The organism is Priestia sp. TGN 0903 (genome assembly GCF_050846855.1).
Lineage (GTDB): Bacteria > Bacillota > Bacilli > Bacillales > Bacillaceae_H > Priestia > Priestia zanthoxyli.
On record NZ_JBOZGL010000001.1, the window covers coordinates 862,513 to 1,093,198 of the forward strand.

The following is a 230,686-nucleotide window of genomic DNA, read 5'->3' on the forward strand; positions in this document are numbered from 1 at the left end:
CCTCGATTTTTTCGCGTTTTTCATGTTCATGAATCGCCGGAACAGAGGATAAAAGAAGTTTTGTATAAGGATGACGAGGATTTGAAAAAATCTCATCTGTTGTCCCTTCTTCTACTAATCTGCCTAAATACATTACGCCAACGCGGTCTGCAATATGCCTTACAACGCTTAAATCGTGGGAGATAAAGAGATATGAAAGCTTCATTTCTCTTTGCAAACTGCGCAGCAAGTTTAAGATTTGTGCTTGAATAGATACGTCCAGTGCTGAAACCGGCTCATCACAAATGATAAGCTTTGGGTTTAAAATCAATGAACGCGCAATGCCTATGCGCTGGCGCTGGCCGCCTGAAAATTCGTGCGGATAGCGGTTGTAATCTTCTTCGTTAAACCCAAGCTTTTTTAATAATTCAAGGACAAGCTGCTTTCGTTCGCTTTTGGCGCCTACATTATGAATTGTTAATGTTTCTTGAATGGAAGCCCCAATTTTTTTCCTTGGGTTAAGGGAAGTATGCGGATCTTGGAAAATCATTTGCAAATCTTTACGAATCGTCCGTAAGCGTGATGCTTTAGATTCGAAAATACTTTCTCCATTAAATTGTGCTTCCCCGCCCGTTGGTTCTACTAACTTTAAAAGCGTGCGCCCCGCTGTACTTTTCCCGCACCCAGATTCACCTACTAATCCGTACGTTTCGCCTTCATAAATATCAAAAGATAAATCCTGAACCGCTTTAATTTGGCCCTTTGCTTTTCCTAAAGCTGAACGAACCGGATAGTATTTTTGCAGGTTGCGAACTTCAAGCAAGGGCTTGGCGCTTTGCTTCTTTGCTTCACTAGACATACGCAACCTCTCCTTCTTGAATTTTTTCATAGTGCCAGCATCGAACCCGATGCGTCTCATCGGCATGCTCTAAAACAGGTACTTCTTTATGGCATTTTTCCGTTGCAAACGGGCATCTTGGTGCAAAACGACAGCCGTCTGGCACGTTTGAAAGCGGCGGAACCGTTCCGGGAATGGACGAAAGTTCTTGTGTTCTGTCGCCATCTAAGTGAGGAACCGACTTAATTAAGCCCATTGTATAAGGGTGAAGCGGCTTTGAAAACAGCGTTTTAACGTCCGTTTCTTCCATCACTTGTCCTAAATACATCACGGCTACTTTTGTACAAATATTAGCGACAACGCCTAAGTCATGGGTGATGAACAGCACGCCCATGTTGAGCTTGTCTTTTAAATCCATCATAAGGTCAAGGATTTGCGCTTGAATGGTTACGTCTAAAGCCGTTGTTGGCTCGTCGGCAATAAGAAGCTTCGGCTCACAGGCTAAAGCCATCGCAATCATAATGCGCTGCCTCATTCCTCCCGAGATTTCATGCGGATACTCTTTTGCTCGCTGTTCTGGAGACGGAATGCCAGTTAGTCTCAAAAGCTCTACGACTTTCTTTTGCGATTCTTTTTTAGAGACTTTTTGATGCAGACGAATCACTTCAGCAATTTGTTTTCCAATTGGCATAACGGGATTTAATGACGACATGGGATCCTGGAAAATCATTGAGATTTCGTTTCCTCTTAGCTTTTGAATTTGCTTTGAAGACATGTCTAATAAGTTTTTTCCTTCAAACAAAATCTTACCATCGTAGCTTGTTAGGTCTTCATCTAATAACTGAAGAATAGATTCGGACGTTACGCTTTTTCCAGATCCGGATTCACCGACAATGCCCAATACTTCTCCTTTATTTAATTGAAGAGATACATTGTCAACAGCCGTTACTTCTCCGCTATACGTTGTAAAAGTTACTTGTAAGTCTTCTAATTTTAAAAGGGCGTTACTCAACGTTTTTTCCTCCTTTTCTTCAGCATTACGTTTTTCGGATTTAACCAATCGCGCAGACCGTCACCAAATAAATTAAGGCCAAGTACAATTAAAATGATAAATACACCCGGAAACACGGTCATCCACCACGCGTTGTAAATCGCAAGCTTTCCGTCATACAGCATATTTCCTAAGCTTGGTGTTGGCGCAGGAATTCCGGCTCCTAAAAAGCTTAGCGAAGCCTCTGTTAAAATCGTCACGGCAAACACGTATGTTACTTGAACGATTAAAGGCGATAAGACGTTTGGTGCCATATGAAAACAAATGATTCGAAGTGAGCTTGCTCCTTGAGCTTTTAGCGCTTCAATAAATGTTTTTTCTTTTACAACAAGCGCAGCTGAACGAACAATTCTCGCAATCGAAGGAATAAATACAAGGCTCAGTGCGATAATAACATTGCTTGTTTTAGGTCCTAAAGCAGACATGATGGCAATTGCTAGTAAAATAGACGGGAAAGCAAACAAGCCGTCACAAATTCTCATTAAAATATAATCAAGAATTTTATAATAAGAAGATAAAAGTCCAACGATTAAACCAAGTACAGTAGCAATAATCGTTACTGCGGCTCCAATCATTAACGATATTCTGACGCCGTACATTGTCCGACTAAATACATCTCGCCCAAAGTTATCCGTTCCAAACCAGTGCGTGCTTGACGGCGGTGCTAATCGATTTGCAGGGTCGATTTGTAAACTGCCAAAAGGAGAAATGAGCGGAGCAAAAACAGCAATCAAAATAGATAATAAAATAAGTATCGCTCCTCTTACTAGCAAACGATTTGAGAAGAAACGCGCTGCCGCTGGGTTTCTTTTTTTCTTTGAAGTTACTGAAATGGTCTCTGTATTTTGTTGTGCGTTCACATTCATCACCCTCCTTTAATCATGATAAGAATTGCGTACACGCGGATCGATCACGGCATACAGCAAATCAACAACTAAATTGATGACCACGTAAGCAACCGTAATTAAAAGTACAGCTCCTTGAATAAGCGCGTAATCTCGGCGTTCAATTGATGAAACAATCAGCTGACCTAATCCCGGGATGTTAAATAATGATTCTGTTACTGCCGCTCCGGTCACAAGTCCCGCAAATGATTCTCCGATAACTGTTAAAATCGGTAAAAAACTCACGCGCAGCGTATGCTTAAGCATAATTGTGCGTCCATTTAATCCTTTTGCTTTTGCCGTTTTAACAAAGTTTTCAGAAATGGTATCGAGTAAAGATGAACGCGTCATACGCGTAATTAATGCAGCTTGAATCGCTCCAAGCGTAATCGTTGGTAAAACTAAATACTTTAAGTATTCAAATAATCCGGCATTTAACGGAACGTATCCTGAAACAGGGAAAATTCGAAGCTGTACAGCAAAAAGCAAAATAAGGAATGAACCGAGAAGAAAGCTAGGAATAGAGATACCTAAAAGGCTGGCTCCCATAATGCTTTCATCACGAATCGTTCCTTTATGTTTAGCTGCATATATACCAAATAGTAAAGCAAACACCACGCCAAAAATTTGCGCAAGTATAGCTAGAGAAACCGTAGGACCTACGTTATCCCAAATTGCCCCGAGCACAGGTTTATTTAAAAAGTAGGAATAACCAAAATCTCCGTGAAAGATGTTAGATAGCCAGATAAAGTATTGATTGACAACAGGCTCATCCAATCCCATTTCTTTGCTTAGCGCTGCAATTTGTTCCGGACTTGCGCCTTGTCCTAAAATGATTGCTGCGGGACTCCCAGGCGTTAAGCGTGTAATTAAGAACACAACAATAGATACAATGAATAAAACAGGAATTAGTGCAAAAAGTCTCTTAAGTGTATAAGCTCCCATCGTAAACTCCTTTCTAAAACAGAGAGCATAAGCCCTCTGTTTACTAGAATAATAAGATATTATTTTGTTAAACTCATATTGTAGAAAATTGGACCTAAATTATACTCATAGCCTTTTGAATTGTTAGAAACGGCATTGATGTTCACTTTATGACCAATAAGTGTGAACGGAAGCTCGTCCCATACGTATTGCTGGATGGCATCAATGTCACCGCGAGCTTCTTTAACAGAAGGAGCAGCTTTAATTTTGTTTAAGTAGTCCATTGATTTTTCAACTGATGTACCTTTTGTCGTCCAGAATCCTTGGAAGATGGTAGAACGAGCATTCCAGTCAACAGGATAGATGTCCCATTGGTTTGTATCACTCATTTTATCGCTGAATGTCGCCCAGTCGTATACTTCTAATTTTACATTCATACCAATGTCTTTTAATTCTTGTTGAACCACAACAGCTGTATTGTATTGATCTTGGTAATCACGAGACGCCATTAAGCGAATTTCTTCTCCGTTATAACCAGATTTCTTCAAATATTCTTTTGCTTTTTTCTTATCATGCTGGTTATATTCTTCTTTTCCAGCTGTACTGTAGTAGTTTGGATACTCTTTGTTCACAATGGATGAAGAAAGCTTGTAATAATCTGAGCTTCCGTAAGAACTGTCTAAGATATCTTTTGAGTTAAGAGCTGCGTTAACTGCTTTTCGCGCATTGATGTCTTTAAAGACGCCTTTATCTGCGTTGTAGAAAAGTCCCATAAATCCGCCTGGTGATGTTTCTACTTTTGCATTTTGACTGCCTTCAACTTGTTTGGCATTATCGCTTGATACAGATAGCGCAACGTCAAATTGTCCGGTTGTAATACCAGAAATCCTAGTTGACTCATCGCTTACGAAACTAATCTTAATTTCATCGACGTGAGGAGTTTTCTTAACTTCGCGGCCTTTCGAAGAATAATCTTTAAATTTTTCTAATAAAAGATATTGATTTTTCTTCCACTCTTTTACTTTATATGGACCTGTTCCTATGTAGTCTTTGATCCCTTCATCAGATGCATTGTCAACCACTTCTTTTGGTAAAATAGCTGCTGCGGGGATTGGATCAGCTAATAAAGATAGCGTGTTAACATTTGGTGATGGTAAATGAAGCTCTACCGTATAATCACCGGTTTTTGTCATTTCAGCACCAGAGAAGTTTGTTTTCCCAAGGGATGATAGCTTAATCCAGCGGTTAATAGAAGCGACAACGTCATCTGCAGTCATTTCTTTACCGTTATGGAATTTAACTCCTTTTCTTAATTGGAACGTGTATGTTTTTTTATCATCGCTAATATCTACTTTAGACGCTAAGTCAGGCTTAGGATTTCCTTTGTCGTCTAAAATCATTAACCCTTCATAGATACTGCGCGTTGCATCTTTCACATCTGAGTCCCCAGTGATTTGAGCATCTAGCGTTGCTGGCTCACTTTGAGACGCGACGTTTAGCGTTCCGCCTTCTTTTCCTTCTTTTTCACTTGAAGTATTTTTACTTGCGTTACCACTGCACCCTGCTACCATGAGGACAATGGTTAAAAGAGAGATGAAAAGTAAATAAGTCCTTTTCACTAAAATCACTCCTATTTCCTTGTATAAAATTTTAATCCGACTATAATAAGAAGAATAGTAGGAATGTGAACAATTGTAGCACTACCTTCTACCTTTGGCAATTAGTATTTTTAACATACAGAGGCTATTATACCATTTTCTATTAAATAAATATGGTATATATGTATAATAGTTGAATAAAAGAACCATTTATTTCTTATAAAGCAAGCGATTGAAAACACTTTATCAACGCAGTAAAAAAGAAAAAACATCTTAAGAAATGGTAATTTAACAAAAAAGGAGAAAACAACAGTGGGATTTTTAATTGGTATATCAGGAAGCATTATTGTGGATCAAGGAGGACGCTTTCCAGGCTATAAGCGAGCGTATGTGAATAACGACTATATCGAATCAACAGCGCTAAGCGGCGGAGTTCCTTTTATCTTGCCAGTACTAGAAGATGAAGAAATGATTAAAGCGCAGGCAGAAAGTATAGACGGGTTGATTTTATCAGGTGGACAAGACGTTAATCCCCTTTTATACGGAGAAGAACCGACAACCAAAACAGGTTCCCCTTTTTTAGCACGAGATCAGTCTGAACAGCTATTGTTAAAGCATGTGGTTGATCAAGGAAAGCCGGTATTAGCGATTTGCCGCGGTTTACAAATTTTAAACGTTGCTTACGGCGGCACGCTTTATCAAGACATGTCAGACATTAAAGAGTCATTTATCAAACATGACCAATACGACAATACAAGCGACCCTTCTCATTCCATCATGATTAAAGACGGAACACGCCTACATGACCTTTACGGTAATCAAGCTCTTATTAATTCATTTCACCATCAAGCGATTAAAGACGTAGCGCCAGGCTTTGAAGTTTCCGCATGGGCAAAAGACGGAGTCATTGAAGCCATTGAAAAACAAGGAAATCAATTTGTAGTCGGCGTCCAGTGGCATCCAGAAATGATGGCAAAAGAACATATTTCAATGCTGAACTTGTTTAAACTGTTTATGGAGCATGTGCAGCAGACAGCTACGAAAAAAGTCAGCATTTGACGTTTCAATCTACTTTGTTACCAATATAAAAAAGGCAGGCCATTGCGGCCTGCCTTTTTGTATGAACTGAAGATGCGCAAAGAAATCTAGACAAATCTTCATCTATTAATTAGATAAAATAGTGCAAGTATTTTTGGCTTTTACAGTATTTCAATATACCCTTCTGTTCCATGTACGCGAATTCGCTGACCGTCTTTTATTAGCCGAGTAGCATTCTCTACTCCGACAACCGCTGGCAATCCGTATTCGCGGGCAATGACTGCGCCGTGAGTCATCAGTCCCCCAACTTCCGTAACAAGCCCCTTTATCCCTACGAATAACGGGGTCCAGCTAGGGTCGGTAAAGGAAGTGACTAATATATCTCCATCTGATAGATTAGTCACTTCCATGTTTAAAATGACGCGCGCTCGCCCTTCTATCACTCCGGAAGAAACCGGTAAACCTACAATTGCTTGGGACGGAAGGTTTTCTCGTTTGTACGCACCTGTAATAATTTCACCTTGAGACGTAATCACACGCGGAGGCGTTAGCTTTTCATATAATTTGTACTCTTCTTTTCGTTTACTGATGATTTGGTAATCCAGTTTATGTGTGCGCACAACTTCTTGAAGTTCTTCAAACGTCACATAGTATATATCTTCTGATTCATCAATAACGCCGGCTTTTACTAGCAGAGCGGCTTCTTTCAGGAGAGCCTGCTTATAAACAAAATAACGGTTAATCATCCCGTATTTGGGATATTCACGATAACCGATAAAATTTCGGAGGAGATCAATTCTTTCTTTTGTTTCTTTTGCTTTTTGTTCGCCATCGGGCAATTGCTTTAATCGACTTAATAGCTCTTTCTCTTTTTTAAAGGCTTCCTGCAAACCTTTTTCAAATTTTTGTTTGCTGGCGTTAGCCTCAAAGTTTTTAATATTACCAAGAATCACAGGGATAAGTGCAGCTGGCTTTTCGCTCCACCGAGTTTTCGTAATATCGATTTCGCCGGGACATCGCATTCCGTATTTGCTGAGATAATCATAGATAGCGTCTCGGGTTTCCTGTCCGCCTTCTAACTTAACCAGGTTTTCTAAAAAGTTATCATCTTTTACATGTTTTAAATAATGCATGACTTCTGGATAAGGACGAATTACATCTGCGACATCCAATAGCGCCAGACCCATTTCTGAAGTAATATTGTTTGGGACAGATTGAGAAAGCGTATCTGCTGCGTTTTTTTCACCTAACCATGTCTCCATTTTTTCATTAATCCATGATGAAGCATCCATAGCGGCCATAAACACAGCTGTACTTTGTGGATCAAATAAAATCTTCTTTAATATCCCGATATCTTCTGAAATAAAATCGACTAATTCCGGCCCTGACTTCGTTTGGATGGTTTGCTTCAGCTCTTCTATTGATGCTTGATTCTTCTTGATCAAGTCAGAAACGATCGTAAAGTCGTTTTCGATTTGTACCTTAGGCTTCGTAGGCGGCACGCTTTCATTGCTTTTACCGGAACTTTGATCATTAGATAAAGATTTTATGAAATCTCCTCGCTCTATTATGCTTGTAAGTGCGTCTTTCATGAGCGGATCATGCTGTCCCATGGCACCTAACATCATTTTTCTGCTGTCAGGTGAAGCCAGCATAGGGGTGACATCAACGAACAACCTTCCACCGGCTGTACGCATCGGTGCATTAGTCGTTAACAGAAAAAAAGACAATCCCAGTGGTTTCATGGCATCGGTCATCATTTGTTGGTGTCCAACAGATACATACACGTGATTTTCTTGATCAGCTGCTTCTGGAATTGGATATAAAGTAGTGATTGGACGACTTTGGACAATATAAAATGTATCATCAGCCAAGCACCATTCAATATCTTGAGGACAATCAAAATAAGCTTCAAGCTGTCTTCCAACGCGTTCTAATTGTAAAATTTGAGAGTCAGTGAGCGCTTGCGTTTTTTGCAGATCAAAATGAACTTCCTTGGTTTCTGTTCCACCTTCTTTTAATCCGTAGATAGCTACCTTTTTAGCTGCTATTTTTTTATCAACGATTTCTCCTTCTTGTACTTTATAGCAATCGGCAGATACCAAACCAGACACCAGCGCTTCTCCAAGTCCGAATCCTGCATCAATGGATAGCAGCTTTCGGTTAGAAGTGACTGGGTCAGCTGTAAATAAAATACCTGAAGCCTGCGGGAAAACCATTCGTTGAACAATAACCGATGCGTGCACTTGACTATGGTCAAATCCATTTTTTATACGGTAGGTTACCGCGCGATTTGTAAACAGGGAAGCCCAGCATTTGCTAATGTGCTCAAGGATGGCTTCTTTGCCTCTGATATTTAAATAGGTGTCATGCTGACCAGCAAAAGAAGCATGTGGCAGATCTTCAGCTGTCGCACTTGAACGAACGGCATAAGCATGCTCTTCCCCAAACTGAGAGAGAGAATGAATAACTGCTTTTACAACGTCAGAAGGAATTTTTATTTCCATAATGATTTGGCGAATTTTTTCGCTGATTTCACCAATTTGATCTCGATCATCAGCATTTAGCATCGTCAGCTGGTTCAGTAACGCTTGAAACGTTTCATTTTGTTCAAGAGCTTTTTGATACCCGGCCGCTGTCACACAAAATCCTTCCGGTACTTGTATTCCTTGAATTTTTGATAACGCGCCTAAATTTAAAGCTTTTCCTCCAACAAGTGAAAGCTGTGTATCTTTTATTTCTTGAAAGCTAAGAACTAAAGAGTTCATTCAACATCTCTCCTAACCGGTAATGTTTTATTGATTTTACCAGCAGTAAATGAGAATAAACAGTCTATATCGGCATTTTTTTATGTGGTATAATTAAAGTAGGAAGAGAAATACATACCTTTTTGTTTGCGGTTACATATTTAAAAGTTGTAATAAATAGCTTACCTAATTGATTCGTATCCTGTTTAAAGCAGGTAAGTATATGCCTAATAACGCTTCTATTCTTCCCTCCTCGTTTGACTGCAAGAGAATTTTTTTCAATGTTTTTAATCGCTTTATCTTCTCATACAGAATGAATTTCTTTTTACCCCTTCTTTCAGCTAGTCATCTGAAGAGTCTGGCCCATCAAATGACTAACTCTCTTTTTTGCTATTTTGAAACCATAGCGTTACGAATGTATCTCTTCGCTCGCTTTCTAGCAACTGTATAAACAATCATCTGCAGTACAAGCGCCGCAAGGCTTATGAGTACGATTTGCTCAACCGAAGTAACAGGCGAAAAGTATTTTTCCCATTTTGGATCAGGAAGTCTTAACGCGTTATAAAAATATGAAGTACTAAAAGAAACGATATTTCCTAAAATAAGTGACAAATCTGCTCTAATCAGCCCGCTTAGATAAGATAGTACGACTGTAACCATGGCCATGATTATATAGTTTATTTTTGAATCATCTTCAAAATCTTCTCGTATAGATAGATAAACATATGGAATGCAATAAATGGTAAAAATTATAAAAGGAAGTATTCTTCTCATATAGCAATCTCTCCAATATTTAGGATTCGACATAGTTCTCTATTATTATAAATGAACGAAGAGAATTTTTTCCAGTTTTTTGTGCACAGCGAGTGTAGAAATACCCATATGTATCATGATTGTTTGTAAAATCATTTCTTAAGGCAAAGTAAAAAGCACTCTTGTGAGTGCTTTTTTACAGCATATTTATTTAAGCAGCACATGTGTTTATTCAACTATTCTTTGTTTACTAAAGAATAGTGCGTCTTTGTATACTACCTCTTTTACTCTTGACTGTAGCTTTTTTTCTATCCCTGCTTTAGCATTTTCAAAACATACTTTAAAGCGGTAGTTAAAATATAAAAGCACGTTAACTCGGTTCTTCAGCAAGTACCCAAGTGACTTCTATCTCAAAATTCAGTTGAAGTACGGGTCTGGCAAATCCACCAGGGACAAATTCCAAATTTTTAGAAAAGCCAATATGTAAATTATTACTTATTTGGATTGCATCATCTGAATTTATAATTTCAAGAGGCGTTTGAAGAGATACCTTACCTACAAGATGATAACAGCCAATATAGAAGTGTAGCCCATTTTCTTGAGGATCAAAATGTGATAAGTGATTACATTGAGAAGGATTAATACCTAGTTGGTAAAAAAACTGAAGCTCTATCTCTGATCGTGACTTCATAGCTTCATAGAAGTTTAGACAATATAGACAATCGCACAAATCCCACTTCTTCAAATACTGTTTTTTTGTTTCTTCAACATCAATTTCTAAAATCCAATTATTAATCTTTATAGTTTGATACATAGTCTTCACTTCCCATACTTAGGCTATTTAGAAGTTACCTTCAGCTGCAGAATTCTTTAGCTTAATTTATAAGCTGATTAGAAAGATATATGTCCAATTATAATGAATCAGCAAAAGCATCTAATAATTCTTCACCTTTAGTTTCTGAATGGCTCTTAATACTTCATTCCTATTTTTAGCAAGCTTCATCCACTTTGGAAGTCGACTCTCGACACTTAAATAATAGGGATGTGATTCCCTAAGTTCAGCTTCTATATAGCTTTCGATATAATTTAAATGTTCTAGGTTTAATGCCCATAAGGTGTTTCCACTGCATGCGATTTGTAAGTAGAGTGGAAGTCGAAAATACCAGTCGCAGGGATTTTTGGCTAAAATCACTTCATAATTCACTTTAGGTTCGTACGAGACCCTTGCTTGTCCATAACCGTTTGCTTTTATAACTTTGTTTTTTATGACTCCGCAAGCAGTACAAATAAACCTTCTTCTGACGTGAGCGATATAAGGACTCGGGTTATCTAAAGCTATGACTTTGGCGCAAGAAGCACAATGTGGACAAACGACTAGAAACTCATACCCTAACTCTATAAGTGTTTTATTTTTATTTAGAACTGTTTTTTTCAAGACGTTTCCCCTTTGAATTTATTCATTCATATTATCGAAGCGACGAAACCACAACATGGATTTCATTTAATTCTACATCAATCACCAGCTGCAAATACTAATTTATTTAGCTTCAGTGCTTCTAAGCAAAGATTCTTTAATGCTTCAGCAAAAGCTCTCGTATTCAGGTTTATCTCCGTTGGTTGTCTACAGGTAGTCTGTAATGCTTCACATATCTTTACTAATTGCTTTATTTCTTGTACAGAAAATAACTTGTCACCATACTGATCTAACCCCGTCAATAATTCAAATGGACCCTTGGATTCTCTCGCTAACAGATAGTCTTGTACTCTTTCCTCAAATTTTACACATTTAGTAGAAGAAGCTGCTTCTTTCTCATTATTAACGATATAGAAATCGATTCCTACCATCAGGACCTTCCTTTCTCTACATTCTTTCTAAGTTTAATAGGTACTACAAAAGAGGACAGCTAGGTAGATATTAAACTACTATCTATCCTCTTATGTCCGTACTCTTATCAAAATCTTTTAACGAAGCCATAATTAAGTAACATCTTCTACAAACTCTTCTAGAGAATCATACATTTCTAAAGCGTCCCATTCACCCATACCATGTTCAGCTGTAAAAACTGGATAATCTTCATTCGCTATATCAATAAAAAGCGGGTCACCGCCGATTTCTTCATCATACCCTATGACAAACCAGCTTTCTTGCCAATCTCCTTCTTGATTCCCTATAAGGGAATTGGCTTCTAGATCTTCTCTATAGCCTAATTGTCCATCTAAAAACTCGCTTTTAAGATAGATATAATAAGGAGTAGAAAGAATTTCTCCCACTTCATCTTCAAATTCTACTTTCACCGACGTACCTGGAAGTGCTTTAAGAATTTTATAGATTTTCTCTATATCCGGCTTTATCATTTGCTTCTCCCCTTTAATGATCTGTATGATTTATCGTGGCCATTACCCATTCATCTAAGCTGTCTGCTATTACTTCGCGCTGTTCCCAATCGTGCCAAAAGGTGATAATTTGGCCGACTTTTCCTCCTTCATCAGGATCCAAGTCTATACAAATATCATCTCCTCCCCCATTCGTGGCAATCGAAATCCAACGCGGGTTCCACCACAATTCTTTTTTCACTGGTCCAACAGGTTCTACTTCTGGAAAATCTTCAAATTCTCCTCCGTCTAAAAGCTCTTTTAAGGTTTGCCACGTATACAGAATCTCCTCTAGAGGTAATAGAGTATAATTTTCAATAACTCCTATATACTCATCGCTCTGTCCATTATGTATCATTAACCAGTCTTTAAGGTTTTGGGGGAAGGTTAGTCCCATCTTTTGTTCAACCGCTGCAATTTCTGATTCAGCAGCTGCTTCGTTAAGTGTTCCTACTGCTTCTGGCCGATTTATTCTCAACCACTGTTCAAATTCATGCCAAACCTGCTTCATTTTAAAGGCCTCCTTATATAACATTACTAAATGAATCTATGAAAATGATCCTGTACTTTTTAAGCTTATACTAATTATGTATGGGAATCTTATGTAAATAAACTGTTTTATTACTTTCTACTACATGAAACGAACATCAATTAGCTCGCTTAACCTCATTTTATTCGCCTGGTTACCCCCCTCATCTATAAAAACAAATAATCCTCCTAGAGAATCAACAAACTGAATAACTCCTGTTTCTGTTATACACTGCCCATGCTTGTAATACGTCAGGTACACTTTTTTATGTGTATGAAGCGCTTCAATCAAAGTGAAATTAATCTGTTCCATTTGATCTTCTGTTAAAAAAGGTTGTGGTATTTCTGCTTGTTTTTTTATAATTTCCTGTAATCCTTTGTATTGCTCTGGCATAGTGGCGAACGGTCGCCATTTTTTCATTCCTCTGTTCTGCATAGCAGCTTCCTCCTTTATGCTTTATGACCTCCTAGAAGGCCGTTTCGATAACGAGCTGTTGAATGCTCGAGATAGCTTGAGGCCCGTAGAACGCTATTCTTTCCATAACGAAGACGAATGTCATCAATCGTTTTTGCAAGTGCATAGGCTCTTTCCCGCTGATCAATATCCTCAAATAAGCTCATTTGTTCTTCTTCTTGAATGCGTGTGTTCGATAAAGAAATACCAATGGAGCGAATCGGCATTCCGCTATCATATGTATGTAAGATTGTTAAACAATACGGAAAGATATCTTCGCTTAAGTTCGAAGCTCGCCCCATTTTCTTTTGTCTTGAGAACCCTCCGCTTGTTTGCTTGCTGTAGCCAATCGATAGATGAATAGTTTGGGCCACGACTTGATGCATCCGCAAACGAAAACAGATATCGTCCAATAGCTCCAACAGCAATAACTCCACTTCTTTTCGGTTTATATAATCATGGAATAGAATCTGACTTTTTCCAAATGAACGAGAGCTAGGAATGTACACATCAGAAATGCGACTGTAATCAATCCCATTCGCGTGTTGATGCAACTCTTCACCCAGAATGCCAAATTCTTTTTGTAACATCTCTTTGGAAGAAAGAGCGAGTTCTTTTATAGAGTAAATGTCCAGACGATTCAAGCGTTTTTCCGTAGCAGACGAAATTCCCCAGAAATCCTTCATCGGATGAATGGACCACAGTTTAAAGGGAATATCCTCATATCGCCAATACGCAACTCCTGTTGGGCTATTCTTAGCCTCATGATCTAAGCTCACTTTTGCCAGTAAGAGATTGGGACCGATGCCTGCGGCAGCTGTCAGCCGTGTCTTACGGTAAATCTCGTTGATGATTTTATGAGCTAATTCTTCTGGTGTTTTAGCGAACAAATGCAACGAAGCTGTCGCATCAATAAACAACTCATCAATGCTATACGCATGAAAGTCTTCAGGAGCCACATACTGTAACACCAAACTAGAAATATAGTTCGAAGCCTTGATATACCTTTCCATAGATGGATTCACCACATGGATATCTTTCCTTTTAGGGATGTCAAAAAGACGACTTCCTGTTTTGATTCCTTTTTTCTTTAATAAAGGTGTGGCAGCTAACACAACCGATCCAGACCGTTTGATATCTCCTACCACCGCAAGCTTTGTTTTCAGCGGATCTAACCCCCGTATGACAGAAGAAACTGAAGCAAAAAATGCTTTCATGTCGATGCATATAATGACTCTGTTTGGTAGCTGGGCATAATCCATTGAAAGAACTCCTTAGATAAAGAACGTTTGTTCTCTATTATATACGAACAAACGTTCTTTATCCAATAAAAATTCTAAATTTTTCCCGATTATTGCTATCACTTGCATAGAATTTATTGTTACATTAACAGAAGTAACTACTACATAACGTAATAGTAAGAGTTCAAAAAGACTAAACCCTAAAGGGGGATAAATGTTGAAAAAAGAATATCTTGTGCAATATTCAGACCAAAGTATAATTGATAGTTTTGACTTTCCAGAAGATAAATTTGTATCTATTACTGTAGGGATTAGGGACATTAATCATGATCTGATCATCTCTTTAGTTCGAAAAATGTTTGGTTTGCCTGTTTTTTTTGTTTTAGACTCAATGCTCTGTGGACATGGAAAAGAAACATTGATTAAAAATAAAATTCCTTTTTATGAGCATTCATTAGATGGTGCTATTATTAAAGTTGATTCTGAAGAAAAATTGAGCCATGTTAGTGGATTAGCAGAAGAATTAGTTAATAATGGACTGAGTATATTCATTTTCTACGGAGAAGGTATTGTAGAGCAGGATTTAATTCCTTCGAGACAATGGAATAAACCTATAGAATTTAAAAATGTCGATATAGATAAAGTCGATACATTTGTGGATGTGGAAGAGGTTGGATTTACGATATTCAGTAAGAGTGATCTATTTAACTCACCTGGAAAAGTCCAAAATTATATACCTCGTAGCTACTCACTTGATATTAATAGCAGCGATATTTAACATTTCTAAATTAAAAGGAGGAGGGTTCGTAGTCAATGAAGTATAAAAATAATAAGAGTATACTAAAAATGTTAGCTATCATCCTTCTTTCTATAGATCTATTCTTTTATCTTTTAGCACTAAAGAGCCTATACGTTTTCTCTTCACAGGTTTCGATATATTTTCTGATATTTGTTCTACACTTTATCTATTTATACATAGTCCTTATAACCGTTAGCAAAACAAAAGAGTCTAAAGTGTTTTGGGGAGTAATTGGGCCGTTTTTTATTGTACCTATAGCAATCGTTGGGTGGTTCACGTTCTTTTATACTAATAAAGTTGACTATTATGATCTAAGTTCCCCTAAGAATAACCAAAAACTTATTATTAGTTATTCTAATTGGAGTCTTGGAGAAACTAATCATTACTATGATTTTTATAAACAAACGGAATTCCCTTTGGTGAAAAAACGAATAAATCAAGAACCTCTTCATGTTATGACTCGAAATACGGATATGAGCGATTTAAATGTTTTAGGAGCTCATGATGCACAATGGGGAAATGAACAAACAGTAACTTTTACATCTCCATATCTAAATAAGAAAGTAACCTTGAATTTAAAGTAAGTACTTTTTTCTACTTAAACAACAGAGTTGGGAAAAAGCCTGTATCTAAGGAGATCCAGGCTTTTTATTTTCTAGTTTAGTTACCATAAGTTTGATTATAGGAAGTAGATTTTAAATAAAACAAATGAATAACCACTAGAAGAAAGAAGTTCACTTAGAGTTTTTAAACGCTTAAGAAAGTAATTTTAGTGTGTTCAAAGATTATAAAAATAAAATTTCTTCCTCACTTACAAATTCATTGTTTATAAAAAAATCTTTCACTTTTTGCTGGTCAGATGTATAGATAATCAATACTAACGATTTAATCGCTCGACTACATGCTACATAAAATAAGCGATTTGTTTTATTTAAAGTTGTCTCTTTACCTTTATTTTCATTATCTATATCTGTTCTTGATTTCTCTTTTACACCAAACAATTTTTCATAGCTAAATAAACGACCCTTAGCACTAAAATCATCGATTATGACTTGAACATGGTTATATTCCAATCCTTTTGAACCTTGCTGCGTAACAATATGTGAAATTCCATTAATATATTTATAAAAATTAACCAACTCTATAAACTTGACTTCGAAAGCAGTATTCCAGCCTGTTTCTTCTTGGAAATCATTTTTTAATTTTGGTGGAACTTCAAATAAATTTGATTCAAGGAATCTTTCACATATGTTGCCCACAGTAACGTCGTCATTAAATGCTTCTAATATCTTTTGAAAATCTTTTCCTATATCCTTTAATATTTTAAAGGAATCGCTGTTGTTTTCTTTTAATTCTTCAAATCTATAACTGTGTGTATTTAGCAATCGATTCAAATTAAAATTGTTATCTTCTTTCCAAGCCTCATACAATGGTATTACTATTTGCTTAAAAAATGTGTGTTCTTTTGAAACTCCATCAATTGCATTGGCTGTGTCTTTAGAAGACTTAAATGCATCGTATAAGTTTAAAAAATTATTCCTCTCTGATGCTAATCTATGCTCTAATACTAATTTATAGGGATTGTACTCAGTATCTATATTTTCACATGAAATTTGTTCTCTAATATTTAATAGTACATTTTGTTCAACAGTATCCCGGTTCGCATCATGATTAATAAGGCATATTCGAATTAATCCTTTATCTTTTTTATCTTCAGAACAAACTTCTTGTTCTAAGCTATCAATATTTTTTCTGAGGTTATTCGTAAACTTTATTATTCTTTCGTGACTTCTCCAATTTACCTTTTTTTCTGGCATTTCTAATCCGTTTAGTGATTGAATTAAATCAGCCTTTCCATCTAGGTAAACTCTTTGCATTATGTCACCAAAAAGACCCAAACATATTTTGTTTTCCCTATTTAATCTTAAAAATGAATCTAATACCTCTTTATTTGTATCCTGACACTCATCAATCAATATAACAGGATATTTATAACAAACAAGCTTTCTAAATAATAGGTTTGTCTCTAATAAATAACTAAATATTTTTAATACTTCGGAATGAGTTAAAGACCCTTTTTCGTTTGCTGAGCTATCCGGAGAATAGTTAAAGATTTTTCTCCCTCCAATTTCCTCTCTTTTTGCATAAAGGACATTCAATTTTGCTTGTTTACTTTTGGTCAATTTTCCTTCTACTTCATATGCTGTTATTTCTGTATTACAAAAATGAAGCAATGATTCTTTAATATTACTGTTGTATCCCTTTATCAAGCTCCATACATAGCTATGAATTGTTGAAATGTCAAATAATGTATTTTCAGGAACCCTAGATATTATCTCTTCACTAGCGACTTTTGTATATGTTATAACAGCGATTTTTTTATTAGTTTTCTTCAGGTAAGCACCACTATTATTAGTTATATTAATCAGTAGATTTACCAAAGAACGTGTTTTACCTGCACCTGCGCCCGCATTTAAGAAGAAACTTTTAGGATTAGTTAAAGAAGCATACGACTTAAGTAAATCATCAATATGATCATCTTTGGTATTGTACAGTTGCATGTATATCTTCCCCTTCAGTTTTATCTTCTTCTCCCTTTTTGTCCCCTTCAGTTTTGTTTGCAAGTTGATTCTCTAACCACAATAATCCTTCTAAAATATATTGTGGACATTTTAAAGGTTTATCCTCATCGATAAAGAGTAAATCTAAAGCAAATTCCGATTTTACATTCTTATCATTAATAAATCCAAATAATTTTTCTGAATGTTGATTATTTACTTTACTTACATCTCCTATCTCCTTAAATAACGCACTAATATTTAAAATAAGATTACTGAAGCTATTATCCTCAACATTTAACTGACTAAACAATTCGAAGTTTTCAAGCGCTACAGCATCTTCAAAAGTTCTAGCATAGACGTTCTCACTATATTTTTCATATTGATATGCTAAACGAATAGGACCATCTACCTTATCCTTTTCACCTTTATCAATAAGCTGATGAATTAATTTGTCATCTAAAATCGATTCAGACACTCTCTTATTTGTTGCGTATCTTTTATGCAATTTTCGTTCAACCTTAGTTTTCATAAACCAATTGTTAATAGTGGCATTAGAGGACTTTAATTCTTCATTACTTATATCTATATGAGTTTTTCCTCCAGTCATTTTTACAGAGTCTATATCTGTAATAATTAATGTAGGTCGATTTATTAACTTTAAAAAAGGTATAAATCTATTAGCATATGCTCCCCCAACTTCCAATATCGTTATATAGCGACTTGTTAAACTGCTGGTATGTTGCCTAATTAGTTCTGGTAATAATATTCTCTCAGACACACCTTCAATTAGAATAACCCCATCGGCAAAAAACAAATCATGCTCATATAATTGTAAATACTTTTGAACGAACCTTCTATTGGACAGCCCTTTTAATCGCTCACCTTCCTCACTAAAGCTTGTTATGGGATCCAAATGAACGTCCCTCAAACTTACTACTTCAGAAGAAAAAACATCCTCTTTTAATTGTCTGTTAAAATAAATTAATTCATCAATATCAGCCTTATATGTAATATGGCTTGAATGGGTGCTAATAAGTAACTGAGTAACAAGAGACACTTCGACTCCGGTCTCTTTTGACGATACTTTAACTAATTCATATGCTTTATCAATAAATACTTTTTGAGCTTGAGCGTGTAGATGTGCTTCTGGTTCTTCTATTAATACTAAGTGAAGTGGCTCGATAATTTCTTCACCTTCACCACCAAAGGCTAGCCTTTCTTGCTTAAAGATATTCAATTTAAAAAACATTGCAATTAAATTTTGATACCCTAAGCCATTGTTGTGCTCAGGCAAAAAATATTGTTCATTATTAATACCATCTTTATTTGTATTTAATAAAAGACTGGCCTCTCCCTTAATGGAATCTGATAAATTTATATGCGGACGTACAGTAATTGAAGGGCTACCGAATCCTGGATATCCTAATTCACCCATCTTCTTTTGGATAGGCTTAATACTTTCTTCTAAATGTTGTTTAAAAGCTTTTTTAGAATTTGTTACAGCATTTAAAATTTCATAGTCTTTCTCTGAATACTTATTAATTGGATTCAAATAATCACTATAATAATTGGAAAATAGTTTAGATAATTTCCTTGTATTATCTATGTTAACTTTTGTTCCATCAATAGTATCTCCATCCTCATTAGAATCTATTAATCCTCTTTGTGCACCAATTACACTAACTTTAACAATATTTTTTAAAGGGTTTGTAGTTAAACTAGTTGATTCGTCATAAATATCACCATCCTCAATATCTGGATTAGAAATATAAGCCTTAATCATGAAATATTTTTTGAATCTGCTATCAGTTGCCAAGAAAGACTTGAAATTACTTGGCCAATGATCTTCTGCTATTTCATCTAAATCTTCTGGTGCTACTTGATAACTTTCTAAAGAATACTGCTTCCATTTATGCACTGAATGTTGAAAATTTTTATAGTCCAGTATTAATTTTTCGAAATTAATAGGTTCATAAGTATAAGTTACAGCTACTCTAGTACATTCTGTGTTTAAATATGGAATTAAAGATTTAACATGATATAATTCTGTTTCTTCTACATTCAAAGTGACCTTTAAAGTAGGAAGTAGTTGCATCATATTGCTATATAATTCTGTTAATTCTATAGCCTGTTCACCTTGATTTCGTTTGGAATAATATAAATTAAATAGATAGTCCAGTCTATTCCAATTACTTATCGTTACATCGTAAATATTAAAAGATCTTTTATTTGTCAAAAATTTCACTAGAATTTCGATAGCTGAAGTTTTTCCACTATTATTAGGACCGATAAATAGATTTTGCTTTTGGGATAAACAAATTACTACATTCTTTAACTTCTTATAATTTTTTATATTTAACTTTTCAATAAACATAAAATGTTCCTCCTTTAGATATGAATTCCTTAACCTAAATTTCTAATATTTTATACATATTTATAATTTCAAAATAATAGTAAAAAAAACGATTACATTTTTTGTAATAATTAATTCAGTATAGAAAAGCGCCATCAGTGAATTTACAGAACCTATTTAAAAATCATGCCTAAAAAACGCAAATTATAAAACAAAATAAGGTGCACTTATTCGCTGGAGAAACTAAAGATTCAGTTGTCTAAGTAGATTATTTGATGAGGAATATTAAGGAATCTCTAAAGAAATCCATTACACCTGAGACATTTGTTTCTTCAATAATTATCAAGTTCTTCATTTTAAAATATATAGTTCTTGTTCACTACAATATTTTACAAGAATCTGAATATATCTAATCCAAAACTCTTGAGGTATATTAAAACTTTTGTAGTGGTTATATGTAACTACAATACCATATATTATCATTTTATAGTGTGTTAGGTTTAAAAAGTGTATGTTTTTCAAAAAGAGACCACAATTAGTTCCAATGGCAATTTTTAATTCAAGAGTTTTCAGGAGAATAATAAGAAAGGGAAAAGTAATTGTTTATATTACAAAATAGAGCGAGTTAGATTACTGGGGTTTTAAATATATTAGACGATAAAGTTTATATAACAGAATCCAGAAGCGAAAATACAATTTTTTCCGTATAATTTCCTCTTACTTTGATCAAAACGTTCGCAAAAGTGTATATTTAACAGAAGACGTTCGTAATTTGTTTTAAAACTTAAACGAACGCCGAAAATGATAAATTCCTTATATAAACTAAAAGTCCGTAAATGTATACTTTTCCGAACTTTTATCACTTCTTACAATCATCATGTTAACTGAAATATACGACAATATATTACTTTTAATTATAATAAAATAATGAATAATAATAGTACCATTGTAAAAAACTCTGTATTTATTCGCAGGGCTTTTTTTGTTGTCGTTTTGTAATTTACCTAATTACACACAAAATAACAAAGCTGAAGCAGCAATCTATGAGTTTACTGGGGATTTTCAAAAAGAGGTCGAAACGCTAAATAAATTAAACTAATTATTTCTTCATATTTTGTGGGGAAATTGAAGTACTGAGGCAGTTTTCGCTACAATCATTGACATTAAAATAGCATAGGTGTATATTCAGTTTAATGATTGCACATTTATTCAACTTTGAACAAATGTGCATATAAGGAGGTGTAATTTTGACTTACACGGACGAAGAAGTGCGACTTATGATTAAAATTGCTCATATGTACTATGAAGAAGATATGACACAAAGCCAAATAGCGAAAGAATTGAGCATCAATCGTACTTCCATTAGTAGGATGCTGAAGAAAATGAGAGAAGAAGGTATTGTTAAGGTTAGTATAGATTACAATTTATCTAAAAATTTCGACATCGAACAAGAACTAATGAATAGGTTTGGATTAAAAGAAGTAATTGTGGTTCCTTGTGAAAAAGACAAGTCATTGCAAGCGAAGTTAACATCCCTTGGTAAGAGCGCTGCGCAATTATTAAAGCGTATTATTATGGACAATGATATTGTGGGTTTCTCGTGGGGAAGCTCATTAGCAGCAACTGTTGACCAACTAGGAACAAATAAAGAACAGAATTTGTTATTTGTTCCACTAGTAGGAGGACCTTCTGGAAACTTGGAAAGCAAATATCACGTCAATACAATTGTTTACAAAGCCTCAGAAATATTTAATGCAAAATCAAAATTAATTGATTTTCCTGCTATAACAGAGAATGAGCAAATGGCTGAAGACATTAGAAATTCGGCTCATTTTCAAACGCTAAAACAAGACTGGAATTCTGTAACAGTTGCTTTAGTTGGAGTAGGTTCCCCTTCCCTTTCAGGAAGCTCTACGTGGAAAGGTTTTTATGGAGAAGAGTTTTACGAAGAACTCAACTCAGCAAATGTATATGGTGATATCTGTTCTCATTTTTATACATTAAATGGTGAACAAGTACATACAAGTCTTTCGGATCGTACGATTTCTATTGATTTAGAACGTCTAAAAAAAACCAGATACTCAGTAGGCATTGCAGAGTCTCCGGAGAAAGCTTTAGCCATTATCGGTGCACTAAACGGCGGTTATTTAAATGCCTTGGTCACTACAGAAGAAACAGCTGAACTGATGCTTAAACAAATAGATAAAAGAGGGGGAATTTCTACTCTAAATCTTTGATTATATATCTTCAACAGTTTCCTGATAGCATAAAGTCTCTGATATTAGGAAGAGAATCTACTAACATAAAAGATGAAAATATACTATTTTATGGAGGTAATAATGATGAAGGTAGAAATTAATAAGGATACTCAACTTTGTATGTCCCTTGCAGAACGACCTGGAAATTTTGGTACTCGGTTTCATAACTATTTGTACAATGAATTAAACTTGAGCTTTATGTACAAAGCTTTTACAACGAATGATTTGGAAGCAACGATTGGAGGCATCCGTTCATTAGGAATACGTGGATGTGCTATTTCAATGCCTTATAAGGAAGCCTGTATTCCGTTTTTAGATGAATTAGATGAATCAGCAACTGCCATCGATTCTGTGAATACAATTGTTAATAACAACGGGAAACTACGAGCCTATAACACTGACTATATAGCTGTTTCCCAATTGCTTGATCAACACAAAGTCAGTCGCGATTCGGTGTTTGCTTTACGCGGCAGTGGAGGTATGGCTAAAGCTGTATTATGCGCTCTTCATGACGCAGGGTTTCATTCAGGTTTTGTCATTGCGAGAAATGAAGTGGCAGGACGTACCTTAGCACAAAACTATGGCTATGAGTGGAAAGAAGAGTTAGGATCTATACGTGCGGACTTATTGGTGAATGTGACACCAATAGGTATGGAAGGTGGTCCAGAATCCGAAGACCTCTCATTCACACCAGAAGCGATTGATCAGGCTGAGACAGTCTTTGATGTAGTTGCGCTTCCTCCTGAAACTCCTCTTATCCGTTATGCAAATAAAAAGGGGAAGAAAACCATTACTGGTGCAGAAGTTTTCGCTATCCAAGCATTAGAGCAGTTTGTTCTTTACACAGGGGTACGTCCTAATCACAAACAGTTTGAACAAGCTGGTGCATATGCACGGAGTGGCTCTACTTTAAAATCTGCCTCTACTGTAACCAAATAAGAGGTGTCTAATGAAGTGCCCTCTTATACCTTTAAACTAAAGTCATTTTTATGCAAATAGGAGAAGAAATAGACAAGTAGCCAAGCGTTTTCTAAGAAAGCCTTGGCTTTTTGATATCTCTAGCGTCATATGACAGCTAGAGAAAAATTCCTCCATCCCAAAGTAATTTGTTAGATGGAAAGCAGTACCTTAATTCTTAAATTGTTGTTCATTCTTAAAATTGACAGAGGCAGTAACATCGCCTACCTAGCCGAATATACAGGCGTTGCAGCAATAATTGGTGCATATATAGCAGGTGTCATCAGCGTAACTAAATTTAAGCATGAAGTATTTAAAAAGGTTGAAACCATTAGTTATTCAATCTTTGTTCCAGTTTTTTTTACGTCTATTGGGGTTACTGCTCAGTTTTCTGGCATTATGGACAATATGGGATTAATCGTTTTTTTAAGCGTTGTTGCTATCTTAACTAAACTAATAGGTGCATCCATCGGAGCAAAACTAGCTGGATTCAATTGGAACAGTTCCTTAGGTATTGGTTCGGCAATGGTATCTCGAGGAGAAGTAGCTCTAATCATTGCAGCTATAGGACTTGAATCCAAATTATTGACGCAAGATATGTTTGCAATAATCGTCGTCGTTGTTTTAATTACAACGATTGTTACTCCGCCTATGATGAAATGGTTCTTTAAAAACGATTCTGAAGTGAAAAATATGACATATACAGGTTAAATAAAATGTAATGCTTTCTATAGGTCGAAAAAGCCCATTGATTAATCAATGGGCTTTTTAAAAGGTTCTTATTTTTGTTTCTTTAGCTTACCAATTCCAAATTCTTTCGCTTCTTTGTTAAGAGCCTTAAGAAGACTAATTGTCATTAAAATCATGACTATTGAAAAAGGAAGAGCAGCAATAATCATGGTGTTTTGTAGTGCCTGTAGTCCTCCAGAATAAAGAAGAACAAGAGCTATAGCTGTAAGTAAAACGCCCCAGATAACCTTTACGCTATTACTTGGATTTTGCGAACCATCCGTTGTCATCATTCCTAAAACATAAGTTCCTGAGTCAGCTGAAGTAATGAAGAAAGTGGCAACAAGGATAATAGCTAAGATTGATAATACTGTTCCCATTGGATAGTTTGCGAACACACCAAAGAGTGATTCTTCCGTTGCTAACTTTGAAATAGAAGCAATCCCATCATGTTCGAGCAGCATTCCTGCACTACCAAACGTAGAGAACCAGATAAAGCCGATAAGAGAAGGAATTAGTAACACGCATACGACGAATTCGCGAATAGTTCTTCCTCTGGATACTCGAGCGATAAAGATTCCTACGAACGGAGACCATGCAATCCACCATGCCCAATAAAAGATGGTCCATCCATTGATCCAGCTGCGATGTTCTTCATTAAGTGGAGCTATACGAAAACTCATATTAATTAAGTTTTGCAGATAAGAGCCAATTGTATCTGTAAATAAATCTAAAGTAAACAGAGTCGGACCTAATATAAACGTTAATAGGAAAAGTACAAATGCAAGGATCATATTAGCATTACTAAGAATTTTAATCCCTTTTCCTAAACCTGTTAATGCTGAAACTATAAATAAAACAGTAACAACTAAAATAATAAGGAATTGACTCGTAAGATTTGAAGGAACGTTAAATAAATAAGATAATCCTCCGTTAATTTGGACAGCACCAAACCCAAGAGTCGTTGCTACACCAATAACTGTTGCAATAACGGCAATAATATCAATTATTTTTCCTACGAATCCCTCTGCATGTTTTCCAATAATCGGTTTTAATGTAGCGCTAATCAAGCTACGTTCGCCTTTTCTAAAGGTAAAGTAAGCTAATGAAAGAGCTATAATCCCATATATCGCCCACGCATGAATGCCCCAATGAAAGAAAGTGAATCTCATCGCATCTTTCATTGCTTGATCTGTCCCAGTTTCCCCTGTTGGAGAGCTAATTGCATAGTGACTAATTGGTTCAGCTGTACCATAGAACACTAATCCAATCCCCATTCCTGCACTAAAGAGCATGGCAAGCCAGGTTGGGCGTGAAAACTCAGGCTTGTCCTCCTGTTTCCCAAGCTTAATCCGACCAATCGGGCTTACTAATAAATACAAACAAACGATAACAAACAACGTTACAATAATTAAGTAGTACCAGCCAAATGCATTCGTAATAGAATTTTGTAGGCTACTCGTTACAGCTTCAAGCTTTGCAGGCATTGTAACTCCCGCAAGAACAAGAAGAGCCAATATGGCTACTGAAATATAAAACACTATTGAAACTTTTTTCATGTTAAATTAAAAACTCCCATCTTTGATTTATTCGCAGAGGGCATTACTTCGATTGGAGAACATTAAAATATGCAAAACCAATTTAAACATTGTACTTTTTTATGAAGCAATAATAACTAACCCTTAAAGATTGCGTTAATAAGATATTTTGACTAAAGTATTTACACTTTACCTAATTCATCATTCGCGCTTGAGAAAACTCTGTAATTAAAAACTCTCGATTTACCAATAAATTCATGAGCGTCTCCAAAGATTTCTTTTCCTTACACTTTAATTAATACTCTTCATGTTCTTTAAAATGTCGTTTGTTTGTTTTTTGTATAGTTGACATGTTGCTCTGGTGCACTTATTTCAGGGGGATTATTAATGGGCTTCAATAGTATAACATTAACCTCACATAAATGTCTTGTTACCTCATGTTTTTATCTTACTGACCTTTTAGATAAAATAAAAAAAATAAAAGAGCAACCTCGCCTACCAATGGCGAGGTTGCTCTTTAGTAAGGGTTCATCAATATGGGATGAACAATTATTGGACTTAAAGTGTAACATAATGGGGTTTAAAATGCTATTTTTTGGGTGTGAAGCATATGCATAAAGAGTGCGCTTTTTATGCATCTATTTGTCACTCAGCCCGAGGCCAAACGTTGATAAATCAAGGATGTATAAAAAGCTACATAACTCATAATTGAGACCTCTTTCGAACCCTTACTCCCAGAAGGGTTCTCTTTTTGCGTGGGTTCCGTTAGAGTGTTTATGTTAACTAAATATGTTTAGGTTTGGAGAACATGGTTTTCATTAGAATGAACGCCATGTCTCCTCTAAAGATTACATGAATAAAAGAAAAAGCAGGTTTAACCCTGCTTTTATAGCCTTTAAGACTGCTTGATACAGTTGAAAAATTTAATAATTTTCATCTTTAAATCTCTTGAAATGCAACAATTTAATACAACCATTTTTAACCTAGATTATGCTGAACAAATGCGTTGTAGATTGTATCGTCTAGATGACTTTATCAACATTCCTTTTATTATTTTTCCTTTTCCACTCTCACTGACCCTAAAAGTCGTCATTAAACATACTATCATTCAAATTAATATAAATGACTAAATCGATGAATTTAATTATTCATTACTTTATAAATGATTTCGCACCTATGTAGTGTTTTTTCCAGTAAGGGTTGTCGAAATGAGCAACCCCTACACCTGCATCGCCCGAGTGGATCATTAAATTGTTACCAATATAAACAGCACTATGGGAAGCTCCTTGTACATTATATGTTCCTTCAAAAAACACCACGTCTCCAACCTGTGGTGACTTTACATGTACACCATTATTTTTCCACATTTCTCTATGAGTTCTTGATAAATCAATTCCAACCTGATCAAATACATAGTTAATAAAACCACTACTATCAAGCCCGTTTTTTGTAGTGCCTCCCCATACATAAGGTGTTCCAATTACACTTTTTGCTGCAGCAACTACATCAGCTCGTTTATCTGTTACTTGTGAAGTAGTTGGCTTTGCTGCAGAATTTGAAGTTGTCCCATTATTTATAGAATTGCTTCCTGTTTGTGATAAAGCTTTAATTGTATCAGCACCCACAATTCCATCCACAGAAATTTTATGATCTGCTTGAAGTTTTCGTACTGCCTGTTCTGTAAGGGAACCAAAAATGCCATCAACTTTATATTTATAATAACCTTTATTACTTAATTTAGATTGTAAATCTTTAACCCGTTCTCCCACATCCCCTTTACGAACTGTAGAAGTGTTAGAGAACGATTGAATGGTCGTATTTGAGACCTTAGAGACATCTTTCTCAACAGCAGGTAAACCTTCGTCTTTAGGGGCCAATTTAGCTGAAGCAAAGGCATTTTGAGTTAATACTGGTGTCATAGCTAAAGATGCTACCAATGCGGAAGAAATGACATACTTTCGCATTGTACGAGTTGTTTTTAACATTAAAAAATCCTCCTATTTTTATCTTAATTTTATAATCACACTCAACTAAGCAATCCTTAATTAGTTACCGTATGATTATGTATCACAATTCTTTATTGTATGGATGAATTGTTAAGGTTTAATTAATTTTGATAGAAAACAATAAGATTTAATAGAAACAAATTACTCTATTAAAAATGAGACCATAATAAATATAATCATAGATTTAGCCAATAGATAATAAAAACCAAAAAGGGATCTAGTTATACCTAGGTCCCTTTTGGTTTTATAAGGATGTTTTTGATTACTAAATTATATGTTCAACAATATTTCAGACTGACGTTAACTTATTTAGGGTATTCTACTCAAAGATATTGTTGTAATTCTAGTGTTAAATCAGTTGTTGTTCATTGACATTTTTATTAAGTGGAAGGCTGATAAAGAACTGATGATAGATTTCATTAGTTTCAAGCCAGACTTTTCCTCCTTGATCTTCCACGAGTTTTTTCACAATAGAAAGACCTAATCCACTACCTCCAGATTCACGATTTCTAGAGGGATCTATTCGATAAAAACGCTCGAATAGTTTTGTTGTCGCTTCTATAGGAATTTTTTGACCTTTACCTTCAACACATAATAAATAATGATTCTTTCTTTTTTGTCCTTTCACTCTAATAACTGTATCTTCTACAGCATATTGAATAGCATTATCCAATAAATTGCTAAGAGCTTGCTTGAGCATGTTTGAGGAAACTAAAAAGTAAGCATCTTCTATGTCTTTTTCAATTCTAATCTTTTCGCTTTTACACTTTATGTAATATAAATCTATAACTTCATGAACAATAGCTTCAACATCTACAGCCTTTGTTTTATAATCGTTCATGTAATATCTCCATTTCTTTTCTGAAAGATGATGCAATTGTTCAATCATTCTTTTGAGTCGTTCTGCCTCACTATATAAGGATTGTAAAAGTTTCTTATTAGGTGCTATGACCTCATCTTTTAGTGCTTCTAAATATCCTGTTAAATTAGAAAGAGGAGTTCGAACCTCATGGGCTAAATCAGCTGTCATTTCATTCCTTAAAGTTTCAGCACGTTTTATTTTTTCAAGTAACGTATTAAAATGATTAGTTAATTCTCCTACTTCATTTCGGGCAATAATCTGCATAGATGTAACTTCATTTCCATTACCCATTTCCTTCATTGCAGTGGACAGTGCTTGAATGGGCACAATAATCCTTCTCACCCATATATAATGAATAATAATCCCAAGCAACACTGCTATGACACTTGCACGTAGTAGATAAAAATTCATTGTTTGGTGAAAAAAAGCTTGGCGTTCTCTTCCGGCTATATTTAATTCATTTGCTAAAAAGCATGCAAAGTCCTTTACCGATACACCAGCAACCCAAATTACAATTCCGATGACCACCATATTAAGAATGGTTAACTCCCAGAATAGCCTAGTTCTCCATATATTATTCTTATTCCGTCTCATTTGTAATAACAAATCGATATCCAACTCCTCTAACTGTTTGAACGCTAACTAGTGACTCATCGCCGATTTTTTCCCGAATATGTTTCACATGAACGTCAATTGTCCTCTCATATATGACTTTTTCATTAAGAGGATACAGCGTATACAACAATTGTTCTCTAGATAAAACTTGATCAGGATGCTGCATCAGCTCTTTTAAAATAGCAAACTCTGAAGCTGTTAGATTTAATAAGGTTTCTCCGTTCCAAACCTCATGCTTTCTAGGCTTTAACGTAAGGTTTCCCATTTTTATCTTTTGACAATGGTGATTTGCTCTTCGTAATATAGTCTCTGCGCGTACCACTAATTCTTCTGGACTAAATGGTTTTGTGACGTAGTCGTCTGCGCCCATTTTTAGACCACTAATGCGTTCTCGTTCCTGGACCTTAGCAGTTACCATAATTATAGGTACATCACTTTGGTAAACTTCTCTAATATGATGGCACACTTCTTCTCCAGACATTTCAGGAAGCATTAAATCTAAAACAAGAAAGCAAGGAGATTCTGCCTTAAACTTTTCTAAAGCTTCTTTCCCGGTAGATGATGTTATCACATGAAATCCTGCTTTCTTAAAATATATAGCCATTAAATTTTGTAACATTTGATCATCTTCTGCTATTAATAAGGTTTTTAACATATTTCTCACCTGCTATTGAGCTTTCTTTACTTCGTCTACCATCCAATTATAAGACATTGGACCAACAACATGCCTTCTAATTACTCCTTTGTCATCAATTAAATAGCTTGAGGGAATGGATACAACATTAAATTGATTAGAAATTTCTCCACTCTTATCTAGAGGTACTGGAAACGTAATTCCATATTCGTCGGTAAATCTTTTTATATCCTCTTTATTCTTTTCAGCCGACGTCAAATTAACTGCAATAATTTCTACATTCTTATTCTTATGTTCTTCGTAGAACTTTTGCATGTCTGGCATTTCAGCTTTACACGGTGGACACCAAGTTGCCCAAAAGTTTAAAATAACTGTTTTCCCTTGATAATCCTTCAAATTAAAGGCCTTTCCGTCTAATGTTTCTAGTTGAATATTGGGGACGTTTTGTCCTTCTAGGATCCCCACTTCACCTTTTGGTGCTGATTCGGTAGATGCTTGCTCATTATGAAGTTTATTTCCATTTAAGTAATTAGTTGAATTGGATCCTTTATACTCGTTATATAGAAAGAGGCCAATTCCTGTACATAATACCACAACTAATCCTAGCTTCCAGTTCATCTGCTTCAACCTCTCTAGCTTTAAAATGTAAAAATCGTAAACCGCGAAAAGTACGCACTTATTTTTGTCAGCTGACCTGTAAACATTAAAATACCTAATACAATCATAATAGATCCGTTTAGGATAGAAAGTTTTCCTAAATACTGATTAATAATACGAATAATACGTAGAGACTTTGTCATCATAAAGGAGATGAATAAAAAAGGCACAGCCATCCCTAAAGAGTAGATACTTAGTAGTAACATCCCCTGAATGAACGTACTGCTTGATCCTGCAAGAAGCAGAATTGATGATAACGTTAGTCCTACACATGGGGTCCATCCACTGCCAAATGCAACACCAAGAAATATCGACGATATCCAGTTAGTTGGTTTTTGCAATTGATGATCCCATTTTTTTTCTTTCATCAAAAATGAAAGCTTAAATATACCCAACATTTGAAGACCAAAAAGAATAATTAAACCTCCACTGATGTATTCAATTAGTTGACGATTCATTCGGAATAGTTGTCCTATAAATGTAGCTGAAGCTCCCATCACTATAAATACAAGACTAAATCCAATAACAAATGCTATTGAACGCTGTAATAACAACTTCTGATTAACTTGTAATTTTTGATTTTGAATATTTCCACCAGTTAAATGAGACAGGTAGGCCGGCAAAACAGGAAAAATACAAGGAGAGAAAAAAGAAAATAACCCGGCTCCTAATGCTACCCACAACGGTATTTGATCCATCTTTCCACCTCTTTATTCATCATTAATCTTATTTTGAATGGCGTTTATTAAGATTTAATGAAGATTTTAAAAGAGACCAAATGAATATCTTTATTTAACTTTTATCCCTATATGAATATAAAAGTCCAAAAGGGAAAAGGTGTAAAAAAAATCACACCTTTTCAAGGGTTATCATCAAATTAACGTATGTACAGTTTTTAGTGGGAATTTATTGTTCACTTCCTGAAGGGAGTATTCTAAAAGAAGGCATAATTTCAATTGCCTCTTTTACTGATTGAATCATGCCACAATTTTTCATGGTTAAATCAAGGGCTTTCTTTATTTTCACCTCTGATAAATTGGCTCCTTCTACTATGAATTGGATCTTAATTTCTTTAACTCTGTTTGCCTCTTCTAAAACCCGTTTGACCTGAGTTTCCATACTAAGACTTTTAATATATACTCTTTGCTTATCTGTAATTTTTTTAAACGTTAAACTAGCACATCCAACTATAGCTGAAGTTAATACATCTACTGGACGAAATCCCTTTTCTTGATTTGGAGAGATCACTAAATCGTTATAAGCATGTTTTGCAGTTACTATCTCCTCATTTTCAACAATAAATCTCACTATTCTTCACTCCTTTTTTATCCTTTTATTTTCTATCCTTTATGTTAAAGTTTGATGAATTTAGAACTTTTTACTACTTTACTCTTGGAGGTATGTAGATTTATACGTTTATTTATAATATTTTCTTTCAATACTTTATACTTATCTAGTAAATTTATTAACTGCTAAAAAGGTTCTATTCTTAGGATTTTACGACATACACTATAGTAGATTTTAATTCGAATAAGGAGGTAGACATGACATATCCTCAATTTCCAACCTATAGTTATATGAGAGTGGATCCCGTTTTAATTAATGATATTGAAAAAGCTATTAATGGGGAGTATGGTGCTATTATCTGTTACGAGCAACTAGCTAAGATTGCACCCACAAAAAAAGAGCGTGAACGTATTCTGGAGATAAGAAAAGACGAAATCAAGCATTATCAAACATTCTCTACAATTTATGCAAATCTAACAGGTAAACAGTTTGAAGCCAGCGTTTCAGAAAAGTGTCCAAACACTTATAAAGAAGGGCTGCAAGTTGCTATTGAAGATGAACAAGAAACGGTAGACTTCTATCTAGATATTTCAGATAAAGCACAAGATGTGTATACGAAAGAAGCCTTTCGACGGGCTGCAGCAGACGAACAAAATCACGCCGTATGGTTTTTATATTTTTACACTGACCTTTAAATTATGTGCTTAAAGAGATCAACAGTAAGTTGATCTCTTTATTATTTACTTATATAAGAGAATAATGCTCTCCTTCTGTATCCGTATATATTAATATTTGGAAATGAACACACAAGTAGCAGCCTCTATATCAGGAAAATTCCCCTTCTATGCTTCCTTTTCTATTGACCACTTTACCTAAACCCTTTATAATTCTCATTAAATCAATAAGAATTTACGGTATTTCTTAAAGGAGTGGAAATTGATGAGATTATGGGACATTCTTTTAAAGGAACGATGCCCCAAATGCAAGAAGGTATTGAATACAAGGAAATCAAATGCTTTATCTGCTACTGTTATCAAGTCTTGTCCTGATAACCATTACCAAAAAGAATTTCATCCTGCACTTGAGACGTTCATTGAGAGCGATAAAGTGTCTTAAAATAAAAAGGAAAGACCAAAACTCCCCTCTAGATTTTGGTCTTTCCTTTTCTTTTATTATTCTAAATCATATAAGATTTTATTTAGATAACAATTAGCTTCAACTTTACTCAGAGAAGACCTATCCAAATTTTAATAGCTGTAGCCAAAATCAACAGAGCTAATATCCATTGTAAGATCTTTGTATTTACCTTTTGTCCTACCTTTGCTCCTAGTGGAGCAGCCAATAAACTGGCGATAATAAGAATCAAGGCTGGAAGGAAAAGAACCTGACCTGTGGTGATTTTCCCAATAGTTGCCCCAATTGAAGAAATAAATGTAATCGCAAGAGACGAGGCAATGGTTATTCTGGTTGGAATTTTTAATACAACCAGCATGATAGGAACTAAAACAAATGCTCCTCCTGCCCCTAAAACTCCTGCTACTCCCCCAATCACAAAAGCTAAGAAAGAAGCTAACCATTTATTAAACGTCACTTTCTCGCCTGCTACGTCATCTAAACCTTTTTTTGGAATGAACATTAAGACAACCGCAATAAGTGCTAAAATTCCATAAATAAAATTCATGCCTTTTTCAGACATCAAGTGAGATAGATAACTTCCGATTAAGCTACCGATTAGTATACTGCTTCCCATATAAATGATTAAACTTTTGTGTAAGAAACCACTCTTACGATAAGCCCAAACGCCACCAATTGTCGCGAAAAACACTTGTATAGCCCCAATACCTGAAACTTCATGTGCGGTTAATGCCATCGTACCTATTAACGGCGGGATATACAATAACATAGGATAGTTGATAACGGATCCGCCGATACCAATCATTCCAGAGATAAAAGAGCCAAAAAATCCAATGATGAAAAGAGTGATTATAAACGTAATATCCACTAGGGTTTCCTCCTTTCCAAATGAAAAGGGCACCTTTTAAATGGATACCCTTTTCACTCATCATTAATTAGCCTTTTTTAATCCAAAACTTTAATACGTCGCCTTCGTCAGCATGATCTAAAAGCTCGTGACCACCGGACTTAGCCCAAGCTGCTAGGTCATTCTTAGCACCTTTATCTGTCGCATGTATTTCTAACACTTGACCTGATTCTAACTCATTCATAGCTTTCTTTGTTTTTACGATTGGCATTGGACATGCTAATCCTTTTGCGTCTAACATTTTATCTGCGTTCATATTTATCTCTCCTCAGTTTACGTAATATATAAATCATCCAGTTTTATCTCTTTCTTACAGCTTAACGAATAGCACAGCGATTTGGTCCAATTTCCATTTCACGTTGCTTTTCTTCATCTGGCTTTACTTTACCCATGTTTGTTTCACGAATCTCTTGATATGCATTTGGTTGTGGTGGTAAATTATCAGTTACTGCATGTCTAAATTCTGTTTCGTCTTCAATATTTAATCCATGGTTTTTCGCAAATAATGTACCTAATTTTTCAGCTACACTGCCATTGTCATTTAATTCATCGATAATCATAAAGTGAGCTGGCAACACAATTAACTCATCTGATAGGGCTTTATAACGTTTATAAAGCGTCTCTCGTAAATCGCCTACCCAGTCTTCTGCCATACCAGCTAAATCAGGACGTCCAATTGAATCAATGAACAAAATATCACCTGAAAGTAAATACTGGTTATCAACAATGAATGAAGTTGAACCAATGGTATGACCTGGTGAATATAAAGGCTGAATCGAAATCGTTGTATGACCGATGACCACATCATTGCCTTCTTCTAATGGTTGGTAATCAAAAACTACCTCTTCTGCATCCTTTGGTGGTAACCAGTAGGTTGCATTTGTTTTCTCAGCAATCATTCTTCCACCTGAAATGTGATCAGCATGGAGATGCGTATCAAACACGTGGGTAATTTTAGCTCCAATTTCATCCGCAAAGTCTATAAAAATGTCCGTCATACGTGTTGCATCAATAATGGCAGCTTCACCCTTTGATACAACCATATAAGATAAACAACCTTTACCGATACGAACAAATTGATACATTTCCCCGCCATCTTTTAAATCGCCAACTTTAACAGGCTCTAAATGTTCACTCCATGCTTTCATACCACCTTTAAGGTAGGAAACCGTAAGACCAGCTTCTGAAAGCATCTCAGATACCATCACGGATGAACCCTCTTTGGCACAGACAACTAATACTTCTTTATCAGAAGGAATTTTCTCTAAAATATCTTCTACTCCATCTAAAAGATCAAAGTAAGGAACATTTAAATGATCAAAGTAATGACCTTCAATTTTCCAATCACTAAAATCACTTTCGTTACGTACATCTAAAATAAATAATGGTTCTTTATTAAATATCTTTTGTGTAACTTCTTTTGCAGTAAGTGCATGGACAGTCATATTAAAATACCTCCTATAGTATATTTTTCTCTATGTTTATGAATTAAAATTAAAACGTTAAAGATACATTTGCATCTTTGGCAAAGTCTAAAAATGTAACGGCTCCGCCTACTTCAATACCATCTACAAAATCCTCTTTTGTTAAGCCCATCACGTCCATTGTCATTTGACAGCCAATGAATTTAACACCCATTTCTTGCGCCATTTCAACAAGCTCTGGAATAGAAGGGACATTTGCTTTTTGAAAACCTTCGGCGAAGTGTTCTTTCCCTTCAGGCATAGCTAAGTGTTTATGACCTTCTTTATGGATAAGATTTAACCCTTCAAACGTAAAGAAAATTGATACCTCTTGATCGCTTGCTGCTGCCGCAGTGGCAATGTTAAAGACTTTATATGCATCAAATAATCCACCATTTGCTGCGATAATCGCTACTTTTGAACTCATCTCTATTTCCTCCTTAAAATTGTTTGTTATTCTGTTTTTCCTGTCCAGTCACGCATACCAGGAACCACATTGATTAAGTTTTTGAATCCTTGCTTTTTCATCGTTTGTCCTGCCATTTCACTTCTTCTTCCAGAATGGCAGATGATATAAATTTCATCTTCTTTATTTAATTCATCCAAGCGTTTTTCAACTTCACCAAGAGGAATATGGACAACACCTGGAATATGAGCTTCTTCATATTCCTCTACTTCACGCACGTCTAAAATGTGAAGAGATTCATCATTTTCTACTTTTTCTTTAAATTCCTCTAATGAAATTTCAGGAAGAGGCGTTACTTTCTCTTCAGCACCGGTCCCACCCTTACGGAGAAAGTGGTGAAGTACGTCTCCTTCTGTCTCCGTTCCTAGATACTCATGTCCTGTACTTTTAGCCCATGCTTGTAAATCTGCTGTAGAGCCTTTATCCGTTGCTTGAATTTCTAGCACTTGACCTGCTTCTAATTCATTCATTTTTTTCTTTGTTCTGACGATTGGCATTGGACATGCTAATCCTTTTGCATCTAATACAACATTTGCTTCCATCATTTCTTCCTCCTTATAGTTAATACTAATGGGGGTATATCAAAACCCAAAAAAATTATACCGTTGAACCCTTCCACTCCATCATTCCACCATTCATATTGGTTACGTTATACCCGTGTTTTTCAAGAAGGCGGGTTGCCATTGAGCTTCTGCCTCCTGATCGACATACAACAATGTATTCTGTTGATTTGTCTAGCTCATGCATACGGAACTCTAATAAAGGTAGTGGAATATGCAACGCATTTGCAATTTTACCTACTTTAACTTCCTCTACTTCACGTACATCTAATACTTTGACAGGTTTTTCTTTATCTAGTAGTTGTTCTACTTCTTGTGGTGAAATTACTTTCAAAGTACTATGCCTCCTATCGTATTAACGCCAAGTGCTCATGCCACCTTTTATATTAGTGACAGATGTAAACCCTTGTTTCTTCAACATTTTACTTGCCTTCATACTTCTCATTCCACTCTGACAAATAACCAAAACTTCTTTTTCTTTTGATAATTGGTTAGCTTGTTTTGGAAGCTCGGATAAAGGAATGTTTTTGAACCCTTTAATATGCTTGGTCCGATACTCATGAGGTGTCCGTACGTCGACAAATTGTTTCTCTTTTTTCTTTAACTCTGATTTTAGTTCCATAGTAGTAATTTGTTTAATGCCTTTCGCAGGGACAAAACGTCGAACTAAAAACCATAAAACCAATGCAATCATTAAAACGTTGATTAACGTACTGCTATCCATAGTATTTAGTAACCACCCTTCATTTATTTATCCAATTTTTAATAGATCTTAGATAAATAAGTTGACGTTTCCATCCTCGGCGTCTGCTAAATAAGCTGCCACACCTGCGTATTCAATTCCCTCTAACAATTCTTTTTCCTGTAAACCAAGAAGATCCATTGTCATGGTACAGGCTACTAATTTTACATCCTGTTCTTGAGCCATTTCAATTAATTGCGGTAACGATAATGCATTATGCTTCTTCATAACATTTTTAATCATTTTTGGCCCCATACCCGCAAAGTTCATTTTAGATAATCCCATCTTATCTGCACCGCGCGGCATCATTTTTCCAAACATTTTTTCTAAAAACCCTTTTTTAGTAGGAACTAACTCTTCTTTACGTAACGCATTTAATCCCCAAAATGTGTGAAAAATTGTTACTTCATGATCGTAAGCAGCTGCCCCGTTTGCAATAATATAAGCTGCCATTGCTTTATCGTAATCACCACTAAATAATACAATCGTTGTTCGTTTCTTCTGTTCAGTCATGTTGTTCCTCCTTAATATATTACCCTTAGGGGTATATTTAAAACTAAAAAAATAACTTTTTTAATAAATGTCTTATTACTTTTTAACTTTATACCTATAGGGGTATATTACAATACTTAAAAGTATTCGTCAACCTTAATTTGTATGAGTTGCTGGGTACTTTTAGCGACTCTTCACTAATAAAGTAACAGCTTCTTTTACTAAATTATTTGTTTCTTCTCCATTCTGAATGCTTTCACGAACACAATGTTCTAGATTTTCACTTACAACAACGCCCATTGCACGATCAATGGCACTACGTGCAGCAGATAATTGAGTAACAACATCTCTACAATCTTTTCCTTGTTCCATCATACTTAATACACCTTTGATTTGACCTTCAATTCGGCGTAAACGATTTTTAATCTGTTGATTATACTCCATAACCTAACATTCCCTTCTTAGATTTATTTTTACAAGGACATGATGCTAATTCGTAGCTTTGAATGGTAAATCCTCTTTTTCTTAAAAAACGTATTCCTAGGTTTAGCTCTACTCTATCTGCAGCTATTATGTGTATTTTACCTTTTGGAATTTCTAAATAAAAGCGTTTTAGATATGCATACGGAATATTTAATATCTGTATACTACTATCATACGTCGTTTCGTTATAATTACGAATATCTAATACCGTAATATCTTCCTCTTTTATTTCATGTTTATTTATACAAAGAATACCTTTAACAGGATAATAACGTCGATATCCAATAAAGATAACAATTAGCAATAAAATGATGGCTATATAACTAATTTGAAGCACCACCTTATGAATAAAAGTAATTTTGTTTACAAACCAATAATATACCTATAGGGGTATCTAGTCAAGCGTTAAATTTAATTTTTTTATCAGAACATGAATATCCAAACAAGAAGAAAAGATACCCTTTTAGATATCTTTTCTTCTTACGTATTTCTTATTCGACCTTGTGGAAAGACTCATACAGATTGATCAATACAGTTGATTAACCTTTTTTCAATATCTTCTGCTAACGTTTGAAGTTCATGGTTGTTAAGCATACTAATCATGGCCGTTGGCTTAGGCATGCCAATCTTTGTTTCTTCTCCATCTTTATATACAACTATTTTACAAGGTAAGAAATAGCCTACTAAAAGGTTCTCAGAAAGAACACGTTGGGCTTCTTTTGGATTGCACACTTCTAATACAGTAAAAGGTGTATTAAAATCCTGCCCTTTTTCTTGTAGCTTTGCAGTCAAATCAAAATTCCATAATACACCGAATCCTTCACTTTTCAAGCTTTCTTCTAAAGAATGAATAGTTTTTTCGAGGCTTTTCGATGTTTCTACCGTGTAATCAAACATTTAATCTCCTCCTTCTTTACTGGTTTAAATATACCCCTTGAGGTACTTCATAAACCTCTAATACTTAACAAGACGAATACATTCATGTGAAGATTTCTCTTTTCTTATTCTAATCTTTACAATTGTAAGGATAATATTCTGTTAAGCTAGATTAGTGAAAGGAATATTGGAAGAAAAGTTTAGTTGAAGGAACACCCTTAAGTTATAACTCTTTATAAGTGAGGATTTCGCCTTATTTACATTAATAGGTATACTAAAAAGGCACTCTAATTTAGCGTAAGTCTGAAAAATTTATAAGTTTGTTTGAATTAAAGGAGGAAGAAAAATGCCTGAACACATACATCCCCTAAATCCTATTGCCTTCCACTTAGGCCCTATTCCTGTCCATTGGTACGGCATCATCATAGGATTGGGTGCTTTTTTAGGGTTCTTGCTGGCGTCTAGAGAAGGAAAGAAACGAGGTATCTCATCAGAAACAATCTCAGATTTGCTCCTACTAGCTTTACCCATCGCTATACTGACAGCTCGAATTTATTACGTAATTTTTGAATGGAGTTATTATAAAGACAATCCAGGTGAGATTATAGCAATTTGGCACGGTGGCATCGCAATTCACGGTGGTATTATTGGCGCTGTATTGACAGCGATATGGTTTTGTAGAAAAAAGAATCTATCTTTTTGGAAAATGGCCGATGTTTTAGCTCCTAGCTTATTATTGGGACAAGCAATTGGCCGTTGGGGAAATTTTATGAACCAAGAAGCACATGGTGGACCTGTTACTCGTCAATTTTTAGAGTCCATACACTTGCCTCATTTTATTATTAATCAAATGTATATTGATGGAACTTATTATCACCCAACCTTCTTATATGAGTCTGTATGGAATATAGTTGGTGTTATCGTATTAATTGTCTTAAGAAGAACGATTCTAAAAAGAGGAGAAACGTTCCTTTTATATCTGACATGGTATTCAATAGGCAGATTCTTTGTGGAAGGGTTACGTACAGATAGCTTAATGTTAACTTCTCATATTAGAATAGCTCAATTAGTATCTTTGCTTTGTCTGATAGGCAGTTTGTTTTTACTATGGTATAGACGTAAAAGTGGAATAGAAACTAGTAAATACGTGTCTAGCCCATAAAACCACACGCTTTTTTTGTAAAGTAACTCGTACCTTTATCACAATTGGAAGAAGCAAAGAAAAAATCCATTGTAAAGTCAATAAAGACTATCTCTATAGGAACGAGCATATGATAAAAGGTGCGCTTTCTATACATGATTTCTTCATTCACCTCGAAATGACGTTAAATCAAAGATGTGTAAAAAGCTGCATACATTCGAAATCTATCCTATCTTCCCCCCTTGTGGTGCAAGGGGGTCTTTTTGGCGTGTGTTCCGGAAAAAGGCTCTATGTTAACTACGGGTGTATATCTTATATAACTTAAAAAGTGAAAAACCTACTGGACAGAGTTCAGTAGGTTTTTCTGCTCTATTGTAGTAAGGATTTTCGCAGATGCCTCACGGCATCTTGGGTAGTTTGTTCTAGTTGCAGTGTTTTAATTCATATAAAAAGCAAACTACCTACAAATAGAAAAAACCACTGGGACTAGCAGTAGTTTTCTCTAGTGCAAACTATGTTTTTATTGATGACTTTAATCATCATGAATAGTGTGGTTATACTAATGAATTTTATTCCTAGATAATCGATAAGAAAGAAAGCTGCCAGGGAGGGCAGCTTTCTTTCTTACAAGGTTGCAGTGGAAGACGCCGTTCAGACATCTTGAGTAGTTTGCTCAAATGATAAAAAAGTATTCAATTTAGACAAGTTGCCTGATAAAGAATGAAAACATATAGTGTAACCAGAATGCTTTCGGCTCTGAATCCGTATTTTTTATAACCTCCCTGATCTATAAAATTAAAAAGCGCTTAGAATAATTTATTCTAAGCGCTTTTCCGATAAAAACATTCATGACAGCTAGCTAAAGCATATACATATAGTAAGAAATAAATTGACTAAAAAGGTGATTATTATTATTCGGAAAATACCGGTTGTTCTAGTCGGAAGCTTATTGTTAAGTATAGGAATTAATGGATTTTTAGTTCCTCATTATTTGTTAGATGGAGGAACAATTGGGATTGCTCTCATCCTTCACTATTATTTTGAATTTCCTACAGGTGTGATGATTATTATTTTGGGTTTTCCATTATGTTGGTTTGCTTGGGTTTATGAAAGAACTTATTTTTATAATAGTTTTTATGGTTTAGTTATTTCTTCTTTATTGATTGATTGGCTAGAACCTATTAAAGACCAGTTTCAACTGCCTGTTTTTCCTAGTGTAATCCTTGGAGGAGTGTGTATTGGGACAGGGATTGGTCTTATGCTTCGATATGAGACAAGCACTGGAGGAACAGATTTACTAGCACAACTTATATCAAAAGCTTTTTCTTTAAACATAGGGATGGTTATTTTAATTATAGATGGTTTTATCATAACAGCAGGTCTTCCTTTATTAGGACCTAAAACGTTTCTTTTTTCATGTTCAACAATTTTTATAGGTGGAATGACGACTTCGTTAATTACTAAAAAAGAATAATTTGGATTATAAAATTAATATCTTCTATCCTCCATTTTTTGCACTTTCTTGATTTTTATAAATTTAAAAGGCCCTTATAACAATTCTGAGATTGACTAAAGGGTTCTTTTTCATGGTTCGTTCCTAGAGTAGGTTTTATGTTAACTAGAAAAATGAATAGCATATGAAAAGTATTTTGAGCCTTATTTTGTATAGTTATTTGTCTGTTTTACGATAATCTTTAAAATAGTAGATTATAAAAATGGAAATAAAAAAACCGATGAAAAGTCCAATAAGACTTTCTATCTGAACATCTTTATCTCCAATTATTTGACCATAAATTATTCTAAATACAATACCAATAAAAGATAAAACAGAAGCTATTATGGTAATACGTAAAAACTTAATAAAAACCCCACCTTTTCATTGAGTTTATTACCTTTTTTTTACATATACGAAAGACTTACACATGAAAATCAGCATTTTGCATTGCTCACTCTTCCGAAAAAAAACATTATAGCAAATAATACAGCTAATCTTTTTGTTGGTTTTTAATATTTTTATAATACATTTGTATATATGCCATTATAGAAATCCCTGTACTTATTGAAATTTTGAATGTATTACTTAATTTTTCATTGATAATAAGTTCAAGTATGAATGTTAAAATGTAAGCGTAAATTGCAACAGCTACGGTTTTAAGTAATATTTTGTTCTTCAGCACACATCCCTCCCACTAATTTTGTTCTCTAAATATTAAAACAAACGGCCTCTTAAGGAGATTTTTACTAGTGATAATTTGCATTGTGTTAACTAACTACAAGATGCTAAAAAACTAGAATTTTCAGCTTAAATAGGTACTTCCAAATGCAAGGAGACCTATTAATACGATAACTAATATATTAATATACACTCTTTTTTTGTTACTTTTTATCTTTTCTGGTTCATCGTTTACGGACTCTTTAATTAATAAGAGTCTAATTTGTATCACGCAGCTCACAAAAGCTATCATAAGCGTAATTAACACCATAATTTGAAAAGAAGGTAATTTGAACATCTTTTCCCTCCTGATATTTGTAAATATGTTCTATTTTTATACTTACCCTCTATATCTCATTAAAAGCATTATTTATAATCTTCTCTGGTTTCCTGTAATGCTGATTGTATAAATTTAATTCGGGGGAAATGTAATATATATATTGAATAATGTAATGTATATGTTACACTTAAATTAGGAAGGAATTGGTTTATTTTGAAAAATAACGTAAAAATATTTCGTGTACAGGCTGATTTAACTCAGTATCAATTAGCTGAAAAAGTTGGTGTTACTCGTCAAACCATTAGTTTAATTGAAAAAGGAAAATATAATCCTACATTAAAACTTTGCTTAGAAATATGTTATGCAGTCAATAAAACCTTAGATGAGATTTTTTGGATTGATCAGGAGGAGATTTAAATGAAAGTAATAACAGACGAAAGACTTGTTATCAAAAACTTAAAGAATATTCGTTTTGCGTTTGCTTTTCAAACTTTGGCACTTGTGGGAATTGTAATATACGACGGCATTACGAAAGGATTCAATAATATTACCAACAACCCTATATGGCTAGTCTTGATACTTACTAGTGTTATATTAGGGTATTTGAACTTGAGTATTTCTGTTGACTCCTATGAAAATGAGAAAAAAATTAGAAAAATGCCTTATTACTTATTAGTACTATGTTGTGTAGCTGTCGGAGTTATTTTTGGCTTACTAACAAAGGTAACATCTGATAATAGTTTGACTGATAGTATAATAATTGGTTCAGTTATATTTTTATGTTTTTTAGGAACTTTTTCATTTGGTTATTTTTTAATAAAAAAACGCTCTAAAGATGATGAAGAATAAATAATAAACACTTCCTAAATTAACGTTATGATGTTAACTAGAAACATATTGTACTCCGAGGGAAAAAGGTGTTTATTTCCCTTTTCGCTGTATATTATAGGACTATGCGGTGCTAAAAATAGGAGGAAATTAGATGGGGAAATTCTTTAAAAATGCTTTAAAGGTATCAATAGCCTCTTTAGTCATTTCGATAACTTTGTATGTAGTTATAATTGGATTTTTTCTTTTATCAGTTGTCACAGCAAACGCTTTTGGTACTGTAATTAAGATTACTGTGCCTATTTTAACCCTAGTAACAATTTTAGGATTTATTTATTCTTTCTTTATTAGAGGTAAACAAAAAATTCCTTTTTTAACATTGCACTTTGTTTCTTTATGTACTCTTTCATTTGGTATCTATCTCGCTATTAGTTTTCAAGGCTTTGCTCCTTAAGAAAAGTTTACATATACAAAAAGAATCCTTTGCAAATCTGCAAAGGATTTTCAAATTTATTGGAAAAGGGGGAATACGTTATTAGTCTGTCCAGATTTGTAGATTCATATACATATATCTTTGAAAACAAATGTTGTCATTCACTATATTTACAGAAGATGACCTTGTCTCTGTTTCATTGTTTGTTAAGTAAACACTAAATTATTTTATTTATTATTAAGGTTTTACTATTTACTCTAAGTGACGACAAATATGAACTTTTTCTATAATGTATGTAAATAATAAAGCATTTATAACGAACATGCTTTATTATTTAAACATTACTATAGAGTTATCATTAACATTTCTTTTTACAATTTATATACTTATTACAGTGTTATCCTTAGATACTATACGTGAATAAACCTTATTGCCTCCATATTATGTTTGATTTACATGGTCCTGCCTTAAGTTGCCCCCGTAAATTAAAGATAGAATGTTTTTAAATTGACTAGAAAACGGAGATTAGTATTAAAAAGGCAGCTAAACTTGTTTTATTTCTATTTGTTCCCAAAGGAGACTTGAAAGCACTTTTATTTAAGGTGATTCCAAGTCTCTTTTGGGTTTATTTAATTCATTTTTCAGTATATTTAATGCACCTTCCATCTTCATCATATAGTTGTTCTCCACACTAGAGCATTGAAACAAAATATCATTATTCCCACTGTCACTTAGTAATTCTTTTTTTTTAAGGAGATTAGACAACTTTTTTACGGTACCTTTGCTACCACTAATAAGATGAATATGAGAGGGAAGAAATTCCCTTAATATAGGCTCATAATAAGGAAAATGAGTACATTCTAATGCAACTGTACCATATTGATTTAAATCAAACCCTTCTAGCTTTGTTTTGAAATACGTACTTAATTCATCCCAGTTAAAGTTTAAGTCTTCACAGAATTCCACTAATTCTGGAAGGGGAAATAGGTCAACAATTAGTTTCTTATCAATTTTGGTAACTAATTTTCTGTATTTCAATTCTTTTAAGGTTAAGTCTGTACCAAAGACAAGCACTCTTTTATCCAACGAACTACTTAGTTTAATAGCAGGATCTACAGCAGAGTCTATTCCGATAATAGGGATATTATAAGTAGATTTTAATTCATTAAGATGGATACTAGTAGCTGTATTACAAGCAATAACAAGTGCTTTAATTTCTTCTTGAAGAATATTTTCTACTGCAGTTTGGACATGTTTGTATACTTCATCTTTCGTTTTGGTTCCATAAGGGATATTTTGTGTATCAGCATAATACAGAAAATCTTCTGTAGGAAAATGTTTTATTACTTCATTTAATATTGATATTCCGCCTATTCCCCAATCAAAAAAACCAATTCTCATACTATCACCTTGCTATTCAAATATTTTTAATGACATTAATTATTTCTTTAAAATGAATGATTGAATAGGAAAAGGGTCAATTACGTTGAGTAAGTACATCTTCTGTATAGTGACATTATGGTAAATAGACTATATAGCTATAAAAACAGAAAGCGTACAAATTATTTGTAAACCAACTGTCCTGATTTTCTTGATAACAATTTTAGAATTCCTCAACTTTTCAGTATGTTCTGCTTACCTTTTCCACAATAACCTTTGTAATTCTTAAGGGTTACTTCCCCCTCTTATGTTCCTTAAATACCTCCTGTACTGCTGTACGTAACACTTTAGTCTTCAAAGCTGTTCCTCTATAAATGTTCACAGTAACTTGATTGGGAGTTATTTAGCATTCTATAGCTTTTCTTAATGGTATATCTGTGTTTATCTTCTTTTAAGAATTGAAATTGTCCACATTGTTTTTCTTCAATAAAACCCTGGTGTTTTTTGATAAATTAAGCTCTTTTCCAAGTTCTTCATTCTCATACTTGAGCTTAATCATTCTTATTATGGAATGATCAAGTGCGCTTCCATCTCCTAGAAACGCACTTTGTCGATATTTTTCATATTTGCTTGGCCAACCACATAGCGTATGTGAATCAATAGATAATTCTTTCACAACTTTTTTACAAATAGATGCTCTGTCAGAACAGAATAAACGGCAGTCATTTTAAATTTATCTTCTTTTCAATGAATGATAATATTTGGCTCAAAGTTTTCCTATTTTCATTTCATAACGATTTTAACAGTACTCAGTACTCACACATACACGTTCTCTATGAGTTTGGAAAACTAAACTGAGCAAACGCTATGATTGAAAAAAAGACGTAACTTTATCCCCTGTTACTGAGTTAAAAGATATAGGCTCCCACTTTGGATTATAATCTTTGTCAACAAGTACAGAGCGAATCCCTTCGTAAAAATCATGAGATTTCATAAAATTCATTGCTAGGTTCATTTCCATATCTAAACATTCTTTTAAAGACTTTAGCTTACCCTCTTGGAGTTGATAAAGAGTTACTTTTAAAGATGTTGGCGACTTAGAGAGAATGATATCTACGGTTGCTTGAGCCCACTCATCCCCTTTATGTGATGATTCTTCAAGGGACGCTATAATTTCTTCTAAAGTATTAAAATGAAAATGTTCATCAATTTTCTTCTGTAACATTTTAATACTTGAGGACGGTTCTGGAGTAATGCAACTTTTTTCAAGCATTAAATTTAATTTTTGATGTGCTGATTCTAAATGCCAGTTTGTTTCATTGATCTCTTTTATCACACCATCCCATTTTGCATTCTCTAGGTAATAGTCTCCGGCTCCTACATAGAATACATCACCAGCTTTTAAAATGTTAGCTGTTAAAGCCAAATAACGGCCCACATGTCCTGGCATTCGATTCAAGAAATAGCTCGCTCCTACATCAGGAAAAAAGCCAATATTCATCTCAGGCATTGCCCATTTTGTTGTTTCTGTCACGATACGGTGTGATGCTCCTATAGAAAGTCCTACTCCTCCTCCCATAACAATTCCATTCATATAAACGAGGATAGGCTTTGGATAATGGTGAATATTATAATCTAGTTGATATTCGGTGGAAAAGAAACGTTCAGCATAATTTTCAATACCAGTATTCTTTAAATCATATAGTTTGCGCATATCACCACCAGCACAAAACCCTTTACTTCCTTCGCCATGAATACAAATCAATGCAATTTTATTGTCAGTTTGCCATTCTTTTAGTTGTGTGGAAATAGTCTCTACCATCTCCACATTTAGTGAATTTAATGCTTGTGGACGATTCAATTTAATCCATCCCACACCATTCTGTATATCTACTTTTACGCTAGCTTGGGCACCCATATAATCACCACCTGAATTAATGTTAGTCATTATCTCATATAAAAACTTTAATTTCGTATGACATATGAAACTCTTACTGAATATTATTCATTTTTAAATTCTGGCTTGCGCTTTTCCATAAAAGCACTGACGCCCTCTTTTATATCTTTTGTAACAAATAAGTCGGACCAAAGATCTGCTTCAAGGCTTAATCCCTTTTCTAAGGTTGTTTCTATCCCTCTATTAATGGCTTCAATTGTAGCTGAGATAGAAGGTTGACTTTTATTCAGAGCAATCTTCTCGGCAAAAAGTTTTACCTCACTCATTAAATCAGAAAGAGGGACTGACTTATTCACAAGACCCTTTGCTTCTGCTTCTTTACCACTAATGGGTTCTCCAATTAAGATTAGTTCAAGTGCTTGAGATTTATTTAATATACGTGGAAGCCGTTGTGTACCTCCAAATCCAGGAATTAACCCTAAGTTGAGCTCGGGTTGTCCAAGCTTTGCTTCATCTGCTGCAATACGCATATGACAACTCATTGCCAACTCTAATCCACCCCCAAGGCAAGCCCCATTAATAGATGCAATTACAGGTTTTTTAAGATTTTCAATTTTATTGAAAACTACTTGTGCTTTAACAGAAAGATCTCTCCCTTTATCTTTACTATCAAATGCCTGTGCAAACTCTTTAATATCGGCTCCTGCAGCGAAGAATTTACCTTCACCTGTAAGTACAACAACTTTTATTTCTTGTTCTTCTGCTACGTAGTTAAGACATTCGTCTAGCCCTTTTACTGTAGCTCCACTTATGGCATTTACCGGAGGGTTATTCAGAGCAATATAAGCCACATGATTTTCTGTTTTTAAGTTAATATTTGTAAATGATTTTTCAGTTGTCACTTCTATCATCCTCTTTTCCTTAGTGAATTTGTTGAAAAGTAAACTGTTTCTTTTAGTGCTAACTACATTCGTAAGACTAAAATCCCTACTAGAGTGAATTATTCTTTGCAATATGAGAAATTGTTCAATATCCTGCTAACAGATTCCAGAGATGTTACAGAACTTAAGATGATGAATGCTATTGTCTCCTTCGTCTGGTGAGAATATTCTCATCAAATAGTTTAACTTAATTATTCTGACCGGTCAAATTTATTCTGTCTAGTCAGAATAAATTTCTTGAGATTATTTTGTGAATTTTAAGTTTGTTTTTTGTGGTCCTTTTTTTAGGTATAATTAAATCTAGAAAAAGGATGGTGGTTTAAAATGGGTAATAAAGCTGAAAAGCGCCGTAAACAAATATTAAAGGCTGCCTTTAAAGCTGTTTCTGAAAAGGGTTTTCATAACGTTACTTTACAGGATATTGCTGATTATGCTGATGTCAGTAAAGGAGTAGCCAGTTATTACTTCAAAAACAAAGAAGATATTTTGGGAAGTCTACTGGAGGAGATAACTGAAAATATATACATACGCGAACACGCAGCGATTAGCCAAGAAGAAACAGCAACTGGGAAATTACAAGCTTATGTCTACGCTGCTTTTGCTAGTCCAAGAGATAACCGAAAGTTTTATCGAGTATATCTAGAATTTTTAACTCAAGCAAATCATAACGAAAAATTTCGTCAAACAAATGAAAAATTTTACGAAAATTGCTGGTCAATTGGACGTGAAATTATACAACTTGGTCAACAGGAGGGTATATTCTCTGATATAGATGTTAATAAAGCCTCTTATACGATTCGAGCATTAATTGACGGTTCTCTGATCCAATGGCTCATGCGAGACAATGATGATTTACATGATTTCTATCGTGATAATTGCTTTGAGACTCTTTCGAACTATTTGATGAACAAAGGTGCTTAGAAATATTATCTTAAAAACAGCCCTATTTTAATGCATCACTCTCAAATTAAAATAAGAGTATTTGACTTTATATTTCTGAAGGTATACCCTAATTACGATGACTGACATAAATCATCAGCTCTCATTTATTACGTGTAATCTCAAAAACCACTGATGATCGTCAGTGGTTTTTGAATGTATAAATACTACTTTTTGCATGCCCTAGTATGTGTATCAAAGATGTACTGTTTATGCAGATATGTGACTAATGTTCTTCCAAAGAACTTCTTTAAATTAAGAATTTGTGAAAAGTCGCGCACTACGAAAAAAAAGCCGTTATCTGAACCTCTTACTACAAAGACAACTGTTTAAATACTAGTAAAAAGCCAATTCTTAATTATTAAGAATTGGCTTTTTACATAAGGTTTCTAATAACAGTCTCTATCTAAAAGAGAAAGTAACATCCTGTAATATCATAACGTTGGTTAGATACTTGCTATTTATAAAATTTGTAGACTTTCTAAAAATATTTCATATAAAAAAACGTAAATAGGAGCCTGAGCTGATCTCCTATAAATTTAGCTTAGAATTTTTTTTATTTCCTTGTTATAATTACTTCCTTTCCTCATAAGCCCTTACCTTATTGTAAAACGTCGCTTTCTTCATGCCTATTTCCTTCATAAATGCGACAGCCGTAATTGTTCCAGACTTCCTTTCTTTATATAACCTATCCCATTCTTTAGGAAAAGCAATGATGGGACGCCCTAGATGTTTTCCTTTTGCCTTAGCAACGGCTATTCCTTCTCGTTGGCGCTGTAAAATGATTGCTCGTTCCTGTTCCGCCATAGATGTATAAAAACATTTAGGTGGTACTTGGACTATAAAAAATAGCCTGGTTTGAATGGCAGTTGGTATTTTTAGACGTTTATATAGAAAATAAGCCACCTAGGGATATCCAAAGTAGGTGGCTTATACGATAAACTTAATATGGAGCAAGCTGTTAAAAATTAATTTCTGTCAAAAAGAGAGCTGCCAGATATACCTGGGTTCGTCATTTCATAGGGATTTAAAATTAACTCAAGCTCCTCCTCAGTCAATACGTCATATTGCAAACATAGTTCTCGTACCGACTTTCCATTTAAAATAGCCTCTCTAGCAATTCGTGCTGCTACTTCGTATCCGATATGTGGATTTACGGCTGTAATAATCCCTACACTTTTTTCTACATACTCTTTTAAACGTCCCTCATTTGCTTCAATGCCTCTTAGACAATGGTCTGTGAAGACGTGGAATGCGTTATTCATAATACTGATTGACTGAAGCAAGTTAAATACAAGAACAGGCTCCATCACATTTAGTTCAAGCTGACCTGCTTCCGATGCCAGGCAAATTGTATGATCATTACCTATAACTTGAAAAGCTACTTGATTAATCATTTCAGGCATGACAGGATTGACCTTTCCAGGCATAATAGATGAACCAGGTTGACGAGCTGGTAATATAAGTTCAGCTAATCCTGCACGAGGACCCGACGCCATTAATCGGATATCATTCGCAATTTTAGACATATTAATCATGCACACTTTTAAGCTAGCGGAGACTTCTGTATAAGCGTCTGTATTTTGAGTCGCGTCTACAAGATGATTGGCCTTCTTAAGTGGTAAACCACTAATATTTGCTAGATATCTTACAACATTTTCGATATAACGTGGATCTGCATTTAAACCCGTTCCAACTGCAGTTGCTCCCATATTAACCTCATATAAATGTCCATAAGATTGCTTAATACGTTTCATATCGCGCTCAAGAACACGACTATATGATTCAAATTCTTGACCAAGACGGATTGGAACCGCATCCTGTAGGTGAGTACGTCCCATCTTTATAATAGAATCAAATTGTTCTGCCTTTTTCTGAAATACACTGTGCATATAATTCATTGTTTTCAGTAACTTATTTAACAGATTAAGCGTTGCAATATGGATAGCAGTTGGGAATACGTCGTTTGTTGATTGTGACATGTTTACATGACTATTAGGGCTTAAATCGGAATAAGAACCTTTCTTATGACCAAGTAACTCTAAAGCTCTATTTGCAATAACCTCATTTGCATTCATATTCATTGAGGTCCCCGCACCACCCTGTATTGGATCAACAATAAATTGATTGTTTCTTTTCCCTTCAATAACCTCGTCTGCTGCTTCAATAATTGCATTACCCAACCCATCATATAACCTTTTTGTTTCCATGTTAGCAAGAGCAGCAGCCTTTTTAACGATCCCTAATGCTTTAATAAGTTCTGGGTGAATTTGATATCCTGTTATTGGGAAGTTTTCAACTGCACGTAAAGTTTGAATCCCATAGTAAGCATAAGTAGGAACTTCTTTTGTTCCTAGGAAATCTTTTTCAATTCTTACATTTTGTTTTTCTGGTATTTCTATATTTGTCATAACATTGATCTCCTTCTTTACATAAAAAGAAATTTTTTTATGCTACGTCCGATTTTCTAATAGAATCTGTATAATGCTTTGCTTTTTCTTTGTCGAATCCGCCTTCCCACTTAGACATCACAATAGCAGCTAATGCGTTACCTACTACGTTGACAGATGTACGAAGCATATCTAAAATACGATCAATACCAGCAATGAATGCCATACCTTCTAGAGGTAATCCCATTGAGCCCAATGTTGTTAATACAACAACAAATGAGGCGCCCGCAACTCCTGCCATTCCCTTAGAAGTCAACATCAACACAAGTAAAAGTGTAATTTGTTCTACGAAAGATAAATGAATCCCATACATTTGTGCAATGAAAAGGGCAGCAATGGCTTGGTAAATGGATGATCCATCAAGGTTAAAGGTATATCCTGTCGGAATAACAAATGATGTGACAGCTTTCGGACAACCAAAGTTCTCCATTTTAGTCATTAACCTTGGCAATACTGCTTCAGAGCTTGCGGTTGTAAACGCTAAAATTAACTCATCTTTTAAGATTTTTATAAGCACTAAAACATTAGTTCCAGCCATTTTTGCAATAATACCTAATACTACAAAAACAAAGAAAATCATGGTCAGATATATAACGAGTACTAACTTTCCTAAAGGGATTAATGAACCAATTCCAAACTTCGCCACATTCAAACCAATTAAAGCAAATACTCCGAATGGAGCAAATTTCATAACTAAGTTTGTCATCCAAAACATGGATTCCAGTACGCCTTCAAAAAAGTTTAAAACTGGTTTGCCTTTTTCTCCAATTGCTGCAACTCCTAGACCAAATAAGACTGAGAAAAAGATAATCGCTAATAAATTCCCTTCAGTCAATGATTGGAATATATTAGTTGGGATAATATGAACGATTTGAGCTGCTACACCTGTACTCTCAGTTGTTTTAGATGTTTCTTCATACTTGGATATATCACCTTTCTCAAGGTTCCCCATATCTATACCACTACCTGGATGGAATAAATTTGCGGCTAATAATCCCACTGCTAATGCAATCGTAGTAACAATTTCAAAATAAAGAATGGTTTTTCCACCTAGTCTTCCTAGCTTTTTAATATCACCTACACCAGCTATAGATACGATTAGTGCAGATACAACGATAGGAATAACAATCATTTTGATTAGGTGAAGAAAAATATCTCCTAAAGGTTGAAGAATGGCCATCGCTGTATTATTTCCATAAAAAATAGCGCCTATAGCAATCCCGAACGCAAGTCCAATAAATATTTGTGTAGCTAATCCCAATTTCTTCATAGTTGTAACCCCTTTCAATTTATGGTTCATTAAAACACTTAAAGAGAGCCTATGCTTAGGCTAGCGTCTATAAAAAAGACAATGATTAAAAATAAGTCCAATGTGTGAATAATCTTTAAAATAAATGGTAATCATATAATTTGAAATTAACTCCCCCCTTCAGTAAAGCGTTTTCAAAATCTTTATTGTGAAAATCCACTTTTTCGGCTCACCTTATATACCTGAGCATATAGTATCATTTATAAAGAGATTTTCTATTATCCTTTTAACCTTTTGAAATCCTGTTTATTGTCTAACATTCATATAAACCTAGAAGTGACTGTTACTAGATTTATATGAATGTTAGACAAGAGTACCTTAATCTATTATCCCTTCATTTCAGATAAAGAAATATCTTCTTCTTTTATTTAGAGATAAGGAAATCATAACATTAGATATCTCTATAACTTGTTAAAATAATTAAACCCTTTAAATTTTTTCTTCGAACGAAATGATATCGCTTTCAAAAGTCTCGATCGTAGCAACTACATAATAATAAACATGAGCTTCCTGTACATAGGTATTGAATGAAATCAAAAAATGATAATAACGAAAATTATATTTTAAATTTCGTGTTCTCTTTTTGCGTACTTCAGTTACATTATATTTATATACAACAGATAAATCAAGAAGATTATTATTCATTTCGCGTACATTTTATTTAGACAAGCCTCATAGAAGTGAAGAATATTTAAATAACGACGAACTGTTATTTAAATATTAACCTTTCGTAGCGTGAAAGAGCCTATGTTTTTAAGAAATAATAAAAACAAAGTAATTTTAACATACACCTTTTATATAGACCTAATTGTGTTAGTCTAATAAAAGTCAAATAGAAAAGAGTGATCAACCTGGAAGAAATAAAAGAGCAAGAAATCGATCTTGAAAAAGTGTATGACTATGTGGAATTTCCGGATAAGGTTAGTGGCCGTTGCGATAACTGTAACTCAGCTTACTTCAAAAGCTCCGTAAAAGGTGGCGTTTTCTTACGTGAATGTAGAGAATGTGGCATGAAGAAGAGTATATAAATATATGATAACCAGGCCCTTCAGAATTTAAAGAGAACTTTTGTTTATGTTCAATAAGGTTGAGTAATAGATACTTCAGTTTAAGTGAGGAAGCTAATCCCCAACCTATAAAAAGCACAGATTCTAGGGCCGTTTACGCCTTACCTGCTGCAGTAATGAAGCATATCTGCACTTTTCGATAATAATAAGCGACCCTATATACTGTAAACAAAGTTACTAAGGTCGCTTATACTATATTTTGATTTATTGTTTTTTTGTCTGTTTCTTTATAATAAAATATCTGTAATCTCATTAATCTTCTGACAGAATTTCGCTATCATTATTAATTTGATCGAATAAATAAGTAAGATAAGAATCTAGTTCAAATTGATTACCTTCAACAAAATCATATAGCATAGAATTATTTTCTTCTCTCATTTTTAATCACTCCAATTTAAGTTTTTTCAATTTTTATACATGATGACCATGATTCTTTTTTTGACCCATTTTTCTTAAAAGAAAGCTTACAATTAATACTAAAATGATTGATCCAATAATTGCTGGAATGATTGCAAAACCGCCAATGACTGGCCCCCAACTTCCCAAGATAAGGCCGCCCAACCAAGAACCAATAAAGCCAGCGATAATATTACCAATAATACCTCCAGGAACGTCGCGTCCCGTAATTAAACCGGCGAGCCACCCAATAATTCCACCTACAATTAGCATCCATAGAATCTCCATTACTACTTCCCTCCTTTTAAATTATTTAGTTAACTTTACCCCTCACTAAAACTCATTAATCTTGTTATTTTTTTCCTAATCAGAGTTTTTCTCGTATATAACCATCTACGCCTTACTTACTGCAGTAAGAGCTCCTTGTTGTTTTTTGAGTAGACAGGTAAGTTTACTGCAGTAGCTACATCATAGTATCTAAAGAATTAAGACTTGATTACTAATCAGTATCTATTTTAGTACCGTTGCCGCGTTAATACACGTTGTGGCTAGCCACTTTTCCTTTGTTAATCCGGATTACACGTTATCTTTCCATATCTCAATGCATCATAGATAGCTCTCCCATCACTTAAACTCGTTTCTGAATATTCAAAGGGTAAGAGCGAGAAAACAATATAATAAATAGAGAAATAAACAAATTGGTAAGAAAAGAGATTCTTTGAGAGAATACCCAACATAATTAAACCATACACAAGAAGGATAGACGCTACATTAGCTATGGTACCTCCAGCATAAACACAAGCATGAGTAAAACGGTTATCATACTTTAATTTTTCGTAAATACAAAAGGAGTGCAAAAAATAAATAGATTTTATTTTAATTTTCTTCCACCTAAAAATCGTTTTCCCTTGTCCAATGGTAAAATCGACCTTTCCTCCTAAAATAATAGCCATAAGTGAGTGCCCTAGTTGGTGAATAACAGACACAATTGGAATGACAATCAAAAAAGAAAATAATAATTTTGGCATATCACTCCATCCAAACATACCTGTCTCCCTTTCCTCCTAAAATAATCTTACATTTGATATTCCACATTTTCGCTTATCAAAACCGGTAATTTTATGAGGGCTGTATAAGAGAATGATGCTTTTCTATGCTTTGTATTTATGATTTCCATTAGGTTAACTAAATAATGAAACCGGACTTTCTTTACAATAAAAAGAGCTACCTCGAAATAGAAAAACTAACCTGAAGAGACATAAGAATACGAGGAAAGAGCTTATAGTGGTAAATAAACTGAATGGATGAAAAGGAGCCATTGATTTCTTTAAAAATAAAAAACGCTTAGTATGATTGCTTAAGCGTTTTTTATCTTTATTCCAATTCAGTTAATGGCCGATATTGTTTAGAAGTAATTAAATCACCCTCAATAAGAACATAAGGATGTGTTTCCATCAGAATAGTTTTGAGATACTCTGGCATCCTCTCTCCTTTGTATGCACAAATTAATGGGAATGAGAGTTTATTCACCGCGCTATCCACTATTTTTTCAAAATCTTCGATTAGATGTAAAGGATCTTCCATTGTGCTCCATTCTACATGTGCCCATGATCTGAAAGAAATTCTATTTTCTAAGTAGGGCTGAACGCTCTTATTAAAATAATTAAGAATGGCAGGAGGATGATAACTACCACTTGAATAATAGAAATCAAAGTTGTTTATACGATGTATCATTTTCATTTGATCTGTAGTCAATAGTATTTTCAAATGGTCATGAATAAAAGGATAAAAACGGTCATTTTCAATAAGAAGAATGCAATCTCCAGCAAAAATCCCCTCTTGGATATAACTTACAACTTGTCGTATATAATTTTCTTGCTGGTCGTAGGAATACAGTATATGAATACTCTTTTGTTCTGCAAACAACTGATTCATTTTACTTTTCAACACATAATCCCTTCTTTCTTCTCGCTCTCTCATTATACTAGGATTATGTAAACAAAATATAGTGGTAACTTATTGAATTTTCAAACAAATAAATAAAACCACATACAGAAGGTGCGCTTTTTATACACTTTTCTAAGCTCTGTCTCAAAGAGAAACCTTGTTAAATCAACGATGTATAAAAATATGCATAAAGTAAAAAACTCTTCTTCCTGCGACCCCTTTTCTATAGAAGTAACATCTAACGTATTTTATTAAAAATATCGTTAACTATTACACACATTGTAGAAAAAGGTCATATTTGTCGTCACTAAGTGTAAATAATAAAACTTTAATAATAACTAAAATACTTTAATGTTTACTTAACTAATAATAGAACGAAGATGAGGTTATTTTACACTCGGAGATTTAATCACAATATTTATTTTTAAAGCTATATGTATATGAATCTAAAAATCTGGTCAGACTAATAACGTATTCCCCCTATCCCAATAAATCCCTATCGCGATCATATAATTTTTAGATAGATGCCATATCTCGGGGAGGAGAACAATCGTTAAAAACATCATAAGGGTCATAACAGAAGTGGTGATGAGTAGATGTTTAAGTAACGTATTATCCGTTTTTATCATCATTTTCCCCGAATTGGTCTTTCCAGTCCCAATAACTATCATAAACCTCGTCATGTAGCATTAATTCACTATGTTCATCTTCCAATTCTTGTTCAGGTAATAAGTGCTTTGGTTTTATTTGAAGACCTAGCCAGACTCCATCGTTATCAATTTCAATGTCATTCGGATCTGAAACGCCATCTACTAAACACATAAAATCATGAAATAAGCCCATCATATTATCCTTAACTATCTTTTCAATTGCTTTTATTGATGCTGGCGATAAATTTTCGCTACTTAAACTTAGGGCTTCTTCATCTGTTAAGTTTAGTTCCTGCCAAACGAGTTCTTTATTAATATTAGTTAGTTGGTTACCCATTTGCGAATATTCATGTATAAGTTTCTGCATTTCCATCAACATAGCTTTTCTTGAATCCATCGTTATATCTCCATTCTTTTCTTCTTAGTGAAAATTTAATCCCAGTAGTTATAAAGAACTTCCCCTACAGTAATTGGTTTCCGATATGCTATTTGTGCTAATTCTGCATGGTTTAGTTGGTTGTCATTTTTTATTAGAACAGATCCTTTTTTACGCATATATAGTAACCTTTCGTTCAGTGACTCTGCATTTAATAATGTTTTTATTTAAATAAAAGATCTATTTCTTCCCGGTCATAATCTAAAATCCAATGATTATATTCTTCATAAAGAAACTTTATAGATTCTTTATTAGAGGCTAATACATCACAACCTCGATCATCATACAAATGAAAAATGATTTCTTTGGAAAGATTAACAAAATAAATATCATAACCACTTTGTGGGTTGTTTTTAAGTATGCTAGATGGATGATCAAAGTCTTCATAACAAATAGCTTTTAAGAGTTGTACATATTTTAGTTCTGGTTTCTTACAAGAAAGTGCAAATCGATGAGTGACAGATTGATTATCTGCCTCATCAAATACACTAGGTAAAGGATGATGACTTAATTGATATAGCTTTTCCTTATTTTTTATGTATTTTAAATATACGTTTAAAGGTCTTTTTTGGAGGAAGATATCTTTTTTTATGGAGTGTACATCCGTAACAAGAAGAATCTCATCTTCTTCTTCAAATACTGCTTCAAATAATCGGATTGAACGATAAAATGCTTGCTCTAAATGTTCCTTCTTATAATAAGGTATCAAAGGATCCGATATTTCAAAACGAATGCTATTTTTCCATAAATAAAATAGAGAAGGGCCTAATATTAGTCCTTCAAAATGTTTTTCTAAAAATGAGTGTAGAATATCATGGTTCATATATTTTTCTCCGTGGTTTTTGATTTTATTTTAACATTTTTCTAAGTGAATTCTTTATATACGATATAAAAAGCTCTCTTTATAAATTCTGTTCTCAGAACACATTAAAAAGGAAATTTTATGAAACTTCAATACTCAATTTAAAGGTAGAAATGAATAGTAATAAAAAAAACACCTGAATAATAGTTTATTCAAGTATCTCTTGATAATAGTGATTTAATTTTCTTTAATTACACTTGAAGGGCTCTTTTTATTAGGCAAAAAGACAAACTTCGAATCAATAATGAAATGTAGTGCGATAGGAACCCACAAAGAGCCTGTCCCCACAAGAAGAAAAAACATAATGCCACCTAAATAGGAAGTGAATAGTACCCCTTTCCAGCCTTGGTAGAGGTGAACAATTCCAAATAACAGACTTGAAATAATTCCAATTGCAACGGTAGATAAATGAAAAGGGAGGTGGTCGAAATAATGAAACATTGCGCCACGAAAAATAATCTCTTCGCAAACTCCTGCTGTAACTGCTATCAAAAGAAAAAACAGCCTTTCCTTGAAGTTTGATGGCAACAGGAATTGAATACTCTCATCACTTAATCCTTCGGAAATTTTCTCTCTAGCATTTTTGGAAAAGGAAATCATAAAAACAATCATTATAATACTAATTCCTGCCCCCACTCCCGCAGACAGTAAAAAATCTTTATCTAAAGAAAATAAAGGTTTTTTAATAGAAAATAAGTTGTTAAACGTGTGTTTAGTCAAAAACCAATAGACTAGAAATATGATGACCAATATCCATTGAGTAATAACAATTTCCCCGTACATTCTCCATTTGTTTAGTTGATTACTTTTTATTTTCTTTAAATAAAAATAGTCCCATACTGGATACCCTACAATAATTAATAGTAAAAACAGAGTAAGAAATATCATGTTTATCACCTCTTAGTTGTTAAATATTTTCAAACCCATTTTATTATAACATTGTGATTTTTAGTAATTAGAATAAATTATGTTTTATTTTCTAATTGTAAACAATTAATACTGTAACCATTTTTGTATTGAATATTAACAGAAGACAGGTGTTAACACTGAGACAACTGTCTAGGGTTCCTATTTAATGAGAAAAAGAAGCTCCTCCCTCTCCCAAAAGGTAGGTTTTCAACCTAAAGAACTTCTCTCCAGTTTATGTTTTTATATCATATCCATTAATTGTTTTTTATCGATGTGGCTAAATTATAACGGTACAATAAGTTGGGTTGTTAATATGATGTTACTATTACTCGCTGCTTACTTTACAAAGTATTTAAAAGTAAATAAAAATAAAAATACATAAGATATTTGATTTGTAATTAATATAATGAACTTTATTGGTAGTGAAGCTAAATATTAATGACCACATCTGTGATTAGATATGGCCATTATTTATACATAAAAACTATCGATTATGAGTTTATTCTGTTTATGATTGTCGCCCTGTTTGTAGTGAAAAGTATGTAATTTTGCTTCTTAGTTTTAATGAATATTCGATCAGTTGTTCCATATGGAGGACCTATACGGATTGCATCAACTTCTTTACCTCCATACGTATCGTCTTCCGTAATCTCAATAATATCTTCTAGTGCAATATTAAATTTAGCAAGTTGCCATTTTATGATTAATTCTTTTTCTGTTTTCTTAACGTCAATTCCCACTGTAAACATATAAACATCCCCTTTTTCCTTATAATTACATTTTAACACACTATAAGAGAAGATAAATTAATGAATACAATATGCCGAGTTAATTAACATAAAACCTATTATAAGGACCATAAACATTTGAAATAATTAGATGTTTCTCTTTTTAATTTAGTAAAATTATCTAAGAAGATACAAAGGGGGAAGCAATTCCTCAAACTGAATTGGATTGGAAGCCAGATAAAGAAGCTATGACATGCATAGAGATGGTTCGACATGTCTTAGAGTCAGAATACTATTATCATCTAGCTATTAAAAATAGGGGTATCTTAAAAGAATTTGACTCTCCTTTTGAAAAAAAAACCATTGATTTGTGTAAAAAGTGAATTGGAATTTGCAGACATATACCATCAACAATTTCTAGAGATGATAAGTACCTTTTCAGATGAGGATTTAACATGTATTCAAATAGATCGTTCAGATGTAGGCTATATTCGTTCTTTAGGTGATATGTTATTGCGTATAGGTTATCATGAGTTCGTACACGCAGGACAACTCTTACAGTATTTAAGAACAATGGGAGTTGATCGTCCTAAAGTCTGGGATTAAACAAGTTAAGCGCTTATGTATATCACATATACAAACCCAGTTAACATAATCAGCATTTCAGATTCTAACTGTTCCATTAGAATCTCAACTCTGAGATATATAGTAAACTTTTCACTCTACACCACTTGAAGATATTATAAAGTGTCTTGCTGTCGATAAAAAAGTTCCAATTAATTTGACATTATCCAGTCCCTAGAAACCTAACACGTTTTCTTTTTCAGGTTTCCATCCAATATGCCATATTCGTTTTGAGCAATTCTTTCACTTTCTGCATAGCTTATAGATTACAATAAGCAACATCGATTCCCATTAAGTGCCCAAAATAGTGATGTATGATTGTGTTTGACATACCTTTGTTATCCACACTGTAAATTCTTTGATCATGTTAATTAACTCACGAATGTACTTGTTTTTGTGATGATCAAACTGTTTGTGCGTTTCCTCCACTTTGCTAAAATCAATCCATTTCTTTAGTTTAATCATAGGCGGGTTGGTGCTCAAAAAACACGCGAGTTCTTGTAGCTGATTACTGATCCTCAGCCATGTTTCTGCTTTGATTTCTGTCACTTGGGTAGGTTGATACTGTGGCACATACTTGCAAATCGTGGTGTAGAAATAAGCAAAAGCTTCATCAGCAAAATAGACCGATTCTTTATTCCAATACTTTGCATTATACTCACCTGGCTTCACTTCTATATAATAAGCATTTTCCACCTTATCCACATCTGTTATCATTTCAAAAGGAAATTCCATAGTAACACCTCTTCTTTAGATAACGTTAGTATGTCCGTTTTTATTAGTGATTCACCTAAAAATCACTCCAAAGTTAATATCACGTACTTTTATTTTTTTAACCATTTATAAAACATAGGTATGATTGCCCTTCCTTTGAATAGGTTAGTTGTAAAAAAACATATAGCCGAAAGGAAGTAGCAATTATGCATATAGAAATAAATACCTTATTTACTTTAGGTTCTTTAATGGGTTTATTAGTAGGTGGAGGACTTCTTAAATTAGTTAGTCACCTGTCACGAGGTAGAATTCAGTTTATGTATGCGATATGTGGAGGAATCTTATTAGGGTTGTTATTTTTTGATATCCTTCCTTCCACATGGCATCTGTATGATTTAACAGGCGTTCTATTAGGCATCGTAGCAGGATATATCGTTATGCTATGCATTGACCTCTTTTTGCATAAAACAAATAGTGCAATTTCACCTTTGCAGTCACTTATTTTATTAACGGCTGCAATCTTCTTTCATAATATTATCACAGGTATTACCTTTGGGATAACAGATCTACATCAGTCAGCTTCCGTATTTGTAGCTACCCTCTTACACCAAATTCCAGAGGGGATGGCCCTAATGACCGTTCTCTCCATAGCAAAAATACCTAACGTCTTCTTTTTATTCATTATAGTCCTTCTATCACTATCTTTGGGAGGGAGTTTATTACTTGGAGAAAGTGTACAAGCTTCCTCGCTTAAAATACAAGCCTTATCGACTGGAGGAGCAATTGGTACCCTATCTTTTGTTATTTTTCATGAAATAATAGGAAAGGCTATTAGTCACTTCAGAAACCTACATGTATGGCTATTAATATCGCTAGGAGTACTAATTATTTATATTTATCACTATTCCCTTTCACTATTTCATAGTCATTAAACTTATATAGAAAATTTTAGAGATTTTAATTTATAAGGTCTCTTTTTTATTCTTATAAGATTAATCATATTACATAAGAAATTCAAAAGTCGTGATCCAATTTTTTTCTGATTTGTTAAAAAGAAGTATGAAATTGATTTGGAAACAGCTTTTGAATGACATAAATGATTTTTGATGAAGTTGAAAATACTAAAACAGATGCTCAAATTAAATCTTCAAATGATGAAGCTTCTGTTAGGGTTTCCCAGAACTTAAAAGCACCATCCCATCATAAAAGAATTAACATTCTATATCTACTGTCTTAAAAGGAATCTTTAGTATATAAGGCTTTCGGGGATTTAAAGATCCACCCATTGAGTTTTTTGAATAAACTACTTTTAGTGAAATCCAGAACAAGAGAAATAACGGTTTTTCAAACAATGATCATGTTTTTGCAGCAAGGAGAGATTTTTATGGGAAACAACCACAATCACGACCACGGAGATGTATTTCACTCCCATGCTCCGATTGGGAAAATGAAATTAGCATTTTTTCTTACTTTAATTATCCTGGTAGTCGAATTAATTGGAGGATTCATTTCACACAGCTTAGCCCTACTTTCTGATGCTGGACATGTACTTACAGATATTGCAGCCATAGGGCTATCGTGGTTTGCTATGCACCAAGCCCAAAAGCCAGCTTCGGAAAATTTCACTTACGGGTATCACCGTTCAGGGATACTAGCTGCTTTTATTAATGCCATGACGTTAATTGTTATTGCTGTTGTCATACTATACGAAGCGATTGATCGCTTTAAGGATCCCCAACCAGTGGGAAGTACATGGATGTTTATTAGTGCATCTGTTGGTTTAGCCATGAACCTTTACTTAGGTCTTGGCTTAAGGAAGGAAGACAACATCAATGTGAAAAGCGCCGTACTTCATATGATTGGGGACGCAATGGCTTCGGCAGGAGTTATTATCGGAGGACTTATTATCCTATTCACTGGCTGGAATATCGTAGATCCAATCCTAAGTGTTCTTATTGCATTCTTAATTGCTTTGGGCGCATGGAAAATTGTAAAGCAGACAATAGAAATTTTAATGGAAGGTACACCGAAAGGAATCTCTTTAGAAAAAGTAATGGAAACAATTCATGCAGTTAAAGGTGTACTAAATGTCCACGATTTACATGTTTGGAGTATAACTAGTGGGAAAAATGCATTATCCTGTCATGTGGTGTTAAATAATCAAATAAGTTTCCTGGAAAGTCAGGTCATATTAAGAGAAATTGAATCCAAACTTCAACATCAAGAAATTGAGCATGCAACTATCCAGTTAGAAAACGAAGAGCACCCTCATGATGAGTCAGCTATTTGCTCTACCACCAAACGTGAAGGTCATCACTAATACAACTTGGTGTTTTTATATGTGTAAACCCTGAAGAATATTGCTGTCGATAATAAACTAAATGTATAGGTCAACAGACAAAAAAATCATGACTCACTTTTACGAATTATTATTTCCCAGATCTTTCTTACATTATGAATGAGTTTTTGTGTTTTAAAAAAGATATATTTTCACGAACAAAATATTCAAATCTATTGCAGAGTGTTAAAGAAATTATTATCGTTAATAAAATAAAAAGCCATCTAGTATTTGAAGTAAAGGTGGCTTTTTACTATAATATGCACGTCCAGACATACATACTATATCTTTTCATACAATCACATGTAAAAAAGACTATAAGAATTTAAAGAAAGTATTAATAATAAAAATCACACTTAAAAGTGCAATAAAAACAATCAATTCAATTGTTTCCTCACTATCTTTTATTTTATACTTTAAATCTCTATCTTTAAGCTGTATGTTTTTCTTATATCCTAATTCCATATGATTAATTCCTTCCCTTTATGTATTCGTTTTAATGGACATGTTTACTATTTGGCTTGTTTCCACATGTAAGTTAGCACCCTCTATACTGTGTTCTTATGCTAATGTATTCTCTACTTTAGCTGTTATATCATGAGCAGCGTCTACTCCCAAGATAGAATTTGCGAGAATGGAGATATCTACTACAGGACTCCATAATGTTTCCTCTCTTTTATCCTAACAAAGCAAGTTCAAGTGGGTCTACAGCAACCTTTTTGAAGGATTCTATAAAAATAAACCCCTATCAAGAAAGTTTCGTTAAGTAAAAAAAGTAACAATCTTAGATTTATCTGTTACATGTTTAATTGAATTTATTCAATATTTCATGGGACGTAGCTTAGATATAGACTATGTTCTACTTAATATGTTTGGAACAGTTATAAGTTATGTGGTTCTTTTAATAAATAAGCAAGCCAGTAAAATAAAAAAGGGCGACTATATAGATAGATGCCCTTTTTGTTCCAATAAGCTGGTTGATGGTAACTAAGTATATAATTTATAAAACAGAACAACCTCCTGTACAGTAGGTTGTTCTGTTGGGAATACGTTATTAGTCTGGCCAGATTTGTAGATTCATATACATATAACTTTAAAAATAAACATTGTGATGACTCTGTTTTTAAAAAGCAACCTTACTTAAGTTTTTTTAGTTAAGTAATTGATAAAGTATTTTATTTATTATTTATTTTTTACTATTTACACTTAGTGACGACAAAATAGTTCTTTTTCTACAAAATTTCCCAACTTGATATTACTAAATACCACTGAATTTAACGCTCATTCCGTTATCTAGATGAAATAAGAAGATACCTTTTCCTCAGAGTCCATTAGAAGAAATATTTTTTTTCATTAAAACCCTCCAACTTATATTTATGGATTTATTTCTCTGAAAAGACAACAACAATAATTTAGTGGATAGCGTAACAACGATGGTTGGTTAAATTTTTGTGATTCTAGCTGTGAACGTCTTCAGCAACACGTTCACCAATATCCAGCACACGCGAGATGTTTTGCACAATTTCAGGAAGCCCGATCACGGCCTCTTGGAACATCCAAATATAAGCTAGGACTGCAAATATGCTCTTCGTGAAATGATTTCTTAATTTATTATTTGAAAGGTTCTTTTTCAGGTAATCCCAATATGTCCGTATTTTTAGGTGTATGTCCTAATAGACGTAACATAACTACAATTTGTCCTTTATGATGTGATTCGTGAGTAATTGAATGGGTAAGCAATTGACGAGGTGTCTTTCTTACAAAACCACTGTTTGCTCTCCAAGCAAGTTCTTTTTCGATAGACTCATCAAATTTATCTGTGAATTGCTCCAATACTTTTTCTACATATCTATCAGCCTGTTGAAAATAATGCTGAATATCGTCTATTTTCATAGTATTAATTACTTCTTTTGTGAATAGTGGTGATGATGTTTCTGAAAGCACAAAAGAACCTAACCAAGCATGGTAGCAACCTGCCACATGAACTAGAGAATCTCTAATATTTTGAAAACCAAATGCAAACTCTTTCGTCAAGTCACCTTCACTCAATTCTCTACACTGCTCTAATAAAGTTTGTCGTGCTTGTTTTACCCATTCATATTCTAGCTTTTCCATAACAATCCCACCTCTCAGACATATAATGAAAAATTATTCTTTACTATACACTCTTTAGAATTATTATTACACCCATTTTTTCATTAATTAGTTAAGTAAATGATAAAGTACTTCGTGTATTAATGACAAATAGATCATTTTTCTACAAAGAATATAAAGTATACAACAAATATGGCCTAGTGACAGGATAGGAATGTTTTGTTTGAAAGGAATTTGTAACTTTTAAATAGAATGATTATGAAAATGGACAGATAATAAAATTTTACACATAAGGAGATAAAACTATGGAAAAAAACAACCTACTAAGAATGGACAATGTCAGCATCGTTGTAGAATCCCTTGATGACACAATTTCTTTCTTTAAGGAGATTGGCTTGAGTCTCGAAGGGCGGGCCACCGTCGAAGGTCAATGGGGTGGCCGCGTAACGGGATTGGGTTCTCAGCGTGTAGAGATTGCGATGATGGTCACCCCGGATGGTCACAGTCGGATTGAACTTTCGCGATTTCTCAGCCCACCTACTATATCAGATCACCGGAATGCTCCTGTAAACGCTCTCGGCTATCTACGCGTCATGTTCACTGTTGAAGACATTGACGAAATGGTGTCCAGACTTACTAGATATGGCGCTCAGCTCGTTGGCGAAGTGGTTCAGTACGAGGACTCGTATCGTCTCTGCTACATTCGTGGAGTAGAAGGACTTTTAATCGGTTTGGCAGAGCAACTCAGTAACAAATAAGTAAGTGACGTTTTATAAAAGTCTTTACTGAAATGTACGTTTAACCTATCTGAATCTTCAATAGATCGAGATTATTTTCAGGTTTTTTCAAACCTTTATTTTACTTTTTTGCCCCCTATATATACTTAATTATGGAATTTTTGTTTTAATATTCATAAAAAGGGTATTTGTTCTAAGAATCAACTAAAATAGGAGGAGATCAAATGAGAAGAGCGAAACAAGCTGTTGTAGCTTCTGCTGTAGGTTTAGCTATGTTAGCGACGCCATTAGCTCTACCGAATTTAGGAGGTTCTGCTGGCTCCGCAGAAGCTGCAGAAGTTGGAGGAGACGTAGCGATTGATCCAGTAGCCATAGGACAAGCGATTGCAGATGCGGCTAAAACTGCCGACAATCGAAGTGGTTTTGTTAAGGGAGCGATGGAAAAAGCTTTCTTTGAATCGGGTCAGCAGTATAATGTGATAGTAATGAATTTAAGTCAAGGTTATAATTCCGACCAGTTACAAGGTGTACAATATTTTGATACCGTAGATTATGATGGTATCACGTTCGGGGTCTGGATATTTGAAGAAGGAACGTTTATTAATGAAGGTGATGGAGGTTATGATAACTGGGCCTTTAGAGGTTGGTTTGAACGCACGGGGGACGATGAGAAAACGGTCAACTTCCATAGACCTTGATCTAATTAAACAGAACCCTATTTAATTAAATAGGGTTCTGTTTGTTTGCTATAAGAATTTTTCTGTTTAAAGAGATTGCAATAAAAAGTCTAGTATAGCGCTTTAGACAACAGTATCTCAATTAGAAATCTTGTTCCTTCCACAGTAGCCCAATTTTTTGTTTTCTCTGCAAAACCTTTTTCTAGATAACGTTCCGTTATTTTACGATCACTGTGGCCAAGCTCCTTTTGAATTAAGACAATATCAGCTCCCTGCTGGCTACTATAAATCGCATAAAATGACCAAAATAATGAAGTGAAATCAGTGAAATGGATGGGCTTGAAGCTGCCGGGAAAGGCATTTTAAGCTTTTATTAGCTTTCGTTTTCACTATCGCTATCGTTATCAATATCATTATCGTTGTCAGTATTACCATATTTAAAATCAATAATGTTTTTTCTAATTTCTTCTCTGATTTCAGGGTTTTCTTTTAAGAAAACCTTAGCGTTTTCTCGTCCCTGCCCTAAACGTTCCCCATTATAAGAAAACCAAGATCCAGACTTTTGAACAATATCTACTTCAGAACCAATATCTAAGATTTCTCCTTCTCTTGAGATACCTTCTCCATACATAATATCTACTTCAGCAATGCGGAAAGGAGGTGCCATCTTATTTTTGACTACTTTAATTCTTGTTTTGTTACCAACTATGTCATTTCCCAGTTTAAGTTGTTCAGCGCGGCGAACCTCAAGGCGAACGGAAGAATAGAATTTTAGCGCTCTTCCGCCTGGCGTTGTTTCAGGATTTCCAAACATAACGCCTACCTTCTCCCGGATTTGGTTGATGAAGATAGCAATGGTTTTAGACTTATTAATTGCTCCAGATAGTTTACGAAGGGCTTGAGACATCAAACGAGCTTGTAGACCTACGTGAGAATCTCCCATTTCTCCCTCAATTTCTTTTTGAGGAACTAATGCTGCTACTGAGTCAACAACAATAATATCTACAGCACCACTTCTAACTAATGCTTCAGCAATTTCAAGTGCCTGCTCACCAGTATCTGGTTGAGATAACAGTAACTCATCAATATCTACACCTAGTTTTCTTGCGTAAACTGGATCAAGTGCGTGTTCAGCATCAATAAAGGCAGCTCGACCTCCATTTTTTTGTACTTCTGCAATCGCATGTAAGGAAACTGTTGTTTTACCTGAGCTTTCGGGTCCGTACACTTCCATGATTCTTCCTTTTGGATAACCATTAATCCCAAGAGCGATATCTAAAGCTAATGAACCTGAGCTAGATGCCTCAACTTTTGTATGTGTGCCTTCCCCCATCTTAATAATTGATCCTGTACCGAATTGTTTTTCAATTTGTTTTAGAGCCATATCTAGTGCTGCTTGTTTATCATTCATAATTTAAAACCTCCGATTGTTAGTACGTTTACAGTAAACGACAATGTATGTGGATAAATAATAAGGATTGGCTCAAATGTTTTTGCTCCGTGCGAGAAAATTTTGTGTTTAACTGTCTTGGTTTATTCTGTTGTTCCTTTATTTATCTCTAAACCCTTAATATCGAACAAATGTTCCTGTTGTGTAATCATACAATAAACGCATCTAGTTGTAAAGGAGAAAGTTTTGTACAAACCAGCCAAAGAAATATCTTTTTTGTAAAAAGTAGGTTTATACCTTTAATACTTACAGTTATTGAAACTTCAATCTATAAAATAACCCTTATTATACGAACAAAGAATAATTCATTCTCTTATATACATTATGTTATGTACTTGGACTATCGAATAAGAAAAGGGATAAATTATAATAGATTTATTAGAGAAAATTTCCACCTAATAAATTCAAATGAAATTCGTCGTTAAAAATATGATACATTAAATACGAGACAAGATATGAAAGGAGTTTTTTTAATGAGTAACCATGAAGCACAAAATGAATTGCCACCAAAAACATGTACAATCGATCGACTTGTAACAATGCCGGATGATGTAAATAAAGTAATCAAAGGCAGCAAAACAGCAACTCGCCGAAATGGAAGATATGCTGATGTAGGAGAGATAATGGTTTTAGAAGATCAAAAATTTGTAGTGGAACGAGTTTATTCTCAATCACTAGGTGAATTAACCCATGAAAATGCTCGCCAGGAAGGCTATGCTACAGTAGAGGAATATAAACAATCTATTTTGTCTTATCATCCTGGGATGCCTTGGCTTCCGCAAATGAGGGTATGGGTGCATGAGTTCAGATTAGTTAACGATTGATAGGTAAAAGAAATGGATTTGTTGTACCGTATATTAGTATATATTCATGTTTCTAGTGTCATTTTATCGATTGGTCCTTTCTTTATTCTCTTGCCAATTGTTAAAAAATTACATAGTTCAAGAGAACAAGAAATGAATGCCTATTTGATCACATTTCAATCTGTTGTTAGGCTCGCAAAACATACGGGCCATGTTCTTGTTATCACAGGGATACTCCTCGTTATGTGTGGCCCATGGACGTGGACTACGCCGTGGATTATAATGACACTGATTTTCCTTTTTTGCTCCTTGTTCTTTCTGGCCCGTGCTTTTTCACCAACACTTCGAAAGTACAAGGAGGAAGGACAAAATGAAAAAGAACTGGCAACTAAACTAGAGCGATCTATTTGGATTTATATCATTCTATTAATGACTATGCTTTGGTTTATGGTCGGTAAGCCAACTTTTTGGTGACACCCATCCATTTGTCATCACTAAGAGTAAATAGTTAAACTGATTATTTTCATCAAATACTTTACGTTTTACTTAACATAACTCGTATTTTAGGTATGAAAAAAGATTTTTGCTTGTATATCAGATGCACATTTGGATTAAAAATAAAAAACCCCTATTAACCATATGTTAAAGGGGTTCTTACTTATTGTTTAAACTCCAAGTATGAAGTTCTTATAGAAGAATACACTAAATATCAATATGTTTCAAGTCAACCCGAGTAATTATCTACTTGTTGCTACTATTAATAGGTTGATCTATATGTTGGGTCTCAAATAGAGAGGTCTTAATGCCGATTAAAGACGCTACAATCGTTAGGATGCCTGCTGAAATAAAAATTAAAGAGACGCTAATATATTCAGCTGCAACACCTGCTAACATTCCACTAATCGGTAAAGCCAAAAAAGCTAACATACGAGTTGAACTAATTACTCTTCCCAATAAGGCTGATGGCACAATCTCTTGCCTAAGGGTAAACCAATTAATTGCTAATAATGTTACCGAACCGACAATTACAATTCTACAGACTATTAACAAAATAACTGCAGTGTTTGAAAAAGTAAGGATAGTTTGCCCTAAACCTATTATTACACCACAATAGATAATTATATTTCCCCGTGGTAATTTATTTAGTTTATTTGCAGCATAAATTGCTACAAATGACCCTAAGGTTTGTAGGGAAAATATTAAACCAATATACTGTGCCGATAAATGTAAATTATCTTTTAGATGAAACATAAATAAAGCTTCCATAGCACCATAACCCACATTGATTAAGAATATGAGAATAGTCCCTATCAAAATCTTTTTAGTATTTATAACGTATTTAACTCCTTCAGCTATTGAATTCATTATAGAACTATTAACTGGATTCTGGCTTTTATATTTCTTAGTTATTAAGCCAATGAATATTCCAGAAAGAAAATACGTAAAAAAATTAAAATATAATAAGTTATGAGTTCCAACCAAAGCAATTAAAATGCCTGCTATTGAAGGGCCTGCAAAGGTTGTAATTGTCTCTGATAACTTGAATAAAGAGTTACCCTGTATTAAATTTTCACCTTCTAAAATTTCTGGTATGACTGATTCAAAACTTGGATGATAAAATGCACTCACAGCTGATATTAAAAAAGCTACCACATATACAATCCATATATCTAACACGTTTATTGAAGCTGCAAGAGGTATGATAATAATTAAAATGGCTGATAAAATATCACCTATTAATAAAATGTATTTCTTACTTATACGATCAGCTAAGGCTCCGCCTAACAAACTAAACAATACTTGAGGCGTAATTTCTAAAACAAATGTTAATGCCATTAAACTTGGTGATTTAGTCAAATCATATACTAATAAAGGCAGTGCGATTTGAAAAAAAGACGTGCCCAACTTACTTGTTGTGGCACTTAAAAATAAGCATAAAAAATCTCTGTTCTTTAGTACTTCATAAGATTTCAACATTTACCCCCCCATCATAATTATTTACCTGCTGTTACAGGTGCGGAATGGCAAACTGGACAATCCTCTTTCTTATTCCACTCTGAAATAGGGTAAGTTTGATATGTAAGGAAATTTAATTCCATCATTTTCCCTAATGATGTTGGAGTTTGAATACCTGTTACCAACCCTAAAAATTCATTTACAATAGCACCAGCCAACATAGCTACATTAGGACTAATCGCAGCATTATTTCGTTGAAAACTTATCTGATGCATACTGTCAAGTTGCTTATTAACTATAACATCACTTTCAATTATGGTTTGTTTATGACACTCTACACACCCAGTTTTTCCTGGTAACATAGAATAAAATCTGCCCCTTGTGTTTAGGACTCCACCTGAAACTAACGGCTTTCCTAACTTCACTACTGCTTCATTTACCCAGTCCTGTATATGAAGGGTTGGTTTATCGGCTACACAAATTACATAATCACTACCTTCAATATGTGCCATTACATCTTCAGCACATTCTATACGCTTATTAGTAACGTTTAACTTAACATTAGGATTAAAACGCGATATTCTTTCCTTTGCTAATTCCGTTTTTAACTTATTAATATCTTTTTCAGAATATAACAACTGTCTATTAAAATTACTTAATTCCAAAGTATCAAAATCCAATGCATTAATGTTATGAAAACCTAATGCAGATAGATGATATAGTATTTGACTACCTAAACCTCCGATTCCGAGCAAAGCAACCTTTGTATTTATGATAGTTTCTTGCACATTGTACTTATTGTCCTCTAAAGACGTAAAAAGCGAAAAGTAATTAAGGTTTGCTTTGTATCTTTCGAGTTCATAATCTCCTATAGATTGAGGATTCAAAGAATTATCTTCTAAATATTTCTCTGTATCTAATGCCTTTATCCCTTCCAATACCTCATTTTCTTTTATGTTTGGATACTTTTCTTGGACTAAATGTATTATTTCTTCTATAGAATTTTTTCCGTTAATAAGAGAAATTAAATACTTAATACTTCCACTGGGATCTTCAATAACTCCTGCTACTCCATCTTCTTCACCAATATGGATTTCATCATTTATAAAAAATACAGGGATTGTCTCTTTGAACTTAGGTTTCATTTTCTACATTTCACTCCATTTCTCTTAATTATTGAAATAGGGAACTATCATATGATAGTTCCCTATATTTACAGACTTGAAGTTTAAACAATAAGTAAGTGGTTCACATAATGATAACGTTTTAGCCTGGAATACCGTTTAATACCGCAGCTTTATTAGTTGTTTTCTTAACTTTTACCTTCATAACTAACACCTCCATTTCTTAAAAGATATATTTATAATATTGCATTAAAAAGGCATTTTCAACAATTAAATCCAATTTTTATAATATTCAAACAAAAACAGGTAAATTATACTTTTTTTCGTTTATTTTAAACCGACAAATATTCCATTTATAATATTTTTTCTTGCATGTAAAACCAGCATAGATGAGTAATCCAGGTTTCCGCAGTTTTCCATTGAGTAGATATTTTTCTAACTTGTGATTCTGTTAATAATTCGTTATACTCATAAATCTCTCCTACTACTTTACGTATAATTAAATCTCCTGCGGGTAGAATGTCTTGACGTCCTATACCTCTCATTAGTATTGACTCTGCCGTCCATTTTCCTATACCTCTATGTTTCATTAAATAGCTACAACCCCCTTCACGATCTAATAAATATAAGCAACTTAAGTCTAGCTCTTCATCTATAATGGCTTTAGTTATTTCATGAATATATTCAGCTTTCCTTTGACTTAGCTTTAAGTCACGAAGTTGGTTTATATTTAACTTCATCACCTTGTGGGGGCATAAATCTGTATAATATTCACAGTTATTAATTATTATTTTAGCTCCTGTTTTTTCTAACAAACTCTTTTTAATCCTATGAGCAACTTTTGCACTAATTTGTTGACCGATGATTGCCCATATGATGGATTCGTAGACACTTCCTAATAAAACAGGTCTAAACCCTTCGTACATTTTTATTAATTTTCCTATCTTAGATTCATTAGCTATAGACTTTTGAGCTTTGTTTATATCTTGTTCCAGACAAAACATTGTGATAATTTTCTCCTTTACTAGTTGAACCTGATTATTCTTAACTTCTTCACCAATAACTTTAACTTCCAAGTACTTACTATCGATTCCTTCGTCCCTAACTAGTACTAGGTACGTTCTTCCCCCTATTATAAAAGCTCTACAATATGTGTTTTCAATAACCTTCTCGATTACAAAAGAGGGCGAGTTTTTTATGTACCTTAAAATTAAATCAAAATTATATATGCTTGGTTTATTAATTCTAATTATTTTTTGTCTCATAACTTCCTCCTAATTTTTAATAAATCTATATTAACAGGCTTTCTTAAAAAATTAATGATTAATCTAAATAAACAGATAATATTTATAAAACCATCCATATTTTTCATTGTAAGACTTTGGATATGTTATATTTGTAGTAAAACTAAAGGAGTGAGCGAAAATGGATGCAATGAGTTTTATTTTACTAAACTTTGAAGAAGTGAGACGTCGAAGTATAAAAGTATGGATGTCAATACCTCAAGATAGGTTAGACTGGCGCCCTGATCCAGAAGCAATGTCATGTAGGGAGATGATACATCATGTTCTTGAAGGAGAATACCTCTATCATCAAATGTTAGAAAAACCACTTAACCTTTCTCTAACAGAGGAGCATAATCCTTATAAGGCAGTAACATTTAGTTCTGTTGAAGAAGCATTAAAGTTTGCTCAACCATATAGGGAAAAATTTATAGAGTTTTTAGGCCTCCTTAATGAAAAGCAGCTAACAGAGATAAAGATAGACCGATCGGAGATGGGATATATTCGAGAGTTAGGAGATATGTTGTTACGAGTGGCTTATCATGAATCAGTACATACAGGACAACTTTTAGATTATTTAAGAACTGCAAAAGTTAAACGTCCTATAATATGGGATTAAGTTTCTGATTAATCTCCCGTTGTTTTATTTTTCTCTGCTCTAAAGAACGCTCATACAAAGCCATAAAGTTGTTTACTTAAAGGGGGAAGAACCATTGTGAATAATGAAAAGCAGTTACTTAAATTTCAGACGTTTCAACAACTTCACAAAAGACCCTATACTTTTGTATTGCCTAATGCTTGGGATGTTATCAGTGCTAAAATTTTTGAGAAAAATGGGTTTCCAGCTATTGCAACAACCAGTGCTGGCATAGCAATGTCTTTAGGATATAATGATGGTGAAAAAATCCCTTTTGAACAAATGTTAGAAGCTGTTAAGAGAATTATTAATTCCGTCAATATTCCTGTCAGTGTAGACCTAGAGTCTGGCTATGGCAGGTCTACTAATGAAGTGGTAGATAATACAAGACAAATTATTTTAGCAGGAGGAATTGGTATAAACCTAGAAGATGGGACGGGAGATTTAGATAGTCCTATTTTAGATGTTTCGTTGCAAGTAGAAAAAATATCTGAAATTAGATTACTATCCAAATCGCTAAAATCCCCATTATTTATTAATGCGCGCACTGATTTGTACTGGTTAAATACAGGAAATCCGGATCTAAGACTTCAAGAAGCCATCAATAGGGGAAAAGCATATCAAAAGGCTGGAGCAGATTGTATTTTTATTCCTGGACTATATGACATGGAATCCATTAAAAAAGTTCGACAAGAACTATCGTGTCCCATTAATCTTTTGTCTGGGCCAAACTTGCCTTCTATTAATACATTATCGCAAGTTGGTATTGAAAGATTAAGTACTGGATCCGCCCCTTTTAGAGCAACTGCTACATTATTACAAAGAATTACTGAAGATATCCTTTGTGATAATAATTTTCAACGATTAATGAATGATAATATGAGTTATGATGCGATAACAGAACTAATTGGGACTCCTGAATAGAATTTATCAAATTATATTTAGCTTTCCTTTATAGAACTGATAGGACTACTGAAATATACAGTAGTTCTTTTGCTGTTTGAACTATATTTAAACAGTTACCATAAAACGTTTTATAGATTGTTGATATAACAACTATTTTCTTTCAGGTGATTGAAGATATGATGTATAAAAAGCTCCTCTTTTATACATGTGCTCGTCATGGAAAAGATAGTCGTTATCGTATAAATATGTTATCATTTATCTAAAGTTATAGAGTTATCTCAAAAAGCAACCTCACTCGAATGCCATTAAAGACTGAGGTTGCTTTTTCTTTTTTAAATAAAATTAAAATAATTGTGTTAACTCAAAAGGTAAGTTAGTTGAATAAAATTATTAATTTACTATCTAAGTAGTAACCGCGTTTTTATTCTACAAGGAGGCCTAGAATGATGAATCTAATCGATAAGAAAGTTACACACAAGCATTTTGGAACAGGTACTATAGTTAAATATAATGATTCTAGTATTGAAATAAATTTCGCATCAGAAAACAAAAAATTTGTTTTCCCCGATGTATTTGGAAAGCACCTAAAACTGCATGATAAAAGTGTTGCTCATTCCCTGGAAAAAATTTTAGAAGAAAAGGAAACGGAACGAAAAGAGGAAGAATGGAAGAAGGAAGAAGAAAAAAAATTACAGCGAAAAAATCAGGAACTTCGCTGGGGACATGAAAAACTTATGAAAAACCATAAACTTCATCCCGAATCACAAATGGTTTTTTGGTGCGACACAGAAGAACAGAATAGTTCTTTTTCAGAGTGGACGGTTTTTTCAGGCGTAATAAAAAGTGGTAATTACAAGGGGAAGCCAACCAAACCCACCCGCCTACATCAAAATAGCGCTGTCTTGTTAACAGCAATAGATTCCAGTATGCCTGAAAAAGACAGACGCATCTTAGGTGTCTATATGGTCAATGAAAATTTTATCGGTAAGCTTTGCGAAGATGGATATATTCCTGCTCATTCAACGTACAGACTCCAACTTACAGAACAAGAATCCAATCAGATGCTTTTCTGGAAATATTATATAAACGAAAAGAACTCCCAAAAAATGGTGTGGAATACAGGTAAATACCGTTATTTTGATAATTCATGGATGGCTCAAATTTTGCTTGATATAGTTTCATTGAAAAGTGACTCAAACGAACGAGAGCAGGCACAGCAATTTTTTGAGCATTTTTGCAAAATGAATTTGATAACGGATCAAGAGTTACCAAAGCCTAATGGCGCATTAATGCGTATTTAGACGTTAGCCCACAGGTAATTAATTAAGAATGAAAAAAGACTGACGCACTTTTCTGACCCATTGCTAATGACGAACAGTGCCGGGCTCTGTTTGCCAATAAAAGCGTAAATAAAGAATCTACTGCTACGTGTAAAGTAAAACAAGCAGGCTCTTAATAATTAAGAATCTGCTTGTTCTGCTCTACATAAGGACTATCAGTAAGTTATTTTATTTTTCTCTAAACAGATACATATCTAACAACATATCAACAAGCAATAAATTAAGCTAGTACGTTTATTTTAATATACAGTTGAGCTAGATAGAATATCTTTATGAAAACGTACTGTTTCAGAACTATAGGCAGTCATATTTAGTACACTTTTTATAGAATATGATATGAGGACTACCCCATCTTTCAGTGTACTCACCCAACAAGGATGAAAGGGTATTAAAAAATAAAATTGCTTATCAAGTTTTTCTAAAATAAATGGTGCTGGGGGAGCTTTTTATTTTTGCTACAATTCTTAGAAAGAAGTATTTGATATTATTAAACACGCTAGTTACAGCAATTATAGGAGGTATTCATTTTTTAAACTTTTGTAAAATTATCCACTTGAGAGAAAGCAGACAAAGAAAATATAAATCATATTATACATAGCTTTTCCTTTTCTATTATCTTCCTTACCCTACTCCTAGTTACTGACACCTTCCCTTAAAAAACAAAGAACAGCTAATACTTTTAAATAAGGAGTTTTTAAATGAGTAATTATGAAAAAACTAAGAATAACAAAAATATAATTTTAGGTATTATATATGCTCTAATTGTAATATCTGTATATGCATTTAACTTACATCTACAAATAGCTTTGTCTATACTTACTCTTGTCATAATATTTGAACTTGTAACTTCAATAAAAGAAGATGACAAAGCTAAAAATGTTATAAACATTATTACCATATGTTTATTTATACTTGGAATTGTTTTTCTCTAACTAGTACTTACTAATAGCTAACAATATAAAAAGAGCAAAGGCTTCTTATAAATGAAGAAGCCTTTGCTCTTTTTATATCTTTCCCACTCTTTTTCTAGACGGTTAGTATGCTTTTGAATATCGCTAACATGTTTTAATTTAAGATTAAGGTTGCCTGATATAGATAGTCAGCAACAGTATACTTTTACGGGCTTTTTTTTGAGATAAGAAAACTATCATTTTCTAGTTTAAGTAAGTTGAAGCTCGTCCTTAGTGAACCATAAAAAATCCCCACTAAATATAGTGTAACCCTCACTCTCAAAGAGTAATTTCTTTACACTATACTTAGAGGAGATAATACCAAATTTTACTGTTTTTCTTGCATTACTTGAGCTACTTCAGTAAAAATTACACCTAAGCCATGTGCACCTGCGTCCGGATAACCAAGGCTTCTTTCTCCAACCGTACCAGCACGACCCATACGTGCAACAATCTGTTCAGTTGATTTTGCTCCTTCAACAGCAGCTTCCGCTGCTTTAACAAGCGCATGTTTCAAGCTTTCACCTTCAGCAGCACTTGACGTTAACGTATCTGCATAAGGTACTAAGGCATCAATTAAAGTTTTATCTCCCACAACAGCTCCACGTCCAAAAGAACGTTCTCCTGTTGCTTGAATTCCTTTTACAGACGCTTGGATCATTTCAGCAAATTCTGTTAAAGTCAGTTCGGTTTTAGATTCAGTGTTCTTTCCAGCCGCACGAAATGCTGATCCCCAAATAGGCCCTGATGCCCCGCCACAATGCTCCATGATAACGATGGAACAAGCCTCTAAGAAGTTGCCAATATCATTTGATTTATTTTCTAGAATTTCGTGCCATTCAGCTTTCAACTGTTTGAACCCTTTAGCAACACTCATACCAAAGTCTCCGTCACCAGCATGGGAATCTAGTTCACAGAATGGTACTTCATTTCTAATAATACATTCACTCATTTGGTCAACCATAAAAATAATATTATTCAACGTCAGTCGATTTTCCGTTACTACGGAATATTCTTTGTTGGTTTGCACCTCATAAGACACTTTCGGGGCCTCCGCGGTACCGATGATTTCATCATAAGTAACAGCTGGTACTTCACCTTTGATTTTTAGCGCAGGAGTATCGCACTCTTCAGATAGGAGACTCTTTAAGTTTTCATCTAATTTCATAATTGAAATAGAAGCACCGGCCATATCGATGGCTGTCATATAGTTTCCGACAAACGTTCTTGCAATCGTTACGTTTCTACGTGACAATTCACGAATGACAGAATGGTTTAATAAATATAGTTCTTGAAGAGGCGTGCTTCCAAATCCATTAATTAGGACAGCCACTTCTCCTTTTCCATCTTCTATCCCTACTTCTTTTAATAATGAAGTTACCGTACGCTCTGCAAGTTCGTCTGCTGAAATAATTTTTTCACGACGGATACCAGGTTCTCCATGAATACCAACGCCAAACTCCATCTCATCTTCTGCAATCTCGAAAGTAGGAGTTCCTTTAGCAGGAACTGTGCAAGAAGTTAGTCCAAAGCCGATGCTTTTAACATTCGCAATAGCATTTTCTGCTGCCTCTTTCACTTTTGGTAGATCATAGCCGCGTTCTGCTGCTGCACCTGCTATTTTATGAACAAGAACAGTACCAGCTACTCCGCGTCTTCCAACTGTATATAAACTGTCCTGTACAGCAATATCATCATCTACTTTTACATAATCCACTTGAATGCCATCTTCTTCTGCAAGATAAGCAGCATTCTTGAAATTCATCATGTCACCACTGTAGTTCTTAATCACGAGTAGAGTTCCCTTATCGCTAGCTGTTTCTTTAATGGCTTGATAAATCTGTATTTGAGAAGGTGAAGCAAATACATCACCACAAACTGCTGCATCTAACATGCCCTTCCCAACATATCCAGCGTGAGCAGGTTCATGTCCACTGCCGCCCCCGCTAATTATGCTTACTTTATTTTTATTAATTTGCTCTTTTTTAATGACTTTATATTTTTCAATTAAATTCAGTTCCGGATGTGCTAGAACCATTCCTTTACACATCTCAAGTACGACATTTTCTGGTTTATTAATAATTTTTTTCATCTTATATTAACCTCTTCTTATAATCATTTCCAATTTGATCTGCTGCAAGAATAGCTGCAGCTACTGACTCTGGAGTAACAGGGAATGGCATAGAATAAATAGATTCCTCTGGAATACAAGCTTTGTTAGCTACTTCCATTAACTCTTCTTGTGTAATTTGTTCTACTCCAATATCAGCAAGACAAACTGGGAGTCCTACTGCTAAACAGAAATCTAACACTTCTTCTATTTCCTCAGTTGGCGCATTTTCCAATACCAATTGTGCTAATGTACCAAAAGCTACTTTTTCACCGTGGAAGTAGTGATGCGCACTTTCTAAAAGAGTAAGCCCATCATGAATGGCATGTGCTCCAGCTAATCCACCACTTTCGAATCCTAACCCTGATAATAAAATATTAGCTTCAATAATGTTTTCTAAGGCCGGAGTAACAACATTATGATCGCTTGCTGCTTTTGCTTTAACCCCGTCCTCTAATAGAGTGTTGTAGCAATGTTCTGCTAAAACTAACGCTGCATTTGTACCTTTTGCTGGTGCACATACGTCCTCACGCACTCCACAAGGTAATCCAGCATTTACATTAGAGAAAGAACGTGCTGTTGCTCTTGCTTCGAAATAAGTGGATAACGCATCCCCCATACCAGATACTAAGAATCTAGTAGGTGCATTAGCAATGACTGTTGTATCAATTAATACAACACTTGGGCTTTGCTTAAAGTATGCGTAATCATCAAAAGCACCCTCTGGTGTGTAGATAACTGCGGAATGACTTGTAGGTGCATCCGTAGCAGCAATTGTTGGGACGATAATTAACCCTTCTCCCTCTGCTACACATTTTGCCGTATCAATTGCCTTACCACCACCTAAACCAATTGTACAATCACAGTTGTTTTCTTTTGCTATTTCCTGCAATCTAGAAATTTCTGGTCTGGAGCACTCGCCATTGAATCCGCCTTCAAAAAATGTAATACCATATTTTTCTGCTGTTGCATCTAATTTGCCTTGTACACGTTTAATATCTTCAGGATGTGCTATTAAAAGTGCAGAGGTACCAAATGTTTTCACAAAATAACCTAAATTTAAAATTTCATCTTCACCTTGAATGTATTTTGAAGGACTAATAAATGCTTTTCTCATAAATAAAACCTCCTAATTAACTTTGTAATCCCTTACAATCGAAATTTTACTATTTTTTGTGTAAGATTACATTAGTCTTAAATGACGAGTTTTTACAACTTTTTATCGTATTTTTTTGCTCTCTTCATTTAATATGGTATTATTATGACATTATTTCAGGTGAAAATACTACTAAGTTCACGTTGAAAAGAGGTTACCTTTATCGCTGAACACTCTTTTATTTTACAAACTCAGAAATAAAATAAAGGTATTCTCAAGTAGGTAATCCAAACTACCACACGGGAAGTAGAAGCAAGGGAGATAAAACATCATTGAAAACTACTTACATGAATTTAGATAAAATACTAGATTTAAAGAAATGGCGAAACCTTCAAGATTCGCTTGCGCTTGTTACAAAATTAGCGATTGTTACGGTTAACTATAAAGGAGTACCCATTTCTCAACACAGTGGTGTACGTCCATTTTGTGAGACTATGCGTAAAAATCCTGATACGGCAAAACTTTGTGAAAAGTGCGATGCGCGGGGAGGATTAGAGGCAGTTAGAACCAATGCTCCTTATATCTATTTATGCCACTGGAATATTGTCGATATTGCCATTCCCATTATAATTGATGATAAATATGTAGGCGCTATCATGGCGGGAGAAGTAAAAATTGAGGATGGTGACAAACATCCTCAATTAGAACAAATGCTTACTGTTCCATCAAAGGGATTTGAACAGAAGTTAAATAATAATGAAGAAATACAGCATCTATATGATTCTATTCCTACTCTATCCTATACAGAAATTAACGAAGCTGCTCAAATGTTATATAGGCTTTGTAACTATATTGTAGGGGAAGCTATGAATAAAAACTTAATTTTAGAAGTATATGAAAAGATGGCTCCAGTAAAAGAGGACCTTTCTACTGAAGATATTTCTTACGGTTATTCTCTAGATAATATTCAAAATATAAAAAAGGAATTAGCCAACACAGTTACTAATGCTTACGTGAAAACGTCTATTAACGATCACTTAGTATGTAAAAACAAATTATTACAGCCAGCCTTTGACTACATTTATAAACATAAAAGAGAAAAAATATCTCAGCAAAAGATGGCTGATTTATGTCACATTAGCACAGGTTATTTCAGCCGTGTATTTACCAAAGAAACGGGTATGAATTTTTCTGTTTTTATTTCGCTCAAAAAAATAGAGTGGTCCAAGCAATTATTAGAAAAAACGGATTTGTCTATTGCACAGATTAGCGATGAATTAGGTTTTAATGATCCTGGATATTACATCAAGACATTTAAAAAATATGAAAATATAACTCCTAACGTCTATCGGAAATATTATCAAGAAAAGATGTAGAGTTTTCAGTCCTGACGTAAGAAACATATAACTTTCCATACTGATACTAGTATTCTAAAAAGGGTGCTTTTCAGTATGGAAAAGCAATGAGACACAGTCATGTGCTGGCCTTTACGCTATAAATAATAGATAAATCTCTATTCCGCATGCTTATAAACATTGGGTCTCAGGCCCTCAAATATTGGGATGTTTTTTTGTTGTTCTGTAACTTTCTGTATATGAATTTCTGCTGTTATGATTTCTTCTTTGTCTCTCCCCTCTTTTATAATGTTTCCATTTGGATCGATGACCATTGAATGTCCAGCGTATGTGTTGCCGGCATGATTTTTATGATTCACATTCCCCACGCTGTTACATGCAATGACGTATACACCATTTTCTATAGCTCGTGCTTTCAATAGTGTTTTCCAATGGTCTATATTTTTAGTAGTCCATTGTGCAACGTAGAATACAATTTTTGCACCTTGAGACGCTGGGTAGCGTGTGATTTCTGGAAAACGTAAATCGTAACATATAATTTGACTAGTTTTGATACCGTTAATTTTGAATACTTCCGGTACTTCATCTCCACCTGTTAAATAATGATGTTCATCTAACATCGGCACGAGATGTATCTTATCTTTTTGGTAGAGTAGCTCCCCTGTTTTTGATACCGCAAAGGCCGTATTATAAATGTTTTTATTCCTTTTATTTGAGACTGAACCTGCAATGATATTCACCTGATGCTCGGTTGCTAAACTTTGGATAAAAGGAAAAGCTCTCTGTAAGTCAATATCAGCTTTTTCTGCTACATTTTCTAAATCATAACCCGTATTCCACATTTCAGGTATTACAACAATTTCCGTATCTATATCCAGCTTTTCTGCAAATAAGGATACAATACGGTTTTCGTTTTGCTTAACTTCTCCTTCTATAATCTCCATTTGAAATAATTGTACTTTCATGTTTTTCCCTCTTATTCATAGATAAATTTATAGACAGAATATAAATCATTATTATATTTGACATCTTCACCATGTGAAGATGAAATTATAGACGGTTTAATTTCATCTATAATTCGTCCGCTATTAATGTTTTCGTTCATATCAACTGTGAACTTTCGAATCGGTGGATGTAAGGATTCAGCATTAGAAAAAAATAAGTCTCCAGTTAGCAGCACATTGTCATCTTTATGATGGTATATGACATGTCCTGGGGTATGGCCGGGTGTTAGATATACGTCTACGGGTAACGTTTTAATGATATTGTCACTTAAACCTTCAACTTGATGTTCTACGCCTGTTGTTTCTTTTTCTGCCTTGTTTGGATACGGTTTTTCGCCATTGATAAAAGGCGTTTCAATTTCGTGTGCGTAAATAGGGATATTTAAATGATCTTTTAAATACTTGGCACCATTAATGTGATCCAAATGGCCATGTGTCAGCAAGATACTCTTGGGAATACCTAAAGATTTTGCTGCATTCAACTGCGCATATGCATAGTCTTCCATTCCGGTATCGATGAGATAAACATCCTCACCATCCACTATGTACCATGTATTGATCTTAACTCGGATACCAACGACGGTTTCATAAGTGAGTCTATAAACATGTTCAGAGATTTGAACAAATTCCAATTCATACACCTTCTTCTGATTTATTTGATATCATAAGTGTAATCAGAAAAAATAGGAGTAACAAGAAGGCACAAATTTGTTACTCCCCATTGAGGTGAGGAAATGTCAGAGTTTAAAAGTAATCAATACGGCCCTTGTACGTTAACTGTAAAGCAAGCCTGTCCAATTGAATTAGCGATGCATATTATGGGCGGTAAATGGAAAGGCATTATTTTGTCTTTGTTATCAAAGTCACCTATGTATTATAATGCAATACGCCGTGAAATACCGGGTATTACTCAGCGCATCCTTACACTCCAGCTTCGCGATATGGAAAAAGACGGATTAATAGAAAGAGAAGAAACAAACGATAACCCTAAAAGAGTTTTATATTATTTAACAGAGCTTGGAGAAAATTTTATCCCAATACTTAAATCTTTAGAGAAATGGGGCAATGCTTATATAAGCAAGCAGGAAGAAGGAATAAAAGAGTCTCAATAATTAAGGAGAGTTGGCATTTTTATTTTTGGTAACAGACTCTTTAGAATTTAGCCTATACATGGCTATAAACTCCCAAATTTAGTTTTCTATACATAACATCTATAGCTATTTTAATGAAGATTAAGAAATAGTGATAACGATACAAATACTAAAGTTTCTACTATTTTTTTTAGAATGGCATGATTTTTTTCATTTTCCTTTCGAAAAGGCATATGTTAGTTAATAAAAGATACCTTTATTGTTGAAAGGAAAATTGATCCTATGATTGCGTCAAAGGTTAAATTTGCTGCCTCGTTCTATGCAATAATGTCTATTAGTTTTTGGGGAATTTCCTTTGTCTCTACCAAAGCTGTTTTAGATAAACTAGATCCATACACACTCCTTGTTCTTCGTTTTGGAATTGGGGCACTTTTTTTATTGGTATTATTAGTGCTAAAGAGATATCCATTAAACATTCCGCTTAAGTATATTCCTCATTTGATTGTGTTAGGTATCCTTGGAGTATTCATTCATCAAGTTATTCAGGCAACAGCACTTCTCACAATAAATGCTTCTGCAGCAGGGTGGATTATTTCGTTTTCTCCTGTATTTACGGTCATTCTCTCCGTATTTTTTTTGCATGAAAAGATGACGTTATTAAAAGCATCAGGGATTATTGTAGCTATTATTGGCGTTCTACTGGTGACCACTTCTAGCAATCAGCATTCACTTCAGCTTCCGGTTAATATCGGTTACCTGTTAATGATTTTAAGTACATTAAACTGGGCAATCTATTCTGTCCTATTAAAAAAGCTGGATATCCAACTTCCCTCTCTTGTTGTTACGTTTTATATGTGTTTAATAGGATTTACTCTAACAACTCCTTTTCTCGTAAGAAATAAAGGATGGGAGATCATGCCTTTTTTAACGAGCGTGGAGTGGGCTCATTTATTATTTCTCGGTGTATTCGTTTCAGGTGTTGCCTATTGGTACTGGGCAAAGGCATTAGAGGTTTTAGAGGCGTCCCAGGTATCTGTGTTCCTTTATTTAGAACCAGTAGCGACATTGATAACAGCTGTTTTACTGTTACGTGAAAAGATTATTCCCGTCAGTATATTAGGAGGAGTCATAATTATAGTGGGAGTAATTGTAGCCAATGGAAGACTACTAACTTTTTTAAGGTACTTGCCGTGGAGAAACAAAAAATTGTAGCTATGCAGAAAACCCAAAAATTTGTGCTGCTCATAAGGAGGTAATGCGTGTATGAGCTTAATTGAACAGGTAAAGCATATTTTAGATAACTTGGACTCCCCTACCAAATTGGAACTGAGAGAGGCTCTTTTGGCTTTAGATATAAACTTTAATGATTTAAAACCACTATTGCAGTCGGCAAAAGACAAGCCATACTATAGAAAGCTTCTCTACCAAAATGACGAAGTAGAATTACTTGTTATGAATTGGTCAGAAATAGAGTGTGCTCCTCACGATCACGGTCATTCGCATGGATGGATTCAAGTAGTAAATGGTACAACTATAAATACGGTTTACGAAGTTAAAGAAAACCAAATGCCAGAAGAGCTGTTTTCTCAGCATCAGGGAAAAGGAAAGCTTTTTTTTGCACCCAAGAAAGGTGTGCACAAGATGAAGAGTGCGGAAGGCAGGGGTCTGGTCACTCTTCATCTCTACTCTCCCCCAATCAAGGAGATGATGGTTTATGATTTCAAAACATGCGCTGCTTGCATTGTATCCGATGATTGTGGAGCGTGGTGGCCAGATCATCTTCGTCAAAAGGTAAGAGAGATTCAATTAAAGAAGCAAGAATGATGTTTGTTGACCCTTGGAATGTTTCTCATACAGAAACAAAATAACTGCTTAGTCGAGTTAAAGGACGTGCATCACGAAATTTTCTTGTTTACAGTTAGCTGTCTTAGCAAGAAAACTCCGCTAAACATAATCGATTTTATGCTAAATAAAAAAGACAGAAAGAGTCTACTTCTTCCTGTCTTTTTTGTCATTTAAGCATCAGCAACATGAGTTGCTTGCAGGTGACTTTTCATTCACTCCAACGCTATCCTCAGTCTTATGAACCTCACTATCAGATTTCGTATAAAAAAACTCCCACTCGTTCCCGTCAGGATCTGTTACCCAAAACTTATCTTGCACAGCATAGCAGCAGGTCGTATCTATTTCTTCACGAGCAAAGAACCCCTCTTTTTCTAGTCGTGATTTATGAGAATGAATCTCCTCAGGAGTTTCTACTTGGAAGCCGAAATGATTCACTTGATTACCTTTTACATCGTCACGTACGTTCAAGGTGAAATTTAATCCGGGTTCATCTAACAAGAATTTAGCATAATCTATTTTCGTTTTCACAGGTTGAACGCCAAATACCTTTTGATAAAACTTAATGGACGCCTCTAGATTCGTTACATTAATTCCTACATGAACATATTTCATTTACACTTCCTCCTTCGCATGCTAAATAATATTATTTGGAATGTAGTAAATTAAGAGCATGGGCCGCTTTTACTTGTATCTTTTCTAAACAAGCAGCATAGTTCTTCTGATAAGAGGTGGTTCACCTCTTTATCATTTAAATCATAATAACTCCATGTCCCTTTTGTTTCTTTTGTGATGAGGTTTGCTTCTAATAAAATCTTTAAGTGGTAGGAAAGTTTAGATTGAGACATCCCAAAGAATTCAGTTAGATCACATACGCATGTCTGTCCTCGCTGGCAGAGCTCATACATAATTTCTAATCTCTTTTGATCAGCAAGAGCTTTAAATTTTTGTTCGTACTGTTTAAATGGGTGCTTTCCTTCCTTGACTGTTTCCATTGTCATTCTCCTTCATCAATTTTTTTTGATTTAAAGTTCGAAGCTCTCGGCAGCTTTTTTAAAGTTACTGTATGTAGTTTCCCCTCTTAACGTAGGATCTTGATGAAAAAAACGCTGAAAGATTAGACTTTGTGCTTCCTTATAGTTCATCCCTTGAGTGTTCATAACTAAATGAAAATAGGCTCGAAAGTACGTAACCGATAAGTTTCCAGAGTTGTTGACTCTCACTGCTTTTCCCCTCACTTTTATAAATCAATTTTTTTTGATGTATTCATCATATCTGGAAAATTTAGATAAATCAAGACATTAATCAAATTTTTTTGTTTAATAGTAGTGTATATTTTTGTTGAATGTATAATAAAATACTTATATAATTATATTTGGAAATAAGGAGGTGAGTTGGATTGGATGTAAAAGTACAAATAGAAATGGAGAAAGCAGCACAGATACTGAAGCTGCTTGGCGATAAGACAAGATTATCTATGATGAAACTGCTCCAAAATAACGAGTGCTGTGTTTGTGAGCTAGTTGAAATTTATAAAGCAAGTCAACCGGCTATTAGCCAACACTTGCGTAAATTAAGAGATATCGAACTTGTAAAGGAAAGACGACAAGGACATTGGATTTTCTATTCATTAAATAAAGAAAACGGCTATTATCAGTTTGTCCTTAATATACTTGAATCTTTACCAAGCGAAGATGGACGATTAAAAGAACTAGAAAAGCAAGGATTACGCATTAGTTGTTGCTAATAGTAGGAGGTTTGTAAAGTGGTATCAGTTATAGTAGCCTCCCTCATCTTCTTAGTGACATTGATTTTTGTCATTTGGCAGCCAAAGAACTTGTCTATTGGTTGGTCAGCGTGTGGAGGCGCAGTAATAGCTCTTTTAGCAGGTGTGGTTGATTTCCATGACGTGCTGGATGTAACTCAAATTGTATGGAACGCAACGTTAACGTTTATTGCAGTTATTATTATTTCTTTAATTTTAGATGAAATTGGATTTTTTGAGTGGGCAGCGTTACATATGGCACGAGCTGCAGGAGGTAATGGCGTTCGCATGTTTGTATATGTATCCCTCCTAGGAGCTGTAGTAGCCGCATTATTCGCTAATGATGGGGCAGCCTTAATTTTAACACCTATCGTACTTGCTATGGTGCGGGCACTCAAATTTGAAGATAAAATGGTCTTTCCTTTTATTATCGCCAGTGGATTCATTGCGGATACAACATCGTTACCTCTTGTAGTAAGTAACTTGGTCAACATTGTATCAGCTGATTTCTTTGGTATTCGTTTTTCTGAATTTGCCTCACGCATGATTGTGCCAGATTTATTTTCACTTTTGGCAAGTATTACTGTCTTGTATTTGTATTTTCGTAAAAGCATCCCGAAGAAATACAATCTAGATGATTTACAGAAACCGGTTGAGGCCATTAAAGACATGAAAATGTTCCGTTTATCAGGAATCGTTTTATTTATTTTAGTTCTTGGTTACTTCATTGGTGAGTTCTTCAATGTTCCAGTTTCTATTATCGCAGGTATTATTGCCATTTTATTCTTAGGAATAGCAAGAAAAAGCCCAGCTGTTCACACAAAAAAAGTGTTAGCAGGAGCTCCATGGGCAATTGTTTTCTTTTCCATTGGTATGTATGTTGTTGTGTATGGATTACGCAATGTGGGGCTAACTGAAGTACTAGCAAGCCTTATTCAAACAACCGCTGATCAAGGATTATTTGCAGCAACCATTGGTATGGGATTTATTGCAGCCATTCTCTCATCGATTATGAACAACATGCCAACCGTGATGATTGATGCTTTGGCCATTGATGCAACTTCTGCAACAGGTACGATTAAAGAAGCTCTGATTTATGCAAATGTCATTGGTTCGGATCTAGGACCAAAGATTACACCTATTGGCTCTCTAGCGACGCTCTTATGGCTTCATGTTCTCTCGACAAAAGGAGTTAAGATTTCTTGGGGAACTTATTTTAAAACAGGTATTATCTTAACCATCCCAACATTGTTTATTACACTTGTTGGTTTATATATTTGGTTATCAATTATTTCTTAACACATCATAAAGGAGATTTTACACATGTCTAAAAAAACACTTTATTTCTTATGTACAGGTAACTCTTGCCGTAGCCAAATGGCTGAAGGATGGGCAAAAAAATATCTAAATAACAATGAATGGGATGTACGCAGTGCAGGATTAGAAGCTCATGGATTAAATCCTAACGCTGTAAAAGCAATGAAAGAAGCTGGTGTTGATATTTCAAACCAAACATCTGATATTATTGATCCTGAAATTTTAAATAATGCGGATTTAGTGGTTACATTATGTGGCCATGCAGCTGATCATTGCCCCGTAACACCTCCTCATGTGAAGCGTGAACACTGGGGATTTGATGATCCTGCAAAAGCAGAAGGAACAGATGAAGAGAAATGGGCGTTCTTTCAACGTGTCCGTGATGAAATTGGTGAGCGTATTCAGCGTTTTGCCGAAACAGGTAAATAATTAATCAAGAAGCAGTCTATTTGTGTAGACTGCTTTATTTTTTCTCCACTAATAAGGGGGCTTTTCACTTTTATAGTTCATGAAAATAATAGGCTCTTGTTTAGTACCTGAACGGCTAATAATTAATTATTCGTAATAAATACCACCTCTGATGTAAACCGTAGTTCCGGGTTGAGCTGCTTCACTTGCCTTCCTTAATGTTCTAAAAGGTTTGCTTTTAGTACCTAAGTTTTTGTCGTCCCCTGTAGGAGAAACGTAGATCTCATGATGTATAGGTTCTACTGAAGGCTGATTAGCTGCCTCAACCCTTTGGTTTATACAACACAGTAAAATAAGAAAAATACCAATTGCTTTTTTCATAAGATACTCCTTAAAGTTAATGAGTTTCACTTACAAGATGTTTAAATTATACTATGGCTCTTTTAATAAGTATGTAAAACATCGCACTATGTCTTGTTATTTTTTTAAACTACAGCAACTTTTACATTTAAAACGGAAAGTGCTAAAGTAGTGCTAGAATATGGAGGTTTGAGAAATGAATAAGGAACTTAAGTTACGTCCTTTGGAAAGAGAAGATTTAAAATTTGTCCATGAACTCAATAATGATGCAAATATTATGTCTTATTGGTTTGAAGAGCCTTATGAAGCTTTTGTAGAGCTACAGGACTTATATGATAAACATATTCACGATCAAGGTGAGCGTCGGTTCATACTAGAAAAGGACGGGGATATGCTTGGATTAGTGGAATTGGTCGAAATTGATTATATTCATCGTAGAGCAGAGTTTCAAATTATCATTGACCCTACATATCAAGGTCATGGTTACGCCATGGTTGCCACAAATCTAGCAATGAATTATGCCTTTTCGGTATTGAATATGCATAAACTTTACTTAATTGTAGACAAGGAAAACGAAAAAGCAATTCATATCTATAAGAAGGTCGGTTTTTCTATTGAAGGTGAGTTAAAAGATGAATTTTTTGTCGATGGAAGCTATCATAACGCTATAAGAATGTGTATGTTTCAAAAAGAATATTTACAAACCAAAAGTAAAAACTAAGGTTGAATTAGTATAAGTTTCCTGCTCACTAAAAGAGAAGAAAGAATGAGATCAGGCTTCTGTTAATGCAAAGAGAAAAACTCCTGTTCAGACGCAACAGGAGTTTTTCTCTTTTTAAGCTAAGCTGTAGATGATATACAAATTTCTATTCTGCATGCTTATAAACATCCGGTCTCAGGCTTTCAAATATTGAGAAGAGCCTTTACCATGACGGTAAAGGCTCTATACGATCTTCCCTGATGGGAATCTTGTATTATCTTCATCTCTATTTTTAATTAAGGTCTATGAAAATTGACTGTTTTTTCGTCATCTCCTGTGCGTTCAAACCAGCCTCTAAAGGCCCAGTTATCATAACCTCCGTCACCTTCATTAATAAATGTTCCTTCTTCAAATATCCAGACTCCATACGTAATACCATCATAATCTACGGTATCGCCTAATTGGAAAAAGTTGAGGTAGCTCATTCAATATGATAGTCAACTATTATTTAATAGATTTAGTCGCAATATAACAAGGCATATATTCAGTGATTTCTCCCTTGTGGTGATGATCTTCATAAAGATCTTGTAAGGTGAATCCAGCTTTTAGCTGTCCGCCAATTTGAGTTTCTAATGAATGGCTAAACTGTACACCGCCATTTTTTATAAGTTCTTCATCATTTTCTACGGTGTTTTTAGTTCCATCATAAGGTAATTTATTAACCACTTGTAATGCATTCTCATCTTCTCCAAATAAATAAAGAGCAGGATTTGCAAAGCCAGATAGCAGAACGCCACCTTTTTTTAGAACTCTAAAACATTCTTGCCAAACGTGTTCAACATCTTGAATATAGCAGTTTGATACAGGGTTAAAAATCATATCGAACGTCTCATCTTCAAATGGAAATGTCTTACTCATATCCCCTTTAACTAAGTCAATAGAATAGCCTTCTCTAGTGGACACCATTTTTTCTAATTCTAATTGCTTATCAGAGTAGTCAAAGACCGTAACTTCCGCATGTTGCGCTGCAAAGACTGGGCACTGCTGTCCTCCTCCGCTAGCAAGTCCCAATATTTTTGCTTTTTTAAATGGAATAAACCAGTTATGCGGAACAGGCTTACAAGGTGTCAAGTAGATATCAAAATTACCTTGAGTTGCATCTGCAAAATCTTGATGATTAATAGCTAATGACCATTCTCCTCCAGCTGAAGCCCATTCATCCCACATTTCGGAGTTGATTTTTGTATAATTAGATTTTTGCGCCATAGTTAATCCCCCTTTACCTTTTTACGTTCCATGTTTAATTTTACCATGTCACTAGAAGAATAGTTTAGATGTACTAATTAATTTGTTCTTTTTCAGATAATTAATCTGTACTGGAGAAGTACTTAATAGATATTTTCAAAAATAAAAAACACCCTTTTGAAAAATCAAAAGGGTGTTTGTATCTTAAATATAAAAGCTTGTATATAAACAAGGTACGAGTTTTATTTTTAATGGCTTGTCTCGAAGCTTTCAGCCATCATAAGGTCATTTTTGTAGGCAGCCATTGCGAGTTCATATCGCACCTTTTGGCTCGCTTCTACAAAATCAGCTTCCTTCACAAGGCCTGATAATGAATATTGGTGACCTTTAAAACCTACGTTCAGTTCAGTAATTTGATTGAATTGAAAGCTCTCTATAGGAATTCCATCCACATCTTTCAACAAATATTGACCATATTTGTTGTTACATATTTGTGCTACTTGCTCCATTACTTTGAAGGCATCGTCCGGGTTTTGCCTATAGTTGAGAATAAGACTTTCATTTACCCGGCGTCTTCCTCGGGTTCCGTTCTGAAGTTCCGTGATATTGCTATATGAGACGGTATAGAGGTAGCCGTCATATTGACGAATCTTTAAGTAGCGCATCGTAATTTCTTCTATTTTCCCTTGACGGTTTCCGTTGAGAATAACATAATCTCCGTGGTGGATCTGGCGTTCAAACAAGTAAGTCAGTCCCATTATATAATCACGGATGATATGCTGGAGGATTATTGCCAGGGCACTGGCTAACACTACCGAACTAGTGAGAATCTTTCCGAAGTCAAAGAAATGGCTAAGCACATAAATAAAGAAAAAAGCCAGCCCCAATACTCTTGTGACCTGATTAGAAAAGTGCATGAGCGTCTCTTCTCTTTTTTCATCTAAAAAGCTCGTTTTATCAAAGAAAAGCTTAATGAATTTGCGAATAAAATAAACGATAAGTACAATCAGCAGCCCTACCGTTAAAACCTTTACGGGAAACTGCTGGAAAAATTCAGTGAAAACCAACTTACCCACTCCTTATTTCTAACACTATACCAAAAAAATGTACGGAAAGACAAAAATCTTCTGTTCCTTACAAACCTTAATGATAATAGCACGGTTTCCTCAAAAAAAAGAAGCATATTCTATGCTTCTTGAAGGTCGGTCATATTCGGCGACAGCCTTTCAAATTGTCTTCCATCCTTATATATCTTTTGAATGTTGGAGGCTTTCTAATAAAGACATTCCTATATGTTCATCCTTATTTCTACTTAGTCTATAATTAGCTAAAACGACGGAAGCAACTTTCTTTTCTTTATCAATCCCTAAAAATGAGCTGAAGCATCCTGTTCCACCGCCGTGCAATATCACATTATTGTTTTTCTTTAAAAGCAACCATCCAAGACCCATATCAAACTTCTTTGTTCCATTGGCGTATTTTTCATGACAAAAAGACAGATATGGTTTATCTTCATCCATATTTATTTTTGCGTATTTAAGTAAATCATCAGCGGTTGAGGATACTGCGCCCGCAGGTGATATAAAATTCCCCTTGTCCCACTGCCAGTTGCCACAATCATTATTTTTGCGGTCATAGCCATGTAGATTATCGTTTGAAGCGCCTAAACAAGTATCCTTTAGTCCAAGCTCATTAAGAAGAAAGTCATTCATAGTATCCCAATACCCCTTGCCCGATATCATTCCCAACACGTATCCAATAAGGGATATACCGAAATTGGAATACTTCCATGAATAATCTACTTCTTTTAATTTACTTTTTTCGATCAGCATCTTCATTTTGTTAAAATCCATATGTAACGGATTATTTTTATTCAAATCACTTCCGCCAAAAATCAAATTAAAAATTATTTTAAAATATTCCCGTTTATTTAAAGGTAAGCTTCCCGAATATCCAGAAGAGTGAGTAGCGAGGCGGAGCAATGTAGGATAATACGTGTCTTCCTTAAGTTCTTTTATGTACTTTCGTATAGAATCGTTTAGTGTCAACTTGTTTTCAGATATGTATTTTGATAGCAGCGATATAGTGAAAGTCTTAGTAATAGAACCAATTTCATAATGATATTTTTTGGATGAGTCAATTTCACCGCTTTCATTATAAATTTTGATAACATATTGGTTGTCCGTTAAATAGCCAACGGTTAATTTCAAATTCTTTTTTCCTCTACAGGTCTTGTTAATTAATCGTACTGTTTCATCACTGATTTCAAACATAATGAGTGCTCTCCCTTATCCTTTATTTCGAAAATCATTAAAAGGATTGATATGCTTCAAAGTAAAGTAGCCTATCAAATTTATTTTTATAAGTTCTTTTTTATATTATCAATTGCTTGAACTCTTCGACTTTCAAGCTCCCTTATCACTCTCAACTGTAATTCATTGTGATCTTCATCCATTTTGATGTTGCCTTCTTCTTCAAATCCATCATGTCCTTCCCCGTCAAAGCTATAAAGTTTCTTTAAAAGCTTCCACATTATTTCCAACTCTTCGGTTGAAAACTTTTTAAAAAGGTCTTCCAAAAAGAAAATTCCTTTTTCTGAAACAACAAGCAGCGCTTCTTTTCCCTCTTTGGTGATTTTTACGTTAACTGCACGTTTATCTTTACTGCTAGGAACCACGTCAACATACCCCTTCTTTTCCATAATGGTAATTAACTGCTTGACGCTTTGTTTTGTGGTTCCTAATTTTCTAGCAATATTATTTAACGTTGTTTCATCTTCAGGTAAATGAGCAATTGCCACCATCGCCATATGCTGTCTTGATGTTAAGAGCTCAAGAGACTGATCTCCTTTCACCTGGACTTTATTTGCCAGAGAAAATAAGGTAGCGTAAGTTTGCTGCATTAAAAAAAGATCTTTATAAATATCCATATTAACCCTCCATTTTAGACAATATATTGTCTAAAATAATAGTATATTTTGGTAATTAAGTCAATGTACTGTTTATTTTAATTTTGACTATTCTGTTACACTAAAGCAGGCAAAGAAATAGTGGCCTTTCGTAAGCAAAAGTTGTCCTTTCTATATCTAATTAGATATACTAAAAAGGCACTCTAATTTAATATCACTCTAAAAAAATGTAAGAAAACCGATACGAAGTAAAGGAGAAAAAACATGAACCAACACACACAACCTTTAAACCCTATCGCCTTCCAGCTTGGTCCACTTGAGGTCCATTGGTATGGAATTATTATAGGGATAGGAGCTTTTTTAGGCTTTTTGTTAGCCTCGAAAGAAGGAAAGAAACGAGGTATCTCTTCAGAAACCATCTCTGATTTACTTCTGCTAGCACTACCCATTGCTATCGTTACTGCTCGAATTTACTACGTACTTTTTGAATGGAGTTACTATAAAGACCACCCAGGCGAAATTATAGCAATTTGGCATGGAGGCATAGCTATTCACGGTGGAATTATTGGATCTGTATTAACAGCTATATGGTTTTGCAGAAAAAAGAATCTTTCTTTTTGGAAAATGGCTGATGTTTTAGCTCCTAGCTTATTATTAGGCCAAGCTATTGGCCGGTGGGGAAACTTTATGAATCAAGAAGCACATGGCGGACCTGTTACACGTCAGTTTTTAGAAACTTTACATTTACCTGATTTTATTATTAATCAAATGTATATCAATGGAACTTATTATCATCCTACATTCCTTTATGAATCCCTTTGGAACATAATAGGTGTTCTTGTCTTGATCGTACTAAGAAAATCTTTGTTAAAAAGAGGCGAAGTCTTTCTTACTTACCTACTATGGTATTCGATAGGACGATTTTTTATAGAGGGATTGCGTACAGATAGCTTAATGCTAACTTCTCATATCAGAATAGCTCAGCTCGTTTCTTTCCTTTGCGTGCTAGGCAGTTTGATCCTGCTATGGTATAGACGTAAAAAAGGCTTAGCAACTAGTAAGGCTGTATCTCTCTCATAAGCACATATATTTTTGTATGAATGATTTTTTAAAGAATTAAAGGATAAAAACATACAAAAGGAGCAAATTGATTTTCAGTAACTCTGAAGATCAACTTGCTCTTTTTTTGTTTTGTTTATTAATATTTTTAATCTTAATAATGATTTATCTATATTTTACTAATAATAAAATGTCTTTTATAGTTAAATCATACACTTCTTGTGTGAAGCCGCGCTTGATAAGAATTCATATTGGAGATGAAATGTATGATAAATATAAATAAAGCTCAAAAGCGGACTCTATTCTCACGAACAAATGCCCGGACGTCATCTAATGTTTCTTTATGGGCCGGAGGAATTGCTTTTACTTTTCTTTTTGCTTTACTTGCTTATGGATTAGCGAAAGTCCCGGGATTTAATCATATCGGTCCACTAGCCTGTTCAATTATAATGGCAGTCATTTATCGTCAAATTTGGGGATACCCTGAAAAAATAAGATCTGGAATTGAATTTTCTTCTAAAAAGCTGTTACGTTATGCGATTGTTTTATATGGACTAAAGCTTAATCTTGATGTTGTTATTCATCAAGGGCTAGGACTGCTACTTCGCGATGTGGGAACGGCTGTATTTGCGATTGTTTTAACAATTCTTCTAGCCAAATGGATGAAGGCTGATCGTGGTTTATCTCTTCTTTTAGGAATAGGAACAGGAATATGCGGTGCGGCAGCTATTGCAGCTGTTTCTCCGATTGTGAAAGCAAAAGAAGAAGATACAGCTATTGGAGCTGGTGTTATCGCTTTAGTGGGAACTCTATTTGCCATTGGATATACCATTTTAAGACCTTATATACATTTAACGAATATTCAATATGGAATTTGGTCAGGCGTTGGTCTCCATGAAATTGCCCATGTAGCTCTAGCTGCAGCACCGGCTGGACGCGACGCCCTAGCTATTGGCCTGTTGGCTAAGTTAGGCAGAGTTCTTTTACTTGTGCCATTAAGCTTTATCTTAATGTACTGGATGAAGCGAACAGGAAAAATTGAAAAGGATACGAAGATTGAATTCCCATGGTTTTTAATAGGCTTTATCATCATGAGTATGTTTGGGAGTTATGTTGTTGGTAAGCACCTTATAATATCTAAATCGATCATGAATGATATTTCAACTCTAACTACCTTTCTTTTAACAATGGCTATGGTCGGCTTAGGGTTAAATGTAAGTATGAAGGCTCTTCGAACAAAAGCATTAAAGCCGTTGATTGCGATGTTTATTACCTCTATACTCTTATCATTTCTTACGTTTTGGACGATGTAAAGACCAGTAAATTAAAATGATTAAGTAACAGCTAATACTTCGTATACAATTGTTAATGTGAAAAAAGTCTTTTATTTCTCAGGTTTTAAATATCTTTCCAAATTTATGGATTAATTATAGAGAAATCTAAACCTATATTAGATACTGATGACAGTACCTCTCCTTAATAAACGGTTTCAATTAAAAAACACCCTTTATTGCATTAAGTAGTGATGTAATAAAGGGTGTGTTTGTATATACTAGGGGTTGTAGTGCTGAACTTGGTGTTGTTTTAAGAGCATCAAGCGGATAAAAATCCGAAGCATCTCCTACCATGAAATACAGTAAAGCAGAGAAACATTTAGAAAATACATTGACGCCTCTGAATCAGTCATGGTATAAACACAATAGGAGAGTTTAGCACTTAAAAGCATAAAAGCGATAAAGTTTAAAACAGTATTTATATAAATAGAATACATAGGAGGAAACAACTACCATGGAACATAATAGCAAAATTATAGACTGTACCATTCGTGACGGAGGTTTAATTAATAATTGGGATTTTAGCGTTGAATTTGTGCAAGACTTATATAACGGCCTAAGCGCAGCCGGCGTTGAATACATGGAGATCGGTTATAAAAATTCACCTAAGCTTCTTCAAGCAACTGAGCCCAACCCATGGAGATTTCTTGACGATAACTTTCTCAAAGAAATTATTCCTGAGAAAAAGTTCACGAAGCTATCTGCCTTAGTAGATATTGGGCGTGTAGATCCAAATGACATCTTGCCGCGTGAACAAAGTATGTTAGATATGATTCGAGTGGCATGCTATATTCGCGAAGTAGATAAAGGCTTAGAGCTTATAAAAATGTTCCACGATTTAGGCTATGAGACTTCACTTAACATTATGGCACTATCTAGCGTACCGGAAAATCAGCTTATTGAAGCATTTGAAATGGTAAAGAAAAGCCCCGTAGATGTTGTGTATATTGTTGACTCCTTTGGAAGCCTAGACCCTGCCGATATCGAGCATCAAGTGAAAAAGTTCCAAGCCATGATTCCTAGCAAGCAGCTTGGGATCCATACGCATAACAACATGCAGCTAGCTTTTGCTAATACATTAACTGCGATGCGTAATGGCGTTACATTCCTTGATTCATCTGTTTATGGTATGGGCCGTGCAGCTGGTAACTGTAACACAGAGCTGCTTGTTAGCTACATACCAAAACCAAGCTATGAGATGAAGCCGATTCTTGGCGTAATTGAAAAGCATATGCTTGAAATGCGTCAAAAGTGGGAATGGGGCTATATCATTCCTTACATGATTTCTGGTGTGCTGAATGAACATCCACGTGTTGCTATGGCTTACCGTGATAGCGAGGATCGTGACAAATTCGTAGATTTTTATGACAAAGTAACGTCTCCAGAAGTTACTACGTCTCCAGCATCAAAATAAGTTAAAATACTAAAAGTACCTCTGTTAACCGGGGTACTTTTTTGTTTTCGTACAAAAAGCCCATGATTGTATAGCATATCCTTAAACTTTGATACCCTCGATCTCGACAATTAACTAAATGTAAACAGTCGTGCTCTTCTTAAACTATTATTTATGTATATAAACCGGCGTTCCAATAGGAACTGCAGAGGAAAGTTCTAGAATATCTTCATTATCCATTCTGACACATCCATGTGACATATCTCTGCCAATAGAAGCTGGATCATTGGTCCCGTGTATTCCATATGTAGGCTTTGACAGTCCCATCCATAAGGGGCCAAATACAGCTGGAGGAGTAGTATCTTTATTAATGATTTTAAATTTTCCAGTTGGAGTTGGAGTAATCATTTTCCCTACAGCAATAGGATATGTCTTTACTAATTTAGCTCCATCATATAGTTTTAATTGATGCTGCTTTATTGAGACATCTATCCTTTTTGCCATAGAAGAACCCCCCACCCTCTTATAATTTACTATACATGAAATTTTCTGGATTGATCCATAATGACTACTGCTATTTATACCGTTCTAATAGTGAAAAATTTCTTTAAAAGCCAAGGCCCTGGCGTAAATCCAAGTGTTAATTGCCAAGCTCCTATTGCTTGCAAGCCGAATTGACGAACTAACACCATTTTTTCACTCATGCTTCTTACATCTTCAAACCATACTTCATGCATCTGCCCCGCTTGATCTTTATATCGAAAAAATGGGGATTTGTACTCCTTTGAATATTGGATGGGCGACTGATATCTCATCGCTGTTTTAATCGCATTTTGATTTGATATAGCAGATGCTACTGTCCCAGGCCTGTAAGGAATTGACCAGTTATATCCATACAACGGGACTCCAATGATAAGTTTTCTTCGAGGAATACTTTTTATCGCGAATTCTATTGTTCTTTGTACTTCAGTAATAGGTGCAACAGGTCCTGGTTCGCTGCCTGCATGATGCCAATCATATGCCATAATGAACATATAGTTAACAACTGCACCTATTCCCCCGTAATCATACCCTTTTAACCAAGGAATATCTTCGCTTGTCTTGGCTGGAACCGCTATGGTCAACACGTACCCTGCAGGTTTTAAACGTTCACCCAACTGACGTAAAAATCCTGTAAAAAGATCTCTATCCTCGGCCTTTACACGTTCAAAATCAATATTCACCCCTCCGTATCCTTTTCTAGATACTAAATAAAAAATATTATTAACAAGATTGTTTCTTGCCTGAGGATTATTTAAAACTTGATGGGCAAGATCAGAACTAAATCCTTCAGAAGTTAGATTAGTAATCGTAACTAACGGTGTAACTCGGTTTTTCCAAGTCGTTTCAATCGCTACTAAATCGTTTAAATTATTTATAATATCTCCATTGCTGCCAAAATGATATTCAAAAATAGAAATGGACGAGGAATAAGTTGCAAAATCAGTAATTAAATTGCGATCTAATTCTGGATTTCGAACAGCATAGTATTGCAGTGTACCTGCAATGTAGTTGGATATATTAGGGATTTTTATTTTCATTCCCACCTGCAAATAATTATAATGAACTGAAGAATTAACCCTTTTTAATTCTTCTAAGGATACATAAGCTTTTTTAGCAATGCTGCTCATTGTATCACCAGGTTGAACTGTGTATACATAAGAAGCTATAAGTAAGGCCTGACCTGGAACAATATTCGTTTCTTCTAACCCATTTACACTTCTAAGCTGTGCAATGGGATAATCATATCTGCTGCTTATTGAAGACAACGTATCACCAGGTTGAACTATATAAACAAACATGTTTTCTCCTCCTATTTACTCTTTATCGAATTATGTTTTATTTCGTGATAAGTTTAAAGAAGCCATTCAATAAATGTATATGAGGATTGTTTGTTTATATAACTGAGTTAAGTAAGGGGTAACTTCTTTACACACTCCCCCTCTATGGCGCCCCTAATACGGGTAGAAATGTTCCAGAAATGATCTCAAAATCTATGTATCATAAATGTATGTTTTTGGTGTACTTGAAACAGGCTGTTTTTTTGTCAGATAGGATTATATTAAGAAATAAAAAGAGCAAGCTCTCTATCATGAGAGCTTGCTCCTTCCATTTAAAGATTAAATGGAATTGTTCATAATTCCCCACACCTTTTTCTCATGTTTCTAAGCCTCTTGTGATTACTGCAGAGAAAAATTTTTGTCCTACGGCTAAGAGTTAATAGAGGAGAAGCACATGCTGAAGGCACCAACTCAAGCATGTGAAATATCTTAACCGTATCCTAGAGCAGGATCATCAGGGGATGATATTTTTAGAAGCTATCTCCTATTTAATAAAGGAGTTTTTTGTAAAGAGGAAGTCAGTTCTTTCTTAACCTTTTACCTTGTGTTTCTTTTATTTATTTCTTTTTTTCCATTTTATAACCTCGATGTTAACGCCATGATCTTCTTGAGATGATATGGTGAATTCGTCCATTAATTTTTTTACCCCTGATAAACCAACGCCTAATCCCCCTGACGTTGTATAGCCACTTTCTAGCGCTTGTTGAATATTTTTAATGCCTGGTCCTTTATCTATAGCTATTATTTTGAGTCCTATTTCAAGTTGATTCTCTATTATTTCCATTATAATTTTTCCCGTCGTGGCATATTTATATATATTTCTGGACAATTCTGAAATAGTCGTAATAATTCGGGCTTGATCAAGTGTGCTGAAGCCTAAGCAGTTAGAGAACATCCGTCCTTTCTGACGCGCTTCTACTATATCCACTTCCGTGTGTATCTCAACAGTTAAAGGTTCCTTTCCTTCATCCGATTGAAATAGCATCATTATCACCACTTTCTTTATTTTAATAGGAGGGGAAAAACAATAGGCCAAAAAGAAAGGTTAGATAACCTTTCTTTTTGGCCTACATCTAGTTCAGTGCCTAGCTTATCAGTGCCGTTATGAAGTTGGGTTTAAAATCAGAAGAATTGTACTTTTATCTTTATGAAAATCCCATGCGACTAGTATATCTGTTACCTTTGAATCTAAAATTACTTCTAATGATTGGCTATGCTCATGAAGTAGCCTTTTTTCGAGATTTCTTTTAGCCAATGTAAGGTTTTCTTCAAACCCTAATTGAACTAATTCTTTCTCTACATTTACCATAATACCTTCCCTGATTATAAGGAGTGTTCTCTGATCTAATAAATAAGAAGAAACATCTTGAGGAAGTTTTTCTGCTTTTTGAGTCACTTCCTCAACTTCTTTATGCAGCAATTTCTGATTTTTATAGGAATGGTTGACTATGTTATTTTTATCAGAATGGATCATGATAAACATGCCAGACTGCAGCTCTAAATTCCAATCATAATAAAATTCTTCAATATCTAAATGTATATTTAATTGGATATATCCTTTTATCTCTTCAATTAAAGTCTCCATCAACAAATCACGTGTTTTTTGAACATAGATAACTTGTCCCTTGTCTAGCAAAGCCTTTTCTAAAGGTAATAAAAAGGCTTTAAAATAAACGGTTATAAAAGGAGGAGAAATGACGGTGAATACACCTCCAGGACCTCTTCCAAAATTTTCACGAAGTAACCTTCCCATATAACTACTTAATTCTTTTTCCAGTTTCGTTTTATCCATAGATGGTGCACCTAGTTTCTAGTTTCATAAGGTATACTATTCGTGATGTTTTATGAAAACTCCTTCTTCATCATAAGATCATTTTAGGTAATAAGAATTCACTTTCTATAAAATGTAAACTAGTCATACTAGTACATTTTTAATAGATTGGTTTCTGTTTACCTTTGTATTTTCTATGTTTAAAGATTCTTCTTTTATTTGAAATTCCAATTTTACTTCCGTAGATAATGGTACTTAAAAGTATTATATCCTTGCTAATTTCTTCTTTGTAAAATTCATTGTCATACTTTTGGTAATCCTGCAACAATCGACGAAGCTCTTTTATAAACAATACAATCTCATGATTATCAGCCATACCGACCAAATCCTTTCTGTTGGCACATCCTATTTTCAGATGCTATTTTAGGGGATTATTCCGTTACAAAAGGACTTACTCTTTTGAAACAACAAAAATAAGCCGAAAAAGAAAAGGTATGAGCTTTTCTTCCTCGGCTTATGTTTGGCACAATGTGTCCAATTCATTACTGCCTCATTAATTTTTTGGTTTTAAGATAAGAGTAATAATGCTATTATCCTTTTCAAAATCCCAATCCACAAAAATATCAAGAATGTCTGCATTTAATATCTCATCATAGTCATCGTTTTGTCGTAAGATTCCTTTTTCCAAAGGGCGTTTAGAGATGCGTAAGGTGTCATCAAAACCCAACGAAATTAGCTGCTTTTCAATAGCCACCAGTATTCCTTCTCTTACGATGACCAATGTACGATCACTTAATTTATACGAAGAGATTTTCTCAGGCCCTTTTTGTGCAATTTCACTCATCTTTATAATCCGATCATGAATTGCTTGTTTTCCTGGGTAAGGGTCACCCTCAGTCAAATCGGCTTTCAAATCGTCCAGACAAACTCCCACAAAAATTCCGGAGTGATGATCTAAATTCCAATCATAATATAAGTGCTGGATGTCAAGGTCTGTAATCCCTTTAATTTGACCAGTGATTTGAGGTTCAAGAGTCTTTACCAAAAGCTCTCTTGTAGTCATAACCTGAAGTTCTTCATTCTGGTTTAACAGTACTTGTTCCATCGGCGATACAAAGCCACTGACATAAATAACAACATAAGGTTCATAAATCGTAACATGAACAGCCTCGGGGCCTTTTCCAAAGTTATCTCGTAACAATTTGCCCAAGTTATTCGCCAATTTTGTTTGCTGAGCCTTAATATCCATATTTCTTCATCCTTTATTAAGAAAGAAGCATCATATCTTCTTTCCATCATTTTATTGTACCATTACGAACGAATAATTTAAATATGCAGAATAAATAAAAAATAATTTGTTACTTCATGTTTAACCGAATTATAAACGTTCAAAACCTCTTCTTTCTATTGCTTGGTACGTATTTTGAATGTCACCGAAAAATACGTACCCGTTGGATTCGTACTGATGTTTTCAATGAAGTGAGTTATAGCATGTAGTCAAATTATTGTTGGGGAAATATAGCTTTATCTTTTAATTGATGCATCGGAGGGACATATTAAAAAATAAACAGAGGTGCAGCATGAAAGAGAAAAAAGAGCCACTTATTTTACGCAAGTGGCTCTTTGCTATGTGGATTGAATTCACTTGAACCTCTAATAAATAGTGGCAAAACGCAATCTATAATCGATTTAGATTATTCTTTGACTAATTTAACAAGCATATGAGCAAGATGATGTTGTTCTTCCTCGTTTCCAACTTTCCATAACTCATGTAACAAGTATTGCTCTTCATTTTGTGGCTCCTCATGGGTTGCGAGATAGTCAGCTATTTTTTTAGCTGCTAGAGCTAGTTGATTATCATTTAACCCTAGTTTCTCACCTTTTGTGACTTTATCTCCTAAGTAACTTTTAAATTCGTTAAAACTGGAAAGGATGTTGTCTTTCTTCTCTTGACTCATTTCATTTAGTTTATCCTCTACTTTATTCTCAACGGTTTCAGTATTATTGTTCATTTTTCATTCTCCTTCCAATTAGGTATCAATGTTCTTATATGGTAAATCCCCCATTTACAGGTATATAAACATTTCGCAGCCTATTCATATGTTAAGTAGAATAATAGTAAACCTTGAATAAAACTCGAGTATTTGTAATAAAGTTTAGTGAAACACCTTTTTGATAACAGGATGTATTTCTTAGGATGTTAACAACCTAGGTTAGTTCCACAAAACTTAACGGGTTATTTAGATGAGGAACGGAGTGAATACAAATGAGTTTAGCTACTTATATAGGTTCGAACGTAGAATTACCTATTAATAAGGAATTAGATGATTTAGTTACTATTGGGAATTGCTTTTCAGATGAAAGAAATCGATTGAACATAAAGAAACACCAATTTACTACCCTTTATGTTTATGAAGTTGCAAGTGACTGGGGAATTGAGATTACGGAATATATGAATAAGAGCAGGCGCAAAGAATCAAAAGAGAAACTAATTGCACTATGCAAATTGATGGACCGCTATCTTAAGTCAGGAGACTTTTTTGAATTGTATAGTTGTTGGGTAGGAGAAGAAGCTGAAGAACCAGAGAGGAAATTAACGTTGAACATCCATTACTTTGACATCGACGACATTGACATGCCAGAAAAAACATTAGTTAGAATTGAAAAATGAGTTTGCCCTATTATTATGGTGAAATTACCCTTATATAGTATACATAAAAACAGAAAAACTCCCCTAATGCCTTAAGGGAGTTTTTCTGTTTAGTTAAATATTAAGGGTGTAATTGCTTGTTACTTACATATCATTTAATATTTTTTGTAGATATTTATTATAACCTATCAAATGATTTCGGGAAAGCAAAAAATGAAAGCGATTACTTTTAATTTAAAATAATAAATGAAATATAACTGTCTTTTTATGAGATGTATTTTGGTTCTGGAAAAATACAGTGCTTAAGCTTATATGCTCTAAATTTCTCCTTATCTATTAATAGATAAGGGGAAATTTTTATTCTTTATCGTTTCCTGGCACAGCATTAGAAACTATAGAAGTGTCTCCAGTATAATACTTATGGGGATAAGGATCAGAAGGCTTTGTTGCAAACTCTTTCTCAAGATCAGCTAATTCCTCTGATACCTGTTCTAAATCATTTGATTGATTATCACTCATATAAAACTCCTCCTTTTAATTAAACAATGTTCATCGCGCATTAAGGATTCTATACTTTCCTGTGCCTTTTCTTCATTTAGTATATATTTCAAATTAATATTTATTACTTTTTATAGGAATTTTCATTAGTCCATTATCTACCGCACCCATTCTTTTTTGTTTTATACTTTCGCTTCCTCTAGGGTTTCTTACCTATACACTAACAAATCTGCTTCTTCTGATTATCCAGCCAAGTGAACTTATTATTTTTCCTTTTACAACCGGAATATTGGGAATGGGCATAGGCGCTGCTTTTTACATTTTTAACAAGAGATTGTACATTGTTATAAGTGGCGCCACTCTATTAACTGTTGGGATTATTACTTTATTGTACGGTTTCAAATTCCCAGTACTAGGTCCTGCGATTCCCAATAATTTTTCTCTTTCTACTACTGGTTTAATTTTTGTATTTACTTTTCTTTATAGTTGGATTTGGGTTGAACTGAGCCTAGCTTATTTTAAAAAATTAAAAACATTTATTTCCTAGTGAATCTACAGATTAATCTCTTAACAGAGATAACTCGTTAAAATAATGGAGAAATCGCAATTAGCCTTTTAGAAGAACGTCAATTAGGACAATCTCATCTGAATTTTTTAAGGCTCTTTTTATTATATTTTCAAATTCGACTAAACTATTTGCCCGTTCTCCTTTAATTCCAAAGCTAGCTGCCAATTGGATAAAATTTGGGTTTGTAAAAGTTACTCCATAGCTCTTACCAAACTTTTTGTTCATCATTTCCTGCTCTATTTTTAATGTAGAGTCGTTTAAGACAATAATAATGAATGAAAGCCCTAAGCGCTTTGCCGTCTCTATTTCTGCAAAATTCATTAAAGCTCCTCCATCTCCAGTAATACAAATAACTGAATCATTAGGGCAGGCTAGTTTAGCTCCAATTGAGCCTGGTAAAGCAATACCCATGGAAGCTAGACCATTTGATATAATGAACTTGTTAGGGTTTTTGGGTTGATAAGTTCGAGCTATAGATACTTTATGAGCTCCCACATCTGAAATCACAATTGTTTCCTCTGAAGAGAGCTTATCGATACTATGCAAGATATTCTCGATTGTTAAAGGCAGTAAATTGCTGTCTATCTTTTTCTCTTCAATATGATAGGATTGCTTAATTTGTTTCTGGAGATTACCAGAAGGAATCCACGGTTTAGAAGGAATATCGAGCTGATTGAATACCCGTAAAGTCTGCTTTATATCTCCAACCAATTCAGCTTCTACAGGATAATATTCATCTATTTCTGCTGGTAAGGTATCTATATGTAAAATTGGTATTTTTTCCGTGTTCCATTCTTTGGGTAACTTTTCGACAAAATCAAACCCAATTACAATAAGCAGATCAGCTTCCTTTAAGCCTGCGAGCACTTCATCTTTCTCATTAAATCCAAACGTAAAGAAATTTTGTGGATGATCTTTAGATAACACACCTTTAGCCATATAACTATGGGTAACCGGTGATTGAAGACGTTCAATAAATAGTTGAAGCTCATCCACGGCTTCCTGTCTAACAACGCCGTTACCGATAATAACAAAAGGTCTCTCATACTGCCTAATAAGAGTATTGGCAGCCTGAATTGACTCCATGATAGGTATACTTACGGGTATAGATGTAGGTGAAATAGGTTTGATGGGAACGATTTGAGTTGCTAAGTCTTCTGGCAATTCTACTACTATGGGCCCTGGCTTTTCCATTTGTGCAATTTTAAATGCTTTTCGAATAATCTCAGGAAGCGTTTGTGCATCTTTTATCTGAACACGCCACTTCGTTGCTGGTTCTACCATTTTAATAATGTCCATATATTGATGTGACTCTTTATGTTGTCTCCCCAAAACAGCCTGTCCCGTTAATGCTACAACAGGAGAGTGGTCTAGTTTTGCACTAGATATACCTGTCAATAAATTAGTAGCTCCTGGTCCTAATGTTGATAAACATACCCCTACTTTGTTTGTTAACCTTCCGTATACATCTGCCATGAAAGCAGCTCCTTGTTCATGCCGCACATTCACGAATTGAATCTGTTTAGAGTTGGATAAAGAATCAATAAAATCCAACGTCTCTTTACCAGGTATTCCGAAAATATATTCAACTCCCTCATTTTCTAAACATTGAACAAGTGTATCCGTCACTTTCATATTGTTCGACCTCTCTTTAGATAGTATTCTGACAAGCTTATGTGAAAGAAATAGCTCATTAATTCCTATCTCGTCTTTTCTCGTTTTAACTAACCGAAACCCTAAATATATGGAATGAAATCATACTCACTAACTATTGTTTATAGTGTTACCATTAGGTTCTTATGTTAAATACATTTTTTAGATAATGTATAAATAATTGGATGAGTCAACCTTTCATCCGTGTGAACTGATTAGGAGTGTGACAATACTCTATAAAGAATTATTATGAGAAAGTAACATTTTAAGGAATGTAAAAAATCCCATATACAAATAATAAGCCGAATACTCGTCTAAATTGGAAGGAGCGGCTTTTATGAAAAGATTATTATGGGTAGGATTTATTGTGTTATTTTCGCTAAACATGCTGGTTGAACCAAGTAGTGCTCGTGCTGAAGCACCAGAACATTGTGTTAGTCAATCTCAGGTAACGTTTGAAAATGAATTCAGAAGACTTTGGATGGATCATGTATTGTGGACAAGTAATTATATTACAAGTGCAACAACAGCAGGATCAGAAGACCAAAAACAGGTGTTGGCAAGGTTATTAAAAAATCAGGAAGATATCGGGAATGCCGTGAAGCCGATATACGGAGAAAAAGCTGGGAACAAACTTACGGCTTTGCTTAAGGAACATATTGTGATTGCTGGCAAAATTGTAGATGCAGCTAAAACGGGAAAGAAAGCCTTGGTGAATCAATTAAACAAAGAATGGTATCGAAATGCTGATGATATAGCAGCGTTCCTTAGCCAGGCTAACCCTTATTTAAAAAATGAAGACTTAAAAAAATTACTGTATATGCATCTAAAATTGGTGACAAATGATTTATCTGCAAGCTTAGAAAAAGATTGGGAAGCAAGAATCGTTGCAATTGATGAAGGAATCTCACATATCGTCTTAATGGCAGATACTATATCTGCGGGAGTTGTGAAACAGTTTCCAGAGAAATTTAATAAATAATCTTAATAATCGCCAATAGAATGCTGGAGATTATTTGAAATTCCTTCATAAGAAACTGCACCTGTAAGAACTCTTTTGATTGATGCCTCTAGGAGACCTTATGTTCACTAAAAAGGGACATGTAGATATTCTGCATAAATCGTCATACCAAAAAAAGGTTTATTAAACTTAAACACTGGGTATTATCAAATCAAGACGATGTGTTAAGAGTACCGCCCGTGCATAGGGTGTGTCCTTCTCTATTCTATAAAAAATGGCGCCTCCAACGGCGTCATTTTTTATTTGTAAACAAGTTTAAGAATGCTTCATGCGAAGGTTGGATTTATATGAAAAGGTACATAGATTCTTATCTAATAGAATCTATTTTTACACCACTATTCAAAAAGATTTTGAGTGAACTTCCCTTTCTTTTGGGCAGACGGGTCCCCGTGTGCTCTCTCATCTAATTTAGTTCATATTTATGAATAAAATGCCCATAATAAGTATGTGGGCATTGGTTGATCTTTGACTTCTATCATTTCGATGTTTAGAAGATCACTTATAAATATTTTGAGGTTTTTGCATATGAACCTCATTATGATGTAGATCGTCATACCCCAATCACCTTTTTAGTGAAGTGAGTATTGATAAAGAAAGTTAGAAAGATCACATTAATTTAAGTTTAAGATGTCTCTATTGGGATAATATAATAAATAAGCTAGATTTAATGATAATCTGGTTTATTTTCTACATTTTAGGAGGCAACAAAAAATGGAACACGGTAAAGTGAAATGGTTTAATGCTGACAAAGGTTTTGGATTTATCGAGCGTGAAGGTGGAGAAGATGTATTTGTTCACTTCTCAGCTATTCAAGGTGAAGGCTTTAAATCCTTGGATGAAGGTCAAGAAGTGACTTTTGATATCGAACAGGGGCAACGCGGACCACAAGCGACAAACGTAAATAAAGCATAAAAACCATACTAAAAAGCAGACTCTATTTTCAGAGTCTGTTTTTATTTAAAAAGATTTTTATATCAAAACTTATTTATCAATAATTATAGTTCGTGTTTTTTTAATTCTTCTTCAAAGAAAAAGGTACTTGGATATTTGTCGACTGTATAAGAGTATCTTTTCATGTTTTTTACATAATGATTTTTTAAGATTGTTACTGATTCATTCGATACTCTTATAGTTACTATTTCTCCATTACTAAATATTTTCTCACTCATAGCCCTTATCCTTTTTTGCACCTGTGTAAATTACATACAAAATAATAAGCGTATTAAGAAACCTGCTGTTTTTGTGTATATAAAATTTTTCATAAAATTGATATCTTGGGCATAATACAGGATAGACACTTGGTAGAGGGGCGATTATTTGAGGCTGAAGGATGGAAACTTTTATACAGATAGTAGAACCAATAAGGTATATAGATTAAATGAAGATGACAAGGGAAGCTGGTACCTGAGTACACGTGATGATGAAGATCATCATCAAATGTCAAAAACCTCGGGGCGTAACATGATGAAATTGATAAAGAGTTTTTATACCAAAGTGAACGACAGTTGAAAATTTATCACTCTGCAAAACAACATAAAAAAATAAAGCTAGCTTAACCCAGCTAGCTTTATTTTTAGTTTATAGAGCTAGTTATCATAATGTTTTTTTAGGAATTAAGCAACGATACGAACAAAAATTTTTAACCTGGCCGTTGGCAATCACCTATTATTTAATTTCGATTGCAGAAGCCTTGTTGTCCCAATTCGACGCCATAATACCATTTCTATATTGTTTTTTAAAAAATCATCTATAATTGATATTGTTTTAATCTCATATTGAGATATATAATAAAAATAAGAAAAAAGAAAACGCTTTCTAAATTTAAATACATTGTTACTTTTCAAACTATAAGGAGGATTTAAAATGAGCCAAGTGGAAAGAAATTCTAAAGTACAGAAATTAGTTGAGTATAAAAAATTCAATGAAGAAGAAGTTTTAAAAATGACAGATCCGCAGGTTGAATATTATCACTGGCTCTATTTTGATGATTCCGCTTATGATTATATGTAACTCAACTATAAAGTAAGAAAAAAGCACAAAAACGTTTGGTTCCAACGGGTTTGTGCTTTTTTCTTACTTTAATTATACGATTACTCGTTTTCAATACCTTTTCCTGTGACAACAAAGTGAGGGCTGTCTTCCTTTCAGTTGAAAAGTCTCCAGAACTCACTATACTCATCGTCTTCTGACGTATCCGGAAATCCCTCCAGTAAATAACCTTGAGATAAAAAGACCTTTAGCCCTCCTACTTCATCCGAGTCAACTCTTTCAACAATCGTGTGTTCGTTTATACCTTCTATAAAAGATTTAATTCGTTCATCGAATCGATTATTTCCCTGGACATCCCATTCAAAGTACTCATTTTCATCATCCAATCCTGTTCTTGGAGAATAGAAATCCCGTGAGGCTACTACAATTTTATTACCTTTGACAATACGCCATGAACATTGAATATGTAAAGCGTATTCAGCTACCTCTTCCGTTTTCCCCCTTCTGGTTACTAAAATTTTTTCTCCAAATCCTAGCCAAAACAAATTTGAGGCTCTCCCCACGCATCTTACATTTAAGCCCACTAATTTGTCTAATTTTGATATAGTTGCTTTTCTCATGCTTTTCTCCTTTTATTTGCAGCTAAAGCTCACTTTTACTGCTCAAATTAATACCTGGTATATTCATACTAAACATAAGCTACATAAAAAAGCTCTTTGTGAAAACACCGTCTGTTTATTTCTGCTTTTTCCCTTCTCTTACTTCGCTGATTGTCTTTATAAACTCACGCTCAGTTACTCCTAGATAGGAGTCGGAACGACGAACATATACAATCCTAAGGTTTCTATAAGGCCCAGGTATTGAAAAGAGCTGTACTAACCCTTCCCTCTCATATCTCTCCGCTAATGACCGGGCTATAAGTGTCACACCAAGACCAGAAACTACTGTCCCCATAATCGTTTCAAGTGTAGCAAATTCCATAATTTTCGGCGATACGATTTGTTCGTCTTTTAACCATCGCTGTAGTCTTTCTCTATATTGGCAGCCTTCATTAAATAAAATGAATGGTAGGTGCAGTAACTCTCTGGCAGACTGAATCTGCTTCTTCCCTTTTTCATTTGCACTGCATACAAGTACAATTTCTTCATCAAAAGCCGGAATTTGATCAAGCATTGACACATTTACTGGTTCTGCTACAAATGCCCCGTCTAGCTGGAACTTAAGAACTTTCTCTATTAATTGTGTACTTACTCCTGATACTAGAGAAATATCCACATTTTTGTGCTTATTATGATAGGAAGAAATGATTTCAGGAAAGCCTACTACCGTTTCAACTAATCCAATACATAATGATCCAACAAGGTTACGCTCATCTTGAAATGCTTTCTGTATTTCATCCATTAGCCTCATCATTTGTTCTCCGTACGTTAAAAGTTTTCGACCTTCTACATTTAATGTCATTCCGCGTCTGTGACGATGAAACAATGGGTGTCCAATTTTTCGTTCAAGAGATCGAATACGTGCTGTTACATTTGGTTGGACGTAACCTAGCTTATCAGCAGCAAGACTTACACTTCCGTATTCTGCCACAGCTATAAATATACGTATATCTTCTACTTCCATAAACATCCTCCTTTCTACTTACGTTCATTCATTTAGGTATTAATGATAATGATATCTACAATCATTTATCATTATTTTACAAGATATCAAGCTCTAGATAAAATAATGACATCCGAGTGCTACTGCAATTATTTAGTAGCCATTACGTAAAGTTCTTAAAATGAGGTGACTAAAAGGAGGAAATCTGATTGTTTTATTTACTATTGTTTCTTGCCATCATCTTGGAGGTAATCGCAGTATTTTTTCTTAATCTTACAAATGGATTCACAAACTTTGTTCCGACTGTTTTAGCCATACTATTTTATTGTTCTTCGATTGCTGCTTATATGGTCCTTAACGCCAAAGGTGAAGTAGGAGTAGCAAGTGCTTTATATGCAGGAGGAGCAACCGTACTTGTTGTTGTCACAGGTATTATTTTTTTTGATGAAACTATTTCCTTATCTAAAATCTTAGGAGTTTCTCTTATCGTAATTGGTGCAGTTTCTCTTAACATTAAAGGAAGTTCTAAAGAAAGAAGGGCAGCGTAATGGGATACGTATTTTTAACGATTGGCTTAGTTTTAGGCATTGCAGGGCAAATGTGTGTAAAACTATCTAAAGGCTTTAGACAAACTGTTCCCACGATAGGCGCATTCTTGCTGTTCATTGCCTGTATTTATTTTATTTCTCTAACGACACACTATTTTGAAATGGGTATTGTTTTTGCTATATGGGCAGGGCTAACGATTGCTAGTACAACGCTGTTAGGTATTTATATATTTAAGGAATCAAAAAACAAAAGAAAGATTATCTCCGTTACTCTTATTATTACAGGGGTTATTATACTGAAAGCTTTCTAATAAAAATAAGATAAATAAGGCCCTTACTTAACTTATAAGTAAGGGCACCATAGAAGGAGTTAAAAACAAGGAGGTATTGGTCATCGACCGTCCATTGCTATAGTTGGTTATTGGTAAATAGTAACGGTGTAATGGGTCATTGGATTATTGGTTTTATCACTTGCCATCACAATAGTACTTTGAGTACACTAAACATTCTCCTTCTATGCCTTGAAGGGAGTCTCACCTCTTCAAGGATTAAAAATATTTATCTCCATCAAACTCTAACTCTATTTGATAGTTTTTAGCGTTAATTAAATTCGATAATCTATTTGCTTTCTTTTCAACCTCTAGCCCTCTTAGACGATATTCTTCAGGATCAAATGTAGCCACTTTAATAATGGATACCCCTTCTCCATAGTAAGGATATTCTCCTTTAGACGATGATCCAAACTCTTTGTATTTTCTTGCTTTGGCACGTAATTGAGTGGCATATTCAATCGCTTCTACAATTGTTAGTTTGTGTTCATTATAAGTAATATTATTTTGAATATTGGCTTGATACATTAATTTATCAAGTAGACGCAAATCCTTTCGAATATCCTCTAAATCCTGTTCAACATGAGCTAGTGATCGAGCCTGAGGAGGAATCTTCTCCCCTTTTTCAATCTCTACAAATGCAACACGGTCCATCTCTTCTTCTAATTCGTGTATTCGTTTTGATAATACACTTTTCAATTTCACAGCCTCTGCTAGAGAAATTTTAGACATAGATCAAAGCTCCTTTATCCATAAACTTAATTTTTACTATTTTATTGTTCTAATACCTTCTCATAATAAGGAGGTGTTGTGCCACTTCCGCCATACCCTGAGACACTGGTGCGATCTACTTTATAAGACATTATATAGCGTCCTTTTTGTTTACCTTTAGTCCAGTTTTCTTCAAACGTCACTAGATAAAACTCTTTATTTAATTTTTTAGCACGAGTTGTTCTTTCGATTTGATACCCTCTAAAAGTTCCTCTCCATATTCCAACTTTAGCAGGAAATAAATCAATATCTGTTCCTTCACCACTTGCCGCAAACTCTATGGCACCTTCTTGGGTAAATGGCGGAAGGCTAGGTGATAGCGCTTCGAATATACTCCAACTGAGAAGTAAAAGAATAAGAGGTATGATTAGCAATACTTTTGTACTTTTTTCCCTGTCAATTCTTCTTTCTACCCACCAATCTATACATGCATATAACATAGCAGCTGCCATCCCGTAATAAGCCAAATATGTATCTTGAAAAAACAAACCGTTAATTAAACCTAATATGCCATGGAAGAAGACAAATAGCCACCTCATGTTGGGAAGCCATTTCTTTCGAATAGCGTCCAGTATAACTGAGACAAAATTTCCGTATACAGCAATAACTACCCCTACATAAAAAAGATATACAAGGAACCACCCTGCCATGTCATTTCCAGTATGATACGATAGTTCTTCTCCGCTAGTTAGCTGTTGAATCAGACCTGTTACTGTCAAAAGGTACGCTAAAATAAAGCTTGTAGAAAGAGTTGTTATCGTCTTTCTCAAAATCACATAATCTTTTTCACTTTCCATAAAGGGTACCTTTTTCTACTTATTTCTATATATTTTATATTAAACCATATTTCTTCATATAAAGGTGACTTACAAACAAAAAATTGTGATTGAGACTATTTATTTTAGTCGCTTTGTTATAGTAAGTCGTTAATCACAGAAGTACATATATTAAACTGATTTGTGTTAGACTGTTAAAAGCGTATGACTTTGAAGAAGAAAGGCTGAAAAACATGACACAAACAAATACAGCATTTCGTGATGCACTTATCAAATCACTCAGAGGTGAAAGAGGTCATCTTCCAACAATTAATGCAATAACCGACATTAATATGGAACTTGCTTCACATAAACAAAAGGAATTACCTTACTCTATTTATCAATTAGTGAAGCATATGAGCTATTGGCAAGACTTTTTACTTGCTCTTGCTAAAGGAGAAAACCCTGAGAGACCGAAAAGTGTAAGTGAAAGCTGGCCTGAACATCCTGCTCCGGTTGATGAGGAAGAATGGCAAAAGACGATCCAGCATTTTTGTGATGGAATTGACGAAGCTTGTCACTTAGCTGAGACATTATCAATCGAAGAACCTCTGGATGCTTGGCCAAGTGAAACCCCAGGGGGATTACTGCGTAATATTGCTTCTCACAACAGCTATCATCTAGGTGAAATTGTCATTATGAGAAGATTAAACGGAGCATGGCCACCGCCAACGGGAGGCTTTCCTGCTTAGATTGAGACATAATGCAGAAATAAAGCTCTAAAAAGCGTCCATTAAACACTTTTAGAGCTTTATTTTAGTTGTGTACTCTTATCTTTGTGAATAATGTGTCGGACGAAACAAGTCTTACTCTGTATTTCTGACAATTGAAAAGTGTGCAACGTTGTAATGACCATGTAAAGTTTCACTATAATGCTTTATGATTTGTTTAGCACTTAAACCATTACTGTCCGTTGTTGAATGTCCATCACCCACTAATGTCACATCCACTCCATCGATTGTAGCTGTTCTGACTTCACTATCTATACAGTGTTATGTCTAAATCAATGAGCAACTTAGCGGATTTTCTTGCCTCCTTGGTCTCTTGACCAGCTCCCCTTCACAGTTAGGACAAATATACATCGCACTTTCACTACATTTATCACAGAATGTACATTCATGTGTACAGATATAAGCAACAGAGCTATTATGGAGTTTCTTATTGCACTTTTCGCATGTATTTCTCATTTCTAAAGCCATTAAATCCCTCCTTTTGATATAATTAAATTGTATTGTATAAATTTCTATTTTCACATATCAATTTTATTGTATTACTAATTAATAGCTTTAATATTGACGGAAAATTCATTATTTTAACTTATAATTTAAAGCGGGGTATGTTTTATGGATGAAATTGATAAAAATATATTACTACATCTACAAGAGAATGCTCGTTTGTCCGTTACACAGTTGGGAAAGCTGGTTGGTTTATCCACCCCTGCTGTTAATGAAAGAGTAAAAAAACTTGAAGAGAAAAACATAATAGATGGATATAGAGCAATAATTAACCCTGAAAATTTCAACAAACCTGTAACTGCTTTTATTTTATACAGCAATACAAAATGCAAGCAATTTGTAGAATATTGTAAAGAACACCCTGAAGTTATCGAATGTCATCGTTTGGCGGGTCAATACAACTATCTAGTAAAAGTTTTAACTACTTCCGTTCAATCTCTTGAAACATTTATTGATGAATCTATGGCTTTTGGAGAGCCATCTACATTGATTAAACTTTCATCACCAGTTGTCTATAAAGCAATAAAATAGAAAGGGAGAAATATCCAATATGAAAAAGCGGATTTTGAGTTGGAGCATTCTTGTTGGGGTTATTATTATTGTAGCTATTGGCATACCAAGGATAACAGCTAATGAAGCAAGCGCTTTAGGTTCATCAGAAGAAAAAAAGAAAGTAGAAGAACTCGAAGAAAATTTCCGAAAGTGGTCACTTGAACCACTGGATAAGTTTATGGTGCAAAGTTACCAAGCAAAGCCGAATGGACATCAGTGGAATAGTGTGAAACAAAAATCAATTAAAAATTACCGTGTCACATATTACACGTTTTTTGGATTTCGTTACATGGAAGCAGAAGTTAGTTGAATCTAACATGGAAAGATAAGATTTGCGCAGAATATTATGCCACATGCCCGTTTTTTTTATCATGATCCATTCGATGTTACATAGATATAAAAAATAAACGTACAAAAAAAAGGTAATGCAACATGCACTACCTTTTTTGTATTGTAATTGTTCTCTAAAACATATGAAATTATTTTAAAATGATCAATATTATAGATTAAAAGGATTTTATTACCTTTTATGGTATACTCAAACCTGAACTATTCTTAAGGAGTGAACGAATTGGAAGTGAATAACCAAACTCAAATGAGAACAGTTATTGAGTAGATGTCTAATGCAAATACCAATTTTAGAAAAGGTGATGTGTGTAGATGAGTCAAAGATATGTTCAGCATCGTTTATTTCCTTACTTATTGGCCGTATTTTCCGTATATTTACTTATCAGTAAAAGTAGCTTTATACCATGGTCCATCCTTGCATTTATAGTAGTTAGCACAAGCGTAATAGATAAAAGATATAAGTCTTCAGAAAACACTAAGAGATATATTTTTGCGAATAAGAGACTAGATTTTGTGTACAGACTTTTTTTATCTATCAGTGTTTTATTTATTATGATGAATCTACTTGTCTTAAAATTAGGTACAATATCTGTACTATATGTTCTTCTTCTACTATTTTTGACATCCATATTACTGTTCACTAGTCATATGGAATAATACGCTGTCTGTAGAATAACGAATGGTGGAGTTTTATCAATTAGAGAGGAGCATAAAATTGCAATCAACTTTTCAAATAAGATTTAAAGACATACTACTCATTATTCTAACCTTATTACTTGTCATCTCCGTATTAGTAAATTGCGCTAGTTATTTTAATAGCAAGCAAATCGAAAGCATCAGTTCACAATGTTACGATAAAGGCGGAGAAGTCATACTTGAGATACATAACCCTTTTACCAATGATTATTCTTTTATGTGTAGGTAGGCGTTATCTATCTACTCCAGTGTTTTTTCATAAATGCAGGGACATTTTCATTTTGCATTTTAACGAACGGTCTTTGCAAAAATAAATAAGCGCAGCTGCTTACTTCAGCTACGCTTATTTATTTAAATCTTTATGTTGATATTGACCTATAAACCACTCAATTCTCTACCTATACCTTATCTAGATCTAGATGAAAATCTCTTCATTATGGTCTGTACATGCCATAGCTCTACTGTTTAGTCTCAAATTAACTCCAACGTTTTTCGAGACGCAATATGATGGTAAACTGCACCAATCATACCTGATTGATTTCCAAAACTAGTAGATCTGATAACAGCACAGAATGCTGGATCAATTTCTAAGATTCTCTGTTTTAATTCGTTTATGAATGTTTTTCTTGAAGTAATTCCTCCCCCGATATAAAAAGTAGGAAGAGCAAACACATAATATAAGTTTAAGATGTTCATTGCCAATCCACTATATAAGTCACTAACCAGAAGCGATGCCACTTCTTCCCCTTGGTCGTAAGCTTCAAAGATTTGTTCACCTGAGACATTTTGAAAAGGTATATTCATACACTCTGCATATTTTTGGCGAATAACCGCCAGCGTAGCTGTTTTGTTAAATTTATGATTTTCTGCACTATCACTCGTAACGTGTTCACTGAACATATGTCCAAACTCACCAGATTGGTTACGTCTCCCTCTATAAAGAGCGTCGTTCAAATAAATTGCGCCTCCAATTCCTGTTCCAATAGTTAGACAAAGAAAGTCAGTCTCTTCTTTTGCACTTCCTTTCCATTTTTCTGCTAGAGCTACACAATTCGCATCGTTTTCTGCACTTATTTCCAAATCAGGAAATTGTTATTTAAAATATGCAAAGATATTGAACCCATTAAAATCTTCAATAGCACCGCCCATTTCAATAAAACCTGTATTAGGATTAATAAAACCAGGTATGCTTAGAGCTAGCCCTACTACATCAGAATCCATTCGGCTTTCAATTTGAGTAAGAATAGTCTGCCCTTTCCTATTGGCTAGAGGTATTTTTACGGATTCAACAAGATCACCGGAAAGAGAAAATTTCCCCATTTTTAAATCGGTACCACCAATATCACAAGCTAATACAAATTTCATTGTATATCCTACTTTCTTCTTCAAAATATTGACTATAACTTCATTATAAGTGCATAAATAAAGAATTTCCCCCTATAAAAGTATACGGGGGGTAATTCTTTATTTAGTTGTTTTAAGCAATATTACTTTCTGATTGTTTTTTTGCTTCGAGCTCTTCATTGTAAGAAATACTATCTTGCATTCTGACAAAAGGAAGATAAATCATTACTGACATTGCAATGGTTACTATTTGCAATAAAGCCCCTCTCCAGCCGCCAATCAAGAAGCCAGAAACAACCGGCGGTGTGGTCCAAGGAACCTGAAGTGCATTGAAAGGCTCTACCCATCCCCAAATGATAGAGAAGTAAACCATAAATGATGCGATTGCAGGAACAATAATAAAAGGAACAAACATTATTGGGTTAAATACAATTGGCATACCAAAAATGATTGGCTCGTTTATATTGAATAAGCCAGGAGCTAAAGATAATCGACCGAGCTGCTTTAAGTGCGATGATCGGGCCACTATAAGGGCTGCAATAATAAAACCAATGGTAATACCTGATCCCCCTAGTTTCGTAAATACATCCAAGAATTGAATGGTTACAACTTTAGCATTCTCGCCTACAACAAGCTCTTTACCAGAATCCAATATTGCTTGGTTTTGTAGAGCATTGGCTGTTAGAAGCGGTCCCATTACTCCCATAATAATGGCAGCACCATGAATTCCACACCACCAAAGAAGTGACATTAAGACCATGATAAGAACTGCACCAGTAAGCGTGTCCGTCAAATTTTGCACGGGTACTTGCAGCAGTTTATAAACAATTTCAGTGAATGTCTTATTTGCAAAAGCTTGGCATAATCCAAAGACAATGGCAGCTACTGTAATGATGGCAAACCCAGGAATTAGTGCAGAGAACGAGTTTGCAACGCCTGGCGGAACACCTTCTGGCATTTTAATACGAATATCACGCTTAATAAACTGCGAATACACAAAACCAACAAATAGACCAACTACAATCGAGGCTAGTACACCCTGCCCGCCGGTCCAAACTTTGGGAATAACACCTGTGACGGTTTCTCCGCTTTTTGCCAAGACAGAGGACTGAGTGATAATAAGGAAGGCAACTACACCTAAAATACCAGCTGGCGTACCTTCAATTTTTTCGTTCCGGACGTATGAATAAGCGATTCCAAACACACCAATAAGAGCCAGAATATCAAATGTAGAACCGACAACCTGGGTAAGTGGAAGGTTCCACTGTTCTCCAAATAATTTCACCATAGCCTCTTCCCAGCCTGGAATAGGGGCAGCGAGAATTAATAGAAAGAGAGAGCCGATAATTGTCATCGGCATTGTTAAAATAAACCCATCCTTAATTGCAAGTGTTGGTTTTGCATTTGCAAATCGAAGGAAGAACGGGGTGAACTTTTCAAATACACTTTCTAAGCGACCCATAGGGGTACCTCCTTAAAGTTCTTCTGCGCGTGTAGCGATAATATCCTTGTACCAAAAGAATGATTGCTTTCGTTTTCTTGCAAGATTATTTTTGTGATCGACATAAATGAATCCGTATTGTTTTTTATAACCATTTAACCAGCTAAGCAAATCAATGACAGACCATGCAAAGTATCCTGAGACGTTAATTCCTTCCATGACAGCTTTTTTGACAGCGCTTAAATGATTTTCAATATAGTCGATTCGAGGTTGATCATGAATCTCTTCACCAACGATAGGATCTTCATCTCCTAAACCGTTTTCCGTGATATACATTTTGATGTCCCCGTAGCGTTCTTTAAGCATACGCATCCCTTCTAGAAAAGCATCAGGAGCGATTTCCCATCCCCATTTGGTATATACCTTTTCTTCCATCATGACTGTTTTGTATACACCGTCAAATGAAGGATTTCCAGGTTTACCTGTTGAGTTCTCACGTCCACCAGACAATACGAGGGCTGAATCGTTTTTCATTACGCGCTGTGGGCAGTAATAGTTTAATCCGATGAAATCATTCATAGGTGCCGTTCTATGAAGCAAATCCAGTTCCTCTTCTGTCATTTGCGGGAGTAGCCCTTTAGCTTTGAGCTCTTTTATTACATATTGTGGGTAAGCTCCTTTCAAAATTGGATCATAATACCAATGTGTCGAATATGCATTCGCATGTCTTTCTGCAAATTTGTTCTCTTCGTCTTCATCAATGCTAAACGCCGGGTTAAAAACATGAGTAATGCCAATTTCCCCCTCATAGCTTGACTGTTTGAAAAGTTCAACCGCACGGGCATGAGCCACAAACACATTATGTGTCGCCTGAAAGTATGCTTTCGCATCCCCTTCAATTCCTGGTGGATGAGCACCGGTTAAATAGCCTAACGAACAAAAGATAACCGTTTCGTTAAAGGTAATCCAATTCCGTACTCGATCGCCGAATGCTTTAAAACAAACATCAGCAAACGTGACAAATGCATTGGCTGTTTTAGGATTTAGCCAGCCGCCTTCTTCTTCAAGCGTTTGAGGAAGGTCCCAGTGATACAATGTGACGAACGGAACAATTCCGTGTTTTAAACATTCATCAATGACATTATTATAGAATTCCAATCCTTTTTGATTTACTTCACCTGTACCGTTGGGAAGAATACGTGTCCAGGCAATGGAAAACCGATACGATTCCAATCCCATCTCTGCCATAAGTGCGATGTCTTCTTTATATCGGTGATAATGATCAATGGCCACATCACCGTTTGTTCCTTCAAATGTTTTACCGGGAATCTTTGAGAAGACGTCCCAGTTCGAAACCCCTTTACCGTCCTTGTTCCATGCCCCTTCTACTTGATAAGAAGCTGAAGCTGCGCCGAACAAGAAATCTTTTGGCATTTTCAAATCATTCACCCCGTTTATTTATTCGCTAATTTAATCGCGTGTTCAAGTACTTTTGCACCATTCATCATGCCGTAATCCACCGTGTTAATAACATCAATAGCGACACCTTTTGGTTCACAAACAGCTTTTCCTTTGTTTAACAAATACTTTACCTGAGGACCTAATAAAGCAACATCGATATTATCAACATACTTTTCCATCTCTGACTCAGGGTAAGCTGCAATCTCAGCTTCTACACCACGCTCACCAGCAAACGCTTTCATTTTCTCCACTAGCATACTTGTTGACATACCTGCTGCACAGAATAATCCAATCTTCACCATATCAATTCATCCCTTTCAATAAGTTAATTTCTTTTTGCATGGTCATCATATGATCCAATAGCTCTTTTACTAAGATCGTGTTCATCAAATGGTCTTGGGCATGAACCATCAATACACCAACCCGTGCCGATTTCCCTTGGGCCTCTAGTGTGACAAATTTTGTTTGAATAGCATGTGCTTCGTTTAAAATTGAATTCGCTTTTGCTACTTCTGCTTCTGCCTCTTCTACTTTGTTTTCTCTGAGCAGATGTAAAGCAGCGTGATAGCTCGCTTTAGCATCACCTGAAAATGCAATTAATCCAAAAATATCTTCAGAGCTAATCTCAATCGATTCTTCAACCATATATGTACACCCTTTCGTAAGTACAAATCTAATTTGTTGGTACAAATTTTATAAATTTATAATAACTTACTCAGATTCATATGTAAACTATTTTTTTTATTTTCAGACAAAAAAAAAAAGAGCCCTGAGCTCTCTTTGCACCTTAACTACCCTTCATATTTGATACTTTTAGCAATTTTACATGTTTGAAGTGATGCACTGACTGTGAATAATCAAAAATAGCACCGTTTATTAAATAAACCGTATTATCTACCACCAAAGCCGGATCATTCTCTTTTAATCCCAATAAATCAGCTTGCTCACACATAAGATAATCGGCACGAATAACACGATCTGCAAAGCCAATTGCTAGTTGCTGGTCATTGCGTAAATATGTATAAATGGATTTTTTTACAATATTTTCATCAAGATATTTAACAAGATTTTTGTTAAAATATGAAGTTTCAATTGAAAATGGATCTCCATCAACATATCTTAGCCTTTTCACATAATAAATAGGTGATCCAATCTTGCATCCCATATTTTGAGCGAGTTCCTCGTCCGCAGTAATTACTTTAAAATCTAGGAGCTTGTTTTCTACAAGACGGTCACTAAAGTCATTGGTAACTCCTTGTAGCTTTTCAAGATTAACGTATCCATTGTTGTGATGATTACGAATAAATGCACCGCTGCCCTGAACTTGATATACATATCCTTTATTTACGAGAATTTCAATTGCTTTTCGTACTGTATTACGGCTCACCTGATACTTTGCTGCATATTCATCTTCAGTCAAAAGTTTATTTGTTTTTTGATAAACATGCTCAGTAATATCAGATTCAATTTGGCCAGCTACTTGCAGATATTTTGGCATCATTCTGTTTTACACCTCTCTATACAAACTAAAAAACTAGGGATTATTATAGCATAAAATACGGAAAGAAGTGCTTTTATGAATATACTTGAAATAAAAAAAAGCTTTATAGCCTTGTTCAATATGAAGATAGCGCTACTACTTATATTACTCCTAAAGTACTGGAATTGACGTATTGTAAAACATCTAAGATTTTGCAAATCATTATACTTACGGATCAAAAATGAAGTTCGATGGCTTTATCTAATTGCTTTTTTAATGCAAGTTAAAGTTAGCTTTAAGTCAAGGTTTCCAAGAATAATTTCCAAAAAAAAAAACGATTTTGCAAATCATAAAAATAAGTCTACACCTTAACCGTACGGACTTAAAATTAAGTTAGTTCATTGTTTTTTTGGGGGGTTTTCTTGATTTCCTGCTTTACTGATTATCGTAAAGGGAACAAAAATAATAAATAAAATAACTAAGTTCGTTTTCACAATCGTTTCAATTAAAAAGTGCGTTAACCCTGCTTGGGTTAACGCACTTGATCGTTAGGCCTGAACCAGCAAAACTCACTTTTGTATAGAATCTAAACATCCTTTCAAATGCTGAAATAGGGATCCATTTTGACGGGAAGAGTAAGGGTAATTAGTAAATTCAGGGTGCGCATTACGCTCGATTACTTTTAAGCCGATGATTTTTCTGATGACTTATTGCCCGGTGCAAACCAACCCAATAGCGCGATACCAACTAATACTCCATAGAAAATCAGTGTCCAAGCAGTGCTATGAGGGAAATGAGAATCTAAGACCCCGATATCTTTATGTGCAAAAGTAATAACCGCAAGTTTCACACCGACCCAGGCAACAATTGCATATGCTGTCGTTTCTAAGGCAGGTCGCTTTTCGAGAAGTTTTACAAACCAGGTTGCTGCAAACTTGATTAAGATAAGACCTGCAACTCCTCCAAGAACTACAACTGCAAACTGTCCTCCATCCATCCCACCGATTTCTCCAAACTGTGAATCCGGAAGCCCAAGAGCTATGGCCACTGCAGCTAAAATAGAATCTATGGCAAAAGCAAGGTCAGCTAACGCAATTTTCCCCACTGTTGGCCAGAACCCCTTTCCAGCAGACTCCTTCTCATCATCATCATGAATATTCTCATTATGTTTCCCAAACCGCGCCTGAATGACATGCTTCAAACCTAGATACAGGAGATAAACGGCTCCTATGGCCTGTATCCACCAGACGTTGGCGATAAATGAAATGGCAAAAAGAGCTCCAAATCGAAAAATAAATGCCATCAGAATTCCGTAATTAATCGCTCTTTTTTTCTGATCCTCGGGTAAATGCTTGGCTATAACTGCCAGTACAAGAGCGTTGTCAGCTGATAATAATCCTTCTAATCCAATTAGGATCAATAATGCCCATACGTATTCGAGCCAAATAGATTCCATCCGCTTCTCCCCTTTCCAAAATGTAAGCTGCTATGCTAAAGGTTTTGTTTACAATAGAATAACCATATATGCTAAAGGCAACCCTAAAAGATAGGATTTTCATTATTTTAACACTAACCTTCTATAAAATACTGCTTTAAATACAAATAAAAACCAAATTATTAAATTTTTACGTTTTTTATCATATAACTTCGCTTTTTTACATGATTAATGAAAACTTCGGGCCAACATCTCCATAAGTTGGATGGTTAATAGGTAATGGGTATTATTTCAGACTTTTTTTTACAAAGTGCTTGCGACCAATGAAAAGAACGGCTAAAAAATATTGATGAATATTTTTTAGCCGTTCTTTATTTCTTCTTTGTACCATGCAATAAAACAGGTCAATTAGGACTAATCCCTACCCAAAAAAGATCTACTAGAGCCTGAGCCGTTTTTTCAGGGCCTCCTAATTCAGTTATTAATTCTTTTTTATTCCGAATCATTGTGACCATAGAAAATGTATGCGCAAGCAAGCGAGGGCTTGTTACGACAATTTCACCGTTGTTTGCAGCTTGTTTGAATACGTTCTCCAATGCCTGATGTATGGCTTTCTCTGCTTCACGAATTTCATGAATATGATCTTCTGTAAGCGAAGAAGTAGCTTCCTGCAATAATGTTTCAAAATCAATATGCGGTCTCTTTAAGTGATCCAATGTTACCTCGTATAATCTATGTTTCAGCCCTTTGGAATTTTGTAATAATTTCTCTGTCTGTTTTGTAATACGTTGGAACATGCTTGATACCGAAACGGTAAATAAAGTGGCCTTATTTTTAAAGTAGTAGTAAACACTAGCCTTAGTCACATCGCTAGCCTCAGCTACTTGCTCCATTGAGACTCTTTCATATCCATATGCCATAAATAAATGGGCAGCAGTCTTTAAAATTTGCTCTCTTGTTATATTATTTTCAGTTGTTATTTTGGGTCTGCCAGGCTTTTTTTTTGGTGTCTTATCAGTATTCATAAGAGGGCCTCCTTCTAGTTCAAGAAATTGCCACATTTAAACTAGTTGATTAATTAACCTTCTGGTATATATAATTATTGAAGGTTCTATATATATTGTAATAGAAACAAACAGATTTGGAAATGAGGGAGAATTAATGAAAGAATCACCTTTAGCAACATTCAGTCGATATATGACTGGGAAAGTGAGTCGATGGATTGTAATTGCCGTATGGATTTTGGCAACTGTAGTCCTCACGATTGCTTGGCCTGCTGTGAATAAGACGGAAGTAAACAATGCACCAAACTTAAGTGAGAATTCACCTTCCGTAGAAGCTGAAAATCTTATAAAGAAAGAATTCCCTAATTCATCAGGGGTTCCTGCCTTACTTACATGGCACAAAGAATCAGGTTTGAATAATGATGATCTAAAATCTATTCAGCAAATGGCGGCGGATTTAGAAAAGAAACCATTAGAAGCACAAACGTCTACTCCGCCTTTGCATAAATTACCGTTAGCAGCTCTGCAAAAGATGGTTTCGAAAGACGGAACAACTCTTGTACAGCCTATTTTCTTTGAAGAAAACGTTGAAACGGATGTACTAGAAAAAAACCTAGATACGATTAAAAAACAAGTAAAAGAGAATGTTTCATACGATTCTTTTGCGACGGATATCGATGAAAAAGATAAGCTAAGCACGCGCGTTACAGGACCTGTAGGAATTCAAGTAGATGCAACCAGCCTATTTGAAGGAGCAGACGTTTCCTTACTAATCGCGACAGTTTTATTAGTCTTAATTTTACTTCTTGTCATTTATCGTTCCCCCATTTTAGCGATTATTCCTTTGATCGGTGTAGGTTTTGCCTATGGGGTGCTGAGTCCAACTCTCGGTATTTTAGCAGATAAAGGATGGATTACGGTCGATTCACAGTCCATATCCATTATGACCGTTTTATTATTTGGAGCCGGAACAGACTATTGTTTATTTTTAATTTCTCATTATCGCGATGAGCTTCGCAAAGTAAAAGATAAGAGACAAGCACTTATCACCGCCTTTAAAGGTGCTTCAGGTGCTATAGCGATGAGTGGCTTTACGGTTGTCATCTCTCTTTTAGCTTTAATCGTAGCAAAGTACGGGGCTTACCACCGTTTTGCAATCCCGTTTAGTTTATCTATTCTGGTTATGGGATTAGCGAGCTTAACTCTTATTCCTGCCCTGCTTGCAGTTATGGGAAGAGGTTCTTTTTATCCTTTTGTTCCTCGCACTCCCGAAATGGAAGAAGAATTGGCGAAAAAGAAAGGAAAACCGGTGCGTGACCGAAAAGAGAAAAACCGTTTCGGGAATTGGATCGGTAATGTGGTGACGACTAAACCATGGACAATCATTGTAGCTTGTCTAGTCTTTTTTGGAGCTTTATCCATATACTCTAGTCAAATCAAGTACACGTATGATTTATTGTCTTCTTTCCCTGAAGATATGCCTTCTCGTGAAGGATTTACGATTATCTCTGACGCTTACTCTCCTGGTGAACTAGCACCAGCACAAGTAGTAATTGATACAGAAGGAAAATCGGTAAATCTAGAAAAAGAGTTAAAGAAAAACGATCTTATTAGTACCGTTTCTGCACCTCAAAGCGGTAAAAGTAATAAGGATTTAAAGGTATATGACGTCACGTTTAATGTAAATCCATATAGTATAACAGCTATGGAGGCTATTCCAGACTTGAAAGATGCAGCCGAAAAGGCACTGTCACAGTCCGGAGTTTCCTCAGTAAAATCCAAAGTATGGATTGGCGGTCAAACAGCGACGCAATATGACACGATGACTGTTAGTGATAAAGACAACAGTATTATTGTCCCGTTAATTATTATTTTTATATCGCTGCTGCTAGTGGCTTACTTGCGTTCTATTGTAGCTATGCTTTATTTAGTGGGAACCGTTATCCTCTCTTACAGTGCAGCTTTAGGCTTAGGCTGGCTCATCATCCACAATATCATGGGAGCAGATGCTATCCAAGGAGCGATTCCTTTATACGCATTTGTATTCTTAGTGGCGCTTGGTGAGGATTATAATATTTTTATGATCTCAAGCATCTGGCAGAAAAAGAAATACATGCCGTTAAAACAAGCGATTAAAGAAGGCGTAAGTGAAACAAGCGGTGTTATCACATCAGCTGGAATTATTTTAGCTGCTACATTCGCGGTTCTAGCAACACTGCCTATTCAAGTTCTGGTTCAGTTCGGAATTATCACGGCTTTAGGTGTTCTGTTAGATACCTTTATTGTGCGACCATTCCTTGTACCTGCGATCACTACGGTTTTAGGAAGATTTGCTTTCTGGCCAGGTAAAGCTGAAGTGGTATCAGAAAAAGAGAATTAAGTAGTAAAACAAAGGTGTTTTATAATTGATTTACTATATGGCTTCTATGAATGTAAAACCAAGAAAAAAGCAAAGAGAATATTAATATTCTCTTTGCTTTTTTAATTTACTTCCATCTGTGCTCTTCTTTATCTGTTAGCTTTACGATAAACGGAAATAAACCAATAAGAGATATAGCAACAATCCCACTTAAATAACCTAGCCCCATTAAAGAACCAGCACCTTTAAAGGAGATAAATTGTCTGGTATGGCATTTAGGACACTTCTTTCCTTTCTTAGAAAACCCAAGTAACCATACATTTTTAGCGTTCCATTTGTAATTGCAATGATTGCAACAAGCCATATATACTCTACCTTTCTTGTCTTATGCTTTTATTTGTTTTTATGTAATTTTTGAGCGGAATTATAATGTTAGTTCATATTAGTCTGATGATGATTAAAAGTCATATTTATAATTTCTCCAAGCAACAGTCCTACAGCTGCTACTGGTATAAACACTTTAAACATACTAATAGAAACATCTAAGCCTAAAATCAGTAAAAGAAAATAACCAAATAAGAATCCTGTACAGATAAATGAATATTTTTTTATCAATTTTCTCAAAAAAACACCTCTTTTGCTTGAATACTCCATTCACATCTTTATGTATAAAAGGATCATTCATTCTTAACAAAACGTTTATTTCTTTTTTTAACTTGAACGACTTTATAAATAAACAAACCTAAAGAAACCAATAAAATTAACCAAAAGATTTGAAAAGCTACGTCCGCCCAATTAACACTTGATATATCCATATTATCGCCTCCTATATCTTTTACGAACGAATTTCATAAAAGTTCCATATTTGTATTATTTATTGTGTTTTCTAAGTGATATTCTCACTTGCACTTTAGAACCTCCTATAATCAGTCTTAACTTTAAATGTATTAAAAAAGGGGAATACACTTTGTAAAAAGGTGTGATTTTATTAACTTTTTACGTATTACCACAACGGCTGTTGTTCTTTCTTTTTTTGGTGTGATATTCAGAATCATTTACGGCCAAATAATTGGGGAAAAAGATTTTCAATTAGAAAGTCTCGTTGGTCTCTTCGTTGGATTTTTTGTGAGTATTTTTTTCATTTATTGTTTTAATGATTATCGTAAAAAGAAAAAACATAATTAATTCACTAATTAGCAAACGAAGCACTCAATGCAAATTTTAATAATCTAGAATGGCTTTCCGCACAACTTTCATAAAAGCAGCTATTTAGGATAAATTATTACTGAAGAAACATATGCTACTGGAGGTCGTAACTTGTTAATAGGTGAGATTGTTCAAAAGCTAAATAATGGTGCTTCTTATGAAGATATTGCTTCTTCCATTAAAATTAGTGAAGATATCTTGAAAGATGATTTAAAGAAATTCGGATTTCACTACGATGATAAAGAAAGAAATCTCGTATTTACAGGATACGAATCTGAATATGAAAATACACTTTGTATTTGTTACTCTGATATCAGGAAACTTTCTACTTAACATTTTTGCGTTAAAATGATATTACTTCTATTAAATTATAAAAGCGCGGGCTGCATTCAGTCCGCGCTTTTAACCCTCTTCATTTCAGTTCTCTTTTTAATACTTTACCGAGCTGATTTTTAGGGAGTTGATCAATAAAATAAACTTCTGGAACTTTGTAACTTGCCAATCGTTCTCTACAATAGTTTAGAATATCTTCTTTTGTTAAAGGAGAAACAGGATCTTTTACCACGTAAGCTACAGGTTTTTCTCCATAAACAGGATCTTCTACGCCTACTACAGCAGCTTCTATAACAGTATCCATTTGCTCAATGATTTCTTCGACCTGATCGGGATAGATATTATCACCGCCATATACGATAACATCTTTATAGCGTCCCATAATATATAAAAAGCCGTCTTGATCTATCTTTCCAGCGTCCCCCATATAGAACCAGCCGTTTCTAAGAACTTTGTCAGTCGCCTCTTGATTATGCCAATAGCCTTTAAAACAATAGGGGCTTTTTATAATAATCTCTCCAACTTCTCCCGTTTTCATTTCTTGTCCTGAATCAGGATCCATAATTTTTACTTCTACACCAGAAAGAGGCTTACCCGCCGATTCAATTTTTTCATTTCCCATATCCGGTGTCCATACACTCACTGTCCATGCTTCTGTACTTCCATACCCTTGGATCATTCTAATGCCTAATTTATCATATTCCTTAATAAGATAAGCAGGAACTTTTGCTCCTCCTGCAATAGCAACCTTTAGTGAAGAGTTCTTTGACTCTGCATTTTTCACTCTTTCAAGCATTTGCATATACATAGAAGGAAACGCTAGCATCATAGTGATCTCGTGAGTTTCAATCGTTTCCCACATGATTTCTGGTGTAGGATCTGACAACAGAAACAACCCCATTCCGTTGGAAACAGATTTTAAAATATTGTTAATAGAACTCATATGATAAAAAGGATGCGAGGCAAGAAATCGACCATCCTCTTCATAGTCTATTCGTTGACTCGATGGTTGTATATAAGAATACACGTGACCATGCTCAATCATACAGCCCTTTGCATTGCCAGTTGTTCCAGAAGTAAAAAGAAGCATCGCAATGTCATCTTGAGAGACCTGTATATTTGGATTTAGTATAGAATACGCAGAAAAAATGTCATTATATTCTTCAACTGTCTCCACACTATTTTCTCTTCCTACTTGTAAAGTAATAACGTCATTTAATATTTCAGAATCAAAAGGAATAACCTCATGAAATTTTTGGTCGTAGAAAATAACTTTAGGTTGTGCACTGTCTAAAATATCGATAATTTCATACTTCGTCAGCTGCCAGCTAATAGGAACCGCTACGGCTCCAATTCTTAATGCAGCTAGCAGAATGGTAGGAAACGGATGATTATTTTGACATAGAATTGCAATTCGATCTCCTTTTTTAACATTATGGCTTAACAGGTAATGAGCCAGCTGATTGACACGTTCATTATATTCTTTAAATGTATGGAAAGATGTACTCCAAATTAAAGCCTCTTTTTCAGCAGATTGTTTAGCTCTTTGCTCTAATAGTTCTCCAAGTGTATACATGATAGCTCTCTCCTTTAATGATAATTACCAGTTTGAATCATATTTAAATGGTCCTTCATTCTAATTATTTTTAACTCTATAAACTACATTACCCAAACTTAACGTTAACGAAAACGTCAATTATAGACGTTTGAAAAATTCATATCTTTTGAACATGTAAAAGATACATATTAGTTATTCAGAAAAGACTATTCAGTATACTTTGAAGCTTATGCTGAGGAGTTCATAACGTTTGATCTTGTAAGGTTCTTTTCTTTTTTTAACTTTAGTCTCCTTTTGTAGCAGCTATTACGTATGTTCTCTTTCTATGCATCGAGTTAATTGCTAGTTGCACTCTCCATGTGAATAACAAAAGTCTTAAGAGTTATATTAATAAAAACGCTAAGATAATATAGAGCTTCTCTTCTTGCTATAGGATCTATAAATGACCATGGAGGAAAATATGAATAAAGTCTTTTTTATTTTTATGATTATTGGTGTACCTCTTTCAATTATTGGCAGCATGTTTAATTGGAATTATATTTTCATGTTTTTTATTTATTGCGTGACATTAATTAGTTTGGCTAATTACATTAGACGTTCCACTGAAAGCCTTAGCGTTGTAGTAGGTCCAACAGCAGGCGGATTACTGAACGCTACGTTTGGCAACGCTGCGGAAATTATTATTTCATTTTTTGCATTAAGTAAAGGATTAAATACAATCGTTATTTCCTCCATTACGGGAGCAGTTCTTGTTAATCTTCTTTTTGCCAGTGGAATATCCATGATCGTTGGAGGTATTCGATTTAAAAAGCAAAAATTTAGTGTGTTTAAAACACGACATAATACTTCCCTCTTAATGTTTGCTATTATCGTAACTTTTGTATTGCCGTTTATCTTTGCAAAACGCTTGGATGATAAAGATATGCAGGTTCTATCCACTTCTTTTGCTATTGTGATGCTGACCATTTACCTGCTTGCTCTTCTTTTTAAACTTGTCACGCATAAAGGGATTTTCACCGGAAACGCAGAAGAAAATGGAGAGGAACCAGAATGGGGAAAAAAGAAAGCAATCGTTGTGCTTGGACTGGCGACAATTGTACTAGCTTATATTAGTGAGAAACTTGTTGGCACCATTGAGCCAGTAGGTGCTGCTTTAGGCTGGAGTCACGTTTTTATTGGAATTATTGTTGTCGCCATAGTGGGAAGTGCTGCAGAGTACGTGTCAGCAATTGCCATGGCCTATAATAACAGAATGGACGTAATGGTGGAGATCTCCATTGGTTCAACCGTCCAAACGGCCATGTTTGTTGCTCCTATACTTGTTCTGTTCTCATACTTGTATGATTTCTTGCCTCTTGTGTTTAATACAGCGGAAATGATTGCGATGATTCTTGCCGCTCTCATGACGGTGACCGTTGTGAACGATGGTGATTCCAACTGGTTCGAAGGTGTTTTACTTGTTGGTACCTACATTGCGATAGGCTTTAGTTTTTACCTTTTATAGAATTTTTTCAAGAAAAAGATGAAAATTTCAGCTTACATAAAGACAAAGCTTGATCATCTTTTTAAATCTTGACGAATAATATATACACAAAAATTTGCTTTTCTTTTGCATGGTTTTCAACTTTAAACACAATTAAAGTATTGCTGTATTGATAATATATAATCGTATATGAACAAGAAAAACGAGCTCTTATCTGCTAAGAGCTCGTTTTTTATATTTATTTTATCTACCTTACATATAACCGTTTCAAATAAACAAAAGACACCAGTAAACCTAAAATGTATGTACATATTTTGAAGCGAATGACATATTAATAGCTCAAGAGACAGTGTTTACTAATAAAAGTTAGAGGAGATGAGAGTGAGAATGGATAATTTTAATTCACAATCATCCACTGATCATCCAAACCCGCAAGTATGGAATTTTGTTTCAGCTCCTAATTTACATCCCATGAAGGTTACCATTAATACTAATAAGCCTGGAACAGCTCCCGGCCTATTATTTGTTGCACCTTATACGGTATATGGAGCAGCGATGATTGGACAGACTGGCGCACTAATTATGGATCAGACGGGTAATCCAGTGTGGTTTAGACCGCTTGCTAGTAGGTATATCCAAAATACAGACTTTCGAGTACAAATATACTGCGGGAACCCTGTTCTTACGATGTGGCAAGGGACAATTTCAGGCACTCAAACTTCAAACCCTAACCTTCCAGTAGGTGAACCTGAGCCTGGTGCTTATTTTCAAATTATCAATCAGCATTATGAGGTCATTAAAAAGTTATTTGCTAAAAAAGGGTTTACCTCTGATTTGCACGAGTTTACAATCACCAAACGGAATACGGCTTTATTTACGGCGGTAAAACAAGTACCTGCAGATTTATCTAAGTATGGAGGACCCTTAAACGGGTATTTTAGTAATTACTCTATTCAAGAAGTAGACATTGAGACGGGAGAGCTTCTTTTCTTTTGGGATGTACTTAAACGTATTAATCCAGCTGATTCGATGGTACCTGCTTCATCCGCAACAAGCTCTAATAATATATGGGATTGTTACCACGTAAATTCAGTCGAAGAAGGTCCAAACAATACACTTTTAGTGAGCATGCGTAGTATGTGGGCTATTTATAATATTGACAAAGAAACGGGAAAGGTAATTTGGCAACTTGGTGGAAAGCAAAGTGATTTTAAGCTTGGACCGAACGCTAAATTTTCTTGGCAGCATGATGCGCGCTACAGGTCCGAAAACAGGATAAGCTTGTTTGACAATGCCTGCTGTGCTTCTCCTGATTCTCCACCTCAAGGGCAAGCGCGTGGTTTAATTCTTCACTTAGATTATAAACACAAGGTTGCAAATGTAAATCGAACATATTATCATGACCCCGCTTTATATGTTCCAAGTCAAGGAAATGCGCAAAAGCTTTCCAATGGAAATCAACTCATTGGGTGGGGACAAGAACCGTACCTTTCGGAATTTAGGAACGTTGGCAATACACGGAGAAACCCTTCATTTAATTTGTTATATGATATGCAGTATCCAAATCAGAATCTTTCGTATCGAGCCTTTAAAAATAAGTGGGTAGGTCTCCCACTTTATCCGCCTAGCATAACTGTAGACTTATTGCCCGACGGTGAAGCTACAGTTTACGCATCATGGAATGGTTCAACAGAAACAGTCGCTTGGCAGGTGCTGGCGGGACCAACACCTTTTAAATTGTCAGTAGTGGTATTTAGTACCCCTCGTACTGGATTTGAAACAGATATTCATGCTGAGGCAGGTGGTCCCTATTTTCAAGTCAAAGCATTAGATTCATGCGGGAACGTCATTGGTACATCACCAACTACTTACGTGAAAATAAGACGAAATAGACGAAAGTGAGCATTAATAATCCTCTATTAGATTTTTAAAAATGTTCGTATAGTGCCCCTACTCTGAAGACCTGGGGGAATACTTGATATAGATGAGTATGGGGTGCTTTTTCTCTCGAATTACTTACCTTTTAAAACAACATCTTCTGATTTGTCATTCCATTTAACAGTTAAAATCAAATGTTTAGATTTCATTATACCTTCACTAGCGTCAACCTTTACTTTCTCTTTAAAATTCCCTTCTTCATTTAACCTTGCGTCTCTCACTGCAATTCCATTTTGATTATTTGAAGTGTCTAAATTAATTCCAAAATCCCCTACGTTTTCTACCTTACCACCTAGATAATTTAAGTTAATTTGAGCTGTTTCTTTACTATTTTCAACGGGATATAACGTAATAGTAGCTGACCAGCTTTGAGTTTCACCTGAAAACTCTAAAGGATCCCCAGCTTTACTTTGACATCCAACTAATGAAACAAAAAAGAAAAGACTAAATAAAGCAATACAAAACTTTCTCATCCTCGTCCTCCATGTAAACAGCATAATGTCATTTTTACTAACTTATATTTTATTGAAATATATCCTTAGTCAACTTGCCGTAAGATATTATCTAGCAAAGAACATATGTAAGATCTTTTTTAAAAACTGTTCGTAGATTTTGAAAGATGCGCTAAATGCGGAACGTTTCTTTTCACTTTCCATTATAATTTTATCCCCTTTTATCCTCAGGCATATTCTACACAAAACAAATTGCCGTTAGTTGAAAAAATGAAAGGTCTCCCAGAAATAATTCTGAGAGACTAGTAAAAAAATTAACCTGTGAAAAAACTTACAACACCTATCAGCACAAAAAATATGAGAATTGCAGATAGAATGAGTACAACTATAAAGATAGGTTTATACTTTGCTCTATTTTCTTGATTACTTATCTTATTATGTAAATCATCTAATTTTCTTTCAATTTCATCCAGACGTTTTTCAGTGTTAATATCCATCACCTCCTACCTTTTATACGAATTACTTCTCTAAAAGTTTCCTAATTACTGTATTTTAAAGAATATATATGTAAAAACCATTATGGATTGTATTTATAGTTAGTTATCAGAATCGTTTTTATCAGTAGTGCAGATATCAAAACTATAAAAGCTCATTTAAGCTATAAAAATACTTAAATACAGTTATAATAGATAATACATAGACGATAAGGTGAGATGTATAAATGACTGATTTTTTATCTGATTTTTTATCAAGCTTAGGTCCTATTGTTGATACTCCTAGGCCTTTAAATACTCGAAAAATTAACAAACATATTTTATTGCTAAAACAGCAGCACTGGTTCAAAAACGTTTATGATAACAAGGAATACTATGCACTACTTTTTGGGAATAGACGAGTGCGATCTTATCTACACAGTAGCTTCCGTGTCTTTAGAATGATTCGTAACGAGAAGGTGCAAAAGAAGTTCATTATGCTATTGAATAAAGAATTAAAAAAATAGTTCTTTTCAGAACAATCAAAAGTGAAATGGACTCACTTGTTTGATAACAAACGAAATAATAAACGAAACAGCAATTGTTGCCGCTAGCTGCTTTGGAGTTTTGTAAAAGACTACGCATAAAACAGCATACATAATGAATTCTTCAATATAGTTTATATGTATATAAAATATTCCAACCGCTAAAGAAAGACTTAACAATAACCCCATAGGCAACGCTGGTAATATCCAAGCTAGACGTAAATTATTTTTAGCGATCCATACAATAGCTGCTAGAAACGGAGACGCTAGTGCGATACTTCCCCACAGTAAAAAATAACTGGTTGGAAAAAATCCAAATAAAAAAGCGGAATATATATAATAGCCTGTTAGCATTCCTATAAAGAACGCGAATGTATTAAGAGCCGCACTAATTTGGGTTTTACTATACGCGGCTATAAGAGTAGCAATCAGTACCCAAATACCTGTCCTTGAACACAAATATCCAAAATATGGTATGATGTTCATCCACCAACTTCCATCAACACCTGCAACAGTATCTAAATATTTGGCTGCTATCCCCAAAGCTGTACCGAAGACTAAATAGATAATAGAAAATGCAAGTTTGTTTGTAGACTTAACTATTCCAATAGTAAACTCCCCCTAACCAAAACAAACCTATTAAATTGTTTTAACTCTTTCGTCCAAAAGCTTTTGTATCAATATTTTTGTCATCTAGAAAATTCTCTATTTTTTTCTGTTCCCTTCCATTTACACCTTCATTTTTATTCATAATTGACTCAATTTCTGTTTCAGAAAAATCTCCTTCGCTCATACGCTCAACCATGTCATCGATTGCTTGATCCAGTTCATCCAAAATTTGATTAGAACCCGTAATAAAGCGGCTAATTCTCTCTGACTCTTTTTTATATCCTTCGGGTAGAGTATTGTGTGAGATATAGGTGGAAAAGTTACGATCATTTTCTTTTACCAGATCGTTTAGTTGTTCGAGTTTTTTCGCTTCAGCTTTAGTTAGCTGTTGATCAGAATCCATAATTTCTTCAAATTGGTCACTGATATTGGATAAATCTTCGCTAGTATCTAAGTATGTCTTTATACTTTCTTTCATTTCCTTTTCATCAATTACAGCATTATTTTTCGATGAACTAAATATGGAAGTTGGTAATACAATTTTTTCACTAGCTTCTTTTGTACTTTCCTGATAAGAACAAGCGCCTAATAAAAAAATAATTATTAAGCTAAAACAAAGTTTCTTCAATTCAAACGCTCCCTTTAACAATGTATTAGTCCCATTAATTTACATAGAAAATTTTAACATTAAAATTCTCTTAGGACTATACATCTAGAGGCGTATATTACAAAAATATCCTCATCTAAATGAATATAGCAAAAAATGTTAAGAACAAAGATTTGTTTGCTGTTATAGTGAACGTAAGGTAGGTGAATGTAAATGAATTATGTAACTTGTATACAGAGAACGCTAGATTACATTGAGGAGAATTTGGAGACACAAATTACTTTAGAAAAGTTAGCAGAAATTGCTTGTTTTTCTCCTTTTCATTATCACCGTGTCTTCCAAGCCATGGTTGGAGAATCAGTGATGGATTATGTGAGAAAACGAAGACTTACACGCGCAGCAGAACGCTTATTTTTCACAGATGAAAAAGTCATTGATATCGCACTTGATGTTGGTTTCCACTATCAAGAGTCTTTTAACAGAGCGTTCAAAAAATTTTATGATGTTTCACCGAAACAATACCGTAACGCAAGAAGAATATCTGGACCGCTGCGAGGAAAAGCCTACCTAAATACTGCAATTTTGTCAGGAGGAAATAAGATGGAACCAAAACTAGTCACTAAACCTGCTTTTTATGTCATTGGATATGAGCTAAAAACAAAGAACGAGGGTGGCCAGAATAATAAAGACATTCCTGAATTTTGGCAACAGTACATGCAAAATGGATTAGGCTCTAGAATACCCCATCCCATAAACAAAAACGTGGAGCTTGGTATTTGCACTGACTTTAATCCTGAAACGGGTGAGTTTGTTTATGTAATTGGTATGGAAGTTGAGAAAGACACTCCAGCACCTGAAGAAACAGTTTACAAAAGCTTCCCTGAACTAGAATATGCCGTATTTACTACACCAAAATCAAATGAAGAATCTTTTACTTCTTCCATTCAGTCCACGTGGAATTATGTTTTTACAGAATGGTTCCCTGAATCGGGTTATGAGCACTACGGATCAATGGAGTTTGAACTGTATGATAAGAGATGCTATGGTTCAGAAAACAAAGAGATCGACATCTACATTCCTGTGAAAAAACAGATCGTTAAGGCATAAAAAAGAAAAGCATTGCAAGTAGAAATTCACTTATAATATTGAACATATTCCTATACAAAAGCCCAATCTCTAATTAATTAAATTTAAGAGCGGGCTTTTTATTCTTTTGCATTGGGAATTTTGGAATCAGCCAATTTGAATATTCCCTTCATTTTTAGTTATCATAATGTACGATATCGGCAATAAAAACATCAGATATACAGAGAAATACGATGTGCTTTTCTCTCCAATTACTTAATTCTTAAAACAATAGATATAAGGTAATACTAGCTAACCCGCTTTGATCTTCTTCTAAAAACTCTAAAGAATCCTCGGCTTTATTTTGACATTCAACTAATACGACAAAAAAGAAAACAAAATTAGATACATTTACTATCACTTTATTTTATGTATTTTCCTCACGTGCATATTTTTTACATTTTATAGGAATGATAACGTTACTCGTTGTATAACAAATATTCACTCATATAAAAGGTGGTAAAACGTGCGACAAAGATATCTTCTGAAAAGCTCTAATAAAGAAAAGACAACAGATTGTTCAGCAACTCCCTTATATGATGATGTAAATAAAAATATAGAGAGACTATTGAACGAATTAGGAAATAGCTCCGATGTATTGGTTCGAATGGTTGAGTCTCCGTATCAAAACACGTTAAAAGCAGCCGTTATTCACCTTGACGGATTAGCAGATGAAAACATTATAAATGAGAATATCATGACTCCTCTTATTCAGTGGCTTAAGGAAAGTAACCAAGTAGTGACCGCCAAAGAGACAGAAGCACAAATACCCCAGATGTTAACTGTATCTCAATTGACTATTAAAGAGAATTGGCATGAATTTATGTCAGCCGTTTTAACTGGTGATACAGTCATACTACTGAATGGAAGTTCTAGAATTTTCATTGGTAATACAAAAAAACTTCAGTCCCGCGCAGTAACAGAACCAACCAGCCAAACTGTTGTTAGAGGACCTAAAGATAGTTTTACAGAGAATTTAAGGACTAATACATCCTTGATAAGAGCTAGAATTCAGGATTCTAATTTACGCTTAGACAGCATGAAAATTGGAAGCGTAACCCAAACAGATATAGGGATCATGTATATTCAAGGGAATGCAGATGAACGTATTGTAGAGGAAGTCAAAGAACGTTTAAAAGAGATTAAGGTAGATGGGGTCCTCGAGTCGAACTATATTGAGGAATTTATCCGGGATGATAGGACGACTATTTTTCCACTTCTATTAAATACGGAACGACCTGATGCCGTTGTAGGAAATTTATTAGAAGGTCGAATTGCTATTATTGTACAAGGAACACCTTTTGTATTAATTGCACCTGCTATTTTTTCTCAATTTTTTCAGTCTCCCGAAGATTATTATCAAAATTATTATATTGCTTCCTTTTTAAGGATACTAAGATTTGGTTCTTTTTTTCTGTCTATGTATGCGTCCGCTATCTATTTAGCATTGATTACGCATCATCAGGGGCTTATTCCAAACACATTAATGGTCAGCTTAATGGCGCAAAGAGAAAGAGTTCCTTTTCCAGCAATTGTAGAAATGGTAGTGATGGAGTTAGCTTTTGAGATGTTGCGAGAAGCAGGAATCCGAATGCCTAGAGCAATCGGACCAGCAGTCTCCATTGTAGGAGCGCTGATTTTAGGACAAGCAGCTGTAGAAGCAGGTTTTGTATCGGCGGCTGTTGTGATCATTGTTGCTATTTCTGCCATCAGCAATTTTACACTGCCATCTACTAGCATTGTCAATGCGGCCCGTGGTTTTCGGTTTATCTTGATTCTAATTTCAGCATTTATTGGCTTATATGGAATTTTGCTTATGACCTTATGTATATGGCTTCATATAAGTAGTCTAAGATCTTTCGGTATCCCCTACTTTTCACCTTTTGCTCCCTTTGATTTTAAAAAGCAAAAGGATACTTTAGTTCGATTCTCTTTACCATCTCTGTTGAAAAAACATCAAAATAAATAGACGTCATATAAAGATGAATGAGGATAGAAAATGAAAACTTATCTTTCGCTTTTATGGATCGCTGCCATTTGTTTATGCGTTTCAGGATGTTCGAATTACCGAGAATTAAACCAAATAGGAGTTATTATAGGATTGGGAATTGATAAGAATGAAAATTTGGAACAACCTTATAAAGTAACCTATCAGGTCATTAACCCAAGTGGTTTGTCACAAGGCAGTTCGTCGGGAGGACAAGGTCTTCCTGTCATTAACTATACAGTAACGGCCAAAACGTTAGTGGAAGCATTAAAAAAAGCTTCTGTCGTCATCCCAAGAGAACATATTACTTCTCATCTTTCGCTTATCGTTGTAGGTGAAAAGTTAGCAAGAAATGACCTTAGCTCATTATTTGATGCCTTGGATCGAGGCAAGCAAGCTCGTACAAGTATTCCAGTTTTTATTGCACGTGATGGAACTGCTGAGAAATTGCTTGGTGTGATTGAACCTTTCGAGGTTACTCCAGTCAAAAGTATCCTAAGTACAACCCAGAACAATCAAAAAATGTACGGAATAGTTAGTAATGTACAAGCATATGAAGTTATTTCTATGCTTTTGAGTGAGGGAAAAGACCTATCTCTTCCTGGAATCACCATTAACAAACCCTCTCAGAAGTCAGAAGAAGCAGGCAATTTAGAGAATACCAGCCCAAGCGCTATGCAGGTAAAAGGATTAGCTATGTTTAGAAAAGGGAAATTAGTTCGATGGCTGGATGGGGATGAAGCTCGATCTGTTCAACTTGCTACGTCTAAAGTGAAGAGCACCGCCCTTGTTTTCCCTTGTAATATAAATGAGAATATCACAGTTACGACGACCGGAATAAAAAGTCAAATAAAGACAAAAATCCGCCATGGACAACCTTTTATTCATACAGATTTGAATGTGATGGGAGAAATTACGGAAACATCATGCCAGAAAGATTTAAGCAACCCTAAGGTCTTAAAAGAGTTGGAAAAAGAAGTCCAAAATGAACTGCAAAAGGAAATTACAAAGACTATTACCATCGCACAAAAAGAAAAGGCAGATATATTTGGCTTTGGTGATAGCTTATCTCGAACCAACCCTAGTTATTGGCGTCAGCATAAACAGAATTGGAAGAATCTATTTTCAAGTGCGAAGGTATCGATGAATGTGAACGTCAGTATTGTAAATACCGGAATGCGTACAAATCCTTATGAGGTAAATTAGATGAGGAGCTGAAAAAGCGTTGACTAAAATAAAAATCGATGGATTTCAATTATTTTGTATGATGTTTATCTTTATATTGGGCAGTACGTTACTTTTAGATATAGGAAAGGCTGCTAGGCAAGATGCATGGATAGTCCCCCTTTTGGCTACTTTTTTTGGGTGTGTACTGTATTTAGTCTATATCTCCTTATATAAGAGATACCCTAATATGCCTTTGACTGGCTATCTCATTAAAATCTGGGGTAAATACGTAGGCGGTGCTATTAGCTTTTGCTATATTATATATTTTGTTTATATTGCTTCTAGAGTACTACGTGATTTTGAAGAATTACTAATTAGTTCTTCTTACTATGTTACATCGATTATTACGCTGGGCATATGTATGACCTTTGTGTTAATTTATAGTATTCACTTAGGAATAGAAGCATTCGCACGAGTTACATGCTTATGTTTTGTTGTTATTTTACTGACTCTTTTTATATTAAATGTTTTGTATGTAGTAGGAGGCTATATCAAGGTGGAAAACCTTCAACCCGTATTAGCAAATGGATGGGGAAACATAGGGAAAGAGTTAGTCCCTCTTGGTATTACTGTGCCTTTCGGGGAATTGATTACCTTTACTATGATTCTTCCTTATTTGAATAAAAAAAGTCAGGCTGCAGCAATTGGACTATCCGCCATTATAACAGGAGGAATTGTCTTAACCCTTAATTCGATTATTCTTTTGTGTGTACTCGGACCAGAGACTGTTTTAAGATCCTCTTTCCCGGCTCTTACAGCTGTGAGTTACATTAACATAGCTAGTTTTATTCAAAGGCTGGATACCTTTATTCTTATTCTCATGGTCATTTTAGGTTTTGTTAAAATAACCATCTATTTCTTTTGTGCAGTGATTGGCGCGGCTGATTTGTTTCGAATGAAATCTTCTGTTACAAACATTTATTTAATTGGCGGTGTTATTTTTTTCTCCTCACTGATGATTGCTCCTAGTTACCAAGCTCATATAAATGAAGGACTCAAAATTGTTCCTTATTTATTGCACCTCCCTTTTCATATAGCAATTCCCATCTTATTGCTGATTACAGCATATATAAAACAAAAAATAAAGCCTGCCCTTTCATGACAAGGGAGGCTATTGTTTTTTTAACACAGGAAAAATGCTAACAGTAACGAACAACAAAGCAAATAAAATAATCAAAAAATAATCTTCCCCACGTGCAATTATAAAATATTGTTTTATATTATAAAGCGATTGAAACATATAGTTTCCCTGAAAAGCGTCAATGAACGCAATAAGAACATAAGCACCCAACGTAATACATAAGGATGGAATTATTTTAGCCATTATATCAGCCTCACCTTTTTCTTTTAAATTGCGGTAAATACTATAAAAATATACAAGGCGTCCATGAGATTTAATACTATTTATTAAATAATTGATCTTCTGCAAAGCAATCTGTTATAAAAACCTTACATAACAAGAATTGTGGACAATGATTTCCAAGGAGCTTTGTTCATTCTAATGCACGGTTCTATTTTTATAAACTCTTGAGAAATAGTACAAGCCAAGCAGAAGTAATCCTACATTTGTATAAACATAAAAGATAAATCCATACCAAACATTCTTTTGAGCCAATGAATCAAAAACGTAGTGCAATAAGTGGTATAGCGCTACATAGATTAAACAAAGACTCCAGAAAATATTTTCTTCTCTAGAATAAATCTCTCTTAGTAATAAAAGAATGATCCACCAAAACACAAGTATGGATAATGTACTGAGTAAGTTAATTGGATAAGTCTTATAGTAAAAAGAATACGCGCTGCTATAAAATAAAAGCATCGATAGTAACAACATGAATAGTGGCTTTCTAGAGTGTTTATTGGTGATAAAAAAGTACAAGCCAATTAAAATGGCCATAAAAAAATAAATGTAATTCAACAAATTCTCCATCTCAAACCTCAACATTTTTATAATTTAATACTATGATATTTACGTTTCTCATAAAATCTTTTATGTAGTGGGTCAAAAACACAGCATCTTATGCTTCCTTGCCTCTTTTATGTGTACAATACCCAAAGATAGCAATTCCAAAAGAAACTCCAAAAGCGGTTGAAAATGCTGTTAAAAGATCAGAATTAGAGGTAAACAGAATATTAATCATTAAGTTTCCTCCGAAGAAAATTAAAAAATATACAAAGAATTTCAAAATAACTTTTTTCAAGAACTACCCTACTTTCATAGATATCGTTTAAATTGACTGCTGATTCAACACAGAATTTAAAAATCACGAAATTATAAATATAGCCAATATATGATTATATTACCATATATTTTTACTGACCATAAAAAAGAACCTCTTTAAAATAGAGGTTCTTTTTTATAACAGATAAGATATTTAGTTACGGTAATGACAAGAATTAAAATGTAATTCGCAAGTTTTAATTTAATAAAGATAGTTCTCTTACTACCTATAGCTTCTCTACCAATTCATCAACACGGACACAAGTGAATCCTTTTGTTTTCACTGTTTTTAATACATCTCTTAACGCATTAATTGTGTTTCTCGGAGCTTCAGATTCCGCCCCGAGCGTATCTCCGCAGTCGTGCAGCAAAATGACGTCCCCGCCTTTTATATTGGCTAGGCGTTGTTTAATCTTTTCGCTTCCGCCAGAGGTTCGCCAATCTTCCGCCATGATTGACCATAGAATAATCTTATATTTACCTCTTCTAATAAAATCGAAAAGGTTGAGCATTCCCCAAGGCGGGCGATAATAAATAGGTGTGACTCCAGTGATAGATTTAATTACCTTGGCTGTATTCTTAAGTCCTTTTCGAACTTTCCAAGGCGACATAAACCAGTTGGAGTGATGTGCGTAGTTATGAATTCCAATTAAGTGGCCTTCATTATGCATGCGCTGAATTAGTTCAGGATACTTTTCTGCTTTGGTACCAACCACAAAAAAGGTTGCCTTCACTTCATTTTTCTTCAGTAAATCAAGAAGTATCGGGGTATAAACAGGATTCGGACCATCATCAAACGTAAAAGCAATTTTGGATAAATCCCTTCCTCTTTTAATTACGTTCACTCCTAGGCTACGTGATAGGAAATACGGAATAACGGTGTATAACAAAATAAAAAAAATAATAGCAGAAATCATAAAGCCCATACTATATACTCACCTCTATCTCTTCTTGCTTTTGTATCGTTCTACCACTTGTTGCGTTGAGTAATGAACCGCGTCTTGCTTCTCCGACAATGACACGGAGAGCGTCTATGGATGATGTTTTAGTTTGGTATTTTTTCATTCTTTGTTTCATCCAGCTTAAAGGTGCTGAATCGTGGACCAGATTTTCGACCCGCGCAATCAACTCTTCTTCTGTTTTTACAGAAAGTGCGAATCCTGAACGACATAAATACTCTGCATTGTCTTCTTCTTGTCCTGGTAACGAATGATAAAGCAGTATTGGTAAACCCATCGCCATTGCCTCAGAGGTTGTCACTCCCCCCGGCTTGCTGATCATTAAATCTGAAATAGCCATTAATTCTTCAACCTTTTCACAATATCCCAAAATTCTCACGTCATGCTTTGAGTCTTTTAATTCCCACTCTAATTGTGTTTTTAACTTCTTGTTTTTACCGCATACTATAAAAAGTTGAATCGGTGTAGAGATGGACTCTAAGGCCTTAAAGGTTGAAATCCCTTTTCCAAAAAATCCGTCGCCCCCTCCCATGATAAGCAAGGTGAACATATTTGGATTGATCATATATTTATCTAAGAGAAGATCCTTTGGAAGAACATCTATAAATCTTTTCCGTACAGGTATTCCAGTGTTTTTAATTTTATCTGCCTCTACCCCTAACGCAATTAATTGATCACGCAATCGCGCAGACCCTACCACATATTGATCTGTAGAGCGATGAATCCAATAAGAATGATCCGTATAATCTGTGATGATGGTTACCGCTGGAATATCAATTAACCCTTGCTCTTTTAATTTCGATATAATTCCTGCAGCAAATGGGTAGGTACTAACCACTACTTTCGGTTTTATTTCCTGTATGATTTTAAGCACGGTTTGCATTCCTGACAAAAAGATCGAATTTAACTTAACAGAAAAAGAACTTTTCACACGAGTTTTTTCATACAAAAAGCTATACACTTGTGGAAACTTCTTAATTCCTTTTTTATAAATATAATGGCTGATTGGATAAAGGTTGGGATGAACCCACTCCATAATGTCAATGGTAATAGGCTCAGCATCAGCAACCATATTACTTACTGCTTCACTTATCGCATTTGCCACTTGTTTATGTCCTTCTCCAAACGTAGCGGAAAGAATTAAGTATTTATCCTGTTCACGATTATTCATGATTTTTCCCTCCTTGTAGTTTGTATGCTTTTGCTATGGGGTAAAACTGAGACTTTTCAGCACATCTTTTTGTTCTTTTGTTTAGGCGATTAAATAATTGCTCTGCTGATAAAAGAGTAAGCATGATAAAAAATCAATACCGGGTATTTAGCCTTTTTGGTAGTGCATCTTTTCTTTTTTTTCGTTACATAGATTGTTTGGGAACTCCTTACACTATTTATTAGAAAAACAAACAGTCTTAAGTTGAGCTTTCAAATAGCACATTTTCAGTCTACGTTTTGTAATTAAAAATAGGCTAAAAATAACATTAAAAATTAATGAAAAATCCAGTTTTTTTAATAAATAGTGCTACATTAAAAAAAGCAAAGGTGAAATTAACCTTTTCCCTCCTCTTATTTTCAATCAAATCCAAGCATATTTGAGTTATTCGCCGTGCTTTAGGCAAATACATATTATGAAAGAAGGACAAACCATGGATTTTATCACATCTTATATAAATCAATACGGATATATCGTGCTGTTTCTGGCATTGATGCTGGAACTTCTTGCTCTTCCTCTTCCAGGGGAGCTGCTCATGGGCTACGCTGGGGTTCTTGCTTTTCAAGGACATTTAAGCTGGGTGGGAAGTATCCTGGTGGCTGGTATGGGGAGTATGGTTGGAATGACCATAGCTTACGGGGTAGGCTATAAGTTAGGGACTCCTTTTTTTGATAAATACGGAAAAGCCCTTCATATGGGGCCAGAGCGAATTGAAAGAATGTCAAAATGGTTTAGTGTACATGGAAACAAGCTGTTGATTATTGCTTATTTCCTCCCGGTTATTAGACATATTACAGGATATTTTTCAGGAATTACTCGGCTTCCCTTTCGTACGTATGCACTGTACGCCTATAGTGGCTCATTTCTTTGGGTCACCACATTTATTACTCTAGGAAAGTTATTAGGACCTCAGTGGGAACAGTTTCATCATGCTATCAAGAAGTATTTTGTCATTGGGATGATTGTAGCTGTATGTTTGTTCGTTGCTATTTACATTTATAAAAAGTTCAAAGTAACGATTAAAAAGATAGCAGTTAATTGCCTCAAGTGGATAGTAAACGTATTTCATACGCGGAAACGGGCAGGTCTTGTTTTTATATTTACAGCATTAGTTACATTAGGATTTATTCTGCTTATGATTGGAATGACGCAAGACTTTATCGCAAACGAGTTTGGGGATTTTAACAAATTAACGAGTTTATTAATAACAGCCCTTTTTAATAAAGATTGGAATGTACCAATGCGGGTATTTTTCATGCTAGGATCTAGGAAAGTTCTGGTAGCATTGATTTTCTTTACACTTGTATGGATTTTATGGAAAGGCAGAGATAAAAAAATTGAATTGTTATCTCTGGTAGTTGCTGCAGGCGGCGGAGAACTATACGAAGAAAGCCTGAGACGAATGTTCCACCATTTCTCCCCTATTAGAAAATCGTTGATAGAACAGCTTTCATACACCTTTCCAAGCGAGCAGTCTTTAATGGCTTTTGTTATTTATGGGTTTGCTGTATTTATGCTGGTTCGACACTCTAAAAGGTTATGGATTCCTACATTAGCACCAATAGCGGCCATTCTTATTTTATTGCTTATTGCGATTAGTCGTTTGTATCTGAGTATCCAATATCCCAGCGACATTGCAGCAGGATATGTATTTGGAGGAGTATGGCTAGGGTTAAACGTTTTACTTCTTGAAACCTTCCGTCTTATGAAAGGTATTAATCTATAAGTGATACTGTAAAAAAATTTATTTGTGATGTTTCCCATGAGAAAAAACACCTCCAAGTGATTGTTCGGTACTCCATACCCAGTTATCAGCTTGAAAGTGTTTTTTTATTTATATAAAATCAGAGCCTGTCCAAATTATTAGAAATTACGTTTTCTTAATCTGCGAACGCTGATACTTTCTAAACTAGTTGTATTTCTATTACCTGAATTATCTTCCCATACTAAGAATCCGCCTTCTGCTCGAATAAACGTACCATTTCCATCAAGCTGTCTCCCAGCAGAAAAAACTTGAATTTTATCTCCTCTTCGAAAATTATCTACTATAGAGCGAGATTGAGATGTACGACGATCTCCACTACGACGTCTTGGCATAATTTCACCTCCTTATACATTTATAGTACACACTATAAAAAAAGCAAAAATTGGCATAAGCAAAGCGCGTAAAAGTATAAAAATATTTTATAAAATAAAAATTTGGCTATACCTGTCTTTAGTATTTCTGCAAGGTTTCTTACATTTATCCACAGTCCCATGAGACCTCTGAATCTCTTTCATCTTGTAACGTGACCTAGATTCAGTGAGTATAAAATACATAAGGGATGTTTAAGGTGTTTGATGTATATAGTCTGAGAAGTCTTCTTTTAGACATAAAAAAAGAATCCTCCATGAAAAAGAGGATTCAACAGGGTAAGTAAGAAAAAGAAATATACATGCATGTTCCTGGGGGGGCTACGCTTGTATAATCAACTTATACCCGCTATTCACTGATTGAAACAGCTAAAAACATTTTATAAAAAAATTGATAGTTAACCTATTAAATTAGCCCTATAGATTCTTGAACTACTCCCCCACGGATGATAACCATCGCCTATATATGAAAAGTCATACTTTTCATAGTATCCAACGTAGTCGGTGCATAAATAAAGATTATCAAATCCGGCATTTTTCGTATCTTCTTTCAGCTTTAAAAGAAGTTGCTCACCTAAGGATTTACCTCGATAACTTTCTTCAATGTAAAGAGAACACACCCAGGGCCATAAATCCATTCGACTTATAAAATCGTTGGTGATAAGCCCTGCGCAGCCGATAATTCCTCCTTCGTCTTCTAACAGGTACCAGACTGGAAGACAACTATTTGTGTTTAAGCTATGTATAATACAGTCTTCGTAAAGCTTTAAATTCTCTTTACTCGCCCACTTACGCTGAGTATATTCAATAGCTTTGTCTTTGTACTCTACCTGTTCTCTAATATTAATAATTCGCATGACAAGGGCTCCTCTATTAAAATTAAATCCATTCTTTTGTATGTTCATAAATGAATTTGATATCGTTTTGATAATGCTCAAGATGCCCTTCGTCTATCATTTTTTGAAACGCAATATCACCTTCACTAGCTTTTCTTGTAATTGTTTTACATAACCCCTCTAATCGCAGCAATACCATTTCCAAATAACCTTCTTGTAATTCTTCGCCATAAGATTCAAAAAATAATTTCACTCTTCGCTTTCTATCTTGAGCATGCTGTGATGAATTATAATGAATTTTCTCACCTGTTTCTGAAAGATAAAATCTACTCAAAGGGACGCACGTGTAAAGAGTATAAGCTATGTCCCAAAGCCTTGGCCCAGGTGCAGCAACATCAAAATCAATAATTCCTATTGGTCTCTCATCATTAAAAACAATGTTGTATATAGCAAAATCATTATGACATAGTATTTCAAATGGTTTAGGAGTGTTATCTATTGATTTCCAGCTATCATCAAATGAAAAATCGCTCACTGAATCATGATAAAGACGAAGCATTTTCCCTATTTCTATCAAAACATCATCGGACCACATATATTGCTTTAAAGGATAATTACCAGCTTCACCTTCAATAAATGACAAGACCTCTCTCCTTTTTTCGTCAATACCTAAAAATTTTGGTGCATAACTAAACCCTTTGTTTTCTAAATGCTTTAATATTCTATGAATTTTATGACTACCTGATTTTAATTCTCGTCGTACAGTATTTCCCGAACGATAAACGTTAGAGACATTCCCTCCTGTTAGTACTTCTTCTTCCTCAAAGCCTGACATATACATATTCCCCCTGAATATACCCGATTTGTCGTCAATAAGTGAAAGTGATAAAGCATTCACCATAATGAGATACCTTATTTTACTATTGATTTAGAAAAGCCCGTACTTTTCCCTTCATAGCCCATTAATGTTACTTTACATTATAAAAAAAGAATCTTCATTTGAAGATCCTTTCAGCTACTTGTTCCATATAAAAATCCGCTAAAAGATTGAAAGACCGCTACTATATTAAATCACCAAAAGCCACCGTCTGAGTGGATAATTTGTCCGGTAATCCATTCCGCTTCTTCACTTGCTAAAAAGATAATTAATTTGGCGGCATCTCGAGGCTCACCGAGTCGACCCATTGGGAACTTAGGCAGTAAATCTTCCTTTAACTCACTGCTCATCCAGCCAGTGTTAGTTGGTCCAGGATCTACAGCATTAACAGTAATTTTAAGAGGTGCTAATTCAATAGCAACTGATTTAGTAAATGTAGAAACGGCACCTTTGGTGGCAACATAAGCCAAATTTCCAGGCTCAGGTGACTTATCTTGACCTGATACCATATTAATAATTCGACCGCCATGTTTGCCTTCGATTAGACGTGCAAACTCAACAGTTAAAAGACATGTCCCTCTAACATTCACGTCATAATGAGCGTCGAGAACATCAGCATCTATCGAACGAAAATCCACGTCCACAGAATGTGTTGCATTATTTACAAGGATTGATGGAGAACCCAGTTTGGTTTGAACTGTATCAAGCAGTTTTCTTGATGCATCGGGCTGTGATAAATCCAATTCCATCGATTCACATCGTACTCCCAGACTGCGTATCTCCTCAATCAGATGCTTCGACCAATTAAAATCATCCTCATTACAATAATCCATTAAACGATCATAATTTGACCAATGAGTGAAAAAAATATCTGCGCCTTCTTTAGCTAACTCCCTGCATATTTCAGTACCAATACCTTTTGCCCGACTAGCACCAGTAACAATCGCAATTTTATTTATTAATCGCTTCATAAAGCATCTCCTCATGGGAACGCTGAATTTATATGCTCACCAATAGCACACGATTTCAGCAATCCTGTATATGTATATTAATCTATCAAGTTGTAATGAATGAAAAAGGTAATCAAAGTTTAAATGGTATTACAATGTCTATATTCTGCACTCATAGACAGAGAATGACATGCCTTCTCCGTAGCCATCTTTTACTTCATGAACAGTAAGATTGTTAAATCCATTAGAGCTAAGGATACGTTCAAACTCTTCTGAGCCATAAAGTCGAAGAGGGAAATCCATTATCTCCACCTTTTTTGTCTGATTTCCTTGAAGTAGCTCATATTTTATCTTAGTATTCAAAGAGCTCGCTTTTCTATCGTAGAAGCTTTTTTTGTAAACGACGATGATTTCTTTATTAAAAGATACTCTATTTGTTTCAGTCCAATCTACTAGTTCTTCAATTTCACTTTTTTTCTTTATAATCGTTAAAAGTATTTTCCCACACATCGGTTCTAATACTTTCATATTTTGGTCTTTTACAAAGGAAAGATAAAACTCCAGCTCTTTTCTCTTTGCAACGGATTTATCAACTTCGTATAACCTTGTGCAAAGCTCTCCATAGTAATCATCCATTCTTATTTCACCTCACATAAGTAGTTTTCCATACGTACATTCAACTTTCCTGCTCTATTCTAGTCAATAAGGTAACAGACGGAACAATCGATTACCTAAATAAAATTCAAAAAGGAAATATTCTCATTTTAGAGAAGTGAATAAAGGGCTGCTTTTCATTTTTCTAACACTTAAAAGGAGGTACACAAATGAATGAACAAATACTAAAAATAGATAAAGTAGAGATTTGCACAGAAAGTTTTGGGAACCCTAAAAATCCGGCTATTCTTTTAATAATGGGAGCAATGTCCTCGTTAGATTGGTGGGATGAAGACTTCTGTCTTCGCCTCGCTGAAAGGGAGAGATTTGTTATTCGTTACGACCATCGTGATTTAGGCCGCTCTACCACTTATCCACCCGGTACTTCTAACTATACAATAACGGATATGGCTGATGACGCAATTGGCGTTTTAGATGCTTATTCTATAGAAAAAGCTCATATTGTTGGAATGTCGTTGGGCGGGATGATAGGTCAGATTCTTGCTCTTAGATATCCAAAACGCATAGATTCCCTTACTTTAATTGCATCAAGCATTTTTGGAACTGAGGCGGAAAAATTGCCTCCAATGGACCAGCGTATACTTGATTATCATACAAAAAGTACTTCCATAGACTGGTCAAATCAAGAGGCAACCGTTCACTACCTTGCAGGTGGATGGAAAACGTTAAGTGGAACAAAACCTTATGAAAAGGAAAGAATGTATAAGCTAGCAAAAAGAGAAGCTGCCCGCGCCAAACAGTTGCCGAGTAGATTTAATCATGCTTTACTTCAAGGAGGAGGCCAATATTATGACAGATTGAGTGAAATTAGCACACCTACGCTGATTATTCATGGAACAAAAGATCCGGCACTTCCTTATGAACATGGACTTGCTCTTGCAAAAGCTATTTCTCATGCTAAATTAATAGCTCTTGAAGGTACAGGACATGAAGTTCATAGTGAGGACTGGGACCAAATTATCGAAGCAATTGTAGGGGTTAGCTCTTAAAAGTAAAAAAAGAGAAATGAAGACTTCAAAGCGCTTTTTCAAGAAAGCTTTGGGGTCTTTTCATATTTCAAAATTCCTTTCTTCTACTAGCAGTTGACAAAAACGTTTTCTATAGCAAAGGGTATTTTGTACAAAAGGACCTACACCTTTTCAAGACAGCCTATTTACGATAAACTAATAATTCATGAAATATCCACATAAGGGTATTAAAGTAAGAAAATGGAGGCTTTTTATGAAATATTTTAAGGTATTTTTTTGTTTAATCTTATTACTCCTAGTAGGCATAACCGGCTGTTCTCAAAAAGAAGAAGTTACAAGCATTAATACTGTTGATGTAAAAAAGCTTAAAGAGCGTAGCGGAACTTATGTTGGAAATAATTCTAACGGGGTAGCTATCGTAAGGGACTTGCCTGGAGGAGAAACATTTAAAGAAATTGATTTACATAATAAAACGCTAAAAATAACGTATGGTACTAAAGCGGGCTCTCTTTCAGAAGTTGAAACGTTAAAATATTGGTTTGACGGTAAGAATACATTGGAGAAAAACTTTCTTTACAATGCTATTTATTTAGCAATATTAGTGCCTAATGCTCAAGGTTACAGTTTTAAAGTAGACAATCAAAAATTCTCAGTATCTAGAGAAGAAATGGAAGAGTTTATTTCTGGCAACATTAAAACTTTACCGGATAGTAATAAATTATTTGATAAAGAAGAAGCACAGCAATTTATAGATGACAATAAAAAAAAGATAAATAAAACAGTTAAATCGGCAGCTATTCGAGAACATTTTTTTAAGAATGTTCCTATCGTAAAAGAATAAGACCAAATAATGAGCCTTAAGTAAGGCTCGTTATTTGGTGTCTATTCACTTAAATAATCTTTTAAATTAAATAAGAAATCCAGAAAGTCACGAATCAAGGAAATTTTTCACAGCAGTTAAGAACGCTGATAAATTTTCTGTATGCACCTCATGTCCAGCTCCTTCTATCATCACTAACTTGCAATCTGGAATACGTTTAGAAACTTCCTGCAACTTATCTTGAGGGATATGGCTAGATCCTCCTCCTATGATGAGAGTAGGTGCAATTATCTCTGTAAGACTTCCCCACCATTTAGGATTCGGGTTGTTCAACTGTTGAAGAATTGAAGGTACAACCTCCCAGTCAAACGGTAAAGAACCAGGCGGTTTGGCTGGGATTTCGAACTTTTCTCCTGTAAAAGGTGGAGGAGTGTCTTCAACAATCAATTGATTTACCCTTTCTGGAAATGTTTCAGAAAAAAGATAGGACACCGTACCGCCCATAGAATGCCCAATCAACGTAAAGCGCTCCAAATTCATGGCATTTACGAACTGAAGTAAGTCATCACACATAAGTTCAAACGTATAGGTGCCGGTTCTTTCACTTCCACCGTGTCCTCGCTGATCTAAAGCTAAAAATCGATATTCCTCTCCTAATACAGCTGCTACTTCATCCCACGACTCTGCACTCATTCCCAAAGCGTGAAGTGCAATAATAGCGGGTGCCGAAGCTTCGCCCGACTCTCGATATTGAAATGTTAAACCATTTAGTTCAATTTGATTTACTCCCATTTTCAAATTAGATCAACTCCTAACTCAGATTTCACCCATTAAAATCTAGTTTATTAAGGTTCATCTATATATTAGTAAAGAAATGAAGATTTCCTTCACCTCTTATCTTATTAGGAAAGATATTAGATTATTTTATGGATCCTGTGTAATTCTTTAGTCAGCATAATGTACCTAGAGATTCTTACTTTCAATCCCCTTATACTTTAACCCAAAAGTACTACAAGCCAATTGAATAAAAGATTGTAAAGGAAGAGACATAAATTTATCTTTATGCCAAAACATTTGTGTATAAAGAGGCGTATCAACTTTAGTACAAGCCAATTCTTTTAATATGCCTTTCTCTAGCTCTCCTCTTACTACTACTTCGGGCAATATGGCAATACCTAAATCTAGCATAACGCATTGCTTAATAGCTTCTACGCTTACAAATTCAAATTTAGTTGATGTACAAATACCCGCCTCACGAAACAAGTTTTCCAATACTACACGATATGAACATCCTGATTCGGTATACAAAAGAGTCTCATTCTCAAGATCTTCTAAGTAGATTTCCGCTTTATCAGCTAAAGGATGCTGAGGAGAAGCAATAATTTTTAAGTTTTCTGCAACAAGACATTGCGTATGTAAATTTGCATCATGATGCTGAATAGGCTCCATTGTGAAGGCGATATCAAGAGTTCCGTCTAGCAGCTGCGCTCTTGTTTGTGCTTGAGAGTAAATAGGCTTAAAAATCATTTTAACCTTTGGAAATTGATCCTTAAACTCTTTTAATATTGGAGGCAATCTATATGTACACTGACTTTCAGAAGACCCAATAATAAGTGTACCGGCAGGTTCCTCCACTCCACTTACAGCATTTTTTGCTTCCTTAGTCAGTTGAATCATTTTATCAGCGTATCTTTTAAATTCTCCGCCTGCCTCTGTTAAAACCAAGCGCTTTCCGAGACGTTCAAATAAAGGCGTTTCAAGTTCATTTTCAAGCGCTTTTATTTGTGCGGTAACGCTTGATTGAGCAAAATTCAAAATTTTAGCCGTATATGTAAAATTTAAATTTTCTGCAGCTGTTTTAAATGTAATCAGTTGTTTTATTTCCATTTCCCTCACCTCTATGTAATCGGATATTCCGATTGATTCAATCGGAATATTCATCTGTAACGATCGTTAATTTCATTATAAAATATGGTAAATCAAACCACAACATACTAAATACAAAGTGATAAGGGGAAATCATAATGAATATAAAAAAAGAAAATACAAAGGAATCGATGAGTTTAACACAAAAAGATACGAGTAAAAAAGATTTCAAATACTACTGGAATGAAATTATTCGAGCGCTTATCGTGACTAAATAATTAGAGCCAATCAATTATATGTTGCTTAAAAAAGCTATATAAATTAAATTCACGTACAAGCGTTTCAATGTAAAAACAATAGCCCGCTAATTCTGAATACCTTCAGAGTTAGCAAGCTATTAATCTAATAAATTTATAGTCATGTTTATTCGTTTGAATCCAACCTAAACTCCGCAATGTCCTTGTCATCTTGGGAGACGATAAGCGTACCTTTTATCTAACACTTCATGGTGTGATTGAGCTTCGATATGGTATTTAGAATACCTAAATCTAATTGTTAATGTTCTTGAGACAAAGCAAAATTAGAATAAATAAAAGTACTCGTGCTAATTATTATTATCCATAAATAAGCTGTTTCCTCCCTTTTTTAGTTTTAACACGTTTTTTGTACATATGATAATGTATCAAAAACGAATAGACATATTGAAAACAAAAAAGCTACTGGTATGTGGGACAATCTCGTCCCACATACTAGTAGCTTTTTTAATTAAAAATCGTTATATTCCTCTAAATCATCATCATCTAATGACCCAGATAATTGCTCTAGATCTGCAACCTTACCTTCTTTGAAGGTTTGGTGGCTTTCTGAAGGCTTCTCTTCTATCTCCTCTTGTTTACTCACAAACCCGTTGGACTGAGCTAATTTCTTTAATTCCCGTAGTTCGGAATTGATATGTTCAAGAAGTTCTTCTGTTCTGTGTCCTGTTTCTACTTGATTGGAAGATGAACTATGAAGGTCACGAACAATTAGAGATGAAATATAGTCCCCTAATTTTCGAGACTTTGCATATTTTGCAAGTATATCATAGACTTCATCACTCAACTGATTAGTTTTAATCGTAAAGGCGTTTTGACGCTCTGACATGGTTATCACCTACGCTGTTAGGATTTAACGGCTTTCTTCTCGGCTTGTTTCTTTTGAAGGTACCCCATGCTTCGGATTTCTAAGCCGAATAAATTTAAGTGACGGCTATCCTCAGGCACTTTATGATATTTCTCTGTGCGTTCTTCGCCAATTTTTTCACGCATGCTATTCATAATCGCTACTTCTAGTGTAGGAGCGACACCACCACTATATACATATTTTCGGATTTTATTTGCTGGTGGTGGGGCGACATCATTTAACTTAGCTAGTAAGATCTCTACATAATCTCTTAGAGAAGATTTGATTTGAGCTGTTAAATCAATGGATTCACCTGTGTTTTCATTTTTTAGTTCAAACTTTTGTTTGCTGTAGTTATCTAAAATAAATTGATCAAAAGCGCGTAAATCGGTAAACAACTCTGGGAATTTCTCTTTTCGTAACTTATCGATATGTGCTAAGTAGGGAATACCCTCGATACTTTGGAACGATTCACGACTGTTCGCAGCCTTCAACCCTTCAGGTAAGATTACAACATCAATGGATCCTCCACCGATATCGATCATTACGGTTTCACATTCCACATATTCATTAGCATCTTCACGGTCTTGAAGCGTTAGGTCTTTCTTTAACGCAAAACGTGCGATTTCACCTTCCTTTAAACAAACACTTTCTTCCACAGATACTTTTAATTCTTTTTCAAATCCTGGGGTATGGATATAAAAAGTGTGATCACCAACAAAGCGATTTGCCATAGCCTTTTGCGCTTCACCAAACGTACTTTCTTTTTTTAGTAACCAAATTGGTAACATTGTAGAGAAATAGTCAATTTGGATGTTGTTGTCCTTTTGATCTTTTGTGTGTAACGCGTGGTAGTATGCAACGGCAGCTAAAAATGTTACGTATGGAATATGACTTGTAATTTTATTATGTAAACGATTGATATGATTGTTTGCTAATTGTTGGCTGGCGGCAATGTCACCCACTAAGAAATAACGTTCTTTTTCTTCCTCTCCAATGGTTGTAGATAATAAGATACGCTTTTTAAATTCCTCTGGTGCTGTAACAGCATCTGTGAAGAATGAATCAGCAGCTTCTTTTTGGAGTTCTACTACGTTGGTTTGGAAATCAAATAGATATCCATCTATGATATTCATATCGACTGAGTTCCCACAGTCTTTATTAAAACGTGAAATTTTCATCTCTATACACCTCTTTTTTTAGTTGAACTTCTGTTGAACTTATTATACAAAAGAAAAGGTAGATTTTCAATCCTTCAGTTCAACTGATTTATCATCAAAAACTTACACATATCAACAATTTTTTTATCTAGTTGAACTTATTTCCGGATTAGAAAAACAGTGTCAGGAAAGTTCTTTTTCGGGAATAAGAAAGTCGGAAGTAGAGATTCTGGTGAAAAAAGAGGTTGAGACAAAAGTATTTTAGATGAAGTAAAAAACGAGCTATTGATCAAGCGATTAGTAGTTTGTTTTTTTATTAAGCTAAACGCAGACTTCATTTGTTTAGGTCTTTCTAGCAGTTGATTGAAGGGGAAGACAAATACTCCTGGTGGAAAAGCGGAATGTATCAAGATAATATTTATATTCGTTAAGAGACTTAAAATCTTGTTTGACAATATTAGATAATACTCACCTTTTTTGAACTACCTTTTTCATTAATTGACTTTTATGATCTTTGTCTTTAACTATAATATAATTCTCTGTTCCTTTTACTGAATAGATTTCTGAACCAACTGTAAAATAGTTTGATTGATTATTACCCGCGGGCATTTTAGTTGCTTTGGTTTCCTTTTCTATTGTCCCTATTTGGTCTCCTATTTCTTGTGTTTGATCTAATTTATCTTCTGTTCCGTTATATTCCTTGTTTTCAACTACAACAATGATAGCAGAAGAACTCTCTGTATTCGTCCCTAAACTTTCTTGATTACATGCAGTTAGAACGATTAAATAAACTACTGACAGAAAACTAAGTGTTCTCTTCATAATAAGTGGCCTCCAGAGATCATTTATTTTCCTTACCCTTTAATTAAAATTGACATTAGAGGATATACCAAGTTCAGTGACTTATCACAATGTATTCGAAAATAAAAAATCTTAAAAGGTCTATTAAACAAATTTCTCATGATCCTCAACATAAAAATCTACATAACCGCAGCTGGAACAAACATAAGGTATTAACTCACTATAATTATGATTATTAGTTAATACGCTGCTTGGCGTTTTATTTATACCTAAACTTCCAGGTGATGATTGAATACGAGCTTTGGTTAAAGTTGAATTACATTTAGAGCACTTTTTGCTGTACATACATATCACTCCCTCTATTTCATAACATCATTTCTATTTTCTACAGTACACGCTTGTTAGCTTTAAAATTGAAAATTAGCCATATAACTTGAATAATCAAAGGGAAAATAAATGCAATCAATAAAACAATAAAACAATAAATGCCAACAATTTCAGCTCTAGTGTTTGGGTAACACCCGCTCCATCCACTTCTCTTGTCCAGACAACAGCTGTTCCTACGACGAAAAGTATGATCCAAATTATATTAGCTATCCACCAGGAAATCCATCGTCTTTTCACATCATCACTCCTTTCAATTTAAGCTGCATCTTTCTTTATTAATTCCCAGATAAGAGCAATGGTAGAAATAGCTCCACCTACCGCAAAGAGATAAGAAGAAAACGGTATTGCTTCATGTATGAATAAACCTCTTACTCCATAGAAACACAGGATAATAGTGCTGATTAAACCAATCATAAGCCGAATATTTTTATTAATTGTTTTCTCCCCCTTTAGGCTTCTCTTTGCACCTGATCCTTTATCATAAGTCCAAATAAAGCGAAGAAGTTCAACACAATCAGCAATCCATAATAAAAGCCAAGCCCTTCAAAAAATAAAGAAAGAATGGGAAATATTATAGTTTCAAAGCCAAACAACACAATAATAAGTCCAATTCCTTTAGCGAGCTGCTTTTCATCCTTAGGTGTAAATACCTTTCCATATCCAGCAATAAAATTAGTACTACCTTTTTTCCATACACGTTTCCCAATATAAATGATTAAACAGCTTACTAGACTTATAAATAATAATTTCAACACCAGACATTACACCTTCTTTACATACTTCAATTTAACATATATAGTGTATTTTACCATAATCAATAAACAAATATTATGTATTAAAGGTGGACTCACAAAATACAACACTGTAAAATATATACATACTAATTTTGGAGGTTTTTGTTTGTTAAACTTATGCTTAGAGCTGGGTGAGTAAGCTTCCTTAATGAATGTGTGCATAAAGGAAGCCCCATTTATGGAGTATAAAAAGCGGTAATTTAGCAAGTTGATAGGAGACTCTAAATGGATATCTTATTTAAACAAGAACTCACTGAAGAATATAATGAAACTGAAAAAGTTGTGAAAAGCGCTTTTTTAAATGAAGAATACAGCGATAAGAAAGAACATTTACTTGTGAAACGAATTAGGAAGTCAGATGAATTTATTCCTGAACTTTCACTAGTCGCATTAAATCCGAATGCAGCAGATATTATAGGCCATATTCTTCTATCTAAAATAACAATTATAGATGGTGATAACGCTACCGTTTCTTTAGCACTTGCTTCAGTTTCAGTTGCACCTCAGTATCAAAAACAAGGAGCTGGGAGCCAACTAATACACGCTGCGTTAAAACGCGCAAAAGAGCTTGGTTATCATTCAGTAATTGTTTTAGGGCACAAAGATTACTATCCTAAGTTTGGATTTAAACCAGCTAGCTCATGGAATATATATGCTCCATTTGACGTGCCTGAAGAATTTTTTATGGCCATAGAGTTAACAGAAGGATCTCTAAAAAATGTGCAAGGTGTTGTACATTACTCAAAATCTTTTTCAGAGTAAGCACTAAATGATTAATTAGGTTTTACGTAAAGGCTGCCTGGAAAATAATTTTATAGTATTTTCCAGGCAGCCTCTTTTTTATTTACCTGATATTATTAAAGCGGTGGATTTTCCACACCTAAATGAACCCAATCTTCTTTTGGAGGCCCATAAACTCCAGCAGGTTTTAGGCCTGCTTGACGCATAAGAATGGTAATTTGACCTCGGTGATGAACAATATGTTTGATTAGTCCCATTAAGATTGTGGCATTTGATTGGATTCTTCCAAACGCTTCTTGCGTATGTTCTAAAGATTCATCTGTCCATTGCTGTTCGATAATTTTAGCAGCATGAGAACTTACATTTTTAAAGGTTATAGCGATTTCCTGTGCTGAAGATGGAACGCTTGCTGTACTTTCAATTCTGTCTATGCTTAATCCAAACTCAGTTAGGTAATCTGGAATATTTGTTGTAAAATGCCAAGCAATTCTCCCTAACGTACGCCCTTCAGGGTACACTTGTTGCTTCAACGAATCATCTGTCAAGCTATCCAAAACTTTTTGAGTCAGCATGGCTTCGTTGTTCCATTCTTTGATAAAATCTGAAATGGTATTATACATATAAAAGACCTCCCAATATAAATCTAATCTAAATCAATAACTAAATAATATCATAGAAGAAAAATAAGTTGGCTTATTTACTAAAGGAAGGAGACTTTATGTTATTTAAAGCTACCGCTCAAAAAACTGTTGTTTATCCTTTATTACTTTTAAATACTTTATTACTCATTCAAGCAGTTCGACATAAAGAACTTGCCTTTTTACACCTTTTGGCTATCCTTTGCTTGTTTCTTTCCCTTTTTCTCCGATATGAATTTCAGATAGACAGAGATACTTTAACCTATAGAATATATATATTATGGTTCAAAGTATATGAAAAAACAGTTAAACCAGGGGACATTAAAAAAATCGTATTTAAACGCTTAAGTTGGAAAACAAAATTGGCAGTGGTCAAAGTAGAAAACGGGTGGAATATGCGAATAGCATTATTTAATCCACCAAATGTTTTTAAGGAATTAGAAACATTTGCACATGAATATGATATAGATATAAAAAAAACATCAGATTATTAAATTCTAGAGAAAACATCTTGAATGTCACTGCGTTTTGGATACCTTAACTTTACGTATATTTTATAAAAAGACCGCATAATCAGCAGTTATTCATTTCTAATTAAGCAGCTTTTGGACCTCTTTACCGCTACAAAACATTGGTAAAGAGGCCTTTTCCTAAGCCCTCAAAGTTTAAACACTTTGCCCTCCTTACTCACATCAACCTCAAGCCCTATTTAAAAATAGACTCCAAGACCATTTGATTTAACATTATTTGGATGTATAATTCGGGTATAAAGCTTTTTAAGAGGTGATAATTCTGTATATATCAAAAAAGGTTGGCATTTTAAGCTGGTTTGCTACTTGCTTGTATTTTTTAGTTGAACCTTTCTTTATTTTGACTTCAACTGCTCCCTACAGTTTTTTACATCACGCAATGAGTGATCTTGGTGTAACTTCTTGTGGAAACTACACCTATTCAATTGCACCTCATGAAATTTGCTCTCCTCACCATTTCTGGATGAACGTATTGTTTATTATAAACGGATTAACACTTTCAATTGGTGTTCTGTACATTTCACAAAACCTAAAGAAAACAAAAATAACCCAACTCGCAACAGCTTTTATTCTTATATTAGCTTTAGGTAATATTGTTTCAGGCTTTATACCGGCTGATATACATTTATTTTGGCATTCCATATTCGCTCAGCTTGGCATGGTTACTGTTTTAGCTGGTCTTTGGATGTATGCATCCTCTTTAACCAGCGGCAAGTATTGGACTTATGGCTGCTTAATCGCCCTACTAATCATTCTCATACTCATTATGCTTGTATTTTTCGTTCCTATGCCTACCGGTCTGCTGCAAAGATTATTCTATTTAGTAATCTTTATATGGGGCACCGTGCTTTCCTTTATGTTAAACAAATAATCTATCATCCCAGGACTATGTTGAACTACTCCTCGTAATCTCAAAAAGTCCATAGAGGCATCCCCTATGGACTTTTTTTGCAATTTTTTAGATAAATTCTCTTAATAATTCTTTAGATTTCTTTCCGCTAAAACCAAAATAATTGCCAATAAGCTTGACGTATTCTGTGTAGGTAACTTTTCTATTTAAAGCAGTTTCCCACCATCTCTGTGGATTATAATAGCGACTTCCACTAGAACAATAGGTTAATTGTATTCGGGTATTCTTAAATTCTTTATTAAAGTTTTTTTCTACCCTTTTCATATGATAGTTGGAAGAAACAACGATAGCGGATTGAAAATGATAGTTCATCATTAGCCTTTTTGTGAATTTAGCGTTTTCCGTAGTACTTGTAGCGTGATTTTCTAATATAATTGAATCCTCTGATATTCCAGAGTCTTTGGCTTGATGATAAAAATTATTCTCTTGGCCATTCGAAAGGATTAAATGAGCCGCATAGCCTTTTTTATATAATTCAATTCCTTTCTCCAGTCGATCATTATCACCACTTAACACAATAATCACGTCAGATTTTACAGGCTTTTCGTTTACCACAAGCTCTTTCCCGGCAAACAGAAAAAAAATAATCCCTAATCCTAGCAGAAATATACTAATTTTTATCCTTTTACCTTTAATTTTTTGCATATAGACCCTCATTTAAAAAGTTCACTTCATATCGTATCATAAAGCTCAATATTCATAAAAATAAAAAGGTAACCTTCAAAAAATTTTAATTCTTACCCCTTGTTCTAAGCCTTTTCGTTCTTGCTAACTAGTACTTTTTAGTTTATTAGAGAATAGACTTACTTCCTAAATAACGAGGTGCCCAGTAAGAATTGCTTAACGATGCAATAGTTACACCAGTTGAACTTCCAGCATGAATAAACTGCCCGTTTCCAATATAAATTCCAGCATGTGAAGGACCTCCAGTAGTATCGAAGAATACGATATCTCCAATATTCGGAGTAGATGTACTTTTTCCTGACTGATACAAGGTAGCTACTGTTCGCGGTACAGTTACTCCACCTCCATTTTTAAATACGTAATAAATGAAACCACTGCAATCAAAACCGTTAGGAGAGGTTCCTCCCCAAACATATGGCACCCCTATGAATTTTTTAGAATAAGCAACAATATCACTAGCTGTCGCCTGCGTTGAACTATTAACAGTTGAAGATGAAGAACCAGTGGTGCTAGTAGATGCGTTATTTAAGGCATTTAAAGTAGCCGGACCTACTATTCCATCCACAGCTAAGCCATGATCCCGTTGAAAATTCATAACGGCAGTTTGAGTAATTGTGCCAAAATAGCCCGTTGGTGTGGCGTTAAAGTAACCTTTTTCTTTTAAGAGCTGCTGTACTTTTTCAACTTCATTACTAGTCATTCCATATTTCAGAAGTGTACTGCTTGTAACCGCACTTGTTGAATTAGCTATTAACGCTTGATATGTATTAGGTCCCACCACTCCATCAGCGGTTAAACTATGAGAACGCTGAAAGCTTAGAACTGAATCTTTTGTAATTGAACCAAAATAGCCAGTCGAAGTAGCTGAAAATATGCCCTTCTGTCTTAAAACATCCTGTAATTCTTTTACGTCTGGATCTGTCATACCTTCTTTTAATAGCTTGTCCCCTAAAGCTGCATGGCTTATTGTTGGTAAAACAATCAATGATGAGCATAAAGCTAATGAAGAAATTATCTTTTTCACTAAGTATATCCCCCAATGTTATATTTTTCTTGTTCTTGACTATAAAATTTTAGCAGGGAGAAATAAAAAAGAAACAACCTATTTGTGAATTTTTTGTGACGATCCTAAAAATCACTTGATTTATTAGGAGGTAATTATTTATTTTGTCATATAAAGTATAAATATACTTATAATGGTTAAATCTGTTGTTCTTTACCTCATTTATCTTTTTACTTATATGACGCCAAATCTTGAATATAATAAAACACCTTTCTATAATGGTGAACACCAAAAAGAAAGATAGGATGCCAGCGTAAAAAGACAGGAGGAATAATGTGAGCAAATTAATGTTTTTGAAGCGCCGGTTTAAATACTTACTTATTAAACTATTAAGATTAAAAGATCATTCACATAAAGTTGCGCTAGGTTTTAGTCTAGGTTCTGTTGTGAACTTTGTTCCTACCTTTGGATTTGGTCTTATACTATCCGTAGGTTTAGCCAAATTATGTAAAGGAAACAGCATAGCAGGGCTCATTGGTGGAATGTTTTTTATGTGGGCCTTTCCGTTGATGTTTTACTTGAATACAGTAGTTGGAGGATATATATTCCCAATCGATCTTGGTCAAACTTTACTTCAGAATACAGATGAAGATTTAGATAATTCACTAGAACTAGGAGCAAAAATAGGAAAGAATTTTTTAACAGGTATGATTCTTAATAGCTTCTTATTTGGAAGTATACTCTATATTGCTAGCTACTATATTATAAATCAGTACAGAGGCTTTCTCTTACACTACATCTCGAAAAAGTGGATAGTAAAAAAATCCTACTAAACAAATGGATTATTAGCTTGATTTCAACCTTTATTTCTAATTGTAAATCAATATAATTTATATAAAAAAAACCATTAACCTGAACATTTCTTCAAAAGGCATAGAGGTAAATTAGCCCATAATTGATACCTGTGGTTACCAACTGTGGGCTGAGATACAACCTTTGTGTCTGCTTTAAGATGCATATGGAGGAAATAAGGATCTGCTCTTACTCCTTTATTGAAGATAATACAGTCTGTTTCAACCATTTTTTTCGATTTCTTTGATCGATTATCCATTGATACAAACTTTGTATACCTAGTATCAAAGAGATGATGACCCCGCTAACTGCAAGGATTAATGCAAAATATTCTACAGGTACCATTTTGTATCATATCGCTCAATAGTAAACCTCATATATATTTTTCTTTGTAAGATTGCATTCAGTTTAAAAACTTAAATACAGTAAAACAGCTCCACATAAAAATAAGTAGCCATACTATGATAATAATTGAACCCGCAACCCAGTTTTTATGCCTCTCGTTTTGAATGAGCTCTTCTGCTTTTATTGTGCAGTCCTCTATTACACTTTTAGGTAACATCTTCAAAGCAATCATAATTCCTAAAGGAACTATGATTATATCATCAATATATCCTAAAACTGGTATAAAATCAGGAATTAAATCAATTGGACTGAAGGCATACGCAACAACACAAGCAGTAAATAATTTGGTATACCAAGATACTCGTTCATCTTTATAAGCTAAGTATAAGATAAATAGCTGTTTTTTTAACTTTTTAGCCCACAGCTTTAATTGATTAAGCATGTTTCCTATTCTCCTTTTAGTAGGGTTTTTAAAAAAGTATATCAGGAGATGGATACTTTTATTTTGCAACTCAATAAAACATTGCATTTATCATTAATTCGGCGAGAATTTGGCTTAGCGACACTATTTTTAACTTCCCTAATTTATTGAAAAATGGTAAAAAACGTTGCTGTAGACCCACATGCAATTCGCTTGATATCATTAATTCATCTCTTATAGGTGGTGAATTTATTGAATTCTTCAAAAATTGCTTTTCTTTCTGTTATGAGTAACTCTCTTCTGGTTGTCTTAAAAATAGTTGTAGGCGTCTTTACAGGTTCAGTTGCAGTTATATCAGAAGGTATTCATTCGTCTCTAGACTTAGCAGCTTCCTTGATTGCCTTTTTCTCTGTTCGAATATCTAAAAAGCCGGCTGACAAGATCCACCGATATGGACACGGAAAGGTAGAAAATATCTCTGGAACCATTGAAACATTATTAATCTTTGTAGCAGGTATTTGGATTATCTACGAATGTATTCACAAACTCATGAACCCCGAACCAATTAAACTTCCTTTCTTAGGGATTCTTGTTATGCTGTTTGGGGCAGTAATTAATTTTATTGTCTCAAAAATCGTTCATAAAACAGCTAAAGAAACAAAATCCATGGCGATGAAATCAAATGCTCTTCACTTGCTGACAGACGTTTATACTTCACTTGGTGTGGCTATAAGTTTATTCCTTGTAAATCTCACTGGGTGGTATGTTTTAGATCCGATTATTGGAATTGTGCTAGCCATCTATATCATTATTGAGGCCTATAAATTAATGAAAGAATCATTTCCTCCTTTATTGGATGCCAGTCTATCGGAAGATGAAGAACGGGTTATCTTAAACATTATTAATTCCCACAAACAAGAGTTTATCGAATACCATAACTTTCGTACAAGACGGTCTGGTCCAAGCGAATGGATTGACTTTCATTTAGTAGTTCCATCATATTACAACATTCACAAAGCGCATGATCTATGCGACAGAATTGAGCAAGATATTCTTCGCAAATTTCCCGATTCAGAGGTGTTAATACACCCAGAACCTGAGAGTGAACGTAAAGAAACTAGTCACGTTGAAGATTACACGTGAAAAGAGTAAAAGAGAGTGTAGAAATAAAGATAGATTAATAAGTGTCATAGGCATACTGGCTATTGGCACCTACATAAAAACTATTCCTATAAAAAACCTAAACAAAAGGCCTCATAAATAAGTAGGTGCTTTTGTTTAGGTTCCATAAATCACGTACCACAATCACCTATTAATTTTTAGTCTCTATAGTATCTTATTAGTAAATTTAAAGCTATACGAATAACTGATTAATGTAATCATCTTGATTTGCTGCTAGTTTAGGAACAGCTCCAACAGGAACCCAATAATAGAAAAAGATTAATCCTGCATCTTCCCCTTCAGAATTCACCTTATATTCCCACCGTTCTGCCGTTTCTTCTTGAACTTCTAAATGAAAAACATGTCGTTCATGATACTGACTTTTACTTTCATGATGATAGACGTATGTTTTTATTTTGTTCACCGATAAAAACTCCACTAATCCAGATTCTTCTTTGACCTCCCTATATAAAGCTTCTTCAATTGTTTCTCCCTCTTCTACAGTACCTGCTGGAACTTGAACTCCTGCTTCTGGATAATCTCTATGTTCGCAAACTAGTAACTCTGTATAGGGCTCATTGAATCTAGTTATGTAAGCCATAACTTTTGTTATAGTGGGGGTTTCCTTCATATTCCCTTCCTCCTTTAATGGGGACTAATTGAAAATATCTCTTTTTTTTAACGAACTTCTTTAATTCAAAAAAAACATTTATCAGTGTGTAAATTTATGGTAATATTTATGTCATACAGCTCAAGGAGGTTAAAAATGGCTATAATGTACTTGATTGTTATAACTACAGTTGCTTGCTCACTTTTATTTTCATATAAATTGGGTAGAACCACATCCTCTTTAAAATATATAATACCTTTAATTGTAGGAATGATTAGTCTAAGTGTTGTTATCATAAGCTACTTTTACGGAGGATTAACTGGTATGGGAATTGGAGTAGTTAATTTTGCTATTTTTATAGGATCCATTATATCTATAATCATCATATCGTTAAGTGAGCTAATAAGAAGTAAAGAAAGCCCTATGAATAAATCTTAGAGCTTTCTTTGCTTTCTAAATAGATTTATTCATATTGTTTGTCCTTCTTAAAAATACCTATCAGAAGAGTAACGACTCCGATTAAAAAGAAAAGCGGTAATAATAACATCATTAATCCCACGGCAGCAAAACCATTTCCTTGATTAATACCAAACAGAATAGAAACAATCCATGAAAAGAATGGAGTTATTATTAATATAATAGTCGTTCCCCACACTATATATTTTCTTTTAGCTGACTTTCCTTGGCTTAGTCCACTCGCAAACATAAGACCTAATACTAAAACAGTTAATGCGATTCCTATTGCCATTTCATCCCCGGCTTTCTCATAATGAAAAGGTTCTATCTTTCAACCTAGCCCCCGCTTTTTTAGCTCTAGTGCTACTATAAATATACTTGTAATGACAAGTAAGATTAACCCTTCTCCCATCGTGATTGAACTTTTTATCTGCATATCCCTTTAGCTAAATATTACCATTAAAAAAAGCAATTCACAGAAATTTAGTCAAAAAATAAGTAATGCTCCTATTTCAGAAGCATTACTTATCTTTATAGATTAATTAGTAAATCGTATATATAACCAACAGCTTTATAAAATTTATAAAAAAACGACTATGCTTTTGCACTAGAATTATTGCTGCTTATCATGTCTTGGCTGCCAGATTTAATGCTCCTAGCTACTAGTAAACCTACTACCCCTGATATCCCTAAAATAATAAAGATGTAGTTATAGCTTGTAACAAGAGCGATAAGCGTGGACGAAATAATACTCCCGAAATAGCGAAACGTCGAGTATATGCCAGAGGCTGTACCAGATTGCTCTTTACTTACGGAATCAAGCGAGGAAACCTGCATGCTTGTTAAACCTACTCCCGTAGAAAAACCTCCAATAATTAAAGCCGCTATAAGAAAAAGAATAGATCCAACGTTCTCTAAGGATAGAAAAAGAATATTGGAGAAAATGATCATAGCAAAAGAAAATCCAATCACTTTTTTAGAACTAAACTTATTGTTTAATAATCCTCCTATCCAGCCGCTTAAAGACATTGAAATCGAAAAAACCGATAAAACAATACCAGTTTGCGCTGTAGATAAGTGAAATTGTGCCTTCATTAACAGCGGCATAATTAATAAAATTACATACATAACAAAATTGCTAAGCATGATAGATAAATTAGCGCTTGTAAAGGTGGAATTTTTGAATAAAGAAAAATCGATAATCGGGTTTTCTGCCGTATTTTCTCTTTTGATAAACAAGATTGTAGATAGAATAAATATTATTCCCATTATTAAAGCCTTAGTAAATTCCATACCGTGTGTCAACAAGATCAATAAAGAAATGCTAATTGCTAAATAAATGGACCCTTGAATATCTAAAGTGCTTGTTTGCTTTTTAACATTAAATTTAGGAATCATAACTATTCCGCTGATCAAAGCTAAGAAAAGAAAAGGAACGTTCACCCAGAATATAGCTTCCAAGTTGAAGTTTTCAAGCAGTATAGATCCTAATAATGGTCCGATTGCAGCACCCAAACCCATCCCCATTCCAAATATACCCAAAACTTTAGGAAGACGTTCTTTTGGTACCACATATCTAATGATTGCTATAGTGTTTGGAGTAAGTAAAGCTCCTCCTACTGCCTGCAGTGATCGAAAGATAATAAGGGAAATGAGATTAGTTGAAAATATACAGCCTAAAGATGCTATTAGAAAGAACACCACGCCCCATAAATAGATATTTCTGTTTCCATATAGATCTCCTAGCTTTCCAGCGATAGGCTGAGTAACAGCCATTACAATTAAATAAATAGTCACTACCCACGAAATATTTGCAAGTGGTTCATTAAAATGAGCTGATATGGTTGATAGAGCAACAGCAATCATGGTTGAATTAATTGGTACAAGAAATGTCCCAATTAGTAATGAAATAATCAAGATAAGCTCTTTATGTTTACCCAAACATTATTGCCTCCTTTTAGTGGAGAGAAATTCCTTTTATAAACGTGTTTATACTGTTTTTTATCATATCTTGATAATCTGCATGTAAGGCTTTGTCTCCGAAATTTAGTTTATACATAAAATATCCCCAATACGTACTTAGAAAAATCTCTGCTTGTGTGCAGCAATCTAATGCTTTGATATATCCTTTCTTTTGCATTTCTTCAAAGTATTCTTTTAATATTTCTTTCGTATCATTAATTTTTTTTATAATTTCTTCGTGCGCTTGTGAGAAAATTAAAGGGTCTTTTAAAGCAATTGAAATCATGTCTCGGTTATTATCAAAGTCTTTTAGTAACAGGTAACCGAAATTCGTCAAATCTTTTTCAAGCTCCCATTCAATTGATTTATCAAAAATTTCAAGCGAAAAGCTTGTTGTTTTGACAATAGCTTGAATAATGCCTTCTTTATTGCCAAAGTGGCGAAAAACCGTCAATTCATTAACGCCAGCTTGTTCTGCAATTTCTCTAGTGGTAGTACCTTTATAGCCTTTTTCTTTAAGCAGCTCTATTGTAGCTTTTGTGATCTTCTTTTTTGTTTCATCTTTTTTCATATTGATCATCCTTTATGCTTCCTGAATGTAAGTATTTACTTTCCATTAGGCAGTATATAAAGGAAAAAGAGCTGTTGTCAAATGGAAGCGAAGAGAATTATTTATTCATTTAAAAGCGTCACAATTCCATTCGTACCATCGACCATAACCATATCGCCATCTTTTAGCTTATCCGTACTTATTTTCGTACCAACTACTGCAGGAATTTCATATTCACGTGCAATTATTGCTGAATGAGAAAGAATACCTCCAGCGTCGGTGATAACAGCCCCCGCAGTTTGAAATAAAGTAGTCCAAAGTGGAGTAGTGGTCTTACATACTAAAACGTCCCCTTTTTCTAACTTGTAAAATTCCTTTGTGTTTGAAATAACTTTTACTTTTCCGGTATAGATGCCTGAAGAAGATGCTAACCCTTTAATAGAATGTTCGCTGTTCGCGTCATCTTCCTCAATAGCTCCCATATATTTCTCAGCTTCTTTCAGCTGAGCTGCTTCAGGGACTCCGAAGTATCTAGGTAAATTAGACGTTTGCTCATGTTCTACATGTTCTTCTTTACGTTTCTTAATTAATTGGGTCATGTCTACTGGATTTTCTAAAAGAGACTCTAGTTCATCAAGATATAAGAAGAAAATATCTTCTTTCACTAGAAAAACATGATGATTAACTAGTAAATTACCTAGCTTAAGTAGGAATAAACGAGCTTTTGCATCCAACATTGCATCAATATAAAAATGATGATCATCTCTTATAACGGACGCATCTAATGCCCACTGATAATATTTTTTAAATTCTTCTTTGTGTTTGCTATCCGCTATCTGTTCCAGAAATTCATTATAGTTCTGTTCACGTTTCTTGACCGTCTGTTTGAAATTCTCATCAAAGTTGTAATTGTCATTAACATACCCTTGAATAATTGATAATGCGTGAAGAGGATTCTCTAGCCAAGTTTCTCCTACAAAATCGTGACTTACAACGTTTCGATATCCATACTGTTTTAGAAAAGTATCTACTTCAGCCATAAATCTTTTTGCTGCTTTATTTCCCTCTAATTTCTTTAATAAAGTTTCTGTGCATTCTTCTTGAAAGATTTCAGTAAGTTCACTATCTCTTTTCACTGTTAAAGCAAGTCTAGAAAGCTGTTGATCCGTTTCCAACGATTTGTTCATTTTTCCGGTCAATAGCTCATAAACATCATGTCCGGATTTTTTATTTGTAAGGTTTTTATAGTACTCTTCAACTATAGTATTTAAAGACATTTGAGGCATAACAATATCAAAGTGCAGATCATATGCCACTTTATAAAAATCAGCTAAACTTTGAAGAATCTCTTTTCCTCTCTGAAGGGTTAGACTTTCATAGGTAAAACTATTTAATTTGTTATAGTAAGGCAAGAATTGTTCCGTAATCATTTGATTCATCCGTTTTGTTAGGATTGGATAAATACTTTCCATCAATTCTTTATTTTCTTGGAATCTTTTATTAGAATCTCCTTTAAAAGGCTCCATTTTTGTATAGATATGACCTTTATAAAGTTTTAAATTAAGTCTATTAAACATAAACTTTAATTTTTTAAAACTAGCAGCTGTTCCTTCAGAAAATGCCGGAATAATAAATGAAGCGTACAAAGGACTAACAGCATGAGAAAAACTTGTGTCATTTAAAATCCAAAACTCTTCCATATCGTCGAAACTTAAAGATATATCTTTTTGGAAAGGAGTTAATTCTTTGGCCTCTGTTAATGTAGTAATAGCTCTTGCCTGTAATAGATATACTTGATTGTCTTGAACCCCAAACTCTATGTCTACGGGATGTTGGTAAAGAGCTTCTACTTCTTTTGTTATTTCGGCCAATTCAATGATTTTCTCGTCTGTTAAACAAAACCTTTGCTGCTCATCTTCCGTTGTTTCGATTTCTTCAACGCCTTCAGCAAGTGGAATTATCTTTACTTCCTTTAGCCCTTTTTCTTTCTCTATTTTAAAAGTTTGTTTATTAACTAGGTAAACATCAGGTGTTACTAAGCCCGATACAATGGCTTCTCCTAATCCATAGCTGGCATTAATCATCATTTCTTTTGTATTATGAGTGACAGGATTTTGACTGAATATCACTCCCGATACTTCGGACTGAATTAACCCTTGAACAACAACTGCCATTGAAACTTCATCAAAATCAGCATACATATTTTGAGTATATTGTTCGACTCTTTCAGTAAAAAATGAGGCCCAGCACGCTTTCACTTTACTCAAAAAATCCTCGGTACTTTTCACATTAAGATAGGTTTCATACTGGCCAGCAAAAGATGCACCTTCTAAATCTTCAGCACTAGATGATGAACGAACAGCTACCGATGTATAAGAGCACTTTAGGTTCCGAAATGCCTCTATGAGATCTGATTCAATTTCAATAGGAATTTCCCCGTGTAAAATTCTCTCGTGTATATTATCCGTTTGACGATCAATCCCGTTCCATTCGATATATCGCTTTAAAGCTTCCGTTTGAATAACAAACCCATCTGGAATCGGTAAATTTTTTCTTTTCATTTTTATAAGGTTTAAAGCTTTTGCTCCAACTCGTTCATTCGCCTCGTCCACCTTTTGAAAACTTAAGCTATACATTAAAAATATTCATCCTCCCACAAACTAATTTTAAAAATGTAAGTAATTACTTACTTTATATTTATTTTAATTCTTTTAAATTTTTATGGTCAATAAAAAATGGTAAAATATTTAAAAAATGCATATTTAGTTGTGCTTTATTTTAATTTCACTTAAATAATATTCCTCTTTTTTATTACATTTTTTAACTTTTATTAGTCTTTTTTATTATAAAGTCTAAATAGTTAATCAATTAAAAAGTTACTAAAAGAAATGCAAAAAACCCCATCTAAATTAAGATGGAGGTTTTCCTCTTTTACAGTTGGGTTAACCATTATCTCTGAGTGCTTACAAGCTTCCACTGGCTGAGTGACAATTTTACCTTATATCCTCTAATATATAAGTGAGCGCTATCAGATTTACGAATCATATGTGAAGTCATAATCCAAACTCTCCCTTCTTATAAAACTATTTTGGAAATCTTAACCTAAGCATAGCTCAGTATTGTAAACCATTTATTAATGACAAGAAAAGATTATGTAAACATTTTAAATTACAGGGGAACCGCTCATTACTTATGTTTCAACTTCAGTAGATTTAGGTCTATATATGTGTGAGTTCATTGACGGAGCAGAAACTGCAGTGAAGATTTAAAAAATCAAGTGGATTCCAATACTGTAAGGTAAACGAAAAGGATAGCCCTTTAAAGACCTATCCTTTTACATGCATATAAAAAATTTATTTTCTTAATAAAATTGAGACATTACCCATCTATAATGGTTATGTACGAGGATCAGTCTATTAAACTGACAAGCTACTATTTATGTTGGATACAATCCTTTTTAACTCCATTAAATCATCTATTACCACATCAGCCTGTGCAAGCTCAGCTTCTTGAGCAAAATCAAAATTGCACCCCACTGCCATTAAACCATTATCCCTTGCAGCATTGATATCCGATAGACGGTCTCCCACTACTGCTGCGTGCTTTACATCGTATTTCTTTATAATCGTTTTGACTAAATCTCCTTTATCGAGCGTTTGGATTTGTTGAATACTAAATGTTTCTGTTACCCACTTATCCAAATCGTAATGGTCTACAATCGCTTCTAAATATTCCTTCAAACCGTTACTTGCTATGTAAATGGAGCAATTATTTTCTTTTAGATAGCTAAAGACCTCTTTTACATTAGGATATAAAGCGCCTTTGCCTTTTTTTATATTCTCAACTAAGCTTTTCAAAAAATAGTCATTCGTATACTTTCTTATTTCACCTGAATGAGTAGGTAATAAAGCTTCCCATACTTTGGGTAACGGTACACCCATGATTTCACGATACTTATCAACAGGAGTACTAGTATTCCACTGGTTGAGTGTACGCAAATGGTTAAAGGTATCATCAAGTGATAATTCTAAAATTTTATCTGTTTGAAACAGCGTTCCATCCATATCAAAGATTAGTGATTGCAACATTAAGTATCTCCCTCTTTCAACAGTATTTAATACGTATCTATATACAATACCATAAAAAGGAATATGTAATTTATTAAAAATAGTAATCACTGTTCTCAGCACAAAAAGAGCACCTACTTATTTATAGGTACTCTTCTTAACTTTACATACTTTGTTTGAAATAATAAATGAAAAAGTGGCCGCTATAATCGAACTTAAAAATGGATAATTAACAGAAAAAATACTGACCGTTGAGCTACTCAAGTGCTGTGAAGTCTCAGGTACATATGTAAGTGTAAGAAATAGACGAGAAACAATTTGAAAAGCAAATAGCAACAATATAAAACTACCAATAAACACTGTATAGTTTTTCAAAAAAGCGCCTCCAGTACTCTTAATTTATAAACCTGATATTATTTTAAAAATAGTGACGCAACGATAAAACCTATAATCATTACAGTAATAAGTACACCAAGACCCTTCCATCCTAAGCTGCCTGCTAAACCAGATAAGTTTCCAGCTTCATTTCTATTAAATGCATCGTGCATATTCCCAGCTGGATTTCTTTTTACCTCTTCGTGTTTTAATCTCTCTCTTCTTCTTTCAGGTGTTTCTTTATCTTCGCTCATTGTCACACCACCATTTTTAAAAAATTATAACATATTATGGTTAAAATATAAATTAATGGTTTTTTAGAAACAAAGAAAGAAACCTTATAGTGACAGATCTCTTTTCCTCAACTAACTGTACACATTTCTTTTTTAATAAGTATGAAACAACACTTTTTAATGAAAAAGTATACAGCTCTAGTTAATATAATTACTATTACAAACACCTACATCAAAGAGATCCTCTTTATTTAAGGGGATCTCTTTAATAGCCTTATACTAGATACACATTCTTGAAGTTTTTTTGTGTAAGCTTATTTATTTAAAACCTCTTCTTTTATAATTGCTTTTTCATAGATCAATGGTTTGGTTCCTGCTTCTGGTAAAAGATAAATAAAAACAGTAAACATAAGTTGGAGGATTGAAACGACGGTTAAAAATAGAAAAAGACGTTCCTTATTCTTAAACCATATTACTAAACATAAAACTACAGATATTAACGACAAAAACAAAAAAAGAAAAAAGCTATATAAATAAGAAACACCGTAACGATACGAAATATTTAAAAAGAAGAATACTATGTAGAAAAGTATAAAAGTTGACGGTACTACTTTAATAAAGTTGCTCAATAGAAAAATCCTTTCCCTTTATTTGTTGTAGATTGGTCGCCCTAACACTCAATTTACATAAAAGAGCAAATATTGAAAGTTACAGCAAACATGATTATATTTATTTACTTCAATTTTTATCTCTCATTTTCTTTCTTTGAAAAATGAAACTAGCTATAAACAAAAAGCCCAATAACATCGTTAAATAAAAGGTTACAGAATCACCTGAACGATTAAATTCATCTACAATGATGCCTTCTTGAAACAATAAGGCTGCTGCAATTATTAAAAAGAAAAAAGAATTGACGATTACATAACTACTTGCTTTGACTTTATTTCTCAAGAAAATTATATACACCAAATTGCATACTGAAAAAACTGCGATCAGGTAATAAATAGGCCTTAATAATGTAAATGTTTCCTCAAGCATCAGCATATTCTCCTCTATTACTATTATTTGAAATTTACTAGTCAATATATTTCATTTTGCAAATAAATGATTATTACTCATCTTAATTATTTAATTTTTGAACCAAAACCCCTCCAACTTTGTCCTTATCATCTAAAGAAAACTCAATATTGAGTTTATGAGTTTTATCAAAATACCCTATTATTGTTGCTCCGGTATCTTCTCTTTCGTAATAATTTTTACCATATGCCCTAACGACACTTTGTTTGCTGTCACCAGTATGTATTCCTTTCTCTGTAGCATACTTGTTACTAATCAAGTCATATCTGCTGACTTGATTATCTACAATTTTAAATTCAACATCATACTTTTCTGTACTTTTTCCGTAAATGTAGGTAGTATACGGAGGCTGCTCAGTAATCTCTATAAATTTTGGTTTCTTCTTCAAACAACTTGCTACCTCGTATTTAGAACTGCCTATTGATACTAATTGAACGTTTTCTGATTCAAGGTTTGTGCTTTTGGTGCTTGAATAGTATTTTTCTTTAGGTGTAGAAGATGGATCACAGCTAGCTACTAATAGTAAAATGAGTGGAAAGACGAACAAAAAATAATTCTTAATGCGCACTGTTAGACTCCTTTGTATCGTTTGTTTTTACTCTGACTCTCAGCATTTTTTAATCTATTAACTATTTTTCTTTTGCCTATATAAGTCAATCGAATAGAAAACACTAACTGCAAAGTAATACATGGCAAGTATAGCTAATGTCTCATAAACGGATTCTCCAGCGCTATTTTTCACAAAAGAAAAAACAGTACGCACTACAAAGAAAACGATAGGATAGCTGATAAATAGAGAATTAAATTTACGATTCATAATAACAAAAAGTTCCTTTATTTGGATATTTATGGTTATTATAACATATAATTCTCTCGTTTATTTCTTTACTACATATTCAGTAAGTTTTTCGTTTACATAACACCGTTTATCAATAGTACTAAGTCAAAAGAAACTCTTATTAGTAGGTCTTATTTTGATTATCTATTCTTTTTAACTTCTTATCTACGATGAATTTTAAATGGCTAATAAAAATCAACAAGCCACAGATAACCATTAACCAGCGCGTAATCCCTTGATGTAAAGGGTCAAAAAGGTTTAATAAAGCTATTCCCAATCCTGATAACATAGCTAGATAACGTAAGATCAAGTATAATCCCCCATTTCGGTATTTTACACCTATAATACTGTGGCTTTAAACTGTTACGAATATCGTATAAACTCTTTGGCAACGTAAAAGAAATTCTGGCTTGACTTCTACATAACAAAGAAGAAGGCGTGTACAGGTTACATCTATACGGTATTATTAAAACAAACAGCAACCCTGTAAATAAAAGGAGCAATCCCATGAAATTCAATAAGTTAATACCAGAACTCTCCGTAAAAGATATTCACAAATCAAAAAAATTTTATTTAGAGATACTCGGATTTGAGCTTACATACGAACGTCCAGAAGATCAATTTGCATTTATTTCACTAAACGGAGCACAAATGATGATTGAGCAATATAATGGTCATTGGGAAACGGGTGAACTTGAATACCCATATGGTCGAGGGATTAATTTTCAAATTGAAGTAGAAAATATAGAGGCTATTTTACAAAACTTAAAGAACCATAATATTTCACTTTTTAGAGACACTATGATAAATAACTATAGTGGCTTTACTCAGAAAGAATTTATAGTTCAAGACCCAGATGGCTACTTGCTAAGGTTTTCTCAGGCTTATTCAATGCAATAATAAAACTCTTTTAATTTATGTTTATGACTTTATCACTTATTCCAAGAGTGAAGAGGATCTCTTAAGCAAAAGATACCTCTTCATTTCTTAGTTCATAGCTCCGCACCACACCATGGACAAAATGAAATCCCAATAGTGGATGAGCCACCATCATGGATAATTAAACCGTATTCCTTGTTCATTTTGTCAAATAAGATAAGATTATCTGGACACTCAAATGGATCACTATGAATATCACACGTAAAGTTCACATGATAATTCATATAATCGCAGCAATGCTTTTTCATTCGTTTTCTCCTTACTATATCGTCATTATTACTTTTCTCGGTAAGCTGAGCAGTGGTCATCTGAAATACGATAATTTTCCTTACCGGTTGGGGCTGCTACCTCAACTAATTTATGTCCCAACCAGTCCCACACAGCTACTGTATGCAAAGATACCCATTTCAGATCTCCTCTAGCAAGACGAAAAGAATCATACCAGTTTTCAGTCGTTACTAATAGATTTTTATAAGTAAGTTCCTTTTTCCTTAAGTGTTTGATTTCCAACATGAAATCTAACATATTTTCTTCCTTAGGCACTTGAATAATTCGCGCTATAAATGTTCCGTTAGGATTTTTTTTCGTTTTATAAACTTTTTCCCTTTCTATTTCTAACTCTGGACGACCCCTCATCTTCCTTCCCCCTGTGTGCTAACACATAATCTCTATGCTAAAAGGTTATAGCTGTTTCAGTATTTCTTCTATCTTCTCTTCAATATCAGCTTCTAAATAATTTTTTGACAAATCGTACAAAGTGCCTGACCCTTTAAAATACCCACCAAAGTAATACCACAACTGGATGTAATAAACGGATGCATCTTCTTCATCTGTAAACCCATCAAAGTTTATTGCCACTTGGGAACGATATTCTTTTTCTAAACACTGCTCCGAACTTAGATTTGGCAGTTGGTCGCCATCAATATCTCGACACACCCATATTTTTAAGTTCTGCTTACCATCATGTTCAAATTTATTTCTATATTTGTGCTGAAGACTTTTGCTGTATGCCTCTCCTACTTCTTCCAACTTCACTATCTCTCTTTTTAAAGTCTCATTTATTTCACTCTCAGGGACTAAAATGTATTTGTCATTTGTTTCCTGATCCTGTTTATCCATAAATAGCTTTTTCAATTTATCAAACAAGCTTTTCCCACCTATCTAAAAAAAGAATATAAGCATGTTAAATTCCACAAAAGAAAGCTCATTTCCTTCTCTGAACTGCGTTTAGTCGTCATAACTAATATGATATCAGCTACTTCCTTACGTGTGGAATCTTTTACGAGAGTGCTGATTTTCTGACATACTTGTAATTCGATATTTTTTACAGTGAATACATATGTTAAAGTGTAAAGTAGTGGAATGAAAGGAGTAACGACAACATGGCTCAACGAATCGTCAATATGTTTTTATCTGTTTTAGCTGCTTATGGAACGTTAATTCTAACGAAACACATGAGTATTGCAGATAATATTTTTGTGACACAGATTGTTCGTCTGATCATTTGTATTGTGGCTGTTATCATTGTGACAGGAATTACTACATACATTTTCAGAAATAAATCTTCTAATAAATAAAAGGGCAGCTATTTAGATAGCCGCCCTTTTTGTTTTCCTTAATTCTCATTTTATTTCACCCTAAAGAAATGGGGATGTCTCAAACACTCATGAGACATCCCCATTAAGGTTATACATACTTTTACGCGTTTAAAGCACGCACAAATTCTTTTGCTAGGCTGATTGTAGACTGCGGATTTTGTCCTGTTAAAAGCTTTCCGTCTACTTCAATATGATCGCTCCAATTATCTTTTGCAATAAACTCGGCGCCTAGCTCACGAAGCTTTGTTTCAAGAAGAAACGGCATGTATTTATCTAACGTTGTATCTTTCTCTTCTGAATCAGTAAACGCTGTAATACGTTTTCCTTTTACAATCGGCTCACCATTTTTAAGCTTTCCGCCTACAAGAGCTGCCGGTCCGTGGCATACCGCTGCAATTAGCTTGTCGTCTTCAGCAAATTCTGTTAGCAAACGATGTAAGTGCGTATCGTCTGGAAAGTCAAACATTGTTCCGTGCCCTCCAGGTACAAACATACCTGCAAATTCTTGTGAACTTACTTCAGCTAATGATTTTGTATTCTCTAAAAGTTTTCCTGCTTCTTTGTCTTCGTCCGTTACATCATCTGTTAAGCTGTTAGGATCCACAGGTGATTTTCCGCCTTTTGGACTTGCTACGACTACTTCGTATCCTTCTTTTTTAAATTCTAAATATGCTTCAGAGAATTCTGTAAGCCAAATTCCAGCAAGCTCTCCATTTTCCATCGTATGTCCATTTGTAACAACCATTAAAACTTTTGAATTTCCTGCCATGATTTACTCATTCCTTTTTCATTTATTATTTACATACATGTATCATTAATAATTCATTTATCTCTTTGAATATGTTCCCCGGTATTATTTGATGAAAACATGGTAACTTTTTCTTACTAATAAAAAGAACAGGTGAAAATAATAGTTGAATTATATAGAGAAGCAGGATTTTTTTTACACTTTAAAGATTAGACGGAGCCGATTTTTTATATGCAGTGTGACAAGTCTTCACTTTAAATATTTTTTTGACATATACATCCAATTCGATTAATATCAAATTAGATGTCTATCGAATTAGAGGGAGAAGGTATTAAGCTATGCAATTAGATAAGTTGGTTAATTATCATAAAGCCGTTGGTGATCCTACCAGGATTAGAATTATTTCACTATTAAAAAAAGGGCCTCTTCACGGGCAAGCAATTGCTTATAAGCTGGGGTTGCAACCTTCAACTATTACTCATCATATTTCAAAGCTAAGAGATGTAGGAATTGTTTATCAAAGAAGACAAGGAAACATTATTTATTTTTATCTAGACCTTGAAAGACTTGAATATAACTCGAAGGCTATTTTAAGTATTGGAGAGGATTCGATGGAAAATCAAGACAACCATTTACAGGATAAAGACAAATTATCTATTGTTAAAAACTTTATAAATAGTGACGGTACTTTAAAAATTATTCCAAGTCAAAGAAAGAAAAAGAACGTAATATTAGCCTATTTAATACGTGATTTACAGCACGGAAAAACGTATCCAGAAAAAGAATTAAATGAACATATTAAAAAATATCATGAAGATTATGCAACGATTCGCAGAGAGTTAATTATGCAGCATTTTATGTATAGGCAAAATGGAGAATACGAGTTAAATCCGAAAGAGATGTGGCCCGTTATTTATTAAAGTGGACGTAAAAACGTTCATTTTTCAAGCCTTCTAATTCGATATATGTCTAATTAGTTTGTGTTGTTTCAAATAGAATTAAAGTAAAAATGTAATTTCCAAAATGAAAGAAGCCAACATTTTGGTAAGCATGTGACATTAATTTTATTCTCCTATGTGTTGGCACAGCAACCATATTAGTTTGCTTACTGCTTCCCCTAAAAGCATCTGCTTTGAAGAAAAGCATAAAGTCTCTGTATGCAATAAGGATTATCCTCTACCAGTTAAATTAGTGAATAATCCTTATTTTTTAAAACTATAAAAAAAGTGTTTTAACCATGATGAGATCTATTTGTTCTTCGTCTCCCATATAAAATGAGTGAGATCCAATTTGAACAAATCCCTGTTTCTTGTAAAAAGCAATCGCATTTTTATTTTTTTCCCATACCCCTAACCAAATTTTCTTTTTATTAAATGTCGTTGCTATCTCTACTGCTTTATTAAATAAATGTTTACCAAGTCCTTGTTTTTGAAAGCTGTTACCTATATAAATTCTTTCAATTTCAAGCGCTTCTTCCCCCATCTCTTCAGACTGAGCGTCATTCATATTAACCTTTAAATAACCTGCAATTTCATGATTAACATACATAAAAAAGAATTGCGAAGACGTATTGGATAGTTCTTTTTCTAGCTGTTCGACTGTAAATGCTTTTTCTAAATAAGCTGTCATATTTTCTTGTGAATTCTGATCTTTAAATGTCTCATAAAACGTTTTATAGCTAACGTCTTGAAGATCATATACATCTTCAAGAATACACTTTTTTATATGCATCATCACTGACATGCCCCTCTCCTTTATATCATCAATAATTTCTCTTGTTTCCTTTTTTGACAAACTCCCAGTCTGTTTCGATATTTTTTCTTACTCTTTGAACTAGTTTAAGAATGGTATCTGCTTCTTCCTGGGTAAAACCTTCTAATGCCACTTTATCCGAATAATCATTTTCTCTTTTTATAAACGGGTATACGTTCTTCCCTTTTTCAGTAGGAAAAAGGTTTTTATTTTTTTTATTATGGAGATCATCTTTCTTTTCAATAAAACCATTCATTTCAAGCTTTTTTATAGCCCGAGCCGCTGTTGTGCGATCTACTTTTATCATTTCAGCTAACTTTTCCTGAATGATTCCTGGATTTTCACATATTCGCACCAAATACAAATACTGCCCTTTTGTCAGGTCATATTCTTTAAATTCTATATTACTAATTGAATCCAATGCTCTTGCTATCATGCCAATTTCACGCAGAATTTCACTCATAAAATATCTCCTTTATACATATTTTTGTTGCAAATACAATAAAAATAATCTACATTTAATGTATCTCAAAATAGTTGCATTTGCAATAAAAAATAACAAAAAGGATGATGACAGTGAAGTATGTTGTTTATGCAGGAGGAATTTTACTATTAACTCTTGGAATTGCTTTGACGATACAATCTAACCTAGGAGCTTCACCTTTTGATGCACTGTTGGTTGGACTGTCACTAAACGTAGGTTTTAGCGTTGGAAGCTGGGAGATTATACTTGCCTGTATTTTAATTTGTGGTAATTCTCTTTTAAGCAAACAAAAGCCAGAAATACTGGGACTGTTAACGGCATTCATAACAGGTCTTGGTATCGATATATGGCTTTTTTTCTTAAAGAATTGGATTACGTTCGAAAGTTGGTACAGCAAAGTATGTTGTTTTGGAATCGGTTTAATCATTATAGGTGTAGGCACCTCAGCCTATTTACATACAAATTTTGCACCCATTCCAATTGACCGCTTAACTTTAATCATACAAAAACTAACTAAAACAAATTTATTTCTTTCAAGAACATTTATTTACCTCACATTCTTACTAGCCGCAATATTTTTAAACGGACCAATTGGTGTTGGAACGTTATTAACCGTGTGTTTAGGCGGCGTGCTGCTTAACTTTTTTATGCCTATTACTAAAAGAGCATTAGACTGCATTTTAACAAACTCTCGTATATCACAAAATCATACTAAAGATCATAAACGCTCCATTACATAACTGAAATAGAACGTTTATGTAAAATCATCATTCACACACAAAAAGCGGATCTCCAGTTAGAGATCTGCCTCCTGTGTGTGATTGCTCTATTTTTTTGCCTCAGCTTTAATAATAAAACGATGCTGTTTTACGTCAAAAAAACCTTGAGACTGTATAATTTGATGGATATTATACAATCCGCCGATATGTGTTTCTATATCAAAATTAGGAACTTGCCAAGGAATTGCATTTAGATAAAAAACTAGCGCCCCAATATCATAAAATCTCTGCACAGGAAACTCTTCCTTGCAAAAGATGATGTTAAAAGAACTTTGTCTAAGCTCTTCTATTGCTTTCTTTAAATTCCAATTACAAAACTCTTTATTTATTGGAACCCCTATACATTCATTGATTCGTGAACAGTCTAACCCTCCCACTTGCTGAGTGAAAAACGTGCCTCCCTTAGACAAAATCCTTCTCACTTCAGAAGCACAAAAAGCTTCGTGCTGGTTCAAAATTAAATCAAATGTACCATCTTTAAACGGTAGATTCTCGTTTTCAGTTCGTTCAACAACTGTGACACCAAATGGCTCTAACCGTTTTTTAGCGATTGGAACGTTAGGTTTGTATCCTTCGGTAGCATACATAACGCGAGGAAAAGGTTGTAACAAAGATAAAAACTCTCCTCCTCCTGTTCCCATATCTAAAGCAGCATTAGAGTTTTGAATAAGGCGAAAAGCTTCACTTCCATATGACCACGAAAGCATATCACTATCCATACGACCAGTACGAGTAATAATAGAAAAATCCCATCCAGTAAAATCAACATTTGTATTGTTTACAGCCTTTAAAAAATGTTTGTCCGTTACCATGTTAAAATCCTCCTTTTAATAATCAGTCAGCATTAATCATCTATCCTAAACTAGTAAAAGGCGGGCCACGAACATACAGGCAGCGTTGTTATGTTTCATGTGCTAACGTATTCACACTAACCGCTCCTTTATTAAAATTACGTATGATTCATTTGTTTGTCCATTCATATGTAATATCGGGTAGTTTCTCTTCGTTTTCACATCCTCTTTTTATAATACTGAAGCCGTGTTTCTCGTAAAACCTTTGGGCGTTTTTATTTCGTTCAAATGTACGTAATATTAATTTTCCATTTGATTCTGTCTTGGCTCTTTCGAGTAAAAGCTGTCCAATTCCTCCTCTTTGATAATTTACATCAACGTACAGCTGGCTAATTTCGTCAGCCTTATAAGCAACCATTCCTACTATTTGTTCATCTATTAACGCTAATTCAACTTTATAGTGTGCTGACAATATATGATTTAAAAAATAAACATGACGGTCAAATCTGTGCATTTCCTTTTGTCCAATCGCTTTTTCTTTACTATCTCTCCACATTTTTACCGTTGCCTCAGCAAATTGAGGATGATAGTGAACAATATCAACATTAAGGTGGGCCATATATTCTCCTCCCTTATCTTTCATCGTGCTATACGTATTTTTAATAACGTAATAACGATGTCTAGATATTCCCTGCATGTAGTTGAAGTCTGTCAAAATCTTGTTTTAATAAAGAATATATATACAAATCGTCAAATTTCCCACACGTAAATTCATAGCTTCTTAATAAGCCTTCTTTTATAAAACCGTGTTTTTTTATTAATTTTTGTGAAGCAGCATTAGCAGGCTCTATCAAAGCTTCGATTCTCCGCAAATTAAAATGTGTAAACCCATATTTTATGACCGCGCCCAATGCCTCATTAGCAATTCCATTTCCCCAGTAGTCTCTGGCTAATTCATAACCAATTTCCGTACGGTAATGGTCATGAACTCGATTAAGAAACCCGCAGCTGCCAATAATGTCGTCTTGTTCTTTAAGAGTAATGCCCCATCTTATTCCAGATTCTTTGTTTAAGATTGATTTATACCATGAAATCTCATTTAAAGCATCTTCAACCGCTGTAAAAGGCTCTAAACCGTAGTGCTTCATTACTTCTTTATCGGATAGGTATTTTAAAATATTGCTTGCGTCTTCTGCTACAATTTCCCTTAGTACAAGTCTTTTTGTTTTAATTATGGGAAAATGATGTGACACCTGTAATTCCCTCCTCTTATCCATTCATTAACTGGACGGATCTTTTCTCACAGCTTTATCTAATTTAAATAACGTTTAGTAAAAAAGTTCTTTTATTATTAGTGAATTCCTTTTTTAGTCATAAATATTTGTCGAAAAACAAGCAAAAAAGCACGCAATTCTTCATTTCTAAATCAGAACCGTCATTTATTTTGTATTTGTTCGTTTTAAAAATTAAAGGAATAAAAGATAGAAATGAAGAATTCTTCTCCAACTAGTCTAAATGTAAAAAGTAAGGAGAACGATATGAAACTGTACGGGGATTTTGAAAAAGAAGATTGGCTAAACGTATTAAAGCTATCAGAAAAAGAGCTGCCTAATGCATTTATTATTCATGGTGAGTGGGGATTCCAAGATAATCTAAGCTTATGGAAAGAGATTTTATCTACCAATGTTCATATGCCTAAATGGAACACGGTGGTAGGTAAGTTCAAAAACAGAAATATAGGGTTTGCGAATGTGTACGGCAGTCCAATGGCATCAAACATCGTACATCAATTTGCCGCCAGCGGAACCGACCTATTTATTCAAACGGGATATTTTGGAGGCTTATCTTCGACTATACAATATGGAGATATCTTAATTGTATCTGCAGCACAAATGCAAGACGGCGTATCGCACTGGTATTTACCAGACCAAACGCTTGTAGAAGCTGACAAAGAGCTAGTGGAAGCCGCCTGCAGATATTGTGAACAAAAAGGCTACAGCTATATTAAAGGACATGTGGTCAGTATGGGTGCCATGCTTATGGAGACGCATAATATGGTAAAAGAATGGTCACTTGCAGATTTTCTCGGCGTGGATATGGAAACAGCTACCACTTTAGCTATTGCTCATAAATTCAACAAGCGGGCCGTGGGCTTATTAAATTTATCAGACCACCTTCTTCACGGTGATACTCTTTATTCCTATACAAAGGACAGAGAGTTAATAGAAAGTGAAACTGATAAAGCCATTCGCGATGTGGCTCTTTATTTAAGTAGTAAATTCTAATAGCGTGCTGTCTTATAAAAATTTTTGTATTACTGATATGAGTAAAATCTATTTGGAGTAGAATGCTCAGTTATACTATTGTTTTTAGAAGTATAGCTTTATATGACTCTGAAGAAATGGGGTAGACTAAAAAAGATAACCACTTATAAAAGCGATTATCTTCTGGCTGCTTGAAAGTATAAAAATGAATCTTATAATAAATATACGAATTTTTCTGCACTGTAAATGCGACAGTCATTGTGAATTAAGAAGCATGCAGCACCTTCTGCTCCTTTTTTCCTTTTTCTTTAATTAGTAAGACACCTAACAACCCCATCATTGAAAACAAAATGGGAATCATAAAAGCATAATGATAGCCCACGTGCAGCGAGCGTTCAGGGAATAAATCAAGGACATTTCCGAAAATACTAGGTAATAATACGGCACTTAAAAAGCCTCCCATATTAGCAAAACCTGATACAACTCCTACTTCTTTTACTGAAAAAGATTGGCGTACTACGGCAAATGTCAAAGCGCTTGCGCCGTTTCCAAATCCGATGATAAAAAGTAAAATAACGACTAGCATGAATGAAGGTTTCACTCCCGTTAATAATAATCCTGTCCAGCTAAGCACCACAATAAGATGGACGAGTGAATAGATTTTTTTAATGGAGTTTAACCTGCTTGATATCCAGCTAATTAAAGGTCCGCCAATCATAGCGCCAAACAAACCATACATAATAAGCTGACTTGCATCAGCGCGAGATAAATGAAACACATTCATGCCATAAGGAACTCCCCAAGAGCCAATAAAACCTATATATGTACCTACTACACCAAAATGACAAAGAAATGTTGCCCATGCTTGACGAGTCGTCATTACCCTTTTTAGGATCGCCCATACGCTTTCTTGAGTCTTAACAGAGGCTTTATTTGCTTTAGCATCATCTACAAATAATCGTTTAGGTTTTACGACTAAAACGACATAAAGCAAATAAGATACCGCGATTAAAACTAGACCTATACTAAGAAAAGGAACTCTCCAGCCTGAAAGTGAAATCCACATAGATAAAGGTACAGTAGCTGATAATGAACCTACACTTCCTACCAGCCCAATTAAACCTAACAGCTTTACAAACTCATTTCCCTTGAACCACTGACTTAAAATTAACACTAAATTGACAAAAATCATGGAGTCTCCGGTACCGACTAGCAAACGAGAGAAAATTAACACATATTCGTTGGGAGATGTGCTGTAGATAAGGCTTCCTATTCCGGTTAAAAGCGATCCGATGATAAGAAATCGATTTGGACCGTACCGGTCAGAAAGTAAACCAACAGGAATCTGAAGGCCTGCATAGGCTAAAAATTGTATACTCGTCATCAATCCTATAACGGATGCTGAAACGTGAAAATCTTTCATTAACTGCTCGGTAATAAGTCCGGGGGCTGTTCGTTGACTGACAATCAAATAATACGCTAATAAAGCGGTTCCAAAAACCACCCATCTATAACTACTTTCCTGCTTGTTCATTTTGATAGATCCTCTCATGTATAATTTTTTCTGCGTAGAAATGCTGGTGGAAAACGTTTAAGAGATGAAGATATTGATAGAATGAAGGTCTGTTTGATAAATAGGTCGCTATTGCGGACAGCTCTTCTTTTTATCCTTGTTTTTCCTTTCTATTATAATTTTAAGTTTTTAAAGGTTATTTTTCAATGAGGTATGGACTTTTAAAATATATCCTTTACTATTTCCCTTTCACTATTAGGCATCCAAGTTAGAGTTCTTCTTGTCATTTTTGGTTATAAAGCAATTTAATAAGAACCCATAAAGAACCTATATCACCCGTGTTTTTTTCAAAAGACCTCTTTTTTCACAGCTTTTCAGCTGTTTAATAAGTTGGTATAAAAATTGCATGTTCATCTATGAACACTTACTAAAGGAGGAGAACTTTATGAAAAAAGTTAAACGTAAGAAAAGTATTAAAAAGCAGGTCATTACTGGTGCTGTTCTCGCAGCATCTCTTTTACTGCCCATTTCAGCTTCTGCTGCATCTGCACCTTATACACTTTATCAAGTCGGAAGTACTGCAGACAAAGCGACTAGTACAAGCTTTGGACAAGTCTATATGGGTGGAAGCATCGATGTAGATGAAGCGTTCAAATGGATGATTCAAAAGGCAAACGGCGGAGATTTCTTAGTTATAAGAGCGACGGGTACTGATGCCTATAACTCTTATATTTACGACCTAGCAAAAAGCATAGGTAAGCCTCTTAACTCTGTTAGCACAATTGTCGTCGATGATTTAATAAGAGCAGGTTCAGACTCTTCTTTAATAGATAAGATTAACAAAGCAGAAGGCATCTTTTTTGCTGGAGGCAATCAAGCTGATTATGTAGATTTTTTAGAAGGGTCTCCCGCTCTTACAGCATTAAATAATCGTATTAATCAAGGCATTCCTTTTGGAGGAACAAGTGCTGGGACTATGATTCAAGGGGATCACATTTACGACTCTATCTCAGCAGGCTCTACAACTTTAGATTCTAAAACAGCGCTAAACAATCCTTATAGTTCTCTTATTTCCTTTACAGATTATTTGATTCAAACACCTCATAACAACAACATTCAAACAGACACCCATTTTGAACAACGAGATAGAATGGGACGCTTTTTAACCTTTCTTGCACGTAATATTAAAGATGGAGAAGAAACTGGAACAAGCGCAAAAGGGATTGCTGTTAATGAACAGTCAGCACTGTTGGTAGAAAAAGATGGTTCAGCTAAGGTCGTAACACAGCCGGGCTCTACAAATGCTGCTGTTTATCTGGCTAAAACAAATAAGGCGCCTACTACTTGTGTAAGCGGTCAGCCTCTGACGTTTAATAATATTTCTATCTATAAACTATTTAATGGCAGCACTTTTAATCTTTCCACTTGGACAGGTTCTGGAGGATTAGCTTATACTTTAAACGTAAACGGCGGTGTTATTACTTCTTCTACAGGAAAAGTTTACGGAGGAAATCAGCCGTAAACGGTAAATGAATATTTTATTTTATAGAAAAGGGAAACTTAATTAGTGAAGTTTCCCTTTCTTTCTTATATTAAGGATTGATTAAGTGCTGTTTTGTTTTTAAATGATATAGATAATGCAGTCCTTTTTCTGTTATTTTTGTTCCTGCTCTGCCTCTGCGTTTTATAATATACTCTTTTTCTTCTAGTAGATCCAAACGATTTCTCACCTGCTGTTCTGTAAGAGTAAAGCCTTTTAAATGCTGCGTAATCCACTTTCTGCTTGCTGCTTTTCCTGTATCATTACACTGTTTTATCGTTTCTAACAGGGCACGATTTTCTTGAAGTTCGATTAAGTCAACCGATTCATTTTCAACTTCATACAAAGAATGATCTTCTTTTTGACTACTAAGCCTATACTCTACGTCTTTTGCTTTCACTTCGTTGTCATCGCAGACGGTAAGTAAATACTCAATGACGCCTTTTAATTCTCTTATATTTCCTAACCATTCATGTTCGATAAGCAGCTTCATCGCTTCTGGATGGATATGCGTCCACGTTTTCGATTTGGACATAAAATGATGAATCAGTAAAGGAATATCGGTTCTTCTATATCTTAAAGGAGGAATCGTTAAAGATAATACATGTAAACGATAGTACAGATCTTCTCGAAACAGACCTTCTTTCATTTTATGTAGTAAATTGTTGTGAGTGGCTGCTATGATTCTTACATTAATCGGAATGACTCTTGTACCTCCTACCCGCCTAATTTCTTTTTCTTGAAGCACCCTTAAAAGCTGAGTTTGTAAACGCGGGCTGATATCACCAATTTCATCTAGAAAGATTGTACCTTTATCAGCGCTCTCAAACAGCCCTTTTTTGCCGCCTTTCTGCGCTCCTGTAAAGCTGGCTTCTTCGTACCCAAACAGCTCACTTTCTAGTAATGTATCGGTCATGGCACTGCAATTTACGGCAAGAAACGGTCCATTTTTACGTGTAGAATGATTGTGGATAGCCTGAGCAAACAGCTCTTTTCCTGTACCGGTTTCTCCTTGAATCAAAATAGGATACTCAGTGGCAGCCATTTTCCGGGAAATTTCAATCGTTTTAAGCAAAGCTGGGTGTTCTCCTATAATATCTTGATAGTTATACTTAGCAGAAAATCCGTTTTTTCTAAGTTCTGACTGCGCTTTTCCTTCTATTTCAACAGCTTGATTAACACTTTTAAACGTTGCTACAGTAGTATTGCTTTTCTCAATCATCGACTTATAGATAACCATTTCGTACCCATTTATGTTAAAGTACTGACTTTTCTCGTCGGACGATATAATAAACTCCACAAGGCCTTTGTTAGAAATTACGCTTTGAATCTCATGATCTATAGCATCGGAAGAAGCTAGCTGGAACAGTGATTCTAACCTTTTATTGAATAACGTAATTTTTCTATTAAAATCCACGGCAAGAATACCATCTTCTACTACGTTTACAATACTCTTTACATGAAGGTGAAGTTCTTTCATTTTCCCTTCTGCTTCTATTAGTTTTTTTTGCAGCACAATGATGTTTCGCAAATAGCGATCCCAAATAATTGAATGATTAGACTGATTAAAACCGAATGATTTTATAAGTTCAAAAATGGTCGCCATGTCAAAAAGTCTAACGCCTATATCAATTACATGTTTTACGTATGGGGGACACAAGTGAACCTCACCTGGAGAAACAGCAATTTCAACACCTTCGTAATAGGTCTTTTGCTTTTTAAAAGGGATAAACTGAACATGATTAATGCCTACTTGATAAAGAGATTCTATTAATTTAAGAGTTTCTTTATCGTCATCATTTACAATTAATACTTTTGTATGGGCAGGGATTTTCAGTAATTCATTTATATGTTTATGATGAATTGTTCTATTTCCTACAATTTCATGTGCATGCTGAACGTCTAATCTGTTCTTCATTTCATGATATATACTCTCTGATGAATAAAGAACAACATCTCCATCAATTTTTCTTGGTAATTCTTCATCAATCGCAAAGCATTCAATAAAAATATAATCGCCTAGCAACTCTTTTAATTGATTGTGTAAAATGATTCTAGTTTGCTTGCTTCCTGTTATTAAAACTAATTTCTTTTTCATCGTATGGACACCTTTCTACAGGCCTTTAACTTGACTTGCCTTCAGAGATTAGTCTTGGAATACTATACCTATCATTTTATACTTTGCTGTGCATTTCATCTAGCGGACGTTTGTCCCTTTTGTAAATAAAAATAAGTAGAAAAAAGCGCCTCCACTTTAATGGGTGGAGGCACGATATGCTAAAGTGCTAGATGTATTGAATTACTTTTTTCTCATTTAATGTCTACGTTTATTGGTTTGATATCTAAGGCTACTTTCACAATAGAGTAATCGTCTTTTTGACCGTCGGTATAAGCCCAATAGCCATTGCTTTCAGGGCTTTTTCTGAAGGTAAGCTCAAAACCTTTGCCTTGGTTAAACGCATAGCTCTTTATTTCTTTGCTCTGAGCGTTATCGATAAGATCGTAAGCTAAAAATTTTCTTAATACACCGTGCGGAGAGAAAAGACCCGTGTTTGGCCCAATCTTTTCACTGTAGTATTCATTTTTTCTAGTAGATGTTTTAGCTGGGTTTATGACGATTTCTTTTGTTGTCATATTTACTTTATCGCCTGGAGTAATACAAGAGATAAGAATATTTTTGTAATCACTCGGAAATTTGTCATTTGCCTGTACTTTGGCTAAATCAACTAACGTAATACCGCCTCTTCCAACAACTTCTATTTGTTTTTCTTTATTGTTTACCACCATAGCAGTATCTTCATCGATGCCGTAAGAAAGCTGATTTTTATTTCCTTTTTCATATGCTGTTGCAATAAGGCGTCCTAGTCTTGCTTTGTTGTCAAAATGCTGATCTACAAGACCGTATTGAAAAAAACCAAGGCTTTTTTCCAAATAAGCAGGACCGCCTTCTTGCTGAGTCATATCATCGTATGTGTCTGTAAATCCGTACGAAAGAGCTCCGTAGCTATCTCCGCCAGCGAGCATAGTATTACTCATAATCGCCGCTCCGGCACTCGTACCGCCAAGTACTGCCCCGTTTTTATACGTATGCCATATGGCTTGTAAAACTTTTGAGTCCGAACCATTTTCATTCCGCAACGAGCCCGTAATCAAGGTTTGATCTCCTCCTACAAACCAAATGCCTGTTAGCCCTTTAACTTTTTGCGCTAGTTTATCACTGTTCATATTTGTTTTCCAAGTCAACTCATCTTCAGAAGTTCCTTTAAAGTCGTGGTTTGAAATAGGTAAAATCTCTATATTTTCTGCCTTCACTCCGTATTTAACTAAATCACTTTTAAACTGATTAGAGGAGTCGAACTTAGTACTCGCTGCAGGAACAATCCCTATTTTGGCCTGCTTTCCTCCTGCAAGAGTAATAAACTTGCTATACACGCTTGAATTACTGCTTCCAAGCGCTCCTCCTGCAATTAAGAGGTTACCTTTAATCTCGTCGTATACAGGACTTTCAGGTGAAGAAAAAGTAGGTTTTTTATACGTTAAACTAGTTTTTTTATCCGGTTGAAATTTGACGGTTTTAGGTGTAATGTCCATTCTTACATTTACAATGGAATAATCATCTTTTTGTCCATCAGTATACCGCCAGTAGCCGTTTGTGTCATTATCCTTTTGGAAAGCAATTTCGTATCCAGACCCTTTACTGTCATAAACATAGCTGTTAGCAGATTTCATTGATTTATTATCAACGAAAGAATATGATAAATAAGCCTTTAATCTTCCATACGGTGTAAAAACACCCGTAGCAGGCAGTGCGTTAAAGGAATAATATTCAAACCCCTTCGTTTCTACTTTATCGTTTGGAAATTCAAATGATTTTAAATGATAGTTAATTTTATCTCCAGGAGATAAGTAACTGACTTTTATGTTCTCTAAGCCTGAACGCACTTTTTGCTTAGATATAAGCTTAGCTTGGCTCATATCTAATACAGCTACTCCGCTTCTTCCAACGACTTCAACCTTTTGATCTTTATTGTTAACGACCATAGCAGTATCTTCGTCTACACCGTATGCAAAGTTTTTTTCTTTGTCGCGTTCAGCATTATACGCAGCTACTGCAAGTCGCCCAAGTCGTGCTCGTTCATCCATATGCTGATCAATTATGCCGTGTTGGAAAAATCCCAACCCTTTTTGAACTGATAGAGGCTCGTATTCTTTCTTATTGTGTTGGTTTTTGTTTACATGTTTATTTTCCTTGTTTCCTATACTTTCTTTTAAAGCTCCTAGACTGTCTCCTCCTGTAATCATGACGTCACTCATAATTGCAGCTCCTGCACTTGTACCTCCGATAACTGCTCCCTTACGATATATATCCCAGATAGCTTTTAACGCTTCAGAATCGTTTCCATTATTTTGACGAAGGGAATCCACAATTTTTGTTTGGTCTCCTCCAACAAACCAAACTGCCGTTAGTCCTTTAATCGTACGGGATAACTTCTTGTCGTTCACTTGATTCTTCCAAGTCGATTCATCTTTTTGTGTGTCAGAAAAATCGTGATTGGAAACGGGAAGAATTTGAATAGAATCTGAGTTTACTCCGTATTTCACGAGGTCTTTCTTAAACTTTTCAGAAGACTGCAGCGTTGTGCTAGCAGCTGGAATAATCCCTACCTTGGCTTTTTCTTTTCCCCCAGCAAGCAAGAGAAATTTTTCATATATATCTTGATTGGATGTTCCTACACCTCCGCCTGCAATAACAAGGCTGCCTTTAATGCCTTCAGTATTTTCTTGTGCTTTTGCAAGCAGGGGTGTACTCAACGAAGAAAGTAATGTAAAGCTGATGAGACATGAAACCAGTTTCTTTTTCATTTGAAAGATCCTTTCCACGCAAATTTTAATACCCTTCTCTAATTAGCTCGTATCCTTTCCGCGATACTTTTGATAAATGATATCTAAAACCTGTTATTCAAACGTTCCTTTCACAACAGGGACACCGTCTTTTACCATTACTTTACCTTGAGCAAAAACCGTTTTAATTGTTAGCGTCTCTTTGTCTAAAAGGACTAAATCTGCATCTTTTCCGGGTTGAATATGCCCTTTATTGGACAGTTTTAATACTTTGGCAGGATTAGAAGTAATGACTTGAAGAGCTGTTTCTAACGGTACTGATTCCTCTAATACTGCATCTCGTACTTCTTGAAATAAAGAAGACACTTTTCCAACTTGAAGACCTTTATAATCTCCGTTATCATCAAAAAACGGCAGGCTCGCGTTTCCATCGGATGAAAACGTAATGCTGTCAATCGCCACTTTCTCTTCCAGCATGATGCGTAACCCTTTGCTGCACTTAACTTCGCCTTCTTCTAAAAAGTGAGGGATCGTACTAGTCGTAAAATCTACGTAGCCGCCTCGCTTTGCAAATTGAATTCCTTCTTTAAACAGCTCTTCATTTCTATTAATATGTGTAGGGTGAAACTGACGAATTGGCAGGTCTGTTTTATCTGCGATTTGATTCAATAAAGATAATTTTCGTTCTCCGTCTCCTACGTGAATCTCTAATATTCCGGCTTTCCCTGATAAAATCCCTCCATTGCGGGCAGCGGAAGCCACCTTCACCAGTTCTTCAAATGTCGGTTCAGAAGAACGGTGGTCGGAAATGGCAATTTCACCTACTCCGATAATTTTATCAATTAAAATAAGATCTTCTTCAATGCTATTAGTTAACGTTTTTACCGGTATTTGATAGGAACCTGTGTGAATGAAGCAGCTGATCCCTTCTTCTTCTAACCCTCTTGCTTTGGCCAGAAGGTTTTCCATTCTTCTTGTTGTACCGTCTGTTCCAAGTACACCTACAATAGTTGTAACACCGGCAGTCGTTGCATCGGTTAACATTAGTTCAGGAGTGCGTGTTTTATATCCACCTTCTCCTCCTCCGCCAATAATATGAACATGTGAGTCAATGAAGCCTGGAGCTATAATGTGATTAGCGGCATCTACAACATCAATAGGAATGGACGTATTTACATGATCAATACAATCTTTTATAAGGATGATTTTGCTGTCTGCAAGCAATATATCTTTTTTTCCTAAGTGCTGTGGTGCATATACTTCTGCGTTTTTGATTAAGGTTAACAACTTCTATTCCTCCTAGTAAGCTCAACTTACAAATTACATTTTTCTATCTCTTAAAATGGCCCGTAATTGATAAAATAAGCAATCACAACGGCTATTAGACCAATCACATATTGAATAAGGACTAACGGCAACACCCATTTTGCCCACTTTGTCCATGAAATTCCCGCAATTGCTAAGCCAGCCATTAATGTTCCAGCCGTCGGGAAAATAATGTTTCCGATGCCGTCTGCAAAAGAAAAAGATAATACTGCCGTTTGTCGCGTAATATCAAGCAAATCTGCAAGAGGCGTCATGATTGGCATCGTCAGCATCGCATGACCCGTTCCAGATGCTAAAATAAGATGAATCAGCGCTTGGAAGTTGTAGATTCCGATGACGCTTAAATATCCCGGAATATGTTGAATCGCTCCAGATACTTGATGAAGCATAGGGTCTACAATATGACCTTCATTTAAAACAACAAGAACTGCGCGAGAAACTCCGATAACAAGCGCTCCTCCAACCAGTGCTGCTGCCCCGTTTGTAAACGACTTAACCGTATTTTCAACAGAGAGTCTTCCAATAATCCCAATCACAACTGTCAAAATCACAAACAGAGAAGCAATTTCAGTAATGTACCACTTATACTTAATAACGCCAAAAGCAAGAATTACATAGTTAACAAGAAATGCTGCCATAATCCATTTATGCTTTCTAGTTAACTTGGCATCGGAGTTTAAAAGTTTATTTGCATTAGTTATGCTGTATTTTCCGTATGTTCCAATCGAAGGACTTTTTTTCACTTTCATCGCATATCGATAGACAAACCATACTGAAACAGCGTAAACAACTACGAATAAGACAAGGCGAAAGCCCATTCCAGAAAACATAGGAAGTTCTGCTACTCCTTGTGCAACACCCACTGTAAACGGATTCATAACTGCCGTAGTAAAACCAGCTGATGCTCCAATTAAAACAATGGCAGTTCCCGTTAATGCGTCGAACCCAAGAGCAAGTGCCAGCGGAATTAAAAGAGGAATATAGGCTAGAGTTTCTTCCGCCATCCCCATTAAAGAACCGCCTACCGCAAAAAATAGCATCATAACAGGAATTAATAATTTTTCTCTAGTAGCAAGCTTTTTAGCCATCGTTGTAATCAATACATCTACTGTCCCCGTAGCGCTTAGTACACCAAAGAAACCGCCGATAATTAATACAAAAAAGATAATGTCGGCTCCTTCTACCATTCCTGTATGTATCGCTTTGACCATATCAAAGAATCCAACAGGTGTAGAACCAATCCATTTAAACGACTGAGGATCTACCGTTGTTCGTCCGTCTACTTCTACACGTGCGTATTCTCCTGCTGGCAAGATATACGTTAAAATGGTAGCAATCACAAGAAAGCTTAACAATAAAGCAAAAACGTTTATTTTTCTCTCTTTTTTCCGTACCTGATTTAATGAACTCATTTCCTTTTGCGGTTCACTCATTCTTCTTCTCCCCTTCATTGTGAAATAGTAACTTTAAACAGACATCTCGTTCTTTAAAAGCAGCTTCCTTATCTGCAGCTACACATTGCTCCTTTCTCTTGTGTTCTTCACATATAGTACAAGCAATTTTCGTGCCAACGTATAACCGTTTAATTTTCTGAATTATGATATAATTAAAATGTGTTTTAGGTGTTAATTGGGTGTTTTTTAAAATTTAATAACGCCAATTAAGAAGCTAGTTGATAGAAAATCTGGAGCATGAAACCATTAGCTAGTTCTTTTTTTAAAAAGCAGCAAAACGAAAGATAAAAGAATTTAATCTATAGACATAAAAAAATACTACACTCAAATGGCTGGCTGAAAAACATGCGGATCGTAAACTTACAGAAGTGGCTGCTACAGTAGAACACGCACTTTATCAAACGCTCCAAGATGAAGTGAAAACGAAAGATTTAGGCGGACATGTCTCTACATCGGAGTTTACAGAAGCTATTTTAGAGAAAATAAAATCCACGCAAAATTAACAGCAATTTATCCATTCTATAGAGGTGATCATAATGAAAAAAAGAAAGATTATTATGGACTGTGATCCAGGTCATGATGATGCCATTGCAATTATTTTAGCTGCCGCACGACCGGAATTAGATATTTTAGCGATTACAACTGTTTCAGGAAACGCAGAAATTGAAAAAACGACGGTGAATGCTTTGAAAGTGTGTGACTTGGTATCGTTACATAACGTGATTGTTTCAAAAGGAGCAAGCGAACCAATGATGCGCAGACGTGAAAACGCGCCTAGTATACACGGAGATTCAGGATTAGACGGTCCTGAGTTCCCGGCTCTCTCTCGCAGCTGGAGCGAAGAACACGGAGTAGATACTATTATACGAATGGTCAAAGAGTCAGAAGATCCCGTTACGCTTTTGCCTACCGGTCCTTTAACGAACATTGCCTTAGCTTTAATGAAAGCTCCAGAAATGAAAGAAAACATTGAAGAGATTATCCTTATGGGCGGTGGAACCTTCGGGAACTGGACGCCAACGGCTGAGTTTAATATTTGGGCAGACCCAGAAGCGGCTAAAAAAGTGTTCGATAGCGGCATCCCACTCGTAGTAATGGGGTTAGATATTACGCATCAAGCCGTTGCAACAGATGACGTTATTAACCAAGTCATGAACATCGATAATAACGTAGCAAAAAAGGTCGGGGAATTATTAGCATTTTTTAAATCTGCCTATAAAGAAACCTTTGGATTTAATGGCCCTCCTGTTCACGATGTATTGACCGTTGCTTACTGTGTAGCTCCAGAACTATTTACGCTAAAAGAAGTTAATATTGTAGTAGAAACACGCGGAGAATACACGGCTGGAACAACTTCAGTTGATTTGCTTGGAGTCACAGGGAGAAAACCCAATGCTAAATTCGGTTTAAGTCTTGATGTAGACGGATTTTGGAATTTAATGATTGAGGCTCTTAAAACATATTCAGCTTCGTAATGTTCATCTAGAAGATAAATTTTATAGAGGCAGCACCAGAACGTCGAGTTCACAACTTGCTGGTGCTGTCTTACGTTTATTCATACTATCTAGCTGTTTTTTTTGCTTTTTGATTGAGCATTAAAGTAATGATTGAAGCAACAATCACACCTGTAATCAAGCAGTTGGATATATCTTTATAAATTACTCCCATTACTATCCCACCTATAACGCCTACACTAATGAGTGAAATTCGCTCTCTTTGATTCATGATTTATCCCTCCATCTTTTTTAACAAAACATTTAATTTATGAAGAGCAAACTGCAGGTCTATTTGCTCTTCTTCATTTAATTTGGCAAGATTTCTATGAAAGTTACTATAAATCCCTCTCCATTTTTCCTCTTGAATACTTTTTCCTTTATGTGTTAATGTGACTAAAACTGCACGCTTATCTCGCGGATCAGGCATTTTGATTAAATATCCTTCATTTTCCAATTCACTGATAACATTCGTTAACTGTTGTTTGGCAATATTTAACCCTTGGCTAATTTCCTTAATATTCAAATCTCTTTTTTGCATATACATAAATTCAACTACGTGATTTTGTAAATGTGTTAATTTCACTTCATTCTTGTTTAAGTTCTTAAAGCTTTCAAATAAAACCGGTATTAAAGCGATATATTCCTTAGCCAGTTTTTCCTTCATGAGATACTCACCTTCTTTAGTAAATATATTATTACTAATTTTGAATAAAAACAATAAAAATCGTTCATTTTAGTAAAAATACATTTACTAAAATCCATACACACTTCTAAAGTTATGTTATCTCGCTCTAAAAAATAGTTTATTAATCCTATGGAAGCAGCTATTTAACAATAAAAAAAGTAAGGAAGTATACTCCCTCACTTTCTGTTTACAACTCCCGTTAAAAAATTCAAAAATACGTGTACGCCTGCTTTTACAGTTATTTCTCTTACATCACGCAACGGATCTAGACATACAATATCCATTGCTTGAACAAGCGGATGACTCCCAGCCGTGTATACCGCTTCAAACAATTCCTCCGTTCTCATTCCCCCTGTGGTTCCTGCTGGAACTCCAGGTGCGTAAGCAATATCTAACACGTCCATATCAACGGTTAAATAGATCATGTCTACTTCTTTGCTCAGCTGTTTTAGTGCTTCTTTCACCGTATGAGTTACTCCCGCTTTTCTTGCTTGCAGTAACGTTACACAATGAACGCCTTTGCTATCTGCATATTCCTTTAACGATTTTGAGTTGTAAAACCCGTGAAGCCCAATATTCCATACATGAGTTGCATCAATTGTGTTGCTTTCAATTAAATTCCGTATGGGTGTTCCGTTAGAAGGGCCATTGTCTTCTAAGCTTCGTAAGTCAAAGTGCGTATCAAACTGTAAAATTCCTATTTTCTGTTCAGGATGTGACTCTTTCCATCCTTTTACTAACATAGCTGTAATGGAGTGGTCTCCTCCGAGCATAACAGGCAGCGCATGCGGATGACATTTCCGCATAGACATCATCGCTTCTTTTATATACTGATGAGACTTCTCTATATCCGTTACGTGCTGTTTGACGTCCCCTAAATCCAACACTGACAAGGAAGTCAAATCCGTATCATACTCAATATGATACGGATTAAAGGATTTCCAGAGTTTCCTCATGGCCATTGGCGTCTCACTGGCTCCAGAAGCACTAATGGAAGACCTTGAAAGAGGCACGCCCAAGACCGTAATATCTATCGATGTAAAGTCGACGTTGCACCCATCTTCAACTGTCTGAATCCAATCACTTACTTTTGGGTCAGAAGTACTTTGACGCTGCCAGCAAAAAGGCGGTCGATCAAGCTGTGGGTACGGATAGTTCATGTAAAGCACCGCCTTCAACCACAACTTTTCCATCTTTTAATACCGTGTCTACAAGATTTACGGCATAGTTATACTGCAGCGTTTGGTAATTGGGCGCATCAAATAGCACTAAATCGGCTTTTTTACCTACTTCAATACTTCCGATTTGATCCCCTTTGCCAATGGCATGAGCCGCGTTGATCGTACAGGCTGTTAAAACTTCTGCTGGCGTCATTTTCATCGTTAAACAAGCTAAATTCATAATAAACGGCAGCGATTCCGTAGGAGAAGACCCTGGGTTTCGATCTGTAGACAAAGCAACCGGTACCCCTGCTTCGATCATTTTTCTAGCACGCGCCGGCTCTTCCATTAAAAAGAATGCAGTACCCGGCAATAGAACGGCTATAACTCCGCTTTCAGCCATTTGCTTAATTCCTTGATCCGATGCTTTTAATAAATGATCCGCAGACACAGCTCCCACTTTAGCCGCTAACTCTGCCCCGCCAAAAGACACAATTTCATCGGCGTGGATTTTAGGTTTTAGTCCGTATGCTTTTCCAGCTTGTAAAATACGCTCTGACTGTTCAACTGTAAACACGCCGTCTTCACAAAATACATCACAAAACTCCGCTAGCTCTTCTTTTGCAACAATTGGTATCATTTCTTCGATAACAAAACGAACAAACTCATCTTCATTTCCTTTGTACTCAGCTGGCACCGCATGAGCTCCCATAAAGGTTGAAACAACATCTACTGGATGCTGTTCATTCAGTTTCTTCGCTACTTTTAATTGTTTGATTTCATCTTTAAGATTTAAACCGTACCCGCTTTTGGCTTCGACAGTTGTAACTCCGTACTGCAGAAATTTATTTAAACGTTTTGTAGATTGCTTGATTAGCTCCTCTTCTGTTGCTTGTCGTGTACTAACGGTTGTTTGTAAAATTCCTCCTCCCGCTTTTAAAATATCAATATACTTTGCCCCGTTTAAGCGCATTTCTAATTCTTTTTCACGACTGCCGCCAAACACAAGGTGAGTGTGGGGATCAATCAACCCAGGCGTTACGATTTTTCCTTCGGCATCAATTATATTAATAGGTTCATGGATATGCTCAAGGTATTCCCGCGCTTTGACGTCAGGCCCAACAAATACAATTTTTCCATTTTTAACGAGTACGCTGCCATTTTCAATGATTCCTAGATCTGACATTTCTTCCTCTCGTCTAGGCTGACTTCCACCTTTAACCGTAATGACTTGTTCAGCGCATTTGATATACGTAATAGTCATACGTATCCCTCCTTTTTTATTCATGTAACGCGGGAATTTGTATCCCTTTTTCTTTTGCAGTTTGAATGGCCTTATCATAGCCGGCGTCTACATGACGAACAACACCCATGCCAGGATCTGTTGTTAAAACACGTTCTAGACGTTTAGCGGCATCTTCCGTCCCGTCTGCTACTACAACCATTCCAGCGTGCAGAGAATACCCCATACCTACTCCTCCTCCGTGGTGAACGGATACCCAGCTTGCGCCTGCTGCCGTATTGACTAATGCATTTAAAATAGGCCAGTCTGCTACTGCATCACTGCCATCTTTCATTGCTTCAGTTTCACGATTTGGCGAAGCCACGGAACCGGCATCTAGATGATCTCTGCCAATAACGATAGGCGCTGACAGCTCTCCGTTTGCTACCATGTCATTAATAATTTTTCCAAAGCGCGCTCTTTCTCCGTAGCCTAGCCAGCAAATACGAGCCGGCAATCCTTGAAACTCAATTTTTTCTCTCGCCATTTTAATCCAGTTGCAAAGATGCGTATTATCCGAAAACTCACGTAAAATGACTTCATCTGTTTTATAAATATCTTCTGGGTTTCCTGACAAAGCGACCCACCTGAACGGTCCTTTTCCTTCACAGAACTGCGGACGGATGTACGCTGGGACAAATCCCGGGAAATCAAATGCATTCGCGACACCTTCATCGAGCGCCACTTGGCGAATATTATTGCCATAGTCAAAAGCAACCGCGCCTTTTCTTTGCATCTCTAACATGGCTTGAACGTGAATAGCCATACTTGCTTTTGATTGTTTTATATATTCATTTGGATTTGTATTCCGCAATTTTTCTCCTTCTGCTAAGCTGACTCCAATCGGCAAATATCCGTTAAGCGGATCATGTGCCGATGTTTGATCTGTCACAATATCTGGGATAAATCCTCGCTTTATCATTTCAGGCAAAATCTCGGCTGCATTTCCAACTAATCCAATGGACAGCGCTTTGCCCAATCTTTTTGCATCTTCAGCTAACGTGATTGCATCAGCTACACTTTCGACTACCGTATCGCAATACTTTGTTTCGATACGTTTTTCAATACGCGTGCGATCAACATCAATTCCAATGACAACGCCGCCTGCCATCGTAACGGCTAACGGTTGTGCACCTCCCATTCCTCCTAATCCAGCTGTTAACGTAATGGTTCCTTTCAAAGTTCCGTTAAAATGCTGGTTGGCACACTCAGCAAATGTTTCATACGTTCCTTGAACAATGCCTTGGCTTCCGATATAAATCCAGCTTCCTGCAGTCATTTGCCCGTACATCATTAACCCTTTTTTATCGAGCTCATGGAACGTCTCCCAATTCGCAAAAGCAGGAACAAGATTTGAATTTGCTAATAAAACACGCGGCGCATCACTGTGCGTTTTAAAAACCGCAACCGGCTTGCCGGACTGTATGAGAAGCGTTTCATCTTCTTCTAATTCTTTTAACGTATCTACAATACGATCGAACGCCTCCCAGTTACGGGCTGCTTTTCCGATCCCTCCGTATACGACTAACTTTTCCGGATGCTCTGCTACTTCGGAATCTAAATTGTTTAGAAGCATGCGAAGAGCGGCTTCTTGTACCCAGCCTTTTGTCGTTAGTTCTGTTCCACGAGGTGCTTTTATTCCACTTTGTTTTGTCTCCATTTCGTTTTCCTCCTCTATAAAAATGAAAAACTGTTAAACTAACTTTTTATTACAGTGCTAGTTCATAATTCGTATCTTGCACAAAAGTTTTGAAATCAGCTGCTAACGCCTCAATATCACGTGAGAAAATTCGATCTTTCATAATGGTTGGTACGGTTTTTCTAATTCTTGAATAAATTTTTCTTGTTTCTGAAGCAAGTTTATCCACTCCTTGAATATCGGCTGCTTGAGCCGCACAAATTGCTTCGATTGATAGAACTCTTCTTGTATTTTGGATAATTTGATAAGCATGACGTGCAGCAGTCGTTCCCATGCTGACATGGTCTTCTTGATTCGCTGAAGATGGGATAGAATCAACACTTGATGGATGCGCTAATACTTTATTTTCGGAAACTAATGAAGCCGCAGCGTATTGAGTAATCATGAGCCCGGACTCTAGACCTGGATCTGCACTTAAAAATGCGGGCAGCCCGCTAAGCTGAGGGTTTACTATTCGTTCAATGCGCCGTTCAGAAATATTCCCAAGCTCCGCCATTGCAATTCCTAGAAAATCCATAGCAAACGCAATGGGCTGCCCGTGAAAATTACCTCCAGAAATTACTTTGCCGCTGTCAGCAAAGATGAGAGGGTTATCAGTTGCTGAATTAATCTCAATTAACAGCTTTTCTTTTACATAATTTAAAACTTGATAAATAGCACCATGAACTTGAGGAATGCAGCGCAGTGAATAAGCATCTTGCACTCTTATTTGACCTTGAGAAGTAGTTAATTGACTGCCTTCTAAGTACGAAAGAATTCGGGCAGCTACCTGCTGTTGTTCCGGGTAAGGTCTTACTGCATGTGACTCAGGCATGAATGCTTCTACAATACCTTGCAGACCTTCTAATGTCAGTGCTGCAATTCCGTCAGCAAGATCAGCGAGCTTTTGAGCTTCAAGGTACGAAACTACTCCTACAGCCGTCATTGCCTGAGTGCCGTTGATCAAAGCTAGCCCTTCTTTTGCCTGTAATTGTATAGGTTCAAGCCCTGCTAGCTTTAAAGCATCTTCTCCTTGCATTCGCTGACCATTATATACAGCTTCTCCTTCTCCAACTAGCAGCAGCGCTAGATGTGATAACGGGGCTAAGTCACCGCTAGCTCCAAGCGAACCTTGACTCGGGATAACCGGTACTACGTTTTGGTTTAAGCAATCGATAAGAAGCTGCAAGGTTTCCAGTCGTATTCCGGAATACCCTTTAGCTAATGCGTTCGCTCGTAAAAGCAGCATGACTCTGCTTACTTCTAACGAAAATGGCTCTCCTAGTCCGCAGGCATGACTGCGAATCAGGTTAATCTGCAGATCAGCTAAGTCTGTTTTTGAAATAACCGTATCACTAAACTTTCCAAATCCCGTATTCACTCCGTAAATTACGTTGTTGTTCGTAATGCTCTCTTCAACTAACGTTCTGCTTTTTTGTATATGTTCAACTGCGTGATCGCTAATTTTCACGGAGTATCCTTGGTAAATAACTTTGTAAATTTGGTCGAACGTCAGTGAATTTCCATCAATTTGAATAAACATCATACCCGCTCCCTTGTTAAACTGTAGACTGCCTTTTCTTTTTGAACACAAAAAGGGGCTATATCAAAGAGGAAACAAGCTCCTTTTGATATAGCCCCCTATAAACTAACCTACTTACACTATGGGCTTTTATTAATAATCAGTATTTCACTTATACATACAATCGCTAAATGACTAAATCACTATACACTTTAAGCTGTACAACTTAAAGCAACTAGGGTACCTACACTAAGTATTACGCTGAATTAATCATTTGTCAATTATTATTTAAGAAAATTTTAAATAATCTGAAATAAAATCGTTATTTCTTATAGCAGCGATGATTCACGGCTGCACAATTTTATTTTTTAAACGTTATCGGACGTTCATGTCGCTTGGGTGCGGACCTTTGCGGCGGTTGCTGTTTAATCCATTAATCTCTGCCATATCATCAGCAGTAAGTTCAAAATCAAACACGTTAAAGTTTTCTTCTATTCTAGACGGTGTAACTGACTTAGGAATGACAATTGTGTTGTTCTGTAAGTGCCAGCGCAATACAACTTGAGCCGGAGTTTTGCTATGTACTTCAGCAATTTTTTGAATAACCTCGTCTTGTAACACTTCTCCTCCTTGATCAAGAGGGCTCCATGCTTCCACGAAAATATTATGTTTGGCGCAAAACTCTTTTAATTCATTTTGAGCAAGATACGGATGGCACTCAATTTGGTTTAAAACAGGCGTTACGTCACATTCATTTAACAAGCGCTCCAAATGCTCAATTTCAAAGTTGCAGACGCCAATTGCTTTTACTTTGCCATCGTGATAAAGCTTTTCTAATGCTTTATACGTCTCCACATACTCATCATATTGAGGAGTAGGCCAGTGAATCAAATATAAATCCACATAATCAAGTCCTAATCGTTCTAGGCTTTCATCAAACGCACGTAGTGCATTTTCATAGCCTTGGTCGCTGTTCCAAACTTTTGTTGTAATAAACAGCTCTTCCCGAGGAACAGAAGATTCTTTAATCGCTTGACCTACTCCTTCTTCATTTTTATAAATCATAGCTGTGTCGATAGAGGTATATCCAACTTCAATTGCTTTTGACACTGCAGCTGCTGCTTTGTTATCTTCTACTTGCCATACGCCAAATCCAAGCTGAGGCATTTTTAAGCCGTTGTTTAATGTGACAATATTCATTTTACATGTCTCCTTTTTTGTTAAAAAGTTCAAAGTTTTAATGATGGTGCCAGCCGATCAGCATAGCAACCTGGCCCATTATAATGCCGACTGGGATTCCTACAATCATGGCTCCAAATCGAAATTTAAAAGACCATGCCCGCGGTACAAGGGAAAACAAATAAATCATACTCATCGTTGCCATACATGTACTGCTAAAGAAACTGACGATAGTGTGTAAATTTGGCATTCCTTCTCCTCATTTCACTAGAACATTTGCGCCTTTTCAATTTCATCATTTATCTTTTGTTCTAATGCCTATGTTTTCGCAGCCGACATAGTTACATTCGTCAAAGGGTTCCGTAATCCTGCTTCAATCAGCTAAAAATACTTTACCTACGTAACTTTTTTAATTAAAACGAATATGTGCTTTTAACTGAGAAGTTGTGTATAATTTCCGTATATACAAAATAATAAGAATTTTTTATTTCAAAGAGAAACTGTACATCCTCTGTAAGGCAATCATACATATTTGCAAGAGTTAACGAAAGGAATGGATATAAAAATGGCGATTGAAAGAGTAAAAGCATATTTTAAACAATATGGCATGGAGAATCGAATTATTGAAATGGATGAGTCCAGTGCTACTGTAGAACTGGCAGCGCAAGCTTTAAAATGTGAGCCGCAACGGATCGCAAAAAGTCTTTCTTTTAACGCAGAAGGAACCGTTCTATTAATTGTGGCAGCAGGAGATGCGAAAATTGATAATCGAAAATATAAAGAAGAGTTCGGAACCAAAGCAAAAATGCTTGGAGCAAGTGAAGTAGAAACGCTGATTGGTCATGCCGTAGGCGGAGTATGCCCATTTGCCGTTAATGAAGGTGTTCACGTGTATCTAGATGAATCTCTGAAACGTTTTGTTACCGTTTTCCCTGCCTGTGGAAGTGGAAATAGTGCAATTGAATTAACAATACCCGAACTAGAAGAATTTTCGAAATGCTTAAAATGGGTTGATGTGTGCAAAGGATGGAATGAATAACTTAGGTAAATTAAGGTACAGATATACATAAAATAAATCAATCAGTACGCCAATAAGCTGAAACAGTTTTTTGTTTCAGCTTATTGGCGTACCTAAACGAATTTATGAAACAGCTTAACCCAACCTAGGTAAGAAACCCCTAAGAGAAATACAAAAAGAAATAGTAAAGGAATGTTCCTAGGGATAAAAAGCCAGCCGTCTAACGTATTCCACAGAAATTCACTTTTATTTGCTTTTCTCATCGTTTTCACCTCAAGCAGATTTACTATTTTGTATTCAAAAATTCTTTTACATAGTTATATACAGTATCTTCAACTTATGACCTTTTTTCAAGAAAAACGTGCACGAAAAATGGACTGAATCTGAATCTTCTTAATGTATACCTGTTATGTACTCATTCATCGTCTTAGTTTCATCTGTAAAAAAGAAGAAGCCTACATGTTTAGATGCAGGCTTCTTCTCGTTGATTCAGTCTTTCCTTTGTTTGCCTAGTCAGGCCCTTTCGTTACGTATATCGGTTCATAACCAAAGTGCCTTGCGTGAGATACGGATACCTACTTTCAATTTGCGGTAATACATTTGCTGAAGTCGCTGTTAAGCCTTTCAAAACTAATCAGTCCCTTCAAACGCTAAGTATTTAACCTTTCACAACAACCATTTGCATGATAGCTGCTGTACTATATGTGTACCCCGTATTTATATAGTAAAACCTAAAAAAACAATTTTTTATTACATGTAATTTTCTAGACTTTATAGCAAAGAAAAGTTAGATAGTATAGGTGAAAGAAGCACGACAGCCATTAGCGCTCTACTGTTCAGATTCACGCATTCAAAGAAAAAATCTGAACTTGAAATTCAAAAAATTATTTAATGTATGGTTTCATCAATTTTTTGAAATGCATCTTCAAGTGAAGTATATCCATTTGTTTCTCCTTCGTTACCTTGAAGAGTCCATTCTTGCTTTTCGACTGCTAATTTTCCGTCTTTATCTTTTAGATAAGGTCTGTTAACCATAAACACATGATCATTCTTTTTTACTGTGTAGCCAAGATAATAGTGATTACCTTCTCCTTCCTCTTCATATACGGAGACGCCTTGAAGGTTATATTTGTTTAAAATGTCATCCATATGATGAGTCAGTTCACTTACAATCGCTTCTCTTCCTACATATTCCACATTTCATACCCCTTTTCATTTCGATTTATACTTAGCATTCCCTTGAGCATATTCAATTACACTATCTTTCAAACGTTGTATGAACAAAGCAAGTCAATATAATAGTCATTCATTACATAGTAATAAAAAAGCTACCTCACTATAATGCAACGAAAAAACATTGCTAAGTGAAGTAGCTTTTTTGTTACCGAAATCTACAGAGAAACTTGATTATAGTTCAGTTAAAATAATCGGTTCACCGTTTGTTACAACAATCGTATGTTCACATTGTGCTACAAGACTATTATCAGGTGTAACAAACGTCCAGCCGTCGTCTCCGCGTTCAATGATATGATCAGCCTTCATAGAGATAAACGGCTCTACAGCAATAACAAGACCTTTTTTCAAGAGGGCTTTATCCATTGGATCATAATAGTTTAAAATGTGGTTAGGAGCGTCATGCAAGCTGCGGCCAACACCATGACCCGTTAAGTTTTCAATAACAGCATATCCGTTTTGGTGTGCAAAGTTAGAAACAGCACGACCAATTTGATTTTGTTTTGAACCAGCTTTTACTTTTTTCATAGCTGCCCAAAATGCATCTACTGCAGCTTGACACAGCTTTTCTTTTTCTTCGTCTTGCCCAATAACAAATGAAATACCCGTATCCGAATAATAGCCATCAAGTACTGCGGATACATCCACATTTACTAAATCGCCATCTTTTAATACGCGGTCTCCCGGAATACCGTGAGCCACTTCTTCGTTGACACTAATGCACGTTACACCTGGGAAATTATATTCTTTTTCAGGTGCAGAAATAGCACCGTGTTCATCTAATATTTTTTTACCGATCATATCAAGCTCTTTTGTTGTCATACCTGCTTTTGCTTGTTTTTTCATTTCTTCGCGCGCAAGTGCAACGATACGTCCAATTTTGCGTAAACTTTCTAAATCCTGTTCGTTACCAATAATCATAAAAAAACACTTTCCTTCCTCGAAATATATATCCTATCCGATTTTATCATATTTTTATGAGGATTTTTCAAAAGACCTTTTAAGAACTAAAATGTACGATTAATTAGACTAGTAAGATATTTATCATATGTAAAAATCCTCTTCATTAACCTATGAAATTCAAAAAAGCATGCTACTTCACCGCAGCATACTTTTTTATGTTATATAAAAGCTGCCTTAGTAAGCGGCAGCTTTCACAATCCCTTAATCCACTGTTTCAAATTTCACTTCATTAAACAAACTAGTAGAATTCCACACATTCAGCCCAGCATAACCTTCTGAAAAGGTAGGGTCCATCGTATCGATCACCGGCTTATCATCGAGATAAACTTGAATGTGTTCTCCTTCAGCCGTCACTTTTAGATGGTAATCCGTATTTGGTTTTAAATCCAGCTTTCCCCCATCATCGTAAATAATGAGATCCTTGCCTATTCCGTCTCTAAACGCAATGAGCTTTATTTGATTATTCAGCACATCTACATTCGCAGCATAAGCATTGTTTGCCTGTTCATCCGAACGGAATACTAGCGCTCCTGCTCCTGTAGAATTTGAAACAGAATCGTCTAACACCTTTATCTTTGCTTCATATGTGAAATTTTTTGCTTCTTTTGATGATAAGGTAAAGGAATCTTCTTTGCTTCGTCCTTGTTTTCCGTTAATCGTATCGGCCCATAGTCCGCTAATATTCTTCCATCCAGATAAGTTTGTATCAACAGGACTTTTATTCCAAATAGATTTTAACGGATACATCTTAAGAGAATTTAATTTTACAGCGCCTCCTTTGCTATAAAGCTTTATTTTATTACTTGAAAGCGTTGGAAAGAGCTGGTCTGTTATTACTGCAGTGCCGTCATTGCCAAATACTTCTACAGACGAATGGTCTACAAACATATGGAGCTTAACCTTTCCCTCTTTTGGAAGCATGGGAGCAGAGTGTTTGCCTTTCACATTTTTACCAAAATTAAAACTTCCAGAGTGTGTTCGATCAACAGATAATTGCTGCTTGTTTATGTTATAGCTGACTTTTGTATTTTCGCTGCCTTCTTTTTGAATTTGAAAACCAAATTCTTGTGCATCTGTATTTGAAACATCGAATTCTGCAATGATTTCATATTTGTTTTCCTGTATGCCTGAAAGAAGATTTTTGTTTTCAGTAACCATCAGATTCTTCAACACCTTTTTTTCTTGCTTATTGGGAATTGAATCAATTGAAACAGGTATTTGTTTTAAACGAAGCCCTTTTGCTGTGTTGGTGAGTTCTATTTTTCTTGGGATTGACATAGAGCTTCTCCAAGTAGTAGTTGGGGTATTGTTGGCATATTGCCAGTTGCTCATCCAGCCTAGCCAATACTTTTCTCCGTTATCTCCTTCAACTCCGCTCCAATCTACAGCGGCATAAAAGTCGGCACCATAATCTGTCCAAAGCACTTCCTCTGGCGGGTTTTCATTTTTAAATGTTTTTCCGTCAAAATCACCAACAAAGTACTGCATACCTGAACCTCCAGCTGCCGCTCCATCATTGATGCTGACTTGCAGCACCCATTTTTTCTTTGTGCTGTCTCCATCAACCGGCAGTTGAAGTAAAGTAGGACACTCCCAAATGCCTCCGTTGCTTCCGTGAGTTGATTTCACCCATTCTCCTGACACTGTGTTCCAATCTGAAAGCTCTCCGCCTTCTCTTTGTTTAGCTTCCTCTGGTTCTTTTGCTACACTGTCTACTTTATCCGGCATTTTTTCTGTATTAAATACATTCACATCATCTAGATTAATATGCCCCCATCCGCCTACAGCTTGATCAACGGCTTTAATGTACAGTACTTCTCCTATATACTTAGAAGCATCCCATACGTAGCGCTGGTACTTTTCATCTGCAAACTTTGTATTCGCTTGACGAATCAATTCTTTGTCGTCGGATGCCCGGACTAAGGCTACATAACGGTTTGCGGGGTCGTTTCCGCCTCCCATTAACAAATTAATTTCACCTGAACCGCTCAATTTAAAATAAGACGAATGTAATTCTCCAGTGGCATTATCGCCATCTTGCTTATCAGAAAAACCCCATAAATGATACTTTCCTTTTTGTTCAAAAAGACCGCTCCAATTTGCGGTTGCATCCGTTACATGATCGTTTGTGAATGCATTTCCCTTTATCGTTTTCCAGCCGGTGAGATCTCCTATTTCAAAACTTTTATTTTTAATTTCTTTTTCATCTGTATCAATAAACTTTGTCATGTTAACGTCTTGAAACCGGACTGAAGATTGATTAACATGTAGTCCAAACAATCCTTTTGAAAAAGTTTCATCTTTTGCAGTAAGGGTGAAGTTATCGTCTATATGCAAATCAAGTTTATTTCCCGATGCAGTTACTTTTACTTGATGTGATTTGCTCGTATCAATTTTTTCGTTTGTTTCAGCAAGGACAGTTGAAATGCCATTTTGAAGTTTTACTAGTTTGATTGTATCCTTAGAAGCATCTACGCTAGCTATATATCCGTTTTTGGCTTCCGCGTCTGCTCGGAAAAGTAGTGCACCTGAACCATGATTTTCATCTAAAAATGTCATATTTGACTCGTAAATGAACTGATCTCCCTGTTCTTCACTCATAATATATCCGTCGCTGTTAGATTTACCGATTTTTCCAGCAGCAGTATCATTCCACGTTCCAGTAATAGATTTCCAGTTAGATAGATTGGTTATGAAATTAGATTGATTCGTAAATTTAACATGACGAAAGACAGCTGTGGAATTCCATGCTGTTAGTCCAAACTGACCGTTTTCAAAAGATGCATCACTGCCTTCTAAAACCTGTTTTCCATTTAGCAGTATCTTAAAGTGGTGACTGTTTGCTTCTACTTTCACGTGATACGCTTGTGACGTATCCAGCCTCATTGGCTTTGAAACAACGGTCGTTACGCTTCCTTTCTCTACTTTGTTAAGTGTTAAGAGGTTCTTTTCAGCATCTAAATTGACGGTATATGCGTTTGTTGCATCTTTATTAGAACGAAAAACAAGGCCTCCTGCACCTTCGCGTCCATTCTTTTCTACAAGCATAATTTCTCCCTCTAGAGTAAAAGATTGACCTTTTTGTTCAGTCAAAGTATATGAATAGGCACCGTTTTGACCGTTTGCTTGAATCCCTCCGTCAGATCCAAACTCACTTGCGTATTTCCAATTTTTCAAGTCAGGTGATGTATAAAACATGATTTTATCTTTAGCAGCTAAAGACATCACCCACTGCTTGGTTTGCTCGTGCCAAAAGACTTTTGGATCGCGCCAGTCAGGAACTGGGGGATTTGGCATAACGGGATTTCCTTCATATTTGGTCCATGTTCTTCCGCTGTCCGTGCTGTATGCTAGACTTTGAACTTGCCCTTTACTGCCTGAGTGCGTAAAGATAGCTACCATCGCTTCTTTTCCAAATCCTGCGGTATTATTCCAATCGATAACGGCACTTCCTGAAAAGATCTCTCCGTTCTCATCTGGCGAAAGAGCAACCGGAAGGTGTTTCCATTTCACTAAGTCTGTACTAACTGCATGCCCCCAGTGCATAGGTCCCCAGGTGGTACCGTAAGGATAATACTGATAAAAAAGGTGGTACTCCCCGTTATAATAGACCATTCCATTTGGATCGTTCATCCAGTTCGCTTCTGGAGAAAAATGAAATTGATTCCGGTATTTTTCTTGATAATACCCTGTATTATCAGCTAATACAGGGTATACAGAAAACATGCTTATGGAACAAGCGACTCCAATCATCAATAACTTTTTGACGGTTCTTTTCATCTTTCTTTCCTCCTTTATTGGCATTACTGGCTATGCAAAACATGTTCACCAGCGGATGCTAGAAGAATAGATGACTCCTCTTATTTATCAGCCTAAAAAGCCGATCCAATAACCTCCTATACCGATTAAGAAAATACCGAAAATAATAAGCAGCGGATTTGTACCTTTTCGAAGCATCCATGCTACTAATAAAGTTAGCGCTAAAGGAAGCAGTCCCGGTAAAATACTGTCGAGTACGTCTTGCACGGTTTTCACGACAACTTTACCAGAATCATCTTTGATCCTAGAAACAACCACTGGTATATTAATAGTGGTCCATTTCGAAACCAATGCTCCCATTACAAACAGTCCTAAAATGGATGCACCTTCCGTCAGTTTTTGAATTCGATTGCCTACTAAATCTTTTAAAATTTCTGTTCCTTTTAAATAACCATATTTTAATCCATAATATTTTGTACTTAATCGAATGGCATTAATTAAGATGAAAAACAGCAGTGGCCCGGCAATATTCCCGCCTAACGCAAGAGATGCGCCTAGTGCTGCGAGGACTGGTCGCAGCGTTCCCCAGAAAATAGGGTCTCCTACGCCAGCAAGCGGTCCCATTAATCCAATTTTCATTCCGCTGATGGCTTTTTCATCAAAATCTTTTTTATTTGCCATTTCTTCTTCCATTGCTGCCGTGACGCCGAATATAGGTGCGGAAATCCATGGATGTGTATTGAACCATTCTAAATGTCGCTTTAATGCTGCATTTCGCTGTGCCCCTGGTCCGTATAAACGTTTAATTGCTGGAATCATAACATAACAGTAGCCCATTGCCTGAACACGCTCAAAGTTAAATGAACCGAGTAAAAAATTCGAGCGAATAAACATGCTAAAGATGTCTTTTTTCGTTAATCTTTTTTCATTTTCCATCTCTATCCCTCCCTTAAGTTCGCCGTTTAGGCATCTAAATCATCATCGTCATCATCATATACTTGTTCGCTCCCTGTAGCTGCTGGAACGCCTGCCGGCTGCATTTGATTTCGCTGCTGCATTACTTGCTGATAAAGAAGGGCTAAACAAAGACCTAACGCCCCAAATCCTACCAGGTTAAACCCTGTAAATGCCGCTAATAAGAACCCGATATAGAAAAAAGGTTTTAAATGAGGAATGTTCATCATATTGATAACCATGGCATACCCTACGACCACGATAATGCCTCCCCCAATTTGCAGACCTTTTGTAATAACTTCCGGAATATTTCCGAGGAAAGTTTGCACGGCGCTTACGCTGATTAATGTAACAATTAACGTTGGAATCATAACGCGGAGAGCCTGAAAACCCATAGCAGTAATATGCATAATTTCAATTCCTTTAAAGTTTCCTTCTTCCGCGTACTTATCAGCTCGATGAATTAAAAATACTGTGATGGTACGAACAAAAATGGTGAGTACTTGCCCTGCAGCTGCTAAAGCTATAGCTACCGCAATGCCTTCACCAATCCCCTGACCAGCTGTGATAACCAAAATAGTTGAAATAACAGAAGCAATAGCCGTATCAGGTGCCATCGCCAATCCAACATTCATCCATCCAAGAGCCATTAATTCCAGCGTTCCGCCTAAAATAATGCCCGTTTTTAAATCTCCAAGCACCAAGCCTACTAACGTGCAGGCAATGAGAGGACGATGGGATTGCCCTTCGTCCAATACGCTTGCGATGCCAGTTACCGCTGCAATGACTAATAATAAAATAATTTGTATGGAAGACATAAACTCATCTCCTTATTTGATTTTTGTTTCATTTCTCAGTAGTTGAATAAAATTTTCGCTAGAATCTGAGGGTAATTGGCGCAGCTCAAGCTTTACGCCTAGTTCCTGCAGTTTCTCAAAAGCATCGATATCTTTTTCGGTAACGCTTACAGATTTTGTGATTTGTTTTCGGTCATTAGCAAAACGCATGCCGCCTACGTTTACTGTCTCGATAGGCACTCCAGCTTGAACAAGAGCTACAATATCTGCAGGACTTTCAAACAGCAGCATGGCTGTTGTATCCTGATAACGAGGGCTGTGAAATGCTTTTGTCATTTTAGAAATTGAGACAGCACTTGCTTTTACATTCGAAGGAGCCACAGAAAGAATAAGCGTTTTTCGCATTTCATCCGCTGCCACCTCATCTGAAACAATGATAATTCGATCTGCTGCATTTGTTTTGATCCATCTTGTTAATACCTGCCCGTGAATAAAGCGGTCATCAATTCTTGCTAAAACGATTTTCATAATAATCCATCCTCTCCGATTTGGTTTGCTTGCTGGACTTTCTCCAAATGTTCACTGCACACTTGAAAACTTTCTTCATTCACTTGCTTTAATCTCCCTAGCATCTCTTTTAATGTAACGTGTTCCCTCATGGCTAACACTTCTAATAACATAGGCAAATTAACTCCGGATACCATATCCGCTGTTTTGTTTTTAAGGATATAGGGAGTAGCCGCATTGTAAGGTGTACCTCCAAAAATATCGACTAGAAAAAGCACTTCATTTTCTAAGGGCATTTCCTCTAATGCTTGCTTATATTTTGCTTCAAGCGTTTGGATACCCTCTCCTTTTAGAAAAGGTACGGCTACTACGTGATTCTCTTCACCAAATATCATTTTGGAAGACCCTTCTAATGCTGGTGCGAAATCACCATGCCCACTAATAATGACTGAAATCATGTACACTTGCTCCTCTCTTTTACGTTCTACACTTATTTATTGCAAGTATCGTGCCAACAAAGAGTATTAAGCGCTTTCATTTATTTTTCAATACCTTTTTCTTTGTTGTTGATACAGGTTTCTTAAAATAAATAAACCTGTATCAAAACGTCATGCGTTTTAATACAGGTTTTTCTGTTATTTAAAAAATGGGATAAAAAAAGAAACTAGCGGCATATAAATTAAACTAGTTTCTTGGGATTATCATATGATTTTTACATTTCATCCGCAAAAATGGTGGCAATAAATAATTTTTCATCTCTTGTTAAGGTAAGTTTAAGCTTTTTTTCGACGGCTTGTAATGTTTTTTCCGTTTTTTGATAAATATTTTCTAACTGAGGAGTGATTTCTTCATCCTCCGGAAAAGCAAGAGGTTCGTTTTTTATCATTCTTTCTAAAGCAAAGGCTGTATGCATCACAATTCGAATCATAACGGTGTTGCTTAATTCCATTTCTAACTCATCTTGTACGTGATTTAACCACTCTAACAGAATTTCACTTATGAGATACGGATTAATAAATAGAAGGTACTTTCGTAAGTTTTCTTCGCAAAGTTCACGCACTACAATATTCCCTTCCGTCTTCTCCTCATCATAGCGTATCGTTTCTTTTGTAATTGCCTGTTGAAGTATTCGCTCTCCCTGCCCTTCAATAAGGACTTCTAGTGATACATGAGGCGCATCAATCTTAGGGTTTTTGGTACCTGCTGTTGCGACAATTTCATATTCTTTTTGAATTTCCCGAATGTTTGCTGCTAATTTAATAGAAGAAACGGTTAGAATTTTAATAGGCTCTTGAGATACTTTCCGCGAAATAATAGTTAAGATTTTTTCTAATTGTTTTGCTGTACCGCTTCCTGTTGTACAAATAGAAACAAGGGCTTTCTTTTTCCCAAACACATGCTGCTGCTTATCTATAAATTCCATAAAGTCTTTTTGCACCGAATCAAATATGGCATATAAATTTAAGTCTAAATAATTTACTTTTCTAACGGTGTCTAACACCATAGACGTCGTCACGTTGCTGATTGTTTTAATCTTAGTCCCTGTTTTTTGTTCTAACTTGCTTTCTAACATGGCAAGCGAGCCCATGTCTACAAGCATTAATACGCCTTCTCCTTCATCTACTTTCTTAATTCCCTGGATTAATCTATCTACAATTTCGACTGGAGATACCGTCAAAGGCACATCAATAGCTATAATAGGAGTACTTCCTAAAAGCTCCGTAGCCACTTCTACCATAGAAGTTGCCGTGCTGTTTCCATGTGCAGCAACCACAATCCCCACTCGCTTATTTTCTTCTAACGTTCGAATGGATTGAATAACCATTGTGAGATAAATAACTTCTATTTCTGGCACGACAATGTTAAACCACTTTTCAATTCGATTTTTAAAAAGCAGGGCTACCGCATATTCTTTTGGATACGTTTCGCGAATTTCATCTATCTCCTTTGTATTTAATACGTCTACTTGTTTTTTTCGCTTTAAAAAGGATTCCATATGCATACTCAAAAAATGAATAAATCTGCGATCAAATTTACAGTTCAATTCTTTTTCTGCTAAATGTTTTAATTCTTTTGTAAGCTGAATTACGTCGTCTTCTACGAATTTCATTAAATTAGAACTCTGGCCATTTTTTTGATTAAAAAAGCTCCGAACATTCAAATGAATGTCAGTAAGAATATATTGATTGATGTCTTCTTGAGATAAACCTTCTTTTGTTAAAACATCTACTTTTTCTTCTATTAACTGATATAAATTAAATGATACGTCTTCCTCTATTTTTATTTCTTGGCTCTCCATAGCCGGAGAAATGATCGTTTTGAGATTTACATATTCAGAAATTTTTCTGCTACGCTCCATATTTTTACTATTTGAAATCCAATCTCGTTTAATATCATCAGGCAAATCTCTCACTGTAAGTTCCACCATATGTTTACTATCAAGGTTATTTAAAAATCCGTGTGCACACACGAGCTGTACATTGGACTTTAACTGCCCTACATTCCCGAATTTTTCAGTGTGGATTAAAGCATTTAATACATCAATGTGGACACTTAGCTTTTTATTAATTCGTTTAGCTTCTTGTTCTAAAAGAAACGTTGTGAGACGAATCTTTTCTTTGAGAGATCGCTCTTCTAATGACGGAATATGAATAGTCATCGGAATTCTTCTTAAGAAAGTTTGCAGTAAGGCTGAACCGGGATTTTCAGTTGTAGCACAAATAATTAATACTTTAGACGTTCGCTTATGATCTGTTTCCCCTAGGCGATTGTACGTACCTTGATCAATGAGGTAAAAAAGCATTTCTTGACCTTCAGGAGGAAGCCGGTGTATTTCATCCATAAAGAGAATGCCTTCATTTGCTTGTTCTACTAAACCTACTTTACTTTCAGTTGCTCCAGTGAAACTCCCTTGCTTATGACCAAATAACTGAGAAAGAAGTAATTGAGGATTATGGTAATAATCAGCGCAGTTAAAGGTAATGAACGGGGCCCCTGTTTTTAACCTCTCTGAATATATAGCAAATTGATAGATTCGTTTTGCAAAAAGAGATTTTCCTGATCCCGTGGGACCTAATAGCAGCATATGTAACCCATTGGGCGGGTAAAGAACAGCAGCTTTTGCTTGAGAAATCGATTTTTTTAAACTGCCTGTGGCTCCAATCATTAATTCAAAAGGATTAGCAGAAAGTGCTTCTTCTTTTCCCCCATTAGATAGCTGCTCTAGTTTTTCCACTTCCATCTTATTCGTATCCCACTTTTGACGAAAAATGGTTTCGACAATCTCTAGCGGAGCGTAGCGAACGGGGAACATTTTAATTTTAATTACTTTTTGCATGCGGACAAGTTTGTTCAGTTCAAGACTTACATTAGATCTCTCTAAATCTAATTGTTCAGCAATTTCAATCGCTGAGCTTCCTTGTTTATGTAAAAGTTCCACTTCTGTAAACTCCTGAAAATTACTCAACAGCTGATTGTATACCTTATCAATTCGTTTCATTAGAAGCACCTTCTTTATTTTCAGTTCACGATCGGAAGTTTCTCTTTCAAAGAAATGAGACATTCCCTACTACTACAAGTTATTTCATCTATAAGTACCATCATGTCATACTAATCTATGAAAGCGTTTCAAGCCATTATATGTAAATATATTAAGTTAGTCAACCTTGCATGTCAACCGGTTTCATTCTTAAAGTTATAGTCTGTCTGAATGTTTCATTTTCTTTGAATAACTGTGAATCTGTATATACTACTTTTTCATTTTACTTAGCACTGCAGTTACAGCATATTTTTGCTTACATAATAAAACGAAAGAAAACAGCAGCAGTTGTCGCCATTCTCTTTCGTTTTTAAAAATTATTTATCTGCAGTTAATTGTCCTTGTTGTAAAATACTATTTTTCACAACAGCTGTTTTTGATCCTTTAATACTTAACAAGAAGCTAGGAGCAAACGTAGAGTGTTCCTCTGAATAGAAGCCTCTGTTTGTCATGTAACTTGTAATCACGACATTGTCTCCTTTAACTTGCGGAACTGCAAAATGTGAATACGTGAACGTTTTGTCATTAGGATCGAGGTTCATATGTAAAACAAGTCCTGTATCATTTAGCGGTTTGTATTTTCCTGTCAGCGTATTTGATACGTATCCTAGCATATATACGTCATCTTGGCCGATACCATCAATGGTCATTTTAGACCCGCGAGAATCTGTGAATAAGTACCATTTTCCACCTTTCTTGAATACATTTGCGCGTTCAATTTCATCTGTTACCGTGTTTGAGGTAATCAGTGGATCCATTACTTTTTTTAAGGTATAGTCGTTATTTAGTTCTACAATGCCTAATGCGCCGTTTGCTAAAGAGGCTTTCTTTTTATTAGAACTCTGCAGTAATTTCTCTTTTTCTGATTGGAAAAATGGATTGTTTCCACCGTAGTAAGCTCGATTGTAAAGAGAATCCTCCCCTTGATAACCATCTTCGGTTCCTGTGTTTGCTTCAAACACAAGGTATTTATGCCCTTTATCTTCTACATAGTGAGGATCTCTCAACGTATGATTATCTTCTGAACCATATGCGCCTTCGTCGATAAACTGCTGAATATTTTGATATTTTTTACCATCACCATCAAAAATGGATTTATGATCTTCAACACCTTCAATTTTTAACGTATCTGCACTTGGCTGAGATACATTTACTTGAGCTGTTGTTAAAGTTTGTTTTCCATAGTTTGTACCTGAAAAATTAGTATAGAATAAGCGTACTTTTCCGTCTGATGTTAAAGTAGCAGATCCTGACCATTCTTGTGTTTGTTTTTTCAAATGAGGGTCATTCGGTACAAATTTATCACTGTCTTTGAACACTCTTCCTGCATTTTTCCAACTGTCAATCGACTCTTCACCTATTTTTTTATAAAACACATAAATAGATGTATCATCCGCATCTTTAGGATTGCCTGCTAGCGCAAATACAACTTGGTAACCATGGTAGTTGGCTACTGTTCCGTCAGCATTTTGCAGAGGCAGCTGTCCCATACGTCTAAGTCAATTAAATTACCCGATTTATCATACCCTTTTGCAGAGGCAATATTTTTGATTGTTGCTTTATCAAAAGCTGGAACTTTAAACTGTTCGCTTTTTTGCTGCTGAGGAATTTTCAGCATGTTATCACGTGTAATATGAGAAACTCTATAATTATTATTTGTATCTTTATGATTGCTTTCAGCTGCCCATGTTTGAGATCCAGCACCTACTAACATAGCTGCAGCAAAAGATAATGCTGTTGTTCGCTTTGCGATTTTCTTAATGTTCATCTGTTTTCTCCCTTTTGTATCATACTTTTTCTTGTGTTACTCACAAGTGATCCATTTTCTATGTATCGAGAAGTCATATCCATCTGGTGAAATAACAGAACCGGTTCCATTACCTTTCCAAGATTACTTGCATAATATTGAAAAGTCAAATAGGTAAAATGGAGTGATCATACCCTTTTTTATCCCTTTGTTTTTTTAATTTAGTTATAAAGTCTTAAATCTTTAACTTTTTAATTAAATCGGCAAATTCATCATCATATTTAACCTACTATTCTTTTATAAGCTTTTCTACAGCTGTTAAAGTACCCAAACTTCAAGAAAATATCGTTAATGTATTTTTTGTGAAATAGTGGAATAATTTATTATATAATAGTTTCTACTGGTAATAATAAGAGACAAAAGAATTAGGTAATCTCTTTTTATTTTGATTCTTTTATACTGTTGAATTTTATGCAGCTCTTCCCAAGGAATCGCTATCATTTCAATTAATCAATCATACATTTTTCAGGAAATCAAAAAGAGCTCTTTATAAAGAGCTCTTTTTGATTTCATTTATGCTGTCTTTAAATAGCTGTTCTTATCTAAATAAATCAAGTGCCGCAGTACGTTTGATAAGGCTGATTAGACGGAGCAGACGGTGTACAATACTCTGACTGATCCGGCGATTCATATGGGCTAGAAAGCACTTCTAGAAGATCTTCCATAACGCTGTAGTCTCCTTTTTGTGCTGCATCTAGCGCTGCTTCTACTCGGTGATTTCGAGGAATGACAGCGGGATTGTTATGTTTCATAAGCTCTTCCGACTCTGCTTTAGATTGTTTTTGTCTGCCTAGTCTTTTCTGCCATAACTCCTGCCACTGTGCAAATTCTTCGCTTTCAAACAGGTCACTCTTTCCTAGCTTATTGAAAGTTAATGCACGAAATGTATTTGTATAGTCAGCTTTATAGGTTTTCATCATGCTAAGAAGCTCTTGGAATAATGCTTCATCTTCTTTTTCTTCGTTAAAAAGCCCAAGTTTAGCCTGCATACCCGCCAGCCAGTTTTCTCGATAGAATTTTGGAAATTCCGTCACGGCGTTTTGTGCTATTTCAACTGCTTTTTCTATATCTTGATCCAACAGAGGTAATAAAGCTTCAGCAAACCTCGCAAGATTCCACCCTGTAATGCCTGGTTGATTTTGATATGCATAGCGCCCTTGTACATCAATTGAACTAAATACAGTTTCTGGATCATAGGTATCCATAAATGCACATGGCCCATAATCAATTGTTTCTCCGCTAATTGTCATATTATCCGTATTCATGACGCCATGAATAAAACCAATAAGCTGCCATTTAGCAACTAGGGTAGCGTGACGCTTAATCACTTCTTGAAGCAATGATAAATATTTTTTTTCATTCTTTTCTATGTGGGAAAAGTGACGTTCTAATGCATAGTCAGCTAAAGCTTGAAGGTTTTCGACTGTTCCCCATTTTGCAGCAAATTGAAATGTGCCAAAACGAAGGTGACTGGAAGCTACACGCGTCAAAATCGCCCCCGGCAGTTCTTTTTCGCGAACAATGGATTCGCCTGTTGTTACGACTGCCAGGCTCCGAGTAGTCGGAATACCAAGGGCCTGCATCGCCTCACTAATCATATACTCACGCAGCATAGGCCCCAGAGCTGCACGACCGTCTCCACCCCGGGAATACGGAGTTCGGCCTGAGCCTTTAAGCTGAAGATCCACTCGTTCACCCGAAGGCGTAACTTGCTCCCCTATCAGCATAGCCCGTCCGTCTCCTAGCATGTTAAAGTGGCCAAATTGATGTCCTGCATAAGCCTGTGCAAGTGGGAAAGCACCTTTTGGAACACTGTTTCCAGCCAAAATGCTAACTCCTTCTTGGCTTTGCAGCTGTTCTTTTTGTAACCCTAGAGATGCGGCTAAAGAGTCGTTAAATTTGACTATTTTAGGTGAACTCACCGGATTAGGATCAAGAGGCGTAAAAAAAATGTTTGGTAACTCCGCATAGCTATTACGTAAATTCCATCCTGTTTCTTTTTGATTAGTCATCGTATCTCCTTTTCTTCTTGTGTCTTAAAACATAACTCTTTTCTTTACTGATCGTGGTTTTATAAGTGCAGCAGCCCTGCTCTATCCTGCTTTCTTTTGGGCATCTTAGAGCAGGACAGTTTCTCTTTCATTCATTATCTCTTTTACTATTATATCGTATTTGCTCGTACTTTTAATCTAAAGTGCCTTATCCATTTATATACCGCCACTTTGTTGACGAGCTATTAAATGCTCAAAAAAGAAGAAGTATTAATATACTTCTTCCTCTGTATTTTACCCCCAAATATCTTTTAAATTCCAATACGTTAACTCTTTTACGATTACGTCTCCTCCTTCAGTAAATAACTCAATTCCAAGCCTGCTTTCTTTTGGATAAATGCGGCTTGTCATGGTAGCTTGTCCTTCGTTTGCAAATACTTCGATGGAAGAACGATCCACAAATATTCGTAAAGCTAGTGTCTCACCTGCTTGCAACGCTACTTTCCTCACTCCATCTTCTTTTCCCGAGTGAGTACAGTCAAGCACTAGCTTTTGCTCATTAAGGTTATAACACATAAGCGTTCCTTCATTGTTTATTCCACAAATTTTTATTCCTACTGATGAAGCTTGGCAGTCCGCTAAATCAAATACAGCTTGTATCTCTAGCAAATCTTCATTTACTTCTACTACATAGCTTTCAGAAAGAGCTTTATTGGTTAGCATATTATATTGAGTTTTCCGAAGTGATGTCAGCTCTTGGACGGGGTTCATTAACACTTTATCCTCTCTTAAAGTTAGTTCTCTCGGAAGCGTTAGCGCACCGCACCATCCATCCTCTTTCGTTGGCATATTAGCTTCCCACATGTCCATCCACCCGATTGCAATTCGTCTTCCTTTATCATCTAAAAGCGTTTGAACAGCATAAAAATCGTGGCCGTGATCTAATTCAGTAAATGACCCATGATGAAAGGTATTGGTTTCATAACTATATTCTCCAACTAAATATCCCGTTTGGAAAAGGTTGTGATAGGAATCACCTTTTGCTTCTATCCCTTGAGGAGAAATCATTAACACATGCTTTCCGTCTAACTCAAAGAAGTCCGGACACTCCCACATATATCCTAGATCTCCATCGCTTTTAGCAAGGACGCCAACATATTCCCATTTTCGTAAATTTGAAGACCGGTATAAAATAACGCGTCCCTCTTGTTTCTTTGTTGAGTTTCCTAGAATCATATACCAGAAATCCTCGTGCTTCCATACTTTAGGGTCTCGAAAATGATGAGAACTATCTGCCGGCGGCTCCGCAATAACTGGGTTGACCTCTACTTTTTCAAAGGTAATGCCGTCTTTACTAACAGCTATATTTTGGTTTTGAAAAAAAGTATCCAGCTCTTTGTCTATATAATTATGTCCTGTATAAATTAGCGTAAGCTCTCCTTGGTTATCCACGGCACTTCCAGAAAAACATCCATCTTTATCAAATGTATCTCCAGGAGCTAAAGCAATCGGTAAATGCTGCCAATGAACAAGATCTTTGCTTTTGACATGTCCCCAATGCATCGGTCCCCAATTCTCGTCATAAGGATGATGTTGATAAAAAACATGATATTCTCCTTTATACTGAACCAACCCATTCGGATCATTAATCCAGTTCGCTGGCGCCATAATATGATACCCTAACCGATATTGATGATTTACCTTTTTCTCTGCTTCATTTAATGAACGTTGAGCTTGCTCGATTTTATTTATCGTTAACATCATCATATCCCCCTATATAATCTGCGTGTTTTCTTGTACATCTTTTCTTATAAACTTATGTTTTTTAGAGTTTAGTAGTGTAAACATGGAAATAACGTTAAATACCAAAACCATACCTCCCATAATTAAATAGGTACGGGAAAAGCCTACGCTATCATATAATCCTCCCGCTATGGGTGAAAGAACTGAAGCACCTATTTGTGAAGCGAATTGGAATCCAACCAAATAAAGGATAGAAGATAGGCGCGTGTCAAAGTTAGCTGCCAAATATTTAAAGATGGCAATGAGCATAATAGGAAGTTCTAATGCATGAATAAGCTTCATCGAAGATATTCCAATTGGACCAACCACAAGTCCTGACCCAATAATACGAAATCCCATTAGAAACCCTGCTAAAATCAAACTATTTTTTGCACCGATCTTATTTACAATAAACGGTGCTGCAAACATCATTCCGGCTTCTAAAAATACTTGAAACGAATTTAAGTAGCCAAATACTTGATTACCTATCGATTCAGTAGGAAACAAAGATGCGTAATAGATAGGAAATTGCTGATCGTATACCCCATACACGCACGTAACGCCAACAACATAAATCATAAAAAACCAAAATTCCTTCAATAAGAATAAATTACCTACATCTCTCAGCGTGACAGATTCAGCTTTTTCCATTTCATAGCTGCTCATTTCTACCTTCACAGAAAAAATAATAGCCACTAGGATAACCGCTGAAACGGATGCCACCCAAAAATTAATATGAGGATTAATGTTAAATAGTTGTCCTGCAAAGAATGTAGCTGCAGCCCAGCCTAATGACCCCCACATTCTAGATTTCCCGTACTCAAATTTATATTTTCGGCTGACTTTCTCTATGTATGTTTCAATCGCTCCGATGCCCGCCAAAAACGCTACTCCTAAATATAAGCCTCCAATAATAGCTCCTATCAACACATTGTATTGAAGTAAGGGCCCATAAACAAAAATATAAAATGGTCCTACAAACACTAAAAGACAGCTAATAAAAAATAAAATGTGTTTCTTTAAACCTATCCTGTCAGATATATATCCGTACAAAGGCTGCATACACAATGCAAAGATAGCGTTTACAGAAAAGATTAAGCCTGTAGCTGATCCGTTCAACTTAATCTCTTGCCCTAACCAGATAGAAAATAAAGAGTAGCTCGACGACCACGTAAAAAAGAAGAAGAAAAAATATGCACTCAGCTTCCAATATAAACTTTTTGAACTTTTCATTTTAGTTACCCCTTTAGCTTAAGATATAAAATCTTTTATCTAACAAAATGAAAGCACTTTCAACTTGATTTTATGTCAACCGGTTTCATATGTCAACCGGTTTCACATTTTATATTGCAAAAAGCTTGTATTAGGCGTAAAAGTGGGCTTTGTGGTATGTTTAAGTTGTTCAATAAACCGTTTACAATCCTTACATAGATTTTTATGTATCAAAATAAAACGTAGCGACTGGAAAGCTGCTTGCTTGATTGCATTTATTTTAAGGCTTTTCCACAGCAGATATATACTATAAAAGCAAGGTTTTGGAGAAATTAGGAGGAAACTAGATGAAAGCCAAAATTATTGATGTAGCAAAAATTGCAGGTGTTTCACCGACTACAGTTTCTCGTGTATTAAATAACCGTGGTTACATAAGCAAAGAAACGCGAGAAAATGTCTATAAAGCAATGAAAGAAATTAATTATTTCCCAAATGATATTGCGCGTTCATTATTTAATAAGCGAACAAATTTAATCGGGATGATAGTCCCGCAAACGAGCAACCCTTTTTTCGGAGAGTTAGCCTTTCATATTGAAAGTATATGTGCTTCCCTTAACTACAAAGTACTTCTTTGTAACAGTCTGAATCGCATTGATAAAGAAAAAAAATATGTAGAAATGCTTATCAGAAATCAGGTAGACGGTGTTATTGCCGTTACTTATAATAGAGGTATTTTTGATTCCGAAAGTCAAAGCCTTCCTGTAGTAGCAGTCGATCATTATTTATCAAAAGATATTCCTACCGTATCTTCTGATAACTATTCTGGAGGAGAACAAGCCACGGAATTGCTTATTTCAAAAGATTGTAAGCATATTATTCATATTAACGGTCCCCTTAAACTTGAAACTCCAGCTAACTTAAGAAGGAAAGCATATGAAAACGTGATGAAACAGTACGGAAAACAGCCTATCACGTATGAGATTTCAAATACCTTTGACCGCAACATTCAGCGAGAAACTATTTCTAAGGTTTTTGAAGAACATCCGGAAGTAGACGGTATTTTTGCAAGCGATGACTTACTTGCAGCTTTAGTAGTTGCTGAAGCACAAAAAAGAGGAAAATGCATCCCAAAAGATTTAAAAATCGTGGGCTATGATGGAACAGAAGCCAGTCAGACTTTGTTACCTGGCCTAACTACAATTCAACAGCCAATCGAATCGATTGCTCAAACAGCCATTGATATTTTACTAAAAGAAATTGAAGGAGAATTTAGTAATGTCCCCCGTGAAATCTGTCTTCCTGTTAAGCTTCTAGAAGGGCAAACGACGTAAAAATATGTTTTTTATAAAATAAATATCAGTTTGTTGCATATTCTTCTTCCTTTATTCACACCTTAACGTTACAGAAAGGAGTTGAATACAATGGCAAACAATAAAAGCAGCAATAATAATGAATTATTAGTATACGGAGCTGAACAAGCAATCGATCAAATGAAATATGAAATCGCTAGCGAGTTCGGAGTAAATTTAGGAGCTGACACTACTGCACGTGCAAACGGATCAGTAGGCGGCGAAATCACAAAACGTCTTGTACAATTAGCTGAGCAACAACTTGGCGGCGGACGTTTCTAAGACAATTTCATACACACCATGACTTAAGGAAGAATGGATATCCATTCTTCCTTTTCATATATTTAATTTCCATCTTTATATAAAAATTATTATTGCTCATCTTCTTTACTGACTGATTTTGTTTTTCCTTTCTTTAGTACAGCACTGATTCCTAAACAACAGACAGCTGCTATCCATCCGGAGATGAGAAAATAAACAGAAGTATTTGCAAAGAGTGTACCTATTAAAATAAACAGGCCTCCGAGAATAATAAAAAAGACGTGACCTTCACCAATTTTTTTCACCTTCATCACCTCTCCCCTACCTGCGTATACAAACTAATGTTCAGATACAAAAGAAACTTCTTGATAAACAAGAAGTTTTCTTACGTCCGTTTCTTTTTCAATAAAAAATAAAGGTGTTTTCTTTTTATTTATTCAACAAAACCACTCAATATTCTTCTCAATTACGTGCTATTTAATAATTTCTTCTGTTTTATACTCTTTCATAAATACATCAATAACATCTCCTGCTTCCTCGTTCTCCTCCTGCATTTGAACGAGTATTTCGTTTTGTGCATTTAATGACATTTTTTCTTATGTCTTTTATTTAAGCAAAACAAAAAAACGGCTTTTATCAGCCGTTTTTTTGTTTTGCTTTTCGATTATGAAAAAGCATATTTATTTCTTTATTTGACCGTTCTCTGTATCAGGTATCATACGTTTATTGATTCCGAATGCGTAAAAACTAATGACAACGAGAGCGAGGAAAATAACCCCTACAATAAGTGAAATACGCGTTTCATCATTAAACCACATGCCTACGAGCACCATTAGTAGAAAAGCAATGGTTACATAGTTCGTTACAGGCGCAAAAGGCATTTTGAAAGGATGACTATCCATTTCAGCACCTTTAGCTTTACGGAAACGAATTTGGCTGATAAGAATAATGAACCAAGGAATCATTCCAGGAAGCACGCTAGCACTGTATACATAAACAAATACATTAGGTGGAGCGATGTAGTTTAAAATAACACCAATTACTAATCCAATCATAACAGCGAGCGTACTGTAAATTGGAACGCCGTTGCGAGAAATTTTTGTAAAGAATTTAGGTGCTTGACCGTTTACACCGAGCGTATAAAGCATGCGTCCTGCACTAAAGATTCCGCTATTACAGCCTGACATCGCTGCCGTAATGACTACAAAGTTAATGATACCTGCAGCTGCCGTAACACCAACTTTAGCAAATGTAGATACAAATGGACTTCCTAAAGAATCTAACTCATTCCAAGGATATACCGTCACGATGACGAAAATAGCGCCAATATAAAAAATTAAAATGCGCCAGATGATGCTTTGAATTGCGCTTGTTAACGTTTTTTTAGGATCCTTTGCTTCACCAGCTGTAATCCCAATTAGCTCGACTCCTTGATAAGCTGCAATAACAAGAGATAGCGCGAAGAAAAAGCCTGACCATCCCCCTGCAAAGAAGCCTCCGTGTGCCCAAAGATTTGATAACCCGATTGCGTCTCCATCATTTCCAAATCCAAAGAAAATTAATCCAAGTCCCGCGATAATCATTAAAATAATTGTTACAATTTTAATCATCGCAAACCAAAATTCAAACTCTCCAAATGATTTCACTGAAACTAAGTTTGCTGTGCCTAAAATCAACATGGCGATAATACCAGGCACCCAAGCTGGTAAATGAGGGAACCAGTAATGCATATATGCTCCTACCGCTATAATTTCGGACATCCCTACGATTACAAATTGAAACCAGTTACTCCAAGCAGCCATATAACCTGCTAATGGATGAATATATTTGTGGCCAAATGTAGCGAATGAACCTGTGCTTGGTTCCATGTACAGCATTTCGCCCATAGCACGCATAATAAAGAAAATAAACATTCCGCAAATTGCGTAAGCAAGCAATACCGATGGACCTGTCCATTGAATCGTGCTTGCTGATCCCATAAATAATCCAACGCCAATTGTTCCACCAAGCGCGATCATTTGAATGTGACGAGATTCTAAGCCTCTTTTTAACTCTTTGTCTGCCATTCCATTTCCTCCTCCTAAACTTGTTATAGCTCTGTTAGGAAAGATACTTTCTGTTTCTGATGGAACAGCTGTCGTTTTTAAATCATTCCATTTTTACCTAGTACCTTTACAACTAAACTATTTTTTCTATTTTTAGCTATTCGACTGTATAATTACTTATTTTATAATAATAAATTTTCCTCAGAAATACAATTGTTTTTTTCAGAAAAACACTTAAGTAAACCATTTACCTCTGTCAAATCAGTCATTTTCGTAAAATAGTTTTTTATTTCAGTATAATTAAAATTTTATGAATATTAAAATAAATATAGTCTCAGCTTGGATGCTGGAACACTCTCTTTCACAAGGATAACGAAATGAAACCATTACTTAATCGAATAAATTCCTTTTTTCTACTTTTACGTTTTTTCTTTCTTTTCTTAGGGAAAGTATCCATAGAAAATAGAGATGAGGAGGGATTTTTCATGTGGCAAGCTGCGATGTGGGGCGGAATTTCAGGATCAGCTGTCCTTCTTGGTGCTTTGGCAGCAGTTTTTTTGCCTATCGGCAAAAAGATAATTGGTTATATTATGGCTTTTGGGACGGGTGTATTAATTGGAGCATCTACCTATGAGCTGCTTGGAGACTCGGTTCATAACGGCGGGTTAAAAGCTACTTCTCTTGGGTTCCTTGCGGGGGCTGTCGTTTTTACTTTTTTAGACTATCTAATTTCACGTCAAGGAGCGAATAAAAGAAAGAGGTCTACAAAACAAATGGCCGCGAATAGTTCTGGAATTGCTATATTTATAGGAACCGTCATGGATGCAATCCCAGAGTCCATTATGATTGGAGCTAGCTTAATTGAAAAAGCAACCGTTAGCTGGCTTCTTGTTATCGCTATTTTTATAAGTAATATTCCTGAAGGACTGTCCAGTACGACCGGTCTAGTAAAAAGCGGATTTTCTAAGAGGAAAATTTTTTTACTATGGGCAGCTGTTTTGTTCATTTCAGCTTTTAGTTCATGGACAGGCTTTGTTTTTTTAGATCATGCATCTGAGACACTTATGGCTGCTATTGCTGCTTTTGCCGGCGGTGGTATTATTGCTATGGTAGGTTCTACAATGATGCCAGAGGCCTATGAAGAAGGAGGTTCTATTACAGGATTGATTGCTGCACTTGGATTACTTGCTTCATTGATACTGGATCATTTTTCTTAATCGTCTTCATACTACTTTTATCGTTTCCAAGTAGAAAACAGAAAGCCTTCTACTTGGAGATATTTATCTCAAGCACATTATGATAAATGTGTCTTCTTAATAAATAAAATCGTAGTTCTCTCTTATTTCCTGAGTAAAAGCTTTCCAATCCGTAGCTTCAAATTCCGCATCCCGTGCTTTTAACTCTTTTTCCATTCCTTGAATCTCTTGAACAGCTTCTATTGTTCTTTCACTTCCTGGCCCTACTCTCCAAATTAATTCTTTGTATTCTTTAATTTTATCCATTAGATAACCTGTCTCTAATTCTTTATATTTAGACATATTAGCTGACTCCTTTTACTTCATTCTTTCTTCTAAGATATCATATTTCTCCTTTATGGATAAGCCTCTCCTCTGACGTTTCTTTAACCTCAAAGATAGGAAATACAACAACAAAAAAGCAAGCACAAGTGCTTGCTTTCACTATTATTAAGGCAGTGGTTCAACCGCTACGTTCCCTACCGTTACAGCTTCTGTATATGCGTTCGTACTGCTTTGGCGTAAACGGAGATTAGCACTCCCCGCTGCACTTGGATTTAGTTGGACATTTACAACCTTTTCTCCATTTCCATCTGCGTCCGTTGTAATTGAAAAATTGCTGCTGTATCCATAGGATGACGGCCAGCTTCCATCTGCGTTTTGGACTTTAGCAATTTGAGTTCCCGATCCGTTATATACACCTAGATTAAACGTGCTGTACGCAGTG

Annotated in this window: 238 protein-coding genes and 6 pseudogenes (2 of these 244 running past the window's edge); 76 read left to right on the forward strand and 168 right to left on the reverse strand. The window is 35.1% G+C overall.

What is annotated here, in order from left to right; genetic code table 11:
• The 5 genes in view from ACRPLY_RS04410 to ACRPLY_RS04430 are tightly spaced (at most 59 nt apart) and all read right to left on the reverse strand, a layout consistent with a single transcriptional unit that may run on beyond the window.
• Positions 1–838: the 5' portion of an ABC transporter ATP-binding protein gene (locus ACRPLY_RS04410; RefSeq protein ID WP_432231600.1), read on the reverse strand. Its footprint begins 152 nt before the window's first position; only the first 838 of its 990 coding nucleotides appear in the window; it begins with the start codon at positions 836–838; the stop codon falls past the left edge of the window.
• A complete protein-coding gene (locus tag ACRPLY_RS04415; RefSeq protein WP_098626723.1) occupies positions 831–1,829 on the reverse strand; it encodes an ABC transporter ATP-binding protein in 999 nt (332 codons plus the stop codon). Before ACRPLY_RS04415 ends, ACRPLY_RS04410 begins: the two co-directional genes overlap by 8 nt.
• Positions 1,826–2,734, reverse strand: a complete 909-nt coding sequence (locus ACRPLY_RS04420) for an ABC transporter permease (protein WP_034264721.1) — start codon at positions 2,732–2,734, stop codon at positions 1,826–1,828. The genes ACRPLY_RS04415 and ACRPLY_RS04420 overlap by 4 nt, the downstream gene beginning before the upstream one ends.
• Positions 2,735–2,743: 9 nt before the next feature.
• Positions 2,744–3,697: an ABC transporter permease gene (locus ACRPLY_RS04425; RefSeq protein ID WP_165635828.1), complete on the reverse strand. Its 954-nt coding sequence runs from the start codon at positions 3,695–3,697 to the stop codon at positions 2,744–2,746.
• Positions 3,698–3,756: 59 nt separating this feature from the next.
• A complete protein-coding gene (locus ACRPLY_RS04430) occupies positions 3,757–5,295 on the reverse strand; it encodes an ABC transporter substrate-binding protein (protein ID WP_033578690.1) in 1,539 nt (512 codons plus the stop codon).
• A 291-nt stretch (positions 5,296–5,586) separates the two neighbouring features.
• Between ACRPLY_RS04430 and ACRPLY_RS04435 the strand changes: the two genes are divergently transcribed.
• Positions 5,587–6,333 carry a gamma-glutamyl-gamma-aminobutyrate hydrolase family protein gene (locus tag ACRPLY_RS04435; RefSeq protein WP_165635827.1) on the forward strand — a complete coding sequence of 249 codons (747 nt, stop codon included), beginning with the start codon at positions 5,587–5,589 and terminating at the stop codon, positions 6,331–6,333.
• A gap of 140 nt (positions 6,334–6,473) precedes the next feature.
• On the opposite strand, the gene ppsA is transcribed toward ACRPLY_RS04435, so the two are convergent.
• The 9 genes from ppsA to ACRPLY_RS04480 all read right to left on the reverse strand — a co-directional run bounded on the left by ppsA (position 6,474) and on the right by ACRPLY_RS04480 (position 14,429).
• A complete protein-coding gene (gene ppsA, locus ACRPLY_RS04440; RefSeq protein ID WP_432231601.1) occupies positions 6,474–9,080 on the reverse strand; it encodes a phosphoenolpyruvate synthase in 2,607 nt (868 codons plus the stop codon).
• Positions 9,081–9,449: 369 nt separating this feature from the next.
• Complete coding sequence (locus tag ACRPLY_RS04445) at positions 9,450–9,833, reverse strand: hypothetical protein (protein WP_432231602.1); 384 nt, start codon at positions 9,831–9,833, stop codon at positions 9,450–9,452.
• Between the two features lie 349 nt (positions 9,834–10,182).
• Complete coding sequence (locus ACRPLY_RS04450) at positions 10,183–10,626, reverse strand: hypothetical protein (RefSeq protein ID WP_432231603.1); 444 nt, start codon at positions 10,624–10,626, stop codon at positions 10,183–10,185.
• A 120-nt stretch (positions 10,627–10,746) separates the two neighbouring features.
• Positions 10,747–11,247, reverse strand: coding sequence for a hypothetical protein (locus tag ACRPLY_RS04455; RefSeq protein WP_033578687.1), 501 nt, complete (start codon positions 11,245–11,247; stop codon positions 10,747–10,749).
• 77 nt (positions 11,248–11,324) lie between these two features.
• A complete protein-coding gene (locus tag ACRPLY_RS04460; RefSeq protein WP_098112794.1) occupies positions 11,325–11,657 on the reverse strand; it encodes a hypothetical protein in 333 nt (110 codons plus the stop codon).
• A gap of 132 nt (positions 11,658–11,789) precedes the next feature.
• A complete protein-coding gene (locus tag ACRPLY_RS04465) occupies positions 11,790–12,167 on the reverse strand; it encodes an SMI1/KNR4 family protein (protein ID WP_033578685.1) in 378 nt (125 codons plus the stop codon).
• A 13-nt stretch (positions 12,168–12,180) separates the two neighbouring features.
• Positions 12,181–12,696, reverse strand: a complete 516-nt coding sequence (locus ACRPLY_RS04470) for an SMI1/KNR4 family protein (protein ID WP_432231604.1) — start codon at positions 12,694–12,696, stop codon at positions 12,181–12,183.
• 120 nt (positions 12,697–12,816) lie between these two features.
• Positions 12,817–13,149, reverse strand: a complete 333-nt coding sequence (locus tag ACRPLY_RS04475; protein ID WP_098112796.1) for a YolD-like family protein — start codon at positions 13,147–13,149, stop codon at positions 12,817–12,819.
• 14 nt (positions 13,150–13,163) lie between these two features.
• Positions 13,164–14,429: a damage repair protein gene (locus ACRPLY_RS04480; RefSeq protein ID WP_432231605.1), complete on the reverse strand. Its 1,266-nt coding sequence runs from the start codon at positions 14,427–14,429 to the stop codon at positions 13,164–13,166.
• 193 nt (positions 14,430–14,622) lie between these two features.
• On the opposite strand from ACRPLY_RS04480, the gene ACRPLY_RS04485 reads away from it, so the two are divergent.
• A complete protein-coding gene (locus ACRPLY_RS04485) occupies positions 14,623–15,186 on the forward strand; it encodes a hypothetical protein (RefSeq protein WP_432231606.1) in 564 nt (187 codons plus the stop codon).
• Positions 15,187–15,221: 35 nt separating this feature from the next.
• Positions 15,222–15,791, forward strand: a complete 570-nt coding sequence (locus ACRPLY_RS04490; RefSeq protein WP_432231607.1) for a hypothetical protein — start codon at positions 15,222–15,224, stop codon at positions 15,789–15,791.
• A 201-nt stretch (positions 15,792–15,992) separates the two neighbouring features.
• On the opposite strand, the gene ACRPLY_RS04495 is transcribed toward ACRPLY_RS04490, so the two are convergent.
• Both ACRPLY_RS04495 and ACRPLY_RS04500 read right to left on the reverse strand, forming a co-directional pair.
• Positions 15,993–17,768 carry a UvrD-helicase domain-containing protein gene (locus tag ACRPLY_RS04495; RefSeq protein WP_432231608.1) on the reverse strand — a complete coding sequence of 592 codons (1,776 nt, stop codon included), beginning with the start codon at positions 17,766–17,768 and terminating at the stop codon, positions 15,993–15,995.
• Complete coding sequence (locus ACRPLY_RS04500) at positions 17,743–20,142, reverse strand: AAA family ATPase (protein ID WP_432231609.1); 2,400 nt, start codon at positions 20,140–20,142, stop codon at positions 17,743–17,745. The genes ACRPLY_RS04495 and ACRPLY_RS04500 overlap by 26 nt, the downstream gene beginning before the upstream one ends.
• A gap of 1,226 nt (positions 20,143–21,368) precedes the next feature.
• Between ACRPLY_RS04500 and ACRPLY_RS04505 the strand changes: the two genes are divergently transcribed.
• The 3 genes and pseudogenes from ACRPLY_RS04505 to ACRPLY_RS04515 all read left to right on the forward strand — a co-directional run.
• A complete protein-coding gene (locus ACRPLY_RS04505) occupies positions 21,369–22,358 on the forward strand; it encodes a sugar-binding transcriptional regulator (protein ID WP_321201906.1) in 990 nt (329 codons plus the stop codon).
• Between the two features lie 102 nt (positions 22,359–22,460).
• On the forward strand, positions 22,461–23,318 hold the full coding sequence (locus ACRPLY_RS04510; RefSeq protein WP_432231610.1) for a shikimate 5-dehydrogenase: 858 nt from the start codon (positions 22,461–22,463) through the stop codon (positions 23,316–23,318).
• Between the two features lie 240 nt (positions 23,319–23,558).
• A pseudogene (locus ACRPLY_RS04515) lies at positions 23,559–24,047 on the forward strand (cation:proton antiporter); the annotation flags it as partial.
• Positions 24,048–24,115: 68 nt separating this feature from the next.
• Here ACRPLY_RS04515 and ACRPLY_RS04520 read toward each other — a convergent pair.
• The 7 genes from ACRPLY_RS04520 to ACRPLY_RS04550 form a co-directional block, all read right to left on the reverse strand.
• Positions 24,116–25,624, reverse strand: a complete 1,509-nt coding sequence (locus tag ACRPLY_RS04520) for a glycine betaine uptake BCCT transporter (RefSeq protein ID WP_165635820.1) — start codon at positions 25,622–25,624, stop codon at positions 24,116–24,118.
• A 1,130-nt stretch (positions 25,625–26,754) separates the two neighbouring features.
• Entirely contained in the window at positions 26,755–27,588 is an 834-nt protein-coding gene (locus ACRPLY_RS04525; protein ID WP_432231611.1) for an NlpC/P60 family protein, read from the reverse strand.
• A gap of 370 nt (positions 27,589–27,958) precedes the next feature.
• Positions 27,959–29,002 (reverse strand): sensor histidine kinase, encoded by a 1,044-nt coding sequence (locus ACRPLY_RS04530; protein ID WP_367077305.1) that lies wholly within the window; start codon positions 29,000–29,002, stop codon positions 27,959–27,961.
• A 49-nt stretch (positions 29,003–29,051) separates the two neighbouring features.
• The gene (locus ACRPLY_RS04535) at positions 29,052–29,741 is read right to left on the reverse strand and encodes a response regulator transcription factor (RefSeq protein ID WP_165635817.1); all 690 of its coding nucleotides are present in this window, start codon (positions 29,739–29,741) and stop codon (positions 29,052–29,054) included.
• Positions 29,742–29,753: 12 nt separating this feature from the next.
• Positions 29,754–30,338 (reverse strand): TlpA disulfide reductase family protein, encoded by a 585-nt coding sequence (locus ACRPLY_RS04540; protein WP_165635816.1) that lies wholly within the window; start codon positions 30,336–30,338, stop codon positions 29,754–29,756.
• Positions 30,339–30,358: 20 nt separating this feature from the next.
• The gene (locus ACRPLY_RS04545) at positions 30,359–31,075 is read right to left on the reverse strand and encodes a cytochrome c biogenesis CcdA family protein (RefSeq protein WP_432231612.1); all 717 of its coding nucleotides are present in this window, start codon (positions 31,073–31,075) and stop codon (positions 30,359–30,361) included.
• 208 nt (positions 31,076–31,283) lie between these two features.
• Positions 31,284–31,685 carry an OsmC family protein gene (locus tag ACRPLY_RS04550; RefSeq protein WP_432231613.1) on the reverse strand — a complete coding sequence of 134 codons (402 nt, stop codon included), beginning with the start codon at positions 31,683–31,685 and terminating at the stop codon, positions 31,284–31,286.
• 236 nt (positions 31,686–31,921) lie between these two features.
• Between ACRPLY_RS04550 and ACRPLY_RS04555 the strand changes: the two genes are divergently transcribed.
• Together ACRPLY_RS04555 and ACRPLY_RS04560 are read left to right on the forward strand one after the other, a co-directional pair.
• Positions 31,922–32,359: a ferritin-like domain-containing protein gene (locus ACRPLY_RS04555; protein WP_165635813.1), complete on the forward strand. Its 438-nt coding sequence runs from the start codon at positions 31,922–31,924 to the stop codon at positions 32,357–32,359.
• 244 nt (positions 32,360–32,603) lie between these two features.
• Entirely contained in the window at positions 32,604–32,780 is a 177-nt protein-coding gene (locus ACRPLY_RS04560; protein WP_430078664.1) for a hypothetical protein, read from the forward strand.
• Between the two features lie 109 nt (positions 32,781–32,889).
• On the opposite strand, the gene ACRPLY_RS04565 is transcribed toward ACRPLY_RS04560, so the two are convergent.
• The 11 genes from ACRPLY_RS04565 to ACRPLY_RS04615 all read right to left on the reverse strand — a co-directional run bounded on the left by ACRPLY_RS04565 (position 32,890) and on the right by ACRPLY_RS04615 (position 38,808).
• Positions 32,890–33,666: a sulfite exporter TauE/SafE family protein gene (locus ACRPLY_RS04565; RefSeq protein ID WP_165635812.1), complete on the reverse strand. Its 777-nt coding sequence runs from the start codon at positions 33,664–33,666 to the stop codon at positions 32,890–32,892.
• Positions 33,667–33,733: 67 nt separating this feature from the next.
• Complete coding sequence (locus ACRPLY_RS04570) at positions 33,734–33,961, reverse strand: sulfurtransferase TusA family protein (protein WP_047934454.1); 228 nt, start codon at positions 33,959–33,961, stop codon at positions 33,734–33,736.
• A gap of 61 nt (positions 33,962–34,022) precedes the next feature.
• The gene (locus ACRPLY_RS04575; RefSeq protein ID WP_432231614.1) at positions 34,023–35,150 is read right to left on the reverse strand and encodes an MBL fold metallo-hydrolase; all 1,128 of its coding nucleotides are present in this window, start codon (positions 35,148–35,150) and stop codon (positions 34,023–34,025) included.
• A gap of 49 nt (positions 35,151–35,199) precedes the next feature.
• Positions 35,200–35,595, reverse strand: a complete 396-nt coding sequence (locus ACRPLY_RS04580) for a DsrE/DsrF/DrsH-like family protein (protein ID WP_165635810.1) — start codon at positions 35,593–35,595, stop codon at positions 35,200–35,202.
• A gap of 26 nt (positions 35,596–35,621) precedes the next feature.
• Complete coding sequence (locus ACRPLY_RS04585) at positions 35,622–36,179, reverse strand: sulfurtransferase TusA family protein (protein WP_165635809.1); 558 nt, start codon at positions 36,177–36,179, stop codon at positions 35,622–35,624.
• Between the two features lie 52 nt (positions 36,180–36,231).
• Positions 36,232–36,528 (reverse strand): rhodanese-like domain-containing protein, encoded by a 297-nt coding sequence (locus ACRPLY_RS04590; protein ID WP_165635808.1) that lies wholly within the window; start codon positions 36,526–36,528, stop codon positions 36,232–36,234.
• A 21-nt stretch (positions 36,529–36,549) separates the two neighbouring features.
• The gene (locus tag ACRPLY_RS04595) at positions 36,550–36,918 is read right to left on the reverse strand and encodes a rhodanese-like domain-containing protein (RefSeq protein WP_165635807.1); all 369 of its coding nucleotides are present in this window, start codon (positions 36,916–36,918) and stop codon (positions 36,550–36,552) included.
• 48 nt (positions 36,919–36,966) lie between these two features.
• Positions 36,967–37,449: a DsrE/DsrF/DrsH-like family protein gene (locus ACRPLY_RS04600; protein WP_047934468.1), complete on the reverse strand. Its 483-nt coding sequence runs from the start codon at positions 37,447–37,449 to the stop codon at positions 36,967–36,969.
• 162 nt (positions 37,450–37,611) lie between these two features.
• The gene (locus ACRPLY_RS04605; RefSeq protein WP_165635806.1) at positions 37,612–37,872 is read right to left on the reverse strand and encodes a metal-sensitive transcriptional regulator; all 261 of its coding nucleotides are present in this window, start codon (positions 37,870–37,872) and stop codon (positions 37,612–37,614) included.
• On the reverse strand, positions 37,862–38,239 hold the full coding sequence (locus ACRPLY_RS04610; protein ID WP_165635899.1) for a sulfurtransferase: 378 nt from the start codon (positions 38,237–38,239) through the stop codon (positions 37,862–37,864). The genes ACRPLY_RS04605 and ACRPLY_RS04610 overlap by 11 nt, the downstream gene beginning before the upstream one ends.
• 185 nt (positions 38,240–38,424) lie before the next feature.
• A complete protein-coding gene (locus ACRPLY_RS04615; RefSeq protein WP_165635805.1) occupies positions 38,425–38,808 on the reverse strand; it encodes a DUF302 domain-containing protein in 384 nt (127 codons plus the stop codon).
• Between the two features lie 325 nt (positions 38,809–39,133).
• Here ACRPLY_RS04615 and lgt (ACRPLY_RS04620) point away from each other — a divergent pair, with 325 nt between their 5' ends.
• Positions 39,134–39,949 (forward strand): prolipoprotein diacylglyceryl transferase, encoded by an 816-nt coding sequence (gene lgt, locus ACRPLY_RS04620; protein WP_165635804.1) that lies wholly within the window; start codon positions 39,134–39,136, stop codon positions 39,947–39,949.
• An 868-nt stretch (positions 39,950–40,817) separates the two neighbouring features.
• Positions 40,818–41,402: a YitT family protein gene (locus ACRPLY_RS04625; RefSeq protein WP_165635803.1), complete on the forward strand. Its 585-nt coding sequence runs from the start codon at positions 40,818–40,820 to the stop codon at positions 41,400–41,402.
• A gap of 823 nt (positions 41,403–42,225) precedes the next feature.
• On the opposite strand, the gene ACRPLY_RS04630 is transcribed toward ACRPLY_RS04625, so the two are convergent.
• Positions 42,226–42,438 (reverse strand): hypothetical protein, encoded by a 213-nt coding sequence (locus ACRPLY_RS04630; protein ID WP_165635802.1) that lies wholly within the window; start codon positions 42,436–42,438, stop codon positions 42,226–42,228.
• Positions 42,439–42,633: 195 nt separating this feature from the next.
• On the opposite strand from ACRPLY_RS04630, the gene ACRPLY_RS04635 reads away from it, so the two are divergent.
• The 3 genes from ACRPLY_RS04635 to ACRPLY_RS04645 all read left to right on the forward strand — a co-directional run bounded on the left by ACRPLY_RS04635 (position 42,634) and on the right by ACRPLY_RS04645 (position 43,702).
• On the forward strand, positions 42,634–42,837 hold the full coding sequence (locus ACRPLY_RS04635) for a helix-turn-helix transcriptional regulator (RefSeq protein ID WP_165635801.1): 204 nt from the start codon (positions 42,634–42,636) through the stop codon (positions 42,835–42,837).
• Entirely contained in the window at positions 42,838–43,269 is a 432-nt protein-coding gene (locus ACRPLY_RS04640; RefSeq protein WP_165635800.1) for a branched-chain amino acid ABC transporter substrate-binding protein, read from the forward strand.
• A 133-nt stretch (positions 43,270–43,402) separates the two neighbouring features.
• Positions 43,403–43,702, forward strand: a complete 300-nt coding sequence (locus ACRPLY_RS04645; RefSeq protein WP_165635799.1) for a hypothetical protein — start codon at positions 43,403–43,405, stop codon at positions 43,700–43,702.
• Positions 43,703–44,278: 576 nt separating this feature from the next.
• Here ACRPLY_RS04645 and murI read toward each other — a convergent pair.
• From murI to ACRPLY_RS04660, 3 genes are all read right to left on the reverse strand, one after another.
• Positions 44,279–45,082 (reverse strand): glutamate racemase, encoded by an 804-nt coding sequence (murI, locus tag ACRPLY_RS04650; RefSeq protein WP_165635798.1) that lies wholly within the window; start codon positions 45,080–45,082, stop codon positions 44,279–44,281.
• Between the two features lie 844 nt (positions 45,083–45,926).
• Complete coding sequence (locus ACRPLY_RS04655) at positions 45,927–46,979, reverse strand: enoyl-CoA hydratase/isomerase family protein (protein WP_165635797.1); 1,053 nt, start codon at positions 46,977–46,979, stop codon at positions 45,927–45,929.
• Positions 46,980–47,062: 83 nt separating this feature from the next.
• On the reverse strand, positions 47,063–47,860 hold the full coding sequence (locus tag ACRPLY_RS04660) for an enoyl-CoA hydratase (RefSeq protein ID WP_321201902.1): 798 nt from the start codon (positions 47,858–47,860) through the stop codon (positions 47,063–47,065).
• Positions 47,861–48,223: 363 nt separating this feature from the next.
• Here ACRPLY_RS04660 and ACRPLY_RS04665 point away from each other — a divergent pair, with 363 nt between their 5' ends.
• Positions 48,224–48,820 carry a TetR/AcrR family transcriptional regulator gene (locus ACRPLY_RS04665; protein ID WP_165635795.1) on the forward strand — a complete coding sequence of 199 codons (597 nt, stop codon included), beginning with the start codon at positions 48,224–48,226 and terminating at the stop codon, positions 48,818–48,820.
• A gap of 591 nt (positions 48,821–49,411) precedes the next feature.
• Here ACRPLY_RS04665 and ACRPLY_RS04670 read toward each other — a convergent pair.
• The 3 genes from ACRPLY_RS04670 to ACRPLY_RS04680 all read right to left on the reverse strand — a co-directional run bounded on the left by ACRPLY_RS04670 (position 49,412) and on the right by ACRPLY_RS04680 (position 52,558).
• Positions 49,412–49,744: a hypothetical protein gene (locus tag ACRPLY_RS04670; protein ID WP_321201901.1), complete on the reverse strand. Its 333-nt coding sequence runs from the start codon at positions 49,742–49,744 to the stop codon at positions 49,412–49,414.
• Between the two features lie 62 nt (positions 49,745–49,806).
• Positions 49,807–51,249, reverse strand: coding sequence for an aspartate ammonia-lyase (gene aspA, locus ACRPLY_RS04675; protein WP_063247028.1), 1,443 nt, complete (start codon positions 51,247–51,249; stop codon positions 49,807–49,809).
• 37 nt (positions 51,250–51,286) lie between these two features.
• On the reverse strand, positions 51,287–52,558 hold the full coding sequence (locus ACRPLY_RS04680; protein ID WP_165635794.1) for a cation:dicarboxylate symporter family transporter: 1,272 nt from the start codon (positions 52,556–52,558) through the stop codon (positions 51,287–51,289).
• Between the two features lie 881 nt (positions 52,559–53,439).
• Here ACRPLY_RS04680 and ACRPLY_RS04685 point away from each other — a divergent pair.
• Positions 53,440–53,625 (forward strand): hypothetical protein, encoded by a 186-nt coding sequence (locus ACRPLY_RS04685; RefSeq protein ID WP_075420359.1) that lies wholly within the window; start codon positions 53,440–53,442, stop codon positions 53,623–53,625.
• 291 nt (positions 53,626–53,916) lie between these two features.
• Here ACRPLY_RS04685 and ACRPLY_RS04690 read toward each other — a convergent pair whose 3' ends face one another.
• The 8 genes from ACRPLY_RS04690 to ACRPLY_RS04725 all read right to left on the reverse strand — a co-directional run bounded on the left by ACRPLY_RS04690 (position 53,917) and on the right by ACRPLY_RS04725 (position 59,613).
• A complete protein-coding gene (locus ACRPLY_RS04690) occupies positions 53,917–54,042 on the reverse strand; it encodes a hypothetical protein (protein ID WP_255219823.1) in 126 nt (41 codons plus the stop codon).
• A gap of 33 nt (positions 54,043–54,075) precedes the next feature.
• On the reverse strand, positions 54,076–54,348 hold the full coding sequence (locus ACRPLY_RS04695; RefSeq protein WP_028408939.1) for a GlsB/YeaQ/YmgE family stress response membrane protein: 273 nt from the start codon (positions 54,346–54,348) through the stop codon (positions 54,076–54,078).
• A gap of 278 nt (positions 54,349–54,626) precedes the next feature.
• Positions 54,627–55,106: a site-2 protease family protein gene (locus ACRPLY_RS04700; RefSeq protein WP_165635793.1), complete on the reverse strand. Its 480-nt coding sequence runs from the start codon at positions 55,104–55,106 to the stop codon at positions 54,627–54,629.
• Positions 55,107–55,434: 328 nt separating this feature from the next.
• Positions 55,435–56,010: an MEDS domain-containing protein gene (locus ACRPLY_RS04705; RefSeq protein ID WP_081356431.1), complete on the reverse strand. Its 576-nt coding sequence runs from the start codon at positions 56,008–56,010 to the stop codon at positions 55,435–55,437.
• Positions 56,011–56,619: 609 nt separating this feature from the next.
• Positions 56,620–57,054, reverse strand: a complete 435-nt coding sequence (locus ACRPLY_RS04710) for a hypothetical protein (protein ID WP_028413785.1) — start codon at positions 57,052–57,054, stop codon at positions 56,620–56,622.
• Between the two features lie 202 nt (positions 57,055–57,256).
• On the reverse strand, positions 57,257–57,916 hold the full coding sequence (locus ACRPLY_RS04715) for a DUF3885 domain-containing protein (RefSeq protein ID WP_432231615.1): 660 nt from the start codon (positions 57,914–57,916) through the stop codon (positions 57,257–57,259).
• Between the two features lie 216 nt (positions 57,917–58,132).
• A complete protein-coding gene (locus ACRPLY_RS04720) occupies positions 58,133–58,843 on the reverse strand; it encodes a type II CAAX endopeptidase family protein (RefSeq protein ID WP_221817149.1) in 711 nt (236 codons plus the stop codon).
• A gap of 512 nt (positions 58,844–59,355) precedes the next feature.
• Positions 59,356–59,613 carry a hypothetical protein gene (locus ACRPLY_RS04725; RefSeq protein WP_028413788.1) on the reverse strand — a complete coding sequence of 86 codons (258 nt, stop codon included), beginning with the start codon at positions 59,611–59,613 and terminating at the stop codon, positions 59,356–59,358.
• 179 nt (positions 59,614–59,792) lie between these two features.
• Here ACRPLY_RS04725 and ACRPLY_RS04730 point away from each other — a divergent pair.
• A pseudogene (locus ACRPLY_RS04730) lies at positions 59,793–60,198 on the forward strand (DinB family protein); the annotation flags it as partial.
• A gap of 309 nt (positions 60,199–60,507) precedes the next feature.
• Here ACRPLY_RS04730 and ACRPLY_RS04735 read toward each other — a convergent pair.
• Positions 60,508–60,951, reverse strand: a complete 444-nt coding sequence (locus ACRPLY_RS04735) for a hypothetical protein (RefSeq protein ID WP_432231616.1) — start codon at positions 60,949–60,951, stop codon at positions 60,508–60,510.
• 185 nt (positions 60,952–61,136) lie between these two features.
• Here ACRPLY_RS04735 and ACRPLY_RS04740 point away from each other — a divergent pair, with 185 nt between their 5' ends.
• Positions 61,137–61,862, forward strand: coding sequence for a hypothetical protein (locus tag ACRPLY_RS04740; RefSeq protein ID WP_301858748.1), 726 nt, complete (start codon positions 61,137–61,139; stop codon positions 61,860–61,862).
• Between the two features lie 452 nt (positions 61,863–62,314).
• Positions 62,315–63,250, forward strand: a complete 936-nt coding sequence (locus tag ACRPLY_RS04745; protein WP_098999922.1) for a cation diffusion facilitator family transporter — start codon at positions 62,315–62,317, stop codon at positions 63,248–63,250.
• Between the two features lie 333 nt (positions 63,251–63,583).
• Here the strand turns inward: ACRPLY_RS04745 and ACRPLY_RS04750 are convergent, their stop codons facing one another.
• On the reverse strand, positions 63,584–63,733 hold the full coding sequence (locus ACRPLY_RS04750; RefSeq protein ID WP_155017187.1) for a hypothetical protein: 150 nt from the start codon (positions 63,731–63,733) through the stop codon (positions 63,584–63,586).
• Positions 63,734–64,049: 316 nt separating this feature from the next.
• Here ACRPLY_RS04750 and ACRPLY_RS04755 point away from each other — a divergent pair, with 316 nt between their 5' ends.
• Complete coding sequence (locus ACRPLY_RS04755) at positions 64,050–64,259, forward strand: VanZ family protein (RefSeq protein WP_432231687.1); 210 nt, start codon at positions 64,050–64,052, stop codon at positions 64,257–64,259.
• Between the two features lie 620 nt (positions 64,260–64,879).
• On the opposite strand, the gene ACRPLY_RS04760 is transcribed toward ACRPLY_RS04755, so the two are convergent.
• Entirely contained in the window at positions 64,880–65,383 is a 504-nt protein-coding gene (locus ACRPLY_RS04760; protein WP_028413792.1) for a DinB family protein, read from the reverse strand.
• A 284-nt stretch (positions 65,384–65,667) separates the two neighbouring features.
• Between ACRPLY_RS04760 and ACRPLY_RS04765 the strand changes: the two genes are divergently transcribed.
• Complete coding sequence (locus tag ACRPLY_RS04765; RefSeq protein WP_165635788.1) at positions 65,668–66,120, forward strand: VOC family protein; 453 nt, start codon at positions 65,668–65,670, stop codon at positions 66,118–66,120.
• 203 nt (positions 66,121–66,323) lie between these two features.
• A complete protein-coding gene (locus tag ACRPLY_RS04770; protein WP_028413794.1) occupies positions 66,324–66,797 on the forward strand; it encodes a hypothetical protein in 474 nt (157 codons plus the stop codon).
• Positions 66,798–67,149: 352 nt separating this feature from the next.
• Here ACRPLY_RS04770 and recA read toward each other — a convergent pair whose 3' ends face one another.
• Positions 67,150–68,187: a recombinase RecA gene (gene recA / locus ACRPLY_RS04775; protein ID WP_028413795.1), complete on the reverse strand. Its 1,038-nt coding sequence runs from the start codon at positions 68,185–68,187 to the stop codon at positions 67,150–67,152.
• A gap of 512 nt (positions 68,188–68,699) precedes the next feature.
• Here recA and ACRPLY_RS04780 point away from each other — a divergent pair.
• Together ACRPLY_RS04780 and ACRPLY_RS04785 are read left to right on the forward strand one after the other, a co-directional pair.
• Positions 68,700–69,050, forward strand: a complete 351-nt coding sequence (locus ACRPLY_RS04780) for an ASCH domain-containing protein (protein ID WP_432231617.1) — start codon at positions 68,700–68,702, stop codon at positions 69,048–69,050.
• A gap of 12 nt (positions 69,051–69,062) precedes the next feature.
• On the forward strand, positions 69,063–69,503 hold the full coding sequence (locus ACRPLY_RS04785) for a hypothetical protein (RefSeq protein WP_432231618.1): 441 nt from the start codon (positions 69,063–69,065) through the stop codon (positions 69,501–69,503).
• Positions 69,504–69,770: 267 nt separating this feature from the next.
• On the opposite strand, the gene ACRPLY_RS04790 is transcribed toward ACRPLY_RS04785, so the two are convergent.
• The 3 genes from ACRPLY_RS04790 to ACRPLY_RS04800 form a co-directional block, all read right to left on the reverse strand.
• On the reverse strand, positions 69,771–71,003 hold the full coding sequence (locus tag ACRPLY_RS04790) for an MFS transporter (protein ID WP_432231619.1): 1,233 nt from the start codon (positions 71,001–71,003) through the stop codon (positions 69,771–69,773).
• 20 nt (positions 71,004–71,023) lie between these two features.
• Positions 71,024–72,130 (reverse strand): HesA/MoeB/ThiF family protein, encoded by a 1,107-nt coding sequence (locus ACRPLY_RS04795; protein ID WP_432231620.1) that lies wholly within the window; start codon positions 72,128–72,130, stop codon positions 71,024–71,026.
• A gap of 332 nt (positions 72,131–72,462) precedes the next feature.
• Positions 72,463–73,374: a DNA-3-methyladenine glycosylase family protein gene (locus ACRPLY_RS04800; RefSeq protein ID WP_432231621.1), complete on the reverse strand. Its 912-nt coding sequence runs from the start codon at positions 73,372–73,374 to the stop codon at positions 72,463–72,465.
• Positions 73,375–73,534: 160 nt separating this feature from the next.
• On the opposite strand from ACRPLY_RS04800, the gene ACRPLY_RS04805 reads away from it, so the two are divergent.
• The 4 genes from ACRPLY_RS04805 (at position 73,535) to ACRPLY_RS04820 (ending at position 77,207) form a co-directional block, all read left to right on the forward strand.
• Positions 73,535–74,011 (forward strand): DinB family protein, encoded by a 477-nt coding sequence (locus ACRPLY_RS04805; protein WP_033578639.1) that lies wholly within the window; start codon positions 73,535–73,537, stop codon positions 74,009–74,011.
• A gap of 96 nt (positions 74,012–74,107) precedes the next feature.
• Positions 74,108–74,953 (forward strand): isocitrate lyase/PEP mutase family protein, encoded by an 846-nt coding sequence (locus ACRPLY_RS04810; RefSeq protein WP_432231622.1) that lies wholly within the window; start codon positions 74,108–74,110, stop codon positions 74,951–74,953.
• Positions 74,954–75,381: 428 nt separating this feature from the next.
• Complete coding sequence (locus ACRPLY_RS04815; protein ID WP_047751880.1) at positions 75,382–76,236, forward strand: hypothetical protein; 855 nt, start codon at positions 75,382–75,384, stop codon at positions 76,234–76,236.
• A 737-nt stretch (positions 76,237–76,973) separates the two neighbouring features.
• The gene (locus ACRPLY_RS04820) at positions 76,974–77,207 is read left to right on the forward strand and encodes a hypothetical protein (RefSeq protein WP_028413804.1); all 234 of its coding nucleotides are present in this window, start codon (positions 76,974–76,976) and stop codon (positions 77,205–77,207) included.
• A gap of 346 nt (positions 77,208–77,553) precedes the next feature.
• Here ACRPLY_RS04820 and dhaK read toward each other — a convergent pair whose 3' ends face one another.
• Both dhaK and ACRPLY_RS04830 read right to left on the reverse strand, forming a co-directional pair.
• On the reverse strand, positions 77,554–79,317 hold the full coding sequence (dhaK, locus tag ACRPLY_RS04825) for a dihydroxyacetone kinase subunit DhaK (protein WP_432231623.1): 1,764 nt from the start codon (positions 79,315–79,317) through the stop codon (positions 77,554–77,556).
• Position 79,318: 1 nt separating this feature from the next.
• Positions 79,319–80,452, reverse strand: coding sequence for a glycerol dehydrogenase (locus ACRPLY_RS04830; RefSeq protein WP_028413806.1), 1,134 nt, complete (start codon positions 80,450–80,452; stop codon positions 79,319–79,321).
• Between the two features lie 311 nt (positions 80,453–80,763).
• Between ACRPLY_RS04830 and ACRPLY_RS04835 the strand changes: the two genes are divergently transcribed.
• Complete coding sequence (locus ACRPLY_RS04835; protein ID WP_432231624.1) at positions 80,764–81,807, forward strand: PocR ligand-binding domain-containing protein; 1,044 nt, start codon at positions 80,764–80,766, stop codon at positions 81,805–81,807.
• A 137-nt stretch (positions 81,808–81,944) separates the two neighbouring features.
• On the opposite strand, the gene ACRPLY_RS04840 is transcribed toward ACRPLY_RS04835, so the two are convergent.
• Positions 81,945–82,751, reverse strand: coding sequence for a carbon-nitrogen family hydrolase (locus tag ACRPLY_RS04840; RefSeq protein ID WP_432231625.1), 807 nt, complete (start codon positions 82,749–82,751; stop codon positions 81,945–81,947).
• Between the two features lie 11 nt (positions 82,752–82,762).
• A complete protein-coding gene (locus tag ACRPLY_RS04845; protein ID WP_432231626.1) occupies positions 82,763–83,422 on the reverse strand; it encodes an MBL fold metallo-hydrolase in 660 nt (219 codons plus the stop codon).
• A 102-nt stretch (positions 83,423–83,524) separates the two neighbouring features.
• On the opposite strand from ACRPLY_RS04845, the gene ACRPLY_RS04850 reads away from it, so the two are divergent.
• The 3 genes from ACRPLY_RS04850 (at position 83,525) to ACRPLY_RS04860 (ending at position 85,705) form a co-directional block, all read left to right on the forward strand.
• Positions 83,525–83,902 (forward strand): winged helix-turn-helix transcriptional regulator, encoded by a 378-nt coding sequence (locus tag ACRPLY_RS04850; protein ID WP_325077878.1) that lies wholly within the window; start codon positions 83,525–83,527, stop codon positions 83,900–83,902.
• 261 nt (positions 83,903–84,163) lie between these two features.
• On the forward strand, positions 84,164–85,093 hold the full coding sequence (locus ACRPLY_RS04855) for a DMT family transporter (RefSeq protein ID WP_033578633.1): 930 nt from the start codon (positions 84,164–84,166) through the stop codon (positions 85,091–85,093).
• 51 nt (positions 85,094–85,144) lie between these two features.
• Entirely contained in the window at positions 85,145–85,705 is a 561-nt protein-coding gene (locus ACRPLY_RS04860; RefSeq protein ID WP_205663986.1) for a cysteine dioxygenase, read from the forward strand.
• A 198-nt stretch (positions 85,706–85,903) separates the two neighbouring features.
• On the opposite strand, the gene ACRPLY_RS04865 is transcribed toward ACRPLY_RS04860, so the two are convergent.
• Entirely contained in the window at positions 85,904–86,338 is a 435-nt protein-coding gene (locus ACRPLY_RS04865) for an ArsI/CadI family heavy metal resistance metalloenzyme (RefSeq protein WP_033578632.1), read from the reverse strand.
• Between the two features lie 50 nt (positions 86,339–86,388).
• Positions 86,389–86,718: an ArsR/SmtB family transcription factor gene (locus ACRPLY_RS04870; protein ID WP_033578631.1), complete on the reverse strand. Its 330-nt coding sequence runs from the start codon at positions 86,716–86,718 to the stop codon at positions 86,389–86,391.
• Positions 86,719–87,122: 404 nt separating this feature from the next.
• On the opposite strand from ACRPLY_RS04870, the gene ACRPLY_RS04875 reads away from it, so the two are divergent.
• Genes ACRPLY_RS04875 through arsC form a run of 3 tightly spaced genes read left to right on the forward strand, consistent with a single transcriptional unit; the run spans position 87,123 to position 89,234 of the window.
• Positions 87,123–87,470 (forward strand): ArsR/SmtB family transcription factor, encoded by a 348-nt coding sequence (locus ACRPLY_RS04875; RefSeq protein ID WP_014460639.1) that lies wholly within the window; start codon positions 87,123–87,125, stop codon positions 87,468–87,470.
• 18 nt (positions 87,471–87,488) lie between these two features.
• Positions 87,489–88,787, forward strand: coding sequence for an arsenic transporter (locus tag ACRPLY_RS04880; RefSeq protein ID WP_165635777.1), 1,299 nt, complete (start codon positions 87,489–87,491; stop codon positions 88,785–88,787).
• Between the two features lie 24 nt (positions 88,788–88,811).
• Positions 88,812–89,234: an arsenate reductase (thioredoxin) gene (gene arsC / locus ACRPLY_RS04885; protein ID WP_049163975.1), complete on the forward strand. Its 423-nt coding sequence runs from the start codon at positions 88,812–88,814 to the stop codon at positions 89,232–89,234.
• A 126-nt stretch (positions 89,235–89,360) separates the two neighbouring features.
• Here the strand turns inward: arsC and ACRPLY_RS04890 are convergent, their stop codons facing one another.
• A complete protein-coding gene (locus ACRPLY_RS04890) occupies positions 89,361–89,594 on the reverse strand; it encodes a DUF1565 domain-containing protein (protein ID WP_432231627.1) in 234 nt (77 codons plus the stop codon).
• A 175-nt stretch (positions 89,595–89,769) separates the two neighbouring features.
• Between ACRPLY_RS04890 and speG the strand changes: the two genes are divergently transcribed.
• A complete protein-coding gene (gene speG / locus ACRPLY_RS04895) occupies positions 89,770–90,294 on the forward strand; it encodes a spermidine N1-acetyltransferase (RefSeq protein WP_028413819.1) in 525 nt (174 codons plus the stop codon).
• Positions 90,295–90,569: 275 nt separating this feature from the next.
• On the opposite strand, the pseudogene ACRPLY_RS04900 reads toward speG, so the two are convergent.
• From ACRPLY_RS04900 to ACRPLY_RS04920, 5 genes and pseudogenes are all read right to left on the reverse strand, one after another.
• A pseudogene (locus ACRPLY_RS04900) lies at positions 90,570–90,752 on the reverse strand (stress protein); the annotation flags it as partial.
• A gap of 25 nt (positions 90,753–90,777) precedes the next feature.
• Complete coding sequence (locus tag ACRPLY_RS04905) at positions 90,778–91,539, reverse strand: class I SAM-dependent methyltransferase (RefSeq protein ID WP_154972796.1); 762 nt, start codon at positions 91,537–91,539, stop codon at positions 90,778–90,780.
• A 227-nt stretch (positions 91,540–91,766) separates the two neighbouring features.
• The gene (locus tag ACRPLY_RS04910; protein WP_099330840.1) at positions 91,767–92,585 is read right to left on the reverse strand and encodes a mechanosensitive ion channel family protein; all 819 of its coding nucleotides are present in this window, start codon (positions 92,583–92,585) and stop codon (positions 91,767–91,769) included.
• 177 nt (positions 92,586–92,762) lie between these two features.
• Positions 92,763–93,791, reverse strand: coding sequence for a serine hydrolase domain-containing protein (locus ACRPLY_RS04915; protein WP_367077324.1), 1,029 nt, complete (start codon positions 93,789–93,791; stop codon positions 92,763–92,765).
• An 86-nt stretch (positions 93,792–93,877) separates the two neighbouring features.
• Positions 93,878–94,447, reverse strand: a complete 570-nt coding sequence (locus tag ACRPLY_RS04920; RefSeq protein ID WP_165635775.1) for a MarR family winged helix-turn-helix transcriptional regulator — start codon at positions 94,445–94,447, stop codon at positions 93,878–93,880.
• A gap of 243 nt (positions 94,448–94,690) precedes the next feature.
• Between ACRPLY_RS04920 and lgt (ACRPLY_RS04925) the strand changes: the two genes are divergently transcribed.
• The 3 genes from lgt (ACRPLY_RS04925) (at position 94,691) to ACRPLY_RS04935 (ending at position 98,233) form a co-directional block, all read left to right on the forward strand.
• Positions 94,691–95,506 carry a prolipoprotein diacylglyceryl transferase gene (lgt, locus tag ACRPLY_RS04925; RefSeq protein ID WP_432231628.1) on the forward strand — a complete coding sequence of 272 codons (816 nt, stop codon included), beginning with the start codon at positions 94,691–94,693 and terminating at the stop codon, positions 95,504–95,506.
• A gap of 245 nt (positions 95,507–95,751) precedes the next feature.
• A complete protein-coding gene (locus ACRPLY_RS04930; RefSeq protein WP_432231629.1) occupies positions 95,752–96,798 on the forward strand; it encodes a YeiH family protein in 1,047 nt (348 codons plus the stop codon).
• A 475-nt stretch (positions 96,799–97,273) separates the two neighbouring features.
• Positions 97,274–98,233 (forward strand): aldolase catalytic domain-containing protein, encoded by a 960-nt coding sequence (locus ACRPLY_RS04935; protein WP_034264917.1) that lies wholly within the window; start codon positions 97,274–97,276, stop codon positions 98,231–98,233.
• A 147-nt stretch (positions 98,234–98,380) separates the two neighbouring features.
• Here ACRPLY_RS04935 and ACRPLY_RS04940 read toward each other — a convergent pair whose 3' ends face one another.
• The 7 genes from ACRPLY_RS04940 to ACRPLY_RS04970 all read right to left on the reverse strand — a co-directional run bounded on the left by ACRPLY_RS04940 (position 98,381) and on the right by ACRPLY_RS04970 (position 103,875).
• Positions 98,381–98,716, reverse strand: a complete 336-nt coding sequence (locus tag ACRPLY_RS04940) for a L,D-transpeptidase (protein WP_013056432.1) — start codon at positions 98,714–98,716, stop codon at positions 98,381–98,383.
• A gap of 74 nt (positions 98,717–98,790) precedes the next feature.
• A complete protein-coding gene (locus ACRPLY_RS04945) occupies positions 98,791–100,053 on the reverse strand; it encodes a glycosyl hydrolase family 18 protein (protein WP_028413826.1) in 1,263 nt (420 codons plus the stop codon).
• 592 nt (positions 100,054–100,645) lie between these two features.
• Entirely contained in the window at positions 100,646–101,077 is a 432-nt protein-coding gene (locus ACRPLY_RS04950; RefSeq protein ID WP_033578618.1) for an ATP-binding protein, read from the reverse strand.
• A gap of 117 nt (positions 101,078–101,194) precedes the next feature.
• Positions 101,195–101,884 (reverse strand): Na-translocating system protein MpsC family protein, encoded by a 690-nt coding sequence (locus tag ACRPLY_RS04955; protein ID WP_033578617.1) that lies wholly within the window; start codon positions 101,882–101,884, stop codon positions 101,195–101,197.
• A 139-nt stretch (positions 101,885–102,023) separates the two neighbouring features.
• Positions 102,024–102,239, reverse strand: a complete 216-nt coding sequence (locus ACRPLY_RS04960; RefSeq protein WP_033578616.1) for a hypothetical protein — start codon at positions 102,237–102,239, stop codon at positions 102,024–102,026.
• Between the two features lie 177 nt (positions 102,240–102,416).
• Positions 102,417–103,112 (reverse strand): Na-translocating system protein MpsC family protein, encoded by a 696-nt coding sequence (locus ACRPLY_RS04965; RefSeq protein ID WP_014460656.1) that lies wholly within the window; start codon positions 103,110–103,112, stop codon positions 102,417–102,419.
• A 445-nt stretch (positions 103,113–103,557) separates the two neighbouring features.
• A complete protein-coding gene (locus ACRPLY_RS04970; RefSeq protein WP_014460657.1) occupies positions 103,558–103,875 on the reverse strand; it encodes a DUF3243 domain-containing protein in 318 nt (105 codons plus the stop codon).
• 254 nt (positions 103,876–104,129) lie between these two features.
• Between ACRPLY_RS04970 and ACRPLY_RS04975 the strand changes: the two genes are divergently transcribed.
• A complete protein-coding gene (locus tag ACRPLY_RS04975; RefSeq protein ID WP_028413830.1) occupies positions 104,130–104,534 on the forward strand; it encodes a hypothetical protein in 405 nt (134 codons plus the stop codon).
• Between the two features lie 336 nt (positions 104,535–104,870).
• Here the strand turns inward: ACRPLY_RS04975 and ACRPLY_RS04980 are convergent, their stop codons facing one another.
• Together ACRPLY_RS04980 and ACRPLY_RS04985 are read right to left on the reverse strand one after the other, a co-directional pair.
• Positions 104,871–105,032, reverse strand: a complete 162-nt coding sequence (locus ACRPLY_RS04980) for a hypothetical protein (protein WP_165635770.1) — start codon at positions 105,030–105,032, stop codon at positions 104,871–104,873.
• 586 nt (positions 105,033–105,618) lie between these two features.
• The gene (locus ACRPLY_RS04985; RefSeq protein ID WP_432231630.1) at positions 105,619–107,214 is read right to left on the reverse strand and encodes an acetolactate synthase large subunit; all 1,596 of its coding nucleotides are present in this window, start codon (positions 107,212–107,214) and stop codon (positions 105,619–105,621) included.
• 355 nt (positions 107,215–107,569) lie between these two features.
• Here ACRPLY_RS04985 and ACRPLY_RS04990 point away from each other — a divergent pair, with 355 nt between their 5' ends.
• From ACRPLY_RS04990 to ACRPLY_RS05000, 3 genes are all read left to right on the forward strand, one after another.
• A complete protein-coding gene (locus ACRPLY_RS04990) occupies positions 107,570–108,214 on the forward strand; it encodes a glycosyltransferase (RefSeq protein ID WP_432231631.1) in 645 nt (214 codons plus the stop codon).
• Between the two features lie 750 nt (positions 108,215–108,964).
• Positions 108,965–109,165: a cold-shock protein gene (locus tag ACRPLY_RS04995; RefSeq protein ID WP_013056409.1), complete on the forward strand. Its 201-nt coding sequence runs from the start codon at positions 108,965–108,967 to the stop codon at positions 109,163–109,165.
• Positions 109,166–110,116: 951 nt separating this feature from the next.
• Entirely contained in the window at positions 110,117–110,263 is a 147-nt protein-coding gene (locus tag ACRPLY_RS05000; protein WP_014460666.1) for a BH0509 family protein, read from the forward strand.
• A gap of 134 nt (positions 110,264–110,397) precedes the next feature.
• Here the strand turns inward: ACRPLY_RS05000 and ACRPLY_RS05005 are convergent, their stop codons facing one another.
• Entirely contained in the window at positions 110,398–110,862 is a 465-nt protein-coding gene (locus tag ACRPLY_RS05005; protein WP_432231632.1) for a hypothetical protein, read from the reverse strand.
• A 115-nt stretch (positions 110,863–110,977) separates the two neighbouring features.
• Positions 110,978–111,865: a LysR family transcriptional regulator gene (locus tag ACRPLY_RS05010; protein WP_155017180.1), complete on the reverse strand. Its 888-nt coding sequence runs from the start codon at positions 111,863–111,865 to the stop codon at positions 110,978–110,980.
• A gap of 188 nt (positions 111,866–112,053) precedes the next feature.
• Between ACRPLY_RS05010 and ACRPLY_RS05015 the strand changes: the two genes are divergently transcribed.
• Positions 112,054–112,392, forward strand: a complete 339-nt coding sequence (locus tag ACRPLY_RS05015; protein WP_154972788.1) for a DMT family transporter — start codon at positions 112,054–112,056, stop codon at positions 112,390–112,392.
• Positions 112,392–112,703: a DMT family transporter gene (locus ACRPLY_RS05020; RefSeq protein WP_028413842.1), complete on the forward strand. Its 312-nt coding sequence runs from the start codon at positions 112,392–112,394 to the stop codon at positions 112,701–112,703. Before ACRPLY_RS05015 ends, ACRPLY_RS05020 begins: the two co-directional genes overlap by 1 nt.
• A 237-nt stretch (positions 112,704–112,940) precedes the next feature.
• Here ACRPLY_RS05020 and ACRPLY_RS05025 read toward each other — a convergent pair whose 3' ends face one another.
• Both ACRPLY_RS05025 and ACRPLY_RS05030 read right to left on the reverse strand, forming a co-directional pair.
• Positions 112,941–113,453, reverse strand: a complete 513-nt coding sequence (locus ACRPLY_RS05025) for a DIP1984 family protein (RefSeq protein ID WP_432231633.1) — start codon at positions 113,451–113,453, stop codon at positions 112,941–112,943.
• A 41-nt stretch (positions 113,454–113,494) separates the two neighbouring features.
• A complete protein-coding gene (locus ACRPLY_RS05030) occupies positions 113,495–114,289 on the reverse strand; it encodes a hypothetical protein (protein WP_432231634.1) in 795 nt (264 codons plus the stop codon).
• 212 nt (positions 114,290–114,501) lie between these two features.
• Between ACRPLY_RS05030 and ACRPLY_RS05035 the strand changes: the two genes are divergently transcribed.
• Complete coding sequence (locus tag ACRPLY_RS05035; RefSeq protein ID WP_033578599.1) at positions 114,502–114,999, forward strand: DinB family protein; 498 nt, start codon at positions 114,502–114,504, stop codon at positions 114,997–114,999.
• A gap of 114 nt (positions 115,000–115,113) precedes the next feature.
• Here the strand turns inward: ACRPLY_RS05035 and ACRPLY_RS05040 are convergent.
• Positions 115,114–115,299, reverse strand: a pseudogene (locus ACRPLY_RS05040) (cysteine hydrolase); the annotation flags it as partial.
• A 6-nt stretch (positions 115,300–115,305) separates the two neighbouring features.
• On the reverse strand, positions 115,306–115,506 hold the full coding sequence (locus ACRPLY_RS05045; protein ID WP_165635767.1) for a DUF1272 domain-containing protein: 201 nt from the start codon (positions 115,504–115,506) through the stop codon (positions 115,306–115,308).
• A 144-nt stretch (positions 115,507–115,650) separates the two neighbouring features.
• On the opposite strand from ACRPLY_RS05045, the gene ACRPLY_RS05050 reads away from it, so the two are divergent.
• The gene (locus ACRPLY_RS05050; RefSeq protein WP_047751251.1) at positions 115,651–116,073 is read left to right on the forward strand and encodes an Lrp/AsnC family transcriptional regulator; all 423 of its coding nucleotides are present in this window, start codon (positions 115,651–115,653) and stop codon (positions 116,071–116,073) included.
• Between the two features lie 19 nt (positions 116,074–116,092).
• Positions 116,093–116,404, forward strand: a complete 312-nt coding sequence (locus ACRPLY_RS05055; protein ID WP_155017178.1) for a hypothetical protein — start codon at positions 116,093–116,095, stop codon at positions 116,402–116,404.
• A 1,205-nt stretch (positions 116,405–117,609) separates the two neighbouring features.
• Here the strand turns inward: ACRPLY_RS05055 and ACRPLY_RS05060 are convergent.
• From ACRPLY_RS05060 to ACRPLY_RS05100, 9 genes are all read right to left on the reverse strand, one after another.
• Entirely contained in the window at positions 117,610–118,218 is a 609-nt protein-coding gene (locus ACRPLY_RS05060; protein ID WP_432231635.1) for an ROK family protein, read from the reverse strand.
• A gap of 12 nt (positions 118,219–118,230) precedes the next feature.
• Entirely contained in the window at positions 118,231–118,503 is a 273-nt protein-coding gene (locus tag ACRPLY_RS05065) for a hypothetical protein (protein ID WP_432231636.1), read from the reverse strand.
• Between the two features lie 112 nt (positions 118,504–118,615).
• The gene (locus ACRPLY_RS05070; protein WP_098627288.1) at positions 118,616–119,944 is read right to left on the reverse strand and encodes a PTS sugar transporter subunit IIC; all 1,329 of its coding nucleotides are present in this window, start codon (positions 119,942–119,944) and stop codon (positions 118,616–118,618) included.
• Between the two features lie 12 nt (positions 119,945–119,956).
• The gene (locus tag ACRPLY_RS05075; RefSeq protein ID WP_432231637.1) at positions 119,957–121,363 is read right to left on the reverse strand and encodes a GH1 family beta-glucosidase; all 1,407 of its coding nucleotides are present in this window, start codon (positions 121,361–121,363) and stop codon (positions 119,957–119,959) included.
• 14 nt (positions 121,364–121,377) lie between these two features.
• Positions 121,378–121,686, reverse strand: a complete 309-nt coding sequence (locus ACRPLY_RS05080) for a PTS sugar transporter subunit IIB (RefSeq protein ID WP_014460687.1) — start codon at positions 121,684–121,686, stop codon at positions 121,378–121,380.
• Position 121,687: 1 nt separating this feature from the next.
• Positions 121,688–122,029 (reverse strand): PTS lactose/cellobiose transporter subunit IIA, encoded by a 342-nt coding sequence (locus tag ACRPLY_RS05085; protein WP_014460688.1) that lies wholly within the window; start codon positions 122,027–122,029, stop codon positions 121,688–121,690.
• A 142-nt stretch (positions 122,030–122,171) separates the two neighbouring features.
• Complete coding sequence (locus tag ACRPLY_RS05090; protein ID WP_155017175.1) at positions 122,172–122,885, reverse strand: GntR family transcriptional regulator; 714 nt, start codon at positions 122,883–122,885, stop codon at positions 122,172–122,174.
• A 661-nt stretch (positions 122,886–123,546) separates the two neighbouring features.
• Positions 123,547–124,320 (reverse strand): TerC family protein, encoded by a 774-nt coding sequence (locus ACRPLY_RS05095; protein ID WP_033578590.1) that lies wholly within the window; start codon positions 124,318–124,320, stop codon positions 123,547–123,549.
• A gap of 383 nt (positions 124,321–124,703) precedes the next feature.
• Entirely contained in the window at positions 124,704–125,324 is a 621-nt protein-coding gene (locus ACRPLY_RS05100) for a TetR/AcrR family transcriptional regulator (protein WP_033578589.1), read from the reverse strand.
• Positions 125,325–125,460: 136 nt separating this feature from the next.
• Here ACRPLY_RS05100 and ACRPLY_RS05105 point away from each other — a divergent pair, with 136 nt between their 5' ends.
• Entirely contained in the window at positions 125,461–127,683 is a 2,223-nt protein-coding gene (locus tag ACRPLY_RS05105; protein WP_432231638.1) for an MMPL family transporter, read from the forward strand.
• 106 nt (positions 127,684–127,789) lie between these two features.
• On the opposite strand, the gene ACRPLY_RS05110 is transcribed toward ACRPLY_RS05105, so the two are convergent.
• The 3 genes from ACRPLY_RS05110 to ACRPLY_RS05120 all read right to left on the reverse strand — a co-directional run bounded on the left by ACRPLY_RS05110 (position 127,790) and on the right by ACRPLY_RS05120 (position 128,477).
• Entirely contained in the window at positions 127,790–128,026 is a 237-nt protein-coding gene (locus ACRPLY_RS05110) for a hypothetical protein (RefSeq protein WP_154991487.1), read from the reverse strand.
• A gap of 68 nt (positions 128,027–128,094) precedes the next feature.
• Positions 128,095–128,286 carry a hypothetical protein gene (locus ACRPLY_RS05115; RefSeq protein ID WP_033578587.1) on the reverse strand — a complete coding sequence of 64 codons (192 nt, stop codon included), beginning with the start codon at positions 128,284–128,286 and terminating at the stop codon, positions 128,095–128,097.
• Between the two features lie 53 nt (positions 128,287–128,339).
• The gene (locus tag ACRPLY_RS05120; protein ID WP_165635762.1) at positions 128,340–128,477 is read right to left on the reverse strand and encodes a hypothetical protein; all 138 of its coding nucleotides are present in this window, start codon (positions 128,475–128,477) and stop codon (positions 128,340–128,342) included.
• A 502-nt stretch (positions 128,478–128,979) separates the two neighbouring features.
• Here ACRPLY_RS05120 and ACRPLY_RS05125 point away from each other — a divergent pair.
• The gene (locus tag ACRPLY_RS05125) at positions 128,980–129,201 is read left to right on the forward strand and encodes a hypothetical protein (RefSeq protein ID WP_028413859.1); all 222 of its coding nucleotides are present in this window, start codon (positions 128,980–128,982) and stop codon (positions 129,199–129,201) included.
• Positions 129,202–129,280: 79 nt separating this feature from the next.
• Here ACRPLY_RS05125 and ACRPLY_RS05130 read toward each other — a convergent pair whose 3' ends face one another.
• Positions 129,281–130,777: a class I adenylate-forming enzyme family protein gene (locus ACRPLY_RS05130; RefSeq protein WP_154991488.1), complete on the reverse strand. Its 1,497-nt coding sequence runs from the start codon at positions 130,775–130,777 to the stop codon at positions 129,281–129,283.
• A gap of 442 nt (positions 130,778–131,219) precedes the next feature.
• On the opposite strand from ACRPLY_RS05130, the gene cax reads away from it, so the two are divergent.
• Both cax and ACRPLY_RS05140 read left to right on the forward strand, forming a co-directional pair.
• Positions 131,220–132,263, forward strand: coding sequence for a calcium/proton exchanger (cax, locus tag ACRPLY_RS05135; RefSeq protein ID WP_154991489.1), 1,044 nt, complete (start codon positions 131,220–131,222; stop codon positions 132,261–132,263).
• A gap of 366 nt (positions 132,264–132,629) precedes the next feature.
• A complete protein-coding gene (locus tag ACRPLY_RS05140) occupies positions 132,630–134,144 on the forward strand; it encodes an arylsulfotransferase family protein (protein ID WP_325077855.1) in 1,515 nt (504 codons plus the stop codon).
• A gap of 110 nt (positions 134,145–134,254) precedes the next feature.
• Here the strand turns inward: ACRPLY_RS05140 and ACRPLY_RS05145 are convergent, their stop codons facing one another.
• The 4 genes from ACRPLY_RS05145 to ACRPLY_RS05160 form a co-directional block, all read right to left on the reverse strand.
• The gene (locus tag ACRPLY_RS05145; protein ID WP_034327810.1) at positions 134,255–134,653 is read right to left on the reverse strand and encodes a hypothetical protein; all 399 of its coding nucleotides are present in this window, start codon (positions 134,651–134,653) and stop codon (positions 134,255–134,257) included.
• A 293-nt stretch (positions 134,654–134,946) separates the two neighbouring features.
• Entirely contained in the window at positions 134,947–135,129 is a 183-nt protein-coding gene (locus tag ACRPLY_RS05150; RefSeq protein WP_325077853.1) for a hypothetical protein, read from the reverse strand.
• 518 nt (positions 135,130–135,647) lie between these two features.
• Positions 135,648–136,136, reverse strand: coding sequence for a DUF6518 family protein (locus tag ACRPLY_RS05155; RefSeq protein ID WP_367077326.1), 489 nt, complete (start codon positions 136,134–136,136; stop codon positions 135,648–135,650).
• Positions 136,137–136,299: 163 nt separating this feature from the next.
• The gene (locus ACRPLY_RS05160) at positions 136,300–136,887 is read right to left on the reverse strand and encodes an NDxxF motif lipoprotein (protein ID WP_325077851.1); all 588 of its coding nucleotides are present in this window, start codon (positions 136,885–136,887) and stop codon (positions 136,300–136,302) included.
• Between the two features lie 192 nt (positions 136,888–137,079).
• On the opposite strand from ACRPLY_RS05160, the gene ACRPLY_RS05165 reads away from it, so the two are divergent.
• The 4 genes from ACRPLY_RS05165 (at position 137,080) to ACRPLY_RS05180 (ending at position 142,307) form a co-directional block, all read left to right on the forward strand.
• The gene (locus ACRPLY_RS05165; protein WP_367077327.1) at positions 137,080–137,973 is read left to right on the forward strand and encodes an AraC family transcriptional regulator; all 894 of its coding nucleotides are present in this window, start codon (positions 137,080–137,082) and stop codon (positions 137,971–137,973) included.
• 484 nt (positions 137,974–138,457) lie between these two features.
• Positions 138,458–139,960 carry a spore germination protein gene (locus ACRPLY_RS05170; protein WP_098113371.1) on the forward strand — a complete coding sequence of 501 codons (1,503 nt, stop codon included), beginning with the start codon at positions 138,458–138,460 and terminating at the stop codon, positions 139,958–139,960.
• 30 nt (positions 139,961–139,990) lie between these two features.
• Positions 139,991–141,184 carry a Ger(x)C family spore germination protein gene (locus ACRPLY_RS05175; protein WP_098999981.1) on the forward strand — a complete coding sequence of 398 codons (1,194 nt, stop codon included), beginning with the start codon at positions 139,991–139,993 and terminating at the stop codon, positions 141,182–141,184.
• Positions 141,185–141,203: 19 nt separating this feature from the next.
• Positions 141,204–142,307 (forward strand): GerAB/ArcD/ProY family transporter, encoded by a 1,104-nt coding sequence (locus ACRPLY_RS05180; protein ID WP_432231639.1) that lies wholly within the window; start codon positions 141,204–141,206, stop codon positions 142,305–142,307.
• A 9-nt stretch (positions 142,308–142,316) separates the two neighbouring features.
• Here ACRPLY_RS05180 and ACRPLY_RS05185 read toward each other — a convergent pair whose 3' ends face one another.
• The 4 genes from ACRPLY_RS05185 to ACRPLY_RS05200 form a co-directional block, all read right to left on the reverse strand.
• Positions 142,317–142,529, reverse strand: a complete 213-nt coding sequence (locus ACRPLY_RS05185) for a hypothetical protein (RefSeq protein ID WP_223546499.1) — start codon at positions 142,527–142,529, stop codon at positions 142,317–142,319.
• A gap of 694 nt (positions 142,530–143,223) precedes the next feature.
• Positions 143,224–143,346: a hypothetical protein gene (locus ACRPLY_RS05190; RefSeq protein ID WP_255293454.1), complete on the reverse strand. Its 123-nt coding sequence runs from the start codon at positions 143,344–143,346 to the stop codon at positions 143,224–143,226.
• 307 nt (positions 143,347–143,653) lie between these two features.
• Entirely contained in the window at positions 143,654–144,352 is a 699-nt protein-coding gene (locus ACRPLY_RS05195; protein ID WP_098999984.1) for a polysaccharide deacetylase family protein, read from the reverse strand.
• A gap of 1 nt (position 144,353) precedes the next feature.
• On the reverse strand, positions 144,354–145,556 hold the full coding sequence (locus ACRPLY_RS05200; protein ID WP_367077329.1) for an MGDG synthase family glycosyltransferase: 1,203 nt from the start codon (positions 145,554–145,556) through the stop codon (positions 144,354–144,356).
• Positions 145,557–146,028: 472 nt separating this feature from the next.
• Here ACRPLY_RS05200 and ACRPLY_RS05205 point away from each other — a divergent pair, with 472 nt between their 5' ends.
• On the forward strand, positions 146,029–147,321 hold the full coding sequence (locus ACRPLY_RS05205) for a VTT domain-containing protein (protein ID WP_165573360.1): 1,293 nt from the start codon (positions 146,029–146,031) through the stop codon (positions 147,319–147,321).
• Between the two features lie 137 nt (positions 147,322–147,458).
• Here ACRPLY_RS05205 and ACRPLY_RS05210 read toward each other — a convergent pair whose 3' ends face one another.
• The 5 genes from ACRPLY_RS05210 to ACRPLY_RS05230 form a co-directional block, all read right to left on the reverse strand.
• Positions 147,459–147,692: a hypothetical protein gene (locus ACRPLY_RS05210; protein ID WP_099330817.1), complete on the reverse strand. Its 234-nt coding sequence runs from the start codon at positions 147,690–147,692 to the stop codon at positions 147,459–147,461.
• 434 nt (positions 147,693–148,126) lie between these two features.
• Positions 148,127–148,585: a GNAT family N-acetyltransferase gene (locus ACRPLY_RS05215; protein WP_033578571.1), complete on the reverse strand. Its 459-nt coding sequence runs from the start codon at positions 148,583–148,585 to the stop codon at positions 148,127–148,129.
• Positions 148,586–148,607: 22 nt separating this feature from the next.
• Entirely contained in the window at positions 148,608–149,399 is a 792-nt protein-coding gene (locus ACRPLY_RS05220) for a phosphotransferase (protein ID WP_098999989.1), read from the reverse strand.
• Positions 149,400–149,635: 236 nt separating this feature from the next.
• Entirely contained in the window at positions 149,636–150,412 is a 777-nt protein-coding gene (locus tag ACRPLY_RS05225; protein ID WP_367077331.1) for an SDR family oxidoreductase, read from the reverse strand.
• A gap of 138 nt (positions 150,413–150,550) precedes the next feature.
• Entirely contained in the window at positions 150,551–151,027 is a 477-nt protein-coding gene (locus ACRPLY_RS05230; RefSeq protein ID WP_034265070.1) for a hypothetical protein, read from the reverse strand.
• A 188-nt stretch (positions 151,028–151,215) separates the two neighbouring features.
• On the opposite strand from ACRPLY_RS05230, the gene ACRPLY_RS05235 reads away from it, so the two are divergent.
• Entirely contained in the window at positions 151,216–152,055 is an 840-nt protein-coding gene (locus ACRPLY_RS05235; protein ID WP_367077333.1) for an alpha/beta fold hydrolase, read from the forward strand.
• 232 nt (positions 152,056–152,287) lie between these two features.
• Complete coding sequence (locus tag ACRPLY_RS05240) at positions 152,288–152,875, forward strand: DUF4825 domain-containing protein (protein WP_367077334.1); 588 nt, start codon at positions 152,288–152,290, stop codon at positions 152,873–152,875.
• An 87-nt stretch (positions 152,876–152,962) separates the two neighbouring features.
• On the opposite strand, the gene ACRPLY_RS05245 is transcribed toward ACRPLY_RS05240, so the two are convergent.
• From ACRPLY_RS05245 to ACRPLY_RS05275, 7 genes and pseudogenes are all read right to left on the reverse strand, one after another.
• Positions 152,963–153,652 carry an alpha/beta fold hydrolase gene (locus tag ACRPLY_RS05245; RefSeq protein ID WP_367077336.1) on the reverse strand — a complete coding sequence of 230 codons (690 nt, stop codon included), beginning with the start codon at positions 153,650–153,652 and terminating at the stop codon, positions 152,963–152,965.
• Between the two features lie 165 nt (positions 153,653–153,817).
• Positions 153,818–154,741, reverse strand: a complete 924-nt coding sequence (locus tag ACRPLY_RS05250) for a LysR family transcriptional regulator (RefSeq protein WP_367077338.1) — start codon at positions 154,739–154,741, stop codon at positions 153,818–153,820.
• A gap of 744 nt (positions 154,742–155,485) precedes the next feature.
• Entirely contained in the window at positions 155,486–155,863 is a 378-nt protein-coding gene (locus ACRPLY_RS05255; protein WP_367077339.1) for a hypothetical protein, read from the reverse strand.
• A gap of 17 nt (positions 155,864–155,880) precedes the next feature.
• The gene (locus ACRPLY_RS05260) at positions 155,881–157,062 is read right to left on the reverse strand and encodes a membrane protein (RefSeq protein WP_014460729.1); all 1,182 of its coding nucleotides are present in this window, start codon (positions 157,060–157,062) and stop codon (positions 155,881–155,883) included.
• Positions 157,063–157,509: 447 nt separating this feature from the next.
• On the reverse strand, positions 157,510–157,863 hold the full coding sequence (locus ACRPLY_RS05265; protein WP_028413878.1) for a hypothetical protein: 354 nt from the start codon (positions 157,861–157,863) through the stop codon (positions 157,510–157,512).
• A 364-nt stretch (positions 157,864–158,227) separates the two neighbouring features.
• Positions 158,228–158,466, reverse strand: a pseudogene (locus ACRPLY_RS05270) (DUF3923 family protein).
• 212 nt (positions 158,467–158,678) lie between these two features.
• Positions 158,679–158,984: a hypothetical protein gene (locus ACRPLY_RS05275; protein ID WP_367077340.1), complete on the reverse strand. Its 306-nt coding sequence runs from the start codon at positions 158,982–158,984 to the stop codon at positions 158,679–158,681.
• A gap of 264 nt (positions 158,985–159,248) precedes the next feature.
• Between ACRPLY_RS05275 and ACRPLY_RS05280 the strand changes: the two genes are divergently transcribed.
• Positions 159,249–159,785: a GNAT family N-acetyltransferase gene (locus tag ACRPLY_RS05280; protein ID WP_367077341.1), complete on the forward strand. Its 537-nt coding sequence runs from the start codon at positions 159,249–159,251 to the stop codon at positions 159,783–159,785.
• A gap of 95 nt (positions 159,786–159,880) precedes the next feature.
• Here the strand turns inward: ACRPLY_RS05280 and ACRPLY_RS05285 are convergent, their stop codons facing one another.
• Complete coding sequence (locus tag ACRPLY_RS05285; protein ID WP_432231640.1) at positions 159,881–160,384, reverse strand: DinB family protein; 504 nt, start codon at positions 160,382–160,384, stop codon at positions 159,881–159,883.
• 98 nt (positions 160,385–160,482) lie between these two features.
• Here ACRPLY_RS05285 and ACRPLY_RS05290 point away from each other — a divergent pair, with 98 nt between their 5' ends.
• Positions 160,483–160,896, forward strand: a complete 414-nt coding sequence (locus ACRPLY_RS05290) for a hypothetical protein (protein ID WP_028413884.1) — start codon at positions 160,483–160,485, stop codon at positions 160,894–160,896.
• Between the two features lie 298 nt (positions 160,897–161,194).
• On the forward strand, positions 161,195–161,803 hold the full coding sequence (locus tag ACRPLY_RS05295; RefSeq protein ID WP_028413885.1) for a DUF998 domain-containing protein: 609 nt from the start codon (positions 161,195–161,197) through the stop codon (positions 161,801–161,803).
• 87 nt (positions 161,804–161,890) lie between these two features.
• Here the strand turns inward: ACRPLY_RS05295 and ACRPLY_RS05300 are convergent, their stop codons facing one another.
• Positions 161,891–162,487 (reverse strand): YdcF family protein, encoded by a 597-nt coding sequence (locus ACRPLY_RS05300; protein WP_140450587.1) that lies wholly within the window; start codon positions 162,485–162,487, stop codon positions 161,891–161,893.
• 145 nt (positions 162,488–162,632) lie between these two features.
• Positions 162,633–163,550, reverse strand: coding sequence for a peptidoglycan-binding protein (locus tag ACRPLY_RS05305; protein ID WP_367077342.1), 918 nt, complete (start codon positions 163,548–163,550; stop codon positions 162,633–162,635).
• Positions 163,551–163,864: 314 nt separating this feature from the next.
• On the opposite strand from ACRPLY_RS05305, the gene ACRPLY_RS05310 reads away from it, so the two are divergent.
• On the forward strand, positions 163,865–164,362 hold the full coding sequence (locus ACRPLY_RS05310; RefSeq protein ID WP_140450585.1) for a DUF2062 domain-containing protein: 498 nt from the start codon (positions 163,865–163,867) through the stop codon (positions 164,360–164,362).
• 422 nt (positions 164,363–164,784) lie between these two features.
• Here the strand turns inward: ACRPLY_RS05310 and ACRPLY_RS05315 are convergent, their stop codons facing one another.
• Positions 164,785–165,168 carry a YkvA family protein gene (locus ACRPLY_RS05315; protein WP_367077343.1) on the reverse strand — a complete coding sequence of 128 codons (384 nt, stop codon included), beginning with the start codon at positions 165,166–165,168 and terminating at the stop codon, positions 164,785–164,787.
• 231 nt (positions 165,169–165,399) lie between these two features.
• Here ACRPLY_RS05315 and ACRPLY_RS05320 point away from each other — a divergent pair, with 231 nt between their 5' ends.
• Positions 165,400–166,290, forward strand: a complete 891-nt coding sequence (locus ACRPLY_RS05320) for a cation diffusion facilitator family transporter (protein WP_432231641.1) — start codon at positions 165,400–165,402, stop codon at positions 166,288–166,290.
• A gap of 211 nt (positions 166,291–166,501) precedes the next feature.
• Here ACRPLY_RS05320 and ACRPLY_RS05325 read toward each other — a convergent pair whose 3' ends face one another.
• A complete protein-coding gene (locus ACRPLY_RS05325) occupies positions 166,502–166,939 on the reverse strand; it encodes an NUDIX hydrolase (RefSeq protein WP_432231642.1) in 438 nt (145 codons plus the stop codon).
• Positions 166,940–167,074: 135 nt separating this feature from the next.
• Between ACRPLY_RS05325 and ACRPLY_RS05330 the strand changes: the two genes are divergently transcribed.
• Positions 167,075–167,356 (forward strand): YesK family protein, encoded by a 282-nt coding sequence (locus tag ACRPLY_RS05330; protein ID WP_028413892.1) that lies wholly within the window; start codon positions 167,075–167,077, stop codon positions 167,354–167,356.
• A 25-nt stretch (positions 167,357–167,381) separates the two neighbouring features.
• Here the strand turns inward: ACRPLY_RS05330 and ACRPLY_RS05335 are convergent, their stop codons facing one another.
• From ACRPLY_RS05335 to ACRPLY_RS05375, 9 genes are all read right to left on the reverse strand, one after another.
• Positions 167,382–167,666, reverse strand: coding sequence for a hypothetical protein (locus ACRPLY_RS05335; protein ID WP_028413893.1), 285 nt, complete (start codon positions 167,664–167,666; stop codon positions 167,382–167,384).
• A 302-nt stretch (positions 167,667–167,968) separates the two neighbouring features.
• Positions 167,969–169,315: an MFS transporter gene (locus tag ACRPLY_RS05340; RefSeq protein WP_154989175.1), complete on the reverse strand. Its 1,347-nt coding sequence runs from the start codon at positions 169,313–169,315 to the stop codon at positions 167,969–167,971.
• Between the two features lie 16 nt (positions 169,316–169,331).
• A complete protein-coding gene (locus ACRPLY_RS05345; protein ID WP_261765756.1) occupies positions 169,332–169,907 on the reverse strand; it encodes a TetR/AcrR family transcriptional regulator in 576 nt (191 codons plus the stop codon).
• Positions 169,908–170,008: 101 nt separating this feature from the next.
• A complete protein-coding gene (locus tag ACRPLY_RS05350; protein ID WP_432231643.1) occupies positions 170,009–172,522 on the reverse strand; it encodes a PEP/pyruvate-binding domain-containing protein in 2,514 nt (837 codons plus the stop codon).
• A gap of 780 nt (positions 172,523–173,302) precedes the next feature.
• Complete coding sequence (locus tag ACRPLY_RS05355) at positions 173,303–173,974, reverse strand: HAD hydrolase-like protein (protein ID WP_028413897.1); 672 nt, start codon at positions 173,972–173,974, stop codon at positions 173,303–173,305.
• 392 nt (positions 173,975–174,366) lie between these two features.
• Positions 174,367–174,582, reverse strand: coding sequence for a DUF6366 family protein (locus ACRPLY_RS05360; protein ID WP_028413898.1), 216 nt, complete (start codon positions 174,580–174,582; stop codon positions 174,367–174,369).
• Between the two features lie 717 nt (positions 174,583–175,299).
• Positions 175,300–175,599 carry a hypothetical protein gene (locus ACRPLY_RS05365; protein ID WP_325078003.1) on the reverse strand — a complete coding sequence of 100 codons (300 nt, stop codon included), beginning with the start codon at positions 175,597–175,599 and terminating at the stop codon, positions 175,300–175,302.
• Between the two features lie 82 nt (positions 175,600–175,681).
• Positions 175,682–176,206 carry a hypothetical protein gene (locus ACRPLY_RS05370; RefSeq protein ID WP_028413900.1) on the reverse strand — a complete coding sequence of 175 codons (525 nt, stop codon included), beginning with the start codon at positions 176,204–176,206 and terminating at the stop codon, positions 175,682–175,684.
• Between the two features lie 391 nt (positions 176,207–176,597).
• The gene (locus ACRPLY_RS05375; protein ID WP_028413901.1) at positions 176,598–176,786 is read right to left on the reverse strand and encodes a hypothetical protein; all 189 of its coding nucleotides are present in this window, start codon (positions 176,784–176,786) and stop codon (positions 176,598–176,600) included.
• A gap of 197 nt (positions 176,787–176,983) precedes the next feature.
• On the opposite strand from ACRPLY_RS05375, the gene ACRPLY_RS05380 reads away from it, so the two are divergent.
• Positions 176,984–177,376, forward strand: coding sequence for a bleomycin resistance protein (locus tag ACRPLY_RS05380; RefSeq protein ID WP_028413902.1), 393 nt, complete (start codon positions 176,984–176,986; stop codon positions 177,374–177,376).
• A 92-nt stretch (positions 177,377–177,468) separates the two neighbouring features.
• Here the strand turns inward: ACRPLY_RS05380 and ACRPLY_RS05385 are convergent, their stop codons facing one another.
• Genes ACRPLY_RS05385 through ACRPLY_RS05395 form a run of 3 tightly spaced genes read right to left on the reverse strand, consistent with a single transcriptional unit; the run spans position 177,469 to position 178,561 of the window.
• The gene (locus tag ACRPLY_RS05385; RefSeq protein ID WP_411736798.1) at positions 177,469–177,723 is read right to left on the reverse strand and encodes a DUF6980 family protein; all 255 of its coding nucleotides are present in this window, start codon (positions 177,721–177,723) and stop codon (positions 177,469–177,471) included.
• On the reverse strand, positions 177,692–178,051 hold the full coding sequence (locus tag ACRPLY_RS05390) for a hypothetical protein (protein ID WP_228307656.1): 360 nt from the start codon (positions 178,049–178,051) through the stop codon (positions 177,692–177,694). Before ACRPLY_RS05390 ends, ACRPLY_RS05385 begins: the two co-directional genes overlap by 32 nt.
• A 45-nt stretch (positions 178,052–178,096) precedes the next feature.
• The gene (locus ACRPLY_RS05395) at positions 178,097–178,561 is read right to left on the reverse strand and encodes a hypothetical protein (RefSeq protein ID WP_099000012.1); all 465 of its coding nucleotides are present in this window, start codon (positions 178,559–178,561) and stop codon (positions 178,097–178,099) included.
• Positions 178,562–178,797: 236 nt separating this feature from the next.
• Here ACRPLY_RS05395 and ACRPLY_RS05400 point away from each other — a divergent pair, with 236 nt between their 5' ends.
• Positions 178,798–178,992, forward strand: a complete 195-nt coding sequence (locus ACRPLY_RS05400) for a hypothetical protein (protein ID WP_013056341.1) — start codon at positions 178,798–178,800, stop codon at positions 178,990–178,992.
• A gap of 121 nt (positions 178,993–179,113) precedes the next feature.
• Here ACRPLY_RS05400 and ACRPLY_RS05405 read toward each other — a convergent pair whose 3' ends face one another.
• Positions 179,114–179,782, reverse strand: a complete 669-nt coding sequence (locus tag ACRPLY_RS05405) for a type 1 glutamine amidotransferase domain-containing protein (protein ID WP_028413906.1) — start codon at positions 179,780–179,782, stop codon at positions 179,114–179,116.
• Between the two features lie 317 nt (positions 179,783–180,099).
• Here ACRPLY_RS05405 and ACRPLY_RS05410 point away from each other — a divergent pair, with 317 nt between their 5' ends.
• On the forward strand, positions 180,100–180,681 hold the full coding sequence (locus ACRPLY_RS05410; RefSeq protein WP_028413907.1) for a metalloregulator ArsR/SmtB family transcription factor: 582 nt from the start codon (positions 180,100–180,102) through the stop codon (positions 180,679–180,681).
• 295 nt (positions 180,682–180,976) lie between these two features.
• Here ACRPLY_RS05410 and ACRPLY_RS05415 read toward each other — a convergent pair whose 3' ends face one another.
• Positions 180,977–181,504, reverse strand: coding sequence for a GNAT family N-acetyltransferase (locus ACRPLY_RS05415; protein ID WP_099000014.1), 528 nt, complete (start codon positions 181,502–181,504; stop codon positions 180,977–180,979).
• Positions 181,505–181,523: 19 nt separating this feature from the next.
• Entirely contained in the window at positions 181,524–181,976 is a 453-nt protein-coding gene (locus ACRPLY_RS05420; protein ID WP_013056339.1) for a MarR family winged helix-turn-helix transcriptional regulator, read from the reverse strand.
• 113 nt (positions 181,977–182,089) lie between these two features.
• Here ACRPLY_RS05420 and ACRPLY_RS05425 point away from each other — a divergent pair, with 113 nt between their 5' ends.
• The gene (locus ACRPLY_RS05425) at positions 182,090–182,737 is read left to right on the forward strand and encodes a YczE/YyaS/YitT family protein (RefSeq protein WP_325078004.1); all 648 of its coding nucleotides are present in this window, start codon (positions 182,090–182,092) and stop codon (positions 182,735–182,737) included.
• 86 nt (positions 182,738–182,823) lie between these two features.
• Here ACRPLY_RS05425 and ACRPLY_RS05430 read toward each other — a convergent pair whose 3' ends face one another.
• From ACRPLY_RS05430 to ACRPLY_RS05440, 3 genes are all read right to left on the reverse strand, one after another.
• The gene (locus ACRPLY_RS05430) at positions 182,824–183,588 is read right to left on the reverse strand and encodes a class I SAM-dependent methyltransferase (protein WP_325078005.1); all 765 of its coding nucleotides are present in this window, start codon (positions 183,586–183,588) and stop codon (positions 182,824–182,826) included.
• A gap of 148 nt (positions 183,589–183,736) precedes the next feature.
• Positions 183,737–184,186 (reverse strand): GNAT family N-acetyltransferase, encoded by a 450-nt coding sequence (locus ACRPLY_RS05435; RefSeq protein ID WP_325078006.1) that lies wholly within the window; start codon positions 184,184–184,186, stop codon positions 183,737–183,739.
• 61 nt (positions 184,187–184,247) lie between these two features.
• Positions 184,248–184,820, reverse strand: coding sequence for a GNAT family N-acetyltransferase (locus tag ACRPLY_RS05440; protein ID WP_099330794.1), 573 nt, complete (start codon positions 184,818–184,820; stop codon positions 184,248–184,250).
• A gap of 285 nt (positions 184,821–185,105) precedes the next feature.
• Between ACRPLY_RS05440 and ACRPLY_RS05445 the strand changes: the two genes are divergently transcribed.
• Positions 185,106–185,852: a uridine phosphorylase gene (locus tag ACRPLY_RS05445; protein ID WP_154972753.1), complete on the forward strand. Its 747-nt coding sequence runs from the start codon at positions 185,106–185,108 to the stop codon at positions 185,850–185,852.
• A 244-nt stretch (positions 185,853–186,096) separates the two neighbouring features.
• Here ACRPLY_RS05445 and ACRPLY_RS05450 read toward each other — a convergent pair whose 3' ends face one another.
• A complete protein-coding gene (locus ACRPLY_RS05450; protein WP_325078009.1) occupies positions 186,097–187,365 on the reverse strand; it encodes an MFS transporter in 1,269 nt (422 codons plus the stop codon).
• Positions 187,366–187,789: 424 nt separating this feature from the next.
• Between ACRPLY_RS05450 and ACRPLY_RS05455 the strand changes: the two genes are divergently transcribed.
• The gene (locus ACRPLY_RS05455; RefSeq protein ID WP_325078010.1) at positions 187,790–188,866 is read left to right on the forward strand and encodes a cyanophycinase; all 1,077 of its coding nucleotides are present in this window, start codon (positions 187,790–187,792) and stop codon (positions 188,864–188,866) included.
• 70 nt (positions 188,867–188,936) lie between these two features.
• On the opposite strand, the gene ACRPLY_RS05460 is transcribed toward ACRPLY_RS05455, so the two are convergent.
• From ACRPLY_RS05460 to ACRPLY_RS05475, 4 genes are all read right to left on the reverse strand, one after another.
• Positions 188,937–190,982: a sigma 54-interacting transcriptional regulator gene (locus tag ACRPLY_RS05460; protein ID WP_099330793.1), complete on the reverse strand. Its 2,046-nt coding sequence runs from the start codon at positions 190,980–190,982 to the stop codon at positions 188,937–188,939.
• 212 nt (positions 190,983–191,194) lie between these two features.
• Positions 191,195–193,747: a cyanophycinase gene (locus ACRPLY_RS05465; protein WP_432231644.1), complete on the reverse strand. Its 2,553-nt coding sequence runs from the start codon at positions 193,745–193,747 to the stop codon at positions 191,195–191,197.
• Positions 193,748–193,840: 93 nt separating this feature from the next.
• Positions 193,841–195,013, reverse strand: a complete 1,173-nt coding sequence (iadA, locus tag ACRPLY_RS05470) for a beta-aspartyl-peptidase (RefSeq protein ID WP_028413918.1) — start codon at positions 195,011–195,013, stop codon at positions 193,841–193,843.
• A 50-nt stretch (positions 195,014–195,063) separates the two neighbouring features.
• The gene (locus ACRPLY_RS05475; protein WP_098113409.1) at positions 195,064–196,485 is read right to left on the reverse strand and encodes a YfcC family protein; all 1,422 of its coding nucleotides are present in this window, start codon (positions 196,483–196,485) and stop codon (positions 195,064–195,066) included.
• Between the two features lie 389 nt (positions 196,486–196,874).
• Here ACRPLY_RS05475 and ACRPLY_RS05480 point away from each other — a divergent pair, with 389 nt between their 5' ends.
• A complete protein-coding gene (locus tag ACRPLY_RS05480) occupies positions 196,875–197,009 on the forward strand; it encodes an isocitrate/isopropylmalate family dehydrogenase (RefSeq protein WP_223546494.1) in 135 nt (44 codons plus the stop codon).
• A gap of 33 nt (positions 197,010–197,042) precedes the next feature.
• Positions 197,043–197,981, forward strand: coding sequence for a nucleoside hydrolase (locus ACRPLY_RS05485; RefSeq protein WP_165635738.1), 939 nt, complete (start codon positions 197,043–197,045; stop codon positions 197,979–197,981).
• A gap of 85 nt (positions 197,982–198,066) precedes the next feature.
• On the opposite strand, the gene ACRPLY_RS05490 is transcribed toward ACRPLY_RS05485, so the two are convergent.
• The 8 genes from ACRPLY_RS05490 to ACRPLY_RS05525 form a co-directional block, all read right to left on the reverse strand.
• Positions 198,067–198,231 carry a hypothetical protein gene (locus tag ACRPLY_RS05490; protein ID WP_165635737.1) on the reverse strand — a complete coding sequence of 55 codons (165 nt, stop codon included), beginning with the start codon at positions 198,229–198,231 and terminating at the stop codon, positions 198,067–198,069.
• A 3-nt stretch (positions 198,232–198,234) separates the two neighbouring features.
• A complete protein-coding gene (locus ACRPLY_RS05495) occupies positions 198,235–198,666 on the reverse strand; it encodes a MarR family winged helix-turn-helix transcriptional regulator (protein ID WP_165635736.1) in 432 nt (143 codons plus the stop codon).
• 197 nt (positions 198,667–198,863) lie between these two features.
• Positions 198,864–199,847, reverse strand: a complete 984-nt coding sequence (locus ACRPLY_RS05500) for an agmatinase family protein (protein ID WP_432231645.1) — start codon at positions 199,845–199,847, stop codon at positions 198,864–198,866.
• Positions 199,822–201,111 (reverse strand): imidazolonepropionase, encoded by a 1,290-nt coding sequence (hutI, locus tag ACRPLY_RS05505; RefSeq protein WP_098113413.1) that lies wholly within the window; start codon positions 201,109–201,111, stop codon positions 199,822–199,824. The genes ACRPLY_RS05500 and hutI overlap by 26 nt, the downstream gene beginning before the upstream one ends.
• 16 nt (positions 201,112–201,127) lie before the next feature.
• The gene (gene hutU / locus ACRPLY_RS05510; RefSeq protein ID WP_154972749.1) at positions 201,128–202,789 is read right to left on the reverse strand and encodes a urocanate hydratase; all 1,662 of its coding nucleotides are present in this window, start codon (positions 202,787–202,789) and stop codon (positions 201,128–201,130) included.
• A 49-nt stretch (positions 202,790–202,838) separates the two neighbouring features.
• Positions 202,839–204,350, reverse strand: coding sequence for a histidine ammonia-lyase (hutH, locus tag ACRPLY_RS05515; RefSeq protein WP_028413924.1), 1,512 nt, complete (start codon positions 204,348–204,350; stop codon positions 202,839–202,841).
• Positions 204,351–204,704: 354 nt separating this feature from the next.
• Complete coding sequence (locus ACRPLY_RS05520; RefSeq protein ID WP_028413925.1) at positions 204,705–205,529, reverse strand: aldo/keto reductase; 825 nt, start codon at positions 205,527–205,529, stop codon at positions 204,705–204,707.
• 37 nt (positions 205,530–205,566) lie between these two features.
• Positions 205,567–205,758 carry a hypothetical protein gene (locus tag ACRPLY_RS05525; protein WP_033578521.1) on the reverse strand — a complete coding sequence of 64 codons (192 nt, stop codon included), beginning with the start codon at positions 205,756–205,758 and terminating at the stop codon, positions 205,567–205,569.
• Between the two features lie 315 nt (positions 205,759–206,073).
• Here ACRPLY_RS05525 and ACRPLY_RS05530 point away from each other — a divergent pair, with 315 nt between their 5' ends.
• Complete coding sequence (locus tag ACRPLY_RS05530) at positions 206,074–206,547, forward strand: YbaK/EbsC family protein (RefSeq protein WP_034267780.1); 474 nt, start codon at positions 206,074–206,076, stop codon at positions 206,545–206,547.
• Between the two features lie 867 nt (positions 206,548–207,414).
• On the opposite strand, the gene ACRPLY_RS05535 is transcribed toward ACRPLY_RS05530, so the two are convergent.
• The 12 genes and pseudogenes from ACRPLY_RS05535 to ACRPLY_RS05590 all read right to left on the reverse strand — a co-directional run bounded on the left by ACRPLY_RS05535 (position 207,415) and on the right by ACRPLY_RS05590 (position 225,090).
• Entirely contained in the window at positions 207,415–207,723 is a 309-nt protein-coding gene (locus ACRPLY_RS05535; protein WP_028413927.1) for a DUF5634 family protein, read from the reverse strand.
• Between the two features lie 210 nt (positions 207,724–207,933).
• Positions 207,934–208,680, reverse strand: a complete 747-nt coding sequence (map, locus tag ACRPLY_RS05540; RefSeq protein WP_014460782.1) for a type I methionyl aminopeptidase — start codon at positions 208,678–208,680, stop codon at positions 207,934–207,936.
• A 243-nt stretch (positions 208,681–208,923) separates the two neighbouring features.
• Complete coding sequence (locus tag ACRPLY_RS05545) at positions 208,924–212,502, reverse strand: GH32 C-terminal domain-containing protein (RefSeq protein ID WP_432231646.1); 3,579 nt, start codon at positions 212,500–212,502, stop codon at positions 208,924–208,926.
• Between the two features lie 87 nt (positions 212,503–212,589).
• On the reverse strand, positions 212,590–213,417 hold the full coding sequence (locus tag ACRPLY_RS05550; RefSeq protein ID WP_013056298.1) for a mannose/fructose/sorbose PTS transporter subunit IID: 828 nt from the start codon (positions 213,415–213,417) through the stop codon (positions 212,590–212,592).
• A 26-nt stretch (positions 213,418–213,443) separates the two neighbouring features.
• On the reverse strand, positions 213,444–214,253 hold the full coding sequence (locus tag ACRPLY_RS05555) for a PTS mannose/fructose/sorbose transporter subunit IIC (RefSeq protein WP_028408130.1): 810 nt from the start codon (positions 214,251–214,253) through the stop codon (positions 213,444–213,446).
• Between the two features lie 12 nt (positions 214,254–214,265).
• Positions 214,266–214,760 (reverse strand): PTS system mannose/fructose/N-acetylgalactosamine-transporter subunit IIB, encoded by a 495-nt coding sequence (locus tag ACRPLY_RS05560; RefSeq protein WP_028413929.1) that lies wholly within the window; start codon positions 214,758–214,760, stop codon positions 214,266–214,268.
• Positions 214,757–215,197, reverse strand: coding sequence for a mannose/fructose/sorbose PTS transporter subunit IIA (locus tag ACRPLY_RS05565; protein WP_028413930.1), 441 nt, complete (start codon positions 215,195–215,197; stop codon positions 214,757–214,759). The genes ACRPLY_RS05560 and ACRPLY_RS05565 overlap by 4 nt, the downstream gene beginning before the upstream one ends.
• A 254-nt stretch (positions 215,198–215,451) precedes the next feature.
• A complete protein-coding gene (locus tag ACRPLY_RS05570) occupies positions 215,452–218,238 on the reverse strand; it encodes a sigma 54-interacting transcriptional regulator (RefSeq protein ID WP_034266675.1) in 2,787 nt (928 codons plus the stop codon).
• A gap of 356 nt (positions 218,239–218,594) precedes the next feature.
• A pseudogene (locus ACRPLY_RS05575) lies at positions 218,595–220,045 on the reverse strand (glycoside hydrolase family 68 protein).
• Between the two features lie 590 nt (positions 220,046–220,635).
• Entirely contained in the window at positions 220,636–222,096 is a 1,461-nt protein-coding gene (locus ACRPLY_RS05580) for a protein adenylyltransferase SelO (RefSeq protein ID WP_099000032.1), read from the reverse strand.
• A gap of 273 nt (positions 222,097–222,369) precedes the next feature.
• Complete coding sequence (locus tag ACRPLY_RS05585) at positions 222,370–223,827, reverse strand: glycoside hydrolase family 32 protein (protein ID WP_221817562.1); 1,458 nt, start codon at positions 223,825–223,827, stop codon at positions 222,370–222,372.
• A gap of 21 nt (positions 223,828–223,848) precedes the next feature.
• Positions 223,849–225,090: an MFS transporter gene (locus ACRPLY_RS05590; RefSeq protein WP_028413935.1), complete on the reverse strand. Its 1,242-nt coding sequence runs from the start codon at positions 225,088–225,090 to the stop codon at positions 223,849–223,851.
• A gap of 326 nt (positions 225,091–225,416) precedes the next feature.
• On the opposite strand from ACRPLY_RS05590, the gene ACRPLY_RS05595 reads away from it, so the two are divergent.
• Both ACRPLY_RS05595 and ACRPLY_RS05600 read left to right on the forward strand, forming a co-directional pair.
• Positions 225,417–226,400: a LacI family DNA-binding transcriptional regulator gene (locus ACRPLY_RS05595; protein WP_432231647.1), complete on the forward strand. Its 984-nt coding sequence runs from the start codon at positions 225,417–225,419 to the stop codon at positions 226,398–226,400.
• A gap of 90 nt (positions 226,401–226,490) precedes the next feature.
• Positions 226,491–226,700 carry an alpha/beta-type small acid-soluble spore protein gene (locus ACRPLY_RS05600; RefSeq protein ID WP_013058452.1) on the forward strand — a complete coding sequence of 70 codons (210 nt, stop codon included), beginning with the start codon at positions 226,491–226,493 and terminating at the stop codon, positions 226,698–226,700.
• A gap of 89 nt (positions 226,701–226,789) precedes the next feature.
• Here ACRPLY_RS05600 and ACRPLY_RS05605 read toward each other — a convergent pair whose 3' ends face one another.
• Entirely contained in the window at positions 226,790–226,990 is a 201-nt protein-coding gene (locus ACRPLY_RS05605) for a hypothetical protein (RefSeq protein ID WP_028413937.1), read from the reverse strand.
• A 369-nt stretch (positions 226,991–227,359) separates the two neighbouring features.
• Positions 227,360–228,745, reverse strand: a complete 1,386-nt coding sequence (locus tag ACRPLY_RS05610) for an amino acid permease (RefSeq protein ID WP_033578512.1) — start codon at positions 228,743–228,745, stop codon at positions 227,360–227,362.
• A gap of 464 nt (positions 228,746–229,209) precedes the next feature.
• Here ACRPLY_RS05610 and ACRPLY_RS05615 point away from each other — a divergent pair, with 464 nt between their 5' ends.
• Positions 229,210–229,941 (forward strand): ZIP family metal transporter, encoded by a 732-nt coding sequence (locus tag ACRPLY_RS05615; RefSeq protein WP_432231648.1) that lies wholly within the window; start codon positions 229,210–229,212, stop codon positions 229,939–229,941.
• A 96-nt stretch (positions 229,942–230,037) separates the two neighbouring features.
• Here ACRPLY_RS05615 and ACRPLY_RS05620 read toward each other — a convergent pair whose 3' ends face one another.
• Positions 230,038–230,262 carry a hypothetical protein gene (locus tag ACRPLY_RS05620; RefSeq protein WP_028413940.1) on the reverse strand — a complete coding sequence of 75 codons (225 nt, stop codon included), beginning with the start codon at positions 230,260–230,262 and terminating at the stop codon, positions 230,038–230,040.
• A gap of 147 nt (positions 230,263–230,409) precedes the next feature.
• Positions 230,410–230,686, reverse strand: the 3' end of a protein-coding gene (locus ACRPLY_RS05625) for a DNA-binding protein (protein WP_049163765.1). 1,310 nt of this gene lie beyond the right edge of the window; only the last 277 of its 1,587 coding nucleotides appear in the window; the start codon falls outside the window, past its right edge; its stop codon occupies positions 230,410–230,412.

What these genes read in the sequence shown, in the direction of transcription:
- ACRPLY_RS04420 (WP_034264721.1), bottom strand. Translation starts at nt 2,734, where the DNA reads ATGAATGTGAACGCACAACAAAATACAGAGACCATTTCAGTAACTTCA.
- ACRPLY_RS04425 (WP_165635828.1), bottom strand. Translation starts at nt 3,697, where the DNA reads ATGGGAGCTTATACACTTAAGAGACTTTTTGCACTAATTCCTGTTTTA.
- ppsA (WP_432231601.1), bottom strand. Translation starts at nt 9,080, where the DNA reads ATGAACTCTTTAGTTCTTAGCTTTCAAGAAATAAAAGATACACAGCTT.
- ACRPLY_RS04445 (WP_432231602.1), bottom strand. Translation starts at nt 9,833, where the DNA reads ATGAGAAGAATACTTCCTTTTATAATTTTTACCATTTATTGCATTCCA.
- ACRPLY_RS04450 (WP_432231603.1), bottom strand. Translation starts at nt 10,626, where the DNA reads ATGTATCAAACTATAAAGATTAATAATTGGATTTTAGAAATTGATGTT.
- ACRPLY_RS04460 (WP_098112794.1), bottom strand. Translation starts at nt 11,657, where the DNA reads ATGGTAGGAATCGATTTCTATATCGTTAATAATGAGAAAGAAGCAGCT.
- ACRPLY_RS04465 (WP_033578685.1), bottom strand. Translation starts at nt 12,167, where the DNA reads ATGATAAAGCCGGATATAGAGAAAATCTATAAAATTCTTAAAGCACTT.
- ACRPLY_RS04470 (WP_432231604.1), bottom strand. Translation starts at nt 12,696, where the DNA reads ATGAAGCAGGTTTGGCATGAATTTGAACAGTGGTTGAGAATAAATCGG.
- ACRPLY_RS04475 (WP_098112796.1), bottom strand. Translation starts at nt 13,149, where the DNA reads ATGCAGAACAGAGGAATGAAAAAATGGCGACCGTTCGCCACTATGCCA.
- ACRPLY_RS04480 (WP_432231605.1), bottom strand. Translation starts at nt 14,429, where the DNA reads ATGGATTATGCCCAGCTACCAAACAGAGTCATTATATGCATCGACATG.
- ACRPLY_RS04485 (WP_432231606.1), top strand. Translation starts at nt 14,623, where the DNA reads ATGTTGAAAAAAGAATATCTTGTGCAATATTCAGACCAAAGTATAATT.
- ACRPLY_RS04490 (WP_432231607.1), top strand. Translation starts at nt 15,222, where the DNA reads ATGAAGTATAAAAATAATAAGAGTATACTAAAAATGTTAGCTATCATC.
- ACRPLY_RS04495 (WP_432231608.1), bottom strand. Translation starts at nt 17,768, where the DNA reads ATGCAACTGTACAATACCAAAGATGATCATATTGATGATTTACTTAAG.
- ACRPLY_RS04500 (WP_432231609.1), bottom strand. Translation starts at nt 20,142, where the DNA reads ATGTTTATTGAAAAGTTAAATATAAAAAATTATAAGAAGTTAAAGAAT.
- ACRPLY_RS04510 (WP_432231610.1), top strand. Translation starts at nt 22,461, where the DNA reads ATGATGAAGGTAGAAATTAATAAGGATACTCAACTTTGTATGTCCCTT.
- ACRPLY_RS04520 (WP_165635820.1), bottom strand. Translation starts at nt 25,624, where the DNA reads ATGAAAAAAGTTTCAATAGTGTTTTATATTTCAGTAGCCATATTGGCT.
- ACRPLY_RS04525 (WP_432231611.1), bottom strand. Translation starts at nt 27,588, where the DNA reads ATGTTAAAAACAACTCGTACAATGCGAAAGTATGTCATTTCTTCCGCA.
- ACRPLY_RS04530 (WP_367077305.1), bottom strand. Translation starts at nt 29,002, where the DNA reads ATGGTGGTCATCGGAATTGTAATTTGGGTTGCTGGTGTATCGGTAAAG.
- ACRPLY_RS04535 (WP_165635817.1), bottom strand. Translation starts at nt 29,741, where the DNA reads ATGTTAAAAACCTTATTAATAGCAGAAGATGATCAAATGTTACAAAAT.
- ACRPLY_RS04540 (WP_165635816.1), bottom strand. Translation starts at nt 30,338, where the DNA reads ATGAACTGGAAGCTAGGATTAGTTGTGGTATTATGTACAGGAATTGGC.
- ACRPLY_RS04545 (WP_432231612.1), bottom strand. Translation starts at nt 31,075, where the DNA reads ATGGATCAAATACCGTTGTGGGTAGCATTAGGAGCCGGGTTATTTTCT.
- ACRPLY_RS04555 (WP_165635813.1), top strand. Translation starts at nt 31,922, where the DNA reads ATGACATATCCTCAATTTCCAACCTATAGTTATATGAGAGTGGATCCC.
- ACRPLY_RS04560 (WP_430078664.1), top strand. Translation starts at nt 32,604, where the DNA reads ATGAGATTATGGGACATTCTTTTAAAGGAACGATGCCCCAAATGCAAG.
- ACRPLY_RS04570 (WP_047934454.1), bottom strand. Translation starts at nt 33,961, where the DNA reads ATGAACGCAGATAAAATGTTAGACGCAAAAGGATTAGCATGTCCAATG.
- ACRPLY_RS04575 (WP_432231614.1), bottom strand. Translation starts at nt 35,150, where the DNA reads ATGACTGTCCATGCACTTACTGCAAAAGAAGTTACACAAAAGATATTT.
- ACRPLY_RS04580 (WP_165635810.1), bottom strand. Translation starts at nt 35,595, where the DNA reads ATGAGTTCAAAAGTAGCGATTATCGCAGCAAATGGTGGATTATTTGAT.
- ACRPLY_RS04585 (WP_165635809.1), bottom strand. Translation starts at nt 36,179, where the DNA reads ATGATGGAAGCAAATGTTGTATTAGATGCAAAAGGATTAGCATGTCCA.
- ACRPLY_RS04595 (WP_165635807.1), bottom strand. Translation starts at nt 36,918, where the DNA reads ATGGATAGCAGTACGTTAATCAACGTTTTAATGATTGCATTGGTTTTA.
- ACRPLY_RS04600 (WP_047934468.1), bottom strand. Translation starts at nt 37,449, where the DNA reads ATGACTGAACAGAAGAAACGAACAACGATTGTATTATTTAGTGGTGAT.
- ACRPLY_RS04605 (WP_165635806.1), bottom strand. Translation starts at nt 37,872, where the DNA reads ATGGAGTATAATCAACAGATTAAAAATCGTTTACGCCGAATTGAAGGT.
- ACRPLY_RS04615 (WP_165635805.1), bottom strand. Translation starts at nt 38,808, where the DNA reads ATGTTTGATTACACGGTAGAAACATCGAAAAGCCTCGAAAAAACTATT.
- lgt (WP_165635804.1), top strand. Translation starts at nt 39,134, where the DNA reads ATGCCTGAACACATACATCCCCTAAATCCTATTGCCTTCCACTTAGGC.
- ACRPLY_RS04630 (WP_165635802.1), bottom strand. Translation starts at nt 42,438, where the DNA reads ATGTTCAAATTACCTTCTTTTCAAATTATGGTGTTAATTACGCTTATG.
- ACRPLY_RS04640 (WP_165635800.1), top strand. Translation starts at nt 42,838, where the DNA reads ATGAAAGTAATAACAGACGAAAGACTTGTTATCAAAAACTTAAAGAAT.
- ACRPLY_RS04645 (WP_165635799.1), top strand. Translation starts at nt 43,403, where the DNA reads ATGGGGAAATTCTTTAAAAATGCTTTAAAGGTATCAATAGCCTCTTTA.
- murI (WP_165635798.1), bottom strand. Translation starts at nt 45,082, where the DNA reads ATGAGAATTGGTTTTTTTGATTGGGGAATAGGCGGAATATCAATATTA.
- ACRPLY_RS04655 (WP_165635797.1), bottom strand. Translation starts at nt 46,979, where the DNA reads ATGGGTGCCCAAGCTAGCGTAAAAGTAGATATACAGAATGGTGTGGGA.
- ACRPLY_RS04665 (WP_165635795.1), top strand. Translation starts at nt 48,224, where the DNA reads ATGGGTAATAAAGCTGAAAAGCGCCGTAAACAAATATTAAAGGCTGCC.
- aspA (WP_063247028.1), bottom strand. Translation starts at nt 51,249, where the DNA reads ATGACAAATATAGAAATACCAGAAAAACAAAATGTAAGAATTGAAAAA.
- ACRPLY_RS04680 (WP_165635794.1), bottom strand. Translation starts at nt 52,558, where the DNA reads ATGAAGAAATTGGGATTAGCTACACAAATATTTATTGGACTTGCGTTC.
- ACRPLY_RS04690 (WP_255219823.1), bottom strand. Translation starts at nt 54,042, where the DNA reads ATGAGAGAAGAAAATAATTCTATGCTATATGATTTTGTTGAAGGTAAT.
- ACRPLY_RS04695 (WP_028408939.1), bottom strand. Translation starts at nt 54,348, where the DNA reads ATGGAGATTCTATGGATGCTAATTGTAGGTGGAATTATTGGGTGGCTC.
- ACRPLY_RS04700 (WP_165635793.1), bottom strand. Translation starts at nt 55,106, where the DNA reads ATGTTTGGATGGAGTGATATGCCAAAATTATTATTTTCTTTTTTGATT.
- ACRPLY_RS04710 (WP_028413785.1), bottom strand. Translation starts at nt 57,054, where the DNA reads ATGGATTCAAGAAAAGCTATGTTGATGGAAATGCAGAAACTTATACAT.
- ACRPLY_RS04715 (WP_432231615.1), bottom strand. Translation starts at nt 57,916, where the DNA reads ATGAACCATGATATTCTACACTCATTTTTAGAAAAACATTTTGAAGGA.
- ACRPLY_RS04720 (WP_221817149.1), bottom strand. Translation starts at nt 58,843, where the DNA reads ATGATATTTCTTACTCTGTTTTTACTATTAATTATTGTAGGGTATCCA.
- ACRPLY_RS04725 (WP_028413788.1), bottom strand. Translation starts at nt 59,613, where the DNA reads ATGTTTACAGTGGGAATTGACGTTAAGAAAACAGAAAAAGAATTAATC.
- ACRPLY_RS04735 (WP_432231616.1), bottom strand. Translation starts at nt 60,951, where the DNA reads ATGGAATTTCCTTTTGAAATGATAACAGATGTGGATAAGGTGGAAAAT.
- ACRPLY_RS04740 (WP_301858748.1), top strand. Translation starts at nt 61,137, where the DNA reads ATGCATATAGAAATAAATACCTTATTTACTTTAGGTTCTTTAATGGGT.
- ACRPLY_RS04745 (WP_098999922.1), top strand. Translation starts at nt 62,315, where the DNA reads ATGGGAAACAACCACAATCACGACCACGGAGATGTATTTCACTCCCAT.
- ACRPLY_RS04750 (WP_155017187.1), bottom strand. Translation starts at nt 63,733, where the DNA reads ATGGAATTAGGATATAAGAAAAACATACAGCTTAAAGATAGAGATTTA.
- ACRPLY_RS04760 (WP_028413792.1), bottom strand. Translation starts at nt 65,383, where the DNA reads ATGGAAAAGCTAGAATATGAATGGGTAAAACAAGCACGACAAACTTTA.
- ACRPLY_RS04765 (WP_165635788.1), top strand. Translation starts at nt 65,668, where the DNA reads ATGGAAAAAAACAACCTACTAAGAATGGACAATGTCAGCATCGTTGTA.
- ACRPLY_RS04770 (WP_028413794.1), top strand. Translation starts at nt 66,324, where the DNA reads ATGAGAAGAGCGAAACAAGCTGTTGTAGCTTCTGCTGTAGGTTTAGCT.
- recA (WP_028413795.1), bottom strand. Translation starts at nt 68,187, where the DNA reads ATGAATGATAAACAAGCAGCACTAGATATGGCTCTAAAACAAATTGAA.
- ACRPLY_RS04780 (WP_432231617.1), top strand. Translation starts at nt 68,700, where the DNA reads ATGAGTAACCATGAAGCACAAAATGAATTGCCACCAAAAACATGTACA.
- ACRPLY_RS04785 (WP_432231618.1), top strand. Translation starts at nt 69,063, where the DNA reads ATGGATTTGTTGTACCGTATATTAGTATATATTCATGTTTCTAGTGTC.
- ACRPLY_RS04795 (WP_432231620.1), bottom strand. Translation starts at nt 72,130, where the DNA reads ATGAAACCTAAGTTCAAAGAGACAATCCCTGTATTTTTTATAAATGAT.
- ACRPLY_RS04800 (WP_432231621.1), bottom strand. Translation starts at nt 73,374, where the DNA reads ATGAGACAAAAAATAATTAGAATTAATAAACCAAGCATATATAATTTT.
- ACRPLY_RS04805 (WP_033578639.1), top strand. Translation starts at nt 73,535, where the DNA reads ATGGATGCAATGAGTTTTATTTTACTAAACTTTGAAGAAGTGAGACGT.
- ACRPLY_RS04815 (WP_047751880.1), top strand. Translation starts at nt 75,382, where the DNA reads ATGAATCTAATCGATAAGAAAGTTACACACAAGCATTTTGGAACAGGT.
- ACRPLY_RS04820 (WP_028413804.1), top strand. Translation starts at nt 76,974, where the DNA reads ATGAGTAATTATGAAAAAACTAAGAATAACAAAAATATAATTTTAGGT.
- dhaK (WP_432231623.1), bottom strand. Translation starts at nt 79,317, where the DNA reads ATGAAAAAAATTATTAATAAACCAGAAAATGTCGTACTTGAGATGTGT.
- ACRPLY_RS04830 (WP_028413806.1), bottom strand. Translation starts at nt 80,452, where the DNA reads ATGAGAAAAGCATTTATTAGTCCTTCAAAATACATTCAAGGTGAAGAT.
- ACRPLY_RS04840 (WP_432231625.1), bottom strand. Translation starts at nt 82,751, where the DNA reads ATGAAAGTACAATTATTTCAAATGGAGATTATAGAAGGAGAAGTTAAG.
- ACRPLY_RS04850 (WP_325077878.1), top strand. Translation starts at nt 83,525, where the DNA reads ATGTCAGAGTTTAAAAGTAATCAATACGGCCCTTGTACGTTAACTGTA.
- ACRPLY_RS04855 (WP_033578633.1), top strand. Translation starts at nt 84,164, where the DNA reads ATGATTGCGTCAAAGGTTAAATTTGCTGCCTCGTTCTATGCAATAATG.
- ACRPLY_RS04860 (WP_205663986.1), top strand. Translation starts at nt 85,145, where the DNA reads ATGAGCTTAATTGAACAGGTAAAGCATATTTTAGATAACTTGGACTCC.
- ACRPLY_RS04865 (WP_033578632.1), bottom strand. Translation starts at nt 86,338, where the DNA reads ATGAAATATGTTCATGTAGGAATTAATGTAACGAATCTAGAGGCGTCC.
- ACRPLY_RS04870 (WP_033578631.1), bottom strand. Translation starts at nt 86,718, where the DNA reads ATGGAAACAGTCAAGGAAGGAAAGCACCCATTTAAACAGTACGAACAA.
- arsC (WP_049163975.1), top strand. Translation starts at nt 88,812, where the DNA reads ATGTCTAAAAAAACACTTTATTTCTTATGTACAGGTAACTCTTGCCGT.
- ACRPLY_RS04890 (WP_432231627.1), bottom strand. Translation starts at nt 89,594, where the DNA reads ATGAAAAAAGCAATTGGTATTTTTCTTATTTTACTGTGTTGTATAAAC.
- speG (WP_028413819.1), top strand. Translation starts at nt 89,770, where the DNA reads ATGAATAAGGAACTTAAGTTACGTCCTTTGGAAAGAGAAGATTTAAAA.
- ACRPLY_RS04905 (WP_154972796.1), bottom strand. Translation starts at nt 91,539, where the DNA reads ATGGCGCAAAAATCTAATTATACAAAAATCAACTCCGAAATGTGGGAT.
- ACRPLY_RS04915 (WP_367077324.1), bottom strand. Translation starts at nt 93,791, where the DNA reads ATGTTTGAAATCAGTGATGAAACAGTACGATTAATTAACAAGACCTGT.
- ACRPLY_RS04920 (WP_165635775.1), bottom strand. Translation starts at nt 94,447, where the DNA reads ATGGATATTTATAAAGATCTTTTTTTAATGCAGCAAACTTACGCTACC.
- lgt (WP_432231628.1), top strand. Translation starts at nt 94,691, where the DNA reads ATGAACCAACACACACAACCTTTAAACCCTATCGCCTTCCAGCTTGGT.
- ACRPLY_RS04930 (WP_432231629.1), top strand. Translation starts at nt 95,752, where the DNA reads ATGATAAATATAAATAAAGCTCAAAAGCGGACTCTATTCTCACGAACA.
- ACRPLY_RS04935 (WP_034264917.1), top strand. Translation starts at nt 97,274, where the DNA reads ATGGAACATAATAGCAAAATTATAGACTGTACCATTCGTGACGGAGGT.
- ACRPLY_RS04940 (WP_013056432.1), bottom strand. Translation starts at nt 98,716, where the DNA reads ATGGCAAAAAGGATAGATGTCTCAATAAAGCAGCATCAATTAAAACTA.
- ACRPLY_RS04945 (WP_028413826.1), bottom strand. Translation starts at nt 100,053, where the DNA reads ATGTTTGTTTATATAGTTCAACCTGGTGATACGTTGTCTTCAATAAGC.
- ACRPLY_RS04950 (WP_033578618.1), bottom strand. Translation starts at nt 101,077, where the DNA reads ATGCTATTTCAATCGGATGAAGGAAAGGAACCTTTAACTGTTGAGATA.
- ACRPLY_RS04955 (WP_033578617.1), bottom strand. Translation starts at nt 101,884, where the DNA reads ATGGATAAAACGAAACTGGAAAAAGAATTAAGTAGTTATATGGGAAGG.
- ACRPLY_RS04960 (WP_033578616.1), bottom strand. Translation starts at nt 102,239, where the DNA reads ATGGCTGATAATCATGAGATTGTATTGTTTATAAAAGAGCTTCGTCGA.
- ACRPLY_RS04965 (WP_014460656.1), bottom strand. Translation starts at nt 103,112, where the DNA reads ATGGATATTAAGGCTCAGCAAACAAAATTGGCGAATAACTTGGGCAAA.
- ACRPLY_RS04970 (WP_014460657.1), bottom strand. Translation starts at nt 103,875, where the DNA reads ATGAACAATAATACTGAAACCGTTGAGAATAAAGTAGAGGATAAACTA.
- ACRPLY_RS04975 (WP_028413830.1), top strand. Translation starts at nt 104,130, where the DNA reads ATGAGTTTAGCTACTTATATAGGTTCGAACGTAGAATTACCTATTAAT.
- ACRPLY_RS04980 (WP_165635770.1), bottom strand. Translation starts at nt 105,032, where the DNA reads ATGAGTGATAATCAATCAAATGATTTAGAACAGGTATCAGAGGAATTA.
- ACRPLY_RS04985 (WP_432231630.1), bottom strand. Translation starts at nt 107,214, where the DNA reads ATGAAAGTGACGGATACACTTGTTCAATGTTTAGAAAATGAGGGAGTT.
- ACRPLY_RS04990 (WP_432231631.1), top strand. Translation starts at nt 107,570, where the DNA reads ATGAAAAGATTATTATGGGTAGGATTTATTGTGTTATTTTCGCTAAAC.
- ACRPLY_RS04995 (WP_013056409.1), top strand. Translation starts at nt 108,965, where the DNA reads ATGGAACACGGTAAAGTGAAATGGTTTAATGCTGACAAAGGTTTTGGA.
- ACRPLY_RS05000 (WP_014460666.1), top strand. Translation starts at nt 110,117, where the DNA reads ATGAGCCAAGTGGAAAGAAATTCTAAAGTACAGAAATTAGTTGAGTAT.
- ACRPLY_RS05005 (WP_432231632.1), bottom strand. Translation starts at nt 110,862, where the DNA reads ATGAGAAAAGCAACTATATCAAAATTAGACAAATTAGTGGGCTTAAAT.
- ACRPLY_RS05010 (WP_155017180.1), bottom strand. Translation starts at nt 111,865, where the DNA reads ATGGAAGTAGAAGATATACGTATATTTATAGCTGTGGCAGAATACGGA.
- ACRPLY_RS05020 (WP_028413842.1), top strand. Translation starts at nt 112,392, where the DNA reads ATGGGATACGTATTTTTAACGATTGGCTTAGTTTTAGGCATTGCAGGG.
- ACRPLY_RS05025 (WP_432231633.1), bottom strand. Translation starts at nt 113,453, where the DNA reads ATGTCTAAAATTTCTCTAGCAGAGGCTGTGAAATTGAAAAGTGTATTA.
- ACRPLY_RS05030 (WP_432231634.1), bottom strand. Translation starts at nt 114,289, where the DNA reads ATGGAAAGTGAAAAAGATTATGTGATTTTGAGAAAGACGATAACAACT.
- ACRPLY_RS05035 (WP_033578599.1), top strand. Translation starts at nt 114,502, where the DNA reads ATGACACAAACAAATACAGCATTTCGTGATGCACTTATCAAATCACTC.
- ACRPLY_RS05045 (WP_165635767.1), bottom strand. Translation starts at nt 115,506, where the DNA reads ATGGCTTTAGAAATGAGAAATACATGCGAAAAGTGCAATAAGAAACTC.
- ACRPLY_RS05050 (WP_047751251.1), top strand. Translation starts at nt 115,651, where the DNA reads ATGGATGAAATTGATAAAAATATATTACTACATCTACAAGAGAATGCT.
- ACRPLY_RS05055 (WP_155017178.1), top strand. Translation starts at nt 116,093, where the DNA reads ATGAAAAAGCGGATTTTGAGTTGGAGCATTCTTGTTGGGGTTATTATT.
- ACRPLY_RS05065 (WP_432231636.1), bottom strand. Translation starts at nt 118,503, where the DNA reads ATGAAATTTGTATTAGCTTGTGATATTGGTGGTACCGATTTAAAAATG.
- ACRPLY_RS05070 (WP_098627288.1), bottom strand. Translation starts at nt 119,944, where the DNA reads ATGGGTCGCTTAGAAAGTGTATTTGAAAAGTTCACCCCGTTCTTCCTT.
- ACRPLY_RS05080 (WP_014460687.1), bottom strand. Translation starts at nt 121,686, where the DNA reads ATGGTGAAGATTGGATTATTCTGTGCAGCAGGTATGTCAACAAGTATG.
- ACRPLY_RS05085 (WP_014460688.1), bottom strand. Translation starts at nt 122,029, where the DNA reads ATGGTTGAAGAATCGATTGAGATTAGCTCTGAAGATATTTTTGGATTA.
- ACRPLY_RS05090 (WP_155017175.1), bottom strand. Translation starts at nt 122,885, where the DNA reads ATGATGCCAAAATATCTGCAAGTAGCTGGCCAAATTGAATCTGATATT.
- ACRPLY_RS05095 (WP_033578590.1), bottom strand. Translation starts at nt 124,320, where the DNA reads ATGGAATCTATTTGGCTCGAATACGTATGGGCATTATTGATCCTAATT.
- ACRPLY_RS05100 (WP_033578589.1), bottom strand. Translation starts at nt 125,324, where the DNA reads ATGAATACTGATAAGACACCAAAAAAAAAGCCTGGCAGACCCAAAATA.
- ACRPLY_RS05105 (WP_432231638.1), top strand. Translation starts at nt 125,461, where the DNA reads ATGAAAGAATCACCTTTAGCAACATTCAGTCGATATATGACTGGGAAA.
- ACRPLY_RS05110 (WP_154991487.1), bottom strand. Translation starts at nt 128,026, where the DNA reads ATGGCTTGTTGCAATCATTGCAATTACAAATGGAACGCTAAAAATGTA.
- ACRPLY_RS05120 (WP_165635762.1), bottom strand. Translation starts at nt 128,477, where the DNA reads ATGGATATATCAAGTGTTAATTGGGCGGACGTAGCTTTTCAAATCTTT.
- ACRPLY_RS05130 (WP_154991488.1), bottom strand. Translation starts at nt 130,777, where the DNA reads ATGTATACACTTGGAGAACTATTAGAGCAAAGAGCTAAACAATCTGCT.
- cax (WP_154991489.1), top strand. Translation starts at nt 131,220, where the DNA reads ATGAATAAAGTCTTTTTTATTTTTATGATTATTGGTGTACCTCTTTCA.
- ACRPLY_RS05140 (WP_325077855.1), top strand. Translation starts at nt 132,630, where the DNA reads ATGGATAATTTTAATTCACAATCATCCACTGATCATCCAAACCCGCAA.
- ACRPLY_RS05145 (WP_034327810.1), bottom strand. Translation starts at nt 134,653, where the DNA reads ATGAGAAAGTTTTGTATTGCTTTATTTAGTCTTTTCTTTTTTGTTTCA.
- ACRPLY_RS05150 (WP_325077853.1), bottom strand. Translation starts at nt 135,129, where the DNA reads ATGGATATTAACACTGAAAAACGTCTGGATGAAATTGAAAGAAAATTA.
- ACRPLY_RS05155 (WP_367077326.1), bottom strand. Translation starts at nt 136,136, where the DNA reads ATGAACATCATACCATATTTTGGATATTTGTGTTCAAGGACAGGTATT.
- ACRPLY_RS05165 (WP_367077327.1), top strand. Translation starts at nt 137,080, where the DNA reads ATGAATTATGTAACTTGTATACAGAGAACGCTAGATTACATTGAGGAG.
- ACRPLY_RS05175 (WP_098999981.1), top strand. Translation starts at nt 139,991, where the DNA reads ATGAAAACTTATCTTTCGCTTTTATGGATCGCTGCCATTTGTTTATGC.
- ACRPLY_RS05185 (WP_223546499.1), bottom strand. Translation starts at nt 142,529, where the DNA reads ATGGCTAAAATAATTCCATCCTTATGTATTACGTTGGGTGCTTATGTT.
- ACRPLY_RS05190 (WP_255293454.1), bottom strand. Translation starts at nt 143,346, where the DNA reads ATGATTAATATTCTGTTTACCTCTAATTCTGATCTTTTAACAGCATTT.
- ACRPLY_RS05195 (WP_098999984.1), bottom strand. Translation starts at nt 144,352, where the DNA reads ATGGGCTTTATGATTTCTGCTATTATTTTTTTTATTTTGTTATACACC.
- ACRPLY_RS05200 (WP_367077329.1), bottom strand. Translation starts at nt 145,556, where the DNA reads ATGAATAATCGTGAACAGGATAAATACTTAATTCTTTCCGCTACGTTT.
- ACRPLY_RS05205 (WP_165573360.1), top strand. Translation starts at nt 146,029, where the DNA reads ATGGATTTTATCACATCTTATATAAATCAATACGGATATATCGTGCTG.
- ACRPLY_RS05210 (WP_099330817.1), bottom strand. Translation starts at nt 147,692, where the DNA reads ATGCCAAGACGTCGTAGTGGAGATCGTCGTACATCTCAATCTCGCTCT.
- ACRPLY_RS05215 (WP_033578571.1), bottom strand. Translation starts at nt 148,585, where the DNA reads ATGCGAATTATTAATATTAGAGAACAGGTAGAGTACAAAGACAAAGCT.
- ACRPLY_RS05220 (WP_098999989.1), bottom strand. Translation starts at nt 149,399, where the DNA reads ATGTCAGGCTTTGAGGAAGAAGAAGTACTAACAGGAGGGAATGTCTCT.
- ACRPLY_RS05225 (WP_367077331.1), bottom strand. Translation starts at nt 150,412, where the DNA reads ATGAAGCGATTAATAAATAAAATTGCGATTGTTACTGGTGCTAGTCGG.
- ACRPLY_RS05230 (WP_034265070.1), bottom strand. Translation starts at nt 151,027, where the DNA reads ATGGATGATTACTATGGAGAGCTTTGCACAAGGTTATACGAAGTTGAT.
- ACRPLY_RS05235 (WP_367077333.1), top strand. Translation starts at nt 151,216, where the DNA reads ATGAATGAACAAATACTAAAAATAGATAAAGTAGAGATTTGCACAGAA.
- ACRPLY_RS05240 (WP_367077334.1), top strand. Translation starts at nt 152,288, where the DNA reads ATGAAATATTTTAAGGTATTTTTTTGTTTAATCTTATTACTCCTAGTA.
- ACRPLY_RS05250 (WP_367077338.1), bottom strand. Translation starts at nt 154,741, where the DNA reads ATGGAAATAAAACAACTGATTACATTTAAAACAGCTGCAGAAAATTTA.
- ACRPLY_RS05255 (WP_367077339.1), bottom strand. Translation starts at nt 155,863, where the DNA reads ATGTCAGAGCGTCAAAACGCCTTTACGATTAAAACTAATCAGTTGAGT.
- ACRPLY_RS05260 (WP_014460729.1), bottom strand. Translation starts at nt 157,062, where the DNA reads ATGAAAATTTCACGTTTTAATAAAGACTGTGGGAACTCAGTCGATATG.
- ACRPLY_RS05265 (WP_028413878.1), bottom strand. Translation starts at nt 157,863, where the DNA reads ATGAAGAGAACACTTAGTTTTCTGTCAGTAGTTTATTTAATCGTTCTA.
- ACRPLY_RS05280 (WP_367077341.1), top strand. Translation starts at nt 159,249, where the DNA reads ATGGATATCTTATTTAAACAAGAACTCACTGAAGAATATAATGAAACT.
- ACRPLY_RS05285 (WP_432231640.1), bottom strand. Translation starts at nt 160,384, where the DNA reads ATGTATAATACCATTTCAGATTTTATCAAAGAATGGAACAACGAAGCC.
- ACRPLY_RS05290 (WP_028413884.1), top strand. Translation starts at nt 160,483, where the DNA reads ATGTTATTTAAAGCTACCGCTCAAAAAACTGTTGTTTATCCTTTATTA.
- ACRPLY_RS05300 (WP_140450587.1), bottom strand. Translation starts at nt 162,487, where the DNA reads ATGCAAAAAATTAAAGGTAAAAGGATAAAAATTAGTATATTTCTGCTA.
- ACRPLY_RS05315 (WP_367077343.1), bottom strand. Translation starts at nt 165,168, where the DNA reads ATGCTTAATCAATTAAAGCTGTGGGCTAAAAAGTTAAAAAAACAGCTA.
- ACRPLY_RS05325 (WP_432231642.1), bottom strand. Translation starts at nt 166,939, where the DNA reads ATGAAGGAAACCCCCACTATAACAAAAGTTATGGCTTACATAACTAGA.
- ACRPLY_RS05330 (WP_028413892.1), top strand. Translation starts at nt 167,075, where the DNA reads ATGGCTATAATGTACTTGATTGTTATAACTACAGTTGCTTGCTCACTT.
- ACRPLY_RS05335 (WP_028413893.1), bottom strand. Translation starts at nt 167,666, where the DNA reads ATGGCAATAGGAATCGCATTAACTGTTTTAGTATTAGGTCTTATGTTT.
- ACRPLY_RS05345 (WP_261765756.1), bottom strand. Translation starts at nt 169,907, where the DNA reads ATGAAAAAAGATGAAACAAAAAAGAAGATCACAAAAGCTACAATAGAG.
- ACRPLY_RS05350 (WP_432231643.1), bottom strand. Translation starts at nt 172,522, where the DNA reads ATGTATAGCTTAAGTTTTCAAAAGGTGGACGAGGCGAATGAACGAGTT.
- ACRPLY_RS05355 (WP_028413897.1), bottom strand. Translation starts at nt 173,974, where the DNA reads ATGTTGCAATCACTAATCTTTGATATGGATGGAACGCTGTTTCAAACA.
- ACRPLY_RS05360 (WP_028413898.1), bottom strand. Translation starts at nt 174,582, where the DNA reads ATGAGCGAAGATAAAGAAACACCTGAAAGAAGAAGAGAGAGATTAAAA.
- ACRPLY_RS05365 (WP_325078003.1), bottom strand. Translation starts at nt 175,599, where the DNA reads ATGCTTGAGGAAACATTTACATTATTAAGGCCTATTTATTACCTGATC.
- ACRPLY_RS05380 (WP_028413902.1), top strand. Translation starts at nt 176,984, where the DNA reads ATGAAATTCAATAAGTTAATACCAGAACTCTCCGTAAAAGATATTCAC.
- ACRPLY_RS05385 (WP_411736798.1), bottom strand. Translation starts at nt 177,723, where the DNA reads ATGACCACTGCTCAGCTTACCGAGAAAAGTAATAATGACGATATAGTA.
- ACRPLY_RS05390 (WP_228307656.1), bottom strand. Translation starts at nt 178,051, where the DNA reads ATGAGGGGTCGTCCAGAGTTAGAAATAGAAAGGGAAAAAGTTTATAAA.
- ACRPLY_RS05400 (WP_013056341.1), top strand. Translation starts at nt 178,798, where the DNA reads ATGGCTCAACGAATCGTCAATATGTTTTTATCTGTTTTAGCTGCTTAT.
- ACRPLY_RS05405 (WP_028413906.1), bottom strand. Translation starts at nt 179,782, where the DNA reads ATGGCAGGAAATTCAAAAGTTTTAATGGTTGTTACAAATGGACATACG.
- ACRPLY_RS05410 (WP_028413907.1), top strand. Translation starts at nt 180,100, where the DNA reads ATGCAATTAGATAAGTTGGTTAATTATCATAAAGCCGTTGGTGATCCT.
- ACRPLY_RS05415 (WP_099000014.1), bottom strand. Translation starts at nt 181,504, where the DNA reads ATGTCAGTGATGATGCATATAAAAAAGTGTATTCTTGAAGATGTATAT.
- ACRPLY_RS05420 (WP_013056339.1), bottom strand. Translation starts at nt 181,976, where the DNA reads ATGAGTGAAATTCTGCGTGAAATTGGCATGATAGCAAGAGCATTGGAT.
- ACRPLY_RS05430 (WP_325078005.1), bottom strand. Translation starts at nt 183,588, where the DNA reads ATGGTAACGGACAAACATTTTTTAAAGGCTGTAAACAATACAAATGTT.
- ACRPLY_RS05435 (WP_325078006.1), bottom strand. Translation starts at nt 184,186, where the DNA reads ATGGCCCACCTTAATGTTGATATTGTTCACTATCATCCTCAATTTGCT.
- ACRPLY_RS05445 (WP_154972753.1), top strand. Translation starts at nt 185,106, where the DNA reads ATGAAACTGTACGGGGATTTTGAAAAAGAAGATTGGCTAAACGTATTA.
- ACRPLY_RS05450 (WP_325078009.1), bottom strand. Translation starts at nt 187,365, where the DNA reads ATGAACAAGCAGGAAAGTAGTTATAGATGGGTGGTTTTTGGAACCGCT.
- ACRPLY_RS05455 (WP_325078010.1), top strand. Translation starts at nt 187,790, where the DNA reads ATGAAAAAAGTTAAACGTAAGAAAAGTATTAAAAAGCAGGTCATTACT.
- ACRPLY_RS05460 (WP_099330793.1), bottom strand. Translation starts at nt 190,982, where the DNA reads ATGAAAAAGAAATTAGTTTTAATAACAGGAAGCAAGCAAACTAGAATC.
- ACRPLY_RS05465 (WP_432231644.1), bottom strand. Translation starts at nt 193,747, where the DNA reads ATGAAAAAGAAACTGGTTTCATGTCTCATCAGCTTTACATTACTTTCT.
- ACRPLY_RS05475 (WP_098113409.1), bottom strand. Translation starts at nt 196,485, where the DNA reads ATGAGTGAACCGCAAAAGGAAATGAGTTCATTAAATCAGGTACGGAAA.
- ACRPLY_RS05485 (WP_165635738.1), top strand. Translation starts at nt 197,043, where the DNA reads ATGAAAAAAAGAAAGATTATTATGGACTGTGATCCAGGTCATGATGAT.
- ACRPLY_RS05490 (WP_165635737.1), bottom strand. Translation starts at nt 198,231, where the DNA reads ATGAATCAAAGAGAGCGAATTTCACTCATTAGTGTAGGCGTTATAGGT.
- ACRPLY_RS05495 (WP_165635736.1), bottom strand. Translation starts at nt 198,666, where the DNA reads ATGAAGGAAAAACTGGCTAAGGAATATATCGCTTTAATACCGGTTTTA.
- ACRPLY_RS05500 (WP_432231645.1), bottom strand. Translation starts at nt 199,847, where the DNA reads ATGAACTATCCGTACCCACAGCTTGATCGACCGCCTTTTTGCTGGCAG.
- hutI (WP_098113413.1), bottom strand. Translation starts at nt 201,111, where the DNA reads ATGACTATTACGTATATCAAATGCGCTGAACAAGTCATTACGGTTAAA.
- hutU (WP_154972749.1), bottom strand. Translation starts at nt 202,789, where the DNA reads ATGGAGACAAAACAAAGTGGAATAAAAGCACCTCGTGGAACAGAACTA.
- hutH (WP_028413924.1), bottom strand. Translation starts at nt 204,350, where the DNA reads ATGTTTATTCAAATTGATGGAAATTCACTGACGTTCGACCAAATTTAC.
- ACRPLY_RS05520 (WP_028413925.1), bottom strand. Translation starts at nt 205,529, where the DNA reads ATGAATATTGTCACATTAAACAACGGCTTAAAAATGCCTCAGCTTGGA.
- ACRPLY_RS05525 (WP_033578521.1), bottom strand. Translation starts at nt 205,758, where the DNA reads ATGCCAAATTTACACACTATCGTCAGTTTCTTTAGCAGTACATGTATG.
- ACRPLY_RS05530 (WP_034267780.1), top strand. Translation starts at nt 206,074, where the DNA reads ATGGCGATTGAAAGAGTAAAAGCATATTTTAAACAATATGGCATGGAG.
- map (WP_014460782.1), bottom strand. Translation starts at nt 208,680, where the DNA reads ATGATTATTGGTAACGAACAGGATTTAGAAAGTTTACGCAAAATTGGA.
- ACRPLY_RS05545 (WP_432231646.1), bottom strand. Translation starts at nt 212,502, where the DNA reads ATGAAAAGAACCGTCAAAAAGTTATTGATGATTGGAGTCGCTTGTTCC.
- ACRPLY_RS05550 (WP_013056298.1), bottom strand. Translation starts at nt 213,417, where the DNA reads ATGGAAAATGAAAAAAGATTAACGAAAAAAGACATCTTTAGCATGTTT.
- ACRPLY_RS05555 (WP_028408130.1), bottom strand. Translation starts at nt 214,253, where the DNA reads ATGTCTTCCATACAAATTATTTTATTATTAGTCATTGCAGCGGTAACT.
- ACRPLY_RS05560 (WP_028413929.1), bottom strand. Translation starts at nt 214,760, where the DNA reads ATGAAAATCGTTTTAGCAAGAATTGATGACCGCTTTATTCACGGGCAG.
- ACRPLY_RS05565 (WP_028413930.1), bottom strand. Translation starts at nt 215,197, where the DNA reads ATGATTTCAGTCATTATTAGTGGGCATGGTGATTTCGCACCAGCATTA.
- ACRPLY_RS05570 (WP_034266675.1), bottom strand. Translation starts at nt 218,238, where the DNA reads ATGAAACGAATTGATAAGGTATACAATCAGCTGTTGAGTAATTTTCAG.
- ACRPLY_RS05580 (WP_099000032.1), bottom strand. Translation starts at nt 222,096, where the DNA reads ATGACTAATCAAAAAGAAACAGGATGGAATTTACGTAATAGCTATGCG.
- ACRPLY_RS05590 (WP_028413935.1), bottom strand. Translation starts at nt 225,090, where the DNA reads ATGAAAAGTTCAAAAAGTTTATATTGGAAGCTGAGTGCATATTTTTTC.
- ACRPLY_RS05595 (WP_432231647.1), top strand. Translation starts at nt 225,417, where the DNA reads ATGAAAGCCAAAATTATTGATGTAGCAAAAATTGCAGGTGTTTCACCG.
- ACRPLY_RS05600 (WP_013058452.1), top strand. Translation starts at nt 226,491, where the DNA reads ATGGCAAACAATAAAAGCAGCAATAATAATGAATTATTAGTATACGGA.
- ACRPLY_RS05605 (WP_028413937.1), bottom strand. Translation starts at nt 226,990, where the DNA reads ATGAAGGTGAAAAAAATTGGTGAAGGTCACGTCTTTTTTATTATTCTC.
- ACRPLY_RS05610 (WP_033578512.1), bottom strand. Translation starts at nt 228,745, where the DNA reads ATGGCAGACAAAGAGTTAAAAAGAGGCTTAGAATCTCGTCACATTCAA.
- ACRPLY_RS05615 (WP_432231648.1), top strand. Translation starts at nt 229,210, where the DNA reads ATGTGGCAAGCTGCGATGTGGGGCGGAATTTCAGGATCAGCTGTCCTT.
- ACRPLY_RS05620 (WP_028413940.1), bottom strand. Translation starts at nt 230,262, where the DNA reads ATGTCTAAATATAAAGAATTAGAGACAGGTTATCTAATGGATAAAATT.